Annotated in this window: 202 protein-coding genes, 3 tRNA genes and 4 pseudogenes (1 of these 209 cut by a window edge); 78 read left to right on the forward strand and 131 right to left on the reverse strand. The window is 70.2% G+C overall.

All coding sequences use genetic code 11. The features are described from left to right. Window positions 1–517 precede the first annotated feature (517 nt). The 13 genes from HCA58_RS00005 to glyA form a co-directional block, all read right to left on the reverse strand. Window positions 518–973 carry a DUF2550 domain-containing protein gene (locus HCA58_RS00005; RefSeq protein ID WP_169595655.1) on the reverse strand — a complete coding sequence of 152 codons (456 nt, stop codon included), beginning with the start codon at window positions 971–973 and terminating at the stop codon, window positions 518–520. A 12-nt stretch (window positions 974–985) separates the two neighbouring features. Next, entirely contained in the window at window positions 986–1,270 is a 285-nt protein-coding gene (locus HCA58_RS00010) for a F0F1 ATP synthase subunit epsilon (protein ID WP_169595656.1), read from the reverse strand. Window positions 1,271–1,359: 89 nt separating this feature from the next. Then, window positions 1,360–2,505, reverse strand: a complete 1,146-nt coding sequence (locus tag HCA58_RS00015) for an LCP family protein (protein ID WP_169595657.1) — start codon at window positions 2,503–2,505, stop codon at window positions 1,360–1,362. Window positions 2,506–2,810: 305 nt separating this feature from the next. Continuing rightward, window positions 2,811–4,268: a F0F1 ATP synthase subunit beta gene (gene atpD, locus HCA58_RS00020; protein ID WP_346775827.1), complete on the reverse strand. Its 1,458-nt coding sequence runs from the start codon at window positions 4,266–4,268 to the stop codon at window positions 2,811–2,813. Beyond that, entirely contained in the window at window positions 4,265–5,194 is a 930-nt protein-coding gene (locus HCA58_RS00025) for a F0F1 ATP synthase subunit gamma (protein WP_169595659.1), read from the reverse strand. The genes atpD and HCA58_RS00025 overlap by 4 nt, the downstream gene beginning before the upstream one ends. A gap of 9 nt (window positions 5,195–5,203) precedes the next feature. Further along, a complete protein-coding gene (gene atpA, locus HCA58_RS00030) occupies window positions 5,204–6,850 on the reverse strand; it encodes a F0F1 ATP synthase subunit alpha (RefSeq protein WP_169595660.1) in 1,647 nt (548 codons plus the stop codon). Between the two features lie 91 nt (window positions 6,851–6,941). Next, window positions 6,942–7,763, reverse strand: a complete 822-nt coding sequence (locus tag HCA58_RS00035; protein WP_169595661.1) for a F0F1 ATP synthase subunit delta — start codon at window positions 7,761–7,763, stop codon at window positions 6,942–6,944. Then, the gene (locus tag HCA58_RS00040; protein WP_169595662.1) at window positions 7,763–8,293 is read right to left on the reverse strand and encodes a F0F1 ATP synthase subunit B; all 531 of its coding nucleotides are present in this window, start codon (window positions 8,291–8,293) and stop codon (window positions 7,763–7,765) included. Before HCA58_RS00040 ends, HCA58_RS00035 begins: the two co-directional genes overlap by 1 nt. A 28-nt stretch (window positions 8,294–8,321) precedes the next feature. Next, window positions 8,322–8,546, reverse strand: coding sequence for an ATP synthase F0 subunit C (atpE, locus tag HCA58_RS00045; protein ID WP_169595663.1), 225 nt, complete (start codon window positions 8,544–8,546; stop codon window positions 8,322–8,324). Between the two features lie 88 nt (window positions 8,547–8,634). Beyond that, on the reverse strand, window positions 8,635–9,456 hold the full coding sequence (gene atpB / locus HCA58_RS00050; RefSeq protein WP_169595664.1) for a F0F1 ATP synthase subunit A: 822 nt from the start codon (window positions 9,454–9,456) through the stop codon (window positions 8,635–8,637). Beyond that, window positions 9,457–9,678 carry a hypothetical protein gene (locus HCA58_RS00055; RefSeq protein WP_169595665.1) on the reverse strand — a complete coding sequence of 74 codons (222 nt, stop codon included), beginning with the start codon at window positions 9,676–9,678 and terminating at the stop codon, window positions 9,457–9,459. A 165-nt stretch (window positions 9,679–9,843) separates the two neighbouring features. After that, complete coding sequence (locus HCA58_RS00060) at window positions 9,844–10,317, reverse strand: hypothetical protein (protein ID WP_169595666.1); 474 nt, start codon at window positions 10,315–10,317, stop codon at window positions 9,844–9,846. Then, window positions 10,314–11,600: a serine hydroxymethyltransferase gene (glyA, locus tag HCA58_RS00065; protein WP_346775828.1), complete on the reverse strand. Its 1,287-nt coding sequence runs from the start codon at window positions 11,598–11,600 to the stop codon at window positions 10,314–10,316. The genes HCA58_RS00060 and glyA overlap by 4 nt, the downstream gene beginning before the upstream one ends. A gap of 34 nt (window positions 11,601–11,634) precedes the next feature. Here glyA and HCA58_RS00070 point away from each other — a divergent pair, with 34 nt between their 5' ends. After that, window positions 11,635–13,113: an SDR family oxidoreductase gene (locus tag HCA58_RS00070; protein ID WP_169595668.1), complete on the forward strand. Its 1,479-nt coding sequence runs from the start codon at window positions 11,635–11,637 to the stop codon at window positions 13,111–13,113. A gap of 15 nt (window positions 13,114–13,128) precedes the next feature. Here HCA58_RS00070 and HCA58_RS00075 read toward each other — a convergent pair whose 3' ends face one another. From HCA58_RS00075 to prmC, 4 genes are all read right to left on the reverse strand, one after another. Next, complete coding sequence (locus HCA58_RS00075) at window positions 13,129–15,243, reverse strand: transglycosylase domain-containing protein (RefSeq protein WP_169595669.1); 2,115 nt, start codon at window positions 15,241–15,243, stop codon at window positions 13,129–13,131. A 96-nt stretch (window positions 15,244–15,339) separates the two neighbouring features. Beyond that, window positions 15,340–15,951, reverse strand: coding sequence for a phosphotyrosine protein phosphatase (locus tag HCA58_RS00080; RefSeq protein ID WP_169595670.1), 612 nt, complete (start codon window positions 15,949–15,951; stop codon window positions 15,340–15,342). Further along, window positions 15,952–16,596: an L-threonylcarbamoyladenylate synthase gene (locus tag HCA58_RS00085; RefSeq protein WP_169596132.1), complete on the reverse strand. Its 645-nt coding sequence runs from the start codon at window positions 16,594–16,596 to the stop codon at window positions 15,952–15,954. It lies immediately after the preceding gene. Continuing rightward, complete coding sequence (gene prmC, locus HCA58_RS00090) at window positions 16,596–17,576, reverse strand: peptide chain release factor N(5)-glutamine methyltransferase (protein ID WP_169595671.1); 981 nt, start codon at window positions 17,574–17,576, stop codon at window positions 16,596–16,598. The genes HCA58_RS00085 and prmC overlap by 1 nt, the downstream gene beginning before the upstream one ends. Before the next feature lie 70 nt (window positions 17,577–17,646). Between prmC and HCA58_RS00095 the strand changes: the two genes are divergently transcribed. After that, window positions 17,647–19,197: a GGDEF domain-containing protein gene (locus HCA58_RS00095; protein ID WP_169595672.1), complete on the forward strand. Its 1,551-nt coding sequence runs from the start codon at window positions 17,647–17,649 to the stop codon at window positions 19,195–19,197. Window positions 19,198–19,209: 12 nt separating this feature from the next. Here the strand turns inward: HCA58_RS00095 and prfA are convergent, their stop codons facing one another. From prfA to argS, 10 genes are all read right to left on the reverse strand, one after another. Beyond that, window positions 19,210–20,298 carry a peptide chain release factor 1 gene (gene prfA, locus HCA58_RS00100; RefSeq protein ID WP_169595673.1) on the reverse strand — a complete coding sequence of 363 codons (1,089 nt, stop codon included), beginning with the start codon at window positions 20,296–20,298 and terminating at the stop codon, window positions 19,210–19,212. 84 nt (window positions 20,299–20,382) lie between these two features. After that, window positions 20,383–20,607 carry a 50S ribosomal protein L31 gene (rpmE, locus tag HCA58_RS00105; protein WP_169595674.1) on the reverse strand — a complete coding sequence of 75 codons (225 nt, stop codon included), beginning with the start codon at window positions 20,605–20,607 and terminating at the stop codon, window positions 20,383–20,385. Between the two features lie 336 nt (window positions 20,608–20,943). Continuing rightward, window positions 20,944–22,944: a transcription termination factor Rho gene (gene rho / locus HCA58_RS00110; protein WP_169595675.1), complete on the reverse strand. Its 2,001-nt coding sequence runs from the start codon at window positions 22,942–22,944 to the stop codon at window positions 20,944–20,946. Between the two features lie 294 nt (window positions 22,945–23,238). Then, a complete protein-coding gene (gene thrB, locus HCA58_RS00115; protein WP_169595676.1) occupies window positions 23,239–24,183 on the reverse strand; it encodes a homoserine kinase in 945 nt (314 codons plus the stop codon). A gap of 86 nt (window positions 24,184–24,269) precedes the next feature. Then, complete coding sequence (locus HCA58_RS00120) at window positions 24,270–25,511, reverse strand: MFS transporter (protein WP_169595677.1); 1,242 nt, start codon at window positions 25,509–25,511, stop codon at window positions 24,270–24,272. Between the two features lie 85 nt (window positions 25,512–25,596). Next, the gene (locus HCA58_RS00125) at window positions 25,597–28,884 is read right to left on the reverse strand and encodes an efflux RND transporter permease subunit (RefSeq protein WP_169595678.1); all 3,288 of its coding nucleotides are present in this window, start codon (window positions 28,882–28,884) and stop codon (window positions 25,597–25,599) included. Window positions 28,885–29,067: 183 nt separating this feature from the next. Next, window positions 29,068–30,117 (reverse strand): threonine synthase, encoded by a 1,050-nt coding sequence (gene thrC, locus HCA58_RS00130; protein WP_169596133.1) that lies wholly within the window; start codon window positions 30,115–30,117, stop codon window positions 29,068–29,070. 35 nt (window positions 30,118–30,152) lie between these two features. Beyond that, window positions 30,153–31,475 (reverse strand): homoserine dehydrogenase, encoded by a 1,323-nt coding sequence (locus tag HCA58_RS00135; RefSeq protein ID WP_169595679.1) that lies wholly within the window; start codon window positions 31,473–31,475, stop codon window positions 30,153–30,155. Then, a complete protein-coding gene (gene lysA / locus HCA58_RS00140; RefSeq protein ID WP_169595680.1) occupies window positions 31,472–32,857 on the reverse strand; it encodes a diaminopimelate decarboxylase in 1,386 nt (461 codons plus the stop codon). Before lysA ends, HCA58_RS00135 begins: the two co-directional genes overlap by 4 nt. Window positions 32,858–32,906: 49 nt before the next feature. Continuing rightward, window positions 32,907–34,571, reverse strand: coding sequence for an arginine--tRNA ligase (gene argS / locus HCA58_RS00145; protein ID WP_169595681.1), 1,665 nt, complete (start codon window positions 34,569–34,571; stop codon window positions 32,907–32,909). 101 nt (window positions 34,572–34,672) lie between these two features. Between argS and HCA58_RS00150 the strand changes: the two genes are divergently transcribed. The 4 genes from HCA58_RS00150 to HCA58_RS00165 all read left to right on the forward strand — a co-directional run bounded on the left by HCA58_RS00150 (window position 34,673) and on the right by HCA58_RS00165 (window position 37,230). Further along, window positions 34,673–35,491, forward strand: coding sequence for a DUF3105 domain-containing protein (locus tag HCA58_RS00150; RefSeq protein ID WP_169595682.1), 819 nt, complete (start codon window positions 34,673–34,675; stop codon window positions 35,489–35,491). Window position 35,492: 1 nt separating this feature from the next. Then, window positions 35,493–36,146, forward strand: coding sequence for a DUF305 domain-containing protein (locus tag HCA58_RS00155; protein WP_169595683.1), 654 nt, complete (start codon window positions 35,493–35,495; stop codon window positions 36,144–36,146). A gap of 260 nt (window positions 36,147–36,406) precedes the next feature. Next, window positions 36,407–37,099, forward strand: a complete 693-nt coding sequence (locus HCA58_RS00160) for a winged helix-turn-helix domain-containing protein (protein WP_169596134.1) — start codon at window positions 36,407–36,409, stop codon at window positions 37,097–37,099. 59 nt (window positions 37,100–37,158) lie between these two features. Further along, window positions 37,159–37,230 (forward strand) — tRNA-Arg (locus HCA58_RS00165). 427 nt (window positions 37,231–37,657) lie between these two features. Here HCA58_RS00165 and HCA58_RS00170 read toward each other — a convergent pair. Then, entirely contained in the window at window positions 37,658–38,620 is a 963-nt protein-coding gene (locus tag HCA58_RS00170; protein ID WP_169595684.1) for an ATP-dependent DNA ligase, read from the reverse strand. 205 nt (window positions 38,621–38,825) lie between these two features. Between HCA58_RS00170 and HCA58_RS00175 the strand changes: the two genes are divergently transcribed. Next, a complete protein-coding gene (locus HCA58_RS00175) occupies window positions 38,826–39,377 on the forward strand; it encodes a TetR/AcrR family transcriptional regulator (protein ID WP_169595685.1) in 552 nt (183 codons plus the stop codon). Between the two features lie 36 nt (window positions 39,378–39,413). After that, window positions 39,414–41,663: an MMPL family transporter gene (locus HCA58_RS00180; RefSeq protein ID WP_169595686.1), complete on the forward strand. Its 2,250-nt coding sequence runs from the start codon at window positions 39,414–39,416 to the stop codon at window positions 41,661–41,663. A gap of 82 nt (window positions 41,664–41,745) precedes the next feature. Here the strand turns inward: HCA58_RS00180 and HCA58_RS00185 are convergent, their stop codons facing one another. Continuing rightward, window positions 41,746–43,002, reverse strand: coding sequence for an erythromycin esterase family protein (locus tag HCA58_RS00185; protein ID WP_169595687.1), 1,257 nt, complete (start codon window positions 43,000–43,002; stop codon window positions 41,746–41,748). Between the two features lie 84 nt (window positions 43,003–43,086). Here HCA58_RS00185 and HCA58_RS00190 point away from each other — a divergent pair, with 84 nt between their 5' ends. Continuing rightward, window positions 43,087–43,278, forward strand: a complete 192-nt coding sequence (locus HCA58_RS00190) for a DUF2795 domain-containing protein (RefSeq protein ID WP_169595688.1) — start codon at window positions 43,087–43,089, stop codon at window positions 43,276–43,278. 5 nt (window positions 43,279–43,283) lie between these two features. On the opposite strand, the gene erm is transcribed toward HCA58_RS00190, so the two are convergent. Next, the gene (gene erm / locus HCA58_RS00195) at window positions 43,284–44,081 is read right to left on the reverse strand and encodes an ErmE/ErmH/ErmO/ErmR family 23S rRNA (adenine(2058)-N(6))-methyltransferase (RefSeq protein ID WP_169595689.1); all 798 of its coding nucleotides are present in this window, start codon (window positions 44,079–44,081) and stop codon (window positions 43,284–43,286) included. A 323-nt stretch (window positions 44,082–44,404) separates the two neighbouring features. Beyond that, window positions 44,405–45,313 carry a Gfo/Idh/MocA family oxidoreductase gene (locus tag HCA58_RS00200; RefSeq protein WP_169595690.1) on the reverse strand — a complete coding sequence of 303 codons (909 nt, stop codon included), beginning with the start codon at window positions 45,311–45,313 and terminating at the stop codon, window positions 44,405–44,407. 195 nt (window positions 45,314–45,508) lie between these two features. Here HCA58_RS00200 and HCA58_RS00205 point away from each other — a divergent pair, with 195 nt between their 5' ends. Both HCA58_RS00205 and HCA58_RS00210 read left to right on the forward strand, forming a co-directional pair. Beyond that, entirely contained in the window at window positions 45,509–45,907 is a 399-nt protein-coding gene (locus tag HCA58_RS00205) for a hypothetical protein (RefSeq protein WP_169595691.1), read from the forward strand. Then, window positions 45,900–46,346 carry a hypothetical protein gene (locus HCA58_RS00210; RefSeq protein ID WP_169595692.1) on the forward strand — a complete coding sequence of 149 codons (447 nt, stop codon included), beginning with the start codon at window positions 45,900–45,902 and terminating at the stop codon, window positions 46,344–46,346. The genes HCA58_RS00205 and HCA58_RS00210 overlap by 8 nt, the downstream gene beginning before the upstream one ends. A 22-nt stretch (window positions 46,347–46,368) precedes the next feature. On the opposite strand, the gene fabG is transcribed toward HCA58_RS00210, so the two are convergent. Both fabG and HCA58_RS00220 read right to left on the reverse strand, forming a co-directional pair. Next, the gene (gene fabG / locus HCA58_RS00215; RefSeq protein WP_169595693.1) at window positions 46,369–47,127 is read right to left on the reverse strand and encodes a 3-oxoacyl-ACP reductase FabG; all 759 of its coding nucleotides are present in this window, start codon (window positions 47,125–47,127) and stop codon (window positions 46,369–46,371) included. A gap of 108 nt (window positions 47,128–47,235) precedes the next feature. Beyond that, entirely contained in the window at window positions 47,236–48,888 is a 1,653-nt protein-coding gene (locus HCA58_RS00220; RefSeq protein WP_169595694.1) for an alpha-amylase family protein, read from the reverse strand. Window positions 48,889–49,049: 161 nt separating this feature from the next. Here HCA58_RS00220 and HCA58_RS00225 point away from each other — a divergent pair, with 161 nt between their 5' ends. Next, on the forward strand, window positions 49,050–49,694 hold the full coding sequence (locus tag HCA58_RS00225; protein ID WP_169595695.1) for a DedA family protein: 645 nt from the start codon (window positions 49,050–49,052) through the stop codon (window positions 49,692–49,694). A 133-nt stretch (window positions 49,695–49,827) separates the two neighbouring features. Here the strand turns inward: HCA58_RS00225 and HCA58_RS00230 are convergent, their stop codons facing one another. Further along, entirely contained in the window at window positions 49,828–51,252 is a 1,425-nt protein-coding gene (locus tag HCA58_RS00230) for a carbohydrate-binding protein (protein ID WP_169595696.1), read from the reverse strand. A 211-nt stretch (window positions 51,253–51,463) separates the two neighbouring features. On the opposite strand from HCA58_RS00230, the gene HCA58_RS00235 reads away from it, so the two are divergent. The 3 genes from HCA58_RS00235 (at window position 51,464) to HCA58_RS00245 (ending at window position 55,511) form a co-directional block, all read left to right on the forward strand. Then, window positions 51,464–52,615: a glutamate--cysteine ligase gene (locus tag HCA58_RS00235; RefSeq protein WP_169595697.1), complete on the forward strand. Its 1,152-nt coding sequence runs from the start codon at window positions 51,464–51,466 to the stop codon at window positions 52,613–52,615. A gap of 16 nt (window positions 52,616–52,631) precedes the next feature. Continuing rightward, on the forward strand, window positions 52,632–54,002 hold the full coding sequence (locus HCA58_RS00240; RefSeq protein ID WP_169595698.1) for an FAD-dependent oxidoreductase: 1,371 nt from the start codon (window positions 52,632–52,634) through the stop codon (window positions 54,000–54,002). Between the two features lie 87 nt (window positions 54,003–54,089). Then, window positions 54,090–55,511 (forward strand): WGR domain-containing protein, encoded by a 1,422-nt coding sequence (locus HCA58_RS00245; RefSeq protein WP_169595699.1) that lies wholly within the window; start codon window positions 54,090–54,092, stop codon window positions 55,509–55,511. A gap of 92 nt (window positions 55,512–55,603) precedes the next feature. On the opposite strand, the gene HCA58_RS00250 is transcribed toward HCA58_RS00245, so the two are convergent. Next, window positions 55,604–56,410 (reverse strand): Fpg/Nei family DNA glycosylase, encoded by an 807-nt coding sequence (locus tag HCA58_RS00250; protein WP_169595700.1) that lies wholly within the window; start codon window positions 56,408–56,410, stop codon window positions 55,604–55,606. Between the two features lie 256 nt (window positions 56,411–56,666). Between HCA58_RS00250 and HCA58_RS00255 the strand changes: the two genes are divergently transcribed. From HCA58_RS00255 to rocD, 4 genes are all read left to right on the forward strand, one after another. Beyond that, the gene (locus tag HCA58_RS00255) at window positions 56,667–57,356 is read left to right on the forward strand and encodes an SDR family oxidoreductase (RefSeq protein WP_169595701.1); all 690 of its coding nucleotides are present in this window, start codon (window positions 56,667–56,669) and stop codon (window positions 57,354–57,356) included. A gap of 208 nt (window positions 57,357–57,564) precedes the next feature. Then, on the forward strand, window positions 57,565–58,368 hold the full coding sequence (locus HCA58_RS00260; protein WP_169595702.1) for a thrombospondin: 804 nt from the start codon (window positions 57,565–57,567) through the stop codon (window positions 58,366–58,368). 364 nt (window positions 58,369–58,732) lie between these two features. After that, window positions 58,733–59,548: a dimethylargininase gene (gene ddaH / locus HCA58_RS00265; RefSeq protein ID WP_205807277.1), complete on the forward strand. Its 816-nt coding sequence runs from the start codon at window positions 58,733–58,735 to the stop codon at window positions 59,546–59,548. Then, window positions 59,545–60,759 carry an ornithine--oxo-acid transaminase gene (rocD, locus tag HCA58_RS00270; protein ID WP_169595704.1) on the forward strand — a complete coding sequence of 405 codons (1,215 nt, stop codon included), beginning with the start codon at window positions 59,545–59,547 and terminating at the stop codon, window positions 60,757–60,759. Before ddaH ends, rocD begins: the two co-directional genes overlap by 4 nt. Before the next feature lie 61 nt (window positions 60,760–60,820). Here the strand turns inward: rocD and HCA58_RS00275 are convergent, their stop codons facing one another. From HCA58_RS00275 to HCA58_RS00300, 6 genes are all read right to left on the reverse strand, one after another. Then, window positions 60,821–61,969, reverse strand: coding sequence for an FHA domain-containing protein (locus HCA58_RS00275; RefSeq protein WP_169595705.1), 1,149 nt, complete (start codon window positions 61,967–61,969; stop codon window positions 60,821–60,823). After that, window positions 61,966–62,259: a 4a-hydroxytetrahydrobiopterin dehydratase gene (locus HCA58_RS00280; protein WP_169595706.1), complete on the reverse strand. Its 294-nt coding sequence runs from the start codon at window positions 62,257–62,259 to the stop codon at window positions 61,966–61,968. Before HCA58_RS00280 ends, HCA58_RS00275 begins: the two co-directional genes overlap by 4 nt. A 141-nt stretch (window positions 62,260–62,400) precedes the next feature. After that, window positions 62,401–65,850, reverse strand: a complete 3,450-nt coding sequence (locus HCA58_RS00285; RefSeq protein WP_169595707.1) for a hypothetical protein — start codon at window positions 65,848–65,850, stop codon at window positions 62,401–62,403. Window positions 65,851–65,898: 48 nt separating this feature from the next. Further along, the gene (cutA, locus tag HCA58_RS00290) at window positions 65,899–66,219 is read right to left on the reverse strand and encodes a divalent-cation tolerance protein CutA (RefSeq protein WP_169595708.1); all 321 of its coding nucleotides are present in this window, start codon (window positions 66,217–66,219) and stop codon (window positions 65,899–65,901) included. Window positions 66,220–66,228: 9 nt separating this feature from the next. Continuing rightward, a complete protein-coding gene (locus HCA58_RS00295) occupies window positions 66,229–67,245 on the reverse strand; it encodes a 1-acyl-sn-glycerol-3-phosphate acyltransferase (protein ID WP_169596135.1) in 1,017 nt (338 codons plus the stop codon). Further along, entirely contained in the window at window positions 67,245–68,075 is an 831-nt protein-coding gene (locus HCA58_RS00300) for a patatin-like phospholipase family protein (RefSeq protein WP_169595709.1), read from the reverse strand. The genes HCA58_RS00295 and HCA58_RS00300 overlap by 1 nt, the downstream gene beginning before the upstream one ends. A 186-nt stretch (window positions 68,076–68,261) precedes the next feature. Between HCA58_RS00300 and HCA58_RS00305 the strand changes: the two genes are divergently transcribed. Further along, window positions 68,262–69,881: a protein kinase gene (locus HCA58_RS00305; protein WP_346775829.1), complete on the forward strand. Its 1,620-nt coding sequence runs from the start codon at window positions 68,262–68,264 to the stop codon at window positions 69,879–69,881. A 13-nt stretch (window positions 69,882–69,894) separates the two neighbouring features. On the opposite strand, the gene HCA58_RS00310 is transcribed toward HCA58_RS00305, so the two are convergent. The 7 genes from HCA58_RS00310 to HCA58_RS00340 form a co-directional block, all read right to left on the reverse strand. After that, entirely contained in the window at window positions 69,895–70,956 is a 1,062-nt protein-coding gene (locus tag HCA58_RS00310; protein WP_169596136.1) for a glycosyltransferase, read from the reverse strand. Window positions 70,957–71,105: 149 nt separating this feature from the next. After that, window positions 71,106–71,777 carry a BON domain-containing protein gene (locus tag HCA58_RS00315; protein WP_169595711.1) on the reverse strand — a complete coding sequence of 224 codons (672 nt, stop codon included), beginning with the start codon at window positions 71,775–71,777 and terminating at the stop codon, window positions 71,106–71,108. 172 nt (window positions 71,778–71,949) lie between these two features. Next, entirely contained in the window at window positions 71,950–73,386 is a 1,437-nt protein-coding gene (locus HCA58_RS00320; protein WP_169595712.1) for a trypsin-like peptidase domain-containing protein, read from the reverse strand. Between the two features lie 62 nt (window positions 73,387–73,448). Beyond that, window positions 73,449–75,002, reverse strand: coding sequence for a HAMP domain-containing sensor histidine kinase (locus tag HCA58_RS00325; RefSeq protein ID WP_169595713.1), 1,554 nt, complete (start codon window positions 75,000–75,002; stop codon window positions 73,449–73,451). Continuing rightward, window positions 74,999–75,700, reverse strand: a complete 702-nt coding sequence (locus HCA58_RS00330; protein ID WP_169595714.1) for a response regulator transcription factor — start codon at window positions 75,698–75,700, stop codon at window positions 74,999–75,001. The genes HCA58_RS00325 and HCA58_RS00330 overlap by 4 nt, the downstream gene beginning before the upstream one ends. A gap of 118 nt (window positions 75,701–75,818) precedes the next feature. Then, window positions 75,819–76,727 (reverse strand): lysophospholipid acyltransferase family protein, encoded by a 909-nt coding sequence (locus HCA58_RS00335; RefSeq protein WP_346775830.1) that lies wholly within the window; start codon window positions 76,725–76,727, stop codon window positions 75,819–75,821. 71 nt (window positions 76,728–76,798) lie between these two features. Then, on the reverse strand, window positions 76,799–77,563 hold the full coding sequence (locus tag HCA58_RS00340; protein WP_169595716.1) for a GNAT family N-acyltransferase: 765 nt from the start codon (window positions 77,561–77,563) through the stop codon (window positions 76,799–76,801). 170 nt (window positions 77,564–77,733) lie between these two features. Between HCA58_RS00340 and HCA58_RS00345 the strand changes: the two genes are divergently transcribed. From HCA58_RS00345 to HCA58_RS00370, 6 genes are all read left to right on the forward strand, one after another. Further along, window positions 77,734–78,384 (forward strand): hypothetical protein, encoded by a 651-nt coding sequence (locus HCA58_RS00345; protein ID WP_169595717.1) that lies wholly within the window; start codon window positions 77,734–77,736, stop codon window positions 78,382–78,384. 148 nt (window positions 78,385–78,532) lie between these two features. After that, the gene (locus tag HCA58_RS00350; protein WP_169595718.1) at window positions 78,533–79,468 is read left to right on the forward strand and encodes an ATP-binding cassette domain-containing protein; all 936 of its coding nucleotides are present in this window, start codon (window positions 78,533–78,535) and stop codon (window positions 79,466–79,468) included. Beyond that, the gene (locus tag HCA58_RS00355; RefSeq protein WP_169595719.1) at window positions 79,465–80,280 is read left to right on the forward strand and encodes an ABC transporter permease; all 816 of its coding nucleotides are present in this window, start codon (window positions 79,465–79,467) and stop codon (window positions 80,278–80,280) included. The genes HCA58_RS00350 and HCA58_RS00355 overlap by 4 nt, the downstream gene beginning before the upstream one ends. Window positions 80,281–80,550: 270 nt before the next feature. Beyond that, complete coding sequence (locus tag HCA58_RS00360; RefSeq protein ID WP_169595720.1) at window positions 80,551–84,339, forward strand: multifunctional oxoglutarate decarboxylase/oxoglutarate dehydrogenase thiamine pyrophosphate-binding subunit/dihydrolipoyllysine-residue succinyltransferase subunit; 3,789 nt, start codon at window positions 80,551–80,553, stop codon at window positions 84,337–84,339. 86 nt (window positions 84,340–84,425) lie between these two features. Then, complete coding sequence (locus HCA58_RS00365) at window positions 84,426–84,605, forward strand: DUF6104 family protein (protein ID WP_169595721.1); 180 nt, start codon at window positions 84,426–84,428, stop codon at window positions 84,603–84,605. 4 nt (window positions 84,606–84,609) lie between these two features. Continuing rightward, window positions 84,610–85,656, forward strand: coding sequence for a glycoside hydrolase family 6 protein (locus tag HCA58_RS00370; protein WP_169595722.1), 1,047 nt, complete (start codon window positions 84,610–84,612; stop codon window positions 85,654–85,656). Between the two features lie 27 nt (window positions 85,657–85,683). On the opposite strand, the gene HCA58_RS00375 is transcribed toward HCA58_RS00370, so the two are convergent. After that, window positions 85,684–87,864, reverse strand: coding sequence for a glycosyltransferase (locus HCA58_RS00375; protein ID WP_169595723.1), 2,181 nt, complete (start codon window positions 87,862–87,864; stop codon window positions 85,684–85,686). Next, the gene (locus tag HCA58_RS00380) at window positions 87,857–88,489 is read right to left on the reverse strand and encodes a hypothetical protein (protein WP_169595724.1); all 633 of its coding nucleotides are present in this window, start codon (window positions 88,487–88,489) and stop codon (window positions 87,857–87,859) included. Before HCA58_RS00380 ends, HCA58_RS00375 begins: the two co-directional genes overlap by 8 nt. 562 nt (window positions 88,490–89,051) lie before the next feature. On the opposite strand from HCA58_RS00380, the gene pta reads away from it, so the two are divergent. After that, a complete protein-coding gene (pta, locus tag HCA58_RS00385; protein WP_169595725.1) occupies window positions 89,052–91,127 on the forward strand; it encodes a phosphate acetyltransferase in 2,076 nt (691 codons plus the stop codon). Continuing rightward, window positions 91,124–92,242 carry an acetate kinase gene (locus HCA58_RS00390; RefSeq protein ID WP_169595726.1) on the forward strand — a complete coding sequence of 373 codons (1,119 nt, stop codon included), beginning with the start codon at window positions 91,124–91,126 and terminating at the stop codon, window positions 92,240–92,242. Before pta ends, HCA58_RS00390 begins: the two co-directional genes overlap by 4 nt. Window positions 92,243–92,392: 150 nt before the next feature. On the opposite strand, the gene HCA58_RS00395 is transcribed toward HCA58_RS00390, so the two are convergent. Beyond that, window positions 92,393–92,560, reverse strand: coding sequence for a hypothetical protein (locus tag HCA58_RS00395; protein WP_169595727.1), 168 nt, complete (start codon window positions 92,558–92,560; stop codon window positions 92,393–92,395). A gap of 81 nt (window positions 92,561–92,641) precedes the next feature. Here HCA58_RS00395 and HCA58_RS00400 point away from each other — a divergent pair, with 81 nt between their 5' ends. Continuing rightward, window positions 92,642–93,631, forward strand: a complete 990-nt coding sequence (locus HCA58_RS00400) for a dienelactone hydrolase family protein (RefSeq protein ID WP_169595728.1) — start codon at window positions 92,642–92,644, stop codon at window positions 93,629–93,631. 40 nt (window positions 93,632–93,671) lie between these two features. Here the strand turns inward: HCA58_RS00400 and HCA58_RS00405 are convergent, their stop codons facing one another. The 3 genes from HCA58_RS00405 to HCA58_RS00415 all read right to left on the reverse strand — a co-directional run bounded on the left by HCA58_RS00405 (window position 93,672) and on the right by HCA58_RS00415 (window position 96,416). After that, window positions 93,672–94,634, reverse strand: a complete 963-nt coding sequence (locus HCA58_RS00405; RefSeq protein WP_346775831.1) for a zinc-binding dehydrogenase — start codon at window positions 94,632–94,634, stop codon at window positions 93,672–93,674. Between the two features lie 75 nt (window positions 94,635–94,709). Further along, window positions 94,710–95,888 carry an NADP-dependent malic enzyme gene (locus HCA58_RS00410; protein WP_169595730.1) on the reverse strand — a complete coding sequence of 393 codons (1,179 nt, stop codon included), beginning with the start codon at window positions 95,886–95,888 and terminating at the stop codon, window positions 94,710–94,712. Window positions 95,889–96,023: 135 nt separating this feature from the next. Continuing rightward, entirely contained in the window at window positions 96,024–96,416 is a 393-nt protein-coding gene (locus HCA58_RS00415; RefSeq protein ID WP_169595731.1) for a S24/S26 family peptidase, read from the reverse strand. 25 nt (window positions 96,417–96,441) lie between these two features. On the opposite strand from HCA58_RS00415, the gene sodN reads away from it, so the two are divergent. Next, on the forward strand, window positions 96,442–96,846 hold the full coding sequence (gene sodN / locus HCA58_RS00420) for a superoxide dismutase, Ni (protein ID WP_169595732.1): 405 nt from the start codon (window positions 96,442–96,444) through the stop codon (window positions 96,844–96,846). Between the two features lie 210 nt (window positions 96,847–97,056). Then, window positions 97,057–97,464, forward strand: coding sequence for an anti-sigma regulatory factor (locus HCA58_RS00425; protein WP_169595733.1), 408 nt, complete (start codon window positions 97,057–97,059; stop codon window positions 97,462–97,464). An 18-nt stretch (window positions 97,465–97,482) separates the two neighbouring features. Here HCA58_RS00425 and HCA58_RS00430 read toward each other — a convergent pair whose 3' ends face one another. After that, window positions 97,483–97,872 carry a hypothetical protein gene (locus HCA58_RS00430; RefSeq protein ID WP_169595734.1) on the reverse strand — a complete coding sequence of 130 codons (390 nt, stop codon included), beginning with the start codon at window positions 97,870–97,872 and terminating at the stop codon, window positions 97,483–97,485. Window positions 97,873–97,915: 43 nt separating this feature from the next. On the opposite strand from HCA58_RS00430, the gene HCA58_RS00435 reads away from it, so the two are divergent. Next, the gene (locus HCA58_RS00435) at window positions 97,916–98,860 is read left to right on the forward strand and encodes a diacylglycerol kinase family protein (protein WP_169595735.1); all 945 of its coding nucleotides are present in this window, start codon (window positions 97,916–97,918) and stop codon (window positions 98,858–98,860) included. A 444-nt stretch (window positions 98,861–99,304) separates the two neighbouring features. After that, on the forward strand, window positions 99,305–99,562 hold the full coding sequence (locus HCA58_RS00440) for a WhiB family transcriptional regulator (protein WP_007072794.1): 258 nt from the start codon (window positions 99,305–99,307) through the stop codon (window positions 99,560–99,562). A 174-nt stretch (window positions 99,563–99,736) separates the two neighbouring features. On the opposite strand, the gene HCA58_RS00445 is transcribed toward HCA58_RS00440, so the two are convergent. The 6 genes from HCA58_RS00445 to HCA58_RS00470 form a co-directional block, all read right to left on the reverse strand. After that, window positions 99,737–100,507 carry a CbiX/SirB N-terminal domain-containing protein gene (locus HCA58_RS00445; RefSeq protein ID WP_169595736.1) on the reverse strand — a complete coding sequence of 257 codons (771 nt, stop codon included), beginning with the start codon at window positions 100,505–100,507 and terminating at the stop codon, window positions 99,737–99,739. Next, window positions 100,489–101,253 carry a phosphoadenylyl-sulfate reductase gene (locus tag HCA58_RS00450; protein ID WP_169595737.1) on the reverse strand — a complete coding sequence of 255 codons (765 nt, stop codon included), beginning with the start codon at window positions 101,251–101,253 and terminating at the stop codon, window positions 100,489–100,491. The genes HCA58_RS00445 and HCA58_RS00450 overlap by 19 nt, the downstream gene beginning before the upstream one ends. After that, on the reverse strand, window positions 101,250–101,411 hold the full coding sequence (locus HCA58_RS00455; RefSeq protein ID WP_169595738.1) for a hypothetical protein: 162 nt from the start codon (window positions 101,409–101,411) through the stop codon (window positions 101,250–101,252). The genes HCA58_RS00450 and HCA58_RS00455 overlap by 4 nt, the downstream gene beginning before the upstream one ends. Further along, window positions 101,408–103,099, reverse strand: coding sequence for a nitrite/sulfite reductase (locus HCA58_RS00460; RefSeq protein ID WP_169595739.1), 1,692 nt, complete (start codon window positions 103,097–103,099; stop codon window positions 101,408–101,410). Before HCA58_RS00460 ends, HCA58_RS00455 begins: the two co-directional genes overlap by 4 nt. Before the next feature lie 353 nt (window positions 103,100–103,452). After that, window positions 103,453–105,000 carry a PAS domain-containing sensor histidine kinase gene (locus tag HCA58_RS00465; protein WP_169595740.1) on the reverse strand — a complete coding sequence of 516 codons (1,548 nt, stop codon included), beginning with the start codon at window positions 104,998–105,000 and terminating at the stop codon, window positions 103,453–103,455. Between the two features lie 25 nt (window positions 105,001–105,025). Continuing rightward, the gene (locus tag HCA58_RS00470) at window positions 105,026–106,057 is read right to left on the reverse strand and encodes an SIS domain-containing protein (RefSeq protein ID WP_169595741.1); all 1,032 of its coding nucleotides are present in this window, start codon (window positions 106,055–106,057) and stop codon (window positions 105,026–105,028) included. 191 nt (window positions 106,058–106,248) lie between these two features. On the opposite strand from HCA58_RS00470, the gene HCA58_RS00475 reads away from it, so the two are divergent. Then, window positions 106,249–107,904, forward strand: a complete 1,656-nt coding sequence (locus HCA58_RS00475) for a tetratricopeptide repeat protein (protein ID WP_169595742.1) — start codon at window positions 106,249–106,251, stop codon at window positions 107,902–107,904. A gap of 87 nt (window positions 107,905–107,991) precedes the next feature. On the opposite strand, the gene HCA58_RS00480 is transcribed toward HCA58_RS00475, so the two are convergent. Further along, window positions 107,992–109,581, reverse strand: coding sequence for an MDR family MFS transporter (locus tag HCA58_RS00480; RefSeq protein ID WP_169595743.1), 1,590 nt, complete (start codon window positions 109,579–109,581; stop codon window positions 107,992–107,994). Window positions 109,582–109,695: 114 nt separating this feature from the next. Between HCA58_RS00480 and HCA58_RS00485 the strand changes: the two genes are divergently transcribed. Further along, entirely contained in the window at window positions 109,696–110,277 is a 582-nt protein-coding gene (locus HCA58_RS00485) for a TetR/AcrR family transcriptional regulator (protein WP_169595744.1), read from the forward strand. Window positions 110,278–110,328: 51 nt separating this feature from the next. Here HCA58_RS00485 and HCA58_RS00490 read toward each other — a convergent pair whose 3' ends face one another. From HCA58_RS00490 to HCA58_RS00520, 7 genes are all read right to left on the reverse strand, one after another. Beyond that, window positions 110,329–110,844 (reverse strand): GNAT family N-acetyltransferase, encoded by a 516-nt coding sequence (locus tag HCA58_RS00490; protein WP_169595745.1) that lies wholly within the window; start codon window positions 110,842–110,844, stop codon window positions 110,329–110,331. Continuing rightward, the gene (locus HCA58_RS00495; protein ID WP_093405215.1) at window positions 110,841–111,056 is read right to left on the reverse strand and encodes a biotin/lipoyl-binding carrier protein; all 216 of its coding nucleotides are present in this window, start codon (window positions 111,054–111,056) and stop codon (window positions 110,841–110,843) included. Before HCA58_RS00495 ends, HCA58_RS00490 begins: the two co-directional genes overlap by 4 nt. Window positions 111,057–111,413: 357 nt before the next feature. Continuing rightward, window positions 111,414–111,701, reverse strand: a complete 288-nt coding sequence (gene rsrA, locus HCA58_RS23285; RefSeq protein ID WP_169595746.1) for a mycothiol system anti-sigma-R factor — start codon at window positions 111,699–111,701, stop codon at window positions 111,414–111,416. 1 nt (window position 111,702) lies between these two features. Further along, on the reverse strand, window positions 111,703–112,518 hold the full coding sequence (locus tag HCA58_RS00505) for a sigma-70 family RNA polymerase sigma factor (protein ID WP_169595747.1): 816 nt from the start codon (window positions 112,516–112,518) through the stop codon (window positions 111,703–111,705). 246 nt (window positions 112,519–112,764) lie between these two features. Then, window positions 112,765–113,385, reverse strand: a complete 621-nt coding sequence (locus HCA58_RS00510; protein WP_169595748.1) for an alpha/beta family hydrolase — start codon at window positions 113,383–113,385, stop codon at window positions 112,765–112,767. 32 nt (window positions 113,386–113,417) lie between these two features. Then, complete coding sequence (locus HCA58_RS00515; protein ID WP_169595749.1) at window positions 113,418–113,810, reverse strand: WhiB family transcriptional regulator; 393 nt, start codon at window positions 113,808–113,810, stop codon at window positions 113,418–113,420. A gap of 195 nt (window positions 113,811–114,005) precedes the next feature. Then, window positions 114,006–114,716, reverse strand: a complete 711-nt coding sequence (locus HCA58_RS00520; protein WP_169595750.1) for an SOS response-associated peptidase — start codon at window positions 114,714–114,716, stop codon at window positions 114,006–114,008. A 103-nt stretch (window positions 114,717–114,819) separates the two neighbouring features. Here HCA58_RS00520 and aroA point away from each other — a divergent pair, with 103 nt between their 5' ends. The 4 genes from aroA to HCA58_RS00540 all read left to right on the forward strand — a co-directional run bounded on the left by aroA (window position 114,820) and on the right by HCA58_RS00540 (window position 119,110). Next, window positions 114,820–116,124, forward strand: coding sequence for a 3-phosphoshikimate 1-carboxyvinyltransferase (aroA, locus tag HCA58_RS00525; RefSeq protein WP_169595751.1), 1,305 nt, complete (start codon window positions 114,820–114,822; stop codon window positions 116,122–116,124). Window positions 116,125–116,184: 60 nt separating this feature from the next. Continuing rightward, entirely contained in the window at window positions 116,185–117,216 is a 1,032-nt protein-coding gene (rsgA, locus tag HCA58_RS00530; RefSeq protein WP_169596137.1) for a ribosome small subunit-dependent GTPase A, read from the forward strand. 90 nt (window positions 117,217–117,306) lie between these two features. Next, window positions 117,307–118,119 carry a histidinol-phosphatase gene (gene hisN, locus HCA58_RS00535; protein WP_169595752.1) on the forward strand — a complete coding sequence of 271 codons (813 nt, stop codon included), beginning with the start codon at window positions 117,307–117,309 and terminating at the stop codon, window positions 118,117–118,119. Between the two features lie 49 nt (window positions 118,120–118,168). Beyond that, window positions 118,169–119,110 (forward strand): hypothetical protein, encoded by a 942-nt coding sequence (locus HCA58_RS00540; protein WP_205807293.1) that lies wholly within the window; start codon window positions 118,169–118,171, stop codon window positions 119,108–119,110. Here HCA58_RS00540 and HCA58_RS00545 read toward each other — a convergent pair. Continuing rightward, window positions 119,065–120,267 (reverse strand): glycosyltransferase, encoded by a 1,203-nt coding sequence (locus tag HCA58_RS00545; protein WP_169595754.1) that lies wholly within the window; start codon window positions 120,265–120,267, stop codon window positions 119,065–119,067. The two genes, HCA58_RS00540 and HCA58_RS00545, sit on opposite strands and share 46 nt — an antisense overlap. Before the next feature lie 135 nt (window positions 120,268–120,402). On the opposite strand from HCA58_RS00545, the gene HCA58_RS00550 reads away from it, so the two are divergent. Further along, the gene (locus HCA58_RS00550) at window positions 120,403–121,395 is read left to right on the forward strand and encodes an SDR family oxidoreductase (RefSeq protein ID WP_169595755.1); all 993 of its coding nucleotides are present in this window, start codon (window positions 120,403–120,405) and stop codon (window positions 121,393–121,395) included. 86 nt (window positions 121,396–121,481) lie between these two features. Beyond that, window positions 121,482–122,054, forward strand: a complete 573-nt coding sequence (locus tag HCA58_RS00555) for a DUF5709 domain-containing protein (RefSeq protein ID WP_169595756.1) — start codon at window positions 121,482–121,484, stop codon at window positions 122,052–122,054. An 11-nt stretch (window positions 122,055–122,065) separates the two neighbouring features. On the opposite strand, the gene HCA58_RS00560 is transcribed toward HCA58_RS00555, so the two are convergent. Further along, window positions 122,066–122,707 carry a response regulator transcription factor gene (locus HCA58_RS00560; protein WP_169596138.1) on the reverse strand — a complete coding sequence of 214 codons (642 nt, stop codon included), beginning with the start codon at window positions 122,705–122,707 and terminating at the stop codon, window positions 122,066–122,068. 14 nt (window positions 122,708–122,721) lie between these two features. Next, entirely contained in the window at window positions 122,722–123,846 is a 1,125-nt protein-coding gene (locus HCA58_RS00565; RefSeq protein WP_169595757.1) for a DUF5931 domain-containing protein, read from the reverse strand. Between the two features lie 114 nt (window positions 123,847–123,960). Between HCA58_RS00565 and HCA58_RS00570 the strand changes: the two genes are divergently transcribed. Beyond that, the gene (locus HCA58_RS00570) at window positions 123,961–124,434 is read left to right on the forward strand and encodes an ATP-binding protein (RefSeq protein WP_169595758.1); all 474 of its coding nucleotides are present in this window, start codon (window positions 123,961–123,963) and stop codon (window positions 124,432–124,434) included. A gap of 12 nt (window positions 124,435–124,446) precedes the next feature. On the opposite strand, the gene HCA58_RS00575 is transcribed toward HCA58_RS00570, so the two are convergent. From HCA58_RS00575 to HCA58_RS00600, 6 genes are all read right to left on the reverse strand, one after another. Further along, complete coding sequence (locus HCA58_RS00575; RefSeq protein ID WP_169595759.1) at window positions 124,447–125,277, reverse strand: phosphoribosylaminoimidazolesuccinocarboxamide synthase; 831 nt, start codon at window positions 125,275–125,277, stop codon at window positions 124,447–124,449. A gap of 87 nt (window positions 125,278–125,364) precedes the next feature. Continuing rightward, complete coding sequence (locus tag HCA58_RS00580) at window positions 125,365–125,604, reverse strand: hypothetical protein (RefSeq protein ID WP_169595760.1); 240 nt, start codon at window positions 125,602–125,604, stop codon at window positions 125,365–125,367. 142 nt (window positions 125,605–125,746) lie between these two features. Continuing rightward, window positions 125,747–125,820: transfer RNA gene (locus HCA58_RS00585), tRNA-Met, on the reverse strand. A gap of 185 nt (window positions 125,821–126,005) precedes the next feature. Beyond that, window positions 126,006–126,079: transfer RNA gene (locus HCA58_RS00590), tRNA-Met, on the reverse strand. A 192-nt stretch (window positions 126,080–126,271) separates the two neighbouring features. Next, a complete protein-coding gene (locus HCA58_RS00595; RefSeq protein ID WP_205807216.1) occupies window positions 126,272–129,295 on the reverse strand; it encodes a UPF0182 family protein in 3,024 nt (1,007 codons plus the stop codon). 101 nt (window positions 129,296–129,396) lie between these two features. After that, window positions 129,397–130,410, reverse strand: a complete 1,014-nt coding sequence (locus HCA58_RS00600; protein WP_169595762.1) for a PDZ domain-containing protein — start codon at window positions 130,408–130,410, stop codon at window positions 129,397–129,399. Between the two features lie 114 nt (window positions 130,411–130,524). Between HCA58_RS00600 and HCA58_RS00605 the strand changes: the two genes are divergently transcribed. Then, a complete protein-coding gene (locus HCA58_RS00605) occupies window positions 130,525–131,823 on the forward strand; it encodes a zinc-dependent metalloprotease (RefSeq protein WP_169595763.1) in 1,299 nt (432 codons plus the stop codon). Window positions 131,824–131,853: 30 nt separating this feature from the next. On the opposite strand, the gene HCA58_RS00610 is transcribed toward HCA58_RS00605, so the two are convergent. Continuing rightward, on the reverse strand, window positions 131,854–132,546 hold the full coding sequence (locus HCA58_RS00610; RefSeq protein WP_169595764.1) for a hypothetical protein: 693 nt from the start codon (window positions 132,544–132,546) through the stop codon (window positions 131,854–131,856). 32 nt (window positions 132,547–132,578) lie between these two features. Then, window positions 132,579–133,100: a M48 family metallopeptidase gene (locus HCA58_RS00615; RefSeq protein WP_169595765.1), complete on the reverse strand. Its 522-nt coding sequence runs from the start codon at window positions 133,098–133,100 to the stop codon at window positions 132,579–132,581. A gap of 534 nt (window positions 133,101–133,634) precedes the next feature. On the opposite strand from HCA58_RS00615, the gene HCA58_RS00620 reads away from it, so the two are divergent. From HCA58_RS00620 to HCA58_RS00630, 3 genes are all read left to right on the forward strand, one after another. Then, window positions 133,635–133,802, forward strand: a complete 168-nt coding sequence (locus HCA58_RS00620) for a DUF5679 domain-containing protein (RefSeq protein ID WP_012014940.1) — start codon at window positions 133,635–133,637, stop codon at window positions 133,800–133,802. A gap of 191 nt (window positions 133,803–133,993) precedes the next feature. Next, a complete protein-coding gene (locus tag HCA58_RS00625) occupies window positions 133,994–135,040 on the forward strand; it encodes a hypothetical protein (protein ID WP_169595766.1) in 1,047 nt (348 codons plus the stop codon). 70 nt (window positions 135,041–135,110) lie between these two features. Next, window positions 135,111–136,439, forward strand: a complete 1,329-nt coding sequence (locus tag HCA58_RS00630; RefSeq protein WP_169595767.1) for an AarF/ABC1/UbiB kinase family protein — start codon at window positions 135,111–135,113, stop codon at window positions 136,437–136,439. Between the two features lie 298 nt (window positions 136,440–136,737). Here the strand turns inward: HCA58_RS00630 and HCA58_RS00635 are convergent, their stop codons facing one another. From HCA58_RS00635 to HCA58_RS00645, 3 genes are all read right to left on the reverse strand, one after another. Beyond that, the gene (locus HCA58_RS00635; protein WP_169595768.1) at window positions 136,738–137,103 is read right to left on the reverse strand and encodes a WhiB family transcriptional regulator; all 366 of its coding nucleotides are present in this window, start codon (window positions 137,101–137,103) and stop codon (window positions 136,738–136,740) included. A gap of 135 nt (window positions 137,104–137,238) precedes the next feature. Then, the gene (locus HCA58_RS00640; protein WP_169595769.1) at window positions 137,239–137,523 is read right to left on the reverse strand and encodes a hypothetical protein; all 285 of its coding nucleotides are present in this window, start codon (window positions 137,521–137,523) and stop codon (window positions 137,239–137,241) included. Window positions 137,524–137,648: 125 nt separating this feature from the next. Beyond that, the gene (locus HCA58_RS00645; RefSeq protein ID WP_169595770.1) at window positions 137,649–139,814 is read right to left on the reverse strand and encodes an ATP-dependent DNA helicase UvrD2; all 2,166 of its coding nucleotides are present in this window, start codon (window positions 139,812–139,814) and stop codon (window positions 137,649–137,651) included. Window positions 139,815–139,906: 92 nt separating this feature from the next. Between HCA58_RS00645 and HCA58_RS00650 the strand changes: the two genes are divergently transcribed. Continuing rightward, complete coding sequence (locus tag HCA58_RS00650; protein WP_169595771.1) at window positions 139,907–140,149, forward strand: mycoredoxin; 243 nt, start codon at window positions 139,907–139,909, stop codon at window positions 140,147–140,149. 66 nt (window positions 140,150–140,215) lie between these two features. Here the strand turns inward: HCA58_RS00650 and HCA58_RS00655 are convergent, their stop codons facing one another. Next, complete coding sequence (locus tag HCA58_RS00655) at window positions 140,216–141,574, reverse strand: MFS transporter (RefSeq protein WP_240955358.1); 1,359 nt, start codon at window positions 141,572–141,574, stop codon at window positions 140,216–140,218. A 218-nt stretch (window positions 141,575–141,792) separates the two neighbouring features. Here HCA58_RS00655 and HCA58_RS00660 point away from each other — a divergent pair, with 218 nt between their 5' ends. Both HCA58_RS00660 and HCA58_RS00665 read left to right on the forward strand, forming a co-directional pair. Next, window positions 141,793–142,773 carry a Scr1 family TA system antitoxin-like transcriptional regulator gene (locus tag HCA58_RS00660; protein WP_169595773.1) on the forward strand — a complete coding sequence of 327 codons (981 nt, stop codon included), beginning with the start codon at window positions 141,793–141,795 and terminating at the stop codon, window positions 142,771–142,773. A gap of 69 nt (window positions 142,774–142,842) precedes the next feature. Continuing rightward, window positions 142,843–143,079 (forward strand): DUF397 domain-containing protein, encoded by a 237-nt coding sequence (locus HCA58_RS00665; protein ID WP_169595774.1) that lies wholly within the window; start codon window positions 142,843–142,845, stop codon window positions 143,077–143,079. A gap of 446 nt (window positions 143,080–143,525) precedes the next feature. On the opposite strand, the gene nudC is transcribed toward HCA58_RS00665, so the two are convergent. The 8 genes and pseudogenes from nudC to HCA58_RS00705 form a co-directional block, all read right to left on the reverse strand. Further along, window positions 143,526–144,479 (reverse strand): NAD(+) diphosphatase, encoded by a 954-nt coding sequence (gene nudC, locus HCA58_RS00670; RefSeq protein WP_169595775.1) that lies wholly within the window; start codon window positions 144,477–144,479, stop codon window positions 143,526–143,528. Further along, window positions 144,476–145,798, reverse strand: coding sequence for a pitrilysin family protein (locus tag HCA58_RS00675; RefSeq protein WP_169596139.1), 1,323 nt, complete (start codon window positions 145,796–145,798; stop codon window positions 144,476–144,478). The genes nudC and HCA58_RS00675 overlap by 4 nt, the downstream gene beginning before the upstream one ends. Before the next feature lie 88 nt (window positions 145,799–145,886). Continuing rightward, window positions 145,887–147,200: a pitrilysin family protein gene (locus tag HCA58_RS00680; RefSeq protein ID WP_169595776.1), complete on the reverse strand. Its 1,314-nt coding sequence runs from the start codon at window positions 147,198–147,200 to the stop codon at window positions 145,887–145,889. A gap of 314 nt (window positions 147,201–147,514) precedes the next feature. Continuing rightward, window positions 147,515–147,718 carry a cold-shock protein gene (locus HCA58_RS00685; RefSeq protein ID WP_169595777.1) on the reverse strand — a complete coding sequence of 68 codons (204 nt, stop codon included), beginning with the start codon at window positions 147,716–147,718 and terminating at the stop codon, window positions 147,515–147,517. Window positions 147,719–147,947: 229 nt separating this feature from the next. After that, a complete protein-coding gene (locus tag HCA58_RS00690; protein WP_169595778.1) occupies window positions 147,948–151,304 on the reverse strand; it encodes an ATP-dependent DNA helicase in 3,357 nt (1,118 codons plus the stop codon). Next, window positions 151,301–154,918 (reverse strand): ATP-dependent DNA helicase, encoded by a 3,618-nt coding sequence (locus HCA58_RS00695; protein ID WP_169595779.1) that lies wholly within the window; start codon window positions 154,916–154,918, stop codon window positions 151,301–151,303. Before HCA58_RS00695 ends, HCA58_RS00690 begins: the two co-directional genes overlap by 4 nt. Before the next feature lie 73 nt (window positions 154,919–154,991). Beyond that, complete coding sequence (locus HCA58_RS00700; protein WP_169595780.1) at window positions 154,992–155,537, reverse strand: TIGR00730 family Rossman fold protein; 546 nt, start codon at window positions 155,535–155,537, stop codon at window positions 154,992–154,994. A gap of 87 nt (window positions 155,538–155,624) precedes the next feature. Next, window positions 155,625–156,449, reverse strand: a pseudogene (locus HCA58_RS00705) (TIGR00730 family Rossman fold protein); the annotation flags it as partial. A gap of 139 nt (window positions 156,450–156,588) precedes the next feature. On the opposite strand from HCA58_RS00705, the gene HCA58_RS00710 reads away from it, so the two are divergent. After that, the gene (locus HCA58_RS00710; protein ID WP_169595782.1) at window positions 156,589–156,741 is read left to right on the forward strand and encodes a hypothetical protein; all 153 of its coding nucleotides are present in this window, start codon (window positions 156,589–156,591) and stop codon (window positions 156,739–156,741) included. Window positions 156,742–156,778: 37 nt separating this feature from the next. Here HCA58_RS00710 and dapE read toward each other — a convergent pair whose 3' ends face one another. Further along, window positions 156,779–157,852: a succinyl-diaminopimelate desuccinylase gene (gene dapE / locus HCA58_RS00715; RefSeq protein ID WP_169595783.1), complete on the reverse strand. Its 1,074-nt coding sequence runs from the start codon at window positions 157,850–157,852 to the stop codon at window positions 156,779–156,781. Between the two features lie 124 nt (window positions 157,853–157,976). Between dapE and dapD the strand changes: the two genes are divergently transcribed. Continuing rightward, window positions 157,977–158,936, forward strand: a complete 960-nt coding sequence (dapD, locus tag HCA58_RS00720) for a 2,3,4,5-tetrahydropyridine-2,6-dicarboxylate N-succinyltransferase (RefSeq protein WP_169595784.1) — start codon at window positions 157,977–157,979, stop codon at window positions 158,934–158,936. A 100-nt stretch (window positions 158,937–159,036) separates the two neighbouring features. Here the strand turns inward: dapD and HCA58_RS00725 are convergent, their stop codons facing one another. Then, window positions 159,037–162,375: a S8 family serine peptidase gene (locus HCA58_RS00725; RefSeq protein ID WP_169595785.1), complete on the reverse strand. Its 3,339-nt coding sequence runs from the start codon at window positions 162,373–162,375 to the stop codon at window positions 159,037–159,039. A 423-nt stretch (window positions 162,376–162,798) separates the two neighbouring features. On the opposite strand from HCA58_RS00725, the gene HCA58_RS00730 reads away from it, so the two are divergent. Continuing rightward, on the forward strand, window positions 162,799–165,429 hold the full coding sequence (locus tag HCA58_RS00730) for a hypothetical protein (protein ID WP_169595786.1): 2,631 nt from the start codon (window positions 162,799–162,801) through the stop codon (window positions 165,427–165,429). On the opposite strand, the gene HCA58_RS00735 is transcribed toward HCA58_RS00730, so the two are convergent. The 3 genes from HCA58_RS00735 to HCA58_RS00745 are packed head-to-tail and all read right to left on the reverse strand — an operon-like array spanning window position 165,406 to window position 167,761. Continuing rightward, window positions 165,406–166,053 (reverse strand): nucleoside/nucleotide kinase family protein, encoded by a 648-nt coding sequence (locus HCA58_RS00735; RefSeq protein ID WP_169595787.1) that lies wholly within the window; start codon window positions 166,051–166,053, stop codon window positions 165,406–165,408. The two genes, HCA58_RS00730 and HCA58_RS00735, sit on opposite strands and share 24 nt — an antisense overlap. Further along, on the reverse strand, window positions 166,053–166,700 hold the full coding sequence (locus HCA58_RS00740) for an SIMPL domain-containing protein (protein ID WP_169595788.1): 648 nt from the start codon (window positions 166,698–166,700) through the stop codon (window positions 166,053–166,055). Before HCA58_RS00740 ends, HCA58_RS00735 begins: the two co-directional genes overlap by 1 nt. A gap of 50 nt (window positions 166,701–166,750) precedes the next feature. Continuing rightward, entirely contained in the window at window positions 166,751–167,761 is a 1,011-nt protein-coding gene (locus HCA58_RS00745; RefSeq protein WP_169595789.1) for a prephenate dehydrogenase/arogenate dehydrogenase family protein, read from the reverse strand. Between the two features lie 217 nt (window positions 167,762–167,978). On the opposite strand from HCA58_RS00745, the gene HCA58_RS00750 reads away from it, so the two are divergent. Beyond that, on the forward strand, window positions 167,979–168,125 hold the full coding sequence (locus tag HCA58_RS00750; RefSeq protein WP_169595790.1) for a hypothetical protein: 147 nt from the start codon (window positions 167,979–167,981) through the stop codon (window positions 168,123–168,125). 60 nt (window positions 168,126–168,185) lie between these two features. On the opposite strand, the gene dapC is transcribed toward HCA58_RS00750, so the two are convergent. Next, complete coding sequence (dapC, locus tag HCA58_RS00755) at window positions 168,186–169,289, reverse strand: succinyldiaminopimelate transaminase (protein ID WP_205807314.1); 1,104 nt, start codon at window positions 169,287–169,289, stop codon at window positions 168,186–168,188. Then, window positions 169,286–169,612: a ferredoxin gene (gene fdxA / locus HCA58_RS00760; protein ID WP_007072862.1), complete on the reverse strand. Its 327-nt coding sequence runs from the start codon at window positions 169,610–169,612 to the stop codon at window positions 169,286–169,288. Before fdxA ends, dapC begins: the two co-directional genes overlap by 4 nt. A gap of 79 nt (window positions 169,613–169,691) precedes the next feature. On the opposite strand from fdxA, the gene HCA58_RS00765 reads away from it, so the two are divergent. After that, complete coding sequence (locus HCA58_RS00765) at window positions 169,692–170,738, forward strand: GNAT family N-acetyltransferase (RefSeq protein ID WP_169595792.1); 1,047 nt, start codon at window positions 169,692–169,694, stop codon at window positions 170,736–170,738. Between the two features lie 9 nt (window positions 170,739–170,747). Here HCA58_RS00765 and HCA58_RS00770 read toward each other — a convergent pair whose 3' ends face one another. The 3 genes from HCA58_RS00770 to mshB all read right to left on the reverse strand — a co-directional run bounded on the left by HCA58_RS00770 (window position 170,748) and on the right by mshB (window position 172,702). Next, window positions 170,748–171,212 (reverse strand): hypothetical protein, encoded by a 465-nt coding sequence (locus HCA58_RS00770; protein WP_169595793.1) that lies wholly within the window; start codon window positions 171,210–171,212, stop codon window positions 170,748–170,750. Between the two features lie 78 nt (window positions 171,213–171,290). Next, window positions 171,291–171,728, reverse strand: coding sequence for a hypothetical protein (locus tag HCA58_RS00775; RefSeq protein ID WP_169596140.1), 438 nt, complete (start codon window positions 171,726–171,728; stop codon window positions 171,291–171,293). 14 nt (window positions 171,729–171,742) lie between these two features. Then, complete coding sequence (gene mshB / locus HCA58_RS00780; protein WP_169595794.1) at window positions 171,743–172,702, reverse strand: N-acetyl-1-D-myo-inositol-2-amino-2-deoxy-alpha-D-glucopyranoside deacetylase; 960 nt, start codon at window positions 172,700–172,702, stop codon at window positions 171,743–171,745. Between the two features lie 86 nt (window positions 172,703–172,788). Between mshB and HCA58_RS00785 the strand changes: the two genes are divergently transcribed. The 5 genes from HCA58_RS00785 to HCA58_RS00805 all read left to right on the forward strand — a co-directional run bounded on the left by HCA58_RS00785 (window position 172,789) and on the right by HCA58_RS00805 (window position 180,265). Continuing rightward, the gene (locus tag HCA58_RS00785) at window positions 172,789–174,936 is read left to right on the forward strand and encodes a prolyl oligopeptidase family serine peptidase (protein ID WP_169595795.1); all 2,148 of its coding nucleotides are present in this window, start codon (window positions 172,789–172,791) and stop codon (window positions 174,934–174,936) included. 365 nt (window positions 174,937–175,301) lie between these two features. Next, the gene (locus HCA58_RS00790; RefSeq protein WP_169595796.1) at window positions 175,302–176,108 is read left to right on the forward strand and encodes a hypothetical protein; all 807 of its coding nucleotides are present in this window, start codon (window positions 175,302–175,304) and stop codon (window positions 176,106–176,108) included. A gap of 11 nt (window positions 176,109–176,119) precedes the next feature. Then, entirely contained in the window at window positions 176,120–178,093 is a 1,974-nt protein-coding gene (locus HCA58_RS00795) for a fumarate reductase/succinate dehydrogenase flavoprotein subunit (protein ID WP_169595797.1), read from the forward strand. A gap of 3 nt (window positions 178,094–178,096) precedes the next feature. After that, on the forward strand, window positions 178,097–179,203 hold the full coding sequence (locus HCA58_RS00800) for a succinate dehydrogenase/fumarate reductase iron-sulfur subunit (RefSeq protein WP_169595798.1): 1,107 nt from the start codon (window positions 178,097–178,099) through the stop codon (window positions 179,201–179,203). Window positions 179,204–179,419: 216 nt separating this feature from the next. Then, the gene (locus HCA58_RS00805) at window positions 179,420–180,265 is read left to right on the forward strand and encodes an endonuclease domain-containing protein (RefSeq protein ID WP_240955360.1); all 846 of its coding nucleotides are present in this window, start codon (window positions 179,420–179,422) and stop codon (window positions 180,263–180,265) included. A gap of 84 nt (window positions 180,266–180,349) precedes the next feature. On the opposite strand, the gene HCA58_RS00810 is transcribed toward HCA58_RS00805, so the two are convergent. Then, on the reverse strand, window positions 180,350–180,787 hold the full coding sequence (locus HCA58_RS00810) for a (deoxy)nucleoside triphosphate pyrophosphohydrolase (RefSeq protein ID WP_169595800.1): 438 nt from the start codon (window positions 180,785–180,787) through the stop codon (window positions 180,350–180,352). A gap of 123 nt (window positions 180,788–180,910) precedes the next feature. Between HCA58_RS00810 and HCA58_RS00815 the strand changes: the two genes are divergently transcribed. Both HCA58_RS00815 and HCA58_RS00820 read left to right on the forward strand, forming a co-directional pair. Beyond that, a complete protein-coding gene (locus tag HCA58_RS00815; RefSeq protein ID WP_240955362.1) occupies window positions 180,911–181,276 on the forward strand; it encodes a 4a-hydroxytetrahydrobiopterin dehydratase in 366 nt (121 codons plus the stop codon). A 39-nt stretch (window positions 181,277–181,315) separates the two neighbouring features. Continuing rightward, on the forward strand, window positions 181,316–181,678 hold the full coding sequence (locus HCA58_RS00820; protein WP_169595801.1) for a PH domain-containing protein: 363 nt from the start codon (window positions 181,316–181,318) through the stop codon (window positions 181,676–181,678). A gap of 247 nt (window positions 181,679–181,925) precedes the next feature. Here the strand turns inward: HCA58_RS00820 and ychF are convergent, their stop codons facing one another. Together ychF and HCA58_RS00830 are read right to left on the reverse strand one after the other, a co-directional pair. Then, window positions 181,926–183,011, reverse strand: a complete 1,086-nt coding sequence (gene ychF, locus HCA58_RS00825; RefSeq protein ID WP_169595802.1) for a redox-regulated ATPase YchF — start codon at window positions 183,009–183,011, stop codon at window positions 181,926–181,928. A 162-nt stretch (window positions 183,012–183,173) separates the two neighbouring features. After that, window positions 183,174–183,656 (reverse strand): hypothetical protein, encoded by a 483-nt coding sequence (locus HCA58_RS00830; RefSeq protein WP_169595803.1) that lies wholly within the window; start codon window positions 183,654–183,656, stop codon window positions 183,174–183,176. Window positions 183,657–183,874: 218 nt separating this feature from the next. On the opposite strand from HCA58_RS00830, the gene HCA58_RS00835 reads away from it, so the two are divergent. Both HCA58_RS00835 and HCA58_RS00840 read left to right on the forward strand, forming a co-directional pair. Continuing rightward, complete coding sequence (locus HCA58_RS00835) at window positions 183,875–185,368, forward strand: AlkA N-terminal domain-containing protein (RefSeq protein ID WP_169595804.1); 1,494 nt, start codon at window positions 183,875–183,877, stop codon at window positions 185,366–185,368. A gap of 83 nt (window positions 185,369–185,451) precedes the next feature. After that, window positions 185,452–185,988 carry a methylated-DNA--[protein]-cysteine S-methyltransferase gene (locus HCA58_RS00840; RefSeq protein WP_205807220.1) on the forward strand — a complete coding sequence of 179 codons (537 nt, stop codon included), beginning with the start codon at window positions 185,452–185,454 and terminating at the stop codon, window positions 185,986–185,988. Window positions 185,989–186,032: 44 nt separating this feature from the next. On the opposite strand, the gene HCA58_RS00845 is transcribed toward HCA58_RS00840, so the two are convergent. From HCA58_RS00845 to HCA58_RS00860, 4 genes are read right to left on the reverse strand one after another with little or no spacing between them, the layout of a single operon-like run. Then, window positions 186,033–186,743, reverse strand: a complete 711-nt coding sequence (locus HCA58_RS00845; RefSeq protein ID WP_169595806.1) for an ABC transporter permease — start codon at window positions 186,741–186,743, stop codon at window positions 186,033–186,035. Next, window positions 186,743–187,693, reverse strand: coding sequence for an ABC transporter ATP-binding protein (locus HCA58_RS00850; RefSeq protein ID WP_169595807.1), 951 nt, complete (start codon window positions 187,691–187,693; stop codon window positions 186,743–186,745). Before HCA58_RS00850 ends, HCA58_RS00845 begins: the two co-directional genes overlap by 1 nt. Beyond that, a complete protein-coding gene (locus HCA58_RS00855) occupies window positions 187,690–188,571 on the reverse strand; it encodes an ABC transporter permease (protein ID WP_169595808.1) in 882 nt (293 codons plus the stop codon). The genes HCA58_RS00850 and HCA58_RS00855 overlap by 4 nt, the downstream gene beginning before the upstream one ends. Next, window positions 188,564–189,478: an ABC transporter ATP-binding protein gene (locus tag HCA58_RS00860; protein ID WP_169595809.1), complete on the reverse strand. Its 915-nt coding sequence runs from the start codon at window positions 189,476–189,478 to the stop codon at window positions 188,564–188,566. The genes HCA58_RS00855 and HCA58_RS00860 overlap by 8 nt, the downstream gene beginning before the upstream one ends. 222 nt (window positions 189,479–189,700) lie before the next feature. Between HCA58_RS00860 and HCA58_RS00865 the strand changes: the two genes are divergently transcribed. The 3 genes from HCA58_RS00865 to galT all read left to right on the forward strand — a co-directional run bounded on the left by HCA58_RS00865 (window position 189,701) and on the right by galT (window position 193,140). After that, window positions 189,701–190,303: a DM13 domain-containing protein gene (locus tag HCA58_RS00865; protein ID WP_169595810.1), complete on the forward strand. Its 603-nt coding sequence runs from the start codon at window positions 189,701–189,703 to the stop codon at window positions 190,301–190,303. 139 nt (window positions 190,304–190,442) lie between these two features. Continuing rightward, the gene (cysC, locus tag HCA58_RS00870; protein ID WP_169595811.1) at window positions 190,443–191,972 is read left to right on the forward strand and encodes an adenylyl-sulfate kinase; all 1,530 of its coding nucleotides are present in this window, start codon (window positions 190,443–190,445) and stop codon (window positions 191,970–191,972) included. A 91-nt stretch (window positions 191,973–192,063) separates the two neighbouring features. Next, the gene (gene galT / locus HCA58_RS00875) at window positions 192,064–193,140 is read left to right on the forward strand and encodes a galactose-1-phosphate uridylyltransferase (protein WP_169595812.1); all 1,077 of its coding nucleotides are present in this window, start codon (window positions 192,064–192,066) and stop codon (window positions 193,138–193,140) included. Window positions 193,141–193,448: 308 nt separating this feature from the next. On the opposite strand, the gene HCA58_RS00880 is transcribed toward galT, so the two are convergent. Together HCA58_RS00880 and HCA58_RS00885 are read right to left on the reverse strand one after the other, a co-directional pair. Beyond that, entirely contained in the window at window positions 193,449–194,666 is a 1,218-nt protein-coding gene (locus HCA58_RS00880) for an NADP-dependent isocitrate dehydrogenase (protein ID WP_169595813.1), read from the reverse strand. Between the two features lie 56 nt (window positions 194,667–194,722). Then, a complete protein-coding gene (locus HCA58_RS00885; protein ID WP_169596142.1) occupies window positions 194,723–195,121 on the reverse strand; it encodes a VOC family protein in 399 nt (132 codons plus the stop codon). An 82-nt stretch (window positions 195,122–195,203) separates the two neighbouring features. Between HCA58_RS00885 and HCA58_RS00890 the strand changes: the two genes are divergently transcribed. Continuing rightward, a complete protein-coding gene (locus tag HCA58_RS00890) occupies window positions 195,204–195,983 on the forward strand; it encodes a TetR/AcrR family transcriptional regulator (RefSeq protein WP_346775832.1) in 780 nt (259 codons plus the stop codon). Window positions 195,984–196,056: 73 nt separating this feature from the next. On the opposite strand, the gene HCA58_RS00895 is transcribed toward HCA58_RS00890, so the two are convergent. Both HCA58_RS00895 and HCA58_RS00900 read right to left on the reverse strand, forming a co-directional pair. Further along, the gene (locus tag HCA58_RS00895) at window positions 196,057–197,007 is read right to left on the reverse strand and encodes a malate dehydrogenase (RefSeq protein WP_169595815.1); all 951 of its coding nucleotides are present in this window, start codon (window positions 197,005–197,007) and stop codon (window positions 196,057–196,059) included. Between the two features lie 146 nt (window positions 197,008–197,153). Next, window positions 197,154–198,014 (reverse strand): bifunctional methylenetetrahydrofolate dehydrogenase/methenyltetrahydrofolate cyclohydrolase, encoded by an 861-nt coding sequence (locus tag HCA58_RS00900; RefSeq protein ID WP_169595816.1) that lies wholly within the window; start codon window positions 198,012–198,014, stop codon window positions 197,154–197,156. Between the two features lie 132 nt (window positions 198,015–198,146). Between HCA58_RS00900 and HCA58_RS00905 the strand changes: the two are divergent. Beyond that, window positions 198,147–198,576 (forward strand): annotated as a pseudogene (locus HCA58_RS00905) (oligopeptide/dipeptide ABC transporter ATP-binding protein); the annotation flags it as partial. Here HCA58_RS00905 and purH read toward each other — a convergent pair. Continuing rightward, window positions 198,573–200,144, reverse strand: a complete 1,572-nt coding sequence (gene purH, locus HCA58_RS00910) for a bifunctional phosphoribosylaminoimidazolecarboxamide formyltransferase/IMP cyclohydrolase (RefSeq protein WP_346775854.1) — start codon at window positions 200,142–200,144, stop codon at window positions 198,573–198,575. The pseudogene HCA58_RS00905 and the gene purH overlap by 4 nt on opposite strands. Window positions 200,145–200,147: 3 nt before the next feature. Then, window positions 200,148–200,753, reverse strand: a pseudogene (gene purN / locus HCA58_RS23290) (phosphoribosylglycinamide formyltransferase); the annotation flags it as partial. A gap of 135 nt (window positions 200,754–200,888) precedes the next feature. Here purN and HCA58_RS00915 point away from each other — a divergent pair. Beyond that, a complete protein-coding gene (locus tag HCA58_RS00915; protein ID WP_346775833.1) occupies window positions 200,889–201,215 on the forward strand; it encodes a CD225/dispanin family protein in 327 nt (108 codons plus the stop codon). 7 nt (window positions 201,216–201,222) lie between these two features. Continuing rightward, complete coding sequence (locus tag HCA58_RS00920) at window positions 201,223–201,732, forward strand: DUF4190 domain-containing protein (RefSeq protein WP_169595818.1); 510 nt, start codon at window positions 201,223–201,225, stop codon at window positions 201,730–201,732. 63 nt (window positions 201,733–201,795) lie between these two features. Here the strand turns inward: HCA58_RS00920 and HCA58_RS00925 are convergent, their stop codons facing one another. Continuing rightward, complete coding sequence (locus HCA58_RS00925) at window positions 201,796–203,088, reverse strand: DUF6350 family protein (protein ID WP_169595819.1); 1,293 nt, start codon at window positions 203,086–203,088, stop codon at window positions 201,796–201,798. A 180-nt stretch (window positions 203,089–203,268) separates the two neighbouring features. On the opposite strand from HCA58_RS00925, the gene HCA58_RS00930 reads away from it, so the two are divergent. After that, on the forward strand, window positions 203,269–203,526 hold the full coding sequence (locus HCA58_RS00930) for a DUF4190 domain-containing protein (RefSeq protein ID WP_169595820.1): 258 nt from the start codon (window positions 203,269–203,271) through the stop codon (window positions 203,524–203,526). A 43-nt stretch (window positions 203,527–203,569) separates the two neighbouring features. Here the strand turns inward: HCA58_RS00930 and sucD are convergent, their stop codons facing one another. The 3 genes from sucD to HCA58_RS00945 form a co-directional block, all read right to left on the reverse strand. Further along, on the reverse strand, window positions 203,570–204,457 hold the full coding sequence (gene sucD, locus HCA58_RS00935) for a succinate--CoA ligase subunit alpha (RefSeq protein ID WP_169595821.1): 888 nt from the start codon (window positions 204,455–204,457) through the stop codon (window positions 203,570–203,572). Window positions 204,458–204,460: 3 nt separating this feature from the next. Continuing rightward, on the reverse strand, window positions 204,461–205,639 hold the full coding sequence (gene sucC / locus HCA58_RS00940) for an ADP-forming succinate--CoA ligase subunit beta (RefSeq protein ID WP_169595822.1): 1,179 nt from the start codon (window positions 205,637–205,639) through the stop codon (window positions 204,461–204,463). A gap of 507 nt (window positions 205,640–206,146) precedes the next feature. Further along, window positions 206,147–206,551: a cobalamin B12-binding domain-containing protein gene (locus HCA58_RS00945; protein WP_169595823.1), complete on the reverse strand. Its 405-nt coding sequence runs from the start codon at window positions 206,549–206,551 to the stop codon at window positions 206,147–206,149. A 468-nt stretch (window positions 206,552–207,019) separates the two neighbouring features. Between HCA58_RS00945 and HCA58_RS00950 the strand changes: the two genes are divergently transcribed. Together HCA58_RS00950 and HCA58_RS00955 are read left to right on the forward strand one after the other, a co-directional pair. Then, window positions 207,020–207,733, forward strand: a complete 714-nt coding sequence (locus tag HCA58_RS00950; protein WP_169595824.1) for a M23 family metallopeptidase — start codon at window positions 207,020–207,022, stop codon at window positions 207,731–207,733. Between the two features lie 275 nt (window positions 207,734–208,008). Beyond that, window positions 208,009–208,797 (forward strand): M23 family metallopeptidase, encoded by a 789-nt coding sequence (locus HCA58_RS00955; RefSeq protein WP_346775834.1) that lies wholly within the window; start codon window positions 208,009–208,011, stop codon window positions 208,795–208,797. Between the two features lie 35 nt (window positions 208,798–208,832). On the opposite strand, the gene pcrA is transcribed toward HCA58_RS00955, so the two are convergent. After that, window positions 208,833–211,235: a DNA helicase PcrA gene (gene pcrA / locus HCA58_RS00960; protein WP_169595826.1), complete on the reverse strand. Its 2,403-nt coding sequence runs from the start codon at window positions 211,233–211,235 to the stop codon at window positions 208,833–208,835. 342 nt (window positions 211,236–211,577) lie between these two features. Here pcrA and HCA58_RS00965 point away from each other — a divergent pair, with 342 nt between their 5' ends. Then, window positions 211,578–211,937: a chorismate mutase gene (locus HCA58_RS00965; RefSeq protein WP_240955364.1), complete on the forward strand. Its 360-nt coding sequence runs from the start codon at window positions 211,578–211,580 to the stop codon at window positions 211,935–211,937. Window positions 211,938–212,100: 163 nt separating this feature from the next. Here the strand turns inward: HCA58_RS00965 and HCA58_RS00970 are convergent, their stop codons facing one another. The 7 genes from HCA58_RS00970 to HCA58_RS01000 form a co-directional block, all read right to left on the reverse strand. Continuing rightward, window positions 212,101–213,111: a dipeptide ABC transporter ATP-binding protein gene (locus HCA58_RS00970; protein ID WP_169595827.1), complete on the reverse strand. Its 1,011-nt coding sequence runs from the start codon at window positions 213,109–213,111 to the stop codon at window positions 212,101–212,103. Beyond that, window positions 213,104–214,141, reverse strand: a complete 1,038-nt coding sequence (locus HCA58_RS00975; protein WP_169595828.1) for an ABC transporter ATP-binding protein — start codon at window positions 214,139–214,141, stop codon at window positions 213,104–213,106. Before HCA58_RS00975 ends, HCA58_RS00970 begins: the two co-directional genes overlap by 8 nt. Before the next feature lie 82 nt (window positions 214,142–214,223). Beyond that, the gene (locus HCA58_RS00980) at window positions 214,224–215,159 is read right to left on the reverse strand and encodes an ABC transporter permease (protein WP_169595829.1); all 936 of its coding nucleotides are present in this window, start codon (window positions 215,157–215,159) and stop codon (window positions 214,224–214,226) included. A gap of 78 nt (window positions 215,160–215,237) precedes the next feature. After that, window positions 215,238–216,254, reverse strand: coding sequence for an ABC transporter permease (locus HCA58_RS00985; RefSeq protein WP_169595830.1), 1,017 nt, complete (start codon window positions 216,252–216,254; stop codon window positions 215,238–215,240). Between the two features lie 100 nt (window positions 216,255–216,354). Further along, window positions 216,355–217,992, reverse strand: coding sequence for an ABC transporter substrate-binding protein (locus tag HCA58_RS00990; protein ID WP_169595831.1), 1,638 nt, complete (start codon window positions 217,990–217,992; stop codon window positions 216,355–216,357). 475 nt (window positions 217,993–218,467) lie between these two features. Next, window positions 218,468–219,154: a response regulator transcription factor gene (locus tag HCA58_RS00995; RefSeq protein ID WP_169596145.1), complete on the reverse strand. Its 687-nt coding sequence runs from the start codon at window positions 219,152–219,154 to the stop codon at window positions 218,468–218,470. After that, window positions 219,154–220,497, reverse strand: coding sequence for an ATP-binding protein (locus HCA58_RS01000; protein WP_277351193.1), 1,344 nt, complete (start codon window positions 220,495–220,497; stop codon window positions 219,154–219,156). Before HCA58_RS01000 ends, HCA58_RS00995 begins: the two co-directional genes overlap by 1 nt. Window positions 220,498–220,576: 79 nt before the next feature. Between HCA58_RS01000 and HCA58_RS01005 the strand changes: the two genes are divergently transcribed. The 3 genes and pseudogenes from HCA58_RS01005 (at window position 220,577) to HCA58_RS01015 (ending at window position 224,130) form a co-directional block, all read left to right on the forward strand. After that, window positions 220,577–222,274, forward strand: a complete 1,698-nt coding sequence (locus tag HCA58_RS01005; protein ID WP_240955369.1) for a PspC domain-containing protein — start codon at window positions 220,577–220,579, stop codon at window positions 222,272–222,274. Then, window positions 222,271–222,468, forward strand: a pseudogene (locus HCA58_RS23945) (hypothetical protein); the annotation flags it as partial. The gene HCA58_RS01005 and the pseudogene HCA58_RS23945, both read left to right, overlap by 4 nt. A gap of 414 nt (window positions 222,469–222,882) precedes the next feature. Continuing rightward, window positions 222,883–224,130 carry a phosphatidylserine decarboxylase gene (locus HCA58_RS01015; protein ID WP_169595832.1) on the forward strand — a complete coding sequence of 416 codons (1,248 nt, stop codon included), beginning with the start codon at window positions 222,883–222,885 and terminating at the stop codon, window positions 224,128–224,130. A 144-nt stretch (window positions 224,131–224,274) separates the two neighbouring features. On the opposite strand, the gene HCA58_RS01020 is transcribed toward HCA58_RS01015, so the two are convergent. From HCA58_RS01020 to guaA, 4 genes are all read right to left on the reverse strand, one after another. Continuing rightward, the gene (locus HCA58_RS01020; RefSeq protein ID WP_169596148.1) at window positions 224,275–225,216 is read right to left on the reverse strand and encodes a CDP-alcohol phosphatidyltransferase family protein; all 942 of its coding nucleotides are present in this window, start codon (window positions 225,214–225,216) and stop codon (window positions 224,275–224,277) included. Between the two features lie 365 nt (window positions 225,217–225,581). Continuing rightward, window positions 225,582–226,487 carry an NUDIX domain-containing protein gene (locus tag HCA58_RS01025; protein ID WP_169595833.1) on the reverse strand — a complete coding sequence of 302 codons (906 nt, stop codon included), beginning with the start codon at window positions 226,485–226,487 and terminating at the stop codon, window positions 225,582–225,584. A 114-nt stretch (window positions 226,488–226,601) separates the two neighbouring features. After that, window positions 226,602–227,549 (reverse strand): NUDIX hydrolase, encoded by a 948-nt coding sequence (locus HCA58_RS01030; protein ID WP_169595834.1) that lies wholly within the window; start codon window positions 227,547–227,549, stop codon window positions 226,602–226,604. Window positions 227,550–227,938: 389 nt separating this feature from the next. Then, on the reverse strand, window positions 227,939–229,495 hold the full coding sequence (gene guaA / locus HCA58_RS01035; RefSeq protein WP_169595835.1) for a glutamine-hydrolyzing GMP synthase: 1,557 nt from the start codon (window positions 229,493–229,495) through the stop codon (window positions 227,939–227,941). 338 nt (window positions 229,496–229,833) lie between these two features. Between guaA and HCA58_RS01040 the strand changes: the two genes are divergently transcribed. Further along, window positions 229,834–230,686 carry the 5' portion of an LCP family protein gene (locus HCA58_RS01040; protein ID WP_205807222.1) on the forward strand. Its footprint extends 251 nt past the window's final position, so only the first 853 of its 1,104 coding nucleotides appear in the window; it begins with the start codon at window positions 229,834–229,836; the stop codon falls past the right edge of the window.

Here is a 230,686-nt window from a genome sequence, read left to right on the forward strand (position 1 = left end):
GGCGACATCGGCGTGGGCGGCGACCGGACCGGCGAACAGGCCACCGGTGAACGCCAGACCCGCAACACCCAGAACACTCTTCCGCAGCATCGTGTTCATGATCAAGCTCCAATCGGGGGTCGACGCACGCACCCGCCGGGGGACAGCGGACACGCGCACGCAAGTACCACCAGGCGCTCAAACGACTAAGGGGAGATCTCCGGGACGCGGGGCCCGTAGGCCGCTTCACATCGCCGGGACCATGTCCAACGACCATCGGCCCGCCATCATTCCCGGCGGCCCGCACCCGCCGTGACGGGCGCTGTCTTCCACGGCCGTTCGGGAGTGTTCAACGACCCGCCGGCCCACACCATTCCCCAGCCCCCTCCCCCGAACCCGACACCCTCACCCCAACCCCCCGAACCTCCCACAACCATCCCGTTGATCATGAGGTTGGCGGCATAGTTGATCTCCGACACCACCGCTAGCCTCATGATCAACGGGATGCATGGGGGGTGGGGACCAGGGGGAAGGGCGGTCAGGCGGCGGGCCAGTCCTGGGAGGCCATACGCGGCGAGACCGCCCCCGGAGGGGCGGCCTCGAGCCAGGAGAGGAAACCGGTGACGGTGGATCGTGCCATGGCGATCTCGACCGGGGCGAACCGACTGGTACAGCGGAGAATGATCCAGTCTGCTGGCATGGACATTCGTTCCTGCCCTTCGGGCAGCCGCCGTCGTTCGACAGTCAGCCCCTCGCGGGACAGCACCCGTTTAGGGCGTACGGCGAAGCTGACCATTCGGTACCAGCGAAGTTCGTCGCCGACGAAGCGACCGAAACCGGGCGACCAGCCGCGGCCGTCAAGCATGGTGGACGTCCGGACACTCAGCCGGATGATCCCTCCGCTACGGGTGACCAGAGCCCGCCGGACGAACAGGAACAGGATCGCGCCGAGGATCACGGCGATGCCGATTCCGACCCCTTCGACGATCTCCATCGGCAGGTCGGCTCAGTTACCCGAAGCCGCAGCGACCGCAGTGGCATTCTCGGCCAGCACGGTCACCCCTTGCTCGCTGACCGAGAGGAAGCCGCCCGTCACGTCGTAGCTGAGCTGCTCACCCCCGGGGAGCTTGATGCGTACCTGGCCGGGCTCGGCGAGCTGGCCGAGCAGGGGCGCGTGCCCCGGCAGCACACCCAGCTCACCCTCGGTCGTCCGGGCCATGACCATCTCGGCCTTACCCGACCAGACCTTCTCCTCGACGGCCACGAGCTGGACGTTAAGCTGCTCTGCCACGCTGTCTCCTTGCTGAGGCGGCGGATTGGGAAATTCTAGCCACGCCCGCCAGCTGTCCCTCAGGCGGGTACCAAAGACCTACGCGACAATCAACTCCCGCTGACCAGCTTCGGGTGTTCCAGGAGGAACGGGTCCAGCAGTCCCCGCTCCAGAGCGACAAAGAAGTCATCGACTTCGGGGGCGAACTGCTCCCCGAGGTACTTGTCGTTCTGCACGATACCGCCACCCGGCAGCTTGATCATTTGAATGTTGCCGGGACGGATGTCCTTGAGGGCGAGGGCGAAGTCGACCACGCTGTGCCCACGGCCACTGAAGATCAACGACTCACCCGCCGCACGGAGGACCTTGTCCAGCTTGACCGGGTTTGTCACCACGTCGGCGCTCAGGGCCTGCCCCGCCATCGCCTTGACGAACTGCTGCTGGTGCCGCTGCCGGCCATAGTCACCGTCGGGGACGCCGTTCTCCGGGTACCGCTGGCGGACATAGTCCAGCGCCTGCCAGCCACTCAAATGCTGCTCGCCCTTCGGGTAGACCGCCTGCGGCCCCACGTACCCTCCGCCGCCCGGCTTCGCCTGACGGTGCTTGCCGCTCGGCTCGCGGTGCTCGGAGCGCACCTCCCGCTCGATGTCCATCGTGACGCCACCCATGGCGTCGACGATCTTCTGGAAGCCGGAGAAGTTGATGATCGCGCCCGCGTCGAACCGTTCGATGCCGGTCACCTTCTGCACGGTGATGGCGAGCAGTTCGAAGCCCTTCGCCGCGTCCGGCTTCCCACCGGGCACCCGGCTACCGTACGACATCGCGGCGTTCAGTTTGGTGGTGTCACCTGCGAAGTTTGCCTTCGCAAACGGTGGGATCTCCACGTAGAGGTCGCGCGGCAGCGAGAAAAGGTACGCGCGGTCCATCTCCTCCGGCACGTGCAGCACCATCACCGCGTCAGACAGCGGCGGGGTGTCCTCGTCGCGGGGGTCGATGCCGGCCAACAGGATGTTGAGCGGGCCCTTGATGTCGCTCTTCGGGGTCGCTCCGGCGGCCTGGTCACCGAAAAGATCAGCCTTGCCGACCGCGCCTTCGTAGCGGGCCATCAGTGCCTCCGCGCCCACCAGACTGGTCCCGCTGACCACCATCAGAACAACACCGAAGATGGTGCAGAGCTGCGCCCAGCGAGGCACACCCCGCCACACCGACGAACGCCCGCCACGCTTGCCGCGTCTGCCAGCCTTCACCACAAGCATCTCCGTTCGTCGCGCCTCCCGGGGGGAAGTACGGGCGCGCGGGGCCGAATGGTTTAACCAGTTAACGCTCAACGGCGCATGAGCGCGGCTTTGCGTTGTCCAACGGGGTGCACCGACCGTGCCTCGGCTCGGCGGGAGCTGCCTTCTTGGACGTCGCACCGACGGTAGCGCGCAGTCGGCGTGATCGCCGAGCACGGGTCACCGGGCAGCGGCCATAGTACGTCACAAAAATGAACAGAAGGCCGCCCCGGGGTTACCGGGGCGGCCTCCTGTCGTCAGATCTTCCACACGTACGGGTGACGAGGTCAGCCCTTCATCAGCTCGGCGGCCTTCTTCTCCAGGTCGTCGAGCCCACCGCACATGAAGAACGCCTGCTCGGGGAAGTGATCGTACTCACCTTCGCTGATCTTGCGGAATGCCTCGATGGTTTCCTTGATCGGGACCGTCGAGCCCGGCACACCGGTGAACTGCTCCGCCGCGTAGGTGTTCTGCGACAGGAAGCGCTCGATCCGCCGGGCCCGCTGCACCGTGATCTTGTCTTCCTCGGAGAGTTCCTCGATACCGAGGATGGCGATGATGTCCTGCAGGTCCTTGTAGCGCTGCAGGATCCGCTTCACCTCGCTCGCCACCTGGAAGTGTTCCTGGCCGACGAACTCGGGTGCCAGGATGCGCGAGGACGAGGCGAGCGGGTCCACCGCCGGGTAGATGCCCTTGTCGGAGATCGACCGCTCCAGGTTCGTGGTCGCGTCCAGGTGGGCGAAGGTGGTGGCCGGAGCGGGGTCGGTGTAGTCGTCCGCCGGCACGTAGATCGCCTGCATCGAGGTGATGGCCTGGCCCCGGACCGAGGTGATCCGCTCCTGAAGCTCACCCATCTCGTCGGCCAGGGTCGGCTGGTAGCCCACCGCACTGGGCATCCGGCCCAGCAGGGTGGAGACCTCGGAGCCGGCCTGGGTGAAACGGAAGATGTTGTCGATGAAGAGCAGCACCTCCTGCTTCTTCACGTCACGGAAGTACTCCGCCATCGTCAACGCGGAAAGTGCGACCCGCAGCCGGGTGCCCGGTGGCTCGTCCATCTGGCCGTAGACCAGCGCGGTCTTGTCGATGACGCCCGAGTCGGTCATCTCGTGGATGAGGTCGTTGCCCTCACGGGTGCGCTCACCCACTCCGGCGAAGACCGAGGTACCACCGAAGTTCCGGGCGACCCGGGTGATCATCTCCTGGATGAGCACCGTCTTACCCACCCCGGCACCGCCGAACAGACCGATCTTGCCGCCCTTGACGTACGGGGCGAGCAGGTCGATCACCTTGATGCCGGTCTCCAGCATCTCGGTCTTCGGCTCCAGGTCGGCGAAGGCCGGCGCCTTACGGTGGATGCCCCAGTGGTCATCGGCCTGAATGGTCTCGCCCTCGGCCAGGTTGAGGCACTCACCGATGGCGTTGAAGACGTGGCCCTTGACGGCGTCGCCGACCGGCACCTTGATCGGGCCACCGGTGTCGCGCACCTCGGCCCCACGCACCAGGCCGTCGGTGGGCTGCATCGAGATGGCGCGGACCAGATTGTCACCCAGGTGCTGGGCGACCTCAAGCGTCAGCGTCTTCTCACCACCGGACAGGGTCACGTCCACGTGCAGCGCGTTGAACAGGTCCGGCATGGCGTCGCGCGGGAACTCGGCGTCGACGACCGGGCCGATGACCCGGACCACGCGACCGGTGGCCGTCTTGGTCTCGGCTGGTCCTCCAGCAGCGGTGGAAACAGTCATCACACTTCACTTCCCGACGCGGCCAGCGCGTTCGCGCCGCCGACGATCTCACTGATCTCCTGGGTGATCCCGGCCTGGCGGGCCGAGTTCATCTCACGCGTGTACTTGTCGATCATCTCTTCGGCGTTGTCGGTGGCGCTCTTCATCGCCCGCCGTCGGGCTGCCGACTCGCTTGCCGCCGACTCCAGCAACGCCGCGTAGATCCGCGTGTTGATGTACTTCGGCAGCAGCGCGTCGAGCAGCGCCTCCGCATCCGGCTCGAACTCGTACGCCGGCAGTGCACCCTCCGAGCGGGGCCGGTCCTCGATCTGGAGCGGGCCGACGATCCGGGTGATCGGGTTCTGGGTCATCAGGGACTTGAACTCGGTGTAGACGATGTGCAACTCGTCCACCCCGCGTACCCCGTCCGGGCCCGGGTCACCGTCGACGTCGTCCGCACCGGCGACGAACGCCTTGATCAGCGTCTCACCGACCTCGCGGGCGTCGGCGAAGGAGGGCTGCTCCGAGAAGCCCGTCCAGTTGGCCTCGATCGGCCGGTTACGGAACCGGTAGAACGACACGCCCTTCCGTCCGATGACGTAGAGCACCGGCTCCTTGCCGTCGGCCTGAAGTCTGGCGATCAACGATTCCGCCATCCGAATGGCGTTGGAGCTGTAGCCACCGGCCAGTCCCCGGTCGGAGGTCACCAGCAGCACACCCGCACGCCGCACCCGCTCGCGTGGGGTGAGCAACGGATGATCGACCGAGGCGTTGGACGCCAGCGCCGTGAGCACGCCGGTGACGGCCTGGGCGTACGGCAGGGACGCCTCCACCCGGGCCTGGGCCTTGGCGATCCGGCTCGTCGCCACGAGCTCCATCGCCTTGGTGATCTTCTTCATCCCCTTCGCCGAGCGGATGCGTTGACGAAGAACACGTACCTGCGCCGCCATAGCCCGGCCCTACTGCTTCTCGGCCGGAGCCTCGCCGCTGTAACGGGTGACCGTCTCGTGCTCGGCCTCGCCCTCCAGCGGCGCCGCCGGCGCCTCGTTGATCGTGCGCTCGTCCTCGCGACCGAGGAAGCCCTGCTTGAACTCGGCGACGGCCGAATCGAGGGTGGCGATGATCTCGTCGTCCCACTTGTTGTCGGCGATCGCCTGCAACGTGGCGTTGTGCTTGCGCCGCAGGTGCTCCAGGAACTGGGTTTCGAAGCGCCGCACGTCACCCACCGGGACATCGTCCAGTTTGCCCTCGGTGCCGGCCCAGACGGCCACCACCTGCTCCTGCACCGGGTACGGCGAGTAGTTCGGCTGCTTGAGCAACTCCACCAGGCGGGCACCGCGGTCCAGCTGGGCGCGCGAAGCCTTGTCCAGGTCGGAGGCGAAGGCGGCGAACGCCTCCAACTCACGGAACTGGGCCAAGTTGAGCCGCAGCGAACCGGAGACCTTCTTCATCGGCTTCACCTGGGCGGCGCCGCCGACCCGGGAGACCGAGGTACCGACGTTGATCGCCGGGCGGACCCCCTGGTTGAACAGGTCGGTCTCCAGGAAGATCTGCCCGTCGGTGATCGAGATGACGTTCGTCGGGATGAAGGCCGAGATGTCGTTGGCCTTCGTCTCGATGATCGGCAGCCCGGTCATCGAGCCACCGCCCATCTCGTCGGAGAGCTTCGCGCAGCGCTCCAGCAACCGGGAGTGCAGGTAGAAGACGTCACCCGGGTACGCCTCACGGCCCGGCGGGCGACGCAGCAGCAGCGACACGGCCCGGTACGCCTCGGCCTGCTTGCTCAGGTCGTCGAAGACCACGAGCACGTGCTTGCCGCCGTACATCCAGTGCTGTCCGATGGACGAACCGGTGTACGGGGCGAGGTACTTGAAGCCGGCCGGGTCCGACGCCGGGGAGGCGACGATCGTGGTGTACTCCATCGCGCCTGCCTCTTCGAGGATGCCCTTGATGCCGGCGATGGTGGAGGCCTTCTGGCCGATGGCGACGTAGATGCAGCGGACCTGCTTCTTCGGGTCGCCGGAGGCCCAGTTCTCCCGCTGGTTGAGGATCGTGTCCAGGGCGACAGTGGTCTTGCCGGTCTTCCGGTCACCGATGATCAGCTGCCGCTGCCCCCGACCGATCGGGGTCATCGCGTCGATGGCCTTGATACCGGTCTGCATCGGCTCGAAGACGGACTGCCGGGCCATCACGTTGGGGGCCTGCAGTTCCAGCTCGCGGTACCCCTCGTCGGCGATGTCACCGAGGCCGTCGATCGGCTGGCCGAGCGCGTTGACCACGCGGCCCAGGAAGGCGTCGCCCACCGGCACGGAGAGCACGCGGCCGGTGCGCTTGACCCGCTGCCCCTCCTCGATGCCGGCGTAGTCGCCAAGGACGACGACACCGATCTCCCGGACGTCGAGGTTCAACGCCACGCCGAGCGTGCCGTCCTCGAACTCCAACAGCTCGTTGGTCATGGTCGAGGGCAGGCCCTCGACGTGGGCGATACCGTCACCGGTGTCGGCGACGGTGCCGACCTCCTCACGGGAGACGTCGGGCGAGTAGGAGGAGACGTAGCGCTCCAGAGCGCCGCGGATCTCCTCCGTCGAGATGGTCAGCTCGGCCATCCTCTGCTTCCTTAAGTATCAGGGCCCGGGATACCTAGTACCGACCGGTCCTCGGGTCGACTGTCTTTCCGGGCGCTTCGCGGAGTGCTGGTCAGCGCTTCGCGAGCGCGTTGCGGGTTTCGTTGAGGCGACGCAGGATCGTCCCGTCGTACAGGTCCGAACCCACCCGTACGCTCACTCCGCCGAGGATCGACGGGTCAACCGTAAGCTTGACAGCAACCTGCCGATCGTATATAGCGGAAAGCCGGTCGCCCAGTCGCTGCTCCTCCTCCTCGGTGAGCGGCGCGGCGACCGTGACATACGCGACCTGCCGGTCCCGCCGCTGTGCCGCCAGCTCCACCAGCCGGGTGAGCGCGGCGGTGAACGACCGGCCACCGAAGCCGGCCAGTGCCGCCTCCGCCAGCCGTACGGTCACCGGCCGGGCCTTACCCGTCAGGAGCATCCCGACCAGCTCAGCCCGCTGCGCCACCGGCGCCATCGGGTCGGACAGAGCGTTGGAAAGCTGCGGGTCCGCAGCGACGACCTGGCCGAAACGGAACAGCTCGTCCTCCACCTCGCCCAGCTCGTCGGCACGGTCGGCACTGGCGAGCAGTGCCTGCACGCCGAGGCTCTCCGCGCCGTCGAGCAGCTCCGACGGCGCGGACCAGCGGCCGGCGACCAGGGCGCCGAGCAGGTCGAGCGCATCGGCACCGACCTTGCCGGAGAGCACCGAGTTCAGTAGGTCGGTGCGGTCGGCACCCTCGCGGGCCGGGTCGGACAGCGCCCGGCGCAGCCGGACCTCCCGCCGCAGCAGGTCCGCGACGGCGAGCAGCTCGGCGCCGGTGTCAGCCACGGTCGACGGCGTGGCACCGGCGACGTACTCCTCCAGCCGCGCGAGCGCGGCAGCGTAGGACTCCCGGCTGGCGGCCTGCATCAGCGGGCCCCCGCGCTCTCAAGGTCGGTGAGGAACCGTTCGACGGTGCCCTTGCGACGGGCCTCGTCGGCGAGCGACTCACCCACGATCCGGCTGGCCAGGTCGACTGCGAGGCCGCCGACCTCCGCGCGCAACTCACGCACGATGGTCTGGCGCTCCACGGCCAACGACTCCCGGCCGGCGGCGATGATCCGGTCGGACTCCTCCCGGGCCTTGGCCAGGATGTCGGTACGGATCGACTCGGCGTCGGCACGGGCGTCGTCCCGGATCCGGGCCGCCTCGGTACGCACCTCGGCGAGCTGGGCCCGGTACTGCTCGAGCAGTTGGTTGGCCTCGGCCTGGGCAGCCTCGGCCCGCTTGAGACCGCCTTCGATCGCGTCGACCCGCGCCTGGTACATCGCCTCCATGCGCGGCAGCACGAACTTCATCAGGACGAAGCAGAGCAGGAAGAAGGCGATCGTCCCGACCACGAGCTCCTGCCAGATCGGCACGAGTGGGTGGTGCTCCACACCTTCGGCGGCGAGAAACATGTCAGACCTCCGGGTCGACGTCGGATGGTCAGTTGACGGCGAAGGCGAGCACCAGGCCGAACAGCGCCAGTGCCTCGACGAGCGCGAAGCCCAGGACCAGCCAGGTGCGGTTGTAGCCGGCGGACTCCGGCTGGCGGGCGCTGGCCTGGATGTAGGCCGCGAAGACCAGGGCGACGCCGATACCGGGGCCGATGGCGGCGAGGCCGTAGCCGATGGTGTTGACGTTACCGTTGATGGCGGCGAGAACGTCCATTGCGGGTATTCCTCCTAGTAGACGCGTGAGGTCTCACGCGTACGGTCGTGCCGGAAGCAGGTCGGGCCGGGCGGCCCGGCGGGTCTGGTCAGTGCTCGTCGGCGAGGGAACTGCCGACGTAGTTGGCGGTCAGGGTGACGAAGACGTACGCCTGCAGCAGGGCGACGAGCACCTCGAAGAAAGCCATCACGATCGCCATGGCGAAGGCGGCGATCGACGAGATCTGCACGAAGAGGTTGTCCGAGGCGAGCATCACGAAGCCACCGACGGTGAACACCAGCAGGATCAGGTGACCCGCGAACATGTTCGCGAAGAGCCGGACCGCCAGGGTGACCGGCCGGACGATGAAGGTCTGCAGGAACTCGATCGGGATCAGCAGGAAGTGCATCGGCCACGGCACGCCCGGCAGGATCAGGCTCTGCTTGAGGTAGCTGCCCAGGCCGTGCTTGCGGACACCGACGTAGAGGTACAACACGTACGAGACGGCGGCGAGCACGATCGGGAAGGCGATGTGCGAGTTCGGTGAGATCTGCAACCCGGGGGTGATGCCGAAGAGGTTCGTCACCACGATGAAGCAGAACAGGACCGTGAAGTAGGGCGCGAACCGGATGCCGTCCTTGCCCATCTGCTCCCGGGCGATGTTGTCCCGGACCAGGCCGTAGATCGACTCGGCCATCCACTGACCCTTACCCGGCACCAGCTTCGGGTTCCGGTACGTCGCCATGAAGAAGATGATCAGAAGCCCGACGGCCAGCCAGATCATCAGCGTGAACTTCGTGACCCACGGGCCGGCGAGATCCGGCGGGTAGAAGTCTCCGACGCTCGGGGGCCAGGGAAGGCCCTCTGCGGCGACAAGCTGTCCGCTCACCGTGTCATCCTCCGCACTCGACAGACCCGCGCGTGCCGGCACTCAGGCACTGAGCCTCTTCATGATCAGGTAGATCGCTCCGGCTGCGCCGAGCATCATGCCGACGGCGATTCCGACGCCGGTCGGCAGGCCCAGGAAATCCCCCGCCAACCAGCCGAGGAATCCCCACACCACGATGCCGGCGAGCAGGTAGCCGAGGACGGCTCCGGCGACACCTTCCGACGAGTGCTCGTCGGGGCTTCTGCGGTGAGGGTTGTCGGCCATGACGAGGCGAACACTATCAGCCGGGTGTTTCGCGAGTGTGCGGCACCCCCCACACTGCGAGCAGCGTGCGGGCGGTGGTTGCGGCGCGTCAGGCCGGAGTCAGCCTACTCCTGTCCAGCCAGCCGGACAGGCCGTCGAAACGCCCGGGAAACGGCAGCCGTACGGTCAGTGATCCGACGAACGGTCCACCGTGGGCAACGGCGAGCGCAGCGCCCAGGTCAGGTGGGCGCCGGTCCAGACCACCACGGCCGCGATGATGGACACACCCATGTCCGGCAGTCCCGGCCACCCGGCGGCCGCCACGGCACCCATCACCACACCCAGGATGACGATCTTCGTGACGTAGGTGACCAGGCCGACCGACATGATCAGTCGCGGGTGGACCGCGTCGGCCCAGGCCACCGAGAATCCTGAGATCAGATAGCTGACGACCACCAGGGCGACACCGGCGGCCACTCCGGCCGCACCGGTCGGGCCGCGGAGCACTGCTGCGGCCGGCACCGCCACCACCGCCAGCACGGCGCAGGCGAGCAGCGGAAGACGCAGGTGCGGCAGCCGGGCCCGGACGGCGCCGGGCTCACCCGCCCGCGGCTCGCTCGTCGCCGTCCCGCCGGGCTCGCCGGTGCGGGGCGCGCTCATCGGGGGTACGCCGGAAACTCGGCGGCCAGGTCGGCCACGTCGGCGGCGATCCGGGTCAGCTCGTCGGTGCCACCCGCGACCGTCGGATCGGTCCGCACCGCCCGGGCGATCAGCCCGGCGACCTGGCGCAGCTGTACCTCCCCCATGCCCTGGGTCGTCACGCTGGGCGTACCCACCCGGATGCCGGAGGCGACCATCGGCTTCTGCGGGTCGTAGGGGATGGCGTTCTTGTTCAAGGTGATCGTCGCCGCGTCGCAGCGCGCCTCCGCCTCGGCGCCGGTGACACCGGATCCCCGCAGGTCGATCAGGGCCAGATGGGTGTCGGTGCCACCGGAGACCGGGCGCATCCCTTCGGCAGCCAGCCCGTCGGCAAGCGCCCTCGCGTTCGCCACCACCTGCGCGGCGTAACTGCGAAACGCCGGCTGCGCCGCCTCGTGCAACGCGACGGCCTTGGCCGCCACGGCGTGCATCAGAGGCCCGCCCTGGGTGAACGGAAACACCGCCTTGTCGATCCGCTCGGCCAACGCCTCCCGGCACAGGATCATGCCGCCACGCGGCCCACGCAGCACCTTGTGGGTAGTGGCGCAGACCACGTCGGCGTACGGCACCGGCGACGGGATCGCCTGACCCGCCACCAGCCCGATGAAGTGAGCGGCATCCACCATCAGGTAGGCGCCGACCTCGTCGGCGATCTCCCGGAACCGGGCGAAGTCGATGAGCCGGGGATACGCCGTCGCCCCGCAAATGATCATCTTGGGCTGATGGGCGCGGGCGAGGTCGCGTACCTCGTCGTAGTCGATCAGCTCGGTGTCCCGCCGGACCGTGTAGCCGACAGGATCGAACCACCGCCCGGAGAAGTTCACCCGACTGCCGTGGGTAAGGTGCCCGCCGTGCGGCAGCTCCATCGCCAGCACGGTGTCACCGGGCTGTACCAGTGCGGCGTACGCGGCGAGGTTGGCGCTGGCACCGGAATGCGGTTGGAGGTTCGCGTGCTCGGCGCCGAAAAGATGCTTCGCCCGGAGAACGCCGAGTTCCTCCGCCCGGTCGACCTGGGCGCAGCCGCCGTAGTAGCGCCGCCCCGGATAGCCCTCGGCGTACTTGTTCGTAAGTGTGGAACCCAACGCCGCGAGCACCGCGGGTGAGGTGAGATTCTCGCTGGCGATCAGTTGCAGGCCGCCGCGCAGCCGGCCCAGCTCGCCGAGCACCACCTCCGCGATTTCCGGGTCGGTGGCGCTGAGCTGCTCGAAGTCCGGACCCCAGTAGGTGCCCTCGGCGGTCTCCACAGCGCCAGAGTCTATGAGACCGCAGACTGGAGACGTGAGATGCCTGGTGACTGGTGCGACGGGATACATCGGCGGGCGCTTGGCGCCCCGCCTACTGGACGAGGGACACACCGTGCGCTGTCTGGCACGACGGGCCAGCCGGCTGCGTGACGTGCCGTGGGCCTCGCGGGTCGAGGTGGTCGAGGGCGACCTGAGTCGGCCGGAGAGCCTGGCCGGGGTCTTCGACGACGTCGACGTGGCGTACTACCTGGTGCACTCCCTCGGTCAGGCCGGCTTCGAGGCCGCCGACCGGCAGGCTGCGGAGAACTTCGCGACCGCTGCCCACGCCGCGGGCGTACGCCGGATCGTCTACCTGGGCGGGCCGGAGCCGGCCCCTGACGACGTCGCATCGGCGCACCTGCGTTCCCGCACCGAGGTCGGCCGGATCCTGCTGGACAGCGGCGTGCCCACCGTGGTGCTGCGGGCGGCCGTGATCATCGGCTCGGGATCGGCCTCGTTCGAGATGCTGCGCTACCTGACCGAACGGCTCCCGGTGATGATCACTCCACGCTGGGTGTCGAACCGGATCCAGCCGATCGCGGTCCGCGACGTACTGCGCTACCTGGTCGGCAGCGCGCACCTGCCGGCCGAGGTCAACCGGGCCTTCGACATCGCCGGCCCGGACGTGCTCACCTTCGCCGACATGATGCAGCGTTACGCCCGGGTCGCCGGGCTCTCCCGCCGGCTCCTGCTCCCGGTCCGCCCGCTGACCCCCCGGCTGTCGTCGCACTGGGTGGGCCTGGTCACCCCGGTGCCGAACGCGCTCGCCCGGCCACTCGTGGAGAGCCTGGTGCACGAGGCGATAGCACACGAACACGACATCGCGGCGTACCTGCCCGATCCGCCGGACGGGCTCACCGGCTTCGACCGGGCCGTCGAGCTGGCGTTGGCCAAGGTACGCGACGCACAGGTGGAGACCCGCTGGTCCAACGCGGCCGGGGCGGACGCACCGGCGGAGCCGTTGCCGAGCGACCCGGACTGGAGCGGCGGCACCGCCCACACCGACCTGCGGGAGCAGACGGTGGACGCCTCCCCTGAGGCGTTGTGGCGGATGATCGAAGGGGTCGGTGGGGAGAACGGCTGGTACTCGTTCCCCCTCGCCTGGTCGGTCCGCGGCTGGTTGGACCGGCTGGTCGGCGGAGTGGGCCTGCGGCGCGGCCGGCGTCACCCGAACCAGCTGCGCGTCGGCGAGGCGCTGGACTTCTGGCGGGTGGAGGAGATCGTGCCCGGCGAGCTGCTGCGGCTGCGCGCCGAGATGCGGTTGCCCGGCCGGGCCTGGCTGGAGATGCGGGTGCGGCAGGACGACGACGGGCGGGTCAGCTACCGGCAGCGGGCGGTGTTCCTGCCGCGCGGGCTGGCCGGGCACGCGTACTGGTTCGCGGTGACACCGTTCCACGCCCTGGTCTTCGGCGGCATGGCCCGCAACATCGCTGCGGGGGCCGAGCGGACCGGGGCGTCCGAGCCGGCCCACTGACCAGACGGCACCTACTCAGTTGCCGCTGCGCTGCCCGGTGACCTGCCACGCGGTCGTCTCGCCCGGCGGGACGAAATCGCGGACCGGTTCGTCGCGCAGGGCGAAGGAGAGGATCTCACCCACCCCCTCCACCATGGCGGCCTGCACCGCGCGGCCGACGGCGTCGCGCGGCTCGTCGGGGTTGGCCGCCATCGCCGCCACCGCCAACTGTGGGGTGAGCGCCACCACCGTCTCCGTGGCGTACCGCTCGGAGCTGCCGGTCTTGCCCGCCACCGGCCGGCCGAGCTGATGACGCAACCGGTCCGCGGTGCCACCGGCACAGCCCTGGTACATCGACTGGTCACCGACCGGGCAGCGGGCCGCGTCCGCCGCGGCCCGGGCCACGTCGACGTCGAGCACCTGTCGGCAGTCCGGTTGCCCGGCGGCCACCGCACGACCGGCGGCGTCGGCGATCGAGGTGACCGGTGTCGGCGCGCACCAGGTGCCCTCCGCGCCGAGCGTGGCGTAGGCGCCGGCCAGGTCGAGGGGGGTGGTGGCGGACACGCCAAGGGTGAACGGCCCCCACTCACGGGCCCCGTGCCGGGCCAGCTGGGCGTCGTCGTCGGCCCGGAACACGATGCCGAGCCGTTCGGCCATCTCCACCACCCGGTCCGCGCCGACCTGCTCGGTGAGCCAGGCGAAGTACGTGTTGACGGAGTTGCCGAACGCCGTCCACATGTCGTGCCGACCCCTCACCGAGGCACTGGCGTTCTGCGGACACCAGTACCCGCCACAACTCGCCGCACTGCCGCTGATCCGGAAGTCGGTCACGATGCGGTGGGGCGCGTCGAAGACCGTGTTCAGGGGCAGCCCGGCCTCCAGGGCGGCCAGCAGGGTGAAGAGCTTGAACGTGGAACCCGCCTGGTAGCCGACGATGGTGCCGCCACCGGCAACGAGCTGGTTGACGGTGTTGGGGTGGTTCTTTTGCCCGCCCGGGTTCGCCGACACGCTGTAGACCCGGTTGACCGACATGGCTAGCACCCGCCCGGTTCCGGGCTGGATCACGGCGGTCGGCACGGCATGCGGGTGCTCCGCCGGATAGATCCGCCGTACCTGTTCGGTGGTGACTCGCTGAACTTCCGGGTCGAGTGAGGAGACGATGCTGAACCCACCCCGGCGCAGGGTGCGTTGCCGCTCGTCGACCGTGGCGCCGAACGCCTGCTGGCTGTTCCACCAACGGGTGAACCAGTCGCAGAAGAAACCCCAGTCGTTGCGCCCCTCGGGCACCGCGGTGCAGTCGTTCGGCGTCTCGCTCGGTTGGAGGCGCAACGGTTCGGCTGCCACCCGGGCAGCTTCCCCGGGTGCGACGACGCCTGACTCGACCATCCGTTCCAGCACGTAGCCGCGACGGGCCCGCGCGCTGTCGACGTCGCCGTTGATCGGGTCGTCGCTGTCCGGGGAGCGGACCAACCCGGCAAGCAGTGCTGCCTGAGCCAGGCTCAGCTCTGCCGGCGAGATGGAGAAGTACCGTTTGCTGGCCGCGGCGACGCCGTACGCGCCGGCCCCGAAATACGCGATGTTGAGGTAGCGGGTCAGGATCTGATCCTTGGTCAGCTCCCGTTCCAGCGCCAGGGCGTACCGGATCTCCTGCATCTTGCGGGCGGTGCTCACCTCGGTGGCGGCGGCCCGCTGTGCCGCGCTGAGTCGGGGGTCCGTGCTCAGTACGTTACGGACGTACTGCATGGTCAACGTGGAGGCGCCCTGTCGGGTGGCGCCGTCGCGCCGGTTGGCGGTGAACGCCCGTACTATCCCCCGCAGGTCCACGCCGCTGTGCTCGTGGAAGCGGGCGTCCTCGGCGGCGATGATGGCCGCACGCATCACCGGGGCCACCTCGTCAAGCGGAACGTCCACCCGGTCCTCCTGGTAGAAGGAGGTGATCAGGGTGGCGCCGTCGCTGGCGTAGAGGTTGGAACGCTGGGCCGTCGGCGGTGTCCGCAGCGTGTTCGGCAGCTCCGCGTACGGCGCGGAGAGCGCCGAGAAGCCGATACCGAACACGAGTGCGGCCGGCAGCGCCGCCACCGCCAGTGCCAGGCCGGCTAGCGTGCCGGCAAGCAGGACGGTGAACATCTTCGCCAGGAACGCCCGGGTCATCAGCTCTCCCCCGCAGGAGCCGTCAGGACTCCCCCAGGATCGCGCTAATCGCCCTTTATGCCGCGCCTTTCCTTAAACCCGGATGAAATTCGCCGGTCAGGGGAGCAGCAGCGCGGCGAACGGCTGCACGGTCTCTTCGATCTCGTCGGCGACCCGGCCGAAGCACTGGTCACCACGGCCCCACGGGTCGTCGAGGTCGTCGTTCGGCAGGGCGGTGACGCCCTGCCGGGCCTCGTGCACCGCCTCGACCAACGCCACCCCCCTGGTGTGTACCGCGTCGGCGGTGGCCTCGACCGGCGGCAACCCGGCAACGTCGACAGCGGCCAGCAGCCGGCCGAACTCGCCGAGCACGAAGGTGCGCGCGGTGGCGTCGGGCCGCAACGCGGTCACGTAGTCCTGCTGGTCGGCAGTGGCGGTCAATACCAGGTCGGCGGCGTCGATGTGCTCGGAACGCAGTTTCCTGGCGGCGAAACCGGAAACGTCGCCGCCCCGATTGGTGACCTGCCGGGCGGCCGGCGGGTTCATCTGCTCACCGGCGTGCCACCCCCCGGTGCCCGCGCTGTGGCTGTGCAGCAGCTCTTCGACCCCGGCCGGGTCGGCCTTACGCCGGGACAGCCGGTCGGCCACGGCGAGGGTGAGCAACCGCTCGGCCATCGGCGAGCGGCAGATGTTACCCATACAGACGTGCAGGACGGTGAAGGGAGGCACCTAAGCCACCTGACTCTCACGCAGTTCCGGTACGACCTCACGGAGCCGGGCCAGGTCGATCGCGCCCTCCCGGACGAGCACCGGCACCTCACCGGTCAAATCCACGATCGTGCTGGGTACCGGGTCCACCGCCGGCCCCGCCTCCAGGTAGGCCCGCACGGAGTAGGCGAGCTGGTCGCGCGCCTGGTCGGCGGTGTGCGCCGCCGGTCGGCCGACCTTGTTGGCTGAGGCGACCGCCATCGGCCCGGTCTCACGCAGAACTTCGAGCGCCACCGGGTGCAGCGGCATCCGCACCGCCACCGTGCCGCTGTCATCGCCCAGATCCCACCGCAGACTCGCCGAGTGCCTCACCACGATGGTCAAAGCCCCCGGCCAGAACGCCTCGACCAGGTCCCGCGCCGCCGACGGGAGGGTGTAGGCCAGACCGTCGAGGGTGTGCCGGGAGCCGATGAGCACCGGTGGTGGGGTGTGCGGGGCACCCTTGGCATCAAGCAGCGCCTTGACCGCGTACGGAGTGAACGCGTCGGCGCCGATCCCGTAGACCGTGTCGGTCGGCAGGACGACCAGTTCGCCGTTGCGGACCGCCTCGATGGCCGCAGCGATGCCGCGGTCCCGGTCGGCGAGCGACCGGCAGTCGTAGAGCATCACGGGGAGTCAGTCTGCCACGTCGACGCCGCACCGGATGGCGGGCGGTCCGCGAGGCGGGACGCCGTGACGAAACGCGGCCGGTCGGCAAGGTCACGATTGTCGACGATCCCGGCGTACCGCCCGTCGGCGGCGAGCAGCGCAGGCAGCACCGTGCCCTGGCTGTCGTCGTGCTCGATACCGAGAACTCCACCGGGCGACAGCAGGAACCCCGCTCGGTCGATCACCCGACGGATCACGTCCAGCCCGTCCGCCCCACCGAACACGGCCTCCGCCGGGTCGTGGTCGGCCACCTCCGGAGGCACCGCCACCACGAGCGGAACGTACGGCGGGTTGCACAGCAGCACGTCCACCCGGCCGACCAACCCGTCCAGCAGCTTCGGGTCGGTGACGTCCGCCGCCACCACCTCGACCTGCCGGTCACCGGCGGCGACCCGGATCGCCGCGTTGCGCCGCAGCCACGACAGCGCCTCCGGCGAGCGTTCCACAGCCACGACGCGGGCCTGCGGCACCTCGGCGGCAACTGACAGTGCGACCGCACCGGACCCACTGCACAGGTCCACGACGAGCGGCTCAACCCGCCCGCCGGCCCGCTCACCGCCGGTCCGCGCGACCTGGCGGGCCTGGTCGACGCCCCACCCGGCGAGCAGTTCGGTCTCCGGACGCGGCACGAAGACACCCGGACCGACAGCCAGCTCCAGGTGCCGGAAAGCGGCGGTTCCGGTGAGATGCTGCAACGGTTCCCGTCGAGACCGGCGTTCCACGAGCCTGCGGTAACCGTCGAGTTGCTCATCGGTGAACCCGTCCACGAGCGCCAGCCGGCCACGAGGAATCCCGAGTACGTGCGCGGCCAGCAGCTCCGCCTCCACGCGGGCCGAGGTCACACCGGCTGCGGCGAGGGTGCGGGACGCGCCGGCGATCACCGGAGTCGGTCGGTGCCGTCTCGTCCCTTCGGACGGGTGTTGCGGTGCGGTGGTCACGCAATAATCATGAAGCGTCGCCGTGCACGTGCATAAGCGGGTGCAGCGGCACACCGACAGGAGGTCGCGGGTGGGCTGGCTCGACCGGGTCGAGGACCAGGTTGACGCCCTGACGAAGGCGCGGGCGTTGCAGGAAGTGAGCCGTTCCACCGAGGCGTACGGGCTCCTGGAGGGGGTGCTTCGGGCCACCCGCGACCCGAACGCCCGAGCCGACGCGCTCGTGCAGCGGCTCTCGGCTCTGATCAATCTCGGGCGCACCGCCGAGTACACCCGCGCCATCGAGGAGGCGTCCGCGGCGGTGCGCGACCTCGCCGAGCCCTACCTGCACGGGCACCTCAACGCGCTGGCCGCGCTCGCCGCTCACCATCAGGGTGCACTGGATCGCTGCGTCACGCACCTGGTCAAAGCGGCACGGGCGCTCAGTGCCGTGGAGGGCCCGGACCGGGACACCGCCTGGGGCTGGCACGACCTGGCAATGGCGTACTCGTACCTCAGTTTCCACGGGTACGCGTTGGGAGCGATCGAACGCGCCCGGCAACTCGGCAACGCCGCGGGCATCCCCGAGGAGACGTTCGCCGCGCCGGGCATCCGGTTACGCAACGCAGTCGCCCTGGACCACACCGGCGACAGTGACGGCTGCCTGCGTGTCCTGCGGGACGTCGGTGGTGACCTGGGCCGGTTCGTGACCGCCGGGCGCGCCGGCCGGCTACGCCCCAGCAGCCTGGCCGCGTACGGCTATGCGGCAGCCCGCAGGTGCGCGTTCGGCGACGACGTCGACCTCGCTGCGGGTATGGAACCGGCCCGGTTACTCGGCCACGGCGCGGACAGTGCCCGGGCCCGCGACATGCGCCAGCTCGGTCAGGTGTGTCTCGCCATCGCCAGCGGACGCCCGATCGAGGCGGTCACCCGACTGGACACCGTGCAGGTGTCCGCCGAGACGCTCGGCGCGGCAGAGCCCGCCCGGCTGCGCAGCATGGCGCTGGGGCGGGCGGGTGACCATGCTGCCGCGCACCGGGCCGACCGGCTGGCCTTCCGGCTCGCCGCGCAGCGCCACGACCGGCTCCGCGACGTCTACATCGACGGTATCGCCGCCCGCATCGACCATGAGGAGATGCGACGGGAGGCGGCACGGTTCGAGGGGGAGGCGTTGACCGACCCGCTGACCGGGCTACCCAACCGGCGCCGGCTCGAGCGCTACATCGCGGCTGTGGTCGCTCGGGGCGAACGGGTGGTGATCGGCGTCTGCGACCTCGACGGATTCAAGGCGGTGAACACTCGGCACGGGCACCACTCGGGGGATCTGGTCCTGCAACGCGTCGCCGGAGTGATAAACCGGGTGATGCGTCGTGGTGACTTCGTCGCCCGTTACGGTGGCGACGAGTTCGTGGTGGTGCTGCCGCAGGCCGGCATGACCGAGGCGGCCGAGGTGGCCCGGCGGATCGACGCCGCCATCCACACCGAGGACTGGGAGTCACTGGTACCCGGCACCCCGGTCGGCGTCAGCATCGGCTTCGCGGAGGTGGGAGCCGGCGGCCCCGGCCAGCGGGACGCGCTCGGCGCCGCCTTCGAGGCCGCCGACCGGGAGATGCTGCGGGAGAAGACCCGGCCGCGTACCTCCTGACCGGCGGCACACTCAGCGGCGGGTCAGCTCCGCGTCGCCGGCCAGCCGCGCGGCCCGGTCCGCCGCACCGAGCGCGTCGAGCACACCGTCCAACTCCCCGGCCAGCACCAGGTCGAGGTTGTACGCGGTGAAGCCGATCCGGTGGTCGGTGATCCGGTTCTGCGGGAAGTTGTACGTACGGATCCGCTCCGAGCGGTCCACCGTACGCACCTGAGCCTTACGGGCGTCCGACGCGGCGGCGTCGGCCTGCTCCTGCGCGACGGCCAGCAGCCGGGCACGCAGGATACGCATCGCCTGCTCCCGGTTCTGCAACTGCGACTTCTCGTTCTGGCAGGAGACCACGATGCCGGTGGGCAGGTGGGTGATCCGTACCGCCGAGTCCGTGGTGTTGACCGACTGGCCGCCTGGACCGGACGAGCGGAAGACGTCGACGCGCAACTCGTTCGGGTCCACGGTGACGTCGACCTCCTCGGCCTCCGGCAGCACCAGTACGCCGGCCGCGCTGGTGTGGATGCGCCCCTGCGACTCGGTGACCGGGACCCGCTGCACCCGGTGCACCCCGCCCTCCCACTTCAGTCGGGACCAGACGCCGTTCCCACCCTCGGGCACACCCTTCGTCTTGATCGCCAGAGAGACGTCCTTGACTCCACCGAGGTCGGAATCCTGGGCGTCGATCACCTCGGTGACCCAGCCGCGCCGCTCCGCGTATCGGGTGTACATGCGCAGCAGGTCACCGGCGAACAGCGCGGACTCCTCACCGCCCTCGCCCGCCTTGATCTCGACGATGACGTCCTTGGCGTCGTGCGGATCACGTGGAATGAGCAGCTCGGCGAGGCGTTCCTCAAGCACCGGCAGCGTCGCCGCGATCGTCTCGGCCTCGTCGACGAAGGAGGCATCCTCGGCGGCGAGTTCACGTGCCGCGGCGAGATCCGCACGCGTCTGCTGCAGCTCGGCGGCGGCCTTGTGCAGCGGCACCAGCTCGGCGTAGCGACGGCCCACCCGGCGTGCGGTGCCCTGGTCGGCGTGGATCGCGGGGTCGGCCAGTCGCTTCTCCAACTCGGCGTACTCGTCGAGGAGGGCGGCCAGGCGTTCACTGCTCATGCTGGAGATCGCTCCTTCGGACCGGACACAGACGGACGACGCCCGCGCCCGGCGGTGAACCGGACGCGGGCGTCGGACGAGGAGCTACTTGGCCTTCTTGCCCTGGACCTTGGCGTACTTCTGCTGGAACTTCGCGACCCGACCAGCGGTGTCCAGCACGCGCTGCTTGCCCGTGTAGAACGGGTGACAGGCGCTGCACGTCTCGACGTGGATCGAGCCGCCCTTGGCGGTGCTGCGGGTGGTGAAGGTGTTGCCACAGGAGCAGCTGACCTCGGTGGTCACGTACTCCGGGTGGGTGTTGGGCTTCATGTCGCCTCGGTCCTCTCGTCTGTGGTCGCCGGGTCGCCCTGGCCTGCTGGTCGTCGCCGACCGACATGGGCGTGAACCGGAACCGGTGGCCGATTGACAAGTGTGCCACGGGCCCCGGTGTGCCCGGGAATCGGGCCGCGCCAGTTGGTCGCCGGCGGCAACACCGGGCCTCACCTGCGCATTCCCACCGCCCGCAGGGAGCATTCCTCCATCGCCCACGGCCAAGACAGGGCGAGCCTGAGAGCTTACGGGTGCGGGCACACGGGGCGGTCAGCTCAGCCGAAGGGGCGTGGCCGCTTGCGGCCACGCCCCTTCGTCGACCTTCGTCGGTGGAGGTCACTCCCCCGGCGTCGACTTGGCAATCTGCATCAGGAACTCGATGTTGGTACGGGACTGCTTGAGCCGGTCCAGCAGGAGATCCAGCGCCGCCTGCGAGTCCAGCGAGTGCAGAACCTTGCGGAGCTTGTGCACGATTGCCAGTTCCTCCGGCGCGAGCAGGATCTCCTCCTTCCGCGTGCCGGACGGGTGGATGTCGATGGCCGGGAAGATGCGCTTGTCAGCGACCTTCCGGTCCAGCTTCAGCTCCGCGTTGCCGGTGCCCTTGAACTCCTCGAAGATGACCGTGTCCGCCATGGAACCGGTCTCCACCAGAGCGGTGGCGAGGATGGTCAGCGAACCGCCGTTCTCGATGTTGCGCGCCGCACCCAGGAACCGCTTCGGCGGGTACAACGCGGTGGAGTCGATACCACCCGACATGATCCGGCCGCTGGCCGGTGCCGCCAGGTTGTACGACCGACCGAGCCGGGTCACCGAGTCGAGCAGCACCACCACGTCGTGCCCCAGTTCGACGAGGCGCTTGGCCCGCTCGATCGCCAGCTCGGCAACGGTGGTGTGGTCCTGCGGCGGACGGTCGAAGGTGGCCGCGATGACCTCGCCCTTCACCGACCGTTGCATGTCGGTGACCTCTTCGGGCCGCTCGTCCACGAGCACCACCATCAGGTGGCACTCCGGGTTGTTGTGCGTGATGGCGTTGGCTATCGCCTGCAGCACCATCGTCTTGCCGGCCTTCGGCGGCGATACGATGAGTGCCCGCTGCCCCTTGCCGAGCGGCATGACCAGGTCGATGACCCGGGTGGTGAGGATGTGCGGCTCGGTCTCCAACCGCAGCCGCTCCTGCGGGTACAGCGGAGTGAGTTTGTAGAACTCCGGCCGCCGCTTGGCCTCGTCCGACTCCATCCCGTTGATGGTGTCCAGCCGGACCAGCGGGTTGTACTTGTCGCGCCGCTGCTCGCCGTCGCGCGCCGCCCGAACGGCACCGGTGATCGCGTCACCGCGCCGCAGACCGTACTTCTTGATCTGGGACATCGACACGTAGACGTCGTTTGGACCGGCCAGGTAGCCGGTGGTCCGGACGAAGGCGTAGTTGTCGAGCACGTCGACGATGCCTGCCACCGGCACGAGCACGTCGTCCTCGCCGACCTGCGGCTCACGGCCGCCGTCGCCGCCGGATTCGTTGCGGTCACCGCGGCCCCGACGGCGGTCCCGGAAACGGCTACGCCGGCTGCGCCGACCGCCACCGTCGCCGTCGTCGTCACCGTCGTTGTCCCGCTCGCCGCGCTGTCCACGGTCGTTGGCGCGCTCTCCGCGGTCGGAACGATCGGCCGTACGGTCGCCACGATCTCCGCGCTCGCCACGTTCTGCACGCTCGCCACGGTCACCACGTTCCGCACGATCGCCACGTTCCGCACGATCGCCACGTTCCGCACGCTCGCCACGGTCACCGCGCTCGCCACGCTCTGCACGCTCGCCACGGTCACCACGCTCCGCACGCTCGCCGCGCTCCGCACGATCGCCCCGGTCAGCAGCGCCCCGGTCACGCCCGGACCTGCCTTCGGGCCGCTCGCCCTCGGCGGGAGCCTCGTCGGCGCGCGGCTCGGCCACGGCTGTCCGGCTACGCCGGGTACGGCCTCGGGTTTCGTTCTCGACGCCCGAAACCTGCTGCTCGGCGCCACGGCGCTCGGCCTCCGGCCGCTCACCCGCGTCCCGTACCTCCGCGTGAACCTCCTCGCGAACCGGGGCGGCAGCCGCCGCGACCTCGGCCCGTGGTCGAGGGGCACCGGCAGCGCCGCCCTGCCGCTCGGTGATCGCGCTGATCAACTCGCCCTTACGCATGCGAGCCGTCCCCGAGATGCCGAGCGACGCGGCCAGGCTCTGCAGCTCCGGCAGCAGCATCGCCGACAGGCCCGTACCGCTGCGCCGACGGCGGGTAGGGGCAGCGGTGGCGGCCTCGCCAGCGACGTTGGAAACATCCGACGTCACGTCGGTGGTGTCGCTCAATGGATTCCTTCCCTCGATAGGCCGGGACTGCCCGGAATCGACTACAGGTGGCCGGGCGGCCTCGGTACACCCGCCTCGCATGACGCTTCGCGGGAGTCTTTGACACAGCAGCCGGTCGGTCTCCCGACCCACCAGTTGGAGCGGCGGGCGAGTTCGCCGTCTGCGGCGACCAGTGAAGACTGCGGTGCGGCGTGGGGCCTAGGCAGGGGTGACGGGCTACCGCCGAAAGCTTCGGGGGTGCGCCGACCCGCAGGAGATCGCATGCATCGCGGCTGTGCTAAGTCTAGAGCGTAATCAACTCTTGCGACCTGCGGCAACAGGGTCCCGCTCCGCGTGTCCGAGTCTACCCCGCCCGACCTGGGCTCCGCGCGCATCTACCGGCAACCGCAGCAGCTGCCAATCTGTTCCCGCGTCGAAGTCTACGGGCAGCTCAGACAGGGCCAGCACGGTGGGCCCGGCCCCACTGACCACGGCCGAAACACCTGCCGCACGCAACCCGTCGACAAGGGTCGTCGTCCCCGGCATCGAGGCCGAACGGTAACCCTGGTGCAACCGGTCGGCCGTGGCCGGCAGCAGCAGTGCCGGCTGCGTGGTCAGCGCGTGCACCAGCAGCGCCGCGCGGCCGGCGTTGAACGCGGCGTCCCCGTGCGGCACGGTCGCCGGCAACGCCGCGCGAGCCGAGGCAGTCAACCCACGCTCGGCCGGCACCAGCACCGCGGGGCGTACCCCGTCGGCCACCGGCAACGAAACCGCCCGCGCGCCGTCCAAATCCGTCCACGCCAGGGTGAAGCCGCCGAGCAGGCAAGGTGCGACATTGTCCGGATGACCCTCGATCTCGGCCGCCAACCGCAGCACCGCGTCGTCGTCGAGGTGAGCGTCGCCCTCCGGCACCAACGCCCGAGCCAGCAGCACCCCGGCGACGATCGCCGCGGACGAGGAGCCGAGCCCCCGCGCCTGTGGGATGCGGTTGACACATTCCACCGCCAGTCCGGGTGGTTGCCCGCCGAGCACGTCGAAGGCCGCCCGCATGGCGCGTACCACCAGATGTGCGTCGTCGACGGGGAGATCGTCGGCTCCCTCACCGGTCACCGTCACCGTCACGCCCCCGGCCGTCACCTCGGCGGCGACGTCGTCGTGAAGCGCGAGGGCCAGCCCCAGCGCATCGAACCCGGGCCCCAGGTTCGCACTGGTGGCCGGAACCCGGACCCGGACCGGTTCGGCGACGAATGTGGTCGACACGCCGCCCATGCTAGGGACACCGGCCACCCTTGGGGAACACCGCCCGGCACCTGGGACGCCGGGGCGTCGTGGTCCCGCGGCGGACGTCACGACCTGCACTCCGCCACCACGGGTGCCGACGGGGCAAGCGACAGACGTCGCGTCGCCACCCGCCAACCGATCGCGTAGACCAGCGTGACCAGGCCGCCGCCGGCCAGGACGACCCGCTCGTCCACGAGGTCGACGACCCCGGCCACCACCAGCTGGCTGACGGAAATCGCCAGGGTCGCCAGCATCATGTCGGTGGCGAAGACCCGTCCCCGAAGCCGATCCGGCACCTCGCCCTGCAATGCGAAGTTCGACATCACCCAGTTGCTGCCGCCAGCGAAGTGAGCCACGAAGACCAGGACCAGCACCAGCGGAAACCAGGCGGCCACGGAGGTACCGAGGTAGGCCAGACCGTACGCCGACATGGACAGTGCCAGGCCGGGCAGCAGCCAGGCGCGGTTGGTCAACACCCGGCGCATCGTGATCGGACCGACCAGGGCGCCGGCACCACGGACGGCGAAGAGTAGGCCGGCACCGAGCGCACCGACCCCGTACACACCGGCGAGCAGCGGGAAGACGGTGAGCACACCGTTGCCGAGACCCACTGCCGACTTGACCGTCACCAGCGCCAGCACCCGGGGGCGGTGGCCGATGTAGACCAGCGCCTCACGGATGGCCGCCCAGGTCTGCGGCGGCCTCGTCCCCTGCTCACGGGAGGCCTGCAACGGCCGCCGGATGAGGGTGGCCAGGCCAGCGGCGATCACCAACCCGACCGCGCCCACCCAGAAGCAGACGTACGGCCCGGCCGCCGCGCTGAGCACCCCGCCGAGCGACGCGCCGACGATCGTCATCGTGCCCCACGCCGAACCTGCCACCGCGTTGCCTGCCGCCAGCTCCTCCGGATCGAGCACATTCGGCAGCGCCGCCTGCGCCGCCGGGGAGTAGAACGCCTTGGCCACCGCGACCACGCCGATACCGAGCAGCGCCAGCCAGGCCGTGCCGGCATCACGCACACCGAGCAGCAGCATCACGCCCACCAGCGCAGCCACGTTCGAACCGATCATTATCGTGCGCCGGTCGAACCGGTCCGCGATGGTGCCGGTGTACGGCAACAGCAACGCCACGATGCCCGTGTCCACGGCCAGTACCAGGGCCCCCCACACGCCGCTGCCGGTCAACGCCGGCAGCAGCACCAGCAAAGGCACCATGACGAACCAGTCGGCACCGAACACCACCAGCTCGGCCAGGAAGAGGTTGCGAAAGTTCCGGTTGCGGGTGAGAACCGAGAGGGTGGACGCCACGGAGCGGACCATACCCGGCACCGTCAGCGGTCGTGCCGGAGCGTGGGTGACCCGGAGGGCCCAAGGGACCCTCCGGGACATCCGGTCACTCGTTCGGCGGGAACGGTGAGTTGCGGCTCTTCGGCAGCCGGAGCACCTCGAACTGGTCGGTGTTCTCGATGAGCGCCCCGGACGGCGCCGCCGGCACCGGGCGGCTTTCCCGCCGAGCAGTCTCAGCCACATTGGCATCCGGCTCCGCGTCCACCGGCGTGCCGTCCGTGACCGGCTCGGTGTCGCCGCCGTCGTCGGCCGCGCCCTCACCCGGTTCGCCGGCCGGGCCGCTGCGGCGGCGACGTCGCCACGCCAGCACCGACACCTTGGTGTCCTCCACCATCGCGTACAACGTCGGCACCAGGATCAGCGTGAGCAGGGTGGAGGTCAGTAGGCCGCCGATCACCACGATCGCCAGGGGCCGCGAGATGAAGCCACCCTCCCCGGTGAGACCGAAGGCCATCGGCGTCAGCGCGAAGATCGTGGCGATCGCCGTCATCAGGATCGGCCGCAGCCGGTGCCGGCCGCCCTCGACCACCGCCTCCCGCACGCCCATGCCTTGAGCTCGGTACTGGTTGACCAGATCGAGCAGCACGATGGCATTGGTCACCACGATGCCGACGAGCATGAGCACGCCGATCAGCGCCGGCACGCTCAACGCGGTGCCGCTGATCAGCAACAGGGCCACCGCTCCGGTGGCCGCGAACGGAATGGACACCAGCAGGATCAGCGCCTGCACCACGCTACGGAACGTCGCCATCATGATCAGGAAGACGATCGCGATCGCGGCGAGCACCGCCAGCCCCAGGTCCGCGAAGGTCTCCTGCTGCTCGGCACTGACCCCACCCAGGGCGAAGGTGGCACCCGGCACGTCGATCTCGTCGAGGCGACTCTGCAGCTCGGTGCTGATCGCGCCCAGGTCGGAGCCGGTGACCGTGCCGGTCACCGAGACGCTGCGCTCACCGTCGATCCTCCGCACCTGCTGCGGGCCGGTGGTCTCGGTGACGTCGGCGATGTCGTCCAGCTTGACCGCGCCGACCGGCAGCGCCCGCAGCTCCTCCACGGTCACCGGCGGCACCGCCGACAGGCGCAGTACCACATTGCGGGCGGCACCGTCGACGGTCAGCTGCCCGAGCGGCGTACCGCGAAATGCCTGCGCAACCAGTTGACCGACCGCCGCCTCGGTGAGGCCGGCCCGACTTGCGGCCTCCCGGTCGACGGTCACGTCGACCCGCGGCGTCTGCTCGGCCAGCGTGGTCGAAACGTCCTCGACCCCGCCGATGCCGGTCAGAGCCGTCTCGGCCTGCCGGGCCGCGGCGGCCAGCACCTCGGGATCGGCAGCCCGGACGATCACCGCCAGCTCGTTGGCGGACGCCCCGCCCTGACCCGCCGGGAAGGTGATCTCTCCAGCTCCGGCACCGAGCGCCACGAACCGGTCCCGCAGCACGCCGCGCATCGCTTTGGCGTCGGTGTCCCCGCCGAGACGCAACGCGTAGTTGGCCACGTTGTTGCCGGCGCTGCCGGCCCACGGGGTGTCGCCACCACCGGCGGTGACCTGGTACGACTCGATACCCGGGGTCTCCTCCAGCACCGCCTCGACCTGCCGGGCCGCCGCGTCGGTGCCAGCCAGCCCGGTGCCCACCGGCAGTTCCTGGCGGATGTTGAGGGTGTCCTGGCCGGAGTCGTCGAGGAAATTCGTCTCCAGCTGACGGGCCAGCCCGAAGGTGCCGAACAACACCAGCAGCCCTACCGCCAGGGTCGCCCAACGATAGGCCCGCCGCCCGGTGGCGAACTGGATGACCGGCAGGTACACCCGCTGCAACGGGCTGCGCAGCTCACGCTCCTCGGCTGCCCGACGCGCCGCGTCTCCACCGCTCACCGGCTTCAGGAACCAGTACGCGAGCACCGGAATCACCGTCAGCGAAACCAGCAGCGAGGCGAGCAGCGCCACGGTGACGGTGATCGCGAAGGGTGCGAAGAGCTGCCCCACGAAACCACCGACCAGGGCGATGGGCGCGAAGACGGCAACCGTGGTCAACGTCGACGCGGTGACGGCACCGGCCACCTCGCGTACGGCCGTGAGGATCGCCTCCCGCTTCGGCCCACCGTACGTCAGGTGCCGCTTGATGTTCTCCAGCACCACGATCGAGTCGTCGACCACCCGACCGACCGCGACCGTCAACGCGCCGAGGGTGAGCAGGTTGAGCGAATAGTCACCGATCCACAGGGCGATGAGCGCCACCACCACCGACAGCGGAATCGATACCGCGGTCACCACGGTGGAGCGCACCGACAGCAGGAACACCAGGATGACCACCACGGCCATGATCAGGCCCAGTAGACCCTCGGTGCCCAGCGTCTTGATGGACTTCTCCACGAACGGCGCCTGGTCGAGCACGACGGTCAGCTCGGCACCGGTGACGGAACGCAGGTCGTCGAGCCGATCGGCGACCGCGTGCGAGATCTCCACCGCGTTGCCGTCCGGGTCGGCGGTGACCGCGATGCCGAGGCTCTCCCGGCCGTTGGTACGGGTGATGGCGGTGGCCGGGGCGAGTTGCTCCTCGACTGTCGCGACGTCGCCGAGGCGAACCGGCCCGGCCTTCTTCACCGGTGGCGCGACGATCACGCCGCGCAGCTCGTCCAGGGTCGTCAGCGGAGCACCCACCTGCACCGGCAGGGTTCGCTCGCCGTCGAGCACGGCACCGGCGGGCACCGCCACACCGTTCGCCTGGAGTGCGGCGCCGATAGCTGTCGGCTGCACCTTCGCCTTGGCCAGTTTCGCCGGATCCGGCGTGATCACCACCAGCTCGTCCCGGACACCTGTCAATTCGACGCCACGGACGCCGTCGATCGCGGCCAGTTCCGGCACCACGGTGTCGCGCAGTTTGCCAGCGAGGGTCCGTTCGTCGTCGTCGCCGGACGCGGCCAGCACCACGGCCGGCAGGTCATCGGTGCTGCCCGCGATCACCTGCGGGTCGACGCCGTCGGGCAGGCTGGTCCGGTTGATCGCGGTCTGCATCCTGTTGACCATGTCGTCGAGTTCGGTGCCGAACTCGTACTGCACCTGGATGGTGGTCAGGCCCTCACGAGAGGTCGAGATGACCGAGTCGAGACCGGAGATGCCGCGCAGGCTGTTCTCGATCGGCTCGGCGACCTCGGACTCGACGACCTCCGGTGCGGCGCCGGGATACTGGGCCACGATGAAGGCGGCGGGAAACTCCAGCGACGGTAGCAGTTGCTGCTTCAGTGACGGCACGGCGTACACACCGAACGCCGTGATCACCACCGCGATGAGGGCTACCAGCCCCCGGTTGGCGAGGCTGAATCTGGCGAGCAGCGACATCGCGTGGCTCACTCCTGAGGGAGACGGTCGAAGGGTACGAGCAGTCTGCCTGACCCCGCTGGGCCCCGGACCTCCGGGGCGGGCGGGGTCCCGGCGTACCGATCCGCAGCGATGCCACCGCCGCTCAGGTCGGCCGAACCACCCGCCCCTGACTCCCCACCCCCGCCCCTTGCGGCGGGGGCTTCAGGCGAGGTCGAGGGAACGGGCGGCGACGAGCGGATCGTTGGCGATGGTGACGGGAGCGGGAGCGGTGGAGATCGCCCACTCCGGATCCTTCAGACCGTGCCCGGTGACCGTGCAGACCACCGTGCCTCCGGCCGGCACCAGGCCGGCGGCGGCCTGCTGGAGCAGACCGGCGACGCTGGCCGCGCTGCCCAGTTCCACGAAGACACCGACCTCCCGGGCCAGCAGTCGGTACGCCGCCAGGATCTCCCGATCGGTGACCGCCGCGATCAGACCGCCAGAGGCGTCCCGCGCGTCCAGTGCCTTCGTCCAGCTCGCCGGGTTGCCGATCCGGATGGCCGTGGCGATGGTGGACGGCTCGGCCACCACCTGCCCGGTCACGATCGGTGCCGCACCGGCCGCCTGGAAGCCGTACATCTTCGGTCGCCGACTTGCATTGCCGGCGTCATGGTCCTCCGTGTATCCCATCCAGTACGCGGAGATGTTGCCGGCGTTACCCACCGGCAGGCAGTGGATGTCGGGTGCGTCGCCGAGCGCCTCGACGATCTCGAAGGCAGCGGTCTTCTGGCCGTGCAGCCGGTCGATGTTGACCGAGTTGACCAGGGCCACCGGATAGTCCTGGGCGAGTTTGGCAGCCAGCGCCAGACAATCGTCGAAGTTGCCGTTGACCTGGAGCAGCTTGGCGCCGTGCACGAGCGCCTGAGCCAGCTTGCCCAGCGCGATCTTGCCCTGCGGCACGAGGACGGCGCAGGTCATCCCGGCCCGGGCCGCGTACGCGGCGGCGGAGGCACTGGTGTTGCCGGTGGAGGCGCAGATGATGGCCTTGTTGCCGGCCTCGACCGCCTTGGAGACGGCCATCGTCATGCCCCGGTCCTTGAAGGAGCCGGTGGGGTTGGCACCCTCCACCTTGAGGTACACGTCGCAGCCGAGCCGGGCGGAGAGCACCGGCGCCGGCAACAGCGGAGTGTTCCCCTCGTGCAGGGTGACCACCGGCGTGGCCTCGGTGACCGGCAGCCGGTCCCGGTAGGCGTCGATCAGGCCGCGCCACATCTCGATCTCCTCGCCTCCGCGGCTGATCCGGCCGCTCACAGCCCGCCCTCGACCCGCAGCACGCTCGCCACCGAACGGACGATGTCCAACCCCCGCAGCTCCTGCACGGTCGCGGCGAGCGCCGCGTCCGGCGCGACGTGGGTCACGATCACCAGTACGGCGTCACCGGCCGCGCCGGCGGCACCGGCGGCCGGCCCCTGGCGGACGGTGGCGATCGACACGTCGTGCCGGGCGAACATCCCGGCCACCGACTCAAGCACGCCGGGCCGGTCGGCCACGTCCAGGCTGATGTGGTAGCGGGTGAGCGCCTCCCCCATCGGCCGCACCGGCAGCTCCGCGTAGGCGGACTCGCTGGCCGCGCGTACCCCGGCGAGCCGGTTGCGGGCCACCGCCACCACGTCGCCGAGCACGGCGCTGGCGGTCGGTGCCCCACCGGCCCCCCGGCCGTAGAACATCAGCTGACCGGCCGCCTCGGCCTCCACGAAGACCGCGTTGAACGCGTCGCCGACGCTGGCCAGAGGATGGGTCACCGGAATCATCGCCGGGTGGACCCGGACGCTCACCGTCTCCCGCCCCTGCCCGTCGACACCGCGGGCGGCGATGCAGAGCAGCTTGATCGTGCAGCCCATCGCCTTGGCGCTGGCCACGTCCGCGGCGGTCACCTCGGTGATGCCCTCGCGGTGCACGTCGGCGGCGGCGACCCGGCTGTGGAAGGCGAGCGAGGCGAGGATGGCCGCTTTCGCGGCGGCGTCGAAGCCCTCCACGTCGGCCGTCGGGTCGGCCTCGGCGTACCCCAGTTCGGTCGCCTCCTCCAACGCCTCGGCGAACCCGGCCCCGGTGGCGTGCATCGCGGAGAGGATGAAGTTGGTGGTGCCGTTGACGATGCCGGTGACCCGGGTGATGCGGTCGCCGTGCAGCGACTCACGCAGCGGGCGCAGCAGCGGAATGGCCCCGGCCACGGACGCCTCGTAGTAGAGGTCGCCGCTGCCCTCGGCCGCAGCGTCGTGCAGGGTGCCGCCGTCCTCGGCGAGCAACGCCTTGTTGGCGGTGACCACACTCTTACCAGCCCGTAGCGCCTCCACCAGCCAGCCGCGCGCCGGCTCGATGCCGCCGACCACCTCCACCACCACGTCGACGTCGTCCCGCTTGATCAGCCCGAGCGCGTCGGTGGTGAACAGGGTCGGATCGACCGGAAGGTCGCCACGGTCCCGTCCGATCCGACGCACGGCGATGCCGGCGATCTCGAGCGGAGCGCCGACGCGGGCAGCGAGGTCCGCCGACTGCTCGTGCAGCAGCCGGACCACCTCGGCGCCGACGGTGCCGCAGCCGAGCAGGGCGAGGCGTACAGGTGACGTCATCCCACATCCAAAACGAGCAGGTCCTCTTCGGTCTCCGGTCGGACGATCAGCCGGGCCCGGCCGTTGCGTACCGCGACCACGCCGGGGCGGGGAACGTGGTTGTAGTTACTGGCCATGCTGCGGCAGTACGCACCCGTGCCGGGCACCGCGACAAGATCTCCGGGCTGCACGTCAGCGGGCAGGAATTCATCCTTCACCACGATGTCCCCGGACTCACAGTGCTTTCCCACCACGCGGGCGAGCATCGGCCCGGCGGCACTCGACCGGGAGGCCAGGGTCGCCGAGTACGACGCGTCGTACAGGGCGGTCCGGATGTTGTCGCTCATCCCGCCGTCGACGCTGACGTACGTCCGGATGCCGTCGACGTCCTTGACCGTACCCACCTCGTAGAGGGTGAACATGGCAGGTCCGACGATCGCCCGACCGGGCTCGATGGACAGGTGTGGCACGGTCAGCCGCTCCGCCTCGCACTCCGAGTCGACGATCCTGCGCAGCCGCTTGGCCAGGTCGTGCGGCGTCGACGGGTCATCCTGCGAGGTGTACGCGATACCGAATCCACCGCCGAGGTCCAGCTCGGGCAGCTCGACGCCGCGTGCGTCGCGGATCTGCGCCTGAAGTGCCAGCACCCGCCGGGCGGACACCTCGAACCCACTCGTGTCGAAGATCTGCGAGCCGATGTGCGAGTGCAGGCCGCGCAGCTCCAGCACGTCCTCGTCGAGCACGCGCAACACGGCGGCGAGGGCCGAACCGCCGGCGAGCGAGAAGCCGAACTTCTGGTCCTCGTGCGCGGTGGCGATGAACTCGTGGGTGTGTGCCTCCACGCCCACGGTGACGCGGATCAGCACCCGGGGTCGTACGCCGCGTTCGCGGGCCAGCGTGGTGAGCCGTTCGATCTCGTGGAACGAGTCGACAATTATCCGGCCCACCCCGACGTCGAGGGCCCGGGTCAGCTCGGCCACCGACTTGTTGTTCCCGTGGAAGCCGATCCGTTCCGGTGGCATCCCACCGGCGAGCGCCACGGTCAGCTCCCCGCCGCTGCACACGTCGAGGAACATGCCTTCCTCGACGATCATCCCCACCACCGCCCGGCAGAGAAAAGCCTTGCCGGCGTAGTAGACGTCCTCGTCCGGGAAGGCGGCCCGGAAATCCCGGCAGCGGGAGCGGAGGTCGTCCTCGTCGAGTACGTACACCGGCGTGCCGAACTCGGCAGCGATGTGGCGGACGCCCAAACCGGCGACGGTGAGCACGCCGTCGGCACCGCGTGTGACGTTGCGTGGCCACAGTTGCGGCACCAGGTCATTGACGTCCTCCGGGCTGCGCAGCCAGGCCGGCCCCCGGTTGCCGATGTCGCCGTGCAGCGCACCCGCCTCGTGTGCCCGCATCAGTGCCTCCTCCGATCCGTGATCGCCCGCTCGCCTCTCGCGCCCACGGCTACATCCGCTCCGGGGCTGAGACGCCGAGCAGGTGTAGCCCGTTGGCGATGACCACCCGGGTCGCGTCGTTGAGCCAGAGCCGTGCCCGGTGCAGGTCGGTGACGTCCTCGTCGCCCCGGGGCAGGATCCGGCAGTTGTCGTAGAACCGGTGGTACGCCCCGGCCAGGTCCTCCAGGAACCGGGCGACCCGGTGCGGTTCACGCAGCTCGGCCGCGGCGGTCACCACTGCGGGAAACTCGGCGAGCGCCTTGAGCAGCTCGTTCTCTTTGTCGTGGTCGAGCAGTTCGGGCCGGAAAGACGCGGCGTCACCCCGGCTCAGACCGACCTCGGCGGCGTTTCGACCGACGCTGGCCGTCCGGGCCGCGACGTACTGCACGTAGTAGACGGGGTTGTCCCGGGTGGCCCGGGTCCACAGCTCGATGTCGATGTCGATCGGTGAGTCGCTGGAGTACCGGGCCAACGCGTACCGGGCGGCGTCCACCCCGATCGCGTCGACCAGGTCCTCCAGCATCACCACGGTTCCGGCGCGCTTGCTCATCCGCACCGGCGCCCCGTCACGCACCAGGTTGACCAGTTGCCCGATGAGGATCTCGAGCGTGGCGTCGGGTTCGTCGCCGAAGCAGGCCGCCATCGCCTTCATCCGGCCGATGTAGCCGTGGTGGTCCGCCCCGAGCATGATCACGACGCGGTCGAAGCCACGTTCCCGCTTGTCGAGGTAGTAGGCGCAGTCGGCGGCGAAGTAGGTCCACTCACCGTTCGACTTGCGCAGCACCCGATCCTTGTCGTCGCCGAAGTCGGTGGTCCGCAGCCAGGTCGCGCCCTCGGATTCGAAGAGGTGGCCCTGCTCGCGCAGCCGGGTCAGGGCGAGTTCCAGCTCACCGCGATCGTGCAGGTCCTTCTCGTTGAAGTAGGTGTCGAACTCGACTCCGAAGTCACGCAGTGAGGACTTGATCTCGGTGAACATCAGCGCCACGCCCTCGACCCGGAAGACCTCCTGGGCGGCTGCGTCGTCCAGGTTCAGCACGTCCGGCCGCCGGGCGGTGACCTGCCCGGCGATCTCGGCGATGTACGCGCCGCCGTAGCCGTCCTCCGGTGCCGGTTCGTTGCGGGCCGCGGCGAGCAGCGAGCGGGCGAACCGGTCGATCTGCGAGCCGGCGTCGTTGAAGTAGTACTCCGTGCCGACCTCGGCGCCGGTCGCGCGTAGCAGCCGGCTCAACGCGTCGCCGACCGCCGCCCAGCGGACGCCACCGATGTGCACCGGGCCGGTCGGATTGGCCGAGACGAACTCCAGATTGATCTTCAAGCCGGCGAGCCGGTCGCCGCGACCGTACTGCTCGCCGGCCTCGACGATCGATCGGGCGAGCTGCCCTGCGGCGGCGGCGTCGAGCCGGATGTTGAGGAAGCCCGGACCGGCGATCTCGACCGATTTGATCCCCGTCGTGCTGGCCAACTCGGCGGCCAGCGCGGCGGCCAGCTCCCGGGGCGGCAGGCCGACCTTCTTGCTCAACTGGAGCGCCAGGGTGGCGGCGTAGTCACCGTGCTCGGGGTTACGAGGGCGCTCGACCGTGGTGTGCCCGGGCAGCGCGCAGCGGTCCAGCTCTCGGTCGGCGAAGACGGCGTGAGCGGCGGTGAGGACGGCTTCGGCGAGTTCTGCAGGAGTCACCGATCCATGTTATCGGGGGTAGACTCGGTCCCCGCGGCGGCGACCCAGCAACCGAACCCCGGCCCGCCAGATCCCCTGACCGACCGACCTGACGAGGCACGATGAGTATCAGCACCCCGGGCGGCCCGGAGCGCCGTCCGACCGTGGTCAGCACCGGCAAGAAGCCGGCGGCGGGACGGCCGGCCGCCGGCGCCAAGGCGACCGGAGCCAAGGCTGGCCCTGGCAAGTCCGGATCGGCCCAGCGCACGGGGGGCGGTAAGGGGCCGCGTAAGCCGATCACCCCGGTGAAGGTCAGCCAGGGCCGGTCGTGGGGGCCGATCGCCCTCTTCGTCGCGGTCGGTGTGCTCGCGACGTCGATCGTCGGATTCGGCGCCTGGGCGACCTTCAAGGGCAGCCAGTCCTGGCAGGACAAGGCCGCGGGCATCGACGGCATCGTGAACTACCGGGAGATCGACCCGGACGGCATCAGCTACGAGTCACACCAGTCCGGCAAGATCGAATACAAGTACAGCCCGCCGGTCGGCGGGGCGCACAACAATGCCTGGCAGCGCTGCCTGGGCGACGTCTACGACGCGCCGATCGCCGCGGAGCACGCGGTGCACAGCATGGAGCACGGCGCGGTCTGGCTGACCTACCGCCCCGACCTGCCACCGGCCGACGTCGAGAAGCTGGCGGGCGTGATCCGCGGCAACGACTTCATGCTGATGAGCCCGTACGAGGGGTTGGACGCCGCCGTGTCACTCCAGGCGTGGGGTTACCAGCTCAAGGTCGACAGCGCCGACGACCCGCGGATCACGGAGTTCACCACCACCCTGGCGCAGAACGCCTCGATCGAGCCGGGCGTGCCCTGCTCCTCCGGCAACTACACCACCGGCACCGGCACCGAGCCGCGCGAGTTGGCTCCGCCGACGGGGGGCTGACATGCCCAACGCGACCCAGGGGGCTGCTCAGGCCGAGCGCAACGGCACCGAGCCACCCAGGCCCTCCCGGACGCTGCGTCAGCTCACCCTGCTCATGGCAGCGGTGCTGCTGCTCGGCGTCGGCTGGACGGCCGCGACGCTGCTGTCGAACCGAGTTCCCGGTGAGGAGTCGGCCGAGGCTGGTTTCGCTCGGGACATGTCGCGCCACCACGCCCAGGCGGTGGAGATGGCGATGATCGTCTACGCCAAGGGGCAGGATCCGGCACTGCGCCAGATCGGCTACGACATGGCGCTCACCCAACAGGCCCAGATCGGTCACATGCAGCGCTGGTTGCAGGAATGGGAGCTGTTGCCCACCGGTTCGCGTCCGGCGATGGAGTGGATGCCCGACGCCGTACCGGTCGGTCCGGACGGCCTGATGCCCGGCATGGCGACCCGCGAGGAGATTACCCAGCTGCACGAATCGCAGGGGGCCGAGGTCGATCAGCTCTTCATCAAGCTGATGATTGATCACCACCTGGGCGGCATCCACATGGCTGACGGCCTGCTTGAGGTCTCCGACCGGCCCGAGGTGGTCCGGCTGGCCGAGGCGTCGAAACAGGCCCAGCAGAAGGAGATCAACGAGCTGCGCAAGCTGGGTTTGGCCGACGGCTGAGAACGCGACGTCCGATCCGACGGTGACGGGTGGCCCGCAGGTTACCTGCGGGCCACCCGCACGGAAGGCGCGGACGGGCCCGAAGGCGAGGGAATGCGGCCTGTCGGGACCGTCACCCGACGTCTGACCTCGCGGTTCGCGCACTCGCACCGGCCGCCGCGGCTTATGACCGATATGGCACTTACGGGAGCCAAGTCCGTCTTGGAGCTTTTCTACACACATATCGTGACCAGTTGGCATTAGGACTCGTTGCCCAGGATGTGGGGGTTGCACTCAGAGACGCGCGGCGTTCGGTCACCAGCTGGTGCCGACGCCACACCATCGGCGGTGACGGAGCGGTGGCAGCCGTCCGTCGCGGACAGCGGCAGGGTGAGCCGGGAACACTCAGCCGCGAACAGGAACTCGAACTCATCGACACACTCCGGGGCGTCCACCCCGACGCGTTCGGCTTGGACGAGGAACTGTGGACCCGGCAGAGTCTGCACGCTCTCATCCAGCAGCAGTTCGGCATGACGCTCGACGTGGGAGTCGTCGGGGCGTACCTACGGGCCTGGGGGCTGGGTCCCCGCGAGCCCCGCGAACGGGCCTGCGGGCTCTGCGTCGGGGCGGTCGAACGTTGGGTGCGCAGCGAGTATCCGGCGATCACCCGAGCCGCACAGGAACACCTGGCCGAGGTCTACTGGGTGGGCCGACTCCGGCTTCGCGGGACCATGCCGGCGGCCGACGTCATCTCGGCCGTCTCCTCGCGGGGGCGGGTCCGGTTCATGGTCACCACCCCGTCGGTCGACCCGCCGCTACCCCGGGATTTCGTGCACCGACTCAGCGGGGCGGAGCGACGTACCGTACACCTGATCGTGGACGGCTCCTGGGCCCGCAACGAGTGGCCTCGCCGGCTACCCCGGCGAATCGTGCCACACCCGCTGCCCAGCTGCGGACGGGCTCTCGCAGCCTGACGCGCCGATACCGATTCGGCGATCGTGTGGGGCGTTTGCTAGTCTTCTCCAGTCGCTGAGCCCCCGTAGCTCAGGGGATAGAGCACCGCCCTCCGGAGGCGGGGGCGCAGGTTCGAATCCTGCCGGGGGCACCTCACAGAACTGCAACAATGCGTGGTCATCGGCCAGCATCTGACCGTTGGGGCTCAGTTCTCGCTCGTCTCATGGCCTCGGCGTCAGCTGACGCCACAGGTGGCCCATGAGATGACCAGTCGCGTTCGCGCTGCGGCGGCGGCTCGCCTCGCAGTACCGCGCCCACGGCGTCGGCGGCTTCGCGGTCGTTCTGGCGGGCGTACCGGTCGTACATGCCTGGCATTCGACGTAGATGACGCCGTTGACCGAGTAGCTCCGGACGGGGTGATGGTCGCCGTACCGGCCAACCGCGCCGCCGTCGCCGCCGTCGCCGCCGACCATGACCGCCCAGACGCGGCCACAGATCGTCTTGCCGGACCATCTACGTTCGCAAAGTGCCCCAAAAATGGCAACGCGATGATCTTCCAGGTCGGCACCGGCCTTTCGTCAGTCGGTGGCGGTGCGGCGAGCACGGGCCCGACGGCGGCCCTCGTGCATGGCCTGGACCCTCGGTACGGGAATCGCCCGGCCCTCTTCGATGAGATCATGCGGCAGCCGCTGGGGTGCCGGCATCAGTTCCTCCCACGGGTCCCGCTCGGCCAGCCGGGCCGGAACTGTCCGGATGGTGAAGTCGGCCGGAACGACGGACTCCAGCTCGGACCAGGGCATCGGGAAGGAGACCGGCAGGCCGGGACGCAGCCGGGGGCCGTAGACCGAGGCGACCGTCGCCCCGCCGGTGCGGGTCGGGTCGACGAGGACCTTGCCGCCCCGGTCCTCGCGGATGAAGGCGGTGGTCGCCAACGCTGGATCCAGCCGTTCGGCCCTGGCCGCGAGGGCCCGGGTGGTGGCGGCCAGTTCCTCGGCGTCGGGTCCCGGTTCCACCGGCACGAAGACATGCACTCCCTTGGCGCCACTGGTCTTCACGGCGCCGGCCAGTCCGACGTCCGTCAGCGCCTGCCTGACCAGCAGCGCAGCCGCCACTGCGGCTCCGAATCCACCGGCATCCGGCGGATCGAGGTCCAGCACCAGGTGGGTGGGCCGGCTCAGGTCGTCGACCACGGCCAGTGCGGTGTGGTACTCGACGGCCCTCTGGTTGGCGAACCAGAGGAGGGTACGGCGGTCGTCGCAGAGCGCGTACGCAATCTCCCGGCGGGACGCCTCGGCCCAGATCGGCGCCCGACGGATCCATTCCGGGGTGTGCCGCGGCAGGTTCTTCTGCATGAAGGGAGGCTGCCCCGGACGCACCCGTACCACCGAAAGCGGGCGACCGCGCAGCTGCGGGACGATCCGGTCGGCGACCGCGTCGAGGTAGTTGACCAGATCACGCTTGCTCTCCCCGGACCCGTCGAACAACGGCTGGTCGAGGTTGGTAAGCGCGACCCCGTCCCGGATTTCGTCCACCCCGCTCATCCGATCACCATCCCGGCTGGACGCCCGACGGTCAACCGGCACGCCGTACGTGCCTTGTACCGGTTGTCAGTTCGACAGGTTCGATGCGAGCCAGCTGCCCGGGTGGTCTACGCGAGCGGTGCGGCTACTCGGCCGGTTGTGGGAAACGCCACTAATCTGACCGATCGGTCAGCCTCTGACCGATCGGTCAGGCATGCTGTGGCTCATGGCTCGCACCACCCCACAGACCCACGGCGAGATCCTGGCGGCTGCGGCGAGACGGTTCGCCGCCACCGGCTACCGGGGCACCTCTTTGCAGGACATCGCCACCGAGGTGGGCTGCTCCAAGGCGGCGGTGCTGTACCATTTCGCCCACAAGGAGGCGATTCTCACCGAGCTGATGGCACCCGCTATCGAGGTGCTGCGCTCGCTCGACAGCCGGATCGCCGGCCAGCCTGAACCGGCTGCCGCCCAGCAGGTCGCGGCCGAGGGTTTCGTCGACCTCGCGGTCCGCTTCCGCAGTGAGATCGCCCTGCTCCGGGGCGAGTACCCGGAGCTGCTGCAACAGCCGGGCTTCGCCCACATCCAGCAGATCTCCGAACGGCTCATCGACGCACTCGCGGGGCGGTCCGAGCGGGCCTCCGACCGGATCACCGCGCTGGTGCTGCTCGCCGGCATCGCCGAGACCTGCGGGCAGTTCGCCGACGTTTCCGACCGGGAACTGGGCGACGCACTGCTGGCCCTCCTACGGCGGGCGCTTCAGCCGCCCACCCGCTGACCCGTCCCACCATCCACGAACGAGGGAAAGGACCCCATGGCGACCCTGCTCTACCGGCTTGGCCGGGGCTCGATGCGTCGGCGGCGACTCGTCGCCGCGATCTGGCTCGTCGTACTCGTCGGGCTAGGCCTGGCGGCGGCGACCCTGCGTGGCCCGACAGCCAGCAACTTCACCATGCCCGGCACGGAGTCGCAACGCGCGCTCGACCTGCTCGACGAGCAGTTCCCGGCGGCGGCCGGTGCCACCGGCACCATCGCGGTCAAGGCGCCGGCCGCGGGACAACTCGGTACGCCCGAAGGCCAGGCGGTAGTCCGGTCGATCACCCAGGAGGCCACGACAGTCCCCGGTGTGCTGGCCGCCGTCGACCCGTTCCAGGTCGGCTCGGTCTCACCCGACGGGCAGTACGCGCTGATCCAGGTGCAGTTCAGCGGCGGAGCCGACCAGGTCACCGACGAACAGCGGGAAGCGTACGAGGGTCTCGGTGCCGAGGCGGCAGCTCAGGGTTGGCAGGTGGCACCCGGCGGCGAGGTTCTCAACACCGAACCCGAAGTCGGTTCCACCGAGGCGATCGGCGTCGCGGTGGCCCTCATCGTCCTGGTGATCACCTTCGGCTCGCTGGTGGCGGCGGGCATGACCATGCTCAACGCGCTCATCGGTGTCGGGGTCGGCATGGCCGGCCTGTACGCGCTCAGCGGTGCCGTCGAACTGACCAGCACCGCGCCCATCCTCGCGCTGATGCTCGGCCTGGCCGTCGGCATCGACTACTCGCTCTTCATCACCTCGCGGTACCGGCAGAACCTGCTCGACGGCCTACCGGCAGACGAGGCGATCGGGCGGGCAGTCGGCACCGCCGGTTCGGCGGTGACCTTCGCCGGAGCCACGGTCGTCATCGCCCTGGCCGGTCTCGCCGTGGTGAACATCCCGTTCCTGACGGTGATGGGTCTGGCCGCCGCCGGCACCGTCACCGTGGCGGTGCTGGTGGCGATCACCCTGCAACCGGCCCTGCTCGGCTTCGCCGGGCGCCGGGTGCTGCCCCGCCGGCTGCGCGCGGCGGTGCCGGTCGCCCTTACCGCTGATGATCTGCCAGACGACGACGCCCGCAGCAGCGACGTGACCGCCCACCGCACGGTGCCGCAAGCCCCCACACATGGTGAGAACACCTCGGCTTTCGGCTTCCGGTGGGCGCGGCTGGTAACCCGGTTCCGGATCCCGGTGATCCTCGTCGGCCTGCTCGGTCTGGGGCTGCTCGCATTGCCGGCACCGGACATGCGCCTGGCACTGCCCGACGCCGGTACCGCTCCGGCCGGATCCGCTGCCCGGGTATCCAACGATCTGATCACGGAGGGCTTCGGCCCCGGCTTCACCGGCCGTCTCGCGGTGGTCGTCGCAAGCGACGACGCAGGAGCCACCGCCGCAGCCGTTCCGGAGGTCACCGCCCTGGTCCAGCGCACCGAGAACGTGTTGGCCGTGGCTCCGCCGCAGCTCAGCCCGGACGGCCGAACCGCATTGCTCGGGGTGATCCCACAGACCGGCCCGACCGACCCGGCCACCGAAACGATGGTGCGCGACATCCGTGCCGCCGTCGGCGGGATCGCGGAGGTAGACGTGCTGCTCACCGGCGTCACCGCGATCGGCATCGACATTTCGGAGAAGCTCTCCGACGCGTTGCCGATCTACCTGGCACTGGTGGTCGGCCTGTCGGTCCTGCTGCTGATGCTGGTGTTCCGCTCGTTACTCGTACCGGTCAAGGCGGCACTGGGCTTCCTGCTCACCGTCGCCGCCACCTTCGGAATCACGGTCGCGGTCTTCCAACAGGGAAACCTCGCCGATCTGGTCGGTCTGGACACTCCCGGTCCCCTGATCAGTTTCCTGCCGATCCTGCTCATCGGCATCCTGTTCGGTCTGGCCATGGACTACGAGGTGTTCCTGGTCTCGCGGATGCGGGAGGACTTCGTCCACGGGGACACCGCCGAGCAGGCCACCATCAACGGGATGGGGCACGGCGCCCGCGTGGTCACCGCCGCCGCCCTCATCATGGCCTCGGTCTTCGGCGGCTTTGTCTTCCTCGACGACCCGGTGATCAAGTCGATGGGCTTCGCGCTCGCCATCGGCGTGGCCATCGACGCCTTCGTGGTCCGGATGACGATCGTCCCGGCGGTGATGTCGCTGCTCGGCAAGGTGGCCTGGTGGCTGCCCCGCTGGCTGGACCGGGCACTGCCGAACGTCGACATCGAGGGCGAGAAGCTGCGCGCCGAGCTCGACGACAAGGTCGGCGCCGGCGCCTGACCGGTGAAGAAGGGCCTTCGGCACGGCCGGGGGCCCTTCTACCGTCCCAGTCCGCGACCCGCCCTCCCCGGTGCGGTACGGCTCACACCCCGGCCGGGTAGGTCTCCATCTCACCCGGCGCGGCCAGAGCAGGCAGCGGGTGCAGTGCCGTTGTCTCGTCACACCAGATGAAACCGTCGTAGCGTTCCCCCAGCCGGGTCGGCACATAGTTGCCCCACGACTCGAACGACGGGTCGTACACCACCCCGATCGCCCGGTGATCGAGCGTGTCGGTGACCCAGCCCGGCTGGTTCGATCCACCAAAGACCAGCACCGCCCGCTCCGGCATCAACTCGTGCAGCCGATGCTCCAACGAGCCCTCCCGGGCCGGAGGCACCACGATCGCCTCCGCCGGCGAACCCCAGCGCGGCGCGGCGATCACCGTGCCCCGCCAACTGCCGAAGCCGATCAACGTCACCTGGTCGGCGCCGTGACGTTCCCGGGCCAACTGACCGATGGTCACCATCCCGTCTTCGGCCATGTCGGTCGCCCGGGCGTCACCGACATGTGTGTTGTGCGCCCACACCACGCCCCGGGCACCCGGTCCGTAGTGGTCCAGCAACCGGTCCAGCGTATCGGTCATGTGGATGTCCCGAACGTTCCACGAACCGGGTCCGCCGGCGACCATCTCCCGGTAGTAGCGTTCCGCACCGGCCACCACCTCCGCGTTCTGCCAGGCCGCGAAGGCGTCCGGTCCGTCGGTGGTGACGTGTTCACGGATCCGCGCCAGCAGCCGGATCACCTCCTGCTCACAGCGGGCGGAGACGAACCGGCTCGCCACGCCGTAGTCCTCGAACCGCCTACCGTACGGTTCGAAGCACCGGTAGGCGTCCTGCGCGATCTCCAGCGTCGCCGGCTCCTCCTCACCGAGGTAGTCGAAGATGGCCTGCATCGACTCCCACAGGCTGTAGACGTCGAGACCGTGGAAACCGACCCGGACCGCCTCCGACCGCTGCATGTTCCAGGCCCGCAGCCACCTGCAGAAGCGGGTGACCTCGGCGTTGGCCCACATCCAGGTCGGCCACCGTTCGAAGCCCTCAAGCGACATCTGTGGATCGGTCGCCGCTCCTGACGCCCCCGTCACCGAGCGGTGCACCCGGTCGCAGTCCGGCCAGTCACCCTCCACCGCAACGAAGGAGAAGCCGCACTCGGCGATCAACCGCCGGGTCAACTGCTCGCGGATGCGGTAGTAGTCGTAGCTGCCGTGTGTCGCCTCCCCGATCATCACCAACCTCGCGTCCCGGGCGCGTTCCAGCAACGGATCGAGGTCGCTCGGCGCGCCGAGCCGCTGTACCAGCATGCCTGCGGCTACCCGGCGCCCCGGCGGGCAAACACAGCAGCCCGCCGGGGTGTGCCGGGCACCTGCGCGGGTAGGTCGGACAGCATGACCGACAGCGGCGCCGCCCTGCACGAGTACCTCGCCGGGCTGGACTATCCCGTCTCCCGCGAGGATCTGATCCGCTGGTGCCAGGAGAACGGCGCGAGCACCGAGCAGTTGCAGGCCGTACGGGCGCTACCGGTGGACCTGTTCAGCTCACCCACCGAGTTGACCGAGGCGCTTGGCGCCGTCCCCTGAGCCGCTCAACGGGCGTGCAGCAGGCGGTACAGCACCAGCCACTGCTCCGGCCAGACCTGCCCGACGGGGAGGTCCGGGTCGAGCCGACTGGCCCGTAACGCCGCCGCGAGCCGGGACCGCGGATACTCGCAGGCCAGCGAGGCGGCGAGCGAGCCGCCGACTCCACCGAACCCCAACTCCACCATCCGCCGGTACGTCGGCAGCGTCCGAGGCGGCAGCAACGGCGCCGCCCGCCGCGCGATGCGCAGGATGCCCGCATCGACCCGGGGTACCGGGCGGAACGAGGTACGTGGCACCTGCCCGGCGAGCCGCCAGTCGAACTGTGGCCAACTCAGCACCGTCAACCTGGTCCATCGACCGTAGTCACCGGCCCGCCGCCGCGCGTACTCCAACTGGGTGAGCAGGGTGGCGTCGCGCAACCGGGGTGCGGCCAGGCACCAGCGCACCACCGCTGCGGTGAGCGACCACGGGATGTTGCCGACCACGGAGAACTCCTCCCCGGGTGCCGGGGCGGCGAGGAAGTCGGCCTGCCGGTGGGTGACGTTCGGCAAGGTGGCGCAGATCCTGGCCAGTTCCGTTCCGGCGACGGGATCCACCTCGTACGCCGTCAGCCGGCCGCAACGCGCGGCCAGCAGGCGGGTCAACTGCCCCCGCCCGGCGCCCACCTCCAACACCAGCCCGTGCGGGTCGAGGCGGGCCGCGTCGACGATCTGCGCGACCGCGGCCGGAGCGGTAAGGAAATTCTGGGAGAGTACGCGACGGGACCGGTCGCGTTCGGTCGTGCGGGTACGGCGAGGCGCCACAGCGTCGTCCTTGTCTGTCGCCAGGTGGCGACGAGAGCGGACAGGCGACCGTCGACGGGGCCTGTCCGAGCGATCGGGACTCGGACGGCCCTGGTGAGATGGCGCGAAAGCGGCACACCGCGATGCGGGGCGGGTGCCGGGTGCGTACGCGTGGGAAGCGTCAGTCGCGGGTCGCGCCGGCCAGGGCCGGACGCTGGGCGCGCGGGCGGGCCACCAGCAGCGGCCCGAACGCGGCCGGCGTGGCGACCGCGTCGATCAGTGCGTGCACGTACATGCCGGCGACCTTACCGCCCCTCCCCGACCGGTGGCGACCGGTTTTCCGCCTACCCCCGGACCGTCACCTCGATCACCGCGCCCTGCTCTCGGGCTGACTCGGCGGCGGCGAGAACCGCCACCACCTCGCGGCCGAAGCGGACGTCGCAGCGGTGGTCACGGGTACCGGCGTCGACCTCGGCCAGCAACTGGTCGATCGCCACCCCGAGTGCCGTCGCCGGGTCCGCATCGCCGTCGGGTAGTCGCTCGATGCCGTTGGCGCCGTAGAGGACGAACTCCGCGGCCACCGAGCGGGGCGGTGCGTCCAGGGTCAACGACACCGTGCTGGTGGCACCGTCGGCGTGGTTGAGCATCAGGTGCACCAGGCCGCCGGGACCGTCGGTGGCGGCCACCCGGGTCACCCGGCCGAGCACCGGCAGCAGGGCAGCCAGTGCGTGCGGACCGATGTCCCACAGCGCGCCGTGTTCCCGACGCCACGGCGACTGCGCGTACGGGCTGCCGGGCTGGAAGATCGAGGCGTACCGGATCACGTTGGCGGTGTGCCAACCTCCCGCCGCGGCGGTAGCGGCGATGAAACCGGCGACCTCCGGTTGGTAACGGCCGGTGAAGAAGACCACCGACGCCACGCCCGCGCCGATGGCTGCGTCGACCACCCGGTCGGCGTCGGCGACGCTCAATGCGAGCGGCTTGTCCAGCAGGAGGTGCCGACCGGCGGTGGCGGCTCGTACGGCGATGTCCGCCTGGATGTCGGGCGGCAGGGCAACGGCAACCGCGTCACACGCCTCGACCAGCGAGTCGACGTCCTCGAAAGCTGACACCCCGTACCGGTCGGCCAGCGCCGCGGCTCGGTCGGGGTTGCGTCCCCACACGCCGGCCAGTTCCGCTCTCGGGTGTGCCTCGAGCGCCGCCGCATGTGTCTCAGCCGCCCAGTGCCCGGTGCCGAACAACCCGAACCGCATCCCGTACCTCCGCCGTCGTCGCCTCGCCACAGCCGATCCGCAGCAGAGATCACGTTAGCCTTCCGCGCACGTCCGTGCCCGGCATGGTGCCTGCTCAGGGGCAGACAGGGTGCCCGACCGTCCTGGCGGCGGTCGCTCTTACTACGGGGGTTAGTAGAGTGGACCGGTGATCGGACCGAGCACCGGGCGTCCCGGGTGAGCAGCGCTGCGACCACCGTCGGGTCGCCGGTCGACGGGACGCTTGCCGGCGCCGTCATCGTGCTCTCGCTGCTGGTCGCCGGGTGGGCCCTGGTGGTCGCGCTACGCCACCGGCCGCCGGACCGGATACAGCTGATCGGGCTGGCCGGGCTGGAGTTGCTGCTGCTCGGTCTGGTGCTGGTGACCGCCGTGGCCCTGGCCGGGGGTGAACGCCCGGGTGAACCGGGAACTTTCTTCGGCTACCTGGTCACCCTGGTCTGCCTGCCACCGCTTGCGGTGGTCCTGGCCCGGATGGAGCCGACCCGTTGGGGGTCGGCGATCGTGTGTGCGGTGTGCCTGGTCACTCCGGTGGTCGTGATCCGCCTTCAGCAGACCTGGCAGGTGCTCGGTGGCTGAGCCGGGCGGCCCCCGCACCCGGACCAACACCGGCCCGGGACGGTTGCTGATCGCGGTCTACCTGCTCTTCGCCATCGCCGCCAGCAGTCGCGCCGCCCTCCAGATCGCCACCAGGTTCGACGAGGCGCCGTTGGCGTACCTGCTCTCCGCGCTCGCCGCGATGGTCTACATCGTGGCTGCGGTCGGGCTGGCGCGGGCAGGTCACACGGGTCGCCGGATCGCCCTGGCCTGTTGCGCGCTCGAACTGGTGGGAGTCGTCGTGGTCGGCGCCGTCAGTCTGGCCCGACCGGACCTTTTCCCCGACGAGACGGTCTGGTCCGGCTTCGGCAGCGGCTACGGCTACATCCCCCTGGTACTACCGGTCCTCGGCCTCGCCTGGCTCCGGCACACCCGACGCCAGGGTGCCGGGAGGGGCACCGTGGCAACGCCCGGCGGGTAGCCAAGGTGCCCTTCCCGACACTTCAGCCCTGGGGACCACCAGCGACGTAGACGACCTGCCCGGACACGAACGACGCGCCTTCGCTGGCCAGGAACGAGATGGTGTGCGCCACGTCGTCGGGCCGCCCCACCCGACGGACCGGGATCGCCGACTCGGCGTGTTTCTGCATCGCCTCGAAGTCCACCTTCATCCGCGCGGCAGTGGCCGCGGTCATGTCGGTGACGATGAAGCCGGGCGCGACCGCGTTGACGGTGACCCCGAACGGACCCAACTCGATGGCCAGGGTCTTGGTGAAGCCCTGTAGACCGGCCTTGGCCGCCGAGTAGTTGGCCTGGCCCCGGTTACCCAACGCGGAGGTGCTCGACAGGTTGACGATGCGGCCCCACCGGGCCTCGACCATGTGCTTCTGCGCGGCCTGGCTGAACAGGAACGCTCCACGAAGGTGTACGCCCAGAACTGTGTCCCAGTCGCCGTCGGTCATCTTGAACAGCAGGTTGTCGCGGAGCACACCGGCGTTGTTGACGAGCACGGTCGGCGCACCCAGCTCGGTGGCCACCCGCTGGACGGCGGCCTCCACCTGGGACCGGTCCGCCACGTCGGCACCGACGCCGAGCGCCCGGCCACCGGCCGACACGATCGTGTCCACCGTCTCCTGTGTCGCCGACTCCTCGATGTCCACCACCGCGACGGCCAGCCCGTCGGCGGCCAGTCGTTTGGCCGTGGCCGCACCGATTCCCCGTGCCGCCCCGGTCACGATGGCGACCCGCTGCCCCTCCGACATGCCTACCTCCCGGTAACGTGGCTCGACCGCAGGAGCCTAACCCACACCGGGCCGGCCTCGTCTCCGTCACTTCCGACCTCCGGACCGGGTACACCGCTGGGCGGTCCTTCAGTGCGACCAGGATCTACAGAGCCTGATCCACCGATAGCCGTGCCCGGACAGGTGCAGTTTGTCCAGCTTGCCGACGTCGTCGTAGTTGCGGTCGGCGAGCACGTCGATGGGCAGGTCCGCTTCCGGCTGAAGCCGACTGAGGTCCACCTCGGCGTCGACGGTGCCGAGATTGTGCAGGAAGATCATCGTCCCTGTCGGCCCGTCGGCCCGGTGCGCCAGCACTCCCGGCGGCATCGGCACGTCGATGTGGGTGGTGGAGCCGCAACCGATCTCCGGCGCCTCCCGCAGCGTACGGATCATTCGCTCGAACCAGGCCAGCAGCGACGTCCGGTCCCGGCGTTGCAGGGTCACGTTCACCTTCTCGTACCCGAACTCACCCTTGTCGACGACCGGTCGCACGAGCTTGTCCGGCTCCGCGGTGGAGAAGCCGGCGTTGGACTGGTTGGACCACTGCATCGGGGTACGGATCGCTTCCCGGCCGTCCAGCGACAGGTCCTCCCCCATGCCGATCTCCTCGCCGTAGCGCAGCACCGGTGTACCGCGCAAGGAGAACTGCAGGGAGTACGCCAACTCGATACGCCGGCGGTCGTTGCCGAGCATCGGTGCCAACCGGCGGCGGATGCCCCGGTCGTAGATGCGCATGTGCTCCTCGGGGCCGAACTGCTCGTACACCTCGTTGCGCTGTTCGGCGGTGAGCCTGGACAGGTCGATCTCGTCGTGGTTGCGCAGGAACGTCGCCCACTGGCCGCCCTGGGGCAACGCCGGGGTGTCCCGCAACGCCTCGATCACCGGTTCCGGATCCTGCCGGGCCATGGCCAGCATCAACCGTCCGTTGAGCATGAAGTCGAAGAGCATGTGCAGCCGGTTCGCCGAGCCGCCACTGTCGCCGAAGAAGGCGGGCAGGTTGTCGGGCTCGACGTTCGCCTCGGCCAACAGGACCGCGTCCCCGCGACGCCACTGCACGTGCTGGCGCAGGTCGGTGAGGAACTCGAAGTCCAGTTCCGGGTTCGGATCCCCGGGCTCGGTGCGTTCGATGATGAACGGCACCGCGTCCATCCGGAAACCGGCTACGCCGAGCTGGATCCAGAACGACATGATCTTCTTGATCTCGTCGCGTACCGCCGGGTTCATGGTGTTGAGGTCCGGCTGGAACTTGTAGAAGCGGTGGTAGTACCAAGCCTTGGCGGTCCGGTCGTACGTCCAGGTCTCGTGCTGTTCGCCGGGGAAGACCATGCCCTGGTGCCGGTCGGCCGGTTCCTGGTCGGACCAGACGTACCAGTCGCGGTACGGCGAGTCGGGCGAGGAACGCGCGGACTGGAACCACGGGTGCTGGTCGGAGGTGTGGTTCACCACCAGATCGATGATCACCCGGATGCCCCGGTTGTTGGCCTGGTGCAGCAGCTCGGCGAAGTCGCCGAGTGTGCCGAAGCGCGGATCGACGTTGTAGAAGTCGGTCACGTCGTAGCCGTCGTCGTCGTTCGGCGACGGATGGATGGGGTGCAGCCAGAGGCAGGTCACCCCGAGCCGGGCGAGGTAGTCCAGCCGGCCGATCAGCCCCCGGATGTCTCCGACTCCGTCACCGTCGGAGTCCGCGTACGTGTCGATGTCGAGGCAGTACACGACCGCCTCCGAGTACCACCTGTCAGACATGCCCCCGTACCTTCTCCCGACCGGGTCGTCGGCAAACCCGAGTCGTCACCGTGCCGGCGCGTCGATGCGGCGCACCGCAGCGGTCGGCGGTCCACTCGGTGTGTCCCGTGGTCCGGGCGGGTATAGACCTCCGTTATCCCGCAACCGCGAAGGGCAGCATCATGGCATTCGCCCAGGACGTCGACCCAGCTCAGGTCGGTGGACTCACCGGCTGGACCGCCGGGGTGATCGAGGCGGGCGGGGCTGTGGGGGTCGCCCTGCTCGTCGCGCTGGAGAGCATCGTCCCACCCATCCCGAGCGAGATCGTTCTGGCGATGGCGGGCTACCTGGCCGGGGAGGGCCGGTTCAACGTGGTCGTGGTGACCGTCGCAGCCACCACCGGCTCGGTACTCGGTGCGCTGTTCCTCTACTGGGTCGGCGCGGTCGTCGGCGAGGACCGCCTCAAGCGGTGGCTCGACCGGTTACCTCTGGTGGACCTCGACGACCTGGAGAAGGCTGACCGGTGGTTCGAGCGGCACGGCCGCTGGGCGGTGTTCCTCGGCCGGATGGCACCGGTCGTCCGCAGCCTGGTGTCGGTGCCGGCGGGCGCGAACCGGATGCCGCTCGTCGAGTTCGTCACTCTCACCACACTGGGCAGCGGCATCTGGAACGGGATCTTCATCGGGCTGGGCTACGCCCTCGGTTCCCGCTGGGAGCAGATCGACCGCTACAGCTCATGGTTCGACTACGGCCTCCTCACCCTGTTCGCCCTGATGCTCGCCACGTGGGTGTTCAAGAAGATCCGCCGCCGCGCCCCCACCCACTGATCCGCCTCGTCCGGGCCACACGCCACCGCCCCGCCACCCCTGCCAGCCCAGGGACACCGGGGCGGCGACCCTTCAGGTGAAGGGAAGGGCCCCTGCCGTACCGCAGGCGTCGACAGGGTGCCCTTCCTGCACCTCAGCGGCGGAAGTGGAACCAGTTGACGTTGACGAAGTCGTTGGGCTGCCCGCTGGTGAAGGTGAGGTAGACCGTCTGCCGGCCGGTCACCGACGAGACGTTGCCGGGAACCGAGCGCCAGCTCTGCCAGCCGCCGGTGTCGGCGATGGCGAAGCTGCCGATCGGCGTCCCGGTCGGGCTACCGACGCGTACCTCGACCAGCCCGCTCAAGCCGGCCGCCGCGCCGGAGGCGACCCGGGCCACGAAGTCGCGTGGGCCGACGGTGCCGAACTCGACGTTGTCGAAGCGGACCCAGTCGCCGTTGCGTAGCGCCCCGATGTTCTGCCCGCCCTCGGAACATGTCTCGACGATGACGCCGTTCTGGGCGTCGAACGACTCGGCCTGGATGGTCGCGTACGCGTCCCGCGTCCCGCTCGGCGGCGGGGTGGTCGGCGGGGTGGTCGTGGGCGGCGGGGTGCTTCCGCCGCCCCGGCTGTAGACGGCGACGTAGTCGACGAGCATGGGTCGGCCGGGCACCGTCGCCGAGGTCGGCGTCGCGCTGCCGGCGACCCCGTTCGGGAAGGCGCCACCCATCGCGACGTTCAGCAGCAGGAAGTAGCCGGCGTGACTGGTCATCTGCGACCAGTACGGCTCACCGATCCGGGTCTGGCTGACCGTGTGGTAGAGCTGACCGTCCACGTACCAGCGCAGTTGCTGCGGGCTGACCGAGGCGTCCCACTCGAACCGGTAGGTGTGGAACGCCGACTGGCAGGTGCTGCCGGGGCAGGCCCGGGCGGCGCCGATGCCGTTGAACTCGTCGCACGGGCCGCCCGGTGCGACGCCGCAGTGCAGGACACCCCAGACCGAGTTGAGTCCGTTGACGTTCTCCATCACGTCGAACTCGCCGATGCCCGGCCAGTTCTGGTAGTTGCCCCGGTAGGGCGAGCCGAGCGCCCAGAACGCCGGCCAGTATCCGGATGCGGCGGCGCCTGTGACGTTCGGCATCTGGATGCGACCTTCGATGGCCAGCACCCCACCGGCCGGTGCCTTGAAGTTGCTGCGGACGGTCTCGATGCGGGCCGAGGTCCAGCCACCCGCCCCGTCGCGCAGCGGGGTGATCCGCAGGTTGCCTGCGCCGTCGTGACTGACGTTCGCGGTGCTGCTCGTGTACGTCTGGATCTCGCCGGTGCCCCAGTTGGGCGGGCCACCCGGGTAGCTGGTGCCGGTGTCGATTATCCAGTTGTCGGCTGACGGGAGGGTACCGGCGGCTCCGGTGAAATCGTCGCTCCACACCAGGCTCCAGCCGGACGGGGGTGGCGGTACGGCGGCGTCTGCTGTGGGGCTGAGCCCGGCCAGGGCGGTGGTGACGACGGTGAGCAGGGCCAACGCCAGCGGTAGCCGGCGTCGCGCAGGTGGGGCGGCGGGTGCCGCCGTGGTGAGTGTCATGGACGTGCCTCTCTGCGGGACGGGAAGAGAGCGCTCTCTCACGAGTTCTACGTGCCCGTAGGGCAGTTGTCAATGTCGATAGGAGCGGTCAGCCGAGCGGTCGGGAACGCTTCGCCGCACCGGCAGGCGTTTCCCGGTGCCACCACAGGGGGTAATTGCCGGCCGACCCGGCGCGGACGGACCGTACCGGCAGGAGTGAACGGTGGTAGCGATGGTCAGGCAGGCGGCACCGGCCCTGAGCCCCCCGGTCGAGGAGGCCGACGATCTGCTCACCGTGGGTGTCGAGGAGGAGTTTCTGCTCGTCGACCCGGACACCGGGGTCGCGGTACCCGCTGTCGAGGCCGTGATGGAGCAGGTCCCCGCCGAGCTGCGGGGACAGGTGGAACGGGAGTTCCAGGCCAGCCAGATCGAGATCGGCAGCCCACCGGGGCTGGAACTCTCCTCGATCCGGCACTCCCTCGGCCTGCTCCGCTCCTCCCTCGCCGACGCCGCCGAACGGGCCGGCACCCAACTGCTGGCGATCGGCACCGGGCCGATCGACGGGCCGGTGCCCGCCGTGGTCGACAAGCCCCGTTTCGACCGGATGATCGCCCGGTTCCGGCTGCTGGTCCCCGGGCCAGGCAACAACGGCATGCACGTACACGTGGGAATCCCGGATCCCGACGCGGGCGTGCAGGTGCTCAACCACGTACGGCCGTGGCTACCGATCCTGCACGCGGTCACCGCCAACTCGCCGTTCTCCCGGGGCCAGGACACCGGCTACGCCAGCTGGCGGTCGATCGAGTGGGAACGCTGGCCCTCGGTCGCACCCACGCCCTACCTGGTCAACCACGAGCACTACCAACGGCTGATCCGTCAGCTGATCGCCAGCGGCGTGATGCTCGACGAGGGCATGCTCTATTGGTACGCCCGACTGTCGGCCAAGTACCCGACGGTGGAGCTACGCATCGGTGACGTCTGCCCGACCGTCGACGACGCGGTCCTGATCGCCGCCTTGGTCCGTGGGCTGGTGGCGACCGCACTCGACGACATCCAGGCCGGACGGCCACCGCTGCCGACCGACCACCACCTGCTGGTCGGCGCGCACTGGCGGGCCGCCCACGACGGATTGGAGGGAGAGGCGGTCGACCTGTCCAGCGGCGAGCTGCGGCCAGCCTGGGATCTGCTGCACCAGCTCGTCGGGCGCCTCGGGCCAGCACTTGAACGACACGGCGACCTCGCCGAGGTGACCGGCCTGCTGGAGGGGCTGCGCCGGCACGGCAGCGGGGCCGCACGGCAGCGTTCGGTGTACGCCCGCACGGGGCGGTTGGAGGACGTGGTGAAGGACGTGGCACGCCAGACCCGGGGCGGGGACCCGGCCTGACGCAGGAGGTGACAGTGTGGCGGAACGGTTGATCGTCGTAGGCGGGGACGCCGCCGGCATGTCGGCCGCCGCCCAGGCGCGCCGTCGCCGGGGCAGGGACGACCTGGAAATCGTCGTGTTCGAACGGGGACACTTCACCTCCTACTCGGCCTGTGGGATTCCGTACTGGATCAGCGGCCTGGTCACCGACCGGGAGCAACTGGTGGCCCGGTCACCGAGGACGCACCGCGAGGACTACGCCATCGACGTGCGGATCCGACACGAGGTGGTGGCGATCGACCTGGTTCGTCGCGAGGTGGTCGCCCGCGACCTGGACGGCGGCGGCGAGGTCCGCGAACCGTTCGACAACCTCATGTACGCAGCCGGGGCCGTGCCGAAGAAACCCGCCTGGGCGGACACTGCGGCGGCCGGGGTCTTCGGGGTGCAGACCCTCGACGACGGCTCGGCTCTGCGCGGCTGGCTGGAGGCCAAACCGCAGCCCCGGCGGGCGGTGGTGGTCGGCGGCGGCTACATCGGTGTGGAGATGGCTGAGGCACTCGTGCGCCGGGGCCTGTCGGTCACCCTGGTCGAACGCGACGAGCAGCCGATGTCGACAGTCGACCCCGACATGGCCCGGCTGGTCACCGACGCCATGGGAGGGCTGGGCGTGGACATCCGGACCGGTGTTCGGGTGACCGGCCTGTCGGAACGTGACGGCCGGGTCTGCGAGGTTCTCACCGACGACGGGCCGATCCCGGCCGACCTGGTGGTCCTGGGTCTCGGCGTACGCCCCAACACCGAGCTTGCCGCCGCTGCCGGCCTGCCGCTCGGTCCGACCGGCGGAATACGGGTGGACCGCCAGATGCGGGTGTCCGGGGTGCCCGGGGTGTGGGCTGCCGGAGACTGCGTGGAAACCCTGCACAAGGTCAGCGGCATGCCGGTGCACGTGCCACTCGGTACCCATGCCAACAAACAGGGCCGAGTCGCCGGCATCAACATCGGCGGCGGGTACGCCACCTTCACGGGAGTCATCGGCACCGCGGTGACGAAGGTCTGCGACCTGGAGGTGGGGCGGACGGGGCTGCGGGAACGCGAGGCCCGGATGGCCGGATTCGAGTTCGTCTCGGTGATCGCGGAGTCCACGAACCGCGCCGGCTACTACCCCGGCGCCCGGCAGATGACGGTGAAGCTGATCGCCGAACGGCCGAGCGGGCGACTGCTCGGTGCCCAGATCGTCGGCTGGTCCGAGGCGGCGAAGCGGATCGACACTCTCGCCGTGGCGCTGTGGAACAAGATGACGGTGGACGACATGACCGCGCTCGACCTCGGATACGCCCCGCCGTACTCCCCGGTGTGGGATCCGGTGCTGGTCGCCGCCCGCAGAGCCGTGGACGCGCTCGCCCGCTGAAACTCCTCGGCGTTCGTGTCGGTGCCGCGGATTAGCGTGTACGCGCAACCCACTCAGGGCCGACGCGAACCCCTCGGAGGAGCACTGATGTCGCAGGAGACGACCTACCTCGAACTGTCCGAAGTCGACGGTGCGGCGCACAAGTTCTACGAGGTTGAGGTCGACGACACCACGATGACGGTGCGCTTCGGGCGGATCGGCGACCAGGGCCAGGTGAAGACCAGCGGCTACCCCGACAACGCGCGGGCCCGGGCCGCCGCGGCGAAGAAGATCGGCGAGAAGATCCGGAAGGGGTACGCCCCGGCGGTCCGCGGCGTACGCCAGAAGCGGTCCGTATCCCGACGGGAGATCGTCAGCACCCGCTCCACCGCCCGTACCGCCCCGGTGCTCTGGCGGTACGACTCCGGTGCCCCGGCATTCGGCATCTTCGTCGACGGGCGCACCTGCACGGTGGGCAACGAGCGAGGTGTGATCACCACCCTCGACCACGACGCCCGTGTGCTGGACCAGGTTCGGCTGCCCGACGGGGTCAAGTGCATCGTGGCCGACGACGCCTGGGTCTACGCCGGCTGCGACGACGGCAACGTCTACGACCTGTCCGGCAAGATTCCCCGGGTGGCGTACGCTATCGCGCCGGACATCGACATCTACTGGCTCGACATCCACGACGGCGTGCTGGGCGTCTCCGACGCCGACGGCGGGATCGCCGCCATCGACCACGAGGACGAGTTCCTCTGGCGGCGGGCCGGACGCGGCAGATCGGCGTGGATGGTGCGCTGCGACCCGGACGCCATCTACCACGGGGACTCTACCGGGGTCAGCGGCTACGACTGGCGCACCGGCCGCGAGTTGTGGCACACCCACACCGGCTCGGTGCTCTTCGGCTGGCAGGAACGCGACACCGTGTTCGCCGGCACCGCCACCCGCGAGGTGGTGCGGATCTTCAAGGACGGCCGGGCCGCCCGCAGCTACCGCGCCGACGCGCCGGTTTTCTCCTGCGCCACCGCCGCCGACGGTCGTTACGTCTTCGCCGGGGACAGCCAGTCGTCGATCTACTGTTTCGCCGCCGACGGCACCCGGCTGTGGAAGCTCGGCACCGGCTGCGGATCGGCCTACTCCATGCAGTACCACGACGAGCGCCTCTTCGTGGTCACCACAAGCGGTCACCTCGCCTGCATCGACGCCAGCGAGCCGGCGATCCGGGCGGCGGAGGCGGGCAGCGTGCCCGAGGTGGTCGACGTGAAGGCACCGGCCCGGCTACCCGAACCGGCTCCGGTGACCGAGGTCGAGGTCATCGCCGACACCGGTGACGGGGTGGTCGTCGAGTGCGTCGAGCAGGGCGGTCGGCTGCGGGTTCAGGTGCTCTCGACCGGCTACCACCGGGACTGGTCGGTGCAGTTCCCCAAGGGCATCCGCGAGCCCGGGGCCCGCTACCTGGTCACCGACGTCCGCGAGTCCGGCCGTGGCGGCTTCTACCGGGCGTACGGCGACATCCGCCGGCTCCGCTGATCACGGTGGTGACCGGCCCCGGGCTTAGACCATCATGAGCCGGTGGGCGTTGCCGCGTCGATTCGCCTCGGTCGCGCCCGTGCGGGCTCGTCCTAGGCCTGGCAGGTGGGGCACCAGTAGAGGTTGCGGGCGGTGATGGTGCCCCGGCTGATCGGGGTGCGGCAGACGTGACAGGGCTGGCCGGGGCGGCGGTAGACGTAGACCTCTCCCCCGTGGCGGTCGACTCGGGCCGGACGACCCATCGCCTCGGGCAGGTGCGCGGCGCGGACGGTGTCGATCCGGCCGGCGCCGACGGCGAGCGTCATCAGTTCCACCAGATCCGCCCAGAGCACCTGCCATCCGGCCCGGGTCAGCTCCCGGCCGGGCAGCCTCGGCGACAGACCGGCGCGAAACAGCACCTCGGTCACGAAGATCAAACCGGTGCCGGCCACCACCGTCTGGTCCAGCAGCAGCGCCGCCAGCGGCGTCACGCTGCGCGATACCCGAGCGTACGCCCGTTCCGGATCGGCATCGGCGCGCAGCGGATCCGGTCCGAGTCGGGTCCGCAGCGCGGCTACCTGGGGCGGGTCGAGCAGTTCGCAGACGGTCGGCCCACGCAGGTCGAGCCAGTGCCGGTCACTGGTGAGCCGTAGTCGAATCTGCCCCGTGGGCTCCGGTGGGTCCCCGGAGCCGTCGGTGACCTTGCCGTACAGGCCGAGGTGCACGTGCAACGTCAGTTCGTCGGCGTAGTGGTGCAGCAGGTGTTTGCCGTACGCCTCGGTGCTGTCCAGCACCGTCCCGGAGATCCGGGCGGCACCGTCGACGAAGCGGCCCTGAGGGCTGGCGGCGAGCACCTTGTCTCCGGCGAACAGTTCGGCGTGGCGGGCCGCCAGGCGATGGATCGTGTGTCCCTCTGGCACGCACCAAGCGTAGCCAGCGGTCCGCACACCTGCGGCTGGGCAGGTCGACTGCCGGAACTGGCTGCCCGGCCGGTGGCGAAGCGCTGAGCCTGCGAGGCTGCGGGCCGCCCATGTCGGTTGGCCGTTGCCGGAGGGCCGGCACGTCGGTCGTGGAGGCCGCCACTCGCTCGCAGGAAGCTACCAGCGACGTCTGGTTCAATTGCCGGGTCGACCGCCAGCACGGCGGGTCCACATCGATTCGACGGGGCGGTGGGTCATGACCGATCGGATGCGCCGCGCGGTCGTGGTCGGCAACAGCGACGGGATCGGGCTGGCGTTCACCCGCAGACTGCTCGCCGACGGCTGGCTGGTCACCGGGCTGTCCCGCCGGGACAACGCGATTGCCGTCCCCACGTACGCCCACCACACCGTCGACGTCACCGCCGCCGACTACCCCAGGGTGCTCGGTAGGGCGATCGACGAGCTTGGTGGGGTGGACCTGTGTGTCTATGCCGCCGGTATCGGAGAGCCTGTCGACCCGACCGACCTCGACGCGCAGACCCGCACCTTCGAAGTCAACCTGATGGGCGCGGTACGCACCGCTGCCGTGGTGGTGCCGAGGATGCTCGCCGACGGTGACGGGCACCTGATCGGGATCTCCAGCCTCGCCGACCGGCTGATCTCCGCAGAGGCCCCCGGCTACGCCGGTTCGAAGGCGGGACTGTCGTCGTATTTCATGGGTCTTTCGGCGGCTCTGCGCCGGCACGGCGTGCACGTGACCACCGTGCGGTTCGGATTCGTCGACACCAAAATGGCCAAGGGTGCGTTCCGACCACTGATGATCCCGGTGGACAGGGCCGTGGAGGTCCTCGCGCACTGTGTCCGCAACCGTCCGGTGTGCGTCTCCCGCCCCCGCCGTATGGCCCTGCTCGCCGCGACCCTGGCCCCCCTCACCCATACCCGCTGACCCCACCAGCCCAAGCGATCATGCATATGTGGCTGTCCATTTGCCCTGATTGACAGCTTTGTTCGTTGCCACCACTGCATGATCGCCGGGGCGTTGGGGTGGGTGGCGGGTGTCGGCAGAGCGGGGGTTGGGTACGTCGAGAGTGTTGTGGCGAGGCCGGCGAACGCGCTGAGGCCGCCGTCCACGCATCGATCAGGAGGTGAAGAGTATGAAGTTTCCTTCGCTGTCGCGCCGGGACGAATCGGTGCCGTCGACGGAAGACGACCGCAACCACCGTGGCACGGTCGCCACCGACACCCGACCCGACGACACGGGCAGCATCGAACCCGGTCGAGCGCCGTCCGGCAACACCGTCGTCTTCGGGCGGGCTTCCGCTGACCGCGACGTCGCCGAGGGCAGCGACCGGGCAGCCCAGCAACCCGATGCTGAGCGGACTGCCGAGGCGCGGGCCGCTACCGCCCGCTCCACGATGCAGGGTTCCCGTAGGGCCCGCGCCGCCACCAATACCACCGACGCCGATGGAACAGTGGAGGGCCGTCGTACCGCGAACCTCGACCGTACCCTCGACAGCCACCGCACCGCCGATGGCGACCGGATCGCCGACACCGTCGAGCACGGCAGCACCGACGACCACCGCGAACCCGACGCCGAGGCAGGCCGAAAGGCGCCACCGGCACCCGTGGGACCGCGGCCCCGGGCCAGCATGCTGGCTACGCTCGGTCTGGTCGTCGGTGTCGGAGGTTTCCTGTCCGTACTCACCGGCGCCCTCGCCGGGTACGGCATCGCACTGGGCGCGGTCGGGGCGGTCTTGGCGGTGTTCGGGTTGATGGCCACCCGGCGGCGGCACGTCGCCGGCAAGTCCGACGCGCTGTTGGGCATCGCCTTCGGCCTCGGCGCGGTGGTCCTCGGCGTCCTCGCGATGACCGGCCAGTACGACTGGCCGACCACCGATGGAGACACGGTGGTCCGGTTCCGTGAGTGGCTTGATTCACAGTTTGTGGATCGTCTGTAGGGGGCACTTTCCGACTCGCCGGTGGTTCGCCGGCACCGGTCGGTGCGGAACCGATCGAAGCCCGATCAGCTCCGGTGGTTCACCGGCCGGGCGCACGCGCTCGTCAGGGGCGGCGATTCGCCGCCCCTGACGCGTGTCCGGGTAGCCAAGGCTCCCCGCACCCACCCCAGGGCTCGGGCCAGCCGAGTCAAGCCTGGATGCAACGAATCGCCTCCAATCACGCGCTAGACGCAACGAACATCTGCTAGGTGCAAGGGTTCGCGGTGGATTCTGCCTGTCTGACCCGCATACGGTTGAGCCACGGCGCCAGCCCGTGATCCGACGGAGGCCGGGCGCGCCCGAGGCTTGGAGCAGGACAATGACGATGGACGCCACCCGCCAGCGCTTTCTGATGTGCCGGCCGACGTACTTCGCCGTCGACTACGCGATCAACCCGTGGATGGACCCGACCGCACCGGTCGACACCGACCTCGCCGTGCGGCAGTGGGAACGGTTGCGCCAGGTCTACCTGGACCTGGGCCACACCGTCGAGGAGATCGCGCCGGTACCAGGCCTGCCCGACATGGTCTTCGCCGCTAACGGCGGCACCGTGATCGACGGCCGGGCGATGGCAGTGCAGTTCCGCGACCCGCAACGCGCCGACGAGGGCCCCGCGTACCGCGCCTGGTTCGAGGCCGCCGGCTTCGAGATGTACGACCCGAAACACGTCAACGAGGGTGAGGGCGACGTCCTGCTGGCCGGCGACCACCTGCTCGCCGGCACCGGCTTCCGTACGGCACACGCCTCACACGCCCAGCTTCAGGAGGTATTCGGCTACCCGGTGATCACCCTGCAACTGGTCGACCCGCGTTTCTACCACCTGGACACCGCGCTGACCGTCCTCGATCAGCGGACCGTGGCGTACCTGCCGGAGGCGTTCTCACCCGGCAGCCGGGCCGTGCTCCGCAGGCTCTTCCCGGACGCGGTGCACGCCGGCATGGCCGACGCGGAGGTGTTCGGCCTCAACGCGGTCAGTGACGGTCGACATGTGGTACTGCCCGAGCAGGCGACCGGCCTGGCCGCCAAGCTGCGCGACCGGGGCTACCAGCCGATCGGCGTCGACCTGTCGGAGCTGCGTCGGGCCGGTGGTGGCCCGAAATGCTGCACGTTGCGACTCCGTCAGGGAAAGGCGAAACGATGATCGAGGAGATGCTGCGGACACCTTCCGCGGTGCGGGACGCGGAGCGACACACCGCGCACAACTACCATCCGCTGCCGGTGGTGATCTCCTCTGCCGAGGGCGCCTGGGTCACCGACGTGGACGGGAACCGCTACCTCGACTGCCTGGCCGGCTACTCGGCGCTGAACTTCGGCCACCGGCACCCGACGCTGATCGCCGCGGCACACGCCCAGCTCGACAAACTGACACTCACCAGCCGGGCGTTCATCCACGACCAGTTCGCCGACTTCTGCCGGGAACTCGCGGCACTGTGCGGCAAGGAACTGGTGCTGCCGATGAACACCGGAGCCGAGGCTGTCGAGACCGGCATCAAGGTGGCCCGCAAGTGGGGTTACCAGGTCAAGGGGGTACCGGACGGCCAGGCCAACATCGTCGTCGCGGAGGGCAACTTCCACGGGCGTACGACGACGATCGTCAGCTTCTCCACCGACGCTGATGCCCGAGCCGGCTTCGGGCCGTACACCCCGGGTTTCCGGACCGTACCCTACGGTGACCTGGCCGCGCTGGCCGAGGCGATCGACGAGCGGACCGTCGCCGTGCTGCTGGAGCCGATCCAAGGCGAGCAGGGCGTGGTGGTGCCGCCCGAGGGCTACCTCCCCGGCGTACGACAGCTGTGCACCGAACGCACCGTGCTGTTCATCGCCGACGAGATCCAGTCCGGACTGGGTCGCACCGGCGCCACGTTCGCGTGCGAGCAGGAGGACGTCGTGCCTGACGTGTACCTGCTGGGCAAAGCACTCGGTGGCGGCGTCGTGCCGGTCTCCGCAGTGGCCGCCGACACCGACGTACTCGGTGTACTCCGACCCGGTCAGCACGGCTCCACCTTCGGCGGCAACCCTCTCGCCTGCGCCGTGGCGACCGAGGTGGTCAGGCTGCTGGCGACCGGCGAGTTCCAACGCCGCTCCGCCGTACTGGGCGAGCGGCTGCACACCGGCCTGCGCGGCCTGATCGGCAAGGGTCTGGTCGCGGTACGTGGTCGGGGCCTGTGGGCCGGCCTGGACATCGACCCGTCCCTGATGAGCGGTCGGGAGGCCTGCGAGCAGCTGATGGAGCGCCGGGTACTGGCCAAGGACACGCACGGTTCGACGATTCGACTCGCTCCGCCGTTGGTGATCACGGAGGAGGAGATCGACCATGCGGTGACGCAACTGGCGGCCGTACTGTCCGGCTGAGCGGTCGTACCATGGCGGTGGGCGTCGGATCACGGTCCGACGCCCACCGCTGGTGTCGCGCTCAGCGGGGCAGACGCATCGCCATCGTCGGGGCCTCGGACATCACCGAGTCCGGGTTGTACGGCGCCCCCGCCGGGAACTCGTCCGGACGGCCGACCTGCACACCCGGATACAGCTCCACCATGTCACCGGCGCCGAGCACCCGGGACTGCTGCGGGGCCAGCGGGATCCGTTCCGCCTCGGTGAGAGAACCCCCAGGCCGTACGCCGGAGCCGTTGGTGCTGACGTCGGTGGCCACCACATCAGCTCCCCGCAACTCCAGCCGCAGGTGGTTGCGGCTGATCCAGCGCCGCGCCTCGTCGTTGAGCCACTGTCCGAGCATCATGGCACCGGGGCCCTCCGGTGCCCGGCCGATCACCACCGGCTGGTCCTCGGTGAGCACGAAACGACGACGGATCAGGCCACCGACGCGTACCGCGAGGACCTCGCTGCGCGGCCGGGGCCCGGCGTCACGAAGCCGCGCACCGTGCCGGGGGCAGGTCGGTACGCCGTTGCGCAACGAAGGTGGCGGTTGCCCGGTCGGTGCGCGGTCGATCCGGGCCAGGTCGGCGAAGGCTCCCCCACCACCGGCACCGCCGAACAGGGTGCAGCCGGATTCCGTGCAACGCCACTCCCGCGAGAGCAGTTTGACGCCGACCGGTGAGGGTGGGCCGGAGACCGGGGTGTGACCGCCGCCGACATGGGCGATGAATACCGGACCGCCGGCACCGGGCACCGGGGCGAGGACCCGGCCTGGTTGTTCCACCAGCCAGGGGAACCGCCCACGCAGGCCGTCGAAGCGCACCCGGCTGAGCACCGGCAGGCCGAGCAGGTCGGCTACCTCGAGCATCCGGTCTCCGGGGTTGTCGAGCACCTCGACCAGGCCGTCGTCGGCCCACCTGCGCACCACCATCCGCTCGTTGGAGGTGAGGTCGGCGTCGGAGAGCATCCCCCGGTGCACCACCGCGTAGACCGGGACGCTGTCCTCCTCCAGGCTACGCGCGAGCGCATCGATGACCATGCCGAGGCGCAGCGAACTCGCCGGCCGCCCACCGTCGAGATCCTGGTAGCGGATGATCTCGGCCAGGTCGAGCACCGCGCGGGCCAGCTGTGGGTCGGTGCAGACCCGCCCTTCGATGGCGTCCAGCACCTTGCTGATCTCGAACCTCATCGGACACCCTCCACGATCTCGTCGATCCGACGGGCCAATCGGATATCACGGACGGTCACCCCACCGGCCGAGTGGGTCACGCAGCGGAAAGTCACCGTACGCCACCGGATGTCGATGTCAGGGTGATGATCCATCTCCTCTGCCGTGCCGGCGACCCGGCCGACCACCACGATGGCGTCCGCGAAGCTGGCCAGCTCCACGGTTCGGGTGATCCCGGTCGGGTCTCCTGACCAGCCCGCCAGCCCACCCAGCTCGTCTCGCACCGCCTCGGCGGTGAGCACCTCTGCCATGGCCAGACCCTACCGGTGCTGGCTGGCTGCACCGTCACGCCGATCGTGGACGTCGGACTGGTCACGGACGAGGTCCGGCCCCGGCCCGGGAAACAGTGTCCGGACTCCGCACCAGGCCGGACCGCACTCGGCAGCGTGTCGTCAGCTCATCCGGCTGACAGCGGATCGGAGGTGACGCAGGTCGCGGCGGCGACGCTCGTAGGTGGTGGCCAAGCTGATGAGAGCCAACCCCGCGGCGGCCAGCAAAGCCCACCGGGGCAGCAGATCCCAGGTGCGGACCAGCTCGTACAGGGCGAGTAGGGCCAGCGTGCCTCCGCCGAGCAGCACCGGCGCCTGCCAGCGGCGAACCGCACCGAGCATCGTCGCGGCGAGCCCGGCGACACCGAGCAGCAGCCGCCGCCACGGATGCGGATCGATACCGACCAGCACGGTGGTCAAGCTGGGAAGCAGCACAGCGACCAGGCCCGGGCTGAGCGCCAGCCAGCTGTTCAGTCCCGGCCGGGTCCGCAGCGCCAGCGTACCGGCGCCCAACGCAAGAGCCGCCAACGGCACCGTGTACGCCTCCAGCACGCTCACTCCGCCGGCCACCAGCAGCAGCCACCCGGCGAGTAGTTCGCTTGTCCCGCCGATGCAGGCGAAGATCAGGCGCCGCTCGGTCGATTCGCCCCGACGCAACAGCCGGACGCCCATCGCGACGCCCCAGAGCACACAGATGGTCGCCGCGTACCGGAGCGCGCCCAAGGTGAGCAGCAGCGCGAGCAGCGCCATCGCCTGTGCGGCGGCGTCCAGCGCCCGACCCTGCAGCACCGCTACCGATCCCAGCCACCGGCTCGACGGCAACGTCCCGGCGAACACGAGGGTGAGCACGGCGACACCGAGCACCGCGAAGGCCGCCACGCGCGGCGGCTGTCCACCGGCGAGCAGGGCGGTCACCGCGAAACCGGCCGCAGCCGTCACCGCGACGAGCCAGCCGAGCACCCGTGCCGCGAGGTGACGTGCGCCCACTGCGACGACGGTCGCCGCGAGCACCAGCAGACCCGACCCGCTCAGGGCGGCGGCCCGGGTGGCCTGCAGATTGAGCAGACCGGCGACCAACAGCAGCAACCCGACCGGCAGAGCCGCCCCGACGGACGGCCCGCCCGGGTACCACAACGCGACGGTGAGCAGCAGCACCACACCACCCACCAGGGTCACGGCCGGCACCACCGGCCAGGGCGCGGTGGCGGCGACCAGCAGCACCGGGCAGGCCGCGGCCACGAAGGGCAGCATCATCCCGGCGACCCGCCAACCGGCGGTACCGGAGGTCGGCCAGGCGGCCAGGGCCGCCGCCGACGCCAGCAGCGCCAGGGCCAGGCCGGTCGGTAGCGCAGCCGGTACCGTCTGGGTGGCCGGCGCACCGGACCACAGGGCACCTGGCGGGCCGTACGGCGTCAGCACGGCCGGCACTGCCACCGGCACGGCGGCAACCGCCGCCACCACGGTCAGACCCAGCCTCACCGCCGGCAACACCCTCGCCGGGCGGCCCCGGAATCCGGCGAGCGCGACGAGCGTGGCCGCCACCGCCGAGTAGATCGTGACCCGCTCCGCACCCGGCACGGTCAGCGGCGACAGGCCGGTCGACACCGCCACCACCGCTAGCCCGGTCGCGGCGTACCCGGACAGCTCCGGCCAGGATCGACGCAGGGTGAGCAGCGCCACCGCCGGCAGCACGACGGCGGCCAACGCGGCCCGGGCCTGCCACCACGGCGGGGCCCCGACGCCGATCGACGCGATCGCCGCACCGGCCGGCACCACGAGTACGGCGGCAGCCAGCCCACAGCCGGCCACCGCCCGCCGCACCGGGTCGCAGTGTCGGCCGGCGACCGCCACGCCGAGGCCGACGGACAGGATCACCGCGCAGGCGGACCCGGCACCCAGCGGATCGGCCAACCCCACCGCCAGCCCGTGACCGAGCACCACCGCGGCAGCCGACGCCGAGGTCAGCACCGTGACCGTCGGCAACGTCGGCCTCCGCACCGCCGCGACGAGCAACACGGCCCCCACCGCGAGGTCGATCGCGACCACGGCGGACCACGACGTGGCCCAGGCCGCCGGCACGGCGAACACGGTCGCGGCGAGACCGACCGCCGGCACCGCCGACCGCACCGAACGGGGCAGCAGCAGTGTCACTGCCGCGAAGGTCAGCGCCACCGCCACCGGTAGCTGCCAACCCCAGGCGAAGACCGGCCCGGCCGTGGCCCCCCGCCACGGCGGCAACGACCGGCCCACGGCAGCGCAGGCCAGGAACAGCCCCGCCAGCGCCGCCACCAGTCCTCCACCACCGGCGACCAGCAGCGCCCCCACGCGTGGACCGGCCCGCCAGCCGGGCGGAAGCAGTCGTACCGCGCCGGCCAGCCCGGCCGTGACCAGCGCCGCCACCACCAGCCACACCGAGGGGCGTAACTCCACCGCCGGGCGGATGATGGCACCGGCCAGCACCGGCACCAGCACACCGGCCGTCAACGTCCGTGCTGGTCTGCCGCCGGCCAGCAACGCCGCACCGAACGCGGTGAGCGACACCAGCAGCAGCGGTACGCCGGCCAGTAACGGAAACCCGCCCGCCCGTCCGGTCAGCAGCGGCACCAGCGCGCAACCCGCGCCGAGCAGCAGCCAACCGGCGAAGGCGGCCCAGGCCACCACCACACCGGCGAGACGGATCGCCGGATTCGTCGCGGCCCCCTCGTCCGCGACGAGACCGGCACGTCGCCGCAGCGCCACCACCACCGCCAGGTCGACCGTGGCCACCCCGACGAAGACCACCGCCCAACCAGCCGGTTCCGGACGGGCCTCGGCGGCAAGCAACGGCAGCAGCGGCTGGACGGCCAGCAGCACGGCGAACCACGGCACGGCCAGCCGGCTGAGTCGGGCGTAGCCGACGGACACCGCCGCAGCGATCACCGCGACGAGTGCGGCGTACCGGCTGCCCGGCCAGGTGGTCACCCCGAACAGGTCGACCGACCAGGCCGCGTACCCGTCGAGCAGCACCAGCAGCAGCCCGACGGCAGCGAAGGTCTCGGCCGTGCCGGGCAGACCCCGCCGACGGGCTGCCAGCGGCACGGCGAGCAGCAGCGCGGTGACCGCCAGCAGGATCGCCGCCCGACCGACCACCCCAACAGATGCCCAGGCCACCGCGGTGAAGACGGTCGCCGCCGTGCCGAGCAGCAGTCCACCCAGGACGAAGAGCACACCCTGCACGGTCCGGGTCGGGGTTTCCGCGCCGCCCAGGCGGACCGGCTGCGGGGCCAGCCGTCGACCGGCCGGCACGTCGGCAACAGCCAGTGCGGCGCTGCGGCTGGGCGATACGGGCGTCGGGAACTCGGCCCGGACCGCGGCCGCCAGTTCGCCCCGGCGACGTCGTACCGCCTCCAGCCGCCCGACGAGTTCCTCGTACGCCTGACGCGTCCGCTGTACTTCGCTACCCAGCGCGGTGATCTGCCGGTCGAGCCGGATCACCTCGGCGGCGGTCGGGTGCGGCGGACGGCCGCAGCCGAGGCAGCCGGACTCGAGATTCGCCGAGGATCCGCAGGCCGGGCAGGGGTAGTCGTTGTCCACGCGGTCATCCTCGACGGCAGCGCTCCGCCGGCACCAGAGTGCGCGTACTCAGGCTCGGGTGTGCTCGAACACCCAGGCGGCGTACCCGGGATGACCGCAGTCCACCCTGGTGACAAGAATTTCCGGCACCTCGTAGGGATGGCTGGTCCGCAGCTGCTCGACCAGAGCGTCGACCCGGTCGGGCGCGGTCTTGAACTGCACCGACCACTCGCTGCTGGTCTCCACCCCGGATCGCCACCAGTAAGTGCTGTCCACCTGGCCGCCAACCTGGGCGCAGGCCGCCAACCGCCCGGCCACCGCGGCGGCGGCCAGCAGATCGGCGACCGACCGCGCGTCGACCACCGTCGTCACCACACTGATCTGCTCCACCTGCGCACCCTACGTCGCGTCGTCGTGGTTGGTCGCGATCCACTCGTCAATCCGACACCACCACTCGTACAGCCAGTCGATGCGTTCCTGCCGACCGGTCGGGATCTCCTCCGGAGGCACCGACCAGAACCGCATCACCAACCGTTTGTCCATCGGCAGCTCGCGCCACACGTCGGTTACGGTGAGCATCCGGTCCAGGCCGGTGTGAGCCACGAAGATCGCGCCGGCGTCGGGTGCCGCGTCGAGCGCCGCCAGCAGCCCGCCCGGTTGCGGGGCGAGCACGTGGCGCATGGCCTCCGCCTTCAGGGCCATCCGCTCGTGCCCCCGGTCGCGCAGTCGGGCGATGGCCCGCAGCCGGCGTTTCGGAGTGAAGTTGCTGCCCTCGGGAAAGATCACGAAGGCGTCGTCGTCGTCCAGACCGGTGGCGAGGTGCCCGACCTGCTCGGTCAGCGAACCCCGACCGTCGCGTCCCGGGGCGATGAACCGGCTCGGCAGCCGGTTCAGCAGCACGTCGATGGCCGGATCCCATTGGAGGGTGTCCTTGAGGACGATCCGCGGCTCCCGCTGGAACCAGTTCACCAGCGCATGGATCAGGATGAACGAGTCGCCAGGACCGGCGTGCCGACACAGCACCAGTTCCGGCCGGCCCGGCAGCGCGGTGTCCGGGTCGGTGCCGACCACGTCGATGCGCAACCGCAACGTCCACCGGGCCTGCCAGAAGAGCACCCGCAGGAACCATCCGGCCAGCACGTAGTGGGCCCGCTGGAAGGCTGGTGAACGTGCCCGCCAGCCGAACCCGGAGCCCACCCAGAGACCGAAGAGGCTGAGCAGTGCCGCCGCATCCCACACCAGGTAGAAGCAGCCGATCCAGAGCAACCGCAGCGGCCGCAGGCGCCCGGGGACGAACGGGGACGCGACGAGCGCCAGCAGGGCCCACACCGGCACCGTGGTGACCAGCAGGATCGCAGCCAGCACCACACCGGGTCCCAGCAGCAGTCGGCGTAGCCAGCGCGGGGGTAACGGCATCATCGTTCCAGGTTCGCCAGGTAGTGCCGGGAGGCCGAGTAGGCCCGACTGATCCGGCGGCCCACCGCCGCCATGTCCCGGTAGGCCCACGGAGTGTCGTCGCGGGGTTCCAGCCCACCGGTCGGCAGCACGTGCACCTCCACCCCGTCGGGCAGGGCGGCCATCTCCCGGGCGAACCGGTGTCGGCGGGCAATCTCGAATGCGACCTGCGCGATCTCCCAAGGCCGTCGGGGCGGCGCCAACGCCCGCTCGATCCGGCCCACCTGGAGTACGAAGATCCGGCCGGCACCGGCGGCGACCGCCTCGCCGATCGGGATGGAGTTGACGATCCCACCGTCCACGTAGTGCTGATCACCGATGCGGGCCGGCGGTAGCAGCCCCGGCACCGAGGCGGAGGCGAGGACGGCCGGTACCACCGGCCCGCTGACGAACCAGTGCTCGGCGGCCCGCTCGATGTTCGCCGCGCAGCAGCGAAACGGGATGGTGAGGTCGGCAAAGGTGGTGTGGGCGCCGAGTTCGTTCTCCAACAGCTTCCGCAACGGTCGGGGCGAGTGCAGATGGGTACGGGCGGCGAAGCGTCGCAGCTGCCGAGCGACCGAGTCGCCGTACACTTCGCTGGCTTCCGGGGAAGCCCAGAGACGCACCAGCCGGTCGGTCACCGCCTCGGACGGATCGGCGGCCACCAGGGCGCCGTTCACCGCGCCGATCGAGGTGCCGAGCACCAGGTCAGGTCGGATTCCGGCCCGGAACAGGGCCCGCAACATGCCCACCTCGACCGCGCCCAGGACACCCCCGCCGCCGAGCACGAAAGCAACCGGTCCCCGCGCCATGCCGTTCATCCTGGCACGGCCCGGCACCGACGGCCCCACCCCGGCACCCCTGCCCCCTGGAACAGCGTCGCGCCGCTACCCGACCGCTCATCCCGCACCCTGCCGGTGCCGCATCGAGGGCCGTTGACAGTGGCGCAACATTCGCGCAACCTGATACCGCTCCCACCTATGAGGCAGGTGCAATCCGTGAAGCCAGCACTGCAGCCCGGCCGGTTGCTGGCCACCAGATACCGGCTGATCGACCAGATCGGCTCCGGCGGCATGTCGGTCATCTGGCGGGCCCACGACGAGATACTCGACCGGGTGGTCGCGCTCAAGGTACTCGCCCCGTCACTTGCCGCCGACGCCAGGTTCCGCGACATGGTTCGCGAAGAAGCCCGAGCCGCCGCACAGCTGGTCCACCCGAACGTCACCTCGGTGCACGACTACGGCGAGACGGTGTCGCCGGACGGTGCCATCACCTCGTTCGTGGTGATGGAACTGCTCAGCGGTGAGGAGCTGGAGTTCCGGCTCACCGAGGGGCCACTGCCGTGGCAGCAGGCGGTGGAGATCGGAGCCCAGGTCGCCGACGCTCTTGCCGCCGCCCACCGGCTCGGCATCGTGCACCGGGACATCACCACGGCCAACGTGATGATGACCCAGGTCGGCGCAAAGGTGCTCGACTTCGGCATCGCGACCCGGATCGGCGCTCCCGACGACGACGAGGACGGCGCCACCTTCGGCACCCCCGCCTACGTGGCGCCGGAGCGGCTCGACGGTGCGCCTGCCCAGCCGGCGACCGACGTCTACTCGCTCGGAGTGCTGCTGCACGAGACCCTGACCGGTCGGGTGCCCTATCCGGCGGACACCTGGGACGAACTCGCCGTCGCGCTCACCGAGCTCCCACCGCCGTCGCTGACCGGGGTGCCGGGGCTACCGGTGAAGGTGGCCGAGATCTGCCTGCGTTGCCTGTCCCGGGATCCAGCCGACCGCCCCACCGCCCGTCAGGTGGCCACCGCGTTGCGCAACCAGATGCTGCCCGCCGATCCGCGGGCCAACGCGATGCTCGCGGCCACCACCACGCTGCCTACGACGGACCGGACCGCCACCGTCCCGGGTCCCGCCTGGGTCCCGCCTACCGTCGGTAGCACCGCTGCCCAGCCTGACCTCGACGGGTCCACCTTCGACACGGCTCCGGGTACCGGAACCGTCGTCGACCCCATCGGCCGGCGCCCGGACGGAGACGGGAAGACCGGTGTCGGGGTCGACGGTGCCGGGTCCGTACCGGCCTCCGGTGCCGTTCCCGAGGGGCGGCGGCGTCGTAGCCCGCTGCTCGTCGCTGCGGCCGTAGCCGTGCTGATCGTGGTGGCCCTGGCGGTGCCGGCGTTGTTGCCGGAGGAAGACGGTGGATCAACTGCCGTGCCGCCCACGACCGAAGCGACCGCGATGCTCCAGCCGGCTCCACCGGGCGGCACCGCGAGCGTGCCGCCCACCGCCGTACCGTCGGGTTTCCCGCCGACGCCGGCCACGACAACCGACGGCCCCGACCCGGGTGGCGACAGTCTCGTGGCGGCCGCCAACCGCCTGGACGAGATGATCAGTGCCGGTCTCGCAGATGGCGGCATTCGCGACGATGTCGGCCTCGATCTGCGCAACGAACTCCGCAACCTCACTCGGGCGGTGGCCCGCGGCGAGGGAGAGCTGGGACCCGGCGTGGCTCGGCTCCGCGAGAAGGTCTCCATGCGGTTACGCGAGAACGGTCTCAGCACGGCGTACGCACAGCAGCTGGACGCAGCGATCACCGCGCTCGGTGCAGCGCAGGTCTGATCGGTGCGAACGGTCAGGCCGGAGTGACCCGGGCCGGTTCCCGCACCGTGGCGCCAGGGGACGCCCCGGCCAGGAAGCGGCGGTACACCTCCTCGTAGCCGACGGCCATCCGCTCGGTGGAGAAGGTCCGGGCCACGTGCGTCACGCAGTCCTCCGGGTCGAGGTTGACGGTCTGCCGCAGTGCCGCCGGCAACTCGTCCGGTCGCTGACAGATCAGCCCACTCACCCCGGTACGCACCAGTTCCGGTACCGCTCCCCGGTTCAGCGCCACCACGGGTGTCCCGGTCGCCATCGCCTCGAGCATCACGATGCCGAACGGCTCCTCCCACTGAATCGGCATCACCAGGCAGCGCGCCTCGACCAGCAGCCGCAGTACGGATCTGCGGTCGGCGTCGAACACCACCGTGACGTCCGGCCCGAGCATCGGCTGGATCACCTCGTCGTAGTAGCGCCGTTCGGCGGGCTCGTTGCACTTGCCGGCGAGCACCAGCGGCAGACCTGCCGCCCGGCAGGCTCGAATGGCCAGCTCCGGCCCCTTGTCGGGGCTGAACCGGGCGAGCCACAGCACCGGCCCGTGACTGGGGGCGTGCTTGCGTGGGAAGCCGGCCAGGCTCATCGCGTTGTGTACGGTGCCGACCCAGGGCAGGTGCGGGTTCAATGCCCGCTGGGTGTGGGAGATCGCCACCAGGCCCACCCCCCGGTCGGTGTCGCTGAGCACTGTGCCGTACTCGCCCACCGGGTTGCCGTGCACGGTGGCCACGGTGGGTACCTCCCGACGCCCGGCCACCAGCGGACCGATCGTGCTGTGATCGTGCACGATGTCGAAGTCGGCGGCGCTGAGCAGATGGTTGACCCGGGCGAGATGGGCCAGTTCGGGCAGCGCCTCACCGAGGCGGTCGAACTGCAGCTCGTCGAGGGTGGCCAGGAAGTCGGCGGCGGTGCCGTGCGCCGCGCCGGCACCCATGAGCGTCACCGCGTGCCCGCGGGCGATCAGGGCGTCGACCAGACCGGCCACCACCTGTTCCAGTCCGCCGTAGCCTGGTGGCGGTACCGAGAGCCAGGGTGGCACGACCATGGCTATCCGCAACCGCTGTTCACGCGCAAGGTCGTCGGCCACGTGCCCTCCCCGTCGGTGTCCGGGGGCGTCAGCCCCGATCGGCTGCCGTGCTGGATCGAGGGTCTTCCCGGTCCCAGCGTGGGCAAACCGGCGTCCGTCACAGCCGTTCAGCCAGCCACGAGCAGTTGGTCCCGTACCATGCACACTCCCTCGGCCGACCAGGCGATCCGTTCCGCCTGATCCCGTTCCCACCAGGACCGGACCACACCAGTCAACGTCACCGTGTCGTCGCGCACGTCGACGGTCACCCGTTCCGTTCCGATTCCCCGCAGCAGGGCCCGTTGCACGTCACTGCGGATCCGTTCGGCGTCGATCGGCGCGGCGGGCCGCACCTCGACCAAATTCGTGACACCGCGTACGCCCCGAAGCCGCCGCAGCTCCCGCTCGGCGGTACGCCGCTGCCAGCCGAACTCCACCGCGCCGCGGAGCATCAGCCAACCGTCGGCAACGGTCAGGTCCAGCCGTTCGGCCGGCACGAAGCCGTTCCATTCCAACGTTCGGCTGGCCGCGATCGCCAGGTCGCCGTCGGTGACGTCCACCGGGCCCGTCGGACGTACCTCGATGTCGTCGGCGACGCCCCGGACTCCGCGTACCCGGTGGGTCCCGCGCACCGCCGCCCATTTCCGGGCGGCGCTGTCCACGCCACCGGTGAGCGCAACCACTCCGTCTCGTACGCTCACCCCGATGTCGGTCGAGCGTACCTGCGCGTCCCAGGCGAGTTCGTCGAGCACGTCACGCTGGATCCGGTTGTCGTTGTGGACCGCCGTCGGCGTGGTCATGGCAGGCACCCCCGTCCGCTCTTCGAAATCTCCACCGCCGATGCTGGCTGCCGATGGGGTGAGCCCGGTTCGCCCGTTCCGGGTGAGTCGCCGAGAAGGGGCGGCGGGTAACGCGGCCAACCCCCTTGGCCGCGCCACCCGCCGCCCCGGAGGGAGGAAGCAGGTCTGTTCGTCAGGATGCTTCGGCGAGCGTCACGATTGCCGTCGTCTCGGCCCCGTTCCGCTGGTACGTGATCTCGACCTGGTCGCCGACCTTGCCGGCCTGGACGGCGGCTACCAGGTCGTTGGAGTCGTTGATCACCTTGTCGCCGAACTTGGTGATCACGTCACCCTGTTGCAGCCCGCCCCGCTCAGCCGCGCTGCCCGGGCTGACCGCGCCGATCAGCGCACCGCCGTCCGGCGCCGCGTTCACGCTCACCCCCAGCGACGGGTGGCTGATTTTCTCGCCACGCTGGAGCTTCTCGGCGACGTCCTTGGCCTTGTTGCTCGGGATGGCGAAACCCACCCCGATGTTGCCGGTGCTGCCCTGGCCGGCGGTGGCGATCGCCGTGTTGATGCCGATCACCTCGCCCCGGGTGTTCACCAGCGCACCACCCGAGTTGCCCGGGTTGATCGGAGCGTCGGTCTGCAGCAGCCCGGAGATCGAGCTGACACCCTGCCCCGGGAGTTGCTGGCCCCCGCCGGCCTGGATGGTGCGGTCCCGGGCGCTGAGAATCCCCGCGGTGACCGAGCCCTGCAGGCCGAGTGGACTGCCCAGTGCGAGCACCTGGTCACCGACCTGCATCGCGTCGCTGTCACCGAGCGTGGCCGGTTGGAGGTCGGTCAACCCGTTGGCCTTCAGCACCGCGAGGTCGGTCTTCGGGTCGGTGCCGACGATCTCGGCCTGCGTACTGGTGCCGTCCGCGAAGAAGACACGGACCGTGTCACCGCCGCCGGCGATCACGTGGTTGTTCGTCAACAGGTAACCGTCGGAGCTGAGCACCACGCCGGAGCCCTCACCGCTGCCGGTGCTGATGGACACGACGCTGTCCTGCACCGAGGCGGCGATGCGCGGCAGGTCGGCGCCGTCGATCACGGGTGCGGCGCTGTAGGTGCGGGTGATTCCGCCACCGTCACTGAGCGCGAGAGCCAGGGCTCCCCCGGCGACCCCGCTGCCCAACATCAGGGCGAACACCGCCACGCCGGCCCCAGCCAGCTTGGCGATCCTGCCGGGGCGGGGGCCGGCACCCGCCGGGGTCGGTCCCCACGGGGCCGGCTGAGCCGGGTACCCGGCTGGTACTCCGCTGGCCTGCCCGGGGTGGCCGGGCTGCCCGGCGCCGGGTGGCTGGGCGCCGCTCCAGGTGGGCGGGCCGGGGTACCAGGGGTTGCCGGGGTAGTGGGCACCCGGCTGGTACGGGTGGTGGTGGTGCTGGTTACTGCCGGGCGACGCCCATGAGGGCTGGTCGACGGCCGAGACCGGTACGGTCGGCCCCTCGACCGTCGAGTCGGCGTCGGATCGGGTGGGGAACGAAGAGTCGGACCGCACGTACTCGGCGCGGGTCAGCTCGGGATGCGACGGCTCGGCGTCGGTGGGGGCCGGCCGGCGCGGGTCGGACTCGTACTCGGTCATGCCTCTACCTTCCCCCATCGCTCTGCGTCCCGCCTTGGGCTGAACTGAGGATTGGCTGAAAATCACTGGTCGTCGATGTCGGTGGCCGGTGCGAGCGGCAACCGGACCCGGAAGGTGGCACCACCACCCGGTGTCTCGGTTACCTCGACCGCCCCCTGGTGCACGGTCACCAGGGCAGCCACGATGGCCAGGCCGAGTCCGGTGCCGGTGTTGCCGTCGGTCCGACGGGTACGTGAGGCGTCCACCCGGTAGAAGCGCTCGAAGACCCGCTCCGCCTGTTCGGCGTTGAGCCCCGGGCCGGTGTCGGCCACCTCGATCACCGCCAGTTCGCCGGGCTCGGCCCGCAGCCGCAACGTCACCGCAGCACCGGGCGGTGTGTGTCGCAGTGCGTTGGTCATCAGGTTGCCGATCACCTGCCGTAGCCGGGCGTCGTCGCCGCGTACCACGAGCGGCCCGGAGTTGGGCCCGATCTCCAGCTCGATCCGTCGATCCGGTGCCACGGCGCGGGCGGCCGCCACCGCGTCCGCTGCCAGCACCGGCAGCTCCACCGGGGCGAGCGAGAGCGGTCGTTCGCGGTCCAGGCGCGCCAGCAGCAGCAGGTCCTCCACCAGGAGCCCCATCCGGGCCGCCTCGTCCTCGACCCGTCGCAGCAGGTCGGCGGTTTGCTCGGGGGCCCGGGCCGCACCCTGACGGTACAGTTCGGCGAAGCCTCGGATGGTGGTCAGCGGGGTGCGCAGTTCGTGTGAGGCGTCCGCCACGAACTGTCGCATCCGTTCCTCGGAGCGGCGGGCCCGGGCCTCGGAGGCCCGCGCGCCCTCGGCAGCCTCCCGGGCGGCGATCTCGGCGGAGCGGGCTGCGGATTCCGACGCCGCCCGGGCAGTGAAGGCCATCTCGATCTGGCTGAGCATCGCGTTGAGGGCCCGGGAGAGGCGTCCCAGCTCCGAGGTCGGGCAGGGCTGGCCACCCTCCGGGTCCGGCACCCGACGGCTGAGATCACCACCGGCGATGGCGGCGGCGGTACGTTCGATCTCCACCAGCGGTTTGAGGCTGGTTCGGACGATCGCCGCGCCGACCGAGGCGAGCAGTATCAGCACTGCCCCACCGACCAGCAGATCGATCCAGATCAGCCGTTTCACCGCTTGGTCGACGTCGGTGAGGTGTTGACCGATCGCGGTCCACTGACCGTTCGGCAGTTCGGTGTACAGCATCCGCCAACGCATGTCGCTGGCCCGTGCGCGGGCCAGGAACGGTTTCCCGGCCGCCTGTTCGAAGCCGGCGGCGTCTTCCGGCCAGGGCGGTAGGTCGTTGACGTCGAACCGTTTGGTGTCGAAGTAGACCCAGGAGACGGAGCCGGTCCGGCTGTCGGTGAAAACCACCAGGTAGTCGGTGGGCAGGTCGGTGCCGAAACGCTCGGCTCCGGCCACCGCTTCGAGATTGTCGGCCGAGGTCGTCAGTTCCACGTCTACCTGGTCCACCAGGTAGCTACGCAGGAAGATCGTGGTCAGCGAGGCGATCACCAGCAGGGCGGCTGCGACCAGGGCGAGGACGGCCGCGACCAGCTTGACCCGCAGCGGTACCGCGCGGAGCCGGAGCTTGCCCTGCTGCAGGGCGTTCACGCCGCCGGCTTGCGCAGGACGTACCCGACGCCGCGCAGGGTGTGGATCAGCCGAGGGTCGGTGGTGTCGACCTTACGGCGCAGGTACGAGATGTACGACTCGACGATGTTGTCGTCGCCTCGGAAGTCGTAGTTCCACACGTGGTCGAGAATCTGTGCCTTGGAGAGCACCCGGTTGGCGTTGAGCATCAGGTAGCGCAGCAGTTTGAACTCGGTGGGCGAGAGCTGCACCCGTTGACCGGCCCTGTACACCTCGTGGGTTTCCTCGTCCAGCTCCAGGTCGGCGAAGGACAGCCGGGCCGGCGCCTGCTCACCGGTGCTGGTGCGGCGTAGCACCGCCCGGATCCGGGCGGTCAGCTCCTCCAGGCTGAACGGTTTGGTCACGTAGTCGTCGCCGCCGAGGGTGAGCCCGCGGATCTTGTCGTCGGTCGCGTCGCGGGCGGTGAGGAAAACCACCGGTGTACGCGTACCCCCCTCGCGCATCATCCGGATCACCTCGAACCCGTCGAGGTCCGGCAGCATCACGTCGAGCACCACGAGGTCGGGGCGATGGTCCCGGGCCGCGCTCAGCGCCGCGCTACCACTTGTGGCGGTGGCCACGTCGAACCCTGCGAAGCGCAGGCTCGCGGAGAGCAGTTCGAGGATGTTGGGATCGTCCTCGACGACGAGCAGTCGCGCCTCGGTCTGGGTAGCGGCCATGCCGCCCATCATCCGCGCGGACACTGCGCCTCCGCTGGGCGGATGCTGGAAAAACCCTGTGAGCGGGCGGAGTCGGCCCGGCACCACCGCCGGGCCCGGCCTCACCTGCGCCGGGTGGTCAGGCGGCCAGCGGCAGTTCCCGCTCCGCTTCACCGGCCAGCGGGCACTCCCCCGCACCGGCCACGGGCCCGGCTGCCGGTGACCGGTTCGGTACCGGTAGCACGGAAGGGGCGGGCCGTACCGGCTGCGCGGGCCCGGCGGCCACCGGTGCCGGCCGCGCCGCCGGTGTCGACGGTACGAGGTGCACCGCCGACTCGGCGACCTGGGCCAGCGCCCGCCGGTCTGCGGAGCGTCCGGGGTGCAGCGGCGCGGCGATGTCGACGCAGACCGTCAGCTTCCGGATGGCGAGGATCCGCCGTACCGAACGCACCAGCGTCTCGTCGGCGACGAAGGCCGGTGCGGTGGTGGTCTCGCCGGTCTCCCCACAGCGGTAGCCGATCCGCATCGGCACCACGGGGGCACCGGCATCGATCGCGGCCTGGAACATCGCCGGTCGGAAACCGGTCGGCGGACGGCAGGAGGTCGCGGCGCCGCACCAGGTGGTGCCTTCGGGGAACACCGCCACCGAACGGCCGGACCGCAACGCGGCGGCGACCCGACCTACTGTCGCGGGGAGCCCGCGGGGGCGGGCACGGTCCACGAACACGGTGCCGGCCGCACGGGCGAGCAGGCCGACAAGTGGCCACCGCCCGATCTCCTGCTTGGCTACCAGCCGGGCCGGCGCGACCGCGAGCAGCGCGAGGACGTCGCACCAGGAGACGTGGTTGGCCACCAGCAGGGCCCGCCGGCGGGGCAGCCGACCGCGTACTTCGAGCCGTATGCCGCAGGCGCGGGTGGTGAACCGGGCCCAGCCACGCAGCGCGGCGTGGCGTTCCTGGGCCGGCAGCGCCGGGAGCAGAGCCGCCAGCCCGATGCCGAGTACGAGCATGCCGAGTAGGCCGGCGACGCGGCCAGATTGCCGGAGCACCGAACTTGCTGGTGCCCCGTCGCGGGGGAGGCAGTCCGGACCGCAGCCGGAGCTGGGTCGCCAGAGCCGGTTCACGGCTGCCCGCCGAGGAAGTGCCGCAGGTAGCGCGGGTTGATTCGGTCCATGCAGAGCAGCACGTAGAAGTCGGCCACCCTGAAGTCCGGGTCGTACGCCGGTTCCCCACAGACCTGGGCACCGAGCCGCAGGTAGCCCCGTAGCAGCGGCGGGACCAGCTTGGCCGACCCGGCGACCGTCTCGGTCGGCACAGCCGGTTCGGCGAACCAGGGTCGCAGCGGGCGGACCCGCAGTGCTGGGGGGGACAGGTGTTTCGCCCGCACCTGGGCCCACACCTCGGCGGCGGCCAGGCCACCGTCGGCCACCTGCACGGAGGCACATCCACCGAGCCAACGCAGACCGCGCAGGTGCAGGTAGCGGGCGATGCCCGCCCACATCAGGTTGATCACCGCGCCGCTGCGGTGCCCCGGGTGCACGCAGGACCTGCCGGCCTCGACCAGGTGGGTACGTAACGGGTCGAGTGCGCTGAGGTCGAACTCGCTTTCGGCGTACCGGCGGCCGGTACGCCCTGGTGGCAGCAGCCGGTACGTACCGACCACCTCTCCGGTGCTTTCCTGGCGCACCAGAAGGTGATCGCAGTAGTTGTCGAAGACGTCACGGTCGAGGCCCGCCGTGTCGCGGGACACGGTCGCGCCCAACTCGCCGGCGAACACCTGATGACGCAGGCGTTGCGCGGCCTCGATCTGGCTGGGGTCGTCGGCGATCGACAGGGTGTAGCCACTTGTCGTCAGTGCTACGTCAGCGGCTGGCAGAACGGCCATGCCACCTGTGTAGCGCCCGGTCGGTTGCCAGCCATGGTGACCAGCGATGTCGATCCGGTGAACGCCGGTCGGCGACCGGTGGCCGACCCGTCGCACCGGCGGCCCGTGACGCGTGCGAGGCTGCCGGGGGTGCCGGCGACGAGCCGGGCGGCGGAGCGGAGGACGGTCCGATGATCATCGAGGGGCGCTTCAACGGACCACCCGGTTCGGGCAACGGCGGTTGGAGCGCCGGGGTGTTCGCCACCGCCTACGGCGGGAACGAGCCGGTCGAGGTGACCCTGCGCCGGCCACCGCCACTCGACACCGAGCTGACGCTCGTCGGCTCGCAGGTGCACGATCCGGCCGGCGAGGTGGTCGCGCAACTGCGCCCGGCACCGGATCTCGACGACGCCGTGGTCCCGCCGGTCGACTTGATGACGGCCCGGTCCGCGTCGGCGGCGTACCCGGGGCTGGTCGACCACCCGTTTCCCGGCTGCTACGTCTGCGGCCCGCTGCGCACCGACGGCCTGCGGATCTTTCCGGGGCGGCTGCCGGACGGCCGGACGGCCGCACCGGTGCGGGCACCGGTACGTCTCGACGTCGCCACGGTCTGGGCCGTCCTGGACTGCCCCGGCGGTTGGGTGGTGATCGGTGCCGGACGCCCGTACGTGCTCGGCCGGATCGCGGCCCGGGTCGAGGCGCTGCCCTGCCCTGGCGACGAGTGCGTGGTCACCGGCGCACTGGTGCGTACCGAGGGCCGCAAGGCGTTCGTGCACACCAGCCTGTACGCCCCGGACGACCGGCTACTCGGCCATGCCCGGGCGACCTGGCTCGCCGTCTAGGGGCGGCGGTCGACGGCTCGTACCTGGGGCGGAGGCGGTTCCCGCCTGAGGCGGACCACGATCTCCGGAACACGCCCGATTGCATTGCTCGACCACTAGCGTCACGCTGTGCAACGGCGCACCTAGGCGCCGACACAGGAGGAGAACGATGACCGACGGGCAACCGAGCCCCCCAGACGACGCACAGATCGTGGTTTCCGGTCTGACCAAGCGGTACCGCAACATGTTCGCGGTCAACAACTTGTCGTTCACGGTCGAACCGGGCCGGGTCACCGGCTTCCTCGGCCCGAACGGCGCGGGTAAGACCACGACCCTGCGGATGCTGTTGAATTTGGTCACCCCGACCGCCGGAGCGGCCACCATCGGCGGTCAGCGCTACCCCGACCTGACCGACCCGCTACGGCATGTCGGCGCGGTCCTGGAAGCGTCCAGCGCGCACAAGGGGCGTACCGGCATAAATCACCTGAGGGTGCTCTGCGCGGCTGCCGGATTGCCTCGGGAGCGAGCCGACCAGGCGTTGGATCTGGTCGGGCTGGCCCCTGCCGGAAAGCGGAAGTTCAAGGGTTACTCGCTGGGCATGAAGCAGCGGCTCGGCATCGCTGCCGCGATGCTCGGTGACCCCCGGGTGCTGATCCTCGACGAGCCGGCCAACGGGCTGGACCCGGAGGGCATCCGGTGGATGAGAGGGTTCCTCAAGGGGTTGGCCGCCGAGGGACGCACCGTACTCGTCTCCAGCCACCTGCTCTCGGAGATGCAGTTGCTGGCCGACGATGTCGTGATCATCGCGGCCGGACAGCTGGTCCGGCAGGGGCCGGTGGACCAGGTGATCGGATCCATGGCGCAGGGCGTCCGGGTCCGGGTCCGCACCCCGCAGGCCGACGTGCTGACCGCGGCGCTCAAGGACGGACCGGCCACGGTGGAGGACGACGGGCAGGGCGCCCTTCTGATCGGCGGGGTCGATGCCCCGACGGTGGGGCGGGCGGCCCTGGCCGCCGGGGTGGAACTGCACGAGCTGACCACTGAGCGCCCCGACCTGGAACGCGTGTTCCTGGAGCTGACGGCCGGAAAGGCGGGCATCCGATGAGCAACCTCGTCCGCGCCGAACTCCTCAAGATCCGTACGACGAGTACCTGGTGGTGGCTGGCCATCGGTGCGTTCCTCTCGATCGTTCTGGCGTTCACCGTCAACGCCTGGCTGGCCAGCGAGACACTCGGCGGCAGTGGGGACCAGTTCGGCTACACCGGCGACGCCGCGTCCGCGCCGGCGCAGGCCGCCAACCTCTACACCTCAGGCCAGTACCTCGGCCTGATGTTCGTGATGCTCATCGGCATCCTCATGGTCACCAACGAGTTCTTCCACCAGACCGCGACCACGACGTTCCTGGCCACCCCGCGCCGTACCTCGGTGATCGTCAGTAAGCTCGTCGCGGCCAGCCTGCTCGGTTTCGCGTTCTGGCTGGTGACCACGCTCATCGACCTCGCCGCCGGCGCGACGTTCCTCGCGCTCAACGACTACGGAACCCAGCTCGGCGAGTGGGAGGTCCAGCGGGCCCTGCTGCTCAACCTGATGGCGTACGCGATCTGGACGGTTCTTGGCGTGGGCATCGGCACGCTCATCACCAATCAGTTGGGCGCGGTGATCACCGCCTCGGTGCTCTACCTCATCGGTACTCAGGTGGTGGGCCTGCTCTTCCTGTTGCTGGCGAACCTGTTGGACAGCATGGCGGTCATCAAGTGGCAGGTGATCTGGCCGGCCGCCGCCTCCCAGATCATGATCACGCCTGGCGAGAACGAGATGCTGCCCGCCTGGTGGGTCGGCGCGCTCGTGCTGGTGGGCTACGCCCTGGTCAGCGGTGTGGTCGGGATCGTCATCACCCGACGCCGCGACATTTCCTGACGCCCGGGCGGCCGAGTCGGGACGCCCGACCTCGACGGGTCCGGACCGCCGGTGACAGCCGGCGCTCCGGGCCCGTCAGCGGTAACAGCAATCAAAGAATCACGCAGCGCTGACCGAACTTCTTGCATCTTCTGTGAATCCGACCACGCGGCGGAGGCGGAAATGCCTCCGGGTCGGGTACGGCGTAGCCTGGAACCGTCCTGTGCGCCCGTCCCGGCGCACCGGTCCCCGCGTGACACACAACCCGCGTGAAAGAGGCGATTACCGGCCGTGTCGACCCAGCAGACTTCGCAGGAGAACCCACTGGCGGGTTTCGGCCCGAACGAGTGGATCGTCGAGGAGATGTACCAGCGCTACCTCGCCGATCCCGGCAGCGTCGATCCGGCCTGGCACGACTTCTTCGCCGACTACCGGCCTGGCCAGAGCACAGCGGGAGCCGGTGACCGGCGGTCGGCCGCCACCGCCGCGACCAAGGACGCCGCACCGGCCAGGGCCGAGACTGCTCCGAAGAGCGCACCGACGGCCAAGACCGAGGGTCAGGGTGACCGCAGCGCGGCGGCGGATACGACGAAGTCGGCACCTGCGACCACCAAGCCGACCGCTGCCAAGCCGACCGCCGCGAAGCCAGCCGCCGCGAAGCCGACGGTCGCCGCGAAGGCCGAGCCGACGAAGGGCCGACCCGACCGGACCACACCAACCGCCAGCGGTCCGCAGACCACGCCGCTCCGCGGGGTGGCCGCCAAGATCGTGCAGAACATGGACGCGTCGCTGACCGTACCGACCGCGACGAGCGTCCGGGCCGTGCCGGCCAAACTCCTGGTCGACAACCGCATCGTGATCAACAATCATCTCGCCCGGGGGCGCGGCGGCAAGGTCAGCTTCACCCACCTGGTCGGCTACGCCCTGGTGCGGGCGCTTGTCGCCCACCCGGAGATGAACAACTCCTTCGCCGAGGTCGACGGCAAGCCGGCGACGGTCCGCCCCGAGCACGTCAACCTGGGCATCGCCATCGACCTGACCAAGCCCGACGGCAGCCGCAACCTGGTGGTCCCCTCCATCAAGGCGTGCGAGCAGATGGACTTCCGGCAGTTCTGGCAGGCGTACGAGGACGTCGTCCGGCGGGCCCGCAAGAACGAGCTGACCATGGAGGACTACTCCGGCACCACCATCTCGCTGACCAACCCCGGCGGCATCGGCACCGTGCACTCCATGCCGCGCCTCATGCAGGGCCAGAGCGCCATCATCGGGGTCGGTGCCATGGAGTACCCGGCGCCGTACCAGGGCATGAGCGAGGCCACCCTGGCCGAGCTGGCGGTCAGCAAGGTCATCACGCTGACCAGTACCTACGACCACCGGATCATCCAGGGCGCACAGTCCGGCGAGTTCCTCAAGGTCATGCACGAGCTGATGCTCGGCGAGCACGGCTTCTACGACCAGATCTTCACCTCGCTGCGTATCCCCTACGAGCCGGTGCGCTGGATGCGCGACGTCGCCGTCGACAGCGAAGGCCAGATCAACAAGACGGCGCGGGTGCACGAGCTGATCCACTCCTACCGGGTCCGTGGCCATCTGATGGCCGACACCGACCCGCTGGAATTCAAGATCCGTAAGCACCCGGATCTGGACGTGCTCCAACACGGCCTGACCCTGTGGGATCTCGACCGCACCTTCCCGGTCAACGGCTTCGCCGGCCGGCAACGGATGAAGCTACGGGAGATCCTGGGCGTCCTGCGCGACTCCTACTGCCGCCGGGTAGGCATCGAGTACATGCACATCCAGGACCCGGCCGAACGACGCTGGATCCAGGAACGGGTCGAGCGCAGGTACGAAAAGCCCCCGGCCGGCGAGCAGAAGCACGTGCTCAACCGGCTCAACGCCGCCGAGGCGTTCGAGACCTTCCTGCAGACCAAGTACGTCGGCCAGAAGCGCTTCTCCCTCGAAGGCGGCGAATCACTCATCCCGCTGCTCGGTGAGGTGCTGGAGGCCTCCGCCGAGGGTGGCCTGGACGAGGTCGTCATCGGCATGGCGCACCGGGGCCGACTCAACGTGCTGGCGAACATCGTCGGCAAGCCGTACGAGAAGATCTTCTCCGAGTTCGAGGGGCACCTGGACCCGCGCTCCACGCAGGGTTCCGGCGACGTGAAGTACCACCTCGGTCAGAACGGCAAGTTCACCACCCCCGACGGCGACCACGCCGTGAAGGTCTCGGTGGTGGCCAACCCGTCTCACCTGGAGGCCGTCGATCCGGTACTGGAGGGGATCGTCCGGGCCAAACAGGACCGCATCGACCTCAAGCTGGAGGGCTACACCGTCCTGCCACTGGCGGTGCACGGCGACGCTGCCTTCGCCGGTCAGGGCGTGGTGGCCGAGACGCTCAACCTCTCCCAGCTGCGCGGTTACCGTACCGGCGGGACGGTCCACGTGGTGGTCAACAACCAGGTCGGCTTCACCACCGCACCGGAGTACAGCCGCTCCAGCCTCTACAGCACCGACGTGGCCCGGATGATCCAGGCCCCGATCTTCCACGTCAACGGTGACGACCCGGAGGCCGTCGTCCGGGTCGCCCGGCTGGCCTTCGAGTACCGCCAGGCGTTCAACAAGGACGTCGTGATCGATCTGGTCTGCTACCGGCGGCGCGGACACAACGAGGGCGACGACCCTTCGATGTCCAACCCCCAGATGTACCGGATCATCGACTCGAAGCGCTCGGTCCGCAAGCTCTACACCGAGGAACTGATCGGGCGGGGCGACATCACCGTCGAGGATGCCGAAGAGCTGCTGCGCGACTACCAAGCCCAGTTGGAGCGGGTCTTCAAGGCCACCCGCGACGCGGCCAGCACGCCACGCCAGCTGAGCCGTCCGGCCCGGCAGGACGAGCCCGAACCGCAGGTGGAGACGGCGACCGAGGCGTCGGTCATCAAGGCGATCGGTGAGGCGCACGTCAACCTTCCTGACGGCTTCACGCCCCACAAGCGAATTCGGCAGCTGCTCGACCGGCGGGCCCGGATGGCTGTCGAGGGCACCATCGACTGGGGCTTCGGCGAGATCATCGCCTTCGGTGCGCTGCTGCACGACGGGGTCACCGTCCGGCTCGCCGGACAGGACTCCCGGCGCGGGACGTTCGTGCAGCGGCACGCCTCGATCGTCGACGCGGAGACCGGCGACGACTACCTGCCGCTGCAGTCCCTCACCGCGGACGGCGAGCGCTCCCGGTTCTTCGTCCACGACTCGCTGTTGAGCGAATACGCGGCGATGGGCTTCGAGTACGGCTACTCGGTGGAGAACCTCGACGCGCTGGTCTGCTGGGAGGCGCAGTTCGGTGACTTCGTCAACGGCTCCCAGTCGGTGATCGACGAGTTCATTTCCTCGGGCGAGGTGAAGTGGGGCCAGCGTTCCGCGGTGACCCTGCTGCTGCCGCACGGCCACGAGGGTCAGGGCCCGGACCACACCTCCGGCCGCCCGGAGCGGTTCCTCCAGCTCTGCGCCGAGGACAACATGCGGGTGGCGAACCCGACGACCCCGGCGAACTACTTCCACCTGCTGCGCCGGCAGGCCCTGTCGCCCAAGCGCAAGCCGCTCGTGGTGTTCACCCCGAAGTCGCTGCTGCGGCACAAGCTCTGCGTTTCCTCGGTGGAGGACTTCACCACCGGTACCTTCGCCCCGGTGCTCGTCGACCCGGCGGCCGGTAACCCCGAGCGGGTCAAGCGGGTGCTGCTCTGCTCGGGCAAGATCTACTACGACCTGTTCCAGGCGCGCCAGGAACGCGAGATCACCAATACGGCGATCATCCGTCTGGAGCAGCTCTACCCGATGCCGGTGGAGGAGATCCAGGCGGCTCTCGCGCAGTACCCGAACGCGGAGGACTTCGCCTGGGTGCAGGAGGAACCGGCCAATCAGGGTGCCTGGTCGTTCGTCGCGCTCAACCTGCTGGAGCATCTCGACGGTGTTCGGCTGCGGCGTATCTCCCGTCCGGCCGCCGCGGCTCCGGCCGTCGGCTCGGCGAAGATGCACGAGGTCGAGCAGACCTCGCTGATCGAGGCGGCACTTCCCCGCCCCTGACGAGAACTGACCCGGTCCCGTCCCGCCCACGGCGGGGCGGGACCGACCGGCTTCACCGGGGCTCCGGTGAGGAAGCGAGTTGACTCATGTACTTCACCGACCGGGGCATCGAGGAACTGGTCGAGCGGCGCGGCGACGAGCAGGTCAGCCTGGAGTGGCTGGGCGCTCGGCTTCGTGACTTCGTCGACGCCAACCCGGAGTTCGAGACTCCGGTCGAACGGTTCGCCACCTGGCTGGCCCGGCTCGACGACGAAGACGACGACTGATCACATGCCTGTCGTCCGGCCAACCAACCGGCGTACCTGGTTTCGACGTCCACCAACGCCGACCGGTGTCGCGGCGGCCACCATCGCGATCGCGGTCCTGCTGGCCGGCTGTTCCGGCCAGCCCGGACCGTCACGGGCGTCCGGCGGGGCCAGTTCCGCACCGCCGCCCGCGCCCTCCGTGTTCTACCTCGACCCGGCCAATCCGGCCGAGGCGGAGGCCCAGCGGCGTGCGGCCCGGGGTGAGGCGACCGCAGCGCAGACGTTACGCGCGATCGGCAGCCGACCGAGCGCGAAGTGGCTGACCGGTGGCGACCCCCGCGACGAGGTCGACGCCTTCCTTGGGCAGGCCGCGATCGCCGGGCAGACACCCGTGTTGGTGGCACACAACCTGCCACAACGTGACTGCGGCCGGCGGGGTGGTGGAGGTGCTGGTACCAGTACGCAGTACCAGGCGTGGATTCGTCAGGTCGCCGCCGGTATCGCCGGCCGTCCGGTCGTCGTCGTGCTCGAACCGGGGGCACTGCCCGACGCGGTGGCCGGCTGCGTCGTTGATCCCGCCGCCCGGCTCGCGCTACTTCGGGACGCGGTCGCGGTACTGGCCAGTACCGCGACCGCGCGGATCTACCTCGACGCGGGGCACCCGGAATGGATCCGTGACGTCGAAGCATTGGCGGCGGCGCTGCGCCAGGCCGGCGTGGCCCAGGCCGACGGGTTCGCGCTGAACGTGGCGAACTTCGTGTACACCGCGGACAACGTCGACTACGGGCACCGGATCTCCGACGCCCTCGGTGGCGACAGCACATTCGTCATCGACACCAGCCGCAACGGCAACGGACCTCACCCGAGTGAGCGGGTCGACGGTGCGCCGAGTTGGTGCAACCCCCCGGGGCGGGCGATCGGTGAGGATCCCACCGCCGAGCCCGGCCTACCCCGGGTGGACGCCCTGCTCTGGATCAAGTTTCCGGGCGAGTCCGACGGTGCCTGTCGTCCGGGTGAACCGCCCAGCGGTGAGTTCTGGCCCGCGTACGCCATCTCGCTGGTCCGGTCCTGACCTGCCCGCCGGTCTTCAGGACCGCAGTCAGCCCGGCGGGGTCGTCGGTCCGGCCGGTGCCAGTCCGATCCGCCGAAGCTTCTGCCAGCCCAGACGACCGCCGGTGAGGGCCGTCGCCGCCGACTGGATCAGCACCAGGTACATCAGCTGGCGGTAGACGAGTTGCTGCAGTGGCAGCACCCACAGCACGCCCAGCTTCTCCCGGTCCAGTCGGAACGCCACCACGGCGGTCAGGATCTGCAAGGCGAGCATGATCAACCAGGCCACCGCCGTGGCGGTCCGGTCGAGGAAGAACAGGCCGTAGACCGCGAGCAGGTCGATCACCGGTGCCAGCAGCGGCAGGAGCACCCCGAAGAGGCTCAGGAACAGCAGGCACCGCCGGGTGAAACGACCGGAGGCACCATGGTCGGTGAGCGAGCGACGGTGCTTCCACATCGCCTGCATGGTGCCGTAGCTCCACCGGTACCGCTGCTTCCACAACTGGCCCAGGGTCGCCGGTGCCTCCGTCCACGCGCGGGCTGTCTCCTCGTACACCACCTTCCAACCGGCACGGCCGATCGCCATGGTGATGTCGGTGTCCTCCGCCAGTGTGTCGTCGGTCATTCCACCCGCGTAGGTGAGCGCCTGACGACGGAAGGCGCCTATCGCTCCGGGAACGGTGGGCATGCAGCGCAGCGTCTCGTACAGCCGGCGGTCGAGGTTGAAGCCGATGACGTACTCGATGTGCTGCCATTTGGCGATCAGGCTGTCGCGGTTTCCCACCTTGACGTTCCCTGCGACCGCACCGACCCGTCGATCCGCGAACGGCTGGACGAGCCGTCGGACCGAATCACTCTCGAACACGGTGTCGCCGTCCACCATCACGATCAGTTCGTGCCGGGCCAGCGCCACCCCCGTGTTCAACGCGCTCGGCTTGCCGCCGTTGGGCTTGCGGACGACCCGTACGTTCGGTAGTCGGAGCGCGTCGACGATCTCCGCCGTGCCGTCGGTGGAGCCGTCGTCGACGACGATCACCTCGATGCCGCCCGGATGGTCGCCGCCGGCCAGCGAACGGACCGCCGCGGCGATGCCTTCCTTCTCGTTGTAGGCGGGCACGATCACCGAAACCGGTTCGGTCACCGGCGGCCCCCAGGCCCAGTCTGCGGCCCGGCGTTTTCGGGCGTGCCGGCCGGCGAGCGCGAACAGCAGCACGGTACGGCCGACCGTCAGCGCGCCCACCACCAGGAAGATTCCTCCCAGCCAGCCGAGCGTGTGGTCCGCACCCTGCACCGCCCAGACCAGCACCCGACCACGCCAGCGCTCCCCCGTGGTGGCCGGCTGCGCCGCGTCGACGCGGTGGTCGACGCCGGCCTCGGCGAGCGCGAGGTTCAGTCCTTCGGTGACCGTGACGAAGCGGTAGCCACGTTCCTTCATGAGCGGGATGAACCGGTCGAGTGCCGCGACGGTCTGGGACCGTTCGCCCCCCGCGTCGTGCCAGAGCGTGATCGCCCCCGAGTAACCGGGCGGCGTGACGTTCGTGATCATCTGGTCGACGCCCGGCCGCGCCCAGTCCCGACTGTCGGTGTCGTTGAGCACGCTCAGGTAACCCAGCTCACCGGCCTGGACGAACACCGGCCAGTCCAGGTCGTCGATGGCAGCGGGGAAGGACGAGTACGGGAACCGGACCAGCGGGCTACGGACCCCTGCGGCGCTGGCGATGGTGAGCTGCGTCTGGGTGTACTCCATCCGGCGGCGCCAGTCGGGCAGCGTCGCCAGGTCCGGGTGGGTGAAGGTGTGCACGCCGATCTCGTGGCCGTCGACGGTCAACTCGCGGACCAGTTCCGGGTAGCGTGCCACCTGCGCGCCGAGCACGAAGAAGGTGGCCGGAACCTGGTGCGCGGCCAGCACCCGCCGCACCTCCCGGGTCCACACCGGGTCCGGTCCGTCGTCGAAGGTGAGCGCGATGGTGCGCGGGGGCAGCCGGTAGGACCGGGTCGACCCGTCCGCGCTGCTGATGATCGGACCCCCCGAGACCACTGTCGTCGGGACGTCATGCTGGCCGTCGTGGCTCTGCTCACGGTCCGGCACGAAGGACGCGTTGGCGTACGCACCGACGAGCAGTACCGCGGCCAGGACCGTGCAGAGGACACCGAAGAGGGCCCAACTCGGCGACGGTACGGCCCGACCTCGTAGCCTGCGGCGCGGTCGTCGCGCTGCGGGATCAGCCATCGGCGGCGTCGGCTGTTTCGTCGACGTCTGTCGGGTTCACGGTCGGTGACGGCGGCGGCGTGGCGGTGGACGGTTCGGCACTTGGTGAGGCCGGCGGGCTGCTCGACCGGGAGGGGCGGGGCGACACCGAGGTGGCCGAGGTGCTGGGGCGGGGCGTCGTCGCCGTACTCGTGACCGCCGTGGGTACCGGGGTCGGGGCGGTCGTCTGGACACGCGGCACCGGGTCCTGCACGGCCCTGACGTTCTCGGCGGCTCTGGCCTCGACCATGGTGGGCGGCGCCGCGGCAGCCGGGATCGACGCCGCGGGTGGCGGTCGCCAGGACGGACTCGTCGGTGCCGCGGAGGGCAGCATCGTGTCGGCCTTCACCGGCTCGCCGGCGAAGCTGAACACGACCAGGCCGGTGTAGGCCAGACCGACCAGCCCCAGGGCGTACGCGACCAGCCGCAGCCGGGATCGCCGCCGGCCGGTCGGGTCGACGAAGACGGGTGGTGGCTGGGGCACGGCGGCCAGGATCGTGGTGGGCAGATCCGCCGGTATCACCACGGTCGGCTCGTCCACCACCGACTGGACGACAGTCGGTGCATCCGCCGCAGCCGGTTGGACGACGGTCGGTCCGTCTGTCACCTGTTCCGGTGCCGCCGGCGCTCCGGCATCGTCCGACCGCATGACGGCCGGACGCACTACGGAACGTGTCGAGGTGGCCGACTCGTCTGCTCCGGCGGGTTCGACTTTCCGTGGCACCTGAGAGGTATCCGCACTGGTCAGCGGGTCGACAGTCATGCGGGGAAGTTTAGGAGTGAACTTCCTTCGGATCATTTCCGGAGCGTGATGGTGCGACGGGAATCCCAGTGTGTCGAGCGTCGCCGTCATCTGCGTCACCGTCCTGTCACGTGACGCGACGACTCTCTCGGTCGTCCGGGGCGACGCGTGGTCGATGCGGTTCGCCGACTCCCCCGATAGCGCCGGTGAGCTGGTCGAACAGACCATGCAGACTGGTGCCGGCGGATGCTTCGGAGGGCTCGTCCAGCCCTTCCCCCCGGTCGGTCGGACGGAAATAACGACATTCGCGGGCGAGCCGGATCTGTGAGACGTACCACCTGCCGGCCCGGGACGCGCGCCGCACGATCCCGACCGTTCGAGCCCGAGGACCCGTACGACACCGGCCCTGATCTTGTAGCGTGAGGCCGTGGCCCGCAGTGTCTACCTGACCGGTGTCGGCTCGGGCGGGGGGAAGTCGACGATCGCCCTCGGTCTCGCCGAGTTGCTGTCCCGCCAGGTTGGCGGCATCGGTGTGTTCCGTCCGCTCGTCGCCCAGGATCGCCCCGACCCGATCCTCGCCCTGCTCAGTGAGCGTTACCGGGTGGGTCTGCCGGTGGCGGACCTGCACGGCACCACGTACGGCGACGCCACCGACCTGGTCGCCGACGGTCGTCGGGAGGAGCTGATCTCCCGAATCGTCGAGCGCTACCGGAAGGTGGAGCGGCGGTTCGCGGCGGTCGTCGTCATCGGTAGCGACTTCGCCGCCGCCGGTGACACCGCCGGCCCACGTGAGCTGGCGTTCAACGCCCGACTGGCCAACGAGTTCGGAAGCGTCGTGGTGCCCGTGGTGGACGGGTACGGGCAGCAGCCCTCGTCGATCGCCGCCGCGGCCAGGGGCGCCTACCATGACCTCGCGGATCTCGGCGCGACCGTGTTCGCGGTGCTGGCCAACCGGGTTCCCGGCCCGATGGCACTGCCGTCGCTGCCGGTGCCCGCGTACGCCATCCCGGAGGTGCCGAGCGTCTCCGCACCGACGGTGGCGGAGGTGGCCGGGGCGCTGGGCGCCACCCTGTTGGCCGGTGACGAGACCGCGCTCGCCCGCGACGTGCTCGACTACGTCGTCGGTGCGGCCCACGTACCGACCCTGCTGGAGCACCTGACCGAAGGCGCACTACTGATCATGCCCGGTGACCGGGACGATCTACTGGTCGCGGCGAGCGCCGCACACGTCGCCGGCCAGGTGTCGCTGGCCGGGCTGGTCCTCACCCTCGGGGTGCCGCCCGATCCCCGGGCGATGCGTCTGGTGGAGGCGCTGAACGCCCGACTCGCGGTGCTCTCGGTGACAAGCGACAGTTACCACACGGTGGCCGCCTCGAACCGGATCGAGGGCCGTCCCAGCGCCGGAAACCCCCGGAAGGTCGAGGCCGCGCTCGGTGCCTTCGAGGCGCACGTGGACACCGTCGAGTTGGCCGCTCGGCTGAAGGTCAGCCGATCCGCACGGGTCACCCCGCTGATGTTCGAGTACGACCTGATCGACCGCGCCCGCACCCGACGTCGGCACGTGGTGCTGCCGGAGGGCACCGAGGAACGGATCCTGCGCGCCGCGGAGATCCTGCTCCGCCGGGGCGTGGCCGACCTGACGTTGCTCGGCCGGTCCGACGAGGTCGCCCGACGCGCCCGCGAGCTGGGGGTGGACATCGGTGAGGCCCAGGTGATCGACCCGGCGAGCAACCCGTGGCGCGACGAGTTCGCCGCAGCTTACGCGAAGCTGCGCGCCCACCGGGGTGTGACCGCCGAGCTGGCGCAGGACATCGTCACCCAGCCCAACTACTTCGGCACCATGATGGTGTCGGGCGGCCACGCAGACGGCATGGTCTCCGGTGCCACCCACACCACGGCGGCGACCATCCGGCCCGCCTTCGAGATCGTCAAGACCATGCCGGAGGTCTCCGTCGCATCGAGCGTCTTCTTCATGCTGCTCGCCGACCGGGTGCTGGTCTACGGCGACTGCGCGGTCAACCGCGACCCGGACGCCGCCCAACTCGCCGACATCGCCCTCTCCTCGGCGGACACGGCAGCCCGCTTCGGTATCGAGCCCCGGGTGGCGATGCTGTCGTACTCGACGGGAGCCTCGGGTGCGGGCGAGGACGTGGAGAAGGTCGCGGCGGCCACCGCGCTGGTCCGCAGACGTCGACCCGAACTGGCCGTAGAGGGCCCGATCCAGTACGACGCGGCCATCGACCCCTCCGTCGCGGCCACCAAACTGCCGGGCAGTACCGTGGCCGGCCGGGCGACGGTCTTCATCTTTCCCGACCTGAACACCGGCAACAACACCTACAAGGCGGTGCAGCGCTCCGCCGGGGCGGTAGCCGTCGGGCCGGTCATGCAGGGACTGCGCCGACCGGTGAACGATCTCTCCAGGGGAGCCACCGTGCCGGACATCGTCAACACCGTGGCGATCACCGCTATCCAGGCCGCCGCACTCGCCGAGGGGCAGCAGTGAACAAGGCGCTGGTCATCAACAGCGGATCATCGTCGATCAAGTACCGGCTGTACGACGACGCCCGCGTTCTGGACAAGGGCACCGTGGAACGGATCGGTGAGCCCGGCGGCGGGCCGGCCGACCACACCGGCGCGATCCGGCAGATCCTGGACGGGCTGGATCTGACCGGTCTCACCGTCGTGGGGCACCGGGTGGTGCACGGCGGACGGCGGTTCACCGCGCCGACGCTCGTCGACGACGCCGTGCTCGCCGCCCTCACCGAACTGGTGCCGTTGGCGCCTCTGCACAATCCGGCGAACATCACCGGCATCGAGGTGGCCCGCCACGCCCTTCCCGAGGTGCCGCAGGTGGCCGTCTTCGACACCGCCTTCCACCACACCCTGCCCGACTCCGCCGCCACCTACGCCATCGACCGTGCGGTCGCGCAGCGGTACGGAATTCGGCGGTACGGCTTCCACGGCACGTCCCACGCGTACGTGTCCCGACGCACCGCGGAACTGCTAGGCCGCCCGTACGAGAAGATCAACACGATCACGCTGCACCTGGGCAACGGCGCCAGCGCGTGTGCGGTGGCAGGCGGACGAAGTGTCGCCACCTCGATGGGCATGTCGCCACTGGAGGGCCTGGTGATGGGTACCCGCAGCGGTGACCTCGACCCGACGATCGTGTTCCACCTGCGCCGCGAGGGCGGACTGGGCGTCGACGAGATCGACGACCTGCTCAACCACCGCAGCGGCCTGCTCGGGCTGAGCGGGGTCAACGACATGCGTGAGCTGCTCGCCCGTCGCGCGGCAGGCGACAGGGCCGCAGCGCTCGCCTTCGACGTCTACTGCCGCCGGATCACTGGTTACGTGGGGGCGTACTACGCGTTGCTCGGTCGGGTGGACGCGGTCACCTTCACCGCCGGGGTCGGCGAGCACGCGGCGCCGGTACGCGCGGCGGCGCTGGCCGGGCTGGACCGGCTCGGGATCACCGTCGACGCCGATCGCAACGCGGACAGCGGGGACCGGCTCATCTCCGCGACGGGTGCGGAGGTCGCCGTCTGCGTCATCGGTACCGACGAGGAGCGGGAGATCGCCCGCGCCGCCCGGGCCGTGGTCACAGACGGTAGCTGACGTCCACCTGGTGCGGCTGACCGGGTGATGGGCCTGGCGGGACGACGGCACCGACCAGCCGACTACCCGGGGGTCGGCGGGCAACGGCGTAGGCCAGCCCGGCAACCGGAGGTCGGCGGGCGCCGGCAGGTCGGTCGACGATCCGCCCGGTCAGCCGAAGGCGAGCCAGGTGGCAAGGGCGAGCAGCATCCCGGCGACCACGGCCGCACCGACGATGAGACTGGTACGCGACGCCACCTCCACCGCAGCGGTCTCCGGGTTGGCGAAGGCGCGGAACGCCTCGGTGTTGCCGCTCGGATCGGTGTGGTTCTCAGCCATGCCGGAACCATAGCGAAGCCGATCCAGCGGCCGTGCCCGGCACGCTCGTACCCGTCGACGCCGGGCGGGCACAATCGGAGGATGTCGCGTCGCGCCACCTCCGCCCTGGCCGCCACCGCCCTGCTCACGAGCCTTCTGCTCGGATGCTCCACCGACCGTGAGCCCGAGTGGACCGATGCCTCCCCTCCGCAGGCCACCGTCTCCGGTGCACCGTCGGCTTCCACGTCAGCACCGGCGATCCCCGCCGGCCGGGCCCCGGAGGGCAGCTTCGCGCTCGGCGTACGGCAGCTGAGTTTCAACCGGGACGGCGACCGACCGCTGCCGGTGACCCTCTGGTACCCGGCTGCCGGCCGGACCGGCGCGCCGCCGGTCGACGATGCCGAGGCCGCAGCCGGAAAGTTCCCCGTGGTCATGTTCAGCCACGGTCTGGGCGGACGCCCGGACGACTACGAGTCACTGTTGACCCGGTGGGCCTCGGCCGGTTTCGTGGTGGCCGCACCGACCTTCCCGAACACCTCCCGGGATGGCGACGAGAACAACGTGCTCGACGTGCTCAACCAGCCGGCCGACGTGTCGTACGCGCTGACCCGGGTGCTCGCCCTCAACGCCCGTGAAGGTGATCCACTACGCGGCCGGTTGGCCACCGACCGGGTGGCCGCCACCGGCCACTCGGCGGGTGGGGTGACCACCATCGGGCTGTTCACCGCCGGACGCGACGACCGGCTCACCGCCGGAATCGTCTTCGCCGGCACCGCCCTCGGCGTGGGTACCGCGTTCGCCGGTGCCGCCGCACCGCAGCTGTTCGTGCACGGTCAGGCCGACGAGGTGGTGCAGTACGCCGCCGGCAGGGCCGCCTACGACAAGGTGCCGTGGCCGAAGGCGATGCTCAGCCTGCCCGACGGCGACCACGGCCGTGCCCTGCTGCGCGGTGAGGGAACCGCGCTACGGGTGGTCGCCGACACCACCACCGAGTTCCTGCGGTGGACGCTCTACGGTGACGCCGACGCGAAGACGCGCATTCCGGCCGCCGCCGCTCGCGACGACGTCGCCGACCTCGACAACAACCTGTAGGGAGAGCAACGGCAACTCGTGACAGCTGGCGCACGCGACGTCATGCCTCGTGGTCGATGACCACCTTGCCGAAGACGGCACCGGAGTGCAGCCGGGCGAAGGCGTCGCCGACACGGCTGAACGGCACCACGCTGTCCACCACCGGTCTGACCCGCCGCTCGGCGCAGAACGTCAACAGGGTGGCGAGTTCGTCCGGCGTACCCATCGAGGTACCCAGGATCTCCAGCTGCATGGCGAAGACCCGGCGCAGGTTCACCTTCGGCTCGTGACCGGCAGTCGCACCGGAAACCACGATCCGGGCCCCCGGGGCGGCCGACTTCAGCGAGTGGTCGAAAGTGGCCGCACCGACCGTCTCGATCACCACGTCGACCCGCTCGGGCAGCCGCGCGCCCGGTTCCACGGCGGTCGCGCCCAGTTCGGCGACGCGCTCACGCTTGGTGGCGTCGCGGCTGGTCGCGTACACCCGTTTGCCCATCGCGACGGCCAGGGTGACCGCCGCTGTGGCCACGCCACCCCCGGCGCCCTGGACCAGCACCGCGTCGGCGTCGGCGACCCGCCCCTTGGCGGTGAGCATCCGCCAGGCCGTCAGCCAGGCCGTCGGTAGGCACGCGGCGTCGGCCGCTGCCAACCCCGCCGGCAGCGGCAGCAGATTCGACCGGGGTACGGCGACCCGCTCCGCCAACGTGCCGGGGAAGTGCTCGGAGAGGATGGTCATTCCGCGCGGGTCACCCGGAGTCGGTACGACGGGATAGACGACCATCTCGTTGCCGTCCGGATCCACCCCGGCCGCGTCACAGCCGAGGATCATCGGCAACTGTTCGGCACGGAGCCCGACGCCGCGTAACGACCAGAGATCGTGTTGGTTGAGCGAGCTGGCCGTGACGCGCAACGTCACCCAGTCGTCGTGGGGCAGGATCGGCTCGGGCTGCTCACCGACGGTGAGCGCCGCGAGTGGGTCGACGTCGTCGAACCGGGAGGCGAAGGCGGCACGCATGATCCGCACCGTAACAAGCTGAGCACCTGTCAAGAAGGGCCCCTTCCACATACGAGACGTTCGGAAGGGGCCCTTCCTTGCAGCTCAGGCGCGGGCCACGCCGTCACGGCGGGCGGCTTCGGCGACCGCGTCGGCTACTGCGGGCGCCACCCGAGGGTCGAGCGGCGAGGGCACGATGGCCTCGGGCGTGAGCGTCTCGGCCACCACGGAGGCGATCGCGTCGGCTGCGGCGACCTTCATCGCATCGGTGATCCGGCTGGCTCGGGCGGCGAGCGCACCCCGGAAAACCCCCGGGAAGGCCAGTACGTTGTTGATCTGGTTCGGATGGTCACTGCGACCGGTGGCGACCACCGCGACGTGCCGGGCGGCCACCTGAGGGTCCACCTCGGGGGTGGGGTTGGCCAACGCGAACACGATGCCGTCCGGAGCCATGCCGGCGACTGCCCGTTCGGGGATCAGCCCACCGGAGACCCCGATGAGCACGTCGGCGTCGCGCAGTGCCTCGGTGACGTCGCCCTGCCGACCGTCGGCGTTCGTCAGTTCGGCGAGTTCGACCTTCGTCTCGGTGAGGTCGGTGCGCCGCCGGGAGATGATGCCCCGGGAGTCGCAGACGACCACCCGTTCCGGGTCGACGCCGCCGGCTACCAGCATCCTGGTCACCGCGACGCCGGCCGCGCCCGCGCCACTGACGGCCACCCGCAGGTCGCCGAGTTTACGATTGAGCAGGGTCACGGCATTGCGCAGCGCGGCCAGCACGACGATCGCGGTGCCGTGCTGATCGTCGTGGAAGACGGGGATGTCCAACGCCTCGTCGAGCCGCCGTTCCACCTCGAAGCACCGGGGTGCGCTGATGTCCTCCAGGTTGATGCCGCCGAAGGACGGCGCGAGCGCGGTGACCACCGCGACGATCTCGTCGACGTCCTGGGTGTCCAGGCAGACCGGTACCGCGTCGACCCCACCGAACTGCTTGAACAGAACGGCCTTGCCCTCCATCACCGGTAGGGCGGCGCTCGGACCGATGTTGCCGAGACCGAGTACGGCTGAGCCGTCGGTGACGACCGCGACGGCACGCGAGGCCCAGGTGTACTCGTGGGCGAGGGCCGGGTCGGCGGCGATCGCCTCGCAGACCCGGGCCACACCCGGGGTGTACGCGAGGGAGAGATCGTCCCGGCTGGTCAGCGGCACGGTCGAGACGACGGCCATCTTGCCGCCCCGGTGAAGTTGGAAGACGGGATCAGCGGGGTCCACGGCGGACGAAGACATGGTGACTCCAGAAATATCGAGCAACTGGGCCGTCCGGTCGGGCGCACGGTGAGGCGAGCGAGCGGCGGCGGTGCGGGGGGTCACCCGGGCACCTCCGAGCATAGTCACGCTCCGACACCCGGTATGTGAGCGGGTTCATAACGGTCGGGGCGGCACCCGGCCGGGGCGGGGCCAGTACCGGGCCACCACCCGTCCCTGGACGTCGGCCACGCCGTACGTCCGGGAGTCGTCGGTGACCAGGCAGTTGTCGCCGGAGAGCCACCAGCCGCCGGCGGCTGGCCGGATCGCCCGTTTGACGACGAGCAGGTCCGGGCGGCTGCGGAAAACCGCGATCACCACGTCGCCGGGTCGGGTCGCCCGACCGCCCCGGCGAACCAGCACCGCGTCGCCGTGGCGCAGCGTGGGCGCCATGGAGGGTCCGGTGACCAGCACGGCCCACAGCGGCCACCGCAACCGGCGGGAGGGCACGGGTTTCACCTCCAGCGACCTCGGGGACCACCGTCCAGGAGTAATGTCGTCTTGGATCATCGCAAACTTCCCATGGAGGATCCCGATGCGACTTCCACGCATCCTTACGCCCCGCGTGAGCGCCAGTGCCCACTGTGACCTGCCCTGCGGTGTCTACGACCCAGCGCAGGCCCGCATCGAGGCCGAGTCGGTCAAAATGATCTGCGAGAAGTACCAGGCCAACACCGACCCGGAGTTCCGCACCAGGGCCATCCTGATCAAGGAGCAGCGGGCCGAACTGGTCAAGCACCACCTCTGGGTGCTGTGGACCGACTACTTCAAGCCCCCGCACTTCGAGAAGTACCCGAACCTGCACCAGCTGTTCAACGAGGCCACCAAGCTGGCTGGTGCCGCCGGCGCCAAGGGTGCCACCGATCCGTCCAAGGCGGACGAGCTGCTGCAGAAGATCGACGAGATCTCCAAGATCTTCTGGGAGACCAAGCAGGCGTGAGGTCACCCGGGTACGGCACCTGAGACTGGTTGGTCGCGTCGGCGGTCGACGTCCCGTTGTGGCGGCGTCGACCGCCGACGCGTCCGCCCGGTGCCACAGCACGGACGGTCCGGTCCGGTACGGTCCACCCGTGCCGCCCGGCACCACACTTGCCGCCATCAACCATCCGGCGGTCCGAGCGGGTAGAGTCCCCGACCGGGGGGATGAGTGGTGACTCAACTGACCGGCCAACCGATGACCGATGACGACATCGTGCACCTCACTGTGCCCGCGGACGGCGGCTACCTGAGTGTGCTCCGTACCGCCACCGCAGGCCTCGCGGCCCGCCTCCAGTTCGCTCTGGACGAGATCGAGGATCTGCGCATCGCAGTCGACGAGGCGTGCGCCATGCTGCTCGCCATCGCTGCGGCCGGCGCCGAGCTGGACTGCCGCTTCGCGGTAACCGAGGACGCACTGACCGTCGAGGTGACCGTGCCGACGATGCCAGGTGCCCGGCTGCCAGCGGAATCGTCGTTCGCGTGGAAGGTGCTCACCGCGCTCACCACGTCGGCGGGGGCGCGAGCAACCGACGGCCTGGCGACCATTTCACTTCTCACCAGGCGTGCCTCCGGTTGGTGACCGCGGGCGTCGGTCAGCTCACTCGAAGCCCAGAGCGCGGGTGGTCGGCGGGCTCACCAGCAACCAGGTGACGCCGAGGCCGAGCGTGATCAGCGGTACACCGAGCCAGCCGAGCCCGCCCTGGAGCATGAACCAGCCGATCGGCAGCAGCATGAGCTGAAGCACGATGGCCGGCGCGCGGGCACCAGCCCTCCGGCGGAGCAGGGCGCGGCCCAGCACCCAGAGGGCCACCGCGGCACCGATGGCGAAGGCCGTAACCAGCAGTGCCGACGTCAGATCGGTGGCGGTGCCGGTCAGATCCGCGAAGATCAGCCAGGCGGCGACCAGCCCGACAGCGACCGCCTGGCCGCGCAGCAGCCAGACCGCCCAACGGAGCGTGACGGGGGTCGGGTCGGAGTGGATGGTCACGCGGTCACGATACCGATGACGGCTCGGAGTACAGTGCCGTCCCATGCGGGCCGTCCTGCTAATCAATCCGAAGGCCACCACTACCAGTGAACGTGCACGCGACGTGCTCGTCCGAGCACTGCGCAGTGAGGTCGATCTTTCCGTGCGCTATACCCGCCAGCGCGGCCACGCCACCACGTTGGCCCGGGAAGCCGCCGAGGAGGGTGTCGACGCGGTGGTCACACTCGGTGGCGACGGCACGGTGAACGAGGTGGTCAACGGCTTGATGACAGCGACCACGGCAGGTGGGGCCGCACCGTCAGCCGAGCGGTTGCCGGCCCTCGCCACCGTTCCGGGCGGTTCGACGAACGTGTTCGCCCGGGCGCTCGGCCTGCCTCGGGACTGGCCGGAAGGCGCCAGCATGATCATGGAGGGACTGCGGCTCGGCCGGCGCCGCACGATCGGCCTCGGCCGGGCGGACGACCGCTACTTCACCTTTTGCGCCGGCTTCGGGCTCGACGCCTCGGTGATTCACCGGGTCGAGGAGGCCCGCCGCCGGGGTCGGGTCTCCTCGCCTTCGCTCTACTTCCGGGCCTTCTCCGCGCAGTTCCTGTTGGGTAGCGAGCGACGACACCCGGCTATTCGACTGGAGCGGCCGGGCGAGGCCACCGAGGGGGAGCTGGCCACGGTCATCGTGCAGAACACCGCCCCGTGGACGTTCGTCGGGGATCGGGAGGTCAACCCGAACCCCGCCGCGTCCTTCGATCTGGGGCTCGATGTGCTCGCCCTGCGCCAGCTTGGCGTTGCCAGCACGACACGCACCGTGACGCAGTTCTTCTCTCCCGCGTCTGATCCACGTGGTCGCAAAATTCTTCAGCTGCACGACATGCCCGAGTTCACGCTGGTCGCGGGCCGTCCGCAGGCTTTTCAGCTCGACGGGGACTACCTGGGCGAGCGGGAAAAAGTCAGATTCACAAGCGTTCCCGCCGCACTCAGAGTAATCTGTTAGGTCTCCGGCCCTCACCGGGGTGAGGTGGTCGGCGACACCCCCGCGCAACTACCGCGACACCCTGGACGGATGCCGGAAATGTCGGCAATGCGCGCGGGACTGTACTATATTGATCCTCGACTGTGGTACGACGGGTAGCCGGAGAGTTCCGGAACCCGGACAAATGGGTTGTGGGCTTGCTCACCGTCCGGAGTTTTTCCGAGCGTCACCCTTGACATCGCGTAAGTTCGTGAAAGTATTCACAAGCAAACTTGAGTTACCGGGACATTGCCTGGAGATGCTCGACACGTGGAGCTTTTTCAGCAGGTCTCCGGAACTGACAGCCTGCTCACGCACTGCCGAAATGGCGGACGCGAACCGTCACCATCGGCAATGCGGATGCATAAAGGAAAAGCACCAACAAGCAACATCTGCCACCCATCCAGAATGAGGAGTGTTGCCGCCATGGACTGGCGTCACCATGCTGTCTGCCGCGACGAGGACCCGGAGCTGTTCTTCCCGATCGGGACGTCCGGTCCGGCTCTCCTGCAGGTCGAGCAGGCCAAGGCCGTCTGCCGGCGCTGCTCTGTGACCGACCAGTGTCTGCAGTGGGCACTGGAATCCGGTCAGGACGCTGGCGTCTGGGGCGGAATGAGCGAGGAGGAGCGACGCGCCGTCAAGCGTCGCGGCGGCCTCCGGGTGCTGCGCGCTCACTCCGCCTGACCACCACACACACGTACGAACCAGAACGCCCCGGCGGGCTCAGCCCGCCGGGGCGTTCTGCCGCCCGACCTGACCCACATTCACGCTCCCCGAAACAGCGTCGATAGTGCCGACTCGGCAAAAGCAAGGTCGCGACAAGCCTGGCATCGCGCGTTCTCCCACCGGTACGGAGAGTCAGGTGTGAGTCGGCGTCGGCGTCGCCCGACGGAGTATCAGATCCACCAGTTCCGGCGCGTCGCCAAGCGGCCGTGCCACGGCGACCGCCCCGGCGTCCCGAGCCGACGACACCACCGCGTCGTGGAACAACCCCGGCGCCAGGAAGTAGGCCGCCACGGCGATCCGCCGGGCGCCAGCCGCCCGCAGCCGAGTCACCGCCGCACCGGCATCCGGCGGCGCCGCCGAGGCGTACGACACCCGGACCGGGACGTTCAGGGCCGCACCCAACGCGGCGGCCACCCGACCGACAGAACCTCGTGCGGCGGCGTCACGGGTCCCGGCGGCGGCCAGCACCACAGCGTCGCAGCCGCCCGACAGCGCCTCACCCAACCGTCGGCGCAACCCGGCCAGCAGGGCCGGATCCACCTCACCCCCCACCGGCCCGAGTACGTCGGTGACCCGCACCCGCACCGGCGGCCCGGACCGCTCAGCCGCTGCCACAGCCGCCGGAATGTCGACCCGACGGTGATAGGCGGCGGTCAGCAGCAGTGGCACCAGCACCGCACGAGAGTGCCCGGACGCCGCCAGCCCGCGCAGCGCGTCGGTCGGGTCAGGCTCGGTGTGGTCGAGCCAACTCGCCAGCACCGGCGTGCCCGGGCGAGCGGCGGCGACCGCCCGGGCGAGAGCCCGGATCTCTTCGGCCGCCCGGGGATCACGACTGCCGTGGGCGACCAGCAGCAGCGGGTCGCCAGCCGGGCCCACGCCTGCGGTCAGACGTGCAGACCGCACTCGGTCTTCTCGAACATTGCCCAGCGACCGGACCGTGGATCCTCACCGGCCCCGGTCCGTCGGGTGCACGGCCAGCAGCCGATCGAGCCGTAGCCGCGCCGGAACAACTCGTTCACCGGCACCTTCCACCGGGCGATGTACCCGTCGACGTCCGCCTGCGTCCAGGCCGCGATCGGATTGACCTTCACCTTGCCCCGGCGCGGATCGAAGGTGACCACCGGTGTGTTCGCTCGGGTGAACGACTCGTCGCGGCGCAGGCCGGCGGCCCACGCGTCGTAGCCGGCAAGCGCCCGTTCCAGCGGCTCCACCTTCCGCAACTGGCAGCATTCGTCCGGCGATCTGTTGAACAACCGTGGTCCGTACTCACCGTCCTGTTGGCCCACGGTGAGCCACGGCCGGATGGACCGCACGTTCACCGGGAGCGTGCGGGCCACCTCGTCGCGGACGGCGAGAGTCTCCGGGAAGTGCAGTCCGGTGTCGAGAAAGATCACGTCTACCCCGGGCGCGACCCGGGAGACCAGATGGACGAGGACGGCGTCCGCCATCGAACTCGTCACACAGAACCGGCCTCCGAAGGTCTCCGCGGCCCACCGCGCGATCTCCAGCGCGGGCGCGCCCTCCAGTTCCCGGCCCGCCCGTTCGGCGAGCGCCCGCAGCTCGTCCGGATCGCGCCGGGACGGATCGGCGGTGACCCCGGCCGTCGTACCGACCAGCCCCAGACCGGCGGCGGAGACCAGGGCGCTCACCGGTTCACCGCCCGGGCGAGCAGGCCACCGAACCTGACCGTGAACACCCGCACACAGGCGTGGCACTCCCATGCGCCGGGCCCGGTCTCGCTCGGCCGCAGATCCTCCTCGCCGCAGTACGGGCAGTACAACGGCACGGAACGAGTTTCACCACTCATCGCAGTTCCTCCTCGTCGACCCGAATCACCCAGTTGGCGAACGTCTCACCCTCGGTCCGGCCAGCCAGATACCGCTCGGCCAGCCGCTCGACGTACCCGGGCAGCTCCTCGGCGGTGGTCTTCAGACCACGCAGCTTGCGCCCGAAGCCGGCGGTGCGTCCCTCGGCCATGCCGAGCCCACCGCCAAGATGCACCTGGAAGCCCTCCACCTGGCGGCCGTCCGGCCCGGTCACGAGCTGCCCCTTGAGGCCGATGTCGGCGACCTGGGTTCGGGCGCAGGCGTTGGGGCAACCGTTGATGTGGATGGAGATGTCCGCGTCGAAATCGCGTAGCCGCTGCTCCAACCGGGCCACCAGCTCTTCGCCACGCGCCTTGGTCTCGACGATGGCGAGTTTGCAGTACTCGATGCCGGTACAGGCCATCGTGCCGCGCCGCCAGGCCGAGGGTTGGGCCTCCAGGCCGATCTCCCGCAGACCCGCGACCAGCGACTCCGTCCGCGCCGGCGGTACGTCGAGCACCAGAAGTTTCTGGTACGGGGTGAGTCGCACCCGCCCGCTGCCGTGCGCCTCGACCACGTCCGCGAGCTGGGCGAGTTGGGTTCCGGAGACCCGCCCGACCACCGGGGCGGCGCCGACGTAGCTGCGGCCGTCGCGCTGCCGGTGCACGCCGATGTGGTCGACCGGCCGTTCCGGCAGCTCCGGGGCAGGACCGTCGAGCAGCGTGCGACCCAGGTACTCCTTTTCCAGTACCTCCCGGAACTTCGCCACGCCCCAGTCGGCCACGAGGAACTTCAGCCGCGCACGGTGGCGCAGCCGGCGGTAGCCGTAGTCGCGGAAGATGCCCACCACCCCGGCCCAGACGTCGGGCACCTCGGACAGCGGCACCCAGGTGCCCAGCCGCTGCGCCAGCATCGGGTTGGTGGACAGACCTCCGCCGACCCACAGGTCGAAGCCCGGGCCGTGCTCCGGGTGGTCGACACCGAGGAAGGCGATGTCGTTCGCCTCGTACGGGGTGTCCACCAGCCAGGAGATCGACGACTTGAACTTGCGCGGCAGGTTGGAGAACTGTTTGTCGCCGACGTACCGCTTGACGATCTCGTCGATGGCAGGGGTCGGATCGATTCGCTCTGCCTCGGCCACCCCGGCGACCGGGCTGCCCAGCACGATCCGGGGACAGTCGCCGCACGCCTCGGTGGTCTGCAACCCGACCGACTCCAGCCGCCGCCAGATCTCCGGCATGTCCTCGACCCGGATCCAGTGGTACTGGATGTTCTGCCGGTCGGTGATGTCCGCCGTGTCCCGGGCGAACTCCCGCGAAATCTCGGCGATCGTGCGCAGCTGGGCCAGGTCGAGCTGACCACCGTCGACGCGTACCCGCAGCATGAAGTACTCGTCTTCCAGCTCGTGTGGCTCCAGTACGGCGGTACGTCCGCCGTCGATGCCCGCCTTCCGCTGGGTGTACAGGCCCCACCACCGGAACCGCCCACGCAGATCCTGCGGGTCGATCGAGGCGAACCCTCGATGGGCGTAGATGTTCTCGATGCGGGCCCGGACGTTCAGCGGGTCGTCGTCCTTCTTGATCCGCTCATTGGGGTTGAGGGGCTCCCGGTGCCCCAGCGCCCACTGGCCCTCACCACGGGGGCGCCGGGGCGCTCGCGGCGGGCGGGCCGGAATCTCGCTGACTGCCATCGCGGCGTCCTCCGTTGTCTGCTGCGCCTCGGTGGGGCTGCGCGGGCGCGACGACCGGTTCCCGGGAGGGACCGTGGACAGCGATGTCTCTGCACGGCCGGCGCGCTGCGTGCCCGAGGCAGGGATGGTCGGGCGTCGTCAGTGAGCCGGACAGATGGCGCTGCGGACACGGCCGTAATCGACGTGGCGTCTAGCCACGAAGCGGCGCACGACAGCGGCAGTCATGAACGTCATGCTGCCACACCTCAGGCGGTGCGGCCAATGGTCACGTGCCCGATCCCACATCACGGGCGGTCGTCGCCGTCTGCTCCGAGCGTCACCGGGACAGGGACGTGGCCGGTAGTCGCCCGAGGTCACCCTCCGCTACGGCCCTCGGGGGCACTGCGCGCCAGCGGCAGCGCCAGGAACGCCTCGGTGCCGCCGTCGGTGCCGGGACGCAACTCGATGGTGCCGCGCAGTTCACCGGTGACCAGCGCCCGGACGATCTGCAACCCGAGCTTGGCGCCACCTTCGGTGTCGAAGCCGGCGGGCAGACCCCGACCGTTGTCGGTGACGGTGACGGTGAGCGTTCTGCGGAGCCGGTTCGCCGCGACCACCACCTCCGGTTGCGGGGCGCCGAGGGTCACCGGGGCGTCGTCGCCGGCCGGTGGGAAGCCGTGTTCCACCGCGTTGAGCAGCAACTCGTTGAGCACCATCACGAGCGAGGTGGCTATCTCGGCCGGTAGCACGCCGAAGGTACCGGTACGGCGCATCGCGACGGTCACCTCGGTCGCGGCCACCTCGGTCGCCGCTTTGGCCACCCGGTCGACGATCCCGTCGAACTCCACCGCCTCGTCGCTGGACATGGCGAGCGTCTCGTGCACGAGGGCGATCGACGCCACCCGGCGTACCGATTCCTCAAGCGCGACCCGAGCCTCCGGCATCGCCACCCGGCGGGCCTGGAGGCGCAACAGCGCCGCCACCGTCTGCAGGTTGTTCTTCACCCGGTGGTGAATTTCCCGGATGGTGGCGTCCTTGGTGATCAGCGCACGATCGCGGCGACGTACCTCGGTGATGTCGCGGACCAGCACCAGCGCGCCGATCGGGACCCCTGCCGGTATCAGCGGCAGTGCCCGGGTGAGCATGGTCGCCCCACGCGCATCGATCTCCCGGCGCGGAGGCGCCTCGCCGCGCAGCGCGGCGAGGATGCCGTTCGCGGCGTCCGTGCCTTCCAGGGGATCGCCGGCGAGCCGCCGGTGCAGCACCGCCAGATCCTCACCGACCAGGAGCGAGGCGTGACCCAGACGACGGTACGCGGACTGCGCGTTGGGGCTGGCGTAGGTGACCTTGCCGCCGGCGTCCAGCCGCACCAGCCCGTCACCGACGCGCGGTGCCGAGGTGGTCTCCCCCGGGTGCCGTGGCGGCGGGAACGTGCCGTCGGCGATCATCTGCGCCAGGTCGTCGGCGGTGGTCAGGTAGTTCAACTCCAGCTGGCTGGGCGTACGGGCGGTGGAGAGGTTGGTGTCCCGCCCCACCACGGCGATCACCTCGCCGGATTCGCCGTCGGCCGTACGCAGCCGGACCGGGATCGCCTCGTGCCGGGCGGGCACGTCGCCGTACCAGACCGGGTCGCCTTCGCGCCAGATGCGCCCCTGCCCGTAGGCCACCTCCAGGTGTGCCACCTCCGGGCCGCCGACGATCCGTCCCACCTGGTCGTCCTGGTACGCGGTGGGCGCGGTGGTCGGGCGTACCTGGGCGACGCAGAGGAAACTCCCTTCGCCGTCCACCGGCACCCACAGCAGCAGGTCGGCGAAGGAGAGGTCGGACAACAGCTGCCAGTCACCGGCGATCCGGTGCAGGTGGTCGATGTCGACCCGGCGCAGACGGGTGTGCTCCTCGGCGAGATCACGCAGCGTTGACACGTCGACCAGCGTGCCACGCCGGGTGTCATCTCGTCGCGGTGATCTTCTTCAACCCGCGCGGCGCGTCCGGGTCCTCGCCCCGGGTCAGGGCGAGCGCCAGCGCCAGCCGCTGCAACGGCAGGATGTCCAGCAGCGGGGCGTACCGCTCGTCGGTTTCGGGCACGGCGAGGCGGGTGGCGCCGCCGACGTCGGCCGAACCGACCACCACCACGTCGGCACGGCGCTCGCCGAGCCGGGGCAGCACCTCGCCCATCGACCGCCCGCCCGGTCCCGATCCGATGACCGCCAGCACCGGGACGTCCGGGTCGGTCATGGCCAGAGGGCCGTGCAACAGGTCGGCACCGGAGAACGCCAGCGCCGGGAGGTAGGACGTCTCCATCAGCTTCAGTGCCGCCTCCCGGGCCGTCGGGTACGCGTACCCCCGGCCGGTGGTGACGAGTTGGGCCGCGAAGCGGTAACGCGGCGCGAGCTGAGCCGGGACGGGGTCGGCGAGGGTACGGGCGGCGAGCTCGGGCAGTTCGGCCAATGCCTGCCGCTCCTCGGTGGGTAGCGCACCGTCGCCGGCCCGGATTCCCTCGACGAGCATCAGCAGGGCGAGCAGCTCGGCGGTGTAGGTCTTGGTGGCGGCCACCGCCCGCTCGTGTCCGGCCGCGATGTCGATGGAGAGTTCCGCGGTCGCTGCCAACGGTGAGTCCGGGGCGTTGGTGATGGCGAGGGTGAGGGCTCCGGAGTCGCGGGCGGACCGGAGCACCTCCGTCAGATCGGGCGATCCGCCGCTCTGGCTGACCCCGACCATCAGGGCGCCGGAGAGGTCAGGCCGGGCGCCGAAGAGGGTGACCGCGCTCGGCGAGGCCAGGCCGGCGGGCAGACCGAGGCGGATCTCGCTGAGGTAGGCACCGTACAGCGCGGCATGGTCGGAGGTGCCGCGTGCGGTGAACACCACGTGCCGGGGTCGACGCTCGGCGACGGCTGCGGCCACCCGAGCGATGGGTGTCGCGTGCGCGGCGGAGAGCAGCCGCTCGTAGCCGGCCGGCTGCTCGTCGATGTCAGCGGCCATGCCGCTACCTGGGCGCGTCACAGAACCTCCCCTGCGCGATACACGCGTGATCGATGCTCAGTGTTGCATCTTTTCGACATTTCAGGCAACCAAATGAGCAGTAGTGCGCAGCGGATCACCAAAACCGGGGTTCGTCACCTACGCTGACCCGACCTCACCGCGCAGCCGGGACCAACGAGCGAGAGGACCACGTGGCCGAGGGAACGGACGACCGGGCGCTGCCGGCGACGCAGGAGCTGATCCTGGCCCGACGGGCCCTGGATTCCGGCGAGCTGACACATGCCGCCGACCACGTCGCGGCGGCGCTGGCCCGGGCACCGACACTGCCCGAGGTCCACGAGACCCTCGCCCGACTGGCCGCTGCCAGCAGCGACGGCGGGCTCGGTCTGTTCCCGTTGCAGCACCACACGTTCGTCGGCGCCGTGGTAGCCCGGGCACACCTGCTCGCCACGGCCGGTCGCCCTGGCGAGGGCCTTGATCTGCTGATCGCCGCGACAGCCCATGCACCGGGGGCGGACTGGGCGGGGGTGCCCTGGGTGACGTCGCCGGAGTTGGCCGAGCGACTCGGGCCCGAACGGACCGCCCGGGTGCTGATGCAGATCTGCGCCGCCGTGCCCGATCCGGTTCCGCCACCGAACCGGGCGGCCCTGTCGCCATACCTCACGCTCGCCCGTAACGCGATCACCATCCACCCTGAACACGCGCTGCTGCTCGGCACGGCGTCCGCGCTGGCCCGGCGGGTGGAGGAGGTCCCGCTCGCGGTCCGGTGGGCCGACCGGGGCGTACGCGCGGCACCATCGAAGATGGGCGAGGTGTGGCTCGGGTACGCGCTGCGTAGCGCCGGCCGGACCAGGGAGGCACTTGCCGCGCTGCGCCGTGCCGTCGAGCACGACCCGGACGACCTGGCGGTGTACGCCGACATCGCCGGCACCCTCGCCGACCACGGCCGGCTGGCGGAGGCGCTGGTGTGGATCGAGCGGGCCCTGGTCCGGAACCCGTCCTTCGACTGTGCGGTGCACACGGCACACCGCCTGCGATTCCAACGCGACGGTGCGGTCCGGCACCTGGTGGCGCTGGCGGACTTCGTCCGCGACCATCCGGACGACTCACACGAACACAGCGACCTGGCCGAGTGCTGCCGCGGACGCCCCTGGCTGGGTCAGCTGACGCCGGCCCCGTCGACCACCGGGTCCACCGCGACGCCCGGGCGATCCGGCAGCGGGCACGTGGACGGGTCGCCGACGGCGGAGCGTCCCGAGCCACCGTCGACGGAGGCGACCCGCCGCCTCCGTGAACTGGCCCACCCCGCCTGGCCGCACCCGCCGGCCGCCTACGACGCGGCGGTCAGCCTGGCCACGCTCGAGCTGGCCGACCTGCTCGGTCTACTGGCCCATCCGCCCGCCACCCCGCAGACCGCGCTGGGGCAGGTGCTCGCTGGCCAGGATCCGGCGCTGTGGCTACGCTGCGTGCAGGTCTGGACCTGCCTCGGTCTGCTGCATCACCGCACCGATGAGCCGTGGGCGGACTCAACCCGACGGCGGGTGCTCGTGGAATTGGCACGCGAGGTGCCGGAGGTCGCCGAGGCTGCCCTGTTCGCCCTCGTGACCGCCGCCTGGGTCGACCCGTCGGTACGCACCGACGTGGCCGCACTGGTCACCGAACGGTTGGCGGCTGCCCGGCGACACCCGGAGCCCAACGCCGTTTCCCTGGCACACCTCGCGCTGGCCACGCCGGACCTCGACCCGGAGACCGTCCTACTGGCCCAGCGGCTCGCTGGCGTGACCGCCCGGCGACGCCGCGGTGCCCTGCGCGCCCTGTTGCGCCGCCTGTTTCGTCGATCGTGGTGACGATTGCGGACGTCACGTCCCGCCAGGGCGTTCCCTCCGGCCGGCACACCCCTGCCCGCCACCTGCCCGGGCAGCCTCCGGTCACCGTCAGACGGCCGGCGACCGGGCCAGATCAGCCTCGGCCTGTTCCTGCCCGCTGCTGCCGTCCGACTCAGGCTCGTTGCTCGTGCGCAACGGGATCTCCCGAATGAACCACGCCAGCACCGGAACCGCGACGGCGAAGAGCACCGCCCAGAGGAAGACATGCGAGATCGCGTCGGCGAGCCCACCGAGCACCACTTCGCGGGCCTGGGCGGGTAGTTCCCGTAGCTGCTCGATGTTCATCGCCGCGCCGGCCTCCCCACCGTCGCTGAACGCGCCACCGGCGGCCGAGCCGGCAAGCCGGTTGGCGAAGATGGCACCGAACAACGAGATCCCGAAGGACCCGCCGATGGAGCGGAAGAAGGTGGCCGCGCCGCTGGCCGCCCCCAGGTCCTTCTGGGCGACGCTGTTCTGCGCGATGAGCATCGAGGTCTGCATGAGGAACCCCATGCCGGCGCCGAGGACGAGCATGTAGAGCGACGACTGGTACCTGCTGGTGTCCACCTCCAGCAGGCTGAGCAGGGCGAGCCCGGCGGCCATCACCCCGCCGCCGACGATCGGGAAGATCCGGTACCGTCCGGTCCGGGTGATCGCCCGGCCGACGACAAGCGACACCAGCAGCATCCCGAACATCAACGGCAGCAGCAGCAGACCGGATTCGGTGGCCGAGGCCCCCTGGACGGTCTGCTGGTACAGCGGCAGGAAGTTCATCGCGCCGAACATCGCGAAGCCGAGCAGGAATCCGATCACCGAGATGAGGGCGAAGTTCCGGTTGGCGAAGAGCTGGAGCGGCAGGATCGGCTCGGGGACCCTACGCTCGACGAGCGCGAAGATGAGGAGCGCTGCGACGGCGAGCACGGCGAGGCCGAGGATCTGCGGAGACGCCCAGGCGTACTCGTTTCCACCCCAGGTGGTGATCAGCACGATTCCGGTGATACCCACCGACAGCAGTGCGGCACCGAGCCAGTCAATGCGATGTTCGGTGCGGTACCGGGGCAGGTGCATGGTGGCGATCAGCAGTACCAGCGCCACACCGCCCAGCGGCAGGTTGACATAGAACGCCCAACGCCAGGAGAGGTGATCGGTGATGAAGCCGCCGACCAGCGGGCCGGCGACCATCGCAATCGCCATGACCCCGGCGATCATGCCCTGGTAACGGCCGCGCTCCCGGGGCGGTACGAGATCCCCGATGATCGCCATGACGCCGACCATCAGGCCCCCGGCACCCAGCCCCTGAACCGCCCGGAAGGCGATCAACTGCACCATGCCGTCGTCCGGGCCGCCGAGGGGTCCCGACCCGGCCATGCCGCAGAGCGCAGAGCCGACCAGGAAGATCACCACGGCGGTGAGGAAGACCGCCTTGCGGCCGTAGAGGTCGCCGAGTTTGCCCCAGATGGGGGTGGAGACGGTGGTGCCGAGCACGTAGGCCGTCACCACCCAGGTGAAGTGGTTGAGTCCACCGAACTCACCGACGATGCGCGGCAGCGCGGTGCTGACGATCATGTTGTCGAGCATCGCCAGCATCATGGCGATCATCAGACCGAAGAGCACGACCCGGACACCGGGTCGCGCGGCACCCTGCTTCTGCTGGGCCATCGGTAAGCTCTCCCCCCGAGATCCGGCGCACTTACTTACCGTCCGGCCAGTTACCTTACTAGCCGGACGGTAAGTTGGACAGGCTGCGACGGTCAACCGGAATGGCGGTCAAAGGTGAGTCAGAGCACAGGCGGCACGCGAGAGCGGATCAAGTCCGTGGCGCTGGAACTCTTCACCGAGCACGGGTACGAAGCCACGTCGCTGCGCGAAGTGGCCGAGCGACTCGGGGTGACCAAGGCCGCGCTCTACTACCACTTCAACAGCAAGGACGAGATCGTCACGAGCGTGGTGGAGGACTGGCTGGGGCGGATGGATGCACTGATCGCCTGGGCCGAGAGTCAACCCGCCACGCCGGCCACCCGCCGGGCCGTCATCGAGCGGTACGCCGACATGATGTTCAGCGGTGGACAGCCCTCGGTGATGCGGTTCTTCGAGCAGAACCAGACGGCACTCAAGAGCCTCTCCGCCGGCCGCGAACTACGCGGCCGGATGTTCCGGCTGTCCACCGCCCTCTGCCAGGGCGACGAATCCCCCAGGGCCCAACTCCGTACCGTGCTGGCGCTGTTCGCCGTACACAGCAGCTGGTTCGCCGTGCGCACACCGGACATCACCGACGCCGAACGCAAACGCGTAGCCCTTGAGGTAGCCAACGAGCTGCTCGCCGCACCACCCGCCACCGAGCAGACCCCGCGTTGACCGACAGGTCAGCCGCGAAGCCGATCTACACCCGCGCCGCCGACCCCACGGTCAACGCGGCTGAATGGGGAGAGGAAGACGGAGGGCTAGCAGATTCACGCCGGGGTAGGGGCTCCAGTCCTGTCCGGGTTGCCGGACGAAGCCACGCCTGCCGTAGAGGCGATGGGCCGGCTCGGCGTGACCCTCGCGTACGCAGATGGTCACCGCGGTGCAGCCCATGCCGGCAGCCCGCGCGATGCACGCCTCGACAAGAGCCGCACCGACTCCCCGCCCCTGCACGCTCGGGTCCACCGCGAGCATCCGGAACTCCGACTCCCCCGGGCCGCACATCTCCGCGTACCGGGTGCCGGGCAGCACGAAGGTGACCGAGCCGAGCAGCTCAGCGGTTTCCTGGTCCACGGCCACCAGCACGTCACCGTGCTCCGCCCGGGCGGCGACGTCGGCCAGCACCTCCGCGTAGCCGCTCTCACCCTTGAGCTGGCCGTCGGACTCGTACGCGGCGACGGTGAGCCGGGCGACTCCGGCGAAGTCGGCCGGCTCGACCGGACGGATCAGCACGCTGCTCAACCGATGACCGCGATCAGGTCACCGTCCTGCACCACGTCACCCTCGTTGACCGCGAGCTGCTGCACCACCCCGTCGGATTCGGCGATCACCGGAATCTCCATCTTCATCGACTCCAGGATCACCAGGGTGTCCCCCTCGGACACGGTGTCCCCGGCCGACGCGACGACCTTCCAGACGTTCGCCACCATCTCGGCGCGGATCTCCTCGGCCATCTCCCGGCCCCTTCCTCGCGGCTCCTGCGAGGTATCCAATCATGTGCGGACGGTCGACGGGTGCGGAGCGGCCCCGGCAGCGGTCGACCCGCACCGCCGGCACTAGCATCAACGCGTCAGACCCGGACGCCGGCATGGGCGACAGTGCCCCGGTGACGGGGGCCGCACGCGGCCCGATCCGGCCATCACGAGGAGGTCACCATGGCGAAGAAGGCCCGCAAGAAGAAGGCTCGCAAGAAGAGCGCCGCGAACCACGGCAAGCGCCCCAACTCCTGAGCCGACACGCGGCTGCCCGCCGCGTTCGGACGACGGACACACCGGTGCCCGGGTCGTCATCGACCCGGGCACCAGCGCGTGTCAGTCGGCCAGTTCGCGCGATTCGCTGGCTTCGAAGACGACCAGTTCGCTGATCCGTACCCGCAGCCGCTCGCGCAGTTCGTCCGGCGCGGACTCGTTGCCGCAGTGACGGGCCACCAGCGCCTTGACCTCCTGCTCGATGCCGTACTCGCGCAGGCAGTGGCCGCACTCGTCGAGATGGTGCCGGATCAACGCCCGCCGCTCCTGCGCGCACTCCAGGTCGAGGTAGAGGTAGACCTCGGCGAGCACCTCACGACAGTCCGTCTCGTGCGGGTCTCCACAGCTCACGTCACACCTCCCGGCCGGTGGCGGCGCTCGGACTCCGGGCCGGGTGGGCCGCGGAGAACCCCCGCTCCGCGGCGTACCCCTCAAGCAGCTTGCGCAGATTACGACGCCCACGGTGCAACCGCGACATCACCGTGCCGATCGGCGTACCCATGATGTCGGCGACCTCCTTGTAGGAGAAGCCTTCGACATCGGTCAGGTACACCGCCAGCCGGAACTCCTCCGGCAACTGCTGGAGGGCTTCCTTGACGTCGCTGTCCGGCAGCCGGTCGAGCGCCTCCGTCTCGGCGGACCGCAGCCCGCTGGAGGTATGCGACTCCGCCTCAGCCAGTTGCCAGTCGGTGATCTCGTCGGTGGGCGCCTGCACCGGCTGACGCTGCCGCTTGCGATACGAGTTGATGTAGGTGTTGGTCAGGATCCGGTAGAGCCAGGCCTTCAGGTTCGTGCCCTGCTCGAACTGGTGGAAGGCGGCGTACGCCTTCAGGTACGTCTCCTGGACCAGGTCCTCGGCATCCGCCGGGTTACGCGTCATCCGCAGGCCGGCCGCGTACAGCTGATCGACGAATGGCATCGCGTCCCGTTCGAACCGGGCCCTGCGCTCGTCCGTCTTTTCGGTGGTCAACCGCACATCCCCTCGGGTCGGATGCTTCCCCGCCGAGGATACGCGCACCGGCCTCCCGGAAAATTCAGTTCCGACGGTTGTGCCCGTCGCCGCCTCGGCTGGTGGCGCCGCCGCCGGCCAGTCCGGGCCGGCCAGCAGCTGCCGGAGCTGCCGTGCCTCCCGCTCGTCGTGTTCCCGGTTCCGGATCTCGGTCGGCACCGGTCACCCCCTCGCACAGTGGTTGTCCGAGGTGTTCAACACGCGTGGTGTGTCGGGACATTCCGGCTCGGGCCGGGCATTCCTGGTCCCACCCCGGTGGTGCGACCGTGGCTGGGACCAGGAAGGGCCTGGGAGCCCGGTGTCGCTGCCCGGGCCGGGCACTGGGACACCATCGGTTGCAACGAAGCGGCACGGCCGGCGGACACGGCAACGGGCCGTGGCAGACCAACGACGGTCGGGGTGCGGTCAGACCGCGGCCCAGCCGTGCTGGCGCAACCAGTCGAGCGTCACGGCGGCCGTACCGATCGGGTCGCCCCGCAGATCGTGGCGCTCCCCCGCTCGGACCACCACCCGCACCCCCGGGCCCGGCTCCGGCACACCGAACGGGTCCCGGTCCCCGTTCACCACGAGGGTCGGCACGCCGGTCACCAACTCCTCGGCCCGACTCCGCTCCGGCCGACCGGGTGGATGCAGCGGGAAGGCGAGTGCCACCACGCCGTCGGCGCCCGTCGCGGACGCCGTCCGGCACGCCACCCGCGCACCGCTGGAACGGCCGCCCACCACGAGCGGTACACCCGGCTGACGTTGCCGCAGCACCGTCAGGACGGCCGACCATGCTTCGTCGAGGTGCCCGGCCGGGGCGGGTGCCCGCCGGCCGGCGACCCGGTACGGCTGGGTCACCCGCACCACCAGCAGCCCGGCGCTCACCGCCGCGTCGCGCAGGGCGACGAGGTCCGGGGCGTCGACACTGCCACCGGCCCCGTGCCCCAGCACCAGTAGAGCTCGGGGCGGGCCGGACGGCTGATCGGTGTCGACCCGGGCGGGTCCGCGTGCGGTGTCGAGGACGTCGTGTGGCACCGCCCCCATTGAACCTGTCGCCACCTGGCCGCGCCCGTCGGTCAGCTCAACGGCACCAGGGTGAGCAGGCGGTCGCGAACCGGCGGACCCGGCTCGTCTCCAGCCTCCGGGTCGGGTTGCACCTCGTTACGCCAGGCGACGAGCATCGCCCGCCGTTCCCTTGGGGTGGTGCCACCCCAGACGCCGTGGCAGTCACCCACCTCAAGCGCCCACGCCAGGCAGGAGCCCTGCACGTCACAGCTGCGGCACAGGGCCACCGCCGCGTCGGCCGGCTCGTTCGGCGCCGGAAAGAACGTCTCCGGGTCGACGCTCTGACAGGTGCCCCTGGTGCGCCAGGCTTCGTCCTGTCGCCGCTCGCGCAAGGCCCGCAACAGTCGCGGATCTTGTCGTGCGGCGGCTACCTCGTTCGGACGGGGCACACGTGCCCGTGTCATCCACCCACCTCCCCCGTGGGACCAGCAAGATCGATAAACATCGTTCACCGAACGCAAACGACACCTATCACCGGCGCTGTGTTGTATCGCACTTGCCCACACGGGTACAAGTCTTCGTCGGGAAGTTGGGGCAACGTTCGAGTCACCTTTCACCCACAACCACGGCAAATCACTCCCGACAATGTGCGGGTGCGATCAGAAAAGCGTCGTCTCGTCCGGCCCGCCAGGTCGGGCCAGCGGCACCCGAGCGGTCAACTCCGGACCGTCGTTGCGTACGTCACCCACCGCACGCCCCACCGGTCGCACCTCCAACCGGGCCAGCCAGTCAACCGGTGGCGGCACCAGCAGCTCGGCCGGCTCAGCGACACGATCCAGCCAGCTCGCCCAACGCTCGGGCGGAAGCAGCAGCGGCATCCGGTCGTGCACCTCGGCCAGTTCACCGAGGGCGGTGGTGGTCAGCACGCTGCACGTCAACAGAGTCGAGTCCGGACCGTCCCAGACCGACCAGATGCCGGCGAAGGCCAGTACCGAGCCGTCGCGTGGGGTCAGGTAGTACGGCTGCTTCGTACCGTCGGCCAGCCGCACCCACTCGTACCAGCCGTCGGCCGGCACGAGACACCGGCGGCGGTCGAAGGCCGGAGCGTACGCGCGGCTGGAGACGATCCTCTCGACCCGCGCGTTGATCATGCGTGCCGCCCCGGCAGGGGTACGAGACCAGGATGGCACCAGACCCCAGCGGCCCACCGAGAGTGCCCGATGCCCCGCAGCGCTCACCCGGACCAGTGGCACCGGATCGGTAGGCGCCACGTTGTAATCGGCGACCAGCCCGTCCATCGTCTCGTCGACCGCCTCGAACAGGCCGCTCAGGTCACCTGCGCTGCGGGTCGTGGCATACCTACCGCACATGCCACTCACGCTAGCGCGCGGTCCGCCCGGCGGCCGTCCCGTTCCCCGGGAGTACCCGGTGACGGTGGCGCCCACCGGGACCACGACACGGCAGAATGCAACCGTGGGGAATGTGACCGCGACCCGGCCGCTGCAGCCGTGGGCCGCACCGAATGCCAGTGACCCGGTGTCGGCGTCGCTGCGCCTGCCAGGCTCCAAGTCGATGACCAACCGGGCCCTGGTGCTCGGCGCGCTGGCCGCCGGGCCCTCGACGCTGTCCCGCCCACTGCGGGCCCGGGACACCGAGCTGATGGCCGCCGCGCTGCGGGCGATGGGCGCCCACGTCTCGATCGCCGACGACGACCGTTGGCTGATCCGACCGCACCGGCTGTTCGGCCCGGCCCACGTCGACGTGGGGTTGGCCGGCACGATCATGCGCTTCGTACCTCCGGTCGCGGGACTCGCCGACGGTCAGGTAACCCTCGATGGTGACCCGCACGCGCGTACCCGTCCGCTCGGCCCGCTGATCGGGGCGCTGCGGTCACTCGGCGTACGGGTCGACACCCCCGCCTCGGGCAGCCTGCCGCTTGTGGTGCTGGGCGCCGGCCGGGTGACCGGCGGCGAAGTGGTGATCGACGCTTCGGCCTCCAGCCAACTGGTCTCCGGCCTGCTGCTCGCCGCCCCCCGCTTCGACCGCGGGGTGGTGGTGCGGCACGTCGGCCCGCCGGTACCCTCCGCACCACACCTGCGGATGACCGTGCAGATGCTGCGTGCCGCCGGTGCCGCCGTCGACGACAGCGCACCCGACGTCTGGGCGGTCGAGCCCGGGCCGCTGACCGGGCGTAGCTGGGAAATCGAGCCGGACCTCTCTGGCGCGGTGCCGTTCTTCGCCGCTGCCATGGTCACCGGCGGCGAGGTGACCCTGCGCGGCTGGCCGGCGCGGGGCAGCGCCCAGCCGGTGGAGCGGTTGCGTTCACTGCTGCAGCAGATGGGGGCGACGGTGACCCTCACCACCGAAGGGCTCTCGGTGCGCGGCACCGGCCCGGTGAAGGGTTTGCACGCGAACCTGTCCGACGTCAGCGAGCTGACCCCGGCGCTCACCGCGCTGGCCATGCTCGCCGACTCGCCGTCGGTGTTCACCGGGATCAGCCACATCCGGGGCCACGAGACGGACCGGTTGGCCGCCCTGGCTCGGGAGTTCACCGGGCTGGGCGCCGACATCACCGAGTCGGCCGACGGGCTCGCGATCCGCCCCCGACCGCTGCACGGCGGGGTGTTCCGCACCTACCACGATCACCGGATGGCGCACGCGGCGGCGGTGGTCGGGCTGGTGGTGCCGGACGTCGAGCTTGACGACGTGTCGTGCACCTCGAAGACCATGCCCGAGTTCCCGGCACTATGGTCGGCACTGGTGACCGGTAAGAGCTGAGCGGAAGAAGGGTCGGCCCTGACGACGAGGCGGCGGGAGTACGACGAGGACGACGTCCGGATTCGGCCCGGCAGGTCCTCCCGCCCGCGTACCCGGACCCGGCCACGCCACGCCGACGCCGAGGACGGTTTCGTCGTCGCGGTGGACCGCGGCCGGTACACCTGCGTACTGCCCGCTGCCGGACCGGACGATCCCACCGTCACCGCCATGCGCGCCCGCGAACTCGGCCGCAAGTCCGTGGTCGTCGGTGACCGGGTCGGGCTGGTCGGCGACACCTCCGGATCATCCGGTGCGCTGGCCCGCATCGTCCGGATCGAACCTCGACGCTCCGTGCTGCGTCGCACCGCCGAGGACGACGCCAGCACCGCCGAGGGGCGACTCGAACGGGTGGTGGTCGCCAACGCCGACCAACTCGTGATCGTCAGCGCGCTCGCCGACCCGCCGCCGCGCACCGGCTTCATCGACCGTTGTCTGGTCGCCGCGTACGACGCGGACATCGAACCGCTGCTCTGCCTGACCAAAGCCGACCTGGCCCGGCCTGAGCAGATACTCGGCTACTACACCGAACTGGAACTGCCGTACCTGCTGATCCGGCCGGACTCCCCACTCGACGCGTTGCGCAACCTGCTGACCAGTCGGGTCTCGGTGCTCGTCGGGCACTCCGGGGTGGGCAAGTCGACGCTTGTGAACCGTCTCGTACCCGAGGCCGAACGGGCGGTCGGCACGGTCAGCGCCATCGGCCGGGGACGGCACACGTCGACGAGTGCGGTGGCGTTGCGGTTACCCGCGCTGCCCGGCGCGGAGCAGGATCCGGGCTGGATCGTGGACACTCCGGGCGTGCGCAGCTTCGGGCTGGCCCACGTCTCGGCAAAGAGTCTGCTGCACGGCTTTCCGGACCTGGTCGACGCCACCGCCGACTGCCCGGCGAACTGCCCGCACACCGCCGACGAAGCCGACTGCGCACTTGACGGCTGGGTGGCGGCCGGGCGAGCCGACCCTCGGCGGTTGGGCTCGTACCGTCGGTTGCTGGCCTCCCGAGCCGGCGAGACCGATCCACGGACCGAGCCCGACCCGCGCGGACACCCCGAGTGACCCCGGGGCGCGAACCATCCGGCCGGGCCACCGTCGTGCCGTCGCGGCCCCCGGCGTCGTTGTGGTGCCGCCGCCGATACCGTGTCCGACATGACCGGGTACGCCGCTGACCTGACCCTCGCCCACCTGCTCGCCGACACCGCCGACGCGCTGTCGACAGCCCGGTTCCGTGCCCTCGACCTACGGGTCGAGTCGAAGCCGGACCTGACCCCGGTATCCGACGCGGACACCGCCGTGGAGCGCGAGATCCGCGGTCTGCTCGCCGAGCACCGCCCCGCCGACGGGCTGCTCGGTGAGGAGTTCGGCGCGACACCCTCCGCCGGGGCCCGCCAATGGGTGATCGACCCGATCGACGGCACCAAGAACTTCGTGCGGGGCGTGCCGATCTGGGCCACGCTCGTCGCGCTGCTGGAGGACGGCCGCCCGGTCGTCGGTCTGGTCTCCGCGCCGGCCCTGGGGCGCCGCTGGTGGGCGGCGCGGGGCACCGGCGCGTACGCCGGGCCGGACGCCTCCCACGGGGTGCCCATCCGGGTTTCCGGCGTGACCCGGATGGCCGACGCCAGCCTCTGCTACTCCTCACTCGCCGGCTGGGAGAGGGCCGGACGGCTCGACGCGGTGCTCCAGTTGATGCGGGACACCTGGCGCAGCCGGGCCTACGGTGACTTCTACGGTTACATGCTGTTGGCAGAGGGCGCGCTGGACGTGATGATCGAGCCCGAACTGTCCCTCTGGGACGTGGCCGCACTGGTACCCATCGTGACCGAAGCGGGTGGCACGATCACCGATCTGGCCGGCCAACCAGCCCCCGCAGGAGGCAACAACAGCGCCCTGGCCAGCAACGGCGTGCTGCATCCGGACATCCTCCGCCGCCTCGGTAGCCCACCGCGCATTGACGCCCGGTAACCTCTATCCTCGCCAGGTGGCTACCTCCGGTTGGTGTTTCCTGGCGGCGATGATCGTCGCGTACGGCGTCGCCAACCTGCTTCAGTCGGTCGCCGCCGCCCGTACCACGGTGCACCACACCTTCGATCCCGGGCTGCTGCTGCGGCTGGCCGGGCACCGCACCTACCTGGTCGGGCTGGCCTGCCAGGTGGCAGGGTTCGTCCTGGCTTTCCTGTCCCGGCGTGACCTCCCGCTGTTCCTGGTGCAGGCGAGCGTGGCCGCCGGCCTCGGCGTTACCGCCCTGCTCGGCGTGATCCTGCTGAAGTGGCGGCTGCCGGTCGCCGAGGTCGCCCTGCTGGTGCTGCTGTTCGCCGGCATCACCGCGCTCGTGCTGTCCGCCCGCCCGGCGCCGTCGAAGGCGCTCGGCACCGGGGGCATGGTCGCCCTGCTGGTGACCCTGGCGGTGATCGCGGTGCTGGGGTTCTTCGCGGTCCGGTTGCACGGTGCACCGGGGTCGGTGGCGCTCGGGTCACTGGCCGGGCTGGCCTTCTCCGCTGCCGCGGTGGCGGCCCGGCCGCTGGCCTCCGCACCGGGCTGGGACGCCTTCCTCGGCGACCCGCTGCTCTACCTGCTCGTCGGCCACTCCGTGGTCGGTCAGTTGCTGCTCGGGCTGGCGATGCAGCGCGGTTCCACCACGGCGGCGGTGGCAGCCATGGATGCCGCCGGCGCGGTGCCCGCCGCCATCGTCGGGCTGCTGCTGCTCGACGACAAGATCTGGCCGGGCCGGGAATGGCTCGCCGCAGTCGGATTCCTGGTCACCCTCGCCGCCGTCGTCGGGCTCACCCGGTACGCGGAGCCGCAGCACCATCATGCCGTCGCTCGGGAGACCACCCGGGCGGTGGTCGGCGGCCCGCCCTCACCCGTGACTGCGGCCTGCAAGGTCGCCGTTCCCGCCGGTCCGCTGCCTCAGGCCGCTTCGACCGGCCTACGCCGGACCAGCACCCGCTCGTAGAGCCGTTCCAGAGCACTTGCCGTACGTTCCCAGGTGTAGCTGCACCGCACCCGGTCGACCGCGGCGTGCCCGTACGCGAAGCGGCTCGCGTTGTCGGTGAGTAGTCGACGAAGCGTCACCCCGAGGGTCCGTACGTCGCCCGGCGGCACCAGTTTGCCGGTCACCTCGTCGACCACGGCGTCGGCGATGCCACCCATGGCATAACCCACCACCGGGATTCCGCAGGCCATCGCCTCCAGTGACACCCGCCCCGCCGAGGAGTAGTGCGGGGTGCAGGCCACCACGTCGGCCGAGCGGTACCAGGTGGCCATCTGTTCGTGCGGCACCGCACCGACCAGGTGCACCTGCTCGCCGACTCCGACCCGGTCGGCCAGCTCCCGCAACCGGCGGGCCTCAGCGTGGTTGGCCAGCCGGTCCGTCGGGGGACCACCGGCGATCACCAGCTCCGCGTCGCCCACCAGGCGCATCGCCCGGATCAGGTCTTCCTGGCCGTGGCCGCGCCCGAGCCCGCCCACGGAGAGTATGCGGGGGCGCTGTTCACGTGGGGCGGCCTCACCTTCGGGGTGGAAGCGCTCCGTGTCGACCCCGGTCGGAACCATCGCGACCGACGTTCGCTGCAGGCCCATCCGGGTCAACTCGTCGACCTCGTCGTTGCACTGGGCGACCGCGATGTCCACCGCCCGGGTGAGTGCCCGCTCCAGCGGAATGCGGGTGCCCGGCCCGTCGTACTGGGTGCCGAGGTGACGCAGCTGTTCCATGCCGATCGAGTGGAACGTCTGCACCATCGGGATGTCGGTTCCTCGAACGGCGTGCGCGGCCGCCAGACCGCCGATCCAGTAGTGGCCGTGCACCACCTCCGGGGTCCAGTCCCCGGACCACCGGTCGGCCAGCCAGGCACCGTACGCGGGTACGTAGGGCACCAGTTCGACTGTGGGGATCGGTGCGACCGGACCTACCGGTGCCCGCTCCACCTGATAGCCGTCAACGTTGGCGGTCTCCGCAGCCGCAGGATCGTCGTGACGGGTGTACACCCGCACGTCGTGCCCCCGCCCGGCCAGTTCGGCCGCGACCCGTGCAATGTGCTGATAGGTGCCGACGACGGTTCCGTCGCCGGACGGCGGCGCAGCGGCGTGGGCACAGACAAGGCCGACGCGCATGGGTCACCTCCATGCGGATGAGGCGGTGGTCTCCGGTCAGAGCGTCCCATTAACCGGCGTCCGAAGAGCCGAAACCTCGCAGATCGGGGGCGCTTGCGGCGGCATGACCCGAATCTGGCGGGGTACCGGTGGGAGATGCCCCTCGTCCGAAATCTGGCCGACGCCACGATCGTCATCACCGGTGCGTCAAGCGGCATCGGCACCGCGACGGCGTACGCCCTGGCGCGTCACGGCAGCACCGTCGTGCTGGCCGCACGAACCGAACCGGCACTGCGCGAGGTGGCTCGGCGCTGCCGTGAGTTGGGTGGCCGCACTCTGGTGGTGCCCACCGATGTGACCGACGCGGACGCGGTGCGACGGCTCGCCGCGACGGCGGTGGCGGAGTTCGGTCGGATCGACGCCTGGATCAACAACGCCGCGGTCGGCACCATCGGGTTGTTCGACGAGATCCCGGTGACCGAGTTCCGCCGGGTGCTCGACGTCAACCTGCTCGGTACGGCGAACGGAATCCGAGCCGCGTTGCCGCATCTCAGCGCGGCAGGTGGCGGCGTCGTGGTCAACAACGCCTCGGGGCTGGCCGAGGTGGCGATGCCGTACCAGTCCCCGTACAACGCCGCGAAACACGGGGTCCGGGGACTTTCCGACACGGTACGCCAGGAGTTGCGTGCCACCGGCCGGGGGGCGGTCTCCATCTGCACCGTGCTGCCGGCAACCATCGACACCCCGTTCTTCCGGCACGCCGCCAATCACAGCGGCCGGCAGGTCCTTCCGCCACCGCCGGTCTATCCGCCGGAGGTGGTCGCGGAGACGATCGTCCGGCTGCTCAGGCGACCCCGCCGGGAGGCGTACGCCGGTGGTGCCGCCCGCCTGATAGGCATGCAGTGGCGGCTGGCACCGGCACTCGCCGAACGGGTACTCGGCTGGTACGGCCACCACACGCAGTTCGGGCCGGAACCGACAGCCGACACCACAGGTAACGTCTTTCGTCCCCACGCCGAGGCCACGGTGGCCGGCGGCTGGCACGGCCGGCGTCGCCAACTGGTCCGGGTCTCCGCCGCGTTCGGGCTGGCCGCCGCCGGTACCGCAGTCGGCACGGTCGCCGCGCTGGCCCGTCGACGGGCCCGCTGAGCTGACGCGACGGCCCGACGTCGGCGCCGGGCCATCCGCTCCGGCCCGACCGGTTACGGCGGGAGGGCAGCGGGTAGTGGTCAGTCATGCGCGACGACGAGTACCCGACCCCCGTGTCCGATCCTGAGGCCGACGGCCTGCCCGACACCGCCGACGACGATTCGACGGCCGGGGACGACGTGCTGACCGGACGGGAGGCGGACGGCCCGGCGCCGGCCCAGCTACCAGGTGACCGGACGCCGGCGGCCGTCGACGAGTTCGGCACCACCGCCGAGGAGCAGCTCGACGGCGAGTCGCTGGACTACAAGCTGAGCCGGGAACGGTTCGAACTGCCGGTCGACGATCCGCTTGCCGGGCCGGTCGACCCGGACATTGCGGCGGAGGCGGACAGCCGGGAGCAGGCGGCGCAGGCGCAGCTGGACGCCGACGTGATCGACCCGGGCCCCACCTCCGACCCGAAGTCCCCGGTCTCCCTCTTCGACCATGACCGGCTGGGCACCTCCGCGGACGCCACGGTGGGCCGGCTCGTCGAACCGGACGAGGGGGCGCACACCGACCAGGAGACCGATTCGATCGCGTACGACGCGGGTGCCGCCGGTGGGGGGGCCAGCGCCGAGGAACTGGCCGTGCACGAGACCCGGCCGCCGCGTTCGGTGTGAGCTGCCGGAGCTCAGTCGTCCAGTCCACGGTCGATCGCGTACCGGGTCAGCTCGACCCGGTTGTGCAGTTGAAGCTTGCCGAGGGTGTGCTGCACGTGGTTCTGCACCGTGCGGTGCGACAGGCCGAGCCGCTCGGCGATCTGCCGATACGACATTCCCTTGGCCACCAGGCGCAGCACTTCGGTTTCCCGTTCGGTGAGCCGGGGTGCCGTGTCGCGGGCACCGGCCGCCGTCTCGTCGCCCACGGCGAGCCGGCGGTACTCACCGAGGACCAGTCCGGCCAGTCCGGGCGTGAAGACCGGTTCACCCGACGCGGTACGCCGTACCGCCGCCAGGAAGTCCGCGAGCCCGGCGGCCTTGAGCAGGTAGCCCGTGGCGCCGGCCTTCACGGCATCCAGCACGCCCTGCTGCTCGCCGCTGGCCGAGAGCATGAGCACCCGTACACCGGGGTACGCGGTCCGTAGTCCGTGGATCACCTCCACGCCGGAGATGTCGGGTAGGTGCAGATCGAGCACCACCACGTCGGGACGGACCGCGGCGACCACTCGCACCGCCTGGCGGCCTTCGCCGCAGACGGCCACCACCTGGTGTCCTGCCTCCGTCAGATCCCGGGCCACCCCTTCCCGCCACATCGGGTGGTCGTCGACCACCATCACGCGTACGCCGCTCACAGCTTCCTCCTCGGCACGGTGAGTTCGACCTCGGTGCCGGTACCCGGGATCGAGCTGATCCGGGCGGTACCACCCAGGTCGGTGAGGCGCCCCCGGATGGCCTGCGCAACGCCCAACCGACCCGCAGCCGCGGCCTCGGCCAGGCGGTCGGGTGGGAAACCTGCACCCTCGTCCCGGATCGACACGGTGACCGTCGACCCTTCGTCCTCGACCAGCACCCAGGCCCGACCGCCGCCGTGCCGGGCCGTGTTGTCCAACGCGGCGGCGACGGCCGCTGCCAGCTCGCGGGCCACCGCCGGAGGCAGCGGCACCGGGCCCGCCGGGGCGGACAGTGAGACGGTGGCCGAGGCGTGCCGGCCGAGCAGGTTACGCAGATCCACAGGTGTGTCGCCGGCACCCGACGCTACCGGCCCGGTACCGGAGATCAGTGACCGCAGCGCCACCTCCTGCTCGCCGGCCAGCCGGGCCAGTTCGCCCGCCTCACCGTCGAGGTGGGCACCACGCCGCTGCACCAGGGCCAGCACCTGGAGCACCGAGTCGTGGATGTCACGGGCCAGGCGTTCCCGCTCCCGGTTGGCGGCCTCCAACTCGACCGCCCGGTGCAGCCGTTCTTCGGCGACGACCGTCAGTCGGGCGACGTGTCCGACCACCACTCCGGCGAGCAGCATGAGGATCGCGCCGTTGAACGCGCTCGGGGTGACCACCCCCCGGGTCGTCAGGTCGGTGACGCCGAGTACCAGTGCCGCGGCAGCGCCTCGCCGCCGCCCACCGGATACGGCCCAGGCCAGCACCGGCCCGCTCAGCCAGGCCACCGGGAGGACCGGCAGTCCCGCGTCGAGCGCCGGCCGGCCCATCACCGCCGGGGTCGCCAGCAGGATCGCCACCACCACGCCGAGGTCGGCGAGGAGCAGTGGCCAACCGCGCCGGGCCGGGACCGCGTACACCATGGCGGTGACGGCGGTCCAGAAGGCCATGACGAGTACCAGCGCACCCGCGGCGCCAGGGTGGGCGTAGCGGTCCGCGTCGCGGATCAACACCACGCAGACGTACGCCAGGGAGGCCACCCGGAAGACCGCGACGGCCCGCCAGAGCGGAACCTCGAAACCACCGGCTGCGGGCACGTGCGCCACGATGCCACAGGCCTTCGGGCCGCTGCGGCCAGTGCAGCTCGACCAACCCTGACGTACGGTGGTAAAAGCCGCGTAAGCCTTTGCGATCTCTGTCGGGACGGGGCCATGACGAACGCAGGACCGCCCACACCGCGTACGGTGGTGCCCATCGAACACGCCCTTCTGATCGCCGACGCCTTCGACCAGGCCCAGGTGACCGAGCTCCGTCACTCGGTCGCCGCCTGCGCGCGCGCCAGCGGGCTACGCGACGAACGGTTGGACGACTTCGTGCTCGCCGTCAACGAGCTGATCACCAATGCGGTTCGGCACGGTGGCGGCCAGGGCTGGCTGCGGCTGTGGGAGGAGCCCGGCCTGGTTCTGTGCGAGGTCGCCGACCACGGGCGAGGCATCAGCACGCAGGACCTCGACAACCGCAACCGACCCGCGCCGGAGACGGCCGGCGGCTGGGGGCTCTGGTTGGCCCGAGAACTGACCGACGCGATGGACGTCGAAACCAGCTCCGCCGGCACCACGGTGCGTATCATCACCGCCACCGTCCCCGCCGAGCAGCACGTCGGCCGCCACCGCAGCACCGAATAGCAGACTCGGGCCCTACCAGCTGTTGCCGGTCAGCCTTTCGTAGACGTCCACGTAGCGAGCCCGGGTGGCGTCGACCACATCGGCAGGCACCTGCGGTGCCGGGTTCCGCCTGTCCCAGCCGCTGCGCGCCGCCCAGTCCCGTACGTACTGCTTGTCGTAGGAGAACTGGGCGCGTCCGGGCTGGTACGACTCGGCCGGCCAGAAGCGGGACGAGTCCGGGGTGAGCAGCTCGTCACCGAGGACCAGGGTGCCGTCCGATGCCCAACCAAGCTCGATCTTGGTGTCGGCGACCAGGATGCCCCGATCCGCCGCCAGTTCGGCCCCTCGGCAGTACACGTCGATGGTCAACTGACGCAGGCGGTCGGCGGTCTCGGTGCCGACCTTGTCTGCCACCTCGTCGAACGTCATCGGCTCGTCGTGCTCACCCACCGGCGCCTTGGTGGACGGTGTGAAGATCGGCTCGGGCAGGATGGACGCCTCCACGAGCCCGCGCGGCAGCTCGACACCGGAGACCTTCCCGGTGCTCTCGTACTCCTTCAAGCCCCCGCCGGTGAGAAAGCCACGGGCGACGCACTCGACCGGGACCATCTCCAGCCGACGGCACCGGATGGCCCTCCCAGAGAACTCAGCCGGCACGTCCGTCGCCGAGAGGACATGGTTGGGCACCAGGTCGGCCAACTGCTCGAACCACCACAACGACAATGCGGTGAGCAGCTTGCCCTTCTCCGGGATCGGGGTCGGCAGGACCACGTCGTAGACGGAGATGCGGTCGGAGGCGACCAGGATCAGGTCATCGCCCTCGGCGTAGACGTCCCTCACCTTGCCCGAGTGCAGAAGTTCCACGCGGACAAGTAGACCACGCGCGGGGCGTACCGCCGCTGGCGGTACGGGGCAAGACCACCAGTGCGCGGACGTTCTCGGTGCGCCCGATCAGCGCCGGCGGCGGGTCAGCCGGATCACCAGCAGGACGATCACGACCACCACCGCCAGGCAGCAGAGCAGACTCAGGAAACCGAAGACACCGAAACCGCTCCCGCGCCGTCGGGCCGCCTCCACCACCAACTCACCAGTACCCGACGACGCCCACGCCACGACCGGAACGAAAACCGCGAGCACGACCGTACCCACGAGCATGCCGAGCCGCCCCCACCACCTACCGAAAGAAGACATGCGCCCATCCTCGCCGAGACGCGCAACCCAGAGCTGCCTCGGGCTGCCTCGGCGACGGATGTCCCGCACCAGGGACGACGCCGGTATGGACGACGTCGAAAAAACAGCGACCCCGGACGAATCCGGGGTCGCTGTCGAACAGTAGCGGGGACAGGATTTGAACCTGCGACCTCTGGGTTATGAGCCCAGCGAGCTACCGAGCTGCTCCACCCCGCGTCGGTAGAACCAGCCTACCCCATCGGTCAGCACGATCATCGGCACCCCCACCCGTAACGCCCCGTCTCAGGAATCCAGCCACCCGGGGGCCGCCGGTGCGTCGACGCCCACACGACGGAGCTACCGGACCGACCTGTGACGAACGAAAAGAGGCCCCGGAGAATCCCGGGACCTCTTCCTCGCAGTAGCGGGGACAGGATTTGAACCTGCGACCTCTGGGTTATGAGCCCAGCGAGCTACCGAGCTGCTCCACCCCGCGTCGGTAGATCCACCGTAGCGCACCGCCCCCGCTGCCCGCAAAACGACCCACGGAACGCCCGGGTTCACCGCCACGGCCCGACCATCCTGTCGCCGGTCGGTCAGCAGTTCAGATCGGTTCTCGCCCCGGAAACGGTGCGGCCCGCGGCAGAGGCGAGGAACGCCGGGCCGCGGGCCGCACCGTTTCCGCCGGTCAGCCGGTCGGTGAAGGGCTGCCGGAAGGAGCCGGTGAGCTCGGCGTGCCGTTGACACCCGCCGACTGCTGAGCCTGCTGGAACGCAGTGAGCGCCTCGTCCAACGCCGCCAACGCACGGCCGTACCGCTCGAAGTCGCCGGACGCCTGCGCGGCGCGCACCTCGGTGATCGCGGCCCGCACCCGATCGGCGGCCGCACCGAGTTCACCTTCGAGCGGCGGCGCGTCATCCGGCGACGGAGTTGCCGACGGCGACGGTGACGGCGACGGCTCCTCCCCCTCCGGTGGTTCCTCACCTCCGGGCGGCGGCGGATTGCCTGCCGCCGCCTGCTTGCCCTGCTCGACGAGCTGCTTGATGCCGTCGCTGACGTTGTCGGCCAGAACGACGTAGGAGCCCCCGTCGCCGTACGACATCAGCACCTTCTGCAGCAGCGGGTACGCGTCCTGCTGGTTGCTCTTCACGTAGACCGGCTCGACGTACAGCATCCCGTTGTTGAAGGGCAGCGAGAGCAGGTTGCCGTACTGCACCTGAGCCTGGTTCGAGGAGAGCAGGTTCAGCTGCTGCCGGATGGTGGCGTTGGTGTTCGTCATCCGCTGATGCACCTGCACCGGCCCCGAGATCGCTGTCTGGTCCGGCAACTCCAGCACCTGCAACGTCGGCTTGCCATCCTGGTACGAACCCGAGATCAGCGCGGCCAGGTTCTGCCTACCGTTCGGAGTGACCGCACTGGTGAGCTGGAAACGCGGCGCATCCTGACCCGGGAACTGGGTGTAGAGGTAGTACGGCGGCTGCTTCTGCCCGCTGTCCGGCGCGTCCGGCACGTTCGGCACCTGCCAGAAATCCTGGCCGGAGTAGAAGTCGCCGGGGTTGGTGACGTGGAACCGGGTCAACAGGTTGCGCTGCACCTTGAACAGGTCGGCCGGATAGCGGAAGTGGGCGGCCAGTGCCGGTGGGATCTCGGCACGCGGTGTGATCAGGTCACCGCCGAACGCCTTGTTCCACGCCTTCAGCACCGGGTCGTTCTCGTCGAACTCGTAGAGAGCGACAGTGCCGTCGTACGCGTCGACGGTGGCCTTCACCGAGTTCCGGATGTAGTTGACGTTCTCCCGGGCCAGCTGGATCGTGCCTCGGCCGGTCAGCTCGTCGGTGGTCTCCTGCTGGAGGTTGACCCGCTCCGCGTACGGGTAGGTCGCGGCGGTGGTGTACCCGTCGACGATCCACTGCACCCGGCCGTCGACCAGGGCGGGGTAGGGGTCGCCGTCCAGGGTCAGGAACGGCGCGACCTTCTCCACCCGGTCGCGGGGGTTACGCACGTACAGCAGCTTGGAGTTGTCGTTGACCGCCTCGGAGAGCAGGAAGTTCGCCTCCTGCTCCTTGATCGAGTAGAGCAGTCGACGGGTGAACGAGCCGATCTCGACGCCGCCGGAACCGGTGTAGGTGTAGTACGACTCGGGTCCGTCGCCACCTTCGCCGCTCTCACCGGCCGGGCGGTCGAACTCGGCCGGGTTTGCGTCCGCGCTCGGCTTTCCGACGATCGCGTAGTCGCCGGCCGCCATCCGCTCGCCGTAGTAGATCCGGGGCTGACTCGCCGGAATCAGGTCGGTCGGCGAGGCACACGACTCCTGTGACCGCTCACCGAGCGACCCGGAGACGAAGAACGGCTGCCCACCGCAGACCACCCGGTTCGCCGGCGCGGCCACCACGCCGTAGCCGTGGGTGTAGACCGTGTGCCGGTTGATCCAGTTGCTCTGTTGAGCGGTCAGCTCGCCGTAGTTGATCTCCCGTACGCCTACGACATAGTCCTGGGTCGCACCGTTCAGCGTGTACCTGTCGATGTCGAGCTTGGGACCGAAGTCGTAGAAGCCACGGACCTGCTGGAGCTGCGTGTAGGTCTCACTCACCAACTGCGGGTCGAGCAGCCGGACGTTCGGCACCACCGACGTGTCGGTGGCCAGGCTCTCCGGCGGGTTCAGGTTGTTCGCCGAGTACGCCGAACTCTGGGTGATGTCCAGCCCGAACGACGCGCGGGTGGCGTCGATGCTGCGCTGGATGTACGGCGCTTCCTTGTCCCGGGCGCTCGGCTTGACCTCGAAAGTCTGCACCGCCCACGGGTAGATGCCACCGATCGCCACTGCGGAGACGCCGAGCAGGGCCAGCGAGATGCCCGGCCAGACCAGGTTCCGCATCCATGCGTTGGAGAACACGATGATCGCGATCGCCACCACCACGGAGATGTAGGCGAGGATCTCCTTGGCCGGCAGCAAGGCGTTGATGTCGGCGTAGCCGGCGCCGTAGACGTTCACGCCGTCGTTGTACTCCAACAGCATCGCCCGCCGGTCCAACACGTACGCGATGGCCTTGAGCAGGACGAACACCGCGACCAGCGTGCTCAGGTGCGCCCGGGCGGCGTTGCTCATCCGGTCACCGACGCCCTGCAGGCGCACCCCGCCGAACAGGTAGTGCACGGCCAGCGCGCCGATCAGCGCCAGCACCACCGCGGTGAAGCCGAGCCCCAGCAGGAACCGCCAGAACGGTAGCTGGAAGACGTAGAAGCCGACGTCGACACCGAACTCCGGGTCGTCCACACCGAAGTTGCCTCCGTGCAGGAAGAGCAGCCACTGGTTCCAACGGCTCTGCGCCGACAGGCCGGCGAAGAGGCCGACGACGGCGGCAGCTGCCGTGATCCACAGACCCAGCCGGGGGCCGAGCAGCATCCGGTACCGCTCCAGGGTGGCCTGTTCCGGTGAGTGGGGTCGCATCCGTGGCCGCAGCCGCTGCGCGAGCCAGAGGTTGCCACCGACTATCGCCGCCATCGCCAGACCTGCGGCCAGGAAGAGCAGCAGCCGGGTGACGAGCACCCCCCGGAAGACCTCGGTGTAGTCGACCTCGGAGAACCAGAGCCAGTCCGTCCATGCCTGCACTCCCCAGCCGAGCAGGGTGAACAGCACGAACACCCCGATCAGGACCCCGATCGTGACGCGTCCGCGTCGGCTCATCCTCGGCAGGGGGCTGCTGCTACGCATGACCACAGTTGGCTCCGCACGCTCGTTATGATCGGCTCCGACCAGGCACCCAGAGTACGGGGTGTTCCTGAAAGCGTGAGGGCAAGGTCATGCCGCGCGGCTCAGCAGTACGTCGGCTCGCCCCCCGAACGCAGCGTCTCCAGCGCGTCCAATGCCTCGTCGAGCGAGCCCACCTTCACCAACGGCAGGTCCGGCTGCCGGTTCCGGACCGCTTCGGCACAGTTGGCCGCCGGCACCAGGAACGTGGTTGCGCCGGCCTGTTTCGCGCCGACCAGCTTCTGCGGGATCCCGCCGATCGGGCCGACCTGCCCGGCGTCGTCGATGGTGCCGGTGCCGGCGATGATCCGACCACCGGTCAGGTCGTCCGGGGTCAGCTTGTCGATGACGCCCAGGGCGAACATCAGACCCGCACTCGGACCGCCGATGTCCTCCAGGTCGAAGGAGAGGGTGAACGGGTGCGGCTGCTGCTGCTCGATCTCGATGCCGATCCGCGGCCGACCGTCGTGCTCCTGGCTGATGATGGTGTCGGTCCGCGCGGCACCGTCCCGGGTGTATCCGATCCGCAGCGGCGTACCCGCCGGCCTGGCCCGGATGAGTTCGGTGAGCCGGGAGGCGAACGGCACCGACTCGCCGTCGACAGAGGTCACCACGTCGCCGGGGCGGAGCACCGCGGCCGACGGCCCGTCGGTGGCAACCGTCTTGACCATGACCTGCACCTCGTACCCGAGTTCCCGCAGCGCGGCGGTCTCCGCGCTGGTCTGTGAGACCTGGAAGTCCTCGGCGTTGCGCTGCTCCACCTCCTCCTGGGTCTCCCCCGGTGGGTAGACCAGCTCACGCGGCACCACGGCCTGCTCGTCGGAGAGCCAACCCTGGATCGCCGAACGAAGCTTGACTCCGGGCTGCACGCCCACCGTCGTCAGCCGCAACTGGCCTGCGGAGGTGGAGGTTTCCCGCCCGGTGACCTGGATGACCTCCTTACCGTTCTCCTGGCCCAGTGTGTCGACGGTCGGGCCGGGGCCGAGCACCACGTACGGCACGGGCGCACCGAGCACCCCGATGCTGAGCAGTGCGGTGAGCAGAGCACCGAGCAGGACGGTCAGGCCGCGACGTCTCATGCGGCCGAGCGTACCGATCCGGTGACGACTCCCGGCCGGCACGACTGACGACTTCGCCCTGAGCGCAACCACGGTGACGACGGTCCGGGGCCGAGCGCGCGTACCGTAGACGTCGTGCCTGATATTCCGTTCGGTTTCGCGCTACCGGGTGGGCAGCCGCCCGACCCCAACGACCCTGCGCAGATGCAACAGTTCATGTCGCAGTTGCAGCACCTGCTCTCCGCGCCGGGCAGCGGGCCGGTCAACTGGGATCTGGCTCGTCAGGTCGCGGCCAGTCAACTCGCCGCGGCAGGCGACCCGGCGGTCTCCCCCTACGAGCGTCACGCGGTGGAGGAGGCGCTACGCATCGCCGACCTGTGGCTGGAGCCAGCCTCCGCGCTGCCCTCGGGCATTCGAAACACCGTGTCCTGGAACCGCAACGAGTGGATCTTCAAGACCCTGGACGTCTGGCGGAAGCTGTGCGACCCGGTGGCCAGCCGGATGGTCGGTGCGATGGGTGACCTGGTCCCCCCGGAGGCCCGCGCCCAGCTCGGCCCGATGCAGTCGATGGTGGCCACCCTCGGCGGCGCGCTCTTCGGCGGCCAGCTCGGTCAGGCCCTCGGCTCGCTCGCCGCGGAGGTGCTCTCGGCCGGTGACATCGGTCTGCCACTCGGCCCCGCCGGCACGGCCGCGCTCGTCCCCGCCAACATCAGGGCGTACGGCGAAGGTCTGGAGCTGCCGGAGGACGAGGTACGCCTCTACGTGGCCCTGCGCGAGGCGGCACACCAGCGGCTCTTCGAACACGTCCCGTGGCTGCGGGGGCACGTCCTCAACGCCGTCGAGACGTACGCCGCCGGTATCCGGGTGAATCGGGAGGCGATCGAGGAGGCGATGGGGCGGGTCGACCCGACCGACCCGGAGTCGATGCAGGCGATCGCCCTGGAGGGAATTTTCACTCCGGAGGACAGCCCGACCCAGAAGGCGTCGCTGGCGCGACTGGAGGCTGCCCTCGCCCTGGTGGAGGGTTGGGTCTGCCACGTGGTCGACGAGGCTGCCGCCGGCCGGCTACCGAATGTCGTGGCGCTGGGTGAGGCGTTCCGTCGCCGCCGCGCGGCCGGCGGACCTGCCGAGCAGACCTTCGCCGCCCTGGTCGGGCTGGAACTGCGGCCCCGTCGGCTGCGCGAGGCCGCGGCGCTCTGGGCGGCGCTCACCGAGCACCGGGGCATCGCCGGCCGGGACGCGCTGTGGGGGCACCCCGACCTGCTTCCCTCCGACGACGACTTCACCGACCCGGTGGCCTTCGCCACCGCCGAGGGGGACCTGATGACCGAGTTGGACAGTTTCGACTTCTCCGCTCCGGGTGGCCCGGAAGAGAAGGCCCCCGGGGAGACGGACCGACCCGACGACACGCAGGGTGGCGGGGACCGTCCCTGACGGTCGACCACGGCCGGCCGGCGGGTCAGCTCAGCCGTTGCGGCGGACGCCGGACAGCAGAGACCGGGTGTGTTCCCACCCGTCCAGCGCCGGATCGAGCCGGGCCAGATCCACCGGCCCCCGCAGCCGGTGCCAGGAGGGTGTCACTGCCAGGTCCCCCGGGCGGGGTGCCGCCGCGCGGATGGTCGCGGGTACGGCCGCGTCCATGTCCAGCGGCGGCAGCCAGGATGGCACGGGCAACTGCGCCGCAACCCCGAGCAGCCCCGGGAGGCCACCTTCGACCGGGGCGACCGCGACCGGCCGGCTGGTCAGCGGACGCAGCAACTTGCCGACGGTGAGTCCGGGCAGGTCGGGCGCGTCCCCCGCGACGACGGCCACCTGTTCGTAGCTGCCCGTCGCTGCCGTGGGCTCCCCCGTCGGCCCGTCCTCGGGGGGCGGGGCCGTGCTGGCTGTCCCTGCTCGCCGCCGGTCAGCGGTCAGTGCGGTGAACACCGCGTTCGGAGTCGGCTCGGACACCTCGTACACGGTCGTGCCGGGCCAGATCACCGCGTCTGCCAGCCAGCGGTCGGCTCGGGTGACCGCCACTGCAATGTCCACCTCGTTGAGCATGGCCAGCAGGTCGATCACGTCCTCGGCGAGTGCCGTGCGCCAGTCCACCGGGTCGACGCCGGGGGGCGACCAGGCGACCGGTGCGAGTAGCGCCACCACCACACGTCGGGCCATGCACCGACCCTATCGCCGTGGCCCCGCACGGCTCACGGGGTGCCGGCGACGGCCGCCACGCCCTCAAGGTAGCCACGGGCTCGTTCCGTCTTCGGATACCTGCCGACGAGTGCCCAGAACTGGGCGTTGTGGCTGGGTACGACGAGATGGGCCAGCTCGTGCAACAGGACGTAGTCGATCACCCAGTCGGGCATCTCCTGGATCCGGTGCGACAGCCGGATCGACCTGTCCGCCGGGGTGCAGGAGCCCCACCGACCGTTCTGGTTGCGCACCCACCGGACGCTCACCGGTACGGCCTGGTTACCGTACTCGGAGAGGTAGAGCTTGATCAGCCGGCCGGCACGGGCCAGCAGATCGGCGTCGGAGCGGACCAGCCGTCCCTCCCGGGCCGCCAGCCGGGCGAGCATCCGGTCGACCCACTCGCTCTCCTCGGCCCGGGAGAACTGGTCGGGTATGAGTACCACGACCCGCTCCCCGTCGCGGTAGGCGGACACCGTGCGTCGCCGGCGCTGGCTGCGCCGTACCTCGACGACCGGCTTCCGCGGCCCAGCCATCAGTGGACCGCGCAGCCTCGGTTTGCTGTCACGTTGGCAAGCTAATGCGTTGTGACCAGGGGTCCGCAAGAGTCAACCCCCCGACACGCGTCCGGAAAATGGGGATTGGTCGCCAGGAGTCCCGAAAAAAATCCTACCGAACCTGGGACAGCCGTCACGGTCACCCTTCGTGGTGGCCGGCAAGGTGTCACACCTGACTCGATCGACACGCTAAGTGATCATCACCAGGTCGATCGAATCCTCGCCCCCGCCGCTCCGGCGGCGTGACCAGCGCACTTTACGGGGTACCGGTCGGCGTGTCCCCGGCGAACTGACTGATCTGGCCCAATTCGGCGTGCACACTCTCGACGTCGCCTTGCTCACAGTGGCAATGCGCAGCTGACATGGAACCGCCCACACCTGGGTAGGGTCCGCCAACCGGTGGTCACGTGGGTGGCCACCGGACAGAACCGGTGCCGGACGCCCCTGAGCGGCTGCCACCGGAGACCCACCGGGTCGTTGTCGACCGGGTGGACGACACGAGGAGGGCACACCGTGGCCGACCAGGCCCAGACCTACAACGGTTACTGCGTCAAGTGCAAGGAGAAGCGGGACTTCGAGGGCCGTGTCGAGGTCTCGAAGACCGGCATGAACATGGCCAAGGGCAAGTGTCCGGTATGTGGCACAACAGTGAACCGCATCCTGGGCAAGGCGAAGGTCTGACGAACACACACCGGGATGGGGACGGCCTGCCGCCACCCCATCCCGGTTGTGCGGCGACTGTCAGGCCACCGACAGTATTGACCACGGGTTGTGGATAACTCGCCGAAACCTGTGGACAGTCCAGGATCTGGGGCTGACGACCTGTGGACAACGATCAACGGACAGCGTATGTGCGGTAACTATTCGTGCCTATGACACGAACCGCCGAACGCCCGTTGTCTCCCCGCCCCCGCCTGATACCGGGACTGCCCCGCCTCTGGCGCGACAGGCACACCCTGCAGCTCGGCCTCGGCGGAGAGCGGGCGGTCCTTGTCGAGGTGGCCGACCCCCGGACGGCCCGGCTACTCGACCTGCTCGACGGCACACGCAGCGAACGGCAGGTGCTGGCCGGAACGGAAGTGCGCCCGGAACACGCCCAGGCCCTTCTCGACGCCCTACGCACCGCCGGTCTGGTGGTACCGGCGCACACCCTCGTACCCCGGGATCTCACCGGACCACGTCGGACCCGGCTCGCCGCCGAAGTCGGCGCGCTGGCGCTGGCCGCTGCCCGCTTACCCGGCACCCCAGCCCAGTTGCTCCGGCGCCGCCTGGCAGCCCGGGTGACGGTCGCCGGGAGCGGTCCGCTCGGTCCTGCCATCGCGGTCGCGTTGGCCCAGGCAGGCGTCGGCCACGTGCACTGCGACCTGCCCGGACCGGTTCGTCCACTCGATCTCGTCGGCACCGGCATCGCCGCCACGGAGATCGGGTGCCCGCTCGACGTCGCAGCTCGGGCAGCGGTACAACGGGCCGCCCCGGGCACCGGAACCGGCCCGCTACGGCGACCCCGCCCCGACCTTGTGGTGCAACTCGGCTCTGACCGACCGGTGGAGCTACTGGCCGCCGGGCATGCCCAACGGCGACAGCCGCACCTGCTCGTGGACGTGCGGGAGGGCATTCCGACGGTCGGCCCGCTGGTCCGGCCGCCGGCCGGCCCCTGTCTGCGTTGTCTCGACCTGCACCGGGCCGACCGGGATCCCGGCTGGCCGGCGCTCGCGGCCCAACTCGCCAGCGACCCGCCCGTCCCTGCCTGCGCCGTGAGTCTCCTGCTGACCGCGACCGGTCACGCCGTCGGTGAGGTGCTAAGCCACCTCGACGGCGGAACCCCCGAGACCCTCGGCGGATCGGTCGAGGTGATGGCCCCCGGCAGCCTTCGCCGGCGCTACTGGCCACCGCATCCGCGCTGTCGGTGCGGCGGATGACACGGGCACCGGCAGCGTGGGTGCGGCAGCACGGCAGCAGCGGACCGGCCCGGTCGGTAACAATGACCAAGTGACCGACATCCCGCGCCGGGCCGTGTCCCGGACCGCCAAGCTTGCCGCTCTGCCGCTCGGCTTCGCCGGCCGGACCGTCCTCGGCGTGGGAAAGCGTGTCACCGGGCTCGCCTCCGACGTGATCTCCGCCGAGATTCAGCAACGCACGGCCGAGCAGTTGTTCAGCGTCCTCGGTCAGCTCAAGGGCGGTGCGATGAAGTTCGGTCAGGCGCTGTCGGTGTTCGAGGCGGCCCTGCCGGAAGAGGTCGCCGCGCCCTACCGCCAGGCGTTGACGAAACTTCAGGAGGCCGCGCCACCGCTGCCCACCTCCAGCGTGCACAAGGTGCTTGCCGAACAGTTGGGGCCGGCCTGGCGGGAACGGTTCGTGACCTTCGACGATTCCCCGGCCGCTGCGGCGAGCATCGGACAGGTGCACCGGGCCTTGTGGCGGCTGCCGGACGGCTCCGGCCGGGACGTCGCCGTAAAGATCCAGTATCCCGGTGCCGGCGATGCCCTGCTCGCCGATCTCAAACAGTTGTCCCGACTGGGGGGCATGTTCCGGGCGATCCAGCCCGGGCTGGACATCAAACCCCTGCTGGCCGAGCTGCGAGAAAGGATCACCGAGGAGCTGGACTACGAACTGGAGGCGGAGTCACAGCGAGCCTTCGCTGCCGGGTACACCGACGACCCGGACATCTACGTGCCGGAGGTCCTGCACGCCTCGCCCCGGATGCTGGTCACCGAGTGGATAACCGGCACCCCGTTGGCCGACATCATCCAAACCGGCACGGAGGAGCAGCGCGACCAAGCGGGTCGGCTGATGGCCACTCTCCACCTTTCCGCGCCGGCCCAGGTCGGGCTGTTGCATGCCGACCCGCATCCGGGAAACTTCCGTCTGCTGCCCGACGGCCGGCTAGGAGTGATCGACTTCGGGGCGGTGGCCCGGATGCCGGAAGGTACCCCGGAGCCGATCGGCCGTATCGCCGGGCTGGCCCTACGCGGCGATGCCGACGGGGTGGAGGCCGGGTTGCGGGCCGAGGGCTTCGTCAGCGGCACGGATCCAATCGACGCCCACGCGCTGCTGGAGTTCCTACGTCCGATGCTGGAGCCGATCGCCGTCGACGAGTTCCGTTTCACCCGGGCCTGGCTACGCGCCGAGGCCGCCCGGCTGGCCAGCCCTCGCTCCCCGGCCTACCAGTTCAGCCGACAACTCAACCTGCCACCGTCCTACCTGCTCATCCACCGGGTGACGCTCGGGTCGATCGGGGTTCTGTGCCAACTGGAGGCCAAGGCGTCCTACCGGGGCATCCTGCAACGCTGGTTACCGGGGTTCACGCCGGTCGGCTGAGCCCGGCCACGTCGCGGCGGGCGGGGACCGCGGTCCCCGCCCGCCGTCGCGGGGTTCGTCCTACAGAGCGCCCAGCTCGCGAGCTGACCGGGCGCGGCCGGTCATGGCGATGGTACGGGCGGATCGGGTTGCCTCAGTGCTCGTGGTGGTGCGACCGGCCTGAGGCCGAAGCATTCGAGCCCTCGACAACGCTTCGTGGATGAGATACATCTCGACTCCGTTCGGAAGGTGCAGCATGGTGGTCAGCTTTCTGTCGGCCGGTGCGACACCGGCGGGGTTCGTCTCGATCGGGAACATGTCAGGCAGCCAGCCGGACAGCGCTGCGTGACGCGGCGAGGCCATTGGCCGCCAGTCGCGCCTCCGCCTCGACCCGCAACTCCGCGTCCCGGGCGAGGTCCTCCTTACGGGGGCGGCCACGCGGCCGCTTACGCGGAACGACCGCGCCACGTTCGAAGATCTCACCGCCCCAGACGCCCCACGGCTCGGCCCGCTCGACCGCACCGGCCAGGCACTCGGCGCGCAGCGGGCAGTCCCCGCAGAGCGACTTGGCCAGTTCCAGCTCGGTCGGCGCGTCGGAAAACCACAGGTCGGGGTCGAACTTCCGGCAGGGCAGGCTCGCCTCCAACTCGACGCTCAGGTCGAGTGGGGCCAATGCCAGACTCATCGCCCGGTCACCTCTCTCTCACCACGATCTCGTGGACCGCTGTTGCGACGTACGTACTTCGGCGGTGCAAAAAACTGAGGCCGCGGATCCCGGTGTGCGGGTTCCGCGGCCTCGAGGTGAGCCGGTGGTCTGTGATCAGACCGGTCTACCTCGAGGTGGAACACCGCGGATGTCCATCCGCTTGTTGACGTCATCGACACCATTGCCCGCGCAGCCACTGCTCCCCTGGAACGCGCTCGTGACCGGTGCGAGGATCAGCTCGGCCTGAGTCTCGGCCCGGTGCACTTGCGGAGCCCACGGTCGCGCAGCGACAGTGGCGGCCCGAACGTCCGTCCGCGAAGAGACGGACGACAGGGCAGCCGGCAGCGGAGCGACGGCAATGGGCAGCTCCGTCGGACGCTTGTAGATGTAGAGCTCCATCGGTGCCACCTCCTTGACGTCCACTCGTGATCGACCTGGGAACAGACCCCGTGAGCAGCCCTAACAGGGCCCCTTCCGAGGTGTGCCATGAGGCTATGCCGGCTGACAGGGCGAGGGCAAACGAATTAACGGTCGGATTGGAAAGTTTTCTGAGGGCAGATTTCGTCGACTGCCGCACCACCAACCAACGCCAGCACCGCCTCCCCGTACAGGCCGAGCTTGCGTGGTCCGATCCCGGCGATCGCGACCATCTCCTCGGCCCGGCCCGGCCGCCGCTCGGCAAGTGCCACGAGCGTCGCGTCGGTGAAGACCACGTACGCGGGCACCTTCTGCGCCGCGGCCACCCGGGACCGCCACTCGCGCAGCCGTTCGTGCAGCTCGTCATCGATGTCGGAGGGACAAGCGGCACATCGACCCAGCTTGCGGTCCGGCCCGGCGAGCAGGGTGGTGCCGCAGATTCGGCAGGACACGATCCGGGTGGCGGCCCGCCGTGACGTGGTCCGCACCTGTCGTTCCCCGCTGGCCCGCTCCGTCGAGGGGGTGGGCGCCAGCTGCGGCAGAAAACGGCATGGCCGCCGGGGCCGGCCGCCCGGCGAGCGGGCCGAGGCGTACGACAGCCAGAGCCACTGCCGGGCCCGGGTGATACCGACGTAGAGCAGGCGGCGTTCCTCCTCGACCTGCTCGGTGGTACGCGCGTAGCTGGTGGGCAGGGTGCCCTCAGCCAGACCTACCAGGAAGACGGCGTCCCACTCCAGCCCCTTGGCCGAGTGCAGGGAGGCCAGCGTCACCCCGTCGATGGTCGGCACGTGCTGCTGGGCTGCCCGCCGGGCCAGTTCCTCGGTGAAGTCGGTGAGGGTGACCGGGCGTTCCACAATCGCGGCCACCCCGAGTGGCTGGATCGCCGGAGTCGCCTCGTACTCCTCGGCTAGCTGCACCAGCGCGGCCAGTGCCTCCCACCGCTCGCGGGCTGCACCGCCCGGCGGTGGGGAGTCGGGGGCCCATCCGACGCCGGCCAGCGCCTCGACCACCGCGACCCGCAGCGGGGTTTCACCCGACAGCGACCGGGTCGCCGCGCGCAGCGCGACCATCGCCTGCCGGACCTCGGTGCGTTCGAAGAACCGCTCCGCCCCCTGGACCAGGTACGGCACACCGGCCTCGGCGAGCGCTTTCTCGTACGCCTCGGACTGCGCGTGGGTGCGGAACAGGACGGCGACCTCGCGGGCCGGGACACCGGCGTCGATCAACGCGCGACAACGGGCGGCGACGGCGGCGGCCTCGGCCGGTTCGTCGGTGAAAATTCGTCGCTCCGGCTCCGGACCGGCCGGGCGCTGCCCGACCAGTTCCAGGCGCAACCGCGCCTCGGTACCCCGGGCCTGCGAGATGACCGCGTTGGCGAGCCCTACCACCTGCGGCGTCGAGCGGTAGTCGCGAACCAACCGGACCACGGTCGCCGTACGGTGCCGACGCGGGAAGTCGACCAGGTAAGCCGAGGTGGCCCCGGTGAACGAGTAGATGGTCTGCGAGGCGTCGCCGACCACGGTCAGGTCGTCCCGCCCGCCGAGCCAGGCATCGAGCAACCGCTGCTGCAACGGGTTGACGTCCTGGTACTCGTCGACGACCAGGTGCCGGTACTGGTTGCGTACCTGCTCGGCGACATCCGGATGCTCCTCTATCCCCCAGACCGCGGCGCGCAGCACGTCCTCGAAGTCGATCACGCCCCCGGTGCGCTTGAGCCTCTCGTACGCGGCGAACACCTCCGCCACCTTCGCCGGATCGTGCACGGTCTCCCGCAGCGACTTGGCCGCGGCCACCATGTACTCGGCTGGTTCCACGAGGGACGACTTGGCCCACTCGATCTCACCGGCCAGATCGCGTGCGGCCGTCCGGTCGGCCCGTATGCCAGCTCGCGCCGCGGCGACAGTGACCAACCGGACCTTGCTGTCCAGCAACTCGGGCATGGCCCGGCCGTCGAGCAGTCGAGGGGCGAAGTAGCGCACCTGACGCAGCGCCGCCGCGTGGAAGGTCCGTGCCTGTACGCCGGCCACTCCGGCCACGGCGAGCCGATGGCGTAGTTCCGCGGCGGCGCGGGCGGTGAAGGTGACGGCGAGGACGTGTCGAGCCGATATCTCGCCGGTCAGGGCCCGGTACGCGATCCGGGACGTGACGGCCCGGGTCTTGCCGGTACCGGCTCCGGCCAGCACGCAGACCGGGCCGGCCGGAGCGGTCACCGCCGCGCGTTGCTCCGGATCGAGTCCGGCGAGCACGCGTACGGATGCGGAGTCAGCCACCACAGCGGGGAATTGTCGCAGCTTCCCCGGACGTTGCAGCGGATAGCCTGTGCTTGACCGGTAAGTCACCGGGCACGACGTTGGAGGATCTGACCATGCTGACGATGTATTCCACTCCCTGGTGCGGCTACTGCCACCGGCTGAAGTCGCAGCTCGATCGGGAGGGGATCACCTACCAGGTGGTCGACATCGAGCAGGATCCGGCGGCTGCGCAGTTCGTCATGCAGGTGAACGGTGGCAACCAGACGGTGCCCACGCTGCGCTTCGCTGACGGCAGCGCGCTCACCAATCCGTCGATCAACCAGGTCAAGCAGCACCTGGCGAGCATCGTCGCCTGACCCCGGCCGCACTGTTCCGATCGTGAAGTTGTTGCCCGGATGGTCGTCCACCTGGCAACAACTTCTTCAACGACCACGCCGGAGGCGGTCAGGTGGTCGGGTGGGGCCACCGACCTCGGGTGCTCGGCGTGGGGCGGGGACGCGGGGAAGCGTCGATGGTCCGGGCGGCGGGCTCAGGTGGCGCCCACGCCACAGGTAGTTGCCGGCGAGCAGGGTCGCCAGACCGACCGATGCGAAGACCAGCCGGTAGTCGAGCAGGGCGACGACCAGCGCGCCCACACCGATCGAGAACGCCTGCGGGAACCTGATCGCCGCCTCTGCGGCGGCGGCAACCCGTCCGAGTAGTTGCGGTGGGGTCCTCCGCTGGATGAGCGTGTGCAGCCCGACCAGGGTCAGCGGCAGCGACAGACCTGCCAGCAGCACAGCGGCGAGGCCAAGCCACAGGTTCGGGTAGGCAAGCAGCAACGCGGCGGGTCCGAACAGTGCCACGCCGACGGCCAGGGCTCCCAGCTCACCGACCCGCCGCAGCACAGCGACAGAGAGCAGCCCACCCACCAGGCCACCGACACCCTGCACGGTGAGGAGCACTCCGACGAATGCCGGCTCCCGCCCGAGCCCCCGGTCGACGTACGCGAAGATCAACGACTCGGTGAAACCCATCACCAACGAACCGAGACCGTACCCGAGTAGCGCACGCCGCAGGGCCGGCTCACCCACCAGGTAGCGGAGCCCGGCGACCAGTTCCTCCGCCCGACGCGGACGGTGCCCGGGGCCGGGTGCCTGCCCGAGGGCCGAGGTGTCCGGGGCGGGCGGCATGTCCGGCGCGGATGACGGGTCGGGGGCGGATGACGGGCCGGACGCGGCGGGCGGGCGGGGTGTGCCGACCACCACGGCGGCGACGAAGAAGCCGAGTATTCCGACCACGGCCAGCGGCCAGCCGCCGAGCGCCGCGTAGAGACCGGCACCGGCGAGCGGGCCGATCAACCGGAGTCCCTGCCGCGCCGTCTGCAACGCCCCGTTCGCCTCGCCGAGAAGATCCGGTGGAACCAGCTCCCGTACCAGGCGGCTGAGCACCGCACCAAGGGTCAGGTTCGACAATCCGTACAGCGCGGCTACCGCGTAGATGAGCCACGTGTCTCCCGCGTCACGAACCGTGAGAAGAGGGGTGAGCAGCAGCGCCGTCGCGAGGTTGGTGACCACGAAGAGGGGGCGCCGCGGGTACCGGTCGACGAACCATCCGACAAGTGGTGCCAGTAGGCGTGGCGCGAGGATGACGAAGATCGTGGCACCGGCGAGGCCGTCCGATCCGGTCAGGTCCTTCACCCAGACGGCGAGCGCCAGCAGCAGGATCGACTCCGCGGTCATGCTGGCCAGCAGTCCGCCGAAGAGCAGACGGAAGTCCGGGCGGCTCAGGACGGTGCGCATTGATCCTCCGTTGGCGGGGCTCGGATAGTGGCGGGCAGGTTCGGCGGAGCCGGCGGCGCGGATCGCGCAGCCCGGGGTGGCTGTCGGGTCTGCGTATTTCTGATGACACGCCCTCCACCGGTACCTTCGGCGCCGGTCGCGACGTCCATACTGACCGTGGGGGCCGAATTTCATACAGTTACCGTCGCGTCCGCGGCGGTCGACGGAAAGAGGACACTGTGCCTCCTGCCGCACCCAGCCCGATCCTGCGCCGCCGCCGGCTCGGCGGCGAACTGCGCCGCCTACGCGAGGCCGCCGGGCTCACCGGCGACCAGGTCATCGAACGCATCGGCTGGGCTTCCGCGTCCAAACTGTCCCGTCTGGAGAACGGCCGCAGCCGACCCGATCCAGGCGATGTCCGTGATCTTCTCGACCTGTACCACGTCGACGACACTCTCCGGTTGGAGTTGCTCGGCATCACCCACGAAGCCGGCGACATGCGTGGTTGGCTCAAGAGGTATCCGGCGATGACACAGCAGCAGCGTGGCTTCGCCGAACTGGAGGCGGGTTGCGCGGAGATCTCCGAGTACAACCCGGTGCTGGTGCCGGGCCTGTTGCAGACCACCGGGTACGCGCGGATGCGAATTTCCTCGGCCTGGCAGGTCGACCAGGAAGCCGGCGCCCCGGCGGCCGAAGACGACATCGAGACCGAGATCAGGGCCCGGTTGGCGCGCCAGTCGGCGCTCACCCGGGAGACCGACCCGCCCCGCTACACGGCGGTGTTCGAGGAGTCCGCGCTCGGCCGTCGGGCCGGACCGCCCGAGGTGCTGCACGAGCAGTTGGCGCAGCTCTGTGAACTGGCTCTGCTGTCGAACGTCACGCTGCACGTGCTGCCCCGCGACACGCCGATCGGCAAGTGGTATCTCCCGCCGACCGCGTTCTCGGTCTACCGGTTCGCCGATTCCCTCGATCCCGAGACGCTCGCCATCGAAGGTGGCTTCACCGACGTCATGTCGACCGACCCAATAACCCTAAATCGCTATAAAGTGGTGTTCGAGTGGCTTTGCGCGGCGGCGCTCACCGCACCGGACACCCTCTCCTGGCTGATGGAATCGTCGGGACGGCCGCCCGGCGCGGCGATCCCGCCCACTGTGGTGAGTGGTCCGGCAACGGCGCCGGCTCAACGCCGCAGATCATCCGGGCGCCTGACGGAACGGTGACCAGCACCGCCCTGCCGTCGGGGACGTGCGGTGCCGCTCGGCCCATCGGTTCACCTCAGGAGCGCAACGATGAACGAGTTCCGCAACACGCCGTCCGTCCTCGCCCAACTCGCGGGCGCACCCTGGCGCACCAGTACGCGCAGCCAGACCTCCAACTGCGTGGAGATGGCACCGCTGTCCCACGGCCCCGCCGCAGTGGCGCTGCGCGACAGCAAAGACCGAGGCGGCCCGGTGCTTCTGTTCGGCCGGACGGGATGGCAGGGCTTCATCTCCAGTGCCAGGACGGGGCAGTTCGACAGGCCCTAGCTAGTACGCGGACTTCCAACGGGGTCGCCGGCCGTCCAGCCAGCGACCCCGTCGTCAACTGCCCCAACCGGCCCTGAGAAGGCATCGGATGATCGGTCGGGTCTGCCGACCGACAGGTGCGTTTCACTTGCTAGGCCGAGCAGCGAGCGTACGATGACCGGGGTAGTGACGTGGAACTTGCACTGTTCCACCGCGACACATCCGGAGACCCAGATGCGGTTCCTGATCGTTCGCGCCGACACCCGCACCGCCGCCGACATCAGCTCCGCGTAGTCGGTCGGTCGACGCCCGCCGGACGAGACCGGCACCTGATCCACCCCCGTCCGTCGTGGTCGCCCGGCTCCCCCACCGGGTTCCCCACCAGCCGACCACGACGGCCCGTGTCCCCGGTCCGTGACCGCCGCGGCAACGACGGTCACGGACCGGGGCCGCACCGCTGAGGCCCTTCAGCAATGCCCACCGAGCCAACGGTGCACCAGAAACAGTGCGATCGACGACGGCGGCGGCAGTAACAGGTGGGTACCACCCACCTCGACCGGCCGGCCGGTGAGCGCCGACCCGATCTCCGACCGGGAGAACCAGCGTGCCTCGGCGATCTCAGCCGAATCGAGCAGCAACGGCTGCCCGGGGTCGGCGGTGGCCAGGAAACCGAGCATCAACGAACCGGGAAACGGCCACGCCTGACTGCCCGCGTACCTGATGTCGCAGATGTCGACGCCAACCTCCTCGCGCACCTCGCGCAGCACCGCGGCCTCGGCCGACTCCCCCGGCTCCAAATAGCCGGCCAGGCAGGAGAAACGCCGTCCGCCCGTCGTGCTGGGCCAGGTGGCGTTGCTGCCGAGCAGGCAACGACCCTCACCGCCACCCACCCCGTCATGCACGAGCACGATCATCGCCGGGTCGGTACGCGGCCACACCCGCTCCCCGGTACGGTCCACCCGGGACCAACCGGCCTCGTCCGCCCGGGTCGGCTCACCGGTCACCGGGTGATACAGATGTCGCAGGTGCCAGTTGGTCAACGCCAGTGCGGTGGTGAACAGCCCGGCGTCCCGGTCGCTGAGCAGATGCCCGACGTCCCGCAGGTGAGCCGCCCGGGTCTCCGGCACCGCCGGCACGGTGCCGTGCACGCAGAAAACCGGTGTACCGTCCGGCTCCACGCCGAGGAACATCGCGTCGGAGGCGGGTGCCGGAGAAAGGCCGTCGACAGCCAGCAGCACCAACTCCGGTACGGCGGTGTCGGTACGTACCAGTGCCCGCCCACCTGCCTCGACGTCAAGTACCAACACCCGCGCCCCGGCCCACGCCTGCGCCAGCCACCGCGGGTCGGCACGCCGGTACGCCGCGCGGTCCAGCGTGGCACGGGCCAAAGGCGGACTGCTGTCCCCGTACCCGCTCGTCACGGAACAGCGACGGTCTCGACCTGGGCCAACGTGGCCAGTGACGGGGCGATCCGCTCGGCGTCGCCGAGCACGACCGTGACCGCTCGGGACGGCGCGAGATAGCGAGCCGCCGCCTCGGTGACGTCGTCGACGCCCACCTTGGCCAGCCGGGACGCGTGGTCGGCCAGAAAGTCCAGCCGCAGCCCGTTGCCGGCGTAGGCGCTCACCAACGACGCCAGCCCGGCCTGCGTGGAAATGCCGAGCTGAAGAGTGCCGAGGGCGTACTGCCGGGCCTGTTCCAACTCCTCCGGGGCAGGCGGCACCGTGGCGAGCCGGCCAAGCTCGTAACTCGTCTCCAGCAGGGCCGGTGCCGTCACCTCGGTGGCCACCTCGGCGGCAGCCACCAGAACGGAACTGGCCACCGCGTGCTCGATCAACGAGTGCGGACCGTACGTGTACCCCTTGTCCTCCCGGATGTTCTCCACCCAGCGCGAGGAGAAGTAACCGCCGAAGATCAGATTGGCCAGCTGCAAGGCGGCGTGGTCGGGATGGGTACGCGGCACCGCCGGCAACGCCACCCGCATCGACGACTGCACCGATCCGGGCCGGTCGACCAGCAGCAGCGGCCCCGGTCGCGGCGGCGGGGCAGGTGGCGCCTCGGCCACGTGCCCGGCACCGCTCCAACCGCCGAGTGCCCTCCCGGCCGCATCCAACGCCCGCTCCGGACGCAGGTCACCGACCAGCACGAGCACCGCACCCGCCGGATGCACCCGTTGGGCGTGCAACGACCGCAACGCCGCCGGACGGACCGCTGCGACCTGCTCCGGTTCTGGCGTCTGCACGGCGTACGGGTGCCTGGCGAAGATCCGCCGCAGCAGTGCCTTACGGGCCAGGTGCGTCGGCTGACTCTGGGCGACCTGGATACCGTCGACGAGACGGTCCCGCTCGACGCCCACCAGCTCCGCCGGATAACTGGCCCCGGTGAGGATCTCGGCAAGGATCTCCAGCATCCGATCCAGCCCGGTAGCCAGGCCGGTGCCGGAGATCATTAGCCGGTCCGGGTCGAGTCCGGCGGCGAGCCCCCCGCCGACCTTCTGCAACTCCGCGGCGATCTGCACACTGCTCATCGTCGCCGTACCGGCGAGCAGCGCCTGCGTGAGCAGGTGCCCCCGGGCCAGGTGGACCCGACCGAAAGGCATCCAGAGCCGTAGTTCCACCAACGGCACCGCCGGCCGCCGGACCACGATGACGGTGAGCCCGTTGCCGAGCGTACGCTCAGCCTGCCGAGGCAGCTTGAGCCTGCGGGTCGGCCCCAGCGCCGGCAACGACCGGTGCCCCACGGTCACAGCCGGCTCACTCCTCGCACTCACCGGAGCCCACCTTCCGCTCGTGACTGCGGGGCTCGCAAAACCAGCTCACTCCTCGCACTCACCGGAGCCCACCTCCAGGGAGGACCTCGATGGAGGCGCGGCGCTCCGGGCGCAGGGTCGCCGCGGCCGTCCGGACCTGCTCGTCGGTGACCGCACCGATCAGACTGGGCAACTCACCCAACAGCCCCGGCTCGCCGCGCTGCTGCTCCAGCACCGCCATGCCCAACGCACGGCCGAGCACCGCGTCGGTGTCGCGCAGCAGGTGGGTGGCCATCCGCGCCTGCGTACGGGCCACTTCGCCGTCACCGAGCCCGTCGTGGGCGAGCCGGTCAAGTTCCTCGTCCAGGGTCCGCAGGACCTTGTCGACGTCACCACCGGGCGGCAGATGCGCCTGAAGCAGCAACGCGGTCGGGTCGCGCACGTCGAAGGGATCACCCATGAAGCCGAGATAGCCGCCGACGCTCGTCACCGCGCGGTCCCGGCGGACCAACCGCTCAACCAACCGGGACGCGTCGCCGTCGGTAAGTACCTCGGCCAACACCACATAGGGTAGGTATGCGGCGAAGTCGTCGATCGGGTCGGGTACCCGCCACGCCGAGGCCACCGCCGGTAGCGGCGCCAGATCGTCGGTGTACGCGGTGCGCCGCTCGACGGTCAGGTCCGGCTCGGCGAACTCCGGCCGGGCGGGCGCCGGTCGGGCCGGTACGTCACCGAAGTGCCGCTCGATCAGGGTGACGGCCTCGGCGGTGTCGATGTCCCCGCTGACCGCGAGCACCGCGTTACCGCTGGCGTAGTAGCGCCGGAAGAAGTCGGCGGCGTCGGCGACGGTGGCCGACTCCAGGTCGTCGAAGGAGCCGTAGCCGTCGTGCGCGTTGGGGAAGGTGTCGAAGAGCACCGGCGGTAGGGTCAGCCAGGGAAAGCCACCGTACGGCCGGTTGAGCACGTTCACCCGGATCTCCTCCTTGACCACGTCGACCTGGTTACGCAGGTTCTCCTCGGTCAGCCGAGGACCGCGCATCCGGTCGGCCTCCAGGAACAGCGCCCGCTCCAGGGCGTTGCTCGGCAAGGTCTCGAAGTAGTCGGTGTAGTCCAGGTGGGTCGAACCGTTGAAGGTGCCCCCGGCACCCTGCACGTGGCGGAAGTGGGCGAGCTTCTCCAGGTTCTCCGAGCCCTGGAACATGAGGTGCTCGAAGAGGTGAGCGAAGCCCGTACGCCCCTCCGGCTCGGACCGGATTCCGACGTCGTATACCACCGCCACACCGATGACCGGAGCAGTGCGATCCGGGGTCAGGACGACCCGTAGGCCGTTGTCGAGGGTGAACCGTTCGACCGGATACCTCGTCGCTGGGATGCTCGCTCTGCGGGTCGGCACGGATCCGACCCTAACGTCTCGGCACGCCCGCCGGTGCGTGCGGGCGAGGATGCGTACCCGCCGGGTCACCCCACTCTCGTGACCCCGGCCTGGTGGGTCTCCCCCGTCAGCCGCGACGTTGACCGGCGTAAGCCGCCGTGGGCGCAGGACCAACCAGCAGCACCGACCACGTCGCTCAAGGTGACAGCGTCCGACGACACTTCTCGTACGGCGCCGAAACCCGAGACGCATCGGCTTCAAAGACGCGGACGGCCGGGCCGTCAACGATGCCCGGAGCACCGTTGACGACCCGGCCGACACCGGGTGACCGAAGGTCAGATCGGACGGATGTTCTCCGCCTGCGGGCCCTTCTGACCCTGCACGACCTCGAACTCCACCCGCTGGTTCTCGTCGAGGCTGCGGTAGCCGGAGGTCTGGATCGCCGAGAAGTGGGCGAAGACGTCCGCGCCGCCGCCGTCCGGGGTGATGAAGCCGAAGCCCTTGTCAGCGTTGAACCACTTGACGGTGCCAATAGCCATGCTTGTTTCGTCTCCTTGACGGAACGTCAACTCCGCACCTGTTGCGGAGCTGAAAAGGATTGCCCCGAGCGATGCCGCCCGGAACGCCTGTCGCTGCTGGTCGCCCCGCCCGGAGAAGTCCGGACATAACAAAGAGCGCCTGGGGCCACATTCCGCCAGGCGCAAACAGAGCTGGTAACCGAAACTGCAACGCGGGCACTCTACCACGGATCCGGGTTGGCGCCAGGGGTCACCGTGACTGCGGCACCGACGTGATCAACGCGGTCAGCCCGTCGACGTCGAGCAGGTCCGTCGGCCGGACGGTCACCCCGTCCCGCACGTAGTGGAACGCCGCCCCGACCCAGTCGACCGGCACACCGGCCAGTTCCGCCCACGCCAACCGGTAGACCGCCAACTGCACCGCCGCCACCTCGGCAGCCGTGCCGTCCGGCCGTGCGCCGGTCTTCCAGTCGACCACATCGAAGCGGTCTCCTGGACGGCGGAACACCGCGTCCATCCGGCCGCGTACCACCACACCGCCGATCACCGTGGCGAACGGCACCTCCACCTCGGCCGGGATGCGGTCGGCCCACTCACTGGCCAGGAAACGCCGCTGAAGTTCAGCCAACTCCCCGTCCGGTGCGGCGTCCGCATCCGCCGCACCGGGCAACTCGTCGGTGTCGAGCAGCCGGTCCGCGCCGAACCGCTGCTCCAGCCAGGCGTGGAACGCTGTACCCCGGCGGGCGTACGGGTTGGGCTCGGTCGGCATCGGGCGGCGCAGTGACCGGGCCAGCCCCGCCGGATCCCGGCGCAACGCCACGAGCTGAGTCACCGAAAGATGTTCAGGTAGCGATACCTCGACCGGGCCGGCCAGCCGACTCAACTCCGCCCGCTCAGCCAACAGCAGCTCAGCCTCCTGCCGCCACCGGGCAACCTCCGGATCCGATCCAGCCGCGTCGTCCGGCCGGTCCGCGCCGTCAGCGTCGGTCAGGAAACGGCGTACCAGTGTCGCCGCCTCGGCCATCACCGGACGACGCGGACCGAGCGGATCGGCTGGCCACTCGGCCCGCACCACCACCTCGGTGGTCGGGTTCACCTCGTCCGGCGCCGGCTCCGCGGTCCACACGTCGACCAGGTGTCCGGTACCGCCGTCCAGGCATGCGTCGTACACCTCGCGCAGCAACGCCGACGGACCGCGTGGCCGCTTGGTGCCTTCGCCCCACCAGTGACCGGAGCAGAGCAGCAGGCGCCGGGGCCGGGTCACCGCCACGTAGGCCAGCCGACGTTCCTCCCGCTCGTCGTGGGCCCGCCAGGCATCGGTGAAATCCTCCACAGCCCGAGCCACCCCACGCTGGTCCTCCGCCTCGGCCAAGGCCAGTTCGGGCAGCCCGTCGGCGTCGCCACGCAGCGGAAACGGCAGAACACCCAGACCGCCGAGCCAGTGATCCGAGTTACGGACCGGCCCCGGCCACACGCCACGGCTCAGCCCGGCCACCGCAACCACGTCCCACTCCAGCCCCTTGGCGGCGTGCGCGGTGAGAACCTGCACCGCTCCCTCGACCACCTCCACCTCGCCCGGCGCGAGACCGCGCTCCTCGTCCTCGGCGGCGGCGAGATAGGCCAGGAACCCGGCGAGCGTGGCGGCCGGGGACTCCCCACTGAACCGGGCCGCCACGTCGCCCAACGCATCCAGGTGACCCCGAGCCAGGCCGGCATCGCCGGCACCGTCGCGGCCGGCGCGCACCGCCACCTCCACGTCCAACCCGGTGGTCCGCTCCACGTCCGCGATCAGTTCCGGCAGGGTCTGATCCAGGCGGTAGCGCAGCAGGCCAAGTTCCCGGGCGTACGCCCGCAACCGTGCGTACCCCTCAGCCGAGTACGCCTGCGCCGGTCCCAGGTCGGCGAGCGCCTCCACCAGGGTCGCCTCGTCGAGGCGATCAGGGGTGATCTCCGGCGCGCCATCGTCGGCGAGTCGGCGGCGGGCCGCCGCGATGGCCCGTGCCCGGCGATGCAGAGCCACCAGATCCCGTGGCCCGATCCGCCATCGTGCGCCGGTCAGCAGCCGTAGCAACGCCGCCCCGTCGGTCGGGTCGGCCAACACCCGCAGCGTGCAGACCACATCGCGTACCTCGGGGGTGTCCAGCAGGCCGCCGAGCCCGACCACCTCGACCGGCAGGCCTCGATCTCGCAGTGCGGCGGCGATCGCCGGGATCTGGCTGCGCAACCGGACCAGCACCGCGGAAGTCGGGCGTCGCGTCACCGGGATCTGCTCCGGCAGCACGCCCGGCGTGCCGGCCGCACCCCACCATGCTCCGAGCAGGCTGTCGGCGATCCAGTCGGCCTCGTCGGCGTACGTCGGCAGCAACGCGCAGTGCACCGTGCCAGCGGCGGCTCCCCGCGGGCTGCGATGCGGGATCGGCTCGTCGACGCCGAGCGCCGCGTGGAGCTCGGGCACCCGGGCCCCGGCCGCACGCAGCGGCGTGGCCAGCGCGTTCGCCACCGCCAGGATCTCCGGCCGGTTACGCCAGCTGGTGGTCAGACCGAGCGCCCGCGCCGGGCTGCCGGCGGCGCCGGCGAACTCGGTCGGGAAACGTTCCAGGGTGCCGGCGCTGGCTCCCCGCCACCCGTAGATGGACTGGCAGGGATCTCCCACCGCCGTCACCGGATGACCGTCGCCGAACAGCGCCTTGAGCAGCACCACCTGGGCATGACTGGTGTCCTGGTACTCGTCCAGCAGCACCACACGGTAGCGACTGCGCTCGATCTCACCGACGCCCGGATGGTCCCGCGCCACCCGCGCCGCCCGGGCCAGCTGGTCGGCGAAGTCCATCGCCTCGAAGTCGTTCTTGCGCCGGGCGTACCCACGCACCAGCGGCAGCAGCTTCAGCCGGGTCTGCTGGAGGGCCAGGGCCTTGCGTACCCCGGCATAGATCCGCCCCGGACGCGACTGCACGTCGGCGAAGAACCGGCCGGTCCAGGCGGCCAGCACGTCCGGGTCGACCAGGTGTTCGTCCAACTCACCGGCCAGCGCCAGTACCGCATCGGTGACGGTACTCGGCATCCGGTCCACCTCGGACATGTCCCCGTCGTAGTTCCGCACGATGAGGTCGACCAACTGCCAGCGGGACGCCTCGGTCAGCAGTCGGGTCGAGGGCTCGTAGCCAGCCCGCAGACCGTGCTCGGTGACGATCCTCCCGGCGTAGGAGTGGTAGGTGGACACGGTCGGCTCACCGGTGAGTGGATCGTCGAGCGGGTTACGTGCCCGCCGGCCCAACCTGCGGACCAGTTGGTCGAGCCGAACACGTACCCGATGCGCCAGCTCACCGGCCGCCTTCCGGGTGAAGGTGAGACCGAGCACCTGCTCGGGCCGGACGTACGAGTTGGCCACCAACCAGACCACCCGGGCGGCCATCGTCTCGGTCTTGCCCGAGCCGGCACCGGCAACCACCAGCAGCGGCTCCACCGGTGCGGCGATGATCGCTGCCTGTTCCCGGGTGGGGGCCGGCAGGCGGAGCAGTTTCGCCAACTCCATCGGCGTGTAGCGGGGACCCGCGTCGGCCGCACGGGGTGTCGGTGGGACCGGCTCGAACAGGGTGGGCTGGATCACGGCTCAACCACCTGCCGCCCCTGCCCGGACACCGGGCAACTGCTGCGCACCGGGCACACCCGACACTTCGAGTTGGCCACCGCCGCGAAGGTCGCGGCGGCCATCGTGTCGGCGGTACGCCGCACCAACGCGGTCGCCCAGCCGGCCTCAGGACCGTCGGTGGTGGGTGGCTGAGCCTGCTCACGGGCGTCCTTGGCGCCGGTGCCGAGCTGCACCAGGGCCGCGCCGCCGGGCTCGTCGCCGAACTCGGCGAACGCTCCCGCCTCCACCGCCGCCTGGTACGCGCCCAACTGTGGATGCTCGGCCACCTCGCCCTCGGTGACCGCGGTGGACTTGCCGGTCTTCAAGTCGACCACCACCAGTCGGCCGTCCGCGTCGACCTCCAGTCGGTCCACCCGGCCGGTCAGGTCGACCGGCCGGTCCGGATCGTCGAGGCGCACCGCGAACTCCTGCTCGATGGCGAGCAGCCGACGCGGGTTGGCCGCCAGCCAGCGCAGCAACTTGTCGACCATCGCCTCGGCGCGGGCCTGCTCCGGACCGACCATCCACCGCGCCGCCAACTCGATCGCGTCAAAGCGAGCCGCCACGTACTCCAACAGCGTCTCCCGGTCGGCGCGAGCGTCCTCGGCGAGCATCGCCGCCGCGTGCACCAGGTTGCCGACACCCTGCGCGGTGCTGGCCGGTGCGCTGCCGCCGTGCCGTTCCAGCAGCCAACGCAGGCTGCACCGCAGCGCACTCTCCATCCCCGACGGGGTCACCCGCACCGGCTCACCGTCGTCGACGAGCGGCCGGTCGTCGGACAGGGGCCGCAGTCCCCACCAGTCGTCGGGGTGCGCACCGGCGACCCCGGCGGCGGCCAGCCGGGCCAGCTCTGCCGCCGCCGCGCGCCGCCGGGTGACCGGCGCCGACGCGTCGGTGACCGCGGTACGCAGCTCCGCCACCAACGCGGGCAGGGTGAGCGCCCGGGGCGGGCGGCTCAACGGCAGCCGCCGCAACCGGTACCGCTCGGGCTCCGTCATGCCCGCCGGGTCGTCTTCGCCCAGATCCTGACCCGCCGGGGCGCTGGTCGGCGACGGCTCGTCCGGTGGCCGGGACGGCGCTGGTGGACCGGTGGCCCCACCGGGATCGTCAGTGGGGCCCAGCTCGTAGAGAAACCGACTGGGTTGCTCCTCGTGGTCGTCGCCTCCCACGGAGGCGGAGGCCACCGCACTGACCAACAACCGACGCCGAGCGCGGGTCACCGCGACGTGGAACAGCCGCCGTTCCTCGTCGAGCAACGCGGAGGTCTGCCCGACCACGGTGGCCACCGCAGCCGAACCGTCGCCTCGACCGGCCAGCACGTCGACCAGTCGCTCCGAGCCGAGCAGGCTGCCGCGCAGCCGCAGATCCGGCCAGACGCCCTCCTGCACCCCGGCCACCGCGACCAGATCCCACTCGAGTCCCTTGGCCGCGTGCGCGGTGAGCAGCCGCACGGCGTCACCCCGGTCGGCGGTCGGTGCGAGCGTGTCGGCCGGCAACTCCTGAGCGAGCACGTGGTCGAGGAAGACCTCGGCGCGTGCCCCCGGCAGCCGGTCGGTGAACCGTGCGGCGGCGTCGAAGAGGACCAGCACCGCGTCCAGGTCACGGTCGGCCGCCTCGGCCCGGCGGCGGCGGGCGAGATCACCCTCGCCGGCCACGGACGGGCCCCGGGCCAGCGCGGCGGACCACAGCTCGGCCAGGCCACTGGCCTGCCAGGCGGCCCACAGAACCTCCTCGGCGGTGGCGCCCGGCCGGCCGGCCACCTCACGGGTGACGGCAAGCAGCCCGGCCACTGTCTGTGCCGGCTCGGCCCAACGCCTGTCGACCCCGGCCAGCTCGGCCGGGTCGCGGAGCGCCTCGACGATCAGCTCCCCGGAGGGTCGGCGGTCGCCCCGCGCCAGAGCGAGGGCACGCAGGCCCTGCCGCAACCGTCGCTCCGCCAGCGGGTCGGCACCGCCGAGCGGAGAGTGCAGCAGCGCGACCGCAGCCTCCTCGTCGAGTCGCTGCGGCTCCACTGCGCAGCGCAGCAGGAGCAGCAGGGGCGCGACCCCTGGTTGCAGGTGCAGCGGAAGATCCTCGCCGTGCACCACGGTCGGCACGCCGGCAGCATGCAACGCCCGACGCAGCCCCGGCAACTGCCGCGCGGTTGAGCGCACCAGCACCGCCATGTGCGACCACGGCAGACCGTCGAGCAGGTGAGCCGTGCGTAGCGCGTGCGCCAGCCACGCCGCCTCACTCGTGGTCGAGGAGAACGTGCGTACCTCCACCGCCCCCGGTGGGGTGTCCGGCAGAGGTCGCAGCCGCCGGTGTGCGGCCGGCCCCCGCAACCGTCGGGCCAGCCGGGTGGAGGCGGCCAGCAGCCGCTCGCCCGAGCGGTAACTGGTGGTCAGTAGCACCTGGGTTGCCGGTGCGCCGGAAGCGGTGCGGAACCGGTGCGGGAAGTTCATCACGCCGCCCGGGTCGGCCCCCCGGAAGACGTACGTCGAGGAGTCGGGATCGGCGAACGCGACCAGGGGAAGCCCACCACCGGCCACCGTGTCCAGCAGGTCGAGCTGCGCAGGGTCGGTGTCGGCCAGTTCGTCGACGTAGACGTAGGACAACCGGTGCCGCTCGGAGGCGAGCAACTCCGGATCGTCGCGCAGCATCCCGGTCGCCGCCCGGACCAACTCGGCCGGATCGTAGGCGACCGAGCCACGGTCGGCCACGTCCCGCAGGGCAAGTACGGCCACGTACTGCCGCAGGAACCGGGCGGCGGCCGGCCAGTCGGCACGGCCGAGCCGCTCACCGAGCCGGGCAAGCTCGACCGGGCCCACTCCCCGCTCGGCGGCCCGCATCAACAGGTCGCGTAACTGGGCTGCGAACGCCCGGGTACGTAAAGCCGGCCGCAGGTCCGCCGGCCAGCCGACCGGATCGTGGGCGTGCTCCGGGTCGGGCTCCGCCTCGGACTCCGGGCCGACCACGTCCAGCAACTCACGGATGATCAGATCCTGTTCCGGGCCGGTGAGCAGCCTGGGTGACGGTTCGCCACGCTCGGCGGCGGCCCGCCGCAGCAGACCGAAAGCGTACGCGGGGAAGGTGCGCACCAGCGGCTCGCGCAGCACCCGCTGACCGGTCGCAGCGATCCGCGCCTCGATCCGGTGCCGCAGGTCGACGGTGCCGCGCCGGCTGAAGGTGAGCACCAGGATCCGCTCCGGATCGACTCCCTCGGATACCCGGGCGGTGACCGCCTCGACGAGGGTTCGGGTCTTCCCGGTGCCCGGACCGCCCAGGACGAGCATCGGGCCGGCGGTGTGCGCGACCACCTCGGCCTGTCGCGGATCGACCCACCCGGGCCCGGCCTGGCCCCACCCACCAGCGCCATCAGCGACGTGCCCCACCCCAGCCGATCCCGGCGCCGAAGAACCCGGCACCGACGAGCCCGGAGTCGATCTACCCAGGGCCGACGTATCCGGGGCCGGAGCGTCCGGGGCGGGTTGCGGATGGGTGACCTGCGAGAGCGGCCCGGCGGACGGACCACTCCCCTCGGTCGGCCCGCCGGGCCGACCACTCCCCTCGGTCGGCCCGCCGGGCCGACGCACCAACCGGTACGCCTGCATCCCGCCATCCCATCACGGACCTGCGACACCGCCCGACCCGCCACACCCCGCACCGGTCAGGCCGCAGGCGGGTTCAGGTGAGTTGAGACTCGATGAGATCGAGTGCACCGGGGACGGTGTCGACCGACCGGAGCAGGTCGAATCCGGCCGGTTTGAGGAACGTCTGCTCGGTCAGGTTGCCTAGCCATGCCAGCAGCGGACCGTAGAAGCCGTCGGTGTCGACGAGCACCATCGGCTTGCGGTGCAGAGCGAGCGTCGCAGTGGTCCAGACCTCGAACAGTTCGTCGAGCGTGCCGAGCCCACCGGGCAGAGTGAGGAAGGCGTCCGACTTCTCGATCATCAGGACCTTCCGGCTGGCCATCGACTCGGTGACCACCAGTTCGTCGGATGCGAGGTCGGCCACCTCCAGGTCGACGAGCGCCTGCGGGATGACGCCGATCGTGCGACCACCTGCGGCGCGTGCGCCGTCGACCAGTGCACCCATCATCCCGACACAGCCGCCGCCGCTGACCAGCGTGTGTCCGCGTCGAGCGAGCTCCGCGCCGGTGTCGCCCGCCAGGTCGAGCCAACGCTTGTCCAGCGTGCGGGAGGAGGCACAGAACACACAGATCGCGGCCACCGGTCAGTGCCCCGCCGGATCGTCGGACACTGCCGTCTCGTCGGTCACCGGCCCGCGCGGGTCAGCCGGCTCGCCGGCAGGGGTCGAATCGTCCGCGGCGGCCTGCTGGTCGGCGGCGGCCCGGGCGACCGCTTCCTCGCGTACGGTCTCCTGCTCGAGGTTGAGTGCGGCTTCGGCCTCCACGATGTGTCGTACCGCTGCGGCGACGTCGTCGGTGACGCAGATCAGCTCCAAATCCACCGGGCCGATCTTGCCTTCGGCTGCCATCGTGCCACGCAGCCAGTCGAGCAGACCCTGCCAGTAGTCCACGCCCATCAGCACCACCGGGAACCGGGTGACCTTCCCGGTCTGCACCAGGGTCAGCGCCTCGAAGAGTTCGTCCATGGTGCCGAACCCGCCGGGCAGCACCACGAACGCCTGGGCGTACTTGACGAACATGGTCTTGCGCGCGAAGAAGTAGCGGAAGTCGATGGCGAGGTCGACCCATTCGTTGATGCCCTGCTCGAAGGGGAGTTCGATGCCGAGGCCGACCGAGTGACCACCGGCCTCGCTGGCCCCCCGGTTGGCCGCCTCCATCACGCCGGGACCACCGCCGGTGATCACCGCGTAGCCGGCCCGGGCCAGCGCGGCCCCCAACGCCTCGGCGAGTTGACACTCGGGGCTGTCCGGCTTACTGCGCGCCGAACCGAAGACGCTGACCGCCGGCGGGAGGTCGGCGAGGGTGTCGAAGCCCTCCACGAACTCGGAGAGTATGCGCAGCGCACGCCAGGCATCCTTCGTCTTCCAGTCGGCCCGTGCCCGAGAGTCCAGCAGCCGCTGATCCGCGGTGCTGCCGGTCACCGACTGACGGCGGAGTGTGACTGCGCCGCGATGCCGCTCCTGTCCTCGTACGCGCCCGTTGCTCTGGGTCATGGAAGCAACCGTAGTGGAGTCCCGCCGAAGAACCCGGCAAACACTTCGCGATCTTGTGCAACCAAATCGTGTTGCCATCCGTCTTACTATTCACATACCGGGTATGCCAGGACGCGCGAGCTTCGGGGGAGGAGAGAGCGTGATCAGCAACAACGAACGGGTCAGGATCCGCCGCCAGATGCAGCGGCGCATCCGCGACGTGGTGGCCGAGCGCCGCCGCGCCCGGCTACTCGACAAGGCAGCCGAACAGCCGGCCGATCCCGATGCGACGTCCCGCCTGACCGCCGTCTGACGCCTCGACCGATCGCGTCGACCCCACCCCCCGGCGGTCAGGCCGGGGCGAGCCAGCGGTGCAACGTCGCCGCACCGTCGCGTATCTTGCTGATCTCGACGTGCTCGTCCGGGTGGTGGGCCAGGTTCGGATCGCCCGGGCCGAAGTTCAACGCCGGGATACCCATCGCCGCGAACCGGGCCACGTCGGTCCACCCCAACTTGCCGATCGGTGCGGCACCCACCGCCGCCAGGAACTCCCGGGCGGGCGCCGCGTCCAGTCCGGGCAGAGCGCCGGCCGCGCAGTCCGTCACCGTCAACGCGTAGCCCGCGAAGACCTCACGCAGGTGGGCCTCCGCCTCGGCCGGCGTACGGTCCGGCGCGAAGCGGTAGTTCACCTCGATCTCGCACCGGTCCGGCACCACGTTGCCGGCAACCCCACCGTGGATGCGGGTCGCATTCATGCCTTCTCGATACTCACACCCGTCGATCGTCACCCGCCGGGCCTCGTAGGTCGACAAGCGGCGGAGCACCTCACCGGCACCGTGCACCGCGTTGACACCGTGCCAGGAGCGGGCCGAGTGGGCCCGGACCCCGCTGGTCACCACGTCGGCCCGCATGGTGCCCTGGCAGCCGGCCTCGACGATGCCGTACGTCGGCTCCAACAGCAGGGCGAAGTCGGCTTCCAACCAGTCCGGGTGCGTCTGCGCGACCAGGTGCAGACCGTTGTACCTCGACTCGATCTCTTCAGCCTCGTAGAAGAAGTACGTCACGTCGTAGCGGGGATCGGGCTGGTGCGCCGCGAGATGCAACGCGTAAGCGACCCCCGACTTCATGTCCGAGGTGCCGCAGCCGTACATCAGATCGCCACGCAGGGTCGACGGGAAGTTGTTGTTGAGCGGAACGGTGTCCAGATGGCCCGCCAGCACCACCCGGCTGGTCCGCCCCAACTCGGTACGCGCCATGACGGTGTTGCCGTGCCGATAGGTGCTCAGGTGCGGGACGCCCCGAAGAACCTCCTCCACGCAGTCGGCGATCGCCTTCTCGTTGAGGGACACGGACTCGATGTCGACCAACGCACGGGTCAACGCCACCGGATCGGCGAGGACCTCGGGGGTAAGCGGGTTCTCCATGGTCCGCACGGTACCGTCACAACCGGCGACCGCGAGACGCAAGCCCTCGGGCGAAGCGTGAGGGCGGGCCGGCAGCGCCGCAGTCGCGAGCAGCAGCCCACCCGCAGGAACGAGAGGTGAGTAAGTGACGTCCACACAATCCGCGTGGGGCATTGGCCTGGCCACCGTCACCGCCGAGGACCAGGTACTCGACACCTGGTACCCGACAGGCAAGCTGGGCCTCGGCGAACTGCCGCTGGTCGCCGGTGAGGACGAGGCCGACGTGCTGGACCTGCCGCCTGGCGCGATCGGCGACCGGGCCCTGCCGGGTCTGCGTACCATCCAGGTGGTCACCGTCATCGGTGCGCTCGACGACCCGATCAAGGATACGGCGGACGCGTACCTGAGGTTGCACCTGCTCTCCCACCGCCTGGTGCGCCCCAACGAGATCAACCTCGACGGCATCTTCGGGAAACTGGCGAACGTGGCCTGGACCTCAGCCGGGCCGTGCCCGCCGGAGCGGGTGGACGAATTGCGCGTCATCGAGCGGGCCGCCGGTCGCCACCTCGGGGTGTACGGGTTGGACAAGTTTCCCCGGATGACCGACTACGTGGTGCCCTCCGGGGTGCGGATCGCCGACGCCGACCGGGTCCGGCTCGGTGCCCATCTCGCCTCCGGCACGACCGTCATGCACGAGGGGTTCGTCAACTTCAACGCCGGCACGCTCGGCACCTCGATGGTCGAGGGGCGCATCGTGCAGGGTGTGGTGGTGGGTGACGGTTCGGACATCGGCGGCGGCGCCTCCATCATGGGCACCCTCTCGGGCGGCGGCACCGACAAGGTACGGATCGGCGAGCGTAGCCTGATCGGCGCCAACGCCGGTGTCGGCATCTCCCTCGGCGACGACTGCGTGGTCGAGGCAGGTTGCTACATCACCGCCGCCTCGAAGATCAGTCTGCCGGACGGTCGGGTCGTGAAGGCACGCGAGCTGTCCGGCGTCGACGGGCTGCTGTTCTGGCGAAACTCGGTCTCCGGAGCGCTGGAGGCCCGCCCCCGTACCGGCCGGGGCATCGAGCTGAACGCAGCGCTGCACGCCAACGACTGAGCTGCCGGGAAGGGCACCTTTGCCACGCCTCGTCTTCGGGAAAGGTGCCCTTCCGGGCTAGCGGTCGCATCCGGTGGGGTGCCGGATCCGACGGTGTGGATCACCGCAGGCGGTACGCCTGAATGGTCCGTTGGGTGACGGTGTTGCCGGCGGTGTCCCGGGCGGTGGCCCGCAGCGACACGTGTCCCGGGCCACGCGGGTGCCGAACCGTGGCCTCCCAGCCGTTGTCGGCCTTGCGCAGCTTGGCGCGCTGCCATCGTTTCCCGCCATCGTAGGAGACCTCGACCGTCAGGGACGCCGTCCTCGCCACCGATGCGCCGGGTTGGGGCTGCACCACGACCGGAACCACGAAGGATCGGCCCGCCGGTGCGGTGTTCCGCTCGTCGAGCCGCGGCGTGAAGCGGATCACCGAGACGGGCAGCCGGAACGGGTCGTCACCGCGGACGTGCCGGGAGCGGAAGGTCCAGGTGGTAGCGACCTCGCTGCTCAGATCGGTCACGCTCCGCTTCGCTGACGTCTCCAGCCGGTAGCTGGCGGAACCAGCCGGCACCTCGAACTGCCCCCATCCGGTGCCGGTGGTCTCCTCGACCAGTCTGCCGTTGCGGTACAGGGCGGTACGCGAGACGTCGGCGAGCGAAGCTCCTTCATGTCCTGCTGCGTCGCCGTACATCGTCGTCGAGAGGGTGATCAGATCGCCCTGCCGGGTCAGTCCCTGGCCCGGCCAGCCAGGCACCGCGAACGAAGGCCCGTAGGCAGCGCCGCTCCACGAGTCCCGGTAGGTCCGTCCACCCCGGTACGCCACTGGCTCCGACCACAGCATGGCCACCGGTTCGAGCCAGGGTGAGTCGTCGCTCGGTGCGCCGAACCACAGGTCGGTGCTCCACCGCACGTCGGCGGTGTTGAAGTACTCGGTCCGCTTGCTCGGCAACGTGACCGGTAGCCCGAGCGCCCAGCCGCCCACCTCCGGCTCGAAGGCGGGGAAGGCCATCCGGTCGGCCACGGTGTCCGGGTAGCCGTCCCGGAACGTCTGCTTGACGGTGGCCAGATCGCTGGTCCGGTAGTGCCGGGTGAAACCGTTCGGCATCCAGCCCCGCACCATCTCGGCGAGGGCGTACAGGTACGGACTGCTCGCCGCTTCCTGGTCGGCGAACTGACTGGTGATCACGGCGTAGAACCCGTCCTGCGTCGTCCGTGGCCCGATCCGACCGGTGAAGATGTCGTCGAAGTCGCCGGCGACCACGCCGAAACTGGCTCCGCCGCCATCGACCAGGAACGTCGCGTCGACGGCGACGAAGGCGGGCGTCGCGGCCCGGTCCGGCACGCTCATCCGCACCGGACCTGCCGTACGCGCATCGACGACGAGTTCGATGTCGGCGTCGACGACCAGCTCCGGTCGGGTCAGCAGGGTCAGGTTGCCGCCCTCCTCGTCGTCGACGAAACTGGCCAGCCCGTACCGTCCCTTCGGGATCCGCACCTCGGTGGTGCCCTCCGGGTCGTACACGGAGTGCTCGCTGAAGTCGTCGAGTCCGATCAGGAAGGTCGCGGAGTTGTCCGGCTCGGCGCCGTCACGGTCGAGGTGACGCAGGGTGAGCGTGTAGCTTTCCACCTCCTTGTTCACCGCCAGTGGGGTGAGCGCCACCAGGTCACCGGAGCGGGCGACCACCCGGCCGGTGTAGTGACCCTCCGGGCCGACGCCGCTGGTGTCGACGGTGACCGTGGTGGATGCCGTACCGCCGGGCGGTACCTGGAGCTGCGGGGCCCCCAACGTGAACATGCCCTCGGGGGCCGCTTCGCGGTCCGGTCCGGTGGCGTCGACACTGAGTGTCAAGGTGAGTGGTGTGGTGCCGGTGTTACGCCAGGTCACCTCGCGCTCGATCGGTTCGTCGTCGTCGTGGGGCCACAGCGTCCGGCCGAACGAGACGCTGGCCGGCTCGCTGACCACGGACTGGGCGATGGCCCGCGCCACGTCGACCCGGCCGGCGCCCTGCTGGTACGCGGTCAAGTCCGGATCCGGTTTGGCCGAGGCCATCAGGGTGGCCTTGAGTCGCTCCGGTGTCGCATCGGGGTGCTGCTGGGCGAGCAGTGCCGCCGCACCGGCGACGTGGGGTGCGGACATCGAGGTACCGGAGAGCGAGACGTACTGTCCTCCGACGGGTTCACCGAGCTCGGTGCCCTGCCCCCGGGCGGCCACGATGTCGACTCCCGGTGCCAAGACGTCCGGCTTGAGACCGTCGTCTCCGACCCGTGGACCCTGGCTGGAGAAGTCGGCGAGCTGGTCGTCCCGGTCGACGGCACCGACAGCGAGCGCGGCGTCCGCGCTGGCCGGTGAGCTGACGCTGCCGACCCGTCCGTCGTTGCCGGCGGAGATCACGAAAAGGGTGCCGGTCTGCTCGGTCAGTGTGTTCACCGCCTCCTCCAGCGGGTCGACACCCGGGCTGTCCGTGCCACCGAGGCTGACATTCACCACGTCGGCCCGGGCCTCGGTGGCGGCCCACTGCATCCCCGCCAGGATGGCCGACTCCGCGCACCCGATCCCTTCGCAGACCTTGCCGGAGAGCAGGGTCGCGTCGGGTGCCACCCCGCGGTGACGGCCGTCGGAGGCGGCGCCGCTGCCCACGATGGTCGAGGCGACGTGGGTGCCGTGCCCTACCAGGTCGCCCGGGTCCGGGTCCTCGGAGAAGTTCCTCGCCTCGGCCACCCGGCCGGCCAGGTCGGGATGCGCGGCGTCGACACCGGTGTCCAGCACCGCGACGCGTACCCCTTGACCGGTGTAGCCGGCCTGGTGGGCGGCGGGTGCCCCGATCTGCGGCACGCTGTGTTCCAGTGTCAGTTGTCGCCGGCCGTCGAGCCAGACCTGCTCGACACCCCCCGCCGCGTCGAACCGGGCACCGGTGGATTCGCCGGCACCGGCGACCGTGGCCCAGAACCGGCCCGTCTGCCGCTTGTCGGCGGTTGCCGCGACACCTCCGATGGCGGCCAGGTCACGGGTGACGGTCAAGCCGTCGGGCGCACCGGCCCGCCGGGCCGTCGCCCGGTAGGTGACGAGCAGGGGCAGGTCGTCGCGGTGCGCGTCGTCGTAGTCGGCGGCGACCAGTCCGGCCACGTCGAAGAGCCGGCGATCGAGCCGTCCGTCGCGGATCATCGGCAGGGCGTCCTGCGGCACCACCCAGAGGTGGTTCCGCTCCCGCCGGGTGATGAAACGGATGTCGTCCCGACCTTCGGCCGGGCGTACGCTCGCCCCGGCCGAGGTGACGGTCACCTGGTCTCCGGTGATCAGGGTGACGGTGGCCGCTTCGCCACCGGTGGCCGGTCGGCCGTCGGCACCGCTGGCCGGTGGGGCCGCTGCCGGCGAAGTCGGCGCGGCCGTGGCCGCCACCGGTACGCCGAGCACCAGACCCAGTACGAGTCCGGTGGCGGTCAGTCTGCTCCTTCGTCGCAACTGAATCCTCCTCTGGAAGCGTCTCCATCGATGTACGCCACATCGACTCACCCCAGAGTTGCATACTCAGTATGCAACACGGGGTCGAGAATTTGACGAAGTTGAGTCGCCGGCGAGGCAACCCCGGGCACGGTCGGACAGGTGAGGTCCATCCAGGACCGACCCCCACCACAGGTGCCTCGACGGCGGATCACCGACCCCCACCGGAGTCACTGTCGGTGTCTACCGGCGCTCGGGGCGGGTGTCATCATCGGCCGGGAGCTACCGGCGGATCTCGTAGCGATCGGCGGTCCAGACCGACCGACACGCCAGACCGACTGACCACAATGACCCTTCTAGCTGGGGAAACACCCCCATGACCAGTGGCACCCGAGCCACCATGTCAGGCACTGTAGGTGACAGGTGCGTCACCGGGAGGCTCACATGGGAGGCCGGATCCTCGAACTACGCGTACACGGAGTGTCAAACACACCGCCGGCCGAGACCCTCGGCCTGACGGCTGAGCCGGGCGACGAACCACCCCAGCCACGGCTCGTCGCCGGCGGCCCGGTCACCGGCTTCTACCGCCTACCGAACGCCGCGCCGCGCGACCCGATCGTCGTCGAGGCGTACAGCTGGGGGCAGTTGACCTCCGGTGCGCGCACCGCCCGCGACATCGAGCGTGCCCTGTGGACACTGCTACTACCGTTCACCCTGGCCAACGTCGCCCTGCACGCCCGGCCGGGCATACCGGCGGACCCCAAAACCGAACGGCTGGCCAGTCGCTCCGGCGTGGCGGCCTGGCTGATCCGGCTCTTCTGCCTGACCCTGACGGGCACACCCGTGCTCGCCATGACCGGGGTCGGCATCGATCTCATCGGCTGGCAGTGCGTGGACGAGGCCTGTCTCAGCCGGATTCCCGGCCCGTGGGGCTTCCTCGCCAACGCCTGGTGGCAGCAGGGTGGTCGGGCCCTGGCCGTGGGCCTGACCGTACCGCTCGCCATGATCGCAGTGCTCGGTCTGGTGACCTGGCGTACCTACCAGTACGAGGCGGTGATGCCGGCCGACCCCACCACGAATCCGGCGGCACGTCGCACCCCACCTCCGGCCGACGTCGACGTACCACTCGGTCAGCCCATGCAGGACCCATCGCCCGCCACCGAGCCAGCACCTGAACCTTTGGCCAATCCTCTACAGGATCCGACGTTCTGGTGGGGCGAGGGGCAGCTACGCCGCGCTGCCGTACTGCACCTGTGCATCGGCACGGTGGTGGCGGCAGCGGTCCCACTCGGCACGGTCTCGGTACTCGACCCGCCGCACGGCGCCCGAGCGGCTGTCACCTGGTCGGCCGTGGCTGCGTTCACCGCCGTCGTGGCGATCACGCTCGTCGCCATAGGGCGGCCCTTCCTGAGCCGGCGCGACGGCGCCACCCCACTCGGCAGATGGAGCATCGCGGTCATCGTCCTCACCGGAATCGGCCTGACCGGGACCTTTGTGGTGCTGCTACTACCCGACACCACAGCCGGCGTCACATTTGTCGACCTACGTCCGCCCGTCGGCTGCGAACAGGATCCGACGCAGCCCGGATGCCTCACCGACCGCTCGCTTCCGGGCTTCGACCGGGTCGTCGCCTGGCTGGGAACCGGCCAACTGCTCCTGCTCATCGCCATCGGCGCGACCGCTCGCTCCGGTCGGCGCGGTGGCGCCACCTCAGCCGTCGCCGCGCTGCTGATCGTCCCCGGTGCGGCCTGGTGCCACGGCTGGCTACCCGCCGCGCCACCGGCCCCGATCGCGCTGTGGCAGTTGGTCCTGCCCTTGCTCGCCCTCGCCTCCATCGGTCTGCTGCTGCCCCGGACCCGCCCCACGAAAATCAAGCAACCACTCGAACCGCACACCGACCTGGCCTGGCACGGACGCGCGCCCGCCGTCATCGCCGGCTTCGGCTGGCTACTCTGCCTGGCTTACAGCACCGGCGTGCTCTACTGGGTCACCAACCTGCTCAACGACGGGGACGCAACCGGCGAACGACCCCTGGTGGTCCCGCCGACCCCGGTGACCTGGGCCGGCCTGGCCTTCGCCGCCGCGCTGCTGATACTCGCCCTGATCGGCGTCCGCGCCGTGGTGCTCTTCCACCTGCTACGCCGTCGGGAGTACGCCCAACTGGCCGCCCGAAGCGACCAGTTGTCCGCACACGACCTGCGCCGCGCCCGGGACGTCAGCTCCCACCAGGCGCTGCACCGGCTGGTCGGCGAACACGCCCTGCGCCTGACCGGTTGGTACGCCAGCGCGCTGGCGGTGCTCGCCATCGTGGCCTGCGCAGCCGTACTTGCCTGGCCCCTCCCGGCGAACACGACGACCGGCGGTGCCGTTGTCGTCATGAACTCCGTGGCGGATCTCGGCGACGCACTACTCGGCTGGCTGCCGGTGGCGGTGGCCGCCGTCGGCATGCTGGTCTACCGCAAGAACACCATCCGACGGTCCGTCGGCGTGGTCTGGGACGTGGGAACCTTCTGGCCACGCGCCGCCCACCCGCTGGCACCGCCCAGCTACGCGGAACGGGCGGTACCCGAACTACTCACCCGCTCCGCCGGGCTGATCGCGCTCGCCGAGCACGACCCACGCAGGGTGGACGGCATCATCCTCTCCGGGCACAGCCAGGGCACGGTGATCTGCACCGCGGTCATCCTCCAGATGCCGAACCGCTGGCGACACCGGATCTGGTTCTTCTCCTACGGCTGCCAACTGACCCGACTCTACGGTCGGGTCTTTCCCGCCTACTTCGGACCCGACCGGCTGCCGGTGCTGGCCGAGGCGCTGGCCCGTCCCGGCGGCGGAACCCGGTGGACGAACTTCTGGCGGGACACCGACCCCCTGGGTTGGCCGGTCACCGCCGGGGAACGGGACATTGCGGTCATCGACCCCGAGGCGCTGCATCCCAGCGACGGTGAAATCGCCGATCCACCGATCCGCAGCCACAGCGGCTACCCGGACGCCGCCGAGTTCCAGCGGGAGAGATCCCGGGTGGCGTGGCTCCTACGGCGGGCCGTCCCGTCACCCCGACGGGAGCTCCGCTAGGCGTACCGTCAGGTCGGCACGGTCGACGGTGCCGGCCACGAGTGCCGCGTTCACCTCGTCGCTGCCCAGCGCCCAGGCTCGGGCGTCCTGCTCCGACCTGCCGTACGCCAAATGACGGGCGATCAGTCGACGACGCCGCAGATCGGCGTCGAGATCCAGGAACCACGCCTCGTGCAGCAGGGCACGCACCTCGTCCCAGGGCCAGTCGGGGATCAACAGGTAGTTGCCCTCGGTAACCACCAGTCGGACCTCCGGCGGAACCTCGATCGCCCCGGCGATCGGCTCCTCCAGATCCCTGCGGAACTGCGGCGCCCAGACCGACGTCGGCTCCTTACGCCGTAGGCGACGCAGCAGTGAGACATACCCGTTGGCGTCGAACGTGTCGATCGAGCCCTTTCGCAGCTCCCGACCAAGCCGATGCAGCTCGTCCTGAGCGAGGTGGAAGCCGTCCATCGGCACCAGCCGAGCAGCCGGGCCGATCGCCTCGACCACCTGTGCGGCGAGCGTGGACTTGCCGGCCCCAGGTGCACCGGTGATGCCGAGCAGCTGCCTCGGCCCGGCATCAGCCAGCCGCTGGGCCCGCTCCAGCAGCGCCTCGACCGACAACACCTGCGCGACGGTCATCAGGTCAGGACCGGCCGGCTGACGGTGAACCGGGCCCGGACCGCCGCGTGCACGCCCTGCGGCTGCGGGTCGAGTTCCAGTTCCGGTGGGCCACCTGCCTCGATCCCGCCGGTGTCGAACGCCATCCGGGTCATCATCGGCTGGGCGCTGCCGCCCTCGTCGGACAGCTCGACCAGGTCGGTCACCTCGGCACCGAGCGCCTCGGCGTACTCGCGGGCCCGCTGCAACGCGTCGGTGATCGCGGTGTGTCGGGCCTGCCGGTAGGCCGGGCTGTCCGGCCGCAGCGACCACCACGGACCGGCGACCTCGACCTGATCCTGATCCGCCAGGCGCAACATCAGCTCGCCGAGGGTGGTGAAGTCGGTGACCGTCACAGTGGTCACCACCGAACCGTGCCAGGCCACGATCCGCTCCCCGGAGCGACGCGTCTCGGGGCGCACCCGCAACTCGCCGGTCTCACGTCGATCGATCGTCGGCCCGTACGAGTCGAGCAGCACCCGGATCGCCGCGGCCCGCTCGGCCAGCCGGGTCAGCGTCGTCTCCCGATCCCGGTCTCGGGCCAGCGCGGTCACGGTGAACCGGGCGAGTTCCGGCGAGACCTCCCGGTACGCCTCGCCGCGCACGGTCACGACTGGTCCGTCCACCATGCTTTCACCCTACTGGTGGGTCCGGTGCCGCGCCCAGCGATGAGCCGGCTTCAGACCTGCGGTAGCTGGGCGACATATGAGACGGTGCCGGCCCGGACGCGGCAGCCGCGGAGGTGGCCACCGGCCGCTCCGACGCCGTGCAGCCAGGCCACCTCGGCTGCCGCCGCGCCCGCAGGGAACGAGATCACCTGCTCGTGGTGCGGGCGACCGGCCAACTCGGCGCGGGCGGCACCCGCCTCGGTGTACCGGGCGTCGAGGGCTTCGACGTCATCGGCGCGCAGCGCGGCTGTCACCTCGTCGAGAAAGCCGGTGACCTGGGCCAACGCGGCCAGCACCTGGTCACGGTTGCCGCGTAGCATGTTCGCGGTGCGTTGCGCCGGGGTGCCGGCGACCCGGGTTCCGTCCCGGAAGCTACCGGCGGCCAACGCCAGCACCGCGTCCCGCACCGGCGAGCGGTGTGCCGCGCCGGCCAGCGCCCCGGCGAGCAGGTGCGGTACGTGCGAGGCGAGCGCCACCACGGCGTCGTGCCGGTCCGCCGCCATCGGCACCACCCGGGCGGCCAGAACGTCGGTGACCAGGGGGACGAGGCGGCGGAACGCGGCCAGCCCGTCCGGTGCGGGGCAGAGCACCCAGGCGGCTCCGGTGAACAACTCCGGCAGCGCCGCCGCGAGCCCCGCCCGGTCGGTGCCCGCCATCGGGTGCCCGGGTACGAACCGGCTGGTCAGCCCCTGTTCCGCGGCGAACGCCGCCAACTCGGCCTTGGTGCTGCCCACGTCGGTGAGCAGGCAGTCCGCGGTGGTGGCGGCGGCAACCTCGACCAGGGTCGCGGGCAACGTGGGCAGCGGTCCGCCGAGAAAGACCACATCCCGCCCGGCCACGGCGTCGGCCAGCCGCTCCGCCATCGGTACGCCGGCCAGCCGGGCCTGCCCACGGGTTTTCCCGTCCGGATCCCAGCCGGTCACCTCGACTCCGGCGGCGTGCAGTCGGAGCAGCACCGAACCACCGATCAGGCCGGTGCCGACCACCGCCGCCCGTAGCCGTGCGTCGTCCCCGAGCACCATCCGCGTACCTCGGCGTTCCCGTGTCGTCACGAAGCCGGCCGGCCCCGCGGCGTGCCTGCCCCGACCCGCGCGGAACAGCCACGACGTCCGCCGACACGCCCTACGTCCGCGCCGAGGATATCGCCGGCCGGATCCACACCGTCGAGGTGCCGCCACGACCCGACGGCGCGCCGATTTACAAGATCAAGATTGACCACGAATCGGACTGCGAGGAGGTGTGATCAGGGACATTCCGCTGAAGGTCGAACTGACGCTGCACGATGGCCGGACGGCAGCCCTGCAGGAGTTGTACGGCAGCGAGCTGCTGGCGTGGCACAGCCGGGACAAGCTGCCACGGGTGTTCGAGCGGATCACGGAGGGCTGAGTCGACGAGTTGACCGACAGCCGCCCCCGGGGGCATCCAAGAGGCGGACGTCGGTCGTGGTCAGGTCAGACGGGCAGCGACCGACGAGATCCGCTCGTCGGACTCGGTGAGCGCCGCCCGGACGTACTGCCCACCGCCGGGACCGTAGAAGACACCGGCGGCGACCAGGATCCCCCTCCGGGCCAGCCAGTCGACGGTGGCCCAACAGTCCTCGCCCCGGGTGAGCCACAGGTAGAGCCCCGCCTCGGAGTGTTCGACGGTGAAACCGGCGCCGACGAACGCCGCCCGCAACGTCTCGCGCCGCGCGCGGTACCGTTCCCGCTGCTCCTCGGCGTGCCGCTCGTCACTCAGCGCCGCCACCATGGCCGCCTGCACCGGCGCCGGTACGATCATCCCCGCATGCTTGCGGATCTTGAGCAGTTCGGCCACCAGCGCCGGGTCACCGGCCACGAAACCGGCCCGGTAGCCGGCCAGGTTGGAACGCTTGGACAGCGAGTGCACCGCGAGCACGGAGTCGTACGAGCCGCGGCACACCTCCGGTGAGAGCACCGACACCGGCTCGGCTTCCCAACCCAACGGCAGGTAGCACTCGTCGCTGGCCACCACCGCGCCACGCTCCCGTGCCCAGTCCACGACCTTGCGCAGATGCGTGACGGGCAACACCCGCCCGGTCGGGTTACCCGGCGAGTTCACCCACACCAGACGGACCCGGGACGTCGGGCCGACGGCGGTCAGCGAGTCGGCGCGTACGGTGGTGGCGCCAGCCAACCGGACGCCGTCCTCGTACGTCGGGTAGGCGATCGACGGGACCACCACCACGTCACCGGGCCCCACCCCCAGCAGGGTGGGCAGCCAGGCCACCAGTTCCTTCGAACCGACCGTCGGCAGCACACCGAGCCCGCCCACGTCGGCGCGACACGCCCGCGACACCCACCCCGTGATCGCGTCCCGCAACGCGACGGTACCGGCGGTCAGCGGATAACCGGGCGCGTCCGAAGCGTCCGCGAGTGCCTGCCGGACAACCTGCGGCACCGGATCGACGGGCGTACCCATCGAGAGGTTGATCAAGCCGTCCGGATGCGCCGCGGCCAGCGTGGCCGCGGCGTCCAGGGTGTCCCAGGTGAACTCGGGCAGCCGCGACGAGACCGGCGCGGGCCGGTTCAGTGGCCCTCGCCGCGAGGCGGCTGCCCGGCGACGAACGTGGCGTCCTTCTCCACCTTGCCGATCTTCGAGGCCCCGCCGGGCGAGCCGAGATCCTCGAAGAACTCGTAGTTGGCGCCGGTGTAGTCCTTCCACTGCTCCGGGACGTCGTCCTCGTAGAAGATCGCCTCCACCGGGCAGACGGGCTCACAGGCACCACAGTCGACGCACTCGTCGGGGTGGATGTAGAGCATCCGGTTGCCCTCGTAAATGCAGTCGACCGGGCACTCCTCGATACATGCCTTGTCGAGCACATCCACGCACGGCTCGGCGATGATGTAGGTCACCGGTCTTCTCCTCCGCAAGACACGCCGCGATCACCCGCGACGGTAAGAGCCTAGTATCTCGCCGGGGAGGAGGTCGATCGTGCTCCGAGAGCAAGACGTGGGACACCGGATCGTGGTGCGGCGCCGCATCGGTGTACGCGGTGGCCGTACGGTCTACTCCGACGCCCTCGGTGAGCTGGTCGAGCTCACCGAGACCCATCTCACGCTCACCACCCGACAGGGGCGGTTGCGGGTACCGATCGCCGAGGTGCACCGGGCCAAGCGGGTCCCGGCCTCCCGCCGGCCCACCGCCACCGCCACGATCGAACTGGAACTCGCCGCCGACGAGGCGTGGCCGGCGCCCGTCCAGGCCCGGCTGGGCGACTGGCTGCTCCGGGCCGCCGACGGCTGGACCGGACGGGCCAACTCGGCTCTACCGGTGGGCGATCCGGACCGCCCGCTGCCCGCCGCCCTCGACGAGGTAGAACGCTGGTACGCCGAAAACGGCCTGCCGGCCATGGTGAACACGCCGCTGCCGCTGGCCGCACCGGTCGGCGGCGAACTCGACCGGAGAGGCTGGGGTAGCCGCCCACCGGTGCTGGTGCAGACCGCGCCACTCGCCACCCTCACCGCACCGTCAGCCGACGTCGTGGTCACCGGAGCAGCCGGCGGCCCCGACCCCACCCGCGCCCGGAGTGACCCTGCCGGCACGGGAAGCCGGTCCGGACCGGGCGGCGCGCACGATCCGGTGGTCGAGCTGGCCACCGCGCCGTCGGCGGACTGGCTCGCCGTGGCGGCCGGGCGCAAGGGCGGGCTGCCGGACGCCGCCCGACACGTGCTCACCGCGGTGGACCAGATCCGCTTCGCCCACGTGTACGTGGACGGCACGCTCGTCGCCACCGGCCGGGGCACGGTGACCGGCCGGGGCCGCTGGCTCGGGTTGTGCCTGATCGAGGTGCTGCCCGCCGCACGCCGGCAGGGGTTCGCCGGCCGGCTGATCCGGGCACTCGCCGACTGGGCCGCCGAGGCCGGAGCTACCGGTGCGTTCCTACAGGTCGAACAGAGCAACAGCGGTGCGGTCGCGCTCTACCGCAGGCTGGGCTTCACCACCCACCACACCTATCTGACCCGCGTCGCACCACAGTGACCCCGCCGATCAGCGACGGACGACCCGGCGGGGCCTGGCCGCACTGGTCTCCGCGTACCGTTGCAGACCGCGCGAACGGTGGTCACGACCGAGCGTGACCAGCAGCAGATAGCCCAACATCGTTCCGATCGTGGTCACCACCAGGTAGAGGCCGATCTGCGCGAAGAACGTCGCACCGCCACCGGCGAACGGGTTGTCACCGACCAGCAGCGGGCCGACCAGCACTGTCGCCCCGACCGCCAGGCCGACCGCAGCGGCCACCTCGCCCGCCCAGCGGGCCAGCGGACGTCGCGCACCCCAGACGAACGCGACACCGGCCAACATCAGACCGATCACCACGAACATCCCGAGCGACACCCGGTCGGCGACGCTGTCGTCGCCGTCGAAACCGAACCGGATGACCAACCGGGCGAGCACGTTGACCGCGAACAGTGCGATCGCGAGCACCCCGACCGCGCGCCACCGCTGTCCCATTACACGCCTCCCGCCGTACCGCCCGCCCGGATGGCGGGTCTCCTGGCAGGAATATCTACCACCCGTCGCTGAGCGACGTCAGTACCGTCCAGAAGGCGGAGCCGGCGCGAGGATCGATCGGAACGCCATCACCGCGAAGGTCATCGCCCCACCCACCACCAGGGCGAGCCCGACCCAGTTGCCGACGAGCAGTATGTCACCCTCGCTGGTCCGGCCGGCGGCGATCACCATGATGGCCACCCAGGGCAGCGCCGGCAGCACCACCGCCCAGCGCCGGCCGACCGTCTCGACGGCGAACCAGCTGAGTGCGACATTCGCAGCCACGGCCACGAGCACCGTGACACCGATCAGATTCCCACCGACCCGCAGCGGAGCGAGCAGCAGCTCCAGCACCGCGGTCGCCGTCGCGGCCACGACGGCGAACACACCGCCACTCACCCGCAGACCGACGTCGAGCGGGCGCCGCCACCCACGGCGAGACCGGGGCGGCTGCTGTTCCTGCGGAGCGAGGAACATCGCGGCGGGCAGGGTCACCGTTGACCGGCCGAGGACACCGGCCGACGGCCGGAACCGCCCTCGACATCCGGGCCGCCGCCCGTGTCCGGCGCCGCGGTGTCGACCCCGGCGAACAGATCGGACTCCCAGCCGTACGGGCCGCTGCCCGTCCCCTTCGTCCCGAGCGCCAGGGTGAAGTACTCCACCCCCATGAACTCGGCACCGAAGTTGCCGGCGATCGAGTACAGCCAGGAGGTGGCCGGGATCTGGGTGGCGTGGGCACGCATCGCGGCCTCCTTCGCGGCGTGCTGCCCGGTGGCGTCGATGCGCGCCGCGATCTGGTCGTCGGCGGTGCAGAACGGCAGCTCGGTGGCATCGGCGACACCGGCGAAGGGATTGTCCGACGTCTCCGCGAAGTGCGTCATTCCCGCCTCCAGCACGCTGCGTGGCATCGCCGTCCAGTAGACCTTCGCCGGTGCGAGCCCTTCGGCGGCGGCCCGGTCCACGGCCAGCATGGTGACCCGGTGCGCCTGGATGTGGTCGGGGTGGCCGTAGAAGCCGTTGTCGTCGTACGTGACGACGACCTGCGGGCGTACCTCACGGATGATCTCCAGCAGATGACCGGCTGCCTCGTCCAGATCGGCACCCCAGAAGGCCCGGGGATGCTCGTTGGTTGGCAACCCCATCATCCCGGAGTCCCGGTAGCGGCCGGCCCCACCGAGAAACCGGTGATCGGTGACCCCCAGCTCGGCGCAGGCGGTCGCCAGCTCGGCGATCCGGTACCCACCCAACTGGTCGGCCTCGGCCGCGGCGAGTCCGGCCAGCTCCGGTACATGGATCTCGCCCTCCTCACCAAGCGTGCAGGTCACCAGGGTGACGTGGGCACCCGTGGCCACGTAGTGGGCCATCGTCGAGCCGGTGCCGATCGACTCGTCGTCGGGGTGCGCGTGCACCAGCAGCAGGCGGCGGTCAGGCAGCGTCGTCACGACGGTCACTCTAACCGGCAGTTCTCGTCCACCGGCCGGGACGCGTCCGCGCAGGACGCTCACATCGGGGCCGCCACCGGCCTACGATCTGGCTTGTGGACTTTCCCGAGCTGGCCGCCCGCACCCGCAGGTTCAGCCACGGGGCGCCGCGGGCCGTCTCCGTGTCCGGCGACGGAACCCGGGTGATCTTCCTACGATCGGCCGGGCCGGAGGATCCGGTCGACGCGCTCTGGCTGCTGGATGTGACGACCGGCGCAGAACGACTGGTCGCCCATCCGAGTGCCCTGATCGACACGGACCGGGACTCCGACGCGCTGAGCCCGGGGGAACGGGCCCGACGGGAGCGGCTACGGTTGAGCGCCTCCGGCATCGGCTCGTACGCCCTCGACGCCACGGGACGGGTCGCGGTGTTCGTGCTCGCCGGCCGGCTCTTCCGGGCCGACCTGGTGCACGGCGACGTGATCGAGGTGCCCACCGTCGGGCCTGCGCTCGACCCCCGCCCGGACCCGAACGGGCAGCGCCTGGCCTACGTGACCGACGCCGCGGAGGGGGTACGCCGGGGCGAGCTGAGGGTGATCGACCCCGACGGTGCCGACACCATCCTGGCCGGCGAGGACTCCGGGGTGCTCTGGGGACTGGCCGAGCACATCGCGGCGGAGGAATTCGGGCGGCACCGCGGCTACTGGTGGGCACCCGACGGTCGGTCCGTGCTCGCCGCCCGCGTCGACGAGTCCCGGTTGCCCCGCTGGCACCTGCACGATCCGGCCCAGCCGGGCAGCCCGCCGGCAACCGTCGCGTACCCGGTGGCGGGCGGCCCCAACGCCGAGGTCAGCCTGCACCTGCTCGACCTCGACGGCGGTTGGGTGGACGTGCACTGGGACCGGGAAACCTACCCGTACCTGACGGCGGTGCACTGGGGTGAGGGCGCCCCGCTGATCACCGTCCTGCGCCGCGCCCAGCAGCACGGACTGGTACTCGCGGTCGATCCGCGCACCGGGGAGACCCAGGTGCACGCCGAACTGGCCGACCCACGCTGGGTCGAGCCGATCCCGGGTACCCCCGCTCATCTGCCCGACGGTCGAGTGCTGGTCGGTGGCGAGCTGGCCCACGACGGGTACGACGCCCGCTGCCTCTTCGCCGACGGAACGCTGCTCACTCCGCCGTCACTGTACGTACGCCGGGTGGTCGGCCGGCTCTCCGGTAACAGCGGGCCCGAGGACCTGCTGGTCGAGGCGAGCGATGGTGAGCCGAGCGAACAGCACCTGTTCCGGATCCGGACCAGTATCGGCGGCGGCGTGGACGCTCGCCGGCTGACCAACGACGCCGGCTGGCACACCGGTGCGGTGGGTGGCGGCGTGCTGGTCGTCGGTAGCGCGTCGCTGGATCACGCAGGTGTCCGGTGGACGGTCTTCCAGGGGGACCGGGAGGTCGGCACGCTGCGGTCGCTCGCCGCCACGCCAAGCTACTGTCCGCTGCCGCTGCTGGAGCGGGTGACCGACCGTCGGCTGCCCGCAGCGGTGCTCTACCCGGACCATCACGTCACCGGTCGACGACTGCCGGTCCTGCTCGACGTCTACGGCGGTCCCGGCCACCAGGAGGTGGTGGCCAGGCGTTCGGCCTGGCTGGAGCGACAGTGGTGGGCCGACGCCGGTTTCGCGGTGGTGGTCACCGACAACCGGGGTACGCCGGGCATCGCCCCGTCGTACGAGAAGGCCATCCACCGGCGGGTCGCCGACGTGATCCTGCTCGACCAGGTGGAGGCACTCACCGCGCTCGCCGACAAGCACCCCGACCTCGACCTGGACCGGGTCGCGGTGCGCGGCTGGTCGTTCGGTGGCTGGCTCGCCGGTCTGGCGGTACTGCGGCATCCGGAGCTGTTCCGTTGCGGCATCGCCGGTGCGCCGGTCACCGACTGGGCCCTGTACGACACCGCGTACACCGAACGGTACCTGGGGCCACCAGCTGACGGTGAGGACGTCTACGCGCACCACTCGCTCGTTGAACTGGCCACCGAGCCGGTCACCGACCCGGCACACGCCCGCCCGTTACTGCTGGTGCACGGCCTGGTCGACGACAACGTGGTGGCGGCGCACACACTTCGGCTGTCGGCGGCGTTGCTGGCCGCCGGCCGGCCCCACTCGGTGCTGCCGCTGACCGGCGCCACCCACATGGCCGCCGGGGGCCTCGCTGAACGCCTGCTCCACCTGGAACTCGGTTTCCTGCGCACCCACCTTGGGAGCTAGGTCGCGGTTTCGGGGCCGACGTGACCTTCCATCGGGTGGACAGCGCCCCGGAGGAGGTGCCGCCGGTGCGCCGGCCGGCTGGTACTGCACCGGCGGGGCATCCGGCTGACCTGCTACCGCTCTTTCACCCGGATCCGAACATCGATATGGCGAGAGGGTTTCCAAAGTACGGGACACACGGGACACTGCCTTGCGCGGACGGCCGCCTGGATCGGCGTAACGTGTGTCACTTAGCTGCACCGTACGTCCGGTGCGGTCGTTGGTGTGCGCATGACGTGGCAGGCGGATGCGGGTACGCCCGTTCCGCGTACCACCCGGAAGTGTTCCGCCGCCCGTGACAGGGCCCCGTCAGGGAGACGACGCGAATGACATCATCGGCAACGAGACCGCGGGGTGTGCGCGCCCGCGCCGCCATCGCGGCGAAGACGTTGCGGACGGACCGTTGGTGGTTCGCCCCGCTGATCACGGTCATCGGGCTCAGCGCGTGGGTAGCGTACGCGACGGTCCGGGTCTTCATGCACAGGTGGTACTGGGTCGAGGACTACCACTACCTGACCCCGTTCTACTCACCGTGCGTCACCGACCGGTGTATCCCGGAGGCCGCACACTTCGGGCAGTATCTGCCCGGCTGGTGGATCATCCCGGACGCCGCGTTCACCCTGCCGTTCCTGTTGCTCTTCCGGCTCACCTGCTACTACTACCGCAAGGCGTACTACCGGTCGTTCTGGCTGTCACCACCGGCCTGCGCGGTACCGGACGGTCACGCCTCCTACGGTGGCGAGACCCGGTTCCCGCTGATCGTGCAGAACTCGCACCGCTACTTCTTCTACTTCGCGGCGGTCATCTCCCTGATCAACACCTGGGACGCGATCCTCGCGTTCCACAGCCCCGAGGGCTTCGGCTTCGGGTTGGGCAACCTGATCCTGCTCGGCAACGTGGTGATGCTCTGGGCGTACACCATCTCCTGCCACTCCTGCCGGCACATCATCGGTGGGCGGCTGAAGAACTTCTCCAAGCATCCCGTCCGCTACCGGGCCTGGGGCTACGTCTCCTGGCTCAACGTCCGGCACATGCAGCTCGCCTGGATCACGCTCGGCACACTGGCATTGGCCGACTTCTACGTCATGTCCGTCGCCGCTGGGTGGATCTCCGATCTGCGGTTCATCAACTGAGGGCCCCTGACATGACGACCGATTCTCACCGCGACACGAGCGCTACCACGCGCATCGAACGACACCACTACGACGTCGTCGTGATCGGAGCCGGCGGTGCCGGCCTACGTGCGGCGATCGAGGCCCGGCTGGCCGGCAGGAAGACCGCGATCATCTCCAAGTCGCTGTTCGGCAAGGCGCACACGGTGATGGCCGAGGGCGGCGCCGCCGCGGCCATGGGCAATGTGAACAGCCGGGACAGCTGGCAGGTGCACTTCCGGGACACCATGCGCGGCGGCAAGTTCCTCAACAACTTCCGGATGGCGGAACTGCACGCCAAGGAGTCACCGCAGCGAATCTGGGAGCTGGAGACGTACGGTGCGCTGTTCGACCGCACCAGGGACGGCAAGATCTCGCAGCGCAACTTCGGCGGCCACGAGTACCCCCGCCTGGCTCACGTCGGTGACCGCACCGGGCTGGAGCTGATCCGCACCCTCCAGCAGAAGATCGTCTCGTTGCAGCAGGAGGACAAGCGCGACCACGGCTCGTACGACGCGCGGATCAAGGTCTTCTCCGAGACCACGATCACCGAACTGCTGCTCGACGGTGACCGCGTCGCCGGCGCCTTCGGTTACTACCGGGAGTCCGGCGAGTTCGTCCTCTTCGAGGCGCCCGCCGTGGTGCTCGCCACCGGGGGCGTCGGCCGGTCCTACAAGGTCACCTCGAACTCCTGGGAGTACACCGGGGACGGACACGCGCTGGCGCTGCGGGCCGGGGCGACTCTGATCAACATGGAGTTCCTTCAGTTCCACCCGACCGGCATGGTCTGGCCGCCGTCGGTCAAGGGCATCCTGGTCACCGAATCGGTACGCGGTGACGGTGGCATCCTGAAGAACTCCGAGGGCAAACGGTTCATGTTCGACTACGTCCCCGACGTCTTCCGCAAGCAGTACGCGGAGACGCCCGAGGAGGCGGACCGCTGGTACGACGACCCGGACAACAACCGGCGCCCGCCGGAGCTGCTGCCCCGTGACGAGGTCGCCCGGGCGATCAACAGCGAGGTGAAGGCCGGTCGGGGTACGCCCGCTGGCGGCGTCTACCTGGACATCGCCTCCCGGCTGCCGGCCGAGGAGATCCGCCGTCGCCTGCCGTCCATGCACCACCAGTTCAAGGGGCTGGCCGACGTCGACATCACCAGGGAGCCGATGGAGGTCGGTCCGACCTGTCACTACGTGATGGGCGGGGTGGAGGTCGACCCGGACAGCGGTGCCGCGTACGGCTCGGTGCGCGGGCTGTTCGCTGCCGGTGAGGTTTCCGGCGGGATGCACGGCTCCAACCGGCTGGGCGGCAACTCCCTCTCCGACCTGCTGGTCTTCGGCAAGCGGGCCGGCGGGCACGCAGCCACCTACGTCGACCGGCTCACCGGTCGGCCCCGGGTGGCGGTGTCGACGGTGGAGACCGCCGTGGAGACGGCCCTGGCGCCGTTGCAGCGGGACACCGGCGAGAACCCGTACACCCTCCAACAGGACCTTCAGGCGGTGATGGGGGATCTGGTCGGCATCATCCGGCGGGAGGCCGAGTTGGCGGACGCGCTGGCCCGCCTGGCGGAGCTTCGTGAGCGGGTGGCGAAAGTCAGCGCCTCCGGTGGCCGGCGCTACAACCCGGGCTGGCATCTGGCACTCGACCTGCGCAACATGCTTGTCGTCTCCGAGTGCACCGCGAAGGCGGCGTTGGAGCGCCGAGAGTCGCGCGGCGGCCACACCCGCGAGGACTTCCCCACGATGGACCCGCAGTGGCGGCGGGTCAACCTGGTCTGCTCACTGGCCGGCGGCACCGTCCGGCTGGAACGCAAGCCGCTACCGAAGATGCGCGCCGAGCTGATCGGCCTGTTCGACCGCGCCGAGTTGGCCAAGTACCTCACCGACGAGGAGCTGACGGAGTTCGACGCCCTCGTCGCCGCCGATGCCGCTGACGCGGCCACCGACGACGTCGAGAAGGAGCGCTGAGCAATGGCTACCGAGACAGCTGGCACGCCCGGCAAGCAGGGCGCGAAGCGCCAGTTCCGGATCTGGCGGGGGGACGCCGAAGGTGGTGACCTGCAGGACTACACCGTCGAGGTCAACGAAGGTGAGGTGGTCCTCGACGTGATCCACCGGCTGCAGGCCACCGATGCTCCCGACCTGGCCTGCCGATGGAACTGCAAGGCCGGCAAGTGCGGCTCCTGCTCGATGGAGATCAACGGGATGCCCAAGCTCGGCTGCATGACCCGGATGTCGACGTTCGAGGAACACGAGACGGTCACCGTGACACCGTTGCGGACGTTCCCGGTCATCCGGGACCTGGTCACCGACGTGTCGTTCAACTACGAGAAGGCACGGGAGACCCCCGCCTTCGCCCCCCCGGCCGATCTTGCCCCCGGCGACTACCGGATGCAGCAGGTCGACGTGGAGCGCTCGCAGGAGTTCCGTAAGTGCATCGAGTGTTTCCTGTGCCAGAACGTCTGCCACGTGATCCGGGACCACGACGAGAACAAGCAGGCGTTCTCCGGCCCCCGGTACTTCATCCGGGCCGCGGAACTCGACATGCACCCGCTGGACGCCCGGACCGACCGCAAGGAGTACGCGCAGTCCGAGCAGGGCCTGGGTTTCTGCAACATCACCAAGTGCTGCACCGAGGTCTGCCCCGAGCACATCAAGATCACCGACAACGGCATCATCCCCATGAAGGAACGGGTCGTCGACCGCAGGTACGATCCACTCGTGTGGCTCGGCAGCAAGATCTTTCGGAGGGGTCAGGTGCCTAAGACCAGCGTTACCAGCGGACACTCCCCGGGCGCGTTGCGCTCCTCCACCACGGCGGACGACGGTGTGAACTCACACGCGGGTGGCTCGCACGACGCCCAGGCCGAGGTGCAGGCCCTGCAGGGCGTCAACTGGCACCGCGAGGTGCCCCATCCCACGGCCCCGGCGGTCGACGCCAGCGGCAAGCTCCCGCTGACGGAGCTCACCTTCGACCGCGCCGCCGCCCCCTCCCCCTTCGGCGACGACGTCACCTTCCCGCTCCCCCCCGAACACCTCAATTTCGCCCACCCCGACCAAGACGAACCCACCCACTAACCCCGCCCGCCCGCCCTTGTTGATCATGATGTTAGCGGCAGTAGTTGATCTACAGGATGCCGCTAACCTCATGATCAATGCGGTTGTCCACAGGGGCTGCGGTAGGCGACTGCGGTCCCCGAGGCTTTGGGGATGGGTTGGGAAGGGCGAATTCGGCGGGTCGCGGCGGGGCAGGACGGGCTCGTGTGCCGTGGGCAGGCGCTGGCGAATGGCTACATGCAGCATGAGGTAGACAACCTCGTCACGTCCGGGCGGTGGCAGCCCTTGGCACGGGCCGTCTATCTGCCGCAACCCCTCTGGGCGGCGGAGCCGACCCGGCGCCAACTGATCCGGGCCGTACTGCTCTCGCTGGGGCCAGCCGCCCATGCAGTCCACGAAAGCGCTGCCGAACTCCACGGCATAGCCGGCTTGCCGAGGTCCGACGAGATTCACGTAGGTCTGCCCGGAGCAGCAGCCAAGCGGGCGCGGATCCGGCAACCCAACATCATGCTGCACCAACGGGAACACCCGCCGGGGTCCCTGGTCGACCTGGGCGGGTTGCCGGCCACCGACGCCATCACCACGGTCAGCGACGTGATCCTACGGGTTGGGCGATACGCGGCCGTCTCAGCGCTGGACTCGGCATTGAGCCGGGGACTGCTGGCCGAGGACGACCTGGCGTCGATCGCGCACCGGATCCGTCGCCGGCGGGGCGCCATCTCGGCCCGCGGCCATCTCGCGGAAGCGGATGGGCGAGCCCAATCCCCGTTGGAGACCCGCACCAGGCTGCGCTGCGTCGACGGCGGGGTGCCGCCCGACACATTGCAACTACCGGTACGCGACCGCGACGGATACCTGCTCGGCATCGGCGACCTCGGCTGGCTCGCTCCCCAGGTGATCGCGGAGGCCGACGGCCAGGGCCCCCACCGCCTTCCCGAGGCGATCTTCGCCGATCGCCGCCGACAGAACCGCCTGACCAACGCCGGCTGGAAGGTCCTTCGCTTCACCTGGCAGGACACCCTCGACCCGGCCTACATCCCCTGGATCGTCCGCCAAGCCCTGTCCGCCCCTCCGCCGCGTTGATCATGAGGTTGGCGGCACCCTGGAGATCAACTAATGCCGCCAACCTCATGATCAACGCGCGCAACAGTGGATGGGGTGGGGTGGTTAGGGGGTTAGGAGGGGGCGGAGGGCTGCGACTATGGGGGTGTCGGCGGGGAGCCAGGCTACGGTGTCCAACTCGGTTGCCGTCAGCCAACGCAGGGCGGAATGTTCGAGGGCCTGCGGCTCGTCGTCGTACAGGAGGCGGGCGGCGTACACCTTCAGCACGGAACGACCATGGGCCATCCGGACGTCGTGGCCGATCCGGGCACCGATCTCCACGCGTACGGCCAGTTCCTCGGCGCATTCGCGGGCCAGCGCCGCCGTCTCGCTCTCTCCCGGCTCCACCTTGCCGCCGGGGAACTCCCACATGCCCGCGACTTCGGGCGGGGCGGCTCTGGCGCAGGCCAGCACCCGCCCGCCCCTGATGATGGCCGCGCCGACGATCACCTTCGGATCGCGTCGCACGGCATCCTCGCCACCATTCGCCCGTTCGGTCCGCACGGCCGTCCAGAGTGCCAGATCAATCGGCGGTTTGGGTAGCTTGGTCGTCCGTCAGGCCAGGAATACCCGGAAGTGTGGGCGTGGACACACCACCCGTGCGACGTAAGACTAGGACCACCGACAATGACACGGGGCGGCGACGATTTGGCCACAAGCCGGCAACGAAGCCTGGGAGGTGCGGTGTTGCGTGCGCTGTTCGGCAGTCGGACCAGGCACGACTACCTCAGCGACGCCCTCACCCTACTGTCCGGTTGGACACGTGAGGGTGAGCAGATTCGACGCACCCTCGTCATCGACGACACCCAACACGCGGCACTCACCGAGCGTGTCAAGGTGGTCGCCGACGCACTGCATCTGCGTCCGGAGATCAGTCGACGCGCCGATCACACCCAGATCCGGGTCGGGCACGGCAACGAACCCCTCACCGAGGGTGAGGTTCTGCTGGCCGCACGCATCGAAGACGCCTACCGTACGGTCACCGAGAGTTGACCGTACGTCTGCTGGCACCCGCTGCCTACCGTTGGCGGCATGACCAACGCGACCTATGACCGCAAGGAACAGTTCCAGCAGATCCAGAGCGGCCTGCTCGACGGTGAGACCATCATCGCCGTCTACGACGCCGTCGGTACCGGCACCGGGTTCATCGGGCTGACCGACCGGCGTGTCATCATCCAGGACCGCTCGTTCATCGGCAAGAAGTACGCGATCACCAGCATCCCGTACTCGAAGATCACAAGTGTGAGCGTGGTCAGTAACAAGTCCTGGGGTGGCTCCTTCTTCTCCACCGGGGCGATCGCCATCCACGTCGGCACGCACACGTACGAGGTGGAGTTCCGGGGCGACCAGAAGAGCCACCACGTGCACAACGTGATCCTGCACTACATCAGCTGACAGGCGACGGTCCCACGCTGGAACTGGTCATCGACACCGGACCGTCGCCGTCGCCTGGCCTGTCGCCGGCCAACCGTGACCATTGTCCAGGCGACGCCGGCTGACGGACACCTCGACGAGCCGACCGGTGTGCTGGAGGGTTCGGGCTCTGCCGGCCAGGGCGGTGAATCTCGGTGCCAACCCCACTGCGGGCCACCAGCCAGATGGCGGGCGTCAGCGCGAGGACCGGAGTAGCAGCCCGGGCGCCTCAGACGTTGAAGCGGAACTCGACGACGTCGCCGTCCTGCATGACGTACTCCTTGCCCTCGATGCGGACCTTGCCCGCCGCCTTCGCCGCGGCCATCGAGCCAGCCTCGACGAGGTCGGTGTAGGAAACCACCTCGGCCTTGATGAAGCCGCGTTGGAAGTCGGAGTGGATCACTCCGGCGGCTTCCGGGGCGGTCGCGCCGATCGGCACGGTCCAGGCCCGCGCCTCCTTGGGGCCGGCGGTGAGGTACGTCTGGAGCCCGAGCGTGCGGAACCCCACCCGGACCAGTTGGTCCAGCCCCGGTTCGGCCTGCCCGATCGACTCGAGCAGCTCCCTGGCCTCATCCTCGGGCAGGTCCACCAACTCAGACTCGATCTTGGCATCCATGAAGACCGCTTCGGCCGGCGCCACGAGCGCCCGAAGTTCGTCGAGGAACTCGGCGTTGTTCAGCTCGGCTTCGTCGACGTTGAAGACGTAGAGGAACGGCTTGGTGGTGAGCAGGTGCAGCTCGCGCAGATGCTCAAGCTCGATCCTGGCAGCTGCCGCACCCGCGTACAGGGTGGTGCCGCTGTCCAGCACCTCGACGGCGGCCTTCGCGGCGGCCACCGCGGCGGCCCGGTCCTTGCGGAGCTTGGCTTCCTTTTCCAGCCGGGGCAGCGCCTTCTCCAGCGTCTGGAGATCGGCGAGGATCAGCTCGGTGTTGATCGTCTCGATGTCGTCGGCCGGTGAGACCTTGCCGTCGACGTGCACCACGTTCGGGTCGGAGAAGGCCCGCACCACCTGGCAGATCGCCGAGGCGTCGCGGATGTTGGCCAGGAACGCGTTGCCCCGCCCCTGCCCCTTAGAGGCACCGCGCACCAGGCCGGCGATGTCGACGAACGACACCGGTGCGGGGATCACCTTCTGCGAGGCGAAGATCTCGGCGAGCTTGTGTAGCCGCTCGTCCGGCAGCCCGACCACACCGACGTTGGGCTCGATCGTCGCGAACGGGTAGTTCGCGGCGAGCACGTCGTTCTTGGTCAGCGCGTTGAACAGGGTGCTCTTGCCCACGTTGGGCAGGCCGACGATGCCGATGGTGAGACTCACGACGAGCCAGCTTACGCCGGTACCGCCCGGCTGCCGGCAGGCAGGCTCGATCAGGCGTCGATGCGGCCTCGGGCTCGACGTCGAGTTGGGTGGCCGGCCCGGCGGCGCGCCGAGCAACGGCGGCGCCGGACCGCCGACGCCGAGTTGGCGCCACGGCAGGCGTCATCGGTCGTGCTGCGGCTCCGCTTGACAGGGCACCAGCAGGTCGATCCGCAGGACGCCGGGGGGAAACTCGGCGGCGGCGGCGAGCGGCAGGGTGAAGCGGGAGTCCACGCCGGGCGGGGCGTGTTGTGACTCGCCGAGCATCCAGTGGACCTCGTCGGCCGTCCAGCCCAGGGCCGGGCGAGCTGCGATCTGCCGCAGCAGCCGCAGTGCGGCGCCGGTGTCGTCGTCGTAGAAGCGCATGCACCAGTGGTGCACCCACATCCCGAGCGCGCGCACCCCGGCCCCGTCGAGCGAACCGACCAGCCGACCGCTGGCGGTGTCACCGAAGGCGCGAACCGGATCATCGGCGCGGTCCCGCTCGATGGCCCCGACCGCGGCCGGAGCTACGGCGCGCATCCGGCGATAGAAGTGCTGGACCGCTGTCGGGTCGAGTGGTGGGTGCTCGTGTCCTGACGCCGCCCGCCCCGCCACGCTTACCATTGCCGCACCCTTCTGGAGTTGGTGGCCGCACGCTACCCACCACAACCGACAGTTCCGCCCCTGCCCACCGTCCCCTTCGGCGATCATGCAGTCATGGTTGGCGAAGAACAGGTCATCAGCTGATCGTCCGGACACCACAAGTGCATGGTCGGCGAGGGAGAGGGTGTGGTCCGAATTCCGCGAGCGGGGTGGGTGGCAACGGGCGCATCATCGGTGACGTGGAACTGGACTTCGAACGGTGTTACCGGGCCGTCGACAGCCGTGACCAGCGGTTCGACGGCTGGTTCTACACCGGCGTCACCTCGACCGGAATCTACTGCCGGCCGTCATGTCCGGCGATGACCCCGAAGCGGCGGAACGTGCGGTTCTTCCCGTCGTCGGCGGCCGCTCAGCGGGCCGGGCTACGCGCCTGCCGTCGCTGCCGCCCGGACGCCGCCCCCGGCTCACCCCAGTGGGACGTACGGGCCGACGTGGTGGGCCGGGCGATGCGACTGATCGCCGACGGGGTGGTCGACCGCGACGGGGTACCCGGGCTGGCCGCCCGGCTCGGCTACACCGAACGCCACCTGCACCGGATGCTGCGGGCGGAACTCGGCGCAGGGCCGCTCGCCCTGGCCAGGGCTCAGCGGGCGCAGACCGCCCGCACCCTGATCGAGACGACCGGGCTGGGCCTGGCCGAGATCGCGTTCGCCGCCGGGTTCGGCAGCGTCCGGCAGTTCAACGACACCGTACGCACGGTCTACGGCGCACCGCCGTCGCAGTTGCGTACCGGGAACGACCTGACGGTCGGCGGCGCGGGTACCGTCACGCTGCGGCTGGCGTACCGGCCGCCGCTGCACGCCGCCGCGCTGCTCGACTTCCTCGCCCGGCGCGCCCTGCCCGGAGTCGACGAGGTGGTCGACGGGACGTACCGACGAGGGTTGCGGTTGCCACACGGCCCCGCAGAGGTCACGCTGACCCCGGCGGGCAGTCATGTTGCGGCGACGCTGCGCCTGACCGACCTGCGCGACCTGGCGCCCGCCGTTTCCCGGTGCCGGCGCCTGTTCGATCTCGACGCGGATCCGGTCGCCGTCGACCAGACACTTGCCGCTGATCCGGCGTTGGCCGCGACGGTGGCGGCCGAGCCCGGCGTGCGGGTTCCACGTGCGGTGGACGGCTTCGAGATGGCCGTCCGCGCCATCGCCACCCAGCAGGTCTCCCTGGCCTCCGCTCGCACCGCCCTCGTCCGTCTCCTCGCTCACACCGGCGCGGTCGACCGAGGCGTTCCGGTCGCGGAGCGCACTTCCGCTCGGTGCGACGCTGCTGGTCGACGGCAAGCATCGCCAGGTGGCGTGCTACGCGGGTTCGCCACCGCGGAGGAGGTGCTCAGGGTGGCGGATGAAGGATTCCGGATGCCGGGCAGCCGGCGCGAGACGATCCGGGCGGTGGCGCGGGCGGTCGCGGACGGTGAGCTTGACCTGGAGTCGGGTGGCGACCGTGAGGAGACGGCGCGCCGGCTCACCGCGATTGCTGGGATCGGCGCCTGGACCGCCGGCTACCTGGCCATGCGTGCGCTCGGCGACCCCGACACCTTTCTCCCCACCGACCTCGCGCTACGTCGGGGCGCCGCCGCCGTCGGCCTCACCGACAACCCCAAAGCCCTCGACGAGTACGCCGTCCGCTGGCGGCCCTGGCGGTCGTACGCCGTGATCCGCCTTTGGCGACCGGCGTGAGCCCCACCTGCTCCACCCCGAACCCGACCGACCGCCCGCCCGTGTTCTGCTGGGTAGGCCGCCACCAGACCATGGAGAGCCGTATGAGCAGCATCATCGACAGTACGGTCGTCGACACCCCCATCGGGCCGTTCACCGTCCTCGTCGGCCCCGACGGCACGGTACGGGCATCGGGCTTCACCGCCGACCCGGCGAACCTGCTTCCGCTCGTACATCCGAGGCTGCGCGGCGAGCCGCGACACCGGCCGGACCTCGGTCCGGTCACCGCAGCCGTCGCCAGCTACCTCGGCGGTGACCTCGCCGCGATCGACGACGTCCCGGTGGAACAGCACACCGGCGGGGCGTTCATGTCACATGCCTGGCAGGTGTTACGCAACGTCGAACCGGGCGTCCCGGTCACCTACACCGAGTACGCCACTCTCGCCGGCAGTCCCACCGCGGTACGCGCCGCCGCAGCGGCCTGCGCCCGTAACGCCGCTGCGCTCTTCGTCCCCTGCCATCGGGTGCTACGCACCGACGGCACGCTCGGCGGCTACCGCTGGGGGCTGCCGGTGAAACGTTGGCTGCTCGACCACGAACGACTCGACCAGCCGCGATCGGTGACCGTTGCCTGCACGTAGCTGCTCGCCGGGAAGGGGCCCGAACCGGTGCCTTTCCTCGCGCCTCAGCTGGTTTCGCCGGCTACGGAGAAGGAGCGTAGGCGGTCGATGGAGAGAAGGGTGGTGGCGACGATGACGAGGGTGGTCATCGCCATGGCCACCGACACGGACACGGTGGTGCCGAGCAGGTTCGTCGGGGCGAGCCGGTCGGCCAGGGCGATCACGTAGTGCTGGATCGACAGCACCCGGGTACCGCTTACCACGTTGCTGAGCAGACCTTCCCAGATCAGTACGTAGACCAGCCCGAGCAGCACCGGTCGACGGGTGAGCAGGCTGGCTGCCACGAACAACGCCGTGTAGGCCAGCGCACCGATCGTTGCGGCGACGGCCAGCGCCACGCCGAGGCGTACCGAGTCGGCCAGCAGGCCCGCAGCGAACAGGGGGACCGCGACGCTGACCGCGGTGACCCCGGCCGCGACGGCCAGCTTCGGAAGTACGATCTGCCAGCGGGGCAGCGGCGTGGTGAGCACGTGCACCACCGTCCCGTCGTCGATCTCGGCTCCGAGCACACCGGTGCCGACGATCAGTGCGACGACCGGCAGCACCACGGCCAGCCCGAGGCCGACCAGTACCGGCGGACCCCAGTCGGTGGGATCGACTCCGAGCCCCCGGGAGAGCACGGCCAGCCCCACGAGCAGTACCGGCAGCGGGAGCAGTAGCAGGAACCGGCGACGCCCGAACAGGCCACGCACGGTGATCCAGGAGACAGTGGACATCAGGCCTCCACCAGGTAGGAGAAGACACTTTCCAGGGATTCGTCCTCGGGCACCAGTTGCTGGACCCGTACGCCGCGGGCCAGGGCGACCTTCGGCAGCATCCGGGTGAAGGCGCCGTAGTCGCCTGCGCGCACGGTCAGGCCGTCGCGTCCCAACTCGACCCCGCTGACGGAGGTCTCGGCGATCAGCGCGACGGCCAACGCCCGGTCGTCGGTGGAGCGGATGGCGAACACGTGCGGCCGATTGGTCATCAGCCGCCGGATGGTTCGGAAGTCGCCGGAGGCGGCGAGCCGACCGGCGACCATCACCTGGACCGTGCCGGAGACCTGCTCGACTTCCTCCAGGATGTGCGAGCTGAACAGGATCGTGCGGCCCGCGTCGCCGAGGGAGTGCAGTAGCTCCATCATGTGCAGCCGCTGGCGCGGATCCATGCCGTTGAACGGCTCGTCCAGCAGCAGTACCTGCGGGTCGTGCACCAGCGCCGCCGCGACCCGGGTGCGCTGGCGCATGCCCTTGGAGTACGTGCCGATCTGGCGGTCCTGCGCGGCGGACAACTCGACCAGGTCGATCGCGCGGCGGGCCGCTGCCCTCGGGTCCGACAGCCGGTGCAGCTTCGCGGTGGCCAGCACGAACTCGTACGCGGTCAGGAAGCTGTGTACCGCCTCCCGTTCGCTGACCAGACCGAGCCGGCGATAGACCGCCGGGTTACGCCAGGTGGGTTGACCGTCCAGGGTCACCTGCCCCTTAGACGGGGTGAGGAAGCCGGCCATCATGTGCAGCAGGGTGGTCTTACCCGCGCCGTTGGGGCCGAGCAGTCCGGTCACCCCTGGCCCTAGGTTCATGTTGACGTTGTTGACCGCGACCACGTTTCCGTACCAGCGGGAGACCTCCGTGAGGTCGAGGGTGCTGGCGGCGGTGGCCGTCGGCTTGGTGGGAGTCGTCGTGGTCATCGTGCGGCCACCTTCTCGTAGCGGGCCAGCAGCAGGGCGACGCAGCCGGCGACGAGCGCGACGGCGGCGAGCGCGTACAACGGGCCGAAGGGGCCGAGGTCGACGCCGGGGCCGTCGGGGTCGGTGATGAGCAGGTCGTGCATCGTCCAGATTCCGACGCCCTGCACCAGCGTGGGTGGTGAGGCGATGCCGGACAGTTGGTTCGCCGTATGCGAGGGCAGCACCGACAGGATGCCGACGATCGGCGTGGTCATCAGGAACACGGCCACGATCCCGCCTGCGGCGAAGGCTCGTTTCCCGGTGAACGAGGCAATCAGCAGGCCGACCGAGGCGAACACCACCGCCCACAGCCCGGCGTAGAGCAGCCCGGGCAGCAGGTCGAGCAGTTCGTCCCAGACCGCGCCCATGCCGGCGGCGCTGAACGCCGCACCGAGGAACATCAGCAGCTGCGGCGCGCCGAGCAGCAGGAAGAGCGCGGTGACCAGTGCGAGCAGTTTGGCCAGTGGATAGTCGGCGTGGGGCAGGGGTCGGGAGAAGTACAGCGGCAGTACACCGCTGCGCAGGTCCCGGGAGACCAGCTCGGGTGCGGCCACCGCGACGAAGAAGATGACCAGCCAGCTCATCGCGTCGGCGAACTGGGCGTACGTGATGATTTGCTCGCCGAGCTGGCTACTGATCGCGGTGACCGAGGCGGCCACCATCAGGACGATGCCGACCACCAGCCAGGGGAAGATCTTCGCTTTGGCGCTGCGCCCCAGCCCGAAGGCGGTCCGCACGCCGTGCAGGTACAGCGCGCCGAAGACGTGCCCGCGGCCGAGCCGGGGGCCGGTGTAGCGCTGGTAGCCGATGTCGTGGATGACGCCGGTCGGCTCAGACATGGCTGTTCTCCCTCCGGGCGAAGAGCTCGGCCACCCGGTGTCGGCGCTGGTCCAGCCGATGCAGGGGCAGGTCCAGCTCGGCCACCGCACCGAGGATCAGGTCGTAGGTGCCCTGGTCGGCCAGCGGCACCAGCAGCAGCCGGCCCTCCCGGCTGACCGGCAGGTCGAGCGCGGCCAGTCGGATGGCCAACGCCTCGGTGCCCTCGCTGACCTCGACCGCGAGCATGTCGGTTGCCGAGGTCATGGCGGCGATGTGGTCGGCCCGCAGCAGCCGCCCACCCTCGATGGCGACCAGGGTGTCGCAGATCCGCTCGACCTCGCCGAGCAGGTGCGAGCAGACAAGTACGGAGATGCCGAACTCGGTGCCGATCCGTTGCACCAGGGCGAGCATCGCGTCCCGGCCCGCCGGGTCGAGACCGTTGGTGGGCTCGTCGAGCAGCAACAGGTCGGGATCGTGCACCAGCGCCTGGGCGAGCTTCACCCGCTGCTTCATGCCGGTGGAGTAGCCGCCCACCGGTCGGTGGCGTTCCTCGTGCAGACCGACGTGGCGCAGCGCCTCGGAGGCCCGTTCCCGGGCGACCGTGCGCGGTAGGCCGCTGATCCGTCCCAGATGGGTGACCAGTTCGGCGGCGGAAAGGTCGGGCGGTAGGCAGTCGTGCTCGGGCATGTAACCGACCCGGGCCCGTACCGCCGCCGTGTCGGTGGTCGGATCCAGGCCCAGCACCCGTATCCGGCCGTGGGTGGGGGTGAGCAGGCCGAGCAGCAGCTTGATCAGGGTCGACTTGCCGGCACCGTTGGCGCCGACCAGACCGACGATCCCTGGTTCCACCGCGACCGTGAGATCGGCCAGTGCGGTGACCTCGCCGCCGTAGACCTTCGTCAACGACTCGGTTGCGATCAGTGTCACGTCGTCAGCCTAGGGCCGCCGGACAATGCTCCGCGCTCCGGAACGGCCCCCGTTTCCCCTGATACCGGTTCGCCTCTTCCCCTAGGGAGGACCGGTCACGTGCCGGGCGACCGCCGCCGGGCGCACCGGGGCGGACGGCTCGGCCGTGGCACCGGTGATCGGTTCGTCTTTCGTAAGGTCTTTCTGGCTGACATGGCACGTCAGCCAGGAAAGACTGGTCGCATGCTCAGTCGCCGCCTGTTTCGTACCCCGCTGACGTGGATCGCGGTAACCGTTCTGGCCGCCGGCTCGGCCTTCGGTCTGTACTGGTTTCAACCGTGGAAGCTGCTGAGCGACGCCGAGGTGGCCGAGCGTCTGACGACTGTCGCGACCCCGGCCGGTTCCGGCGCACCGGCCGACTCGGGCGCACCGCCCAGCTCGGCGGCGCCGGCCGGTTCCGGCACGCCGGCGTCCCCGGCGGCCACCGAGCCTGCCACGGCGGCCCTGGTCGGTTCCGGTGAGTTCGTCAGTCACGAACACGACACCTCGGGTAGTGCGCGGATCGTGCGCACCGCCGACGGTCAGCACCGGCTGGAACTGATCGGGCTGGACACCTCCAACGGCCCTGACCTGCGGGTTTGGCTGACCGACCAGCCGGTGATCGAGGGCCGGGAGGGGTGGCACGTGTTCGACGACGGCCGTTGGGTCGAGTTGGGTCGGCTCAAGGGTAATCGCGGCGACCAGGGCTACTCGATCCCGAACGATGTCGAGCTCGCCGACCTGACCAGCGTCTCCATCTGGTGCAAACGCTTCGCGGTCTCGTTCGGTGCGGCCGAGCTGGGCTGAGGTCGGGCGGGTACGACCCCGTGGGGCGGGTCGGCGGGCCGTACCGTCGGCATCAGTGACCTGACGGGCATGGTGGTGCTCTCGACCGAACGGCGACCGGCTGCGAAACTGTGTGCCGGTCGCCGGAGTTGGGGGTCTGATGAGCAACGGGTGGGTGCTGCCCGACGAGGTGCTGCGTGAGGCACCGACGTATACACCGCGTCCCGGTGAGCTCGCGGATCTTGAGCTACTGCTGATCGGGGCGTACGCGCCGCTGACGGGGTTCATGACGCGGGCCGACCTGGTGTCGGTCAGCCGTCGGGGCCAGTTGGTCGACGGCACCCCGTGGCCTGTCGCCGTCACCCTTCAGGTGCCCGCGATGACTGCGAAGCTGCTCGACGTCACCGATCCGGGCCGCCGGACGCTGGTACTGACCGACAGCGAGGGCGCGCCGATGGCGGCGTTGGAGGTGGCTGACGTCTGGACGATCCGCGACCAGGTGTCCGGGGTGGGCGGCACCGTGCACCGGCTGGGCGACGGCGGTCATGGTCCGTTCCAGCGGTTGCGGCGTACCCCCGAGGAGGTGCGTGCGTTGCTGCCACCGGGTCGGGTGCTCGGGGTGGTCGCCGACCGCCCGCTGCACCGGCCGCAGTTGGCGCAGATCGCGCACGCCGTCCGTACCCTGAGCGCCCACCTGTTGATCATGGTTCCAGTGGGCGAGGACGGCCGCGCCGAATTACCACCGGAAGCGCTTGTTCGCAGCGTTTTCGCAGCTCGGGACCGAATGCCACCGGCAACCCTGGTCGCCGTGCCGTTCTCCCGGCGACGCGACGAGATAAGTGACGCGCTGCTGCTGGCCCGGGTCTCCGCCGCGTACGGCGTCACCCACCTGCTCTCCACCGGCGAGATGCTCTCCGGGGCCGGGCTACGGGTCCTGGTGCCCCGTGAGCTGGCCTACGACAACCGGGACGGCCAGTGGCGCTGGCGAGACGACATTCCACCCCGGAACCGGCGGCTGGCGCTGAGCCAGGCCGAGATCGAGGACCTGCTGGACCGCGGTTTCCCGCTGCCCGAGTGGCACACCCCGCCGGCAGTGGCGAAAGAGTTGAGCCGGGCCCGGCCCCCTCGGCGGCATCGCGGCCTGGTCGTCTTCCTCACCGGGCTCTCCGGTTCCGGCAAGTCGACGGTCGCCCGAGGGCTCGCCGACGCGCTGCGCGAGGAGGGCGAACGCACCGTCACGTTGCTCGACGGCGACGTGGTGCGCCGCGAGTTGACCGCCGGGCTGGGCTTCAGCAAGGCCGATCGGGACACCAACGTGCGGCGGATCGGGTGGGTCGCCGCCGAGATCGCCCGGCACCACGGGATCGGCATCTGCTGCCCGATCGCCCCGTACGCCCAGGCCCGGGGGGCGGCCCGGGAGATGGCGGTGGCGGCGGGCGCCGGATTCGTGCTGGTGCACGTCGCCACTCCGCTGGAGGTCTGCGAGCGACGCGACCGCAAGGGCCTGTACGCGCGGGCCCGGGCGGGGCTGCTCACCGGGATGACCGGCGTCGACGACCCGTACGAGGAACCGACCGACGCGGAGCTGGTGCTGGACACCACGGACCTCACTGTCGACGAGGCGGTGCAGCGGATCATCCACCATCTGACCGAGACCGGTTGGGTGGAACCCCGTCTGCCGGCGCTCTGATCCCGGGCCAGGGTGCCGGGGGCTCGACGACTACTCACCGACCGGTTGGCAAACTGATCGTCGTCCCGGTCGCCACAGGCGGGACACCACGATGAAACGTACGTCGATCAGTTTGGCCGACGGCCGCGAGCTGATCTACTTCGACGAGTGCGACGACGCCGTCCGGGACCAGCCGGATCGCCGTCCGTTGCCGCCTCCCCCACCCGCCTCCCAGCTGCGCTACGACCCACTCACCGACGAGTGGGTGGCGCTGGCGGTGCACCGACAGACCCGCACTTTTCTCCCTCCGGCCGAGCAGTGTCCGCTCTGCCCCTCGACACCGCAGCGGCTCAGCGAGATTCCGGCCCCGGAGTACGCTGTCGCGGTCTTCGAGAACCGCTTCCCGGCGCTCAGTGAGCGGGTGGTAGCGGAACCGGCCGCCATCACCCCGTTCACCGCCGCCCGACCGGGACAGGGGCGCTGTGAGGTCGTCTGCTTCACCGACGACCACGACGCCTGCTTCGCCGCGTTGCCGCCGCGCCGGGTGCGTACCGTGTTGGACGCGCTTGCCGACCGGACGGCTGTGCTCGGCGGGCTGCCCGGTGTCGAGCAGGTGTTCTGTTTCGAGAACCGGGGTGTGGAGATCGGGGTGACTCTGCACCATCCGCACGGACAGATCTACGCGTACCCGTTCGTCACTCCTCGGACCCGGTCGCTGCTGGGTGCGGCCCGCCGGCATGCCGAGCGCACCGGTGGTGGCAATCTCTACGCCGACGTCCTGGCCGCTGAACGCGCCTCCGGCGAGCGGGTGGTGACGACGAACCGGCACTGGACGGCGTACGTCCCGGCAGCTGCCCGCTGGCCGTTCGAGGTGCACGTCGCACCGCACCGGGCGGTGCCCGATCTTCCGGCGCTCACCGACGCGGAACGCGACGCGTTCGGGCCGCTCTACCTGGACCTGCTACGCCGCTTCGACGGGTTGTTCGACACGCCCATGCCCTACGTTGCTGCCTGGCACCAGGTACCGGTCCATGTCGAACGTGGACTGGGGCACCTGCACCTGCAGTTGTTCAGCATCCGGCGGGCGGAGGACAAGCTGAAGTACCTGGCCGGCTCGGAGTCGGCGATGGGCGTTTTCATCAACGACATCGCCCCGGAACGGGCCGCCGATCTGTTGCGCGCGGTGTGACCGCGGTCCCCTGTTCTACGCGCTGGACAGCAGGGCGCGGGGGGCCCGGGACAGGGCCCCCCGCGGGGAAGGGACGGCTGGCTGTACTCGACAGCCGGGAAGGCTGGCTGCTGGGCACGCGCACCGCGCGGCGGCGACGGTCAACCTTCCGGGACGGGACTGGCATCTCGTCCACCCAGGTCAACGAGGCGCGCCGGACGAGGTGACGCTGGTCGGCGCGTCCTGTCGCGACATGCCGCGTTGCGGTCGTCGGAAACACCGAGCCCGCCGACGCTCGGTTCGGCGGGCTCGGTCAATCACGGTGGGGCTCAGGCGGCGAGGCGACGTGCCAGGTTCTCGTCGAGCGTGTTCATGAACTCGTCGGTGGTCTGCCACGGCGCGTCGCGTGAGATCAGCAGCGCAAGGTCCTTGGTCATCTGGCCGCTCTCGACGGTGTCGACGATGACCTGTTCCAGGGTGTCGGCGAACTCGGTGACCGCCGGGGTGCCGTCCAGCTTGCCCCGGTGAGCGAGTCCACGGGTCCAGGCATAGATCGAGGCAATCGGGTTGGTGGAGGTCTTCTCGCCCTTCTGCCACTGCCGGTAGTGCCTGGTGACGGTGCCGTGGGCGGCTTCCGCCTCGACGGTGCGTCCGTCGGGGGACAGCAGGACCGAGGTCATCAGACCGAGCGAGCCGAAGCCCTGCGCGACGGTGTCGGACTGCACGTCACCGTCGTAGTTCTTGCAGGCCCAGACGTATCCTCCCTCCCACTTGAGCGCGGCGGCGACCATGTCGTCGATGAGCCGGTGCTCGTAGGTGAGTCCGGCGGCGTCGAACTCGGCCTTGAACTCGTTGTCGAAGACCTCGGCGAAGATGTCCTTGAACCGGCCGTCGTACGCCTTGAGGATGGTGTTCTTGGTGGACATGTAGACCGGGTAGTTGCGGTCCAGGCCGTAGCGGAACGAGGCTCGGGCGAAGTCCCGGATCGACTCGTCGTAGTTGTACATGCCCATGGCGATGCCGCCGCCGGGGAAGTTGGCTACCTCCATCTCGACCGGTGCCGAACCGTCGGCGGGCGTGTAGGTGATGGTCACCGTGCCCGGGCCGGGGACCACGAAGTCGGTGGCCTTGTACTGGTCGCCGTGGGCGTGCCGGCCGATGATGATCGGCTTGGTCCAGCCGGGTACCAGCCGGGGCACGTTGGACATGATGATCGGCTCGCGGAAGACGACGCCGCCGAGGATGTTCCGGATGGTGCCGTTGGGCGAGCGCCACATCTTCTTCAGGCCGAACTCCTCGACCCGGGCCTCGTCCGGGGTGATGGTGGCGCACTTGACGCCGACGCCGTGCTGCTTGATGGCGTTGGCGGCGTCGACGGTCACCTGGTCGTCGGTGGCGTCGCGGTGCTGGATCGAGAGGTCGTAGTAGTGCAGGTCGACGTCGAGGTAGGGCAGGATCAGCTGCTCCCGGATCTGCTTCCAGATGATCCGGGTCATCTCGTCGCCGTCGAGCTCCACGACCGGGTTGTTTACCTTGATCTTCGCCATCGGCCGGCGCTCCTCTCGGGTGACATGCTCAAGCAGTACGAGCGTACTGGATCGGTTCAGCTGACCTCTCCTGGCCCGTGTACCCACTGCACCACCTGAAGGATCACTCCGTTGGGGTCGGCGACCTGGAAGAACCGCTCACCCCACGGCTCGGTCTGGATCGGAGTGGCGATCGGCAACCCGGCGGCGACGAGCCGGGCGTACTCGGCGTCGATGTCGTCCACCTCGAAGGCGACGATCAGGCCCTGCGCCCGCTGCGTGCGCAGGCTCTCCGGCTGGAGACTAGCCAACCCGGTACGCAGGAAGATCAGGTTAAATCCGACGCCGTCCCGGGCGAGCGAGACGAAGCCGTCGGCGGACATCTCCTCATGGAAGTCGAAGTGCTGCGTGACGAAGGCCGCCGAGGCCGACACGTCCTCGACGTTCAGCGAGATCGCGGATTTGGTGATGTGCACTTTTACCCCCTGCACGGAGACGATAACTCCGTACATTGTACTACGTACTGCGTACGGTGATGTGACCTGCGAAGATCGGGAGGTGTCCGAACACCGCACCGGAGGCGGAGACCCCGCCCACACCCTGCGCCTGCTCTGGCGACAGACCGACGGCCCCCGTCGTGGCCCGCGCCAGGGTCGCTCACTCGACGAGATCGTGACCGTTGCGATCGAACTGGCTGACACCGAAGGGCTGGAGTCGGTGACCATGCGGGCGCTCGCCCAGGCGGTCGGCGTGGCACCGATGACCCTCTACACGTACGTTCCGGGCAAAGCGGAACTGCTCGACCTGATGCTGGACCTGATCTACACCAACATGGAAAGGCCGGACCGCTCCGGCGAGCCGTGGCAGACGCGGGTGGCGGCAGTAGCGGCTGACAACCGGTCCCTGTTCACCGCTCACCCATGGGCGGCCGAGGTCGCCACCGGCCGCCCACCGCTCGGTCCGGGCCAGATGACCAAGTACGAGTACGAGCTGCGTGCCTTCGACGGCACCGGGCTGGACGACGTGACTCGCGACGCCGCGCTCACCTACGTCCTCGACTTCGTCCGGGCCGCAGCCCGCTCGTCGGCCGAGGCCCGCTCCGCGCAGCAGGAGAGCGCATGGACCGACGAACAGTGGTGGACTGCGAACGCTCCCCTGTTGGCCCAGGTGCTCGACGAGCGACGGTTCCCGACCGCCGTCCGGGTCGGCGCCGCAGCGGGAGCCGCCCAGAACGCCGCATACAATCCCGACCAGGCGTACGAGTTCGGGCTGGCCCGCATCCTCGACGGCCTGACCACCCTGATCACCGCCACGCTCGACGGTACGGCGCCGACATGACCAAGAGGTCTGCGTCCAGGATCAGCGCGACCTGGACGCAAACCTCTTGGTCGTGACTCTCAGCCGGTTGCGGTCACATGGCCGCGACGTCGGCCTGCTTGGCGCGGACGGCCTCGGCGGCCTCCTTGAGCGCGGCCAGTTCGTCGGCGTCGAGATCCGTCTCCACGACGCGCTTGACACCCTGGGCGCCGATCTCGGCCTCCACTCCCAGGTAGACACCGGAGATGCCGTACTCACCGTCGACCCACGCGCAGACCGGCATGACCGCACCGGAGTCCTCCGCGACGGCCCTGGCCATCCGGGCCGCGGCAGCCGACGGGGCGTAGTACGCCGACCCCGTCTTGAGCAGCGCCACCAACTCGGCACCACCGTTGCGCGTCTTGACGACCAGATCCTCGATCTGTTCGGCCGACATGACGTCCCGCAACGGCTTGCCGTCGACGGTGCTCCTGGACGGAACCGGAACCATCGTGTCGCCGTGCGAGCCGAGGGTCAGGGTGCGTACCGACTTCACCGGTACGCCGAGTGCCTCCGCCACGAAGTTGGTGAACCGCGCCGTGTCCAGCATGCCCGCCTGGCCGAGGACGCGGTTCCGGGGGAACTGGGTGGCCAGCTGCGCCAGCGCGGTCATCTCGTCGAGCGGGTTGGACACCACGATGACAACAGCGCTCGGTGCGTACTTCGCGACGTTCTCCGAGACCTGGCGAACAATCTTCGCATTGGTCTCCAGCAGGTCCATCCGGCTCATTCCCGGCTTACGCGGCAGGCCGGCGGTGACGACGACCACGTCGGAGCCCTCGATCGCCTCGTAGCCCTCGCCGTTCGGACCGGTGGTGACACCGACGAGCTTGGTCTCGAAACCCTCGACGGCCCGTGACTGGTTGAGGTCCAGCGCGAGCCCGGCCGGCTTGCCCTCCACGATGTCGGTGATCACGACAGTGTCGAAGACGTCGTACTCAGCGAGGCGCTGCGCGGTGGTGGAGCCGTAGAAGCCGGCCCCGACGACAGTGACCTTCTTACCCATGGTCGTCCCACTCCCTGATCCCAGTCGGTTTTCCGGACCGTATCAGTCATCCTGGCACCGGACCTGCCAGGGTTGGCGGCGATCGCCGGGATGGGGTGAACGTCACCGCCGCCCGTTTCCAGCCCCGGGTGACGTGGTGGCCGTCGCTAGCTGCGTTCGGCCCGCTCGACGACATTGCTGAGCAACATGGCGCGGGTCATCGGACCGACGCCGCCGGGCATCGGGACCAGCTTGCCGGCCACCTCGCCCACCTCGGGGTCGACGTCGCCGGTGTAACGCCCCTTGCCGTCGGTGCCGATCACCCGGGTGATCCCGACGTCGACCACCACCGCGCCCGGGCTGATCATGTCCGCGGTCAGCAGGCCAGGTACGCCGGCCGCGACGACGACGATGTCAGCAGCCCGGGTGTGCGACGCGAGGTCGAGGGTGCCGGTGTGACACAGGGTAACCGTGGCGTTCTCGCTGCGCCGGGTGAGCAACAGCCCCATCGGGCGGCCGACGGTGTTGCCCCGGCCCACCACCGCCACGGTGGCACCGCGCAGCGGCACGTCATGCCGCCGGAGCAGTTCCACGATACCCCGGGGGGTGCAGGGCAGCGGCGCGTCGTAGCCGAGCACCAGCCGTCCCAGGTTGACCGGGTGCAGTCCGTCGGCGTCCTTGTCCGGGTCGATCAACTCCAGCACCCGCTGGGTGTCCAGGTGCGCCGGGAGGGGCAGCTGGACGATGTAGCCGTGGCAGGCCGGATCGGCGTTCAACTCGGCGACGACCTCGTCGACCTGGTCCTGGGTGGCGTCAGCCGGCAACTCACGACGGATGGATGCGATGCCCACCTCGGCGCAGTCCCGGTGCTTGCCGTTCACGTACGCCTGGGAGCCCGGATCGGAACCGACCAGCACGGTGCCGAGTCCCGGCACGGTGCCCCGTTCCGCCAGTGCCTTGACCCGCGCCCGCAGCTCGTCCTTGATCTCGGCCGCGGTCGCCTTGCCGTCCAGAAGCGTCGCCGTCACAAGCAGATCGTCTCACGCCCGCCCCCACCGGTTCGCCCGGCCTCGGTGACTTGTCCCGACGGCCGTCCCCTCGATGCCACTTCGAGCGACATGACTCTAATCACTGAGAGTGATCACAAGATCGGGGCACTCATCGCCCACGACCTGTCGGTGGTGCGGCACATCTCCGACCGGCTCGCCGTGATGTACCTGGGCCGGACCGTGGAGACCGGCACCGAGGACGAAAACTACGATCGGGCCACCCACCCGTACACCCAGGCGCTGCTCTGCGCAGCCGCCGGTGCCGGACCCGGACGCCCGGGAACACCGCAGCATCATCCGGCTACGCGGCGACGTGCCCAGCCCGGCAGACCCGCCGACTGGCTGCCACTTCCGCACCCGATGCCGGAAGGCGCAGGACAGCTGCGCCACCCAGGACCCGCAGGCGGTGTTACGCGCCGCCGACCCACACCCGTCGGCCCGCCAACTTCGCCGAACTACGTCCAAAAGTGTGAGCCGCAGCAAGCGCCCGTTGGTGCCACCGCACCCCGGACGTCGGGCACGGTGGCGGTCACCGCGCTAGTGGGCGAAGTGGCGGGTGCCGGTGAGGTACATGGTGACGTCGGCCTGCTTGCAGGCGGCGATCACCTCGTCGTCCCGAATCGAGCCACCTGGCTGGACGATCGCCCGGACACCGGCGTCGATGAGGATCTGTGGCCCGTCGGCGAACGGGAAGAACGCATCGGAGGCGGCCACCGCGCCGCGCGCCCGGTCGGTACCGGCCCGGCTGACCGCCAGTCGGGCCGAGTCCACCCGGTTGACCTGCCCCATCCCGACGCCGACGGTCGCACCGTCAGCCGCCAGCAGGATCGCGTTGCTCTTCACCGCACGCACCGCCCGCCAGGCGAAGGCCAGGTCGGCGAGCGTCGCCTCGTCGGCCGGCTCGCCGGTGGCCAGCCGCCACGTGGTCGGGTCGTCGCCCGCGGCGTCGACCGCGTCACGCGACTGCACCAGCACGCCGCCGCTGACCTGCCGCCACTCGACCGGACGCGGCTGGTGAGCGGGCGCACGCAGGAGCCGGACGTTCTTCTTAACCTGGAGTGTCTCCACGGCGCCGGGGTCGAAGTCTGGCGCCACCACGACCTCGGTGAAGATCTCGGCGATCTGCCGGGCCAGTTCGGCCGTGACCGGACGGTTCACGGCGACGACCCCGCCGAAGGCGGAGACCGGGTCGCAGGCGTGCGCCTTACGGTGTGCCTGCGCCACGTCCGCGCCGACGGCGATGCCGCACGGGTTGGCGTGCTTGATGATGGCCACCGCAGGCTGGTCGGCGAAGTCGTTCGCGGCCCGCCAGGCGGCATCGGCGTCGACGTAGTTGTTGTAGGACATCTCCTTGCCGTGCAACTGCTCGGCCTGGGCCAGCCCGACCGGACCGGCAGGGTCGGTGTAGAGCGCGGCGCTCTGGTGCGGGTTCTCGCCGTAGCGCAGCACCGACCGCCGGCGCAGCGCCAGGCCGGCGAACTCCGGCAGGCCGTCGGTCGCCGGTGCGACGGAGAGGGCGAACCATTCGGCGACCGCCACGTCGTACTCGGCGATGTCGGCGAAGGCTCGGGCGGCCAGCGCCCGACGCTGCGCCAGGGTGAAACCGCCGCCGTCGAGGGCGGCGCGCAGCATCGGGTACGCACCCGGGTCGGTCACCACGGCCACCGAAGCGTGGTTCTTGGCCGCGGCGCGCACCATCGCCGGGCCACCGATGTCGATCTGTTCGACGCACTCGTCCGGACCGGCGCCGGAGGCGACGGTGTCCTGGAACGGGTACAGGTTGGACACCAGCAGGTCGATTCCGGCGATGCGGTGCTCGTCGAGTTGCGCGACGTGCGCATCCTTACGCAGGTCGGCAAGGAGCCCGCCGTGGATAGCCGGATGCAGGGTCTTCACCCGCCCGTCGAGTATCTCCGGGAAGTTGGTCACCTGCTCCACCGGCGTCACCGGCACCCCGGCCGCGGCGATGGTCGAGGCGGTACTGCCGGTCGAGACGATCTCCACACCGGCGGCGTGCAGGGCCGCGGCCAGATCGGCCAGCCCCGTCTTGTCGTAGACGCTTACCAGTGCCCGCCGGATCGGGCGGCGCCCGTCCTGGATGGAGTCCACTCCGACCGTGACCTTTCTTCCGGTGATCGTCCAACCGTCGCGGACCAACCGGCCCACCTGCTCGACGAGCTGGCTGCGTTCCGCTTCCTTGATGCGCTCGGTGAGCGTGTCGACGTCGTCGTCGTCGCGGACCGGCACCGCCACCTGCGCGACGATCGGGCCGGTGTCCATTCCGGCGTCGACGAAGAAGAGGGTCGCCCCGGTCACCTTCACCCCGTAGGCGAGGGCGTCACGCGGGCCGTGGATGCCGGGGAACGCCGGCAACAGGGTGTTGTGCGTGTTGAGGTACCGGTCGCCGAAGGCGGCGAGGAAGCGCGGACCGACAAGCTTCAGGAACCCGGCCGAGATGACCAGGTCGGGTCGGTGTTCGGCGACCCGGGCGGTGAGCGCGGCGTCCCACCGCTCACGGTCCGGGTGGTCCTTCACCCGCTCGACGAAGGTGGGCACCCCCGCAGCGGCGGCCCGGTCCAGGCCCGCGATCCCGTCGCGGTCCGCCCCGACCGCGACCACCTGTGCCCCGTACGCCGGGTCGGCGGCCGCGTCCAGCAGCGCTTGCAGATTGCTGCCGGAGCCGGAGACGAGGACGACGACACGGGCGGACTGGGTCACCGGCCCACCCTATCCGGCCCCTGACCGGCACCATCCGCTGGGCGGCGCGGCGTGCGTGACCACCGGGGCTGGTCGAAACCGGGTACGCTGCCGGTCGCTTGGGAGCGGCGCCTGTCCGGTCCCACACCCCGTCAGGTGAACAACCGTGAGGAGCACGTCGTCATGCAGCCCCAGTACCCGTCACAGCCACCGCAGCCGGTCGACAACAACATGACAATGTCGATCGTCGCGATCTTTCTGTTCTGGCCGCTGGCCATTCCGGCGATCATCAACGCCTCGAAGGTCAACCCGCTGCTCCAGCAGGGTGACTACGCGGGCGCCCAGGCTGCGTCGGCCGAGTCGAAGAAGTGGTCCAAGTGGGCCCTGATCGTCGGTATCGCCTGGCTCGCGATCGTCCTGGTGTGCTGCCTCGGCGGCGGCCTGCTGGGCTCGATGAGCGGCAGCAGCGCCAGCGGTTCCTGAGTCGGGTATGCAGCCCGGTCACCCCGGTCAGGACCCGTACGGCCAACATCCGCCGTACGGGTATCCGACCACACCCCAGCCGACCGACCCGTACGCGCCGTCAGCCAGCCCGTACGGTCAGCCGACCGATCCGTACGCCCAGCAGCCCCCGGCGTACGGCCAGCCGGGTCACGGCCAGCTCTTCGCCGACCCGTACGCCCCGCAGCCGTACGGCGGTATGTCGATGTACCCGAACGCGGGCTTCAGCGGCGCGCAGGGACAACAGAACACCCTCGGTCTGATCGCGATGATCCTCGGCATCGCATCGATCCCGCTGAGCTGCTGCCACCTCGGGATTCCCCTGGGAGTGGCCGCACTCGTGACCGGCTGGCTGGGCAGGCAGAAGGCCGACCAGGGCCTGGCCGGCAACTCCGGTCAGGCAATCACCGGCCTGGTCTGCGGCGCGGTGGGGCTGCTGCTGGGTCTGTTGCAGATCGTCGCGGCGGTACTGGAGCTTGGCCTGTCCTTGTACTCCTGACCGGGGGTGTCTCGGACGCATCCGGGGCGCCCCTGGCCCGACGGGAACGGCCGTGGTGGAGGCTCAGGTCCTGTATCGAGTCAACCAGCGGGCAGCGGCAGCACCCAGCAGTGCGCCGGCACCGGTGACTAGCAGTGCCGCGAGCGCCACCTGCCAGCCGACCGGCCCGACCTCCGCCAGCCGGCCGGCGCCCAGCGGTCCGCCGGACGCCTGCGCCGCCGCACCCAGCAGCAGACCGGCCACCGGTCCGGCGAGTGCCGCTGGTACGAGCAGCCGTCGCCACGACAGCGGAACCCGTTCGGTGGCGGTCAGGCGCACCAACCGGCGGGCGAGCAGCCAACCGGTGGCCATCCCCACGAGGACTGGCAGGGCGAGGACGGTGACCGCACCGAGCCCCTCGACCGGCCCACTGGGTAGGCCGGCGAACAACGGCAGCGCCGGTAGTGCGCCGACCGACACCTCGCTCGTTCGTACCGCCGTGTCGGTGCCCACCGCGAAGCCGGGCCCGAGCAGGTAGCTGGCCGACCACACGCTGACGTTCGGCGCGTACGCCAGGCTGACCAGGGTGATGCCGGCCTGGCCGGCCACGCCGGTGCGGTAGGCGCCGATCAGGTCGGCCGCATCACCGCCACCGGTGGCCACGGCCAGGCCCGCCCCTGCGGCCCCCGCGCCGAGCAGCACCAGGGCGGCGACCAGGCCGGCACGTGCGCCCTCGCGTAGCGGCATCGGCGTCCGCTCGGCGAAGACCGCCACCATCCCGGTCGTGCGGGCGGCACCGGCACCCGCGGCGAGGGTGCCGACGGTCACCAGCGTCAGCCCGGCGCGTACCGGCGACACGTCAGGGCCGCCGGCTCCGACAGCTACGGCGGCGGCCGCTCCCAGCAGCCCGTACACGACGCCCACCGAAGCGGCGGCGGCGAGGGTACGGCCCGGCGAGCGCCCACCACGGGCACCGATCGCGCGGCTGGCGTGCACGCCGGCCCGGGTCAGCCGCCACACGGCCAGCGCGGTTACCGCGAGCGGCGCCAGACCCAGCGGACCGCCGGCCATGGTCAGGGGCACCCCGTGCCCGAGTAGCCAACCTGCCGTTCCTGCTCGTGCGGCGTCGAGCAGGCTGCCGGCACCCTCACTGAGCTGGATCAGCCCGAGTGCCAGCGCCACGGGCAGCCACGTGGTGACGGCCGCACCGCTGGCAGCGACCAGGGCGGCCACCGCGAGTGGTGCGTGGCTACGCCCCGAGGGAGCCGCCCGCGCAGCGGGCACCCGGCGCGGTGGGCCGGCCCGGCCGGGTGGCCGAGCGCCGGCACCCCGAGCGTCGGTGGCCCGGCGAGGCTGGTCAGGGGTGACATAGGACATTGGCTCTACTCTGGCATGCCAGGCTGGCCCTGGGCGCCCGGCACCCGCCCACGTGTCGCCGTCCCACCCCGCTGGAGAGACAAGTTCGTCCGATCCGGCGTGGGCGGGCACCGGCTCCTCTAGCCTCGGCACAGGGGCCGTGACCGACGGTCACGGCAGCACGTGACCGGAAGGGGAGTTGTGAACGCTCCGTACCCACCGCCCCCGCCACCACCCGCCGGCCGGGACCGCACGACCCTGTGGGGTGTGCTCGGCATCGTGACCGGTGTGCTCTGCTGCGGCGTCCTCGGCATCGTCTTCGGCTGGTTGTCGATCCGTGACGCGCGTCGGTACCGCCAGTCACCGGTGCTGGGCTACGTGGCCATCGGGCTCGGCGTGCTGAACATCGTCGTCAGCCTGATCCTGCAGGCGACCGGGAACTACCCGTACTGGAACTGAGGGGCCGGCCTCTCGGGCCGGCCCCTCAGCGTGTTTTTGCCGTTCAGCTCGCGGACATGAGGTCGCGCATCAGCTTGGCCGTTTCGGTCGGCGTCTTGCCTACCTTCACACCCACCGCCTCCAGCGCCGCCTTCTTGGCGTCGGCGGTACCCGCCGAGCCGGAGATGATCGCACCGGCGTGCCCCATCGTCTTGCCCGGCGGGGCGGTGAAACCGGCGATGTAGCCGACCACCGGCTTGCTGACGTTCGCCTTGATGAACTCGGCCGCCCGCTCCTCGGCGTCACCACCGATCTCACCGATCATGACGATGGCGTCGGTGTCCGGGTCGGCCTCGAACGCGGCGAGCGCGTCGATGTGCGTCGTCCCGATGATGGGGTCGCCACCGATGCCGACACAGGTCGAGAAGCCGATGTCACGCAGCTCGTACATCATCTGGTAGGTGAGCGTGCCGCTCTTGCTGACCAGACCTATCCGGCCGGTGCCGGTGATGTCGGCCGGGATGATGCCGGCGTTCGAGGCACCCGGGGAGGCGATGCCGGGGCAGTTCGGGCCGATGATCCGGGTCCGTTCGCCCTTGGCCACGTTGTGGGCCCAGAAGGCGGCGGTGTCGTGTACCGGCACGCCCTCGGTGATCACCACGGCCAGCGGGATCTCGGCGTCGATCGCCTCCATCACCGCCGCCTTGGTGAACTGCGGTGGTACGAAGATGACCGTTACGTCGGCACCGGTGTCCTTCATCGCGTCCGCGACGCCTGCGAAGACCGGCAGCTCGGTGCCGTCGAAGTCGACGGTGGTTCCCGCCTTGCGCGGATTGACCCCACCGACGATCGTGGTGCCCGCCGCGAGCATCCGGCGGGTGTGCTTGGAACCCTCGGAACCGGTCATCCCCTGGACGATGACCTTCGAGTCCTTGGTCAGCCAGATAGCCATGTGTCAGACCCCCGCAGCCGCCAGCTCGGCGGCCCGCTCGGCCGCGCCGTCCATGGTGTCGACCCGCTCGATCAGCGGGTTGTTGGCGCCGTCGAGGATCGCCCGACCGGCCTCGGCGTTGTTGCCGTCGAGGCGGACGACCAACGGCTTGGTGACCTGCTCGCCCCGCTGCTCCAGCAGGCCCAGTGCCTGCACGATGCCGTTGGCGACCGCGTCGCAGGCGGTGATGCCGCCGAAGACGTTCACGAAGACGCTCTTGACCGACGGGTCGGAGAGCACGATCTCCAGTCCGTTGGCCATGACCGCGGCGCTCGCGCCGCCGCCGATGTCCAGGAAGTTGGCCGGTTTGACGTTGCCGTGCCGCTCACCGGCGTAGGCGACCACGTCGAGGGTCGACATGACCAGGCCCGCGCCGTTGCCGATGATGCCGACCTCGCCGTCGAGCTTGACGTAGTTGAGGTCCTTCTCCTTGGCGGCCTGCTCCAGGGGGTCCACCGTCGCCTGGTCGACGAGCGCCTCGTGATCGGGGTGCCGGAAGCCGGCGTTCTCGTCGAGCGACACCTTGGCGTCGAGCAGCAGCAGCTTGCCCTCGGCCGTCGTGGCCAGCGGATTCACCTCGACCAGGGTGGCGTCCTCGGCGACGAACGCCCGCCACAGGCCGACCGCGACCTCGACCACCTGGTCGGCGACCTCGGCCGGGAACCCGGCCGCCTCGACGATTTCCCGCGCCTTGGCCTCGTCGACGCCCTCGACGGCGTCGATCGGTGCCTTCACGACCTTGTCCGGGGCCTCGGCGGCGACCTGCTCGATGTCCATGCCGCCGGCGACGCTGGCGATGCAGAGGAACGTGCGGTTCGCCCGATCGAGCAGGTATGAGAAGTAGTACTCGTCGGCCACGTCCGCCGTCACCGTGATCATGATTTTGTGGACGGTGTGGCCCTTGATGTCCATGCCGAGGATGTCGGAGGCGCGGGCCACCGTTTCCTCCGCGCCCTCGGCCAGCTTGACGCCGCCTGCCTTGCCTCGTCCGCCGACCTTCACCTGCGCCTTGACGACCACTCGGCCGCCGAGGCGTTCGGCGATCGCGCGGGCCTCCTCCGGGGTCGTGGCGACGCCGCCGGCGAGCACGGGAAGTCCGTGCCGCTCGAACAGGTCCCGCCCCTGGTACTCGTACAGGTCCACGATTGCGCGTCCCGTCCCGTCTCTGCGGCGCACCGTCGCGCCGCCACCAGCGTATGGAAAGAAAACAGTGTGGTGCCCGACATCAGTGGTAATTGACGCGGGCCGCCGAACCCTCACCGCCACAACCACGCGCCGCAGCCGGCCTGACGGTCCGGCCCGCAAGGGGAGGTCGGAAAGGGTTCATTGGGCGCAGCCTAACGATGCCGGTGCCTCCGGCAACCGAGCGGGTGCGCGGTGTGCGGTAATGCACAACCCGTACGACGCTGGGTCACCGGCCGGGCGGCGGGCCGGTCACGTCACCCGTTCGAGCGGTCTTGCCAGGGCAACGACGGTTCTCGGCGCTCCCGCGTAACCCCGCAGGAAGGGCATCGTTGAGTCAGATGTCGGAGCGCTGGGAAGCGCGAGGACGGAAGCGGCCGATGCCCTGTCGGTCGAGGGGTGGCGGCGGGGCATCGTGCATAGAGGGGCCGGACGTGTGAGGGGTGCGTCCGGCCCCTTCCCCTGTCTTCAGGCCACCGGTTGGGCGACGTTGTCCCGGACCCACTCCACGATGGAGGCGGTGGTGGCGCCCGGGGTGAAGATCTTGGCTACGCCGAGCCGCTCCAACTCCGGAAGGTCGGCCTCCGGGATGATGCCTCCACCGAAGACGACGATGTCCCGTGCCTGCCGTTCGTCGAGCAGTTCGAGGAGCCGGCGGAACAGTGTCATGTGTGCCCCGGAGAGCACCGAGAGGCCGACGGCGTCGGCGTCTTCCTGGATCGCGGTCTCCACGATCTGCTCCGGGGTCTGGTGCAGACCGGTGTAGATGACCTCCATGCCGGCGTCGCGGAGAGCACGCGCCACCACCTTGGCGCCACGATCGTGGCCGTCCAAGCCCGGCTTGGCGACGACGACCCGAACACGAGAGCTCATCTGGGCTTCCCTTTCACCGGCTCCGCGGCACTCACCTGAACGAACGGTAACCCGCCCGGCCGTGACCGGGGAACCGGGGCCGGCAGGGCGGGCAGTAAACAGGGGTCGGCTTCGACGGCCGGCGACAACCCCTGCCCTCACGCAACCACCATCGCAACCTTACGCAGAGGCACGACGTACGCGGTGCGCGTCAAGTGGGACGCCTCCGCCGTTCGGTCACGGTGTGCGACGAAAGGACGATGACGAGGACACCCCACTACACTTCCGAGCCATGACAATATCGGACGGAACTGGACAGAACGTTCTAAGCAATTCGGCGCTCCGGCTTGTGACAGGCCTGACGGTTGGCTACCGTGTCCACGGTTGTCATCAGGTCTACGGACGGGTGACGACGCGATTAGCCGACGCACGGTCACCAGATTCGGACGGCGGCTGATCCGCATCGGAACCCGACAACGGAGGGTATGCGTGCGCCAGCGCCTGTCGTCTGAGCCCGATCGATATCGCGGTCGTCGCCGCGTACCCACCCCCCCGCGCAGCCGTTACGCCGCGGTCGTCACCACCGCCTTCGTCGGCGCCGGAGTGGTGGCACTGGGCGCCAGCGCGATTCCGGACGCCAAGAGCGTCAGCCCGTCGGTGCTCGACGAGCTCAAGCAGGCGTCGATAAGCAACCAGGGCGCGGCCGACCGGGCCGAAGCCGCCGACCGGGCCTCCCGGGACGGCCGCGGCGGCTCGGACAGCGTCGAGGAGACCGGCGTCTGGCTGCTGCCCCTACAGGGCTACGACTTCAACTCCCCCTACGGCATGCGGTGGGGCAAGCTGCACACCGGCGTCGACCTGGTCGCGCCCGAGGGAACGCCCTACGTCGCCATCCACGAGGGAACGGTCACCAAGGCCGGCTGGTTCGGCGGCTACGGGAACACGGTGATCGTCCAGCACGCCGACGGCAGCGAGGCCATCTACGGCCACTCCTCCGCGCTGAGCGTGCGGGAAGGGCAGCAGGTCCAGGCCGGCGACCAGCTCGGCCTGGTCGGCAACACGGGCCACTCCTACGGCTCCCACCTGCACCTGGAGATCCATGTCAAGGGCGAGCCACTCGACCCGGTGCCGTGGCTACAGGAGCGCGGAGTGGACATCAAGCTGCAAGTCGAGGCAATTTACAGCGAGGTAGCCGCCTCCTGACCGCTTGTGACGCACGTTGACCGCCCGGATCTGTCGATCCGGGCGGTTTCATGTGCCGCACCGGAACCACAAGTGACCCAGGCCACATCGCGAACTGTGGCCAGCGACACACTTCTCCGCCGGATCGTCCCTGGACAGCTCGACACACTGCGGCACGAAGGTGGACAGCAGCGCCAGGCACCGCAGGCGACCCACCTACCCCGGTACCCGTCATCCTTCGGACCGACACCACTATTTCGAGGTCACGACCGCTCGAAGGCAACGAGGTCCGTACCGTGCAGGACGACAACGCCAACCCGGCCCGCAGAATCCCGAACGCCCCTGCCCGCCACCGGCGACGGCCAAGTCGGCGGTCCCGGCTTCTCGTGGTCGGCGCGGTCGCCCTGGCGGGGCTCGGCGCCGGCAACGTCGTGACGAACGAGCGGGACAACCAGCCGGCCACCGGCCCCGTCACGGTCGACGCCCAGAACCGGGTCGCAGCCGCCGAACGCGCCGACCGTTCATCCCGAACGCCGATCGCACCTGACAGCCCGTCGCCGAGCCCGACCCCGACTGCCAGCCCCACCACGAAGCCCAGCCCCACACCGAAGGCCAGCCCGAAGCCGAAGGCCAGCCGAACGGTGACCACCACGGCGAAGCCGAGCAAGAGTACGCAGCCAAAGACATCCTGGGTGATACCGATGGTCGGAGGGGTCATCACCTCCTGCTACGGGCCTCGGTGGGGCACCCTGCACGCCGGAATCGACTTCGCCATGCCTGCCGGCACACCGGTGCGCGCAGCCTTCGGCGGCACCGTGACGAAAGCCGGTGATGTCGGCGACGGGTACGGCATCTCCGTGGTCATCGATCACGCCAACGGCTACCTCACCCACTACGCCCATCTGAGTACGGCCACGGTGGGCGTGGGTGACAAGGTGAGCACCGGACAGACCATCGGCCTCGAAGGCTCCACGGGCGACTCCACCGGACCGCACCTGCACTTCGAGGTGCACCAGGGCCAGATGTGGAACCAGATCGACCCGGCACCGTTCCTGCGTGCCCGGGGCGTCGACGTGGCCTGCTGACCAGCCCGGACGGCCCTCGCCCCGGTCGACCGGTGTCAGATCTTCTCGATCGGAGCGTGCCGCAACACCAGCCACAACGTCTGGTCACCGAAGTCGATCTGCGCCCGGGCACCCGGCCCGTGTCCCTCCACCGCGACGACCCGGCCGAGGCCGTACCGCTGATGGTTCACCCGGTCTCCCACGGTAACCTTCGGCCCCTGTGGCAGCTCGCTCGCGGTGGCCAGCCGGCTGCCGTCCACTCCGAGCTTGCGGGCCAGTTGAACCGCCCGGGGCGTGCCACCTGCGAAGCCACCGCGACCGCCGGGCGCGCGGTCCGCGCGACCGCCCACACCGCCGCCACCGCCGCCCCACGAGGTGTACGCGCCCTCGGTCCGCTCCCAGCGGACCAGTTCGGGCGGTAGTTCCTCGACGAACCGGGACGGCGGGTTGTAGGCCGGCTGCCCCCACGCCGAACGGGTCACCGCTCGGGAGAGATACAGCCGCTGCCGGGCGCGGGTGATGCCGACGTACGCCAGCCGACGCTCCTCCTCCAGCTCACGTGCGTCGCCCAAGGAACGCAGATGCGGAAAGACGCCGTCCTCCAAGCCGGTCAGGAACACCACCGGAAACTCGAGCCCCTTGGCGGTGTGCAGCGTCATCAGGGTGACCACGCCCTGATGGTCGGGATCGTCGGTGGGCACCTGGTCGGCGTCGGCGACGAGCGCGACCTGCTCCAGGAAGCCGGCCAAAGTGCCCCGTTCCCCCTCCGCACCGGTCGCCTCGACCCGCTCGGTGTACTCACGCGCGACGCTCACCAACTCCTGAAGATTGTCGACCCGGCCGGCGTCCTGGGGGTCGAGGCTCTCCTCCAACTCGGTGAGGTAGCCCGAGCGGGTCAACACCGCCTCCAGCACCTCTTCAGGGGTGCCGTCGACGGCCAACTCACGGGCGGAATCGAGCAACGCCACGAAGTCGGCGATGCCGTTGGCCGCCCGGGTCGAGATACCGGGCGCGTCCCCGGCACGCCGCAACGCGGCACCGAAGGAGATGCGATCCCGGCTTGCCAGTGCCTCCACGCAGGCCTCTGCGCGGTCGCCGATGCCCCGACGCGGAGTGTTGAGGACTCGACGCAGGCTCACCGTGTCATCGTCGTTCACCACCGCGCGCAGGTAGGCAAGTGCGTCTCGGACTTCTTTACGCTCGTAGAAGCGCACCCCGCCGACGACCTTGTACGGCAGACCGAGGCGGATGAACACCTCCTCGAAAACCCGGGACTGCGCATTCGTGCGGTAGAAGACCGCCACGTCGCCGGGACGGGTCTGCCCGTCGTCGACCAATCGGTCGATCTCCCGGGCCACCCAGTCCGCCTCGGCATGCTCGGTGTCGGCGACGTACGCGACGATCGGTTCGCCCGGCCCGGCGTCACTCCACAGTCGCTTCGGCTTGCGCGACGTGTTGCGGTCGATCACCGCGTTCGCGGCGTTCAGGATGGTCTGCGTGGAGCGGTAGTTCTGCTCGAGCAGGATGGTGCGGGCGTCGGTGAAGTCCCGCTCGAACTCCAGGATGTTGCGGATCGTGGCGCCCCGGAAGGCGTAGATCGACTGGTCCGCGTCGCCGACCACGCACAGCTCCGCCGGGTCGAGGCCCTCGGTGCCGGAGACCAACTCCTTGATCAGGACGTACTGCGCGTGGTTGGTGTCCTGGTACTCGTCGACAAGCACATGGCGGCAACGACGGCGGTAGCTCTCCGCGACGTGCGGATGCGACTGGAGCAGGTGCACAGTCGTCATGATCAGGTCATCGAAGTCGAGCGCGTGGGCCTCGCGCAGGCGCCGTTGATAGAGGGCGTACGCCTCGGCGAGGGCGCGCTCGTTGGGCCCGCTGGCCCGCGCGGCGAACGTCTCCGGGTCGACCAGCTCGTTCTTGAGGTTCGAGACCTGGGCAGCCAGGCCGCGCGCCGGGTAACGCTTCGGATCCAGGTCGAGTTCACGGGCGACGAGCTGCATCAGCCTGCGGGAATCGTCCGCATCGTAGATCGAGAAGGTGGATTTCAGACCGGCGTGCTCATGCTCGGCACGCAGGATCCGTACACACGCCGAATGGAACGTGGAAACCCACATCAGCCGGGCCCGCGGGCCGACCAGGGCCGTGACCCGGTCCTTCATCTCGCCGGCGGCCTTGTTGGTGAAAGTGATCGCGACGATCTCGCCGGGGTGCACGTCGCGGGCAGCCAACAGGTACGCGATCCGGTGGGTCAGTACCCGCGTCTTGCCGGACCCGGCGCCGGCCACGATCAGCAGTGGCGAGCCCGCGTGGGTCACCGCGTCCCGTTGCGGGCCGTTGAGTCCCTCCACCAGTTGCGTCGGATCGAGGCGGATGGAAGCGGGCCGATGGGGCGGCAGTGTCCGGGCGGGCTCGGGGCCGGGCGGGGACGCGGGGATGTCGAAGAGAGGATGCATCGCACGGCGAGTCTATGCCGCCGCCCGGACATCCCCCGCCCACGGCACCCGGATGCAAGGGAGCGCAGGCACCCGGCCATCGCCAGCGGGAGCGGAAGGGCCCCTCGCAGGCGGGTTTCCCTGCGCGCCGCTGACGGACTCCTTGCGCGACGACCCGCAGGACGGCATACTCGGCAGCGTGTTCGACATGCGCTCCTACTTTTACTACGGCTCCGGGAGTCCGGCAGCCGTAGGTCGCGCCTGATCGATCAGACCTACGAAAAGCCCCGGGCTCTCGGAGCCCGGGGCTTTCGCGTCCCGGGATCCGGGCAACGGGCACCGCACCGCGAGAGGTACCCGAAGATGACAGACGTGATGGAGCAGAACGGCGGCGTGACCGGGCCAGGCACGATCCCGAACGAGGCCGGTTCCACCCGGCCCGAGGCGGGGACCCCGGCCACCGGCACCGCCGAGCCGGACGCCGCCAGCCGGATCGCCGAGATCCGGGTACGGATCGATGAGATCGACCGTGCGCTCGTCGAGTTGTGGCAGGAGCGGGCCGCACTCTCCCGGGAGGTCGGTGCGACCCGGATGGCCTCGGGCGGTACCCGGCTGGTTCTCTCCCGCGAACAGGAGATCCTGGAGCGGTTCCGGACTGCCCTGGGCGCGGACGGCACCCAGCTCGCCCTGCTGCTGCTGCGCGCTGGCCGCGGTCCCCTCTGAGCTACGGCCGACCAACGCACCCGCAGGGGTCGAGGTGGGCCGCGCCGGACGTGGACCGGGGCGTCGGCTGCTGGTGACGGCCGACGCCCCGAATCACTGAGGAGGCACTACCTTCACCGCCGCTCCCGCTACGGATGGACGAGAGCCAGCGGTGTCTGTGGGGCTATTCCGATGCGTGCACCACGTCGCGTACCTCGGCGAAGTGGCAGGCGCTCGGGTGGCCCGACTTGTCGCGGACCTCCAGCATCGGCTCCTGCTCGGCGCAGACGTCCTGAGCTTTCCAACACCGGGTGCGGAAGCGGCAACCCGAGGGCGGATTGGCTGGTGACGGCACGTCACCGGTCAACACGATCTGATCCCGGTGCCCGCGCAGCCTCGGATCCGGCACCGGCACCGCCGACAGAAGCGCCTGAGTATACGGATGGGTCGGATTGTCGTAGATCTCGTCCTCGGTGCCGATCTCGATGATCCGGCCGAGGTACATCACCGCGACTCGGTTGGCGATGTGCCGGACCACCGACAGGTCGTGGGCGATGAAGATGTACGACAGCCCCAGCTCATGCTGAAGCTTCTCCAGCAGGTTGATCACCTGCGCCTGGATGGAGACGTCGAGCGCCGACACCGGCTCGTCACACAGGATGATCTCCGGATTGAGCGCCAGCGCCCGGGCGATACCGATGCGCTGCCGCTGACCGCCGGAGAACTGGTGCGGGTACCGGTTGATGTGGTCCGGGTTGAGGCCGACCAGATCGAGCAGTTCCTGTACCCTGGCCCGCCGCCGGGCCTTGGGCAGCACGTCCGGGTGCACCTCGAACGGCTCGCCGATGATGTCACCGACGGTCATCCGGGGATTGAGGGAGGTGTACGGGTCCTGCATCACCAGTTGGATGTTGCGTCGGCCCCGCCGTCGTTCCTCGGCGCTGACCTGCGACATGTTCTTGCCCTGCACGAACAGGTCACCTGAGGTCGGCGTCTCCAGCCCGACCAGCAGCCGGGCCAGGGTCGACTTGCCGCAACCCGACTCGCCGACGACGCCGAGCGTCTCGCCGCGACGCAGTTGCAGGTTGATCCCGTCGACGGCGCGTACCGCGCCGTACTGCTTCTTGAAGACCACGCCCCGGGTCAGCGGGAAGTGCTTCACCAGGTCGCGGGTCTCCAACACGATGTCACTCATCGCCCTTGACCTCCTTCCAGAAGTGGCAGGCAGCGGTCCGGCTCGGTGACACCTGGAACAGCGCTGGCGCCGGGTCCTGCCGGCAGATGTCCTGCGCATAACCACAGCGGGGATTGAAGGCGCAGCCCGGCGGGATGTTCGTCAACATCGGCGGCAGACCCTTGATGGCACTGAGCTGCTGGCCCTTGAGGTCCAGACGCGGGATCGACTCCAACAGGCCCTTGGTGTACGGGTGGGCCGGGGTGGAGTAGATGTCGTGCACGCCGGCTTCCTCGATGACCCGACCGGCGTACATCACCGAGATCCGGTCGGCGACGTCGGCCACCACGCCCATGTCGTGGGTGATCAACACGAGCCCCATGTTGCGTTCCCGCTGCAACTCCGCGAGCAGGGCCATGATCTGTGCCTGCACGGTGACGTCCAGCGCGGTGGTCGGCTCATCAGCGATCAGCACCTCAGGGTCGAGCGCCAGCGCCATGGCGATCATGACGCGCTGCCGCATACCCCCTGAGAACTGGTGTGGGTAGTCGTTCACCCGCTGCTTGGCCGCCGGGATCTTCACCAGGTCCAACAGTTCGACGGCGCGGGCCTTGGCGTCCTTCCGGGACATGCCGCGATGCTTACGGAACAGCTCGGCGAGCTGGAACCCGACGGTGAAGACCGGGTTCAGCGCGGAGAGCGCGTCCTGGAAGATCATCGCGATCCGGTTGGCCCGCACCTTACGGCGCTCCGACTCCGGCAGCTTGAGCAGGTCGACACCCCGGTAGAGGATTTCCCCGCCGGTGATGAAGCCGGGCGGGGAGTCCAGGATGCCCATGATCGCCTGAGCGGTCACGCTCTTGCCGCAGCCGGACTCACCGAGGATGGCCCGGGTCTCACCGGCCCGCAGGTCGAAGCTGACTCCGTTCACCGCGTGGGCGATGCCGTTACGGGTACGGAACTCCACCTGCAGATCCTTGACCTGCAGCGGCAACGCGTTCGGGTCGACGCCCGCCAACGCCTCCATCTTGACGTTCACATCGGTGCTCATGCCGGCACTCCGCTCGCTCCGTGCCCTCGTGAGGCACCGTCGCCCTTGTGCTGATCCGCTCGCTGAGAATCAAACATCGGACTCACCGGAACTTCGGGTCGAGGGCGTCACGCAGCGCGTCACCCATGAGGATGAAGGACAGCACCGTGCCGACAAGCAGACCACAGGGGAAGAGCAGCAGCCACGGGTCCTCCAGGAAGTAGACCTGGTGTTGGCTGATCATGATGCCCCAGGACTGCGTGGGCGGCTGGAGACCGACGCCGAGGAAGGTCAGCGTGGCCTCCGCGGCGACGAACGAGCCGAGCACGATGGTGGCGTAGACGAGCATCGGTGCGATCGCGTTCGGCATGATGTGCCGGAACATCAACCGGGAGTTGCGGGCCCCGACCGCCTTTGCGGCGTGCACGTAGTCCAGGTCCTTCGACGAGATGACGCTGCCTCGGGTGATCCGGGAGATCGTCGGCCAGGCCAACAGGAACAGCACGAGCGTCAGGGTCCAGGGGTTCTGCTTCTTGATCACGGTGAGGAAGACGATCGCGCCGAGCAGGAACGGCAGCGACAGGACGATGTCCATCACCCGGGAGATGATCGTGTCGGCCCAGCCGCCGTAGTAGCCGGCGAGCAGGCCGAGCGTCCCACCGAACAGCACGATGCCGGTGGTGGCCATCACCGCGATCACCATCGACGGCCGGGCACCGTAGATCGCGTGTGAGTAGTAGTCACAGCCCAGCACGTCGAAACCGAAGGGATGTTCCCAGCTCGGGGACACCCGGGAGCGGTCGGTGCTGCAGGCCCGGGGGTCCTGGCTGGTCCACAGCTTCGGGACGGCGGCCATCGAGCCGACCAGGAGCACATAGCAGAAGGAGATCACGAACGTCGGGTCTCGCAGCAACTGCCGCCGGGCATCCGCCCACAGGCTGGCGTTGCGTTCCTTGCTGGCCGGCGCGTCAGGCGTCGGCCCGTCGCCGGCCACCGGTGCACCGCCGACTCCGGTGCCGGCGCTCGTCAGGTCGCTCATGTCCACACCTCGTTTCGCTCCACCAGGCCACCTGGGCCGGTCGGAAGGCCCTGCGTCCGCGTCGTCACCTCGGCTGCGTCACTCATAGCGGATCCTCGGGTCGAGCACGGCGTAGAGCAGATCGACGAGCAGGTTGGCGAGCAAGACCACCAGCACCAGCATGGTCACCACACCGATGACGACAGAGGACTCACCGCTGCGGGCTGCGAGCGTCACCAGCCGGCCGATCCCCGGCACGTTGAAGATGCTCTCGGTGACCACCGCACCGGCCATCGCCGCGCCGATGTCGACACCCAGGAAGGTGATCACCGGAATCAGCGAGTTACGCAGCGTGTGCACACCGATCACACGCTTGGTCGCCAGGCCCTTGGCCTTGGCGGTGCGGACGTAGTCGGCCCGGATGTTCTCCATGATGCTGGTCCGGGTCAGTCGGGCGGTGACCGCGAGGGAGGTGGCGCCCAGCACCATGCCCGGGATGACCAAACTGGCGAACGGGTAGTCCGGCTTGAAGCCGGGGGTGAACACACCCACCGAGATCAGGTCGGGGATCCAGTCCTGGCCACGCAGCACGTTGCCGAACTTGACCCCGACGAACTCCCGGATCACCAGACCGAGCACGAAGATCGGCACCGAGATGACGAAGACGGTGCTGATCTTCACGAGGTAGTCGACGAAGCTACCGCTGCGCAGACCGGCCAGCACACCGGCCGCGATACCGACGATCGCCTCGAAGAGGATCGCAATGACCAGCAGCTTGAGGGTGAACGGCAGGGCGTCGGCCACCAGCTCGGTGACCGGGCGCTGACGCAGGTTGATGCCGAAGTCCGGCGGGAAGGTCAGGAAGATGTTCTGCAGCCGGTCGGCGAAGAGCCCCAGGCACGGGTTACCCCGCTGGCTGAGACAGGGGTCGTCGTAACCGAGTCGCTCCGTGATCGCCTTGAGCAGCGCGGGTGGCGGTGTCCGGTCCCCGAACAGCGCCCGGGCCGGGTTCCCGCTGAACTGGATAGCAAGCGAGGTCAGGTAGTGGAGCAGGAACATGGTGCCCAGCACGGTGGGGATGAACTGGAGCAACCGTCGAATGACGTAGCGCCCCATGACGGGGTCTCCTCTCGGCGCTGACGTGGCGGCAACGATCACCCTGGTGGGGTGACCGTTGCCGCCACGTCGTATTACGGCAGGATCAGGCGGCTGAAGCTCAGTTCTGCTTCAGCGAAATCGAGCCGTAGTCGGCATCCGAGACGGCGTTCCAGACGAACTGGTCCACGTTCTCGCTGTAGACCGCGCCCACCTTGCTCCACCACATCGGGATGACCGGCAGGTCCTCGCCGAGGAAGTCCTCACCCTTCTGGTAGGACGGGATGGCGGCCTGGATCGACTCGGCCGCGTCGCCCTCCTTCATCAGGGCGTCGAACTCCGGGTTGGTGTAGCCCGAGTTGTTGCTGCCGGCACCGGTGCCGTACAGCGGGTAGAGGTAGGTCTCCATGAAGGGGTAGTCCGGGCCCCAGCCGAGACGGAACGGACCGGTGAACTTCTTCTTGTCCGCGGTGTCGAGGTACTCGGGGAACTGGAGGTTGACCTTCAGCTCGTAGTCGATGCCCAGTGCTTCCTTGATCTGGTCACCGACGGCCTGCAGCCACAGGTCGTGACCGGCACCGGCGTTGGCCCACAGGGTCAGCTTCTTACCGGCCGGCCAGCCGCCAGCCTCGGCGAGCAGCTGCTTGGCCTTCTCGACGTCCTTGGTGCAGTACTTGCAGACGCCCTCGCGGGCACCCTCGAAGGTCGGGGCGACGAAGCCGGAGGCCGGGGTGAACCGGCCGTCGAACACCGCATCGATGATCGACTGGCGGTCGATCGACAGCGACAGCGCCTGGCGGATGCGCTTGTCCTCGAAGGCGGGGTCGTAGACCGGCATGCCGACGTAGGTGAAGCTGTCGCCCGGCTGCTCGTACATGCGGTCGCCGTACTGCGCCTTGGCCTCCTTGTAGCGGGCCGGGGGCAGGGTGTACATGACGTCCAGCTCACCGGCCTGGAAGGCGGAGTAGCCGGCGTCGACGTCAGCGAAGATGCGGTACTCGATGCGGTCCGGCTTGCCGGCCTCGCCCTTCCAGCTGTCGCTGCGGACGACGTTGATCCCGACGTTGTGCTGCCAGGAACCGTCGATCTTGTACGGGCCGTTGCCGATCGGCTTCTCGTTGCAGGCGGCGATGTCGTCGACGCACGCCTGGGCCATCGGGAAGAAGCCCGGGTAGCCGATCGTGGTCGGGAAGCCGGAGAAGGCGGAGTCAAGCTCGACGGTGAAGGTCAGGTCGTCGACCTTCTTCAGGCCGGAAAGCTCCTTGGCCTTCGGCTCCGGGGCGGTCTGCGGGCCGTCGCCGTCCGGATCCTCGGACTGGACGTCCTTGATGCCGGCGATCCGCTTCATGAAGTAGCCGTTGTTCTGGGCGTTCGGCGCGTAGGCGGCGTAGTTCCACGACCGGATGAAGGCGTCGGCGTTGACCGGCTCACCGTTGTCGAAGACGTAGCCGCTCTTGAGCTTGATCGTCCAGAGCTTCTGGTCGGTCGACTCGACCGACTCGGCCAGGTCCATCTCGACCGCCGAGGTCTCGGCGTTGTACTTGACCAGACCGCGATACAGCTGGCGGATCACGTAGAGCGACGGCTCGTCGTCACCACCGGACGGCGTCAGGAACGCCGGCTCCGAGGCGTAGACACGGAGCGTGCCGCCGGCCTCGCCGGCCGACTCGCTGTCGTCGTCGCCACCGCCGCCGCAGGCGGTGGCCAACATGGCGGTGGCGGTCGCCGCGACCGCCACCTTCAGGAATTTCCCGCGCATGGGAGTGCCTCCTCAGGGCGCTCGGCTCACGAGGGGGTTGTGAGGTGCCTGCAACTGTGACACCACATGCGCCCAGGCGGGAAGGCGTGTTATCAACCCGATACCCGCCCGGGACGGTGCCGACATCGACCCGCCGGTGCCTCTCCGAGCCTTCGGAGGCGTGGTATGAGCTGCTCGTCAACCAGTTTTCCTCGTTCGACCAGCCGCCGGATGACCGATAGGCGACGTCATCACCAATCCACCGAGGCATCGACGTGAATCCCGCCACTTCCCCCTGAAGCTACCCGAAAGTACGAGTCTTGTTCCAGACCTACAGCCGATCACCCTGGCCGGGTGAAGGGCTAGCCGAAGACGGTCCGCCCCCCGGACCCGCTCGGTCGGGATCCGGGGTCGGAAGATCTGTCGCGGTGCCGGTGATCAGACGGTGAAGTGAACCCGCTACTGCGCCGCCTTGGACCCGGTGTAGAAAGGTCACTTATACGAGGCGCCGGTCCGCAGCCCAACGAGACAATTCGTACCGGTTGGACATCTGGAGCTTGCGCAGCACATTGGAGACATGAGTCTCGACCGTCTTGATCGAGATGTACAGCTCCCGAGCGATCTCCTTGTACGCGTACCCCCGGGCGAGCAACCGCAGCACCTCTCGTTCCCGGTTGGTCAACTGATCCAGCTCCGGATCGGCGACCGGGGCGTCCGGACGGGCCGCGAAGGCATCCAGCACGAACCCGGCCAGACGCGGACTGAACACCGCGTCGCCGTCGGCCACCCGCCGGATCGCCGCCGCCAACTCGTCGGGCGAGATGGTCTTGGTGACATAGCCACGCGCTCCGGCCCGGATCAGTCCGATCACGTCCTCGGCCGCGTCGGAGACGCTGAGCGCCAGGAAACGGACCTCGGTAAGGCTGCCGCGCATCGCCTCCAGCACAGCGCGGCCACCACCGTCAGGCATGTGCACGTCAAGCAGGACCACGTCCGGCTCGGTGGCCGCGATCCGGCTGACCGCCTCGGCCACCGTACTCGCCTCGCCCACCACCTCGACGTGCGCGCCGAGTTCGGCACGCACCCCCGCCCGGAACATGGCATGGTCGTCGACCAGGAACACTCGCAGCCGTCCGAGCCCGGTGCCTTCCGGTGCGACAGGTGCCGTCGGCTGCTCGACCATCATCTGTCCCTCTCCGCCATGGCCGATTCCCGGACGATCGGCAGGATCAACCGGACCTCGGTTCCCTCTCCAGGCCGGGAACGGATCTCCGCCCGGCCGCCGTGCCGCTTCATGCGCCCGACGATCGAGCCACGGACACCGTGTCGATGGTCCTCCACCGTATCCGGATCGAACCCGGCACCACGATCCCGTACGAAGACGCTCACCTGCTCGGGCTCGACCTCGGCGTACAGCGAGACGGTCTGCACCCCGGCGTGCCGGGCGGCGTTCACCAGCGCCTCACGCGCCGCGGCCACCAGCGCACCGACCCGCTCGTCGGTCTCCCGGTCGCCGACCACGACCGCTTCCACCGTCATCGCGAAGGTGTCCTCCACCTCGGCTGCCGCCTGTTCCAGCGCAGCGGCGAGGCGTTCGGTCGGGGACCCGGTGGGCTTGTAGAGCCAGCTGCGCAACGAGCGCTCCTGGCCCCGGGCGAGCCGCTGCACAGCCTTGACGTCGCTGGCGTTGCGCTGGATCAACGCGAGGGTGTGCAGCACCTGGTCGTGCACCATCGCTGCCAGCTCGGCCCGTTCCTGCTCACGGATCCGACCCTCGCGCTCCGAGCGGAGCTGGTTCCAGGTACGCCAGAGTACCGGCGCCGCCACCACCCCGACCCCGGCCAGCCCGACCAACGCGAAGATAACTCCGTTGACCACCGCGTCGAGGTTCTGCGCCGGCGAGTAGACCGCGGCCACCCCGATGATGCCGACCGCGACGAGCACCCCACCCCCGACGAATCGGAGCACGAACGCCCGCCGGTCACTCTCCTCTATCACCGCGCCCAGCCAGGGCACCGGCATCGACCCACTCCACTGCTGCCGCCGCTCAGGCGTGGACTGGTGCCAGATCACACCGGCGCCGACGGCGATGATGGCGACCAACCAGCCCGCCGTGCCGGCCGCACCCACCGAGTCGAAGACCATCACCTGGATCAGCAGCACACCGAGCCCGATGGCAACGAAGGGCAGCAGCTGGCCGACGTCACGACGCGGCGGTACGGCGGTGTCACCGGGCCGCAGCGGCACGACCGCCCAGAAGGCCGCGTAGAGCAGCAGGCCCAACCCGTTCAGGCCAAGCAGCACCATGAAGGCGATCCGGACCCGGACCACCGGCACTCCGAGATGCTCGGCGATGCCAGCGGCCACCCCGGCGGCCATCCGGTGCTCCGGAGCACGGTAGAGGCGGGTTGGTCGGCTGCTACTGCTGATCGCGAGCTCCCTGGTCAGGACGGGTCGGACAGGAAGGTTCCGCCGCCGATCGTCACACGTGTGTGGCCACCGGACCACGGGGGACGCCCCCGACATTCGGGCGGGCCGGATCTCAGGGTGGGTTCAGGGTCACCGCCGGAGGACGCTCGGCGTCTGACGCAGCAGGATCGAGAGCATGACCGACGACGCTGCCCAGCCGCACCGGTCGGGGGCGACCGACCCGGGGACGACGCCACCCGCGGCCGTACCCGCCCCTCCCGCTGCCGAGGCGGACGGCCCGGCCGAACCAACTGGCGGGCGGGCTCCCGCCGGCGGCTGGGACGGCGCTCCACCCGCCACCGCGCCACCACCCACCGGTGGGACGGCGTGGGGGCCGACCGTACCGCCGTCCGCCGGGCCACGGGGGCCGGGCGGACCGGACTGGCCGGGCGGGCACGGTGGAGCGGGCTGGCCCGGCGGGCTGCCCCAAGGCGGCCCGGGTGCGTCCTACGGCGGCGCCGGTTTCACCTCCCGGTACGGGCTGGTCCGGCCCCGGGAGGGCCGTTACCTGGCCGGCGTCTGTGCTGCCATCGGCCGGGCCACGAACACCGACCCGGTGCTCTGGCGGGTGCTGCTGGCGGTTTTGGGCTTCTTCGGCGGCGTCGGCATCCTGGTCTACGTCGCCGCCTGGCTGATCATCCCGGGCGAAGGCGACAGCGCCTCGCCCGTCGAATCGATGCTCGGCCGTGGACGTTCCAGCATGTCCCCGGTCACCGTGATCGTCCTCGGCGCGGTGGTCGCGATCGGCTTCGGTTTCGTCGTCACCGACGCTTTCCGCGCAGTCCTGCTCGGCGCGGCCATCCTGGTGGGAGGCGCGCTGCTGCTCAACCGCCAGCAACGCGAGCACCGACCCGAATCGGCAGGGCTCGGTGCGGGCGGCCCGGCGGGTCCGCCACCGCCGTCGGGTCCGGCGCCTCCGGTCAGCTATCCGGAGCCGACCGGGTACCCGGAGTTCGACCGGACGGCCGGCCTCGCACCACCCGCCTTCCACCCACCCGGCTCGCCGTCAGGCGTTCCCTCGGCCCCCTGGGGGGGCGAGGGGACCGAGGAGCCGACCATGCGGTTGCCGACGGCGACGACGTGGCCGACGGCCGCCGCCCCGTCGGGCCCGCCGCTCACCCAGCCGACCTACCGTCCCCCGTTCGCCCCGCACGGCCCCTACGCCGGGCCGCCGAAGGTGGCTACGCCGCCGCCACCGATGTCGAAACCGCCCCGCAAGGCACGGGAACGATCGGCTCTGGGCGCGGTGACCCTCTCGTCGATCTTTGTCGCGTTGGGGCTGGTCGGCGTGCTCGACCTGCTTGACGTCTTCGGGATCGGCGCATCCGCCTACTTCGCCGCAGCCCTCGCGGTGGTCGGGCTCGGTCTGGTCGTGGGCACCTGGTTCGGGCGGGCCCGCTGGCTGATCGCGCTCGGCCTGGTGACCGCCGCCGCCCTGGCCGTGGTCACCGTCGTCGAGTCCTACGATCGGGTCCGCGGCGTGGACGGCGCGGTCACCTGGGCACCGGTCAGTCACCGCGACCTGGCCAACCGGTACGAACAGAGCTTCGGCGACGCGGTGCTCGACCTGCGGGCGATCGACTTCGACGAGCGGGAGACAGAGATCACCGTCGCCGTGAACTTCGGCGAGGCCACCGTGGTGCTGCCGCCGAACGTCGACGTGACGGCGGTGACGCGGGTGACTGCTGGTGACGCCGACGTCCTCGGCCAATGGACACGGGGCATGGACAACCGCCCCACGGATGTCGTCGACCTCGGCGCGGACGGCGCCGGAGGCGGCAAGCTGCGTCTCAACCTGCACGTGAACGCCGGACACATGGAGGTGACCCGGTGAGGAGCCACCGCACCGACCTGGTCTCGTTCGCCTTCGGGCTGCTCTTCCTCGCCTTCGCCGCCTGGTGGCTGCTCGCCCAGGTGCTCGGCCTCGTGCTTCCAGCGGCCGGCTGGTTCCTGGCCGGTGGGCTGATCCTGTTCGGCGGGCTCGGCCTGATCGGGGCCCTGCGTTCCAGCCGGCACAACGGTCTGCCGACATCTGACGAGGCCCCGGGCGACACCGGCCCGGTCAGCTCGCCAGCGGCTGCCAGCGACCTGTCTTCCGACCCGCTGCCGGAGCGTGCCGACACCGCGACGGGCGGGTCGGTCCCGGCCGACGCGGGCCCGACGACAGATCCGCAACCACCGACGGACCGCACACCCGATCTGTTCGGTGCGATCGACCAGACACCGCCGTCCGGGCGGCAGGGACGTGACGGCTGACCGTGCGACACCGGTCGCCTGCCGCCTATGCTGGCCGGTGTGCTCCCGCCAGCGCCGGCCGGCCCGCGCCGCAGGGCAACCCCGCGGGTCATCGGCGCGCGGGCCGTCCCCGCGGTCAGGCCGGCCTCGCCGCCGGCGGTGAACCTCGCGTCAACCGCCTCTAACCCCGTCAGGAGCCCGTTCGACATGACCGAGTCCCCCGCCGTGCGTACACCCGACCGATCCGGTCCGGTCCGCCTCGGCGAGTGCGCCGCGCGTACCCTCGTCTCCGAGCTTGCCCGGATCAACATCCCGAAGGCAGCCCTGCTTGTCGGCGCGGCTCCGAAGTCCGCGGTCCTGGCTGCGGCGATCGAAGCGATGCTGCCCGGCGACACCCTCACCGTGGTACCGGCCGAGCGGGTGAGCGCCGCGACGTTGCGGGAGCACGTCACCGCCCAGGGCCGCTGGGTCGCCGAGCGGGTCCGGGTCGTCGACAGCCTCGCCGAAGCTGAGGTCGCCGCAGTGGTGATCGCCGCCGAGGCGCTCACCGGTACCGCCGACCAGGCGCGTACCACGATCGGGACACTCACCAAGTTCCTGGCCGACGGCGCGGTGCTGTCCGTCGCCACCGCCGTCGCCCGAACCGCCGGAGCCGCAGCCGAGTTGGACCGGCAGGGTGTGCTGTACGGCGTCGGCAACGATCTGGTGCTGCGCAACAATCCACCGGTACGTGTGTACCGGCTCCGCTTCACTCCGGCCGACGCTGCGGCGGCTGAGCAGCTCGCTCCCGCCTACCGGCCGTCGAGTGTGCCGCTCAGTCGGGACATGCACATCGACTCGAACGGGGTCGCCGCCGCGGGCATCGCCCTCGGGCTGGCCGCGCTGACTCGACTGGCCCGACCGAAGTCGAAGCTCTGGCTGGTGCCCGCCCTGGCAGCCGTGCCGGTGGCCGCCTTCTTCCGCGACCCGGAGCGGGACGTGCCGGAGGACCCCACCGCCGTGGTGGCCGCCGCCGACGGGCAGGTGCTGTCGGTGCAGCGGCTGACCGACGAGCGCTTCGGCGACAGCGAGTTCCTGCGGATCGCGGTCTTCCTGTCGGTGCTCGACGTGCACGTCAACCGGTCCCCGGTGGCCGGCAAGGTGGTCGACTACTTCGTCGCGGACGGCGGATTCGTCAACGCGATGAAGCCGGATGCGGAGCACAACGTGGCTGCCTACACGGTGCTGGACACCATCCACGGCACCGTGGTGGTGGCCCAGCGGACCGGTCTGATCGCCCGCCGGATCGTGCAACGAGCTCCGGTCGGCACACTGCTGGCCCGTGGCGAACGGTTCGGGCTGATCCGCTTCGGCTCCCGTACCGACGTATACCTTCCGGCGGAGGCCGCGGAGCCGCTGGTCGGTCCGGGCGACAAGGTGATCGGTGGATCGAGCGTGATCGCCCGCTGGCGCTGACTCACCCCCCGGGTGCCCCTACACCCCGCAGACGGCGTCACGGGTGTCGATCAGCACGACGGCCGCGACGTGCGGCGAATCGGTCGAGCGGTAACGCGAAGGGGCGCTGCGGACCTGCCGCAGCGCCCCTTCGCAGGTACGGGGTCAGACGATGGTTCGGCGCTGCCGCAACCAGAGCACCGGACCGCTGATCAGGTACCCGAAGACGATCAGCCCGAAGGTGAGGCGGATGTCGATGAGGGCGCCGACCACCGGAGCGAGCAACAACCACGGTGGCAACGTGACCAGGCGGGCGAGCTTGGCGTACGGGAAACTGCTGACCATGGTGAAGGCGAGCAAGGCGACCCCGGCGATCTGCACCGCCCCCGGCACCGGCATGCCGATCACCACCATCAGGGCGAGCACCGCGGCGGCCATCGTGGTGGGTACGCCGGAGAAGAACCGACCGTCGTTCGGCGAGACGTTGAACCGCGCAAGCCGGATGGCGGCGCAGGCGGCAACGAGCGCGGCTGCCACCGCGGCGGCGGCCGTCGGCGCGGAACCGGCGAGGGACGCGTACACCACCACGGGTGCGGCGAGCCCGAAGGAACACATGTCGGCAAGCGAGTCCATCTGGGCACCGAACGGGCTGGACACCCCGAGCTTGCGGGCCAGCGCGCCATCCAGGCCGTCGAACGCGACGCAAGCGATCAGGAGGAGCGCAGCCAGTCGCACCTCACCCTGCATAGCGACGAAGATCGCGTTGATGCCGAGCAGCAGGCTGGCCAGAGTGCAGGCGTTCACCAGGGCGAACTTCACCCGCCGGGCCGGTGTCCGCTCGCCCGGCAACAGCGGCGCCGGTGTCGTTGTCGACGCCACCGGAGCCGGCGCGACCGGCTTGTCGACCATGACCGGCCCGGCAAGCGGTCCGACCGGAGCGACGGTCTCCCTCCGGGTGCGAGGCAACCGCTTGAGGCCGTACCGGCGGCGCGGGCGCTCCTGATACCGGGGCTCGGGCAACACGTCGGTCGCGCCGTGCAGATCCGCACCTCGGCGGCCGACGCGAACCAGCAGGACCTGGCGGGCGAGGGTGCCGCTGCGGCGCAGCGGGCCCGTCCAGCTTCGCCCTGCGGGACGCGGGCTGTCAGTCGTACGACGCCGGCGCCATGGGGCTCTCGGCACGTTTCCTCCATCACCGGATCGGCTCACCGCCACGCGGGCGGGCGTCCGGCTGTCTCGTGCCGGACCTTTCTGGCCCGGCAGCCGTTTTGCGGAGTACACCATCGCACAGGGGGGTGGGGAATGGCGATAGCTGCCGGCGGTGCTTATACCTGCCGTAACCGAGCGAACCGCCGCCTTATTCCCATCCCGGACACCACCGCCCGTTTCTACGCCCCCACCCCGACTCGACTGTACCGGAGTCGGCCCCCACCGGCTCGGTGGAGACATCGGGCCGACAGGACCGCAACGGATTACCCGGACGGCTTAAAAGCCATCGCGGCGATCCCGGTGAGGGGAAGATTCCGCAGTTCGACAGGGGTGAACCAGGCAGCCCGAGCAGTGGAACCGCCGGCCGCCTCGGTCACCGCCGGCACGGTCGGGTGGTCCACCTCGACCCGGTACACGACCCGGATGCCATGCCAGTCGAGGGGACGCCCCTCCGGCCCCAGAGCGGCTGGATCATGCAGATTGTCCACCCCGATCAGTCCGGTCACCCTGCCCAACTGCCCCGACTCCTCGATCAACTCCCGTAGCAGCGCGGTGACGGGCTGCTCACCGTGATCGGTGCCGCCACCGGGCAGATGCCACTGCCCCGCACCGGGATAGCCCTCGGCGATCAGGGTCAGCAACACCCGTCCGTCCGGATCGGTGACCACCCCGTACGCCCCGAAGCGCTGCCGACGGTCGCCACCGGGACCGGGAAACGACTCCCGACGGCTCGGGGACCCGGGCGGGAGCGGAACGACAGGTAGACCGACAGCTTCGGCGGTGAACGCCAGCAGCGGCAGCTCGGCCGCCTCGTCCAGGGTCAGCCAACGGGCCAGGTCGGTGCTGCCGTCCCGCTCCGCCCGCAGCCGCCCACCGACCGCCGTCACGTCGAACAGCAGCCGATCGGTGTGCAGCGTGACCCCGAGATTCGGGTACCGCACCACGTCCGCGACGACCGCACTCAGCCCGGCCACCTCGACGGTCAGCCCGGTCTCCTCGGTGACCTCGCGGCCTACCGCGCGTACGGGATGTTCGGCGTGGTTCAGCCCGCCGCCAGGCAGCGACCAGACGCCAGGGAAGTCCGACAGCACCGAGCCCCGCACCAGCAGCACCCGCCGCTCGGCATCCCGCAACACCGCGTACGCGCCCACCCGCCGTAACTGATCCACGACTCCTCCGCCCTGTCCGCGTAACGCCACGGCCGCATCGACGGTGGAGTCGTCGCCGGTGCCGACGATTTCGACGATAACGTCGGGATCGGCCGCACGGACGAGTGGAGTCGATCAGGTCAGGCGGGCGGCCTGGACTGCTTCGGCGGTGACCTCGGTCAGACGGTCGGTCGGTAGGGCGCCGAGCTCCTCGCGGGCGAACCAGCGGGCCTCGCAGGTGGAACCTCCGACGTCACCGACGGTGGGTGGAGCCGGCTGGTCCACCACCACCCGGTAGAAGGCACGCACCCCGTGCCAGTCGATCGGATAGCCCTCCGGGCCCAGCGAGGCGGCGTCCCGGTGGCTGGCCACCCCCAGCAGCTCGACAAGCCGCCCGGTCTGCCCGGTCTCCTCGACCAGCTCCCGGATCAGCGCCGCGCCCGGCTGCTCACCGTAGTCGGTGCCCCCCCCGGGCAGGTGCCAGCAGCCGGCGCCCGGGTAGCCGTCGGAGACCCGGGTCAGCAGCACCCGTCCCTCCGGATCGGTGACCACGGCGTACGCGGCGAAGCGCTGGGCCCGGTGCAACCCGTCCGGGCCGGGCACCGCGTAGAAGGAGGGGAACTCCGGTGCCTCGTCCGGCACGATGTCCGCCGACGAGGCGGGCAGGCCCAGGGCGCGGGCGGTGAACGAGCGGAGCGGCAACCGTGCCGCCTCGTCGCGGGTGAACCAGCGGGCCAGGTCGGTGGGCCGGTCGATCCGGTCGGTGAGCGAGCCGCCCCGCACCGACACCTGGTAGACCAGACGGTCGGTGTGGATGGTGATGCCCCGCTCGGGCAGTGCCCGCATGTCGGCCAGCACGTCGTGCAGGCCGGCGACGGCCACCGACAGGCCGGTCTCGGCGGCGGTCTCGCGGACGACTGTGTGGTGGGGGTCCTCGCCGTGGTCGACGGCCCCACCGGGCAGGGACCATGTGCCAGGGGTGCCGGAGCGCTCCGATGCGCGGACCAGCAACATTCGGTCTACGGAATCAGTACAGACTGCGTATGCCGCGATCCTGCGCAGCGGCTCCAGCATGGTGGTCACGGGGCCAAATTCTCCCCGCTGTCCGTTACCGAAGCGGAAAAGAGTCGGATTCCTGACTGATGACTCGCACCTGAGTGGCAATTCAGGGTAGGGATCCGGGCGGTAACCGAGGTCGATACGCTACGTTGCGGGGACCGTGGAGGCCACAGCCGGCGCCCGGCGCGCCGCACGGGCCTGCCAGTTCACCCCGCCCGACCGTTCCCCGGACCGACCGGCCCGGTGCCGCCGACCGGACCGCCGGCACCACAGAACCCCACCCCGCCCGCAGGAGTCGGACCGGCACGTCCGGACACCGCTCCGCAGGCGGGGGCGACACCCAACCGGCACCACGACCGGCGCCTCAACCGCCGGCCTGAGGGACCGACGGCACACCACGGCCGGTCAGCACGTCACTCCCATTCGATGGTGCCCGGCGGCTTGCTCGTGACGTCGAGCACCACCCGGTTCACCTCGGCCACCTCGTTGGTGATCCGGGTGGAGATCCGCGCGATGACCTCGTAGGGCAACCGCGACCAGTCGGCGGTCATCGCGTCCTCGCTGGAGACCGGGCGCAGCACCACCGGATGCCCGTAGCTGCGCCCGTCGCCCTGCACGCCGACGCTGCGCACATCGGCCAGCAGCACCACCGGGAACTGCCAGACCCCGCGGTCCAGACCAGCGGCGCTGAGTTCCTCGCGGGCGATGAAGTCGGCCCGGCGGAGCACGTCGAGCCGCTCCCGGTCGACCGACCCGATGATCCGAATGGCCAGGCCCGGGCCGGGGAACGGATGCCGCCAGACCATCGCCTCCGGCAACCCGAGCTGGAGACCGAGCGTACGGACCTCGTCCTTGAACAGCGTACGCAGTGGCTCGACCAGTGCGAACTTCAGATCCTCGGGGAGCCCGCCGACATTGTGGTGGCTCTTGATGTTCGCGGTGCCGGTGCCGCCACCGGATTCGACCACGTCCGGGTAGAGCGTGCCCTGTACGAGGAACTCGACGTCGCCGTGCGAGGCGATCTGCCGGGCGGCGGACTCGAACACCCGGATGAACTCCCGACCAATGATCTTGCGCTTCTGCTCCGGATCGGTCACCCCGGCCAGCGCGCCGAGGAAGCGGTCAGCCGCATCCACCACCCTCAGCTTGATGCCGGTCGCCGCGACGTAGTCCTTCTCCACCTGCTCGGCCTCGCCCGCGCGTAGCAGCCCGTGATCGACGAACACGCAGGTGAGCTGGTCACCGACGGCCTCGTGTACGAGCGCGGCGGCAACTGCCGAGTCCACCCCGCCGCTCAGGCCGCAGATGACCTCCTTGTCGCCGACCTGCTCGCGGATCCGGGTCACCTGCTCGTCGATGATGTTCTCAGCCGTCCAGGTCGGCTCGATACCGGCGATGTCGTACAGGAAACGGGTGAGCATCTCCTGCCCGTACGCGGTGTGCCCCACCTCCGGGTGGAACTGCACGCCGACCCGTCGACCGGCCACGTCCTCGAACGCGGCGACCGGCGCACCGGCCGACTCGGCGGTGACCGTGAAACCCGCCGGGGCCTCGGTCACGCAGTCTCCGTGGCTCATCCACACCGGCAGGTCGGCCGGCAGGTCACGAAGCAGTACGCCCGGGTCGAGCAGACGGGGGCGCAGCGGAGTGCCGCCGTACTCGCGACTGCCGGTGCGCGTCACCGTGCCGCCGAGGGAACGGGCCATCGCCTGGAACCCGTAGCAGATACCGAAGACCGGCACACCCGCGGTGAACAACCCGTCGTCGACCTGCGGAGCGCCCGGCTCGTAGACGCTCGCCGGGCCGCCGGAGAGGATGATCGCGGCGGGTTCGCGGGCCAGCATCTCAGCCACGGGCATGGTGTGCGGGACGATCTCGGAGTAGACCTTCGCCTCGCGTACCCGGCGCGCGATCAGCTGGGCGTACTGGGCTCCGAAGTCGACCACGAGGACAGGACGCGGCAGGCTCATAGCCGACGATCCTACCCAGCGTAACGCCCCCTCCCCCCGCACGCCCCCACCCTCCCCCGCCGCGCAGGATCACGGAGTTGTGGCAGCCGTTGCGCACCTCCACACCCCTGGGCGAGATACCACGACTGCATCATCGCCACGCTCAGGGTCGGCAGGGCACGTTCTGCCTGGGCGGTGATGGTGAGCGACGGGTTGACCCCCAGGTTCGCCGAAACGGCAGAGCATAGCCGCATCATTACCTGCGGGTAGCCCTCGCGCCAGGACCCGATTCCGCGCGATCATGCTCCGCACCGCGTCGATCCCGACCGACCGGGACGCAACCCAAGGAGGCGGGAGCGATGCTCGGAGCCGACCGGAAACGGTTCACGCTGGTGCTGGCCGGTCTGGCCACGCTCGCGGTGATCACGATGATCGGCGTCGTGGTGGCCCGTACGGTCGGCGACGACCGCCCGGCGCCGGCCACCGCCACCGGCAGCCCGAGCACGTCACCCAGCGCCAGCACCAGTCCGAGCCCGCCGCCAGGGGCCGACGTCACCGGCCCGCTCAACCTGCTGCTGGTCGGGGTCGACACCCGGGTGAGCGTGCCCGGCTGGGAGCCGCACGCCGACGCGGTACTCGTACTGCACGTGCCGGCGGGGCTGTCCCGGGCGTACCTGTTCTCCCTCCCCCGAGACCTGGTGGTCGACATCCCGGCATACGAGGCGGCCGGCTACCCGGGCGGTCGGACCAAACTCACCCACGCGATGAGCTACGGCAGCCGGGTTCCGGACCAGCCCGGGCAGCCTGACCCCGCCCAGGGGTACGACCTGCTGCACCGCACGGTCAGCGGGTACACCGGCCTGCGCATCGACGCGGGCGCGGTGCTCACCTTCGGCGGCTTCGACAAGTTGGTCGACAGCCTCGGCGGCGTGGACATCCGGGTCGACCAGCGGGTGGTCTCGCGGCACCGGCAGCCCGACGGCAAACACCGGGAGCCGGGACCGGGAGTGGGCGGCTACGTCGGGCCGCAGATGGTCTACGAGCCCGGCGATCGTCACCTCAACGGCTGGCAGGCCCTCGACTACGCCCGCCAGCGCTACCTTCCCGGCGGCGACTACACCCGGCAACGCCACCACCAGCAGCTGATCCAGGCACTGATCGGCAAGATCCTCGACGCGGACCTGGCCCGGCAGCCCGACCGGGTCGAACAGG

Origin of the sequence: Micromonospora sp. HNM0581 (assembly GCF_012726175.1) — a bacterium.
GTDB lineage: Bacteria > Actinomycetota > Actinomycetes > Mycobacteriales > Micromonosporaceae > Micromonospora.

What these genes read in the sequence shown, in the direction of transcription:
- HCA58_RS00005 (WP_169595655.1), bottom strand. Translation starts at nt 973, where the DNA reads ATGGAGATCGTCGAAGGGGTCGGAATCGGCATCGCCGTGATCCTCGGC.
- HCA58_RS00340 (WP_169595716.1), bottom strand. Translation starts at nt 77,563, where the DNA reads ATGGCCGTTCTGCCAGCCGCTGACGTAGCACTGACGACAAGTGGCTAC.
- HCA58_RS00370 (WP_169595722.1), top strand. Translation starts at nt 84,610, where the DNA reads ATGCCTGTCGTCCGGCCAACCAACCGGCGTACCTGGTTTCGACGTCCA.
- HCA58_RS01000 (WP_277351193.1), bottom strand. Translation starts at nt 220,497, where the DNA reads ATGTCGGGGGCGTCCCCCGTGGTCCGGTGGCCACACACGTGTGACGAT.
- HCA58_RS00470 (WP_169595741.1), bottom strand. Translation starts at nt 106,057, where the DNA reads ATGGCCGCTGACATCGACGAGCAGCCGGCCGGCTACGAGCGGCTGCTC.
- HCA58_RS01005 (WP_240955369.1), top strand. Translation starts at nt 220,577, where the DNA reads ATGACCGACGACGCTGCCCAGCCGCACCGGTCGGGGGCGACCGACCCG.
- atpE (WP_169595663.1), bottom strand. Translation starts at nt 8,546, where the DNA reads ATGGACGTTCTCGCCGCCATCAACGGTAACGTCAACACCATCGGCTAC.
- prfA (WP_169595673.1), bottom strand. Translation starts at nt 20,298, where the DNA reads ATGAGCAGTGAACGCCTGGCCGCCCTCCTCGACGAGTACGCCGAGTTG.
- HCA58_RS00395 (WP_169595727.1), bottom strand. Translation starts at nt 92,560, where the DNA reads ATGGCTGAGAACCACACCGATCCGAGCGGCAACACCGAGGCGTTCCGC.
- HCA58_RS00580 (WP_169595760.1), bottom strand. Translation starts at nt 125,604, where the DNA reads ATGTCTTCTTTCGGTAGGTGGTGGGGGCGGCTCGGCATGCTCGTGGGT.
- HCA58_RS00540 (WP_205807293.1), top strand. Translation starts at nt 118,169, where the DNA reads ATGATCGTCGCGTACGGCGTCGCCAACCTGCTTCAGTCGGTCGCCGCC.
- HCA58_RS00545 (WP_169595754.1), bottom strand. Translation starts at nt 120,267, where the DNA reads ATGCGCGTCGGCCTTGTCTGTGCCCACGCCGCTGCGCCGCCGTCCGGC.
- HCA58_RS00040 (WP_169595662.1), bottom strand. Translation starts at nt 8,293, where the DNA reads ATGTTTCTCGCCGCCGAAGGTGTGGAGCACCACCCACTCGTGCCGATC.
- HCA58_RS00245 (WP_169595699.1), top strand. Translation starts at nt 54,090, where the DNA reads ATGTCGCAGGAGACGACCTACCTCGAACTGTCCGAAGTCGACGGTGCG.
- HCA58_RS00365 (WP_169595721.1), top strand. Translation starts at nt 84,426, where the DNA reads ATGTACTTCACCGACCGGGGCATCGAGGAACTGGTCGAGCGGCGCGGC.
- HCA58_RS00640 (WP_169595769.1), bottom strand. Translation starts at nt 137,523, where the DNA reads ATGGAGCTCTACATCTACAAGCGTCCGACGGAGCTGCCCATTGCCGTC.
- HCA58_RS00150 (WP_169595682.1), top strand. Translation starts at nt 34,673, where the DNA reads ATGAGTATCAGCACCCCGGGCGGCCCGGAGCGCCGTCCGACCGTGGTC.
- HCA58_RS00355 (WP_169595719.1), top strand. Translation starts at nt 79,465, where the DNA reads ATGAGCAACCTCGTCCGCGCCGAACTCCTCAAGATCCGTACGACGAGT.
- HCA58_RS00125 (WP_169595678.1), bottom strand. Translation starts at nt 28,884, where the DNA reads ATGTCGCTGCTCGCCAGATTCAGCCTCGCCAACCGGGGGCTGGTAGCC.
- HCA58_RS00840 (WP_205807220.1), top strand. Translation starts at nt 185,452, where the DNA reads ATGAGCAGCATCATCGACAGTACGGTCGTCGACACCCCCATCGGGCCG.
- sodN (WP_169595732.1), top strand. Translation starts at nt 96,442, where the DNA reads ATGCGACTTCCACGCATCCTTACGCCCCGCGTGAGCGCCAGTGCCCAC.
- HCA58_RS00945 (WP_169595823.1), bottom strand. Translation starts at nt 206,551, where the DNA reads ATGAGCTCTCGTGTTCGGGTCGTCGTCGCCAAGCCGGGCTTGGACGGC.
- HCA58_RS00255 (WP_169595701.1), top strand. Translation starts at nt 56,667, where the DNA reads ATGACCGATCGGATGCGCCGCGCGGTCGTGGTCGGCAACAGCGACGGG.
- rpmE (WP_169595674.1), bottom strand. Translation starts at nt 20,607, where the DNA reads ATGAAGCCCAACACCCACCCGGAGTACGTGACCACCGAGGTCAGCTGC.
- HCA58_RS00920 (WP_169595818.1), top strand. Translation starts at nt 201,223, where the DNA reads ATGCAGCCCGGTCACCCCGGTCAGGACCCGTACGGCCAACATCCGCCG.
- HCA58_RS00345 (WP_169595717.1), top strand. Translation starts at nt 77,734, where the DNA reads ATGATCATCGAGGGGCGCTTCAACGGACCACCCGGTTCGGGCAACGGC.
- HCA58_RS00235 (WP_169595697.1), top strand. Translation starts at nt 51,464, where the DNA reads ATGGTCAGGCAGGCGGCACCGGCCCTGAGCCCCCCGGTCGAGGAGGCC.
- HCA58_RS00060 (WP_169595666.1), bottom strand. Translation starts at nt 10,317, where the DNA reads ATGAGCGCGCCCCGCACCGGCGAGCCCGGCGGGACGGCGACGAGCGAG.
- HCA58_RS00460 (WP_169595739.1), bottom strand. Translation starts at nt 103,099, where the DNA reads ATGGCAGTCAGCGAGATTCCGGCCCGCCCGCCGCGAGCGCCCCGGCGC.
- HCA58_RS00180 (WP_169595686.1), top strand. Translation starts at nt 39,414, where the DNA reads ATGGCGACCCTGCTCTACCGGCTTGGCCGGGGCTCGATGCGTCGGCGG.
- HCA58_RS00800 (WP_169595798.1), top strand. Translation starts at nt 178,097, where the DNA reads ATGGCTACCGAGACAGCTGGCACGCCCGGCAAGCAGGGCGCGAAGCGC.
- HCA58_RS00735 (WP_169595787.1), bottom strand. Translation starts at nt 166,053, where the DNA reads ATGACCGTCGCGCAGGTGTTGTCGGTCGAGGCGCTGCTGGAGCGGGCC.
- HCA58_RS00320 (WP_169595712.1), bottom strand. Translation starts at nt 73,386, where the DNA reads ATGACCGAGTACGAGTCCGACCCGCGCCGGCCGGCCCCCACCGACGCC.
- HCA58_RS00610 (WP_169595764.1), bottom strand. Translation starts at nt 132,546, where the DNA reads ATGGCCCGACGTGTGGTGGTGGCGCTACTCGCACCGGTCGCCTGGTCG.
- HCA58_RS00830 (WP_169595803.1), bottom strand. Translation starts at nt 183,656, where the DNA reads ATGGTAAGCGTGGCGGGGCGGGCGGCGTCAGGACACGAGCACCCACCA.
- HCA58_RS00615 (WP_169595765.1), bottom strand. Translation starts at nt 133,100, where the DNA reads ATGGCTGGGCCGCGGAAGCCGGTCGTCGAGGTACGGCGCAGCCAGCGC.
- HCA58_RS00770 (WP_169595793.1), bottom strand. Translation starts at nt 171,212, where the DNA reads ATGGGACAGCGGTGGCGCGCGGTCGGGGTGCTCGCGATCGCACTGTTC.
- HCA58_RS00665 (WP_169595774.1), top strand. Translation starts at nt 142,843, where the DNA reads ATGAACGAGTTCCGCAACACGCCGTCCGTCCTCGCCCAACTCGCGGGC.
- HCA58_RS00275 (WP_169595705.1), bottom strand. Translation starts at nt 61,969, where the DNA reads ATGAGGTTCGAGATCAGCAAGGTGCTGGACGCCATCGAAGGGCGGGTC.
- HCA58_RS00925 (WP_169595819.1), bottom strand. Translation starts at nt 203,088, where the DNA reads ATGTCCTATGTCACCCCTGACCAGCCTCGCCGGGCCACCGACGCTCGG.
- HCA58_RS00055 (WP_169595665.1), bottom strand. Translation starts at nt 9,678, where the DNA reads ATGGCCGACAACCCTCACCGCAGAAGCCCCGACGAGCACTCGTCGGAA.
- fabG (WP_169595693.1), bottom strand. Translation starts at nt 47,127, where the DNA reads ATGTCGGAGGGGCAGCGGGTCGCCATCGTGACCGGGGCGGCACGGGGA.
- HCA58_RS00850 (WP_169595807.1), bottom strand. Translation starts at nt 187,693, where the DNA reads ATGACCACGACGACTCCCACCAAGCCGACGGCCACCGCCGCCAGCACC.
- HCA58_RS00555 (WP_169595756.1), top strand. Translation starts at nt 121,482, where the DNA reads ATGCGCGACGACGAGTACCCGACCCCCGTGTCCGATCCTGAGGCCGAC.
- HCA58_RS00300 (WP_169595709.1), bottom strand. Translation starts at nt 68,075, where the DNA reads ATGGCGCGGGGACCGGTTGCTTTCGTGCTCGGCGGCGGGGGTGTCCTG.
- HCA58_RS00260 (WP_169595702.1), top strand. Translation starts at nt 57,565, where the DNA reads ATGAAGTTTCCTTCGCTGTCGCGCCGGGACGAATCGGTGCCGTCGACG.
- HCA58_RS00965 (WP_240955364.1), top strand. Translation starts at nt 211,578, where the DNA reads ATGACAGACGTGATGGAGCAGAACGGCGGCGTGACCGGGCCAGGCACG.
- HCA58_RS00510 (WP_169595748.1), bottom strand. Translation starts at nt 113,385, where the DNA reads ATGGGGGCGGTGCCACACGACGTCCTCGACACCGCACGCGGACCCGCC.
- HCA58_RS00730 (WP_169595786.1), top strand. Translation starts at nt 162,799, where the DNA reads ATGGGAGGCCGGATCCTCGAACTACGCGTACACGGAGTGTCAAACACA.
- HCA58_RS00895 (WP_169595815.1), bottom strand. Translation starts at nt 197,007, where the DNA reads ATGGGTAAGAAGGTCACTGTCGTCGGGGCCGGCTTCTACGGCTCCACC.
- HCA58_RS00740 (WP_169595788.1), bottom strand. Translation starts at nt 166,700, where the DNA reads ATGGTGGACGGACCAGTCGTGACCGTGCGCGGCGAGGCGTACCGGGAG.
- HCA58_RS00085 (WP_169596132.1), bottom strand. Translation starts at nt 16,596, where the DNA reads ATGCTCTACGACTGCCGGTCGCTCGCCGACCGGGACCGCGGCATCGCT.
- atpA (WP_169595660.1), bottom strand. Translation starts at nt 6,850, where the DNA reads ATGGCCGAGCTGACCATCTCGACGGAGGAGATCCGCGGCGCTCTGGAG.
- HCA58_RS00880 (WP_169595813.1), bottom strand. Translation starts at nt 194,666, where the DNA reads ATGGCGAAGATCAAGGTAAACAACCCGGTCGTGGAGCTCGACGGCGAC.
- HCA58_RS00170 (WP_169595684.1), bottom strand. Translation starts at nt 38,620, where the DNA reads ATGAGCGGGGTGGACGAAATCCGGGACGGGGTCGCGCTTACCAACCTC.
- HCA58_RS00400 (WP_169595728.1), top strand. Translation starts at nt 92,642, where the DNA reads ATGTCGCGTCGCGCCACCTCCGCCCTGGCCGCCACCGCCCTGCTCACG.
- HCA58_RS00985 (WP_169595830.1), bottom strand. Translation starts at nt 216,254, where the DNA reads ATGGGGCGCTACGTCATTCGACGGTTGCTCCAGTTCATCCCCACCGTG.
- HCA58_RS00295 (WP_169596135.1), bottom strand. Translation starts at nt 67,245, where the DNA reads ATGCCGTTACCCCCGCGCTGGCTACGCCGACTGCTGCTGGGACCCGGT.
- HCA58_RS00175 (WP_169595685.1), top strand. Translation starts at nt 38,826, where the DNA reads ATGGCTCGCACCACCCCACAGACCCACGGCGAGATCCTGGCGGCTGCG.
- HCA58_RS00185 (WP_169595687.1), bottom strand. Translation starts at nt 43,002, where the DNA reads ATGCTGGTACAGCGGCTCGGCGCGCCGAGCGACCTCGATCCGTTGCTG.
- ddaH (WP_205807277.1), top strand. Translation starts at nt 58,733, where the DNA reads ATGGACGCCACCCGCCAGCGCTTTCTGATGTGCCGGCCGACGTACTTC.
- HCA58_RS00225 (WP_169595695.1), top strand. Translation starts at nt 49,050, where the DNA reads ATGGCATTCGCCCAGGACGTCGACCCAGCTCAGGTCGGTGGACTCACC.
- HCA58_RS00805 (WP_240955360.1), top strand. Translation starts at nt 179,420, where the DNA reads ATGCAGCATGAGGTAGACAACCTCGTCACGTCCGGGCGGTGGCAGCCC.
- HCA58_RS00155 (WP_169595683.1), top strand. Translation starts at nt 35,493, where the DNA reads ATGCCCAACGCGACCCAGGGGGCTGCTCAGGCCGAGCGCAACGGCACC.
- HCA58_RS00685 (WP_169595777.1), bottom strand. Translation starts at nt 147,718, where the DNA reads ATGGCTATTGGCACCGTCAAGTGGTTCAACGCTGACAAGGGCTTCGGC.
- cysC (WP_169595811.1), top strand. Translation starts at nt 190,443, where the DNA reads ATGAGCAACGGGTGGGTGCTGCCCGACGAGGTGCTGCGTGAGGCACCG.
- HCA58_RS00455 (WP_169595738.1), bottom strand. Translation starts at nt 101,411, where the DNA reads ATGAGTGGTGAAACTCGTTCCGTGCCGTTGTACTGCCCGTACTGCGGC.
- HCA58_RS00560 (WP_169596138.1), bottom strand. Translation starts at nt 122,707, where the DNA reads ATGGTGGTCGACGACCACCCGATGTGGCGGGAAGGGGTGGCCCGGGAT.
- HCA58_RS00190 (WP_169595688.1), top strand. Translation starts at nt 43,087, where the DNA reads ATGACCGACAGCGGCGCCGCCCTGCACGAGTACCTCGCCGGGCTGGAC.
- HCA58_RS00440 (WP_007072794.1), top strand. Translation starts at nt 99,305, where the DNA reads ATGGACTGGCGTCACCATGCTGTCTGCCGCGACGAGGACCCGGAGCTG.
- HCA58_RS00820 (WP_169595801.1), top strand. Translation starts at nt 181,316, where the DNA reads ATGACCAACGCGACCTATGACCGCAAGGAACAGTTCCAGCAGATCCAG.
- HCA58_RS00480 (WP_169595743.1), bottom strand. Translation starts at nt 109,581, where the DNA reads ATGGCCCAGCAGAAGCAGGGTGCCGCGCGACCCGGTGTCCGGGTCGTG.
- rocD (WP_169595704.1), top strand. Translation starts at nt 59,545, where the DNA reads ATGATCGAGGAGATGCTGCGGACACCTTCCGCGGTGCGGGACGCGGAG.
- hisN (WP_169595752.1), top strand. Translation starts at nt 117,307, where the DNA reads ATGACCGGGTACGCCGCTGACCTGACCCTCGCCCACCTGCTCGCCGAC.
- HCA58_RS00855 (WP_169595808.1), bottom strand. Translation starts at nt 188,571, where the DNA reads ATGTCTGAGCCGACCGGCGTCATCCACGACATCGGCTACCAGCGCTAC.
- HCA58_RS00795 (WP_169595797.1), top strand. Translation starts at nt 176,120, where the DNA reads ATGACGACCGATTCTCACCGCGACACGAGCGCTACCACGCGCATCGAA.
- HCA58_RS00845 (WP_169595806.1), bottom strand. Translation starts at nt 186,743, where the DNA reads ATGTCCACTGTCTCCTGGATCACCGTGCGTGGCCTGTTCGGGCGTCGC.
- HCA58_RS01015 (WP_169595832.1), top strand. Translation starts at nt 222,883, where the DNA reads ATGACCGAGTCCCCCGCCGTGCGTACACCCGACCGATCCGGTCCGGTC.
- HCA58_RS00990 (WP_169595831.1), bottom strand. Translation starts at nt 217,992, where the DNA reads ATGCGCGGGAAATTCCTGAAGGTGGCGGTCGCGGCGACCGCCACCGCC.
- HCA58_RS00655 (WP_240955358.1), bottom strand. Translation starts at nt 141,574, where the DNA reads ATGCGCACCGTCCTGAGCCGCCCGGACTTCCGTCTGCTCTTCGGCGGA.
- HCA58_RS00410 (WP_169595730.1), bottom strand. Translation starts at nt 95,888, where the DNA reads ATGTCTTCGTCCGCCGTGGACCCCGCTGATCCCGTCTTCCAACTTCAC.
- HCA58_RS00980 (WP_169595829.1), bottom strand. Translation starts at nt 215,159, where the DNA reads ATGAGCGACCTGACGAGCGCCGGCACCGGAGTCGGCGGTGCACCGGTG.
- thrC (WP_169596133.1), bottom strand. Translation starts at nt 30,117, where the DNA reads ATGTGGCGCGGCCTGATCGACGCCTACCGGGACCGGCTGCCGGTCACC.
- HCA58_RS00745 (WP_169595789.1), bottom strand. Translation starts at nt 167,761, where the DNA reads ATGGTGCTCGGGGACGACGCACGGCTACGGGCGGCGGTGGTCGGCACC.
- HCA58_RS00025 (WP_169595659.1), bottom strand. Translation starts at nt 5,194, where the DNA reads ATGGCGGCGCAGGTACGTGTTCTTCGTCAACGCATCCGCTCGGCGAAG.
- HCA58_RS00635 (WP_169595768.1), bottom strand. Translation starts at nt 137,103, where the DNA reads ATGAGTCTGGCATTGGCCCCACTCGACCTGAGCGTCGAGTTGGAGGCG.
- HCA58_RS00815 (WP_240955362.1), top strand. Translation starts at nt 180,911, where the DNA reads ATGACACGGGGCGGCGACGATTTGGCCACAAGCCGGCAACGAAGCCTG.
- guaA (WP_169595835.1), bottom strand. Translation starts at nt 229,495, where the DNA reads ATGAGCCTGCCGCGTCCTGTCCTCGTGGTCGACTTCGGAGCCCAGTAC.
- dapE (WP_169595783.1), bottom strand. Translation starts at nt 157,852, where the DNA reads ATGGAGAACCCGCTTACCCCCGAGGTCCTCGCCGATCCGGTGGCGTTG.
- HCA58_RS00595 (WP_205807216.1), bottom strand. Translation starts at nt 129,295, where the DNA reads ATGCGTAGCAGCAGCCCCCTGCCGAGGATGAGCCGACGCGGACGCGTC.
- HCA58_RS00330 (WP_169595714.1), bottom strand. Translation starts at nt 75,700, where the DNA reads ATGGCCGCTACCCAGACCGAGGCGCGACTGCTCGTCGTCGAGGACGAT.
- sucD (WP_169595821.1), bottom strand. Translation starts at nt 204,457, where the DNA reads ATGGCTATCTGGCTGACCAAGGACTCGAAGGTCATCGTCCAGGGGATG.
- lysA (WP_169595680.1), bottom strand. Translation starts at nt 32,857, where the DNA reads ATGCGGGCACACGAGGCGGGTGCGCTGCACGGCGACATCGGCAACCGG.
- HCA58_RS00495 (WP_093405215.1), bottom strand. Translation starts at nt 111,056, where the DNA reads ATGGCCGAGGAGATCCGCGCCGAGATGGTGGCGAACGTCTGGAAGGTC.
- HCA58_RS00015 (WP_169595657.1), bottom strand. Translation starts at nt 2,505, where the DNA reads ATGCTTGTGGTGAAGGCTGGCAGACGCGGCAAGCGTGGCGGGCGTTCG.
- HCA58_RS00995 (WP_169596145.1), bottom strand. Translation starts at nt 219,154, where the DNA reads ATGGTCGAGCAGCCGACGGCACCTGTCGCACCGGAAGGCACCGGGCTC.
- HCA58_RS00520 (WP_169595750.1), bottom strand. Translation starts at nt 114,716, where the DNA reads ATGTGCGGTAGGTATGCCACGACCCGCAGCGCAGGTGACCTGAGCGGC.
- HCA58_RS00035 (WP_169595661.1), bottom strand. Translation starts at nt 7,763, where the DNA reads ATGCAGGCCGCCAGCCGGGAGTCCTACGCTGCCGCGCTCGCGCGGCTG.
- HCA58_RS00135 (WP_169595679.1), bottom strand. Translation starts at nt 31,475, where the DNA reads ATGACGTCACCTGTACGCCTCGCCCTGCTCGGCTGCGGCACCGTCGGC.
- HCA58_RS00865 (WP_169595810.1), top strand. Translation starts at nt 189,701, where the DNA reads ATGCTCAGTCGCCGCCTGTTTCGTACCCCGCTGACGTGGATCGCGGTA.
- HCA58_RS00230 (WP_169595696.1), bottom strand. Translation starts at nt 51,252, where the DNA reads ATGACACTCACCACGGCGGCACCCGCCGCCCCACCTGCGCGACGCCGG.
- HCA58_RS00350 (WP_169595718.1), top strand. Translation starts at nt 78,533, where the DNA reads ATGACCGACGGGCAACCGAGCCCCCCAGACGACGCACAGATCGTGGTT.
- HCA58_RS00375 (WP_169595723.1), bottom strand. Translation starts at nt 87,864, where the DNA reads ATGGCTGATCCCGCAGCGCGACGACCGCGCCGCAGGCTACGAGGTCGG.
- pcrA (WP_169595826.1), bottom strand. Translation starts at nt 211,235, where the DNA reads ATGCATCCTCTCTTCGACATCCCCGCGTCCCCGCCCGGCCCCGAGCCC.
- HCA58_RS00220 (WP_169595694.1), bottom strand. Translation starts at nt 48,888, where the DNA reads ATGTCTGACAGGTGGTACTCGGAGGCGGTCGTGTACTGCCTCGACATC.
- HCA58_RS00775 (WP_169596140.1), bottom strand. Translation starts at nt 171,728, where the DNA reads ATGTTCCTCGCTCCGCAGGAACAGCAGCCGCCCCGGTCTCGCCGTGGG.
- HCA58_RS00975 (WP_169595828.1), bottom strand. Translation starts at nt 214,141, where the DNA reads ATGAGCACCGATGTGAACGTCAAGATGGAGGCGTTGGCGGGCGTCGAC.
- HCA58_RS00570 (WP_169595758.1), top strand. Translation starts at nt 123,961, where the DNA reads ATGACGAACGCAGGACCGCCCACACCGCGTACGGTGGTGCCCATCGAA.
- HCA58_RS00695 (WP_169595779.1), bottom strand. Translation starts at nt 154,918, where the DNA reads ATGCAGGCGTACCGGTTGGTGCGTCGGCCCGGCGGGCCGACCGAGGGG.
- HCA58_RS00415 (WP_169595731.1), bottom strand. Translation starts at nt 96,416, where the DNA reads ATGATCCAAGACGACATTACTCCTGGACGGTGGTCCCCGAGGTCGCTG.
- HCA58_RS00625 (WP_169595766.1), top strand. Translation starts at nt 133,994, where the DNA reads ATGACACGAACCGCCGAACGCCCGTTGTCTCCCCGCCCCCGCCTGATA.
- HCA58_RS00200 (WP_169595690.1), bottom strand. Translation starts at nt 45,313, where the DNA reads ATGCGGTTCGGGTTGTTCGGCACCGGGCACTGGGCGGCTGAGACACAT.
- HCA58_RS00075 (WP_169595669.1), bottom strand. Translation starts at nt 15,243, where the DNA reads ATGACCCGGGCGTTCCTGGCGAAGATGTTCACCGTCCTGCTTGCCGGC.
- HCA58_RS00280 (WP_169595706.1), bottom strand. Translation starts at nt 62,259, where the DNA reads ATGGCAGAGGTGCTCACCGCCGAGGCGGTGCGAGACGAGCTGGGTGGG.
- HCA58_RS00315 (WP_169595711.1), bottom strand. Translation starts at nt 71,777, where the DNA reads ATGACCACGCCGACGGCGGTCCACAACGACAACCGGATCCAGCGTGAC.
- HCA58_RS00600 (WP_169595762.1), bottom strand. Translation starts at nt 130,410, where the DNA reads ATGAGACGTCGCGGCCTGACCGTCCTGCTCGGTGCTCTGCTCACCGCA.
- HCA58_RS00550 (WP_169595755.1), top strand. Translation starts at nt 120,403, where the DNA reads ATGCCCCTCGTCCGAAATCTGGCCGACGCCACGATCGTCATCACCGGT.
- HCA58_RS00435 (WP_169595735.1), top strand. Translation starts at nt 97,916, where the DNA reads ATGCGGGCCGTCCTGCTAATCAATCCGAAGGCCACCACTACCAGTGAA.
- HCA58_RS00515 (WP_169595749.1), bottom strand. Translation starts at nt 113,810, where the DNA reads ATGACACGGGCACGTGTGCCCCGTCCGAACGAGGTAGCCGCCGCACGA.
- galT (WP_169595812.1), top strand. Translation starts at nt 192,064, where the DNA reads ATGAAACGTACGTCGATCAGTTTGGCCGACGGCCGCGAGCTGATCTAC.
- HCA58_RS00790 (WP_169595796.1), top strand. Translation starts at nt 175,302, where the DNA reads ATGACATCATCGGCAACGAGACCGCGGGGTGTGCGCGCCCGCGCCGCC.
- HCA58_RS00650 (WP_169595771.1), top strand. Translation starts at nt 139,907, where the DNA reads ATGCTGACGATGTATTCCACTCCCTGGTGCGGCTACTGCCACCGGCTG.
- HCA58_RS00310 (WP_169596136.1), bottom strand. Translation starts at nt 70,956, where the DNA reads ATGGTCGTGCCACCCTGGCTCTCGGTACCGCCACCAGGCTACGGCGGA.
- HCA58_RS00970 (WP_169595827.1), bottom strand. Translation starts at nt 213,111, where the DNA reads ATGAGTGACATCGTGTTGGAGACCCGCGACCTGGTGAAGCACTTCCCG.